This window comes from Chryseobacterium sp. JV558 (assembly GCF_033712365.1).
Lineage (GTDB): Bacteria > Bacteroidota > Bacteroidia > Flavobacteriales > Weeksellaceae > Chryseobacterium.
On record NZ_WJHU01000001.1, the window covers coordinates 115,344 to 346,029 of the forward strand.

The 230,686-nt window shown below is 35.3% G+C and carries 218 protein-coding genes and 5 tRNA genes (2 of these 223 only partly in view); 130 read left to right on the forward strand and 93 right to left on the reverse strand.

Features of this window, described 5'->3' with window-relative positions:
* On the reverse strand, positions 1 to 718 hold the 5' portion of the coding sequence (locus GFU89_RS00545; RefSeq protein WP_318845270.1) for a heme-binding domain-containing protein. Its footprint begins 263 nt before the window's first position; 718 of the gene's 981 nt are visible here — the first part of the coding sequence; it begins with the start codon at positions 716 to 718; its stop codon lies off the left edge, out of view.
* Between the two features lie 171 nt (positions 719 to 889).
* Positions 890 to 1,636, reverse strand: a complete 747-nt coding sequence (locus tag GFU89_RS00550; RefSeq protein ID WP_318845271.1) for an SDR family oxidoreductase — start codon at positions 1,634 to 1,636, stop codon at positions 890 to 892.
* A 100-nt stretch (positions 1,637 to 1,736) separates the two neighbouring features.
* Between GFU89_RS00550 and GFU89_RS00555 the strand changes: the two genes are divergently transcribed.
* Positions 1,737 to 2,072: a helix-turn-helix domain-containing protein gene (locus GFU89_RS00555; protein ID WP_318845272.1), complete on the forward strand. Its 336-nt coding sequence runs from the start codon at positions 1,737 to 1,739 to the stop codon at positions 2,070 to 2,072.
* Between the two features lie 205 nt (positions 2,073 to 2,277).
* Here the strand turns inward: GFU89_RS00555 and GFU89_RS00560 are convergent, their stop codons facing one another.
* Positions 2,278 to 4,497: an NADP-dependent isocitrate dehydrogenase gene (locus GFU89_RS00560; protein WP_318845273.1), complete on the reverse strand. Its 2,220-nt coding sequence runs from the start codon at positions 4,495 to 4,497 to the stop codon at positions 2,278 to 2,280.
* A 168-nt stretch (positions 4,498 to 4,665) separates the two neighbouring features.
* Here GFU89_RS00560 and tpx point away from each other — a divergent pair, with 168 nt between their 5' ends.
* The 26 genes from tpx to GFU89_RS00690 all read left to right on the forward strand — a co-directional run bounded on the left by tpx (position 4,666) and on the right by GFU89_RS00690 (position 23,368).
* Positions 4,666 to 5,166: a thiol peroxidase gene (gene tpx / locus GFU89_RS00565; RefSeq protein ID WP_318845274.1), complete on the forward strand. Its 501-nt coding sequence runs from the start codon at positions 4,666 to 4,668 to the stop codon at positions 5,164 to 5,166.
* Between the two features lie 82 nt (positions 5,167 to 5,248).
* Positions 5,249 to 5,824: a Crp/Fnr family transcriptional regulator gene (locus tag GFU89_RS00570; RefSeq protein ID WP_318845275.1), complete on the forward strand. Its 576-nt coding sequence runs from the start codon at positions 5,249 to 5,251 to the stop codon at positions 5,822 to 5,824.
* Between the two features lie 67 nt (positions 5,825 to 5,891).
* Entirely contained in the window at positions 5,892 to 6,581 is a 690-nt protein-coding gene (locus tag GFU89_RS00575; protein ID WP_318845276.1) for an alpha/beta hydrolase, read from the forward strand.
* An 85-nt stretch (positions 6,582 to 6,666) separates the two neighbouring features.
* Positions 6,667 to 7,014, forward strand: coding sequence for a VOC family protein (locus tag GFU89_RS00580; RefSeq protein WP_318845277.1), 348 nt, complete (start codon positions 6,667 to 6,669; stop codon positions 7,012 to 7,014).
* A gap of 11 nt (positions 7,015 to 7,025) precedes the next feature.
* On the forward strand, positions 7,026 to 7,430 hold the full coding sequence (locus GFU89_RS00585; RefSeq protein ID WP_318845278.1) for a glyoxalase superfamily protein: 405 nt from the start codon (positions 7,026 to 7,028) through the stop codon (positions 7,428 to 7,430).
* A gap of 35 nt (positions 7,431 to 7,465) precedes the next feature.
* A complete protein-coding gene (locus tag GFU89_RS00590; protein ID WP_318845279.1) occupies positions 7,466 to 8,299 on the forward strand; it encodes a helix-turn-helix domain-containing protein in 834 nt (277 codons plus the stop codon).
* Between the two features lie 49 nt (positions 8,300 to 8,348).
* Positions 8,349 to 9,479, forward strand: a complete 1,131-nt coding sequence (locus GFU89_RS00595) for an NAD(P)/FAD-dependent oxidoreductase (RefSeq protein WP_318845280.1) — start codon at positions 8,349 to 8,351, stop codon at positions 9,477 to 9,479.
* Positions 9,480 to 9,556: 77 nt separating this feature from the next.
* Positions 9,557 to 10,768 (forward strand): DUF763 domain-containing protein, encoded by a 1,212-nt coding sequence (locus tag GFU89_RS00600; protein ID WP_318845281.1) that lies wholly within the window; start codon positions 9,557 to 9,559, stop codon positions 10,766 to 10,768.
* Between the two features lie 254 nt (positions 10,769 to 11,022).
* Positions 11,023 to 11,613: a Crp/Fnr family transcriptional regulator gene (locus GFU89_RS00605; protein WP_318845282.1), complete on the forward strand. Its 591-nt coding sequence runs from the start codon at positions 11,023 to 11,025 to the stop codon at positions 11,611 to 11,613.
* A gap of 76 nt (positions 11,614 to 11,689) precedes the next feature.
* A complete protein-coding gene (locus GFU89_RS00610) occupies positions 11,690 to 12,097 on the forward strand; it encodes a VOC family protein (protein ID WP_318845283.1) in 408 nt (135 codons plus the stop codon).
* A 97-nt stretch (positions 12,098 to 12,194) separates the two neighbouring features.
* A complete protein-coding gene (locus tag GFU89_RS00615) occupies positions 12,195 to 12,605 on the forward strand; it encodes a VOC family protein (protein WP_318845284.1) in 411 nt (136 codons plus the stop codon).
* Between the two features lie 19 nt (positions 12,606 to 12,624).
* The gene (locus GFU89_RS00620; RefSeq protein ID WP_318845285.1) at positions 12,625 to 13,086 is read left to right on the forward strand and encodes a hypothetical protein; all 462 of its coding nucleotides are present in this window, start codon (positions 12,625 to 12,627) and stop codon (positions 13,084 to 13,086) included.
* 203 nt (positions 13,087 to 13,289) lie between these two features.
* The gene (locus tag GFU89_RS00625) at positions 13,290 to 13,790 is read left to right on the forward strand and encodes a DinB family protein (RefSeq protein ID WP_318845286.1); all 501 of its coding nucleotides are present in this window, start codon (positions 13,290 to 13,292) and stop codon (positions 13,788 to 13,790) included.
* 2 nt (positions 13,791 to 13,792) lie between these two features.
* On the forward strand, positions 13,793 to 14,569 hold the full coding sequence (locus tag GFU89_RS00630) for an alpha/beta hydrolase (RefSeq protein ID WP_318845287.1): 777 nt from the start codon (positions 13,793 to 13,795) through the stop codon (positions 14,567 to 14,569).
* A gap of 155 nt (positions 14,570 to 14,724) precedes the next feature.
* Positions 14,725 to 15,156 carry a VOC family protein gene (locus tag GFU89_RS00635; RefSeq protein WP_318845288.1) on the forward strand — a complete coding sequence of 144 codons (432 nt, stop codon included), beginning with the start codon at positions 14,725 to 14,727 and terminating at the stop codon, positions 15,154 to 15,156.
* An 80-nt stretch (positions 15,157 to 15,236) separates the two neighbouring features.
* Positions 15,237 to 15,650, forward strand: a complete 414-nt coding sequence (locus GFU89_RS00640) for an SRPBCC family protein (RefSeq protein WP_318845289.1) — start codon at positions 15,237 to 15,239, stop codon at positions 15,648 to 15,650.
* Positions 15,651 to 15,685: 35 nt separating this feature from the next.
* A complete protein-coding gene (locus tag GFU89_RS00645) occupies positions 15,686 to 15,925 on the forward strand; it encodes a hypothetical protein (RefSeq protein ID WP_318845290.1) in 240 nt (79 codons plus the stop codon).
* 166 nt (positions 15,926 to 16,091) lie between these two features.
* The gene (locus tag GFU89_RS00650; RefSeq protein ID WP_318845291.1) at positions 16,092 to 16,958 is read left to right on the forward strand and encodes a VOC family protein; all 867 of its coding nucleotides are present in this window, start codon (positions 16,092 to 16,094) and stop codon (positions 16,956 to 16,958) included.
* 47 nt (positions 16,959 to 17,005) lie between these two features.
* Positions 17,006 to 17,839, forward strand: coding sequence for an SDR family oxidoreductase (locus GFU89_RS00655; RefSeq protein WP_318845292.1), 834 nt, complete (start codon positions 17,006 to 17,008; stop codon positions 17,837 to 17,839).
* Between the two features lie 130 nt (positions 17,840 to 17,969).
* Entirely contained in the window at positions 17,970 to 18,398 is a 429-nt protein-coding gene (locus GFU89_RS00660) for an SRPBCC domain-containing protein (RefSeq protein ID WP_318845293.1), read from the forward strand.
* A 69-nt stretch (positions 18,399 to 18,467) separates the two neighbouring features.
* Positions 18,468 to 18,926, forward strand: a complete 459-nt coding sequence (locus GFU89_RS00665) for an SRPBCC domain-containing protein (RefSeq protein WP_318845294.1) — start codon at positions 18,468 to 18,470, stop codon at positions 18,924 to 18,926.
* Between the two features lie 90 nt (positions 18,927 to 19,016).
* Complete coding sequence (locus tag GFU89_RS00670) at positions 19,017 to 19,475, forward strand: hypothetical protein (RefSeq protein ID WP_318845295.1); 459 nt, start codon at positions 19,017 to 19,019, stop codon at positions 19,473 to 19,475.
* Positions 19,476 to 19,629: 154 nt separating this feature from the next.
* On the forward strand, positions 19,630 to 21,633 hold the full coding sequence (locus tag GFU89_RS00675; RefSeq protein ID WP_318845296.1) for a S9 family peptidase: 2,004 nt from the start codon (positions 19,630 to 19,632) through the stop codon (positions 21,631 to 21,633).
* A 487-nt stretch (positions 21,634 to 22,120) separates the two neighbouring features.
* Complete coding sequence (locus GFU89_RS00680; RefSeq protein WP_223601627.1) at positions 22,121 to 22,675, forward strand: RNA polymerase sigma factor; 555 nt, start codon at positions 22,121 to 22,123, stop codon at positions 22,673 to 22,675.
* A gap of 11 nt (positions 22,676 to 22,686) precedes the next feature.
* Positions 22,687 to 23,019, forward strand: coding sequence for a hypothetical protein (locus GFU89_RS00685; RefSeq protein ID WP_142718198.1), 333 nt, complete (start codon positions 22,687 to 22,689; stop codon positions 23,017 to 23,019).
* Positions 23,020 to 23,110: 91 nt separating this feature from the next.
* Positions 23,111 to 23,368, forward strand: a complete 258-nt coding sequence (locus GFU89_RS00690; RefSeq protein WP_047385468.1) for a hypothetical protein — start codon at positions 23,111 to 23,113, stop codon at positions 23,366 to 23,368.
* Between the two features lie 166 nt (positions 23,369 to 23,534).
* Here GFU89_RS00690 and GFU89_RS00695 read toward each other — a convergent pair whose 3' ends face one another.
* The 4 genes from GFU89_RS00695 to GFU89_RS00710 form a co-directional block, all read right to left on the reverse strand.
* A complete protein-coding gene (locus GFU89_RS00695; RefSeq protein ID WP_318845297.1) occupies positions 23,535 to 24,329 on the reverse strand; it encodes a hypothetical protein in 795 nt (264 codons plus the stop codon).
* Positions 24,330 to 24,500: 171 nt separating this feature from the next.
* The gene (locus tag GFU89_RS00700) at positions 24,501 to 25,388 is read right to left on the reverse strand and encodes a helix-turn-helix domain-containing protein (RefSeq protein ID WP_318845298.1); all 888 of its coding nucleotides are present in this window, start codon (positions 25,386 to 25,388) and stop codon (positions 24,501 to 24,503) included.
* Positions 25,389 to 25,418: 30 nt separating this feature from the next.
* The gene (locus GFU89_RS00705; RefSeq protein ID WP_318845299.1) at positions 25,419 to 26,498 is read right to left on the reverse strand and encodes an alpha/beta hydrolase; all 1,080 of its coding nucleotides are present in this window, start codon (positions 26,496 to 26,498) and stop codon (positions 25,419 to 25,421) included.
* A gap of 36 nt (positions 26,499 to 26,534) precedes the next feature.
* Positions 26,535 to 27,509: a D-2-hydroxyacid dehydrogenase family protein gene (locus GFU89_RS00710; RefSeq protein ID WP_318845300.1), complete on the reverse strand. Its 975-nt coding sequence runs from the start codon at positions 27,507 to 27,509 to the stop codon at positions 26,535 to 26,537.
* Between the two features lie 358 nt (positions 27,510 to 27,867).
* Between GFU89_RS00710 and GFU89_RS00715 the strand changes: the two genes are divergently transcribed.
* The gene (locus GFU89_RS00715; protein ID WP_318845301.1) at positions 27,868 to 28,515 is read left to right on the forward strand and encodes a J domain-containing protein; all 648 of its coding nucleotides are present in this window, start codon (positions 27,868 to 27,870) and stop codon (positions 28,513 to 28,515) included.
* A gap of 638 nt (positions 28,516 to 29,153) precedes the next feature.
* Positions 29,154 to 32,012, forward strand: coding sequence for an aminomethyl-transferring glycine dehydrogenase (gene gcvP, locus GFU89_RS00720; protein WP_318845302.1), 2,859 nt, complete (start codon positions 29,154 to 29,156; stop codon positions 32,010 to 32,012).
* Positions 32,013 to 32,159: 147 nt separating this feature from the next.
* Here the strand turns inward: gcvP and GFU89_RS00725 are convergent, their stop codons facing one another.
* From GFU89_RS00725 to GFU89_RS00745, 5 genes are all read right to left on the reverse strand, one after another.
* A complete protein-coding gene (locus GFU89_RS00725) occupies positions 32,160 to 32,672 on the reverse strand; it encodes a hypothetical protein (RefSeq protein WP_318845303.1) in 513 nt (170 codons plus the stop codon).
* A 160-nt stretch (positions 32,673 to 32,832) separates the two neighbouring features.
* A complete protein-coding gene (locus GFU89_RS00730; RefSeq protein ID WP_318845304.1) occupies positions 32,833 to 33,039 on the reverse strand; it encodes a hypothetical protein in 207 nt (68 codons plus the stop codon).
* Positions 33,032 to 33,643: an REP-associated tyrosine transposase gene (locus GFU89_RS00735; protein ID WP_318845305.1), complete on the reverse strand. Its 612-nt coding sequence runs from the start codon at positions 33,641 to 33,643 to the stop codon at positions 33,032 to 33,034. The genes GFU89_RS00730 and GFU89_RS00735 overlap by 8 nt, the downstream gene beginning before the upstream one ends.
* A gap of 870 nt (positions 33,644 to 34,513) precedes the next feature.
* Positions 34,514 to 35,263 (reverse strand): YggS family pyridoxal phosphate-dependent enzyme, encoded by a 750-nt coding sequence (locus GFU89_RS00740; protein ID WP_318845306.1) that lies wholly within the window; start codon positions 35,261 to 35,263, stop codon positions 34,514 to 34,516.
* Positions 35,260 to 35,979: an ATP-binding protein gene (locus GFU89_RS00745; protein WP_318845307.1), complete on the reverse strand. Its 720-nt coding sequence runs from the start codon at positions 35,977 to 35,979 to the stop codon at positions 35,260 to 35,262. The genes GFU89_RS00740 and GFU89_RS00745 overlap by 4 nt, the downstream gene beginning before the upstream one ends.
* Before the next feature lie 1,161 nt (positions 35,980 to 37,140).
* Between GFU89_RS00745 and GFU89_RS00750 the strand changes: the two genes are divergently transcribed.
* Positions 37,141 to 37,476: a DMT family transporter gene (locus tag GFU89_RS00750; protein WP_047385461.1), complete on the forward strand. Its 336-nt coding sequence runs from the start codon at positions 37,141 to 37,143 to the stop codon at positions 37,474 to 37,476.
* Here the strand turns inward: GFU89_RS00750 and GFU89_RS00755 are convergent.
* From GFU89_RS00755 to GFU89_RS00765, 3 genes are all read right to left on the reverse strand, one after another.
* The gene (locus tag GFU89_RS00755; RefSeq protein ID WP_318845308.1) at positions 37,473 to 38,129 is read right to left on the reverse strand and encodes a glycosyltransferase family 32 protein; all 657 of its coding nucleotides are present in this window, start codon (positions 38,127 to 38,129) and stop codon (positions 37,473 to 37,475) included. The genes GFU89_RS00750 and GFU89_RS00755 overlap by 4 nt on opposite strands.
* A gap of 274 nt (positions 38,130 to 38,403) precedes the next feature.
* Complete coding sequence (locus GFU89_RS00760) at positions 38,404 to 39,375, reverse strand: DUF6268 family outer membrane beta-barrel protein (RefSeq protein WP_318845309.1); 972 nt, start codon at positions 39,373 to 39,375, stop codon at positions 38,404 to 38,406.
* 5 nt (positions 39,376 to 39,380) lie between these two features.
* The gene (locus tag GFU89_RS00765) at positions 39,381 to 39,809 is read right to left on the reverse strand and encodes a hypothetical protein (RefSeq protein WP_318845310.1); all 429 of its coding nucleotides are present in this window, start codon (positions 39,807 to 39,809) and stop codon (positions 39,381 to 39,383) included.
* Between the two features lie 191 nt (positions 39,810 to 40,000).
* Between GFU89_RS00765 and GFU89_RS00770 the strand changes: the two genes are divergently transcribed.
* Positions 40,001 to 41,077 (forward strand): sensor histidine kinase, encoded by a 1,077-nt coding sequence (locus GFU89_RS00770; protein ID WP_318845311.1) that lies wholly within the window; start codon positions 40,001 to 40,003, stop codon positions 41,075 to 41,077.
* Positions 41,077 to 41,799, forward strand: a complete 723-nt coding sequence (locus GFU89_RS00775) for a LytTR family DNA-binding domain-containing protein (RefSeq protein ID WP_318845312.1) — start codon at positions 41,077 to 41,079, stop codon at positions 41,797 to 41,799. Before GFU89_RS00770 ends, GFU89_RS00775 begins: the two co-directional genes overlap by 1 nt.
* Positions 41,800 to 41,994: 195 nt before the next feature.
* Here the strand turns inward: GFU89_RS00775 and GFU89_RS00780 are convergent, their stop codons facing one another.
* Both GFU89_RS00780 and GFU89_RS00785 read right to left on the reverse strand, forming a co-directional pair.
* A complete protein-coding gene (locus GFU89_RS00780; RefSeq protein WP_318845313.1) occupies positions 41,995 to 42,729 on the reverse strand; it encodes a DNA-formamidopyrimidine glycosylase family protein in 735 nt (244 codons plus the stop codon).
* A gap of 89 nt (positions 42,730 to 42,818) precedes the next feature.
* On the reverse strand, positions 42,819 to 43,448 hold the full coding sequence (locus tag GFU89_RS00785) for a class I SAM-dependent methyltransferase (protein WP_318845314.1): 630 nt from the start codon (positions 43,446 to 43,448) through the stop codon (positions 42,819 to 42,821).
* 204 nt (positions 43,449 to 43,652) lie between these two features.
* Between GFU89_RS00785 and GFU89_RS00790 the strand changes: the two genes are divergently transcribed.
* Positions 43,653 to 45,008, forward strand: coding sequence for a deoxyguanosinetriphosphate triphosphohydrolase (locus tag GFU89_RS00790; RefSeq protein WP_318846245.1), 1,356 nt, complete (start codon positions 43,653 to 43,655; stop codon positions 45,006 to 45,008).
* A 3-nt stretch (positions 45,009 to 45,011) separates the two neighbouring features.
* Here GFU89_RS00790 and GFU89_RS00795 read toward each other — a convergent pair whose 3' ends face one another.
* From GFU89_RS00795 to GFU89_RS00820, 6 genes are all read right to left on the reverse strand, one after another.
* Entirely contained in the window at positions 45,012 to 46,088 is a 1,077-nt protein-coding gene (locus tag GFU89_RS00795; protein ID WP_318845315.1) for a nitronate monooxygenase, read from the reverse strand.
* 30 nt (positions 46,089 to 46,118) lie between these two features.
* Positions 46,119 to 46,571: a nuclear transport factor 2 family protein gene (locus GFU89_RS00800; protein WP_318845316.1), complete on the reverse strand. Its 453-nt coding sequence runs from the start codon at positions 46,569 to 46,571 to the stop codon at positions 46,119 to 46,121.
* Positions 46,568 to 47,302 carry an SDR family oxidoreductase gene (locus GFU89_RS00805; RefSeq protein WP_318845317.1) on the reverse strand — a complete coding sequence of 245 codons (735 nt, stop codon included), beginning with the start codon at positions 47,300 to 47,302 and terminating at the stop codon, positions 46,568 to 46,570. The genes GFU89_RS00800 and GFU89_RS00805 overlap by 4 nt, the downstream gene beginning before the upstream one ends.
* Before the next feature lie 7 nt (positions 47,303 to 47,309).
* On the reverse strand, positions 47,310 to 47,528 hold the full coding sequence (locus tag GFU89_RS00810; protein ID WP_318845318.1) for a 4-oxalocrotonate tautomerase family protein: 219 nt from the start codon (positions 47,526 to 47,528) through the stop codon (positions 47,310 to 47,312).
* A gap of 39 nt (positions 47,529 to 47,567) precedes the next feature.
* Positions 47,568 to 48,101 carry a YceI family protein gene (locus GFU89_RS00815; protein WP_318845319.1) on the reverse strand — a complete coding sequence of 178 codons (534 nt, stop codon included), beginning with the start codon at positions 48,099 to 48,101 and terminating at the stop codon, positions 47,568 to 47,570.
* 106 nt (positions 48,102 to 48,207) lie between these two features.
* Positions 48,208 to 48,780 (reverse strand): Crp/Fnr family transcriptional regulator, encoded by a 573-nt coding sequence (locus GFU89_RS00820; protein ID WP_318845320.1) that lies wholly within the window; start codon positions 48,778 to 48,780, stop codon positions 48,208 to 48,210.
* Positions 48,781 to 48,974: 194 nt separating this feature from the next.
* Here GFU89_RS00820 and GFU89_RS00825 point away from each other — a divergent pair, with 194 nt between their 5' ends.
* The gene (locus GFU89_RS00825; protein ID WP_318845321.1) at positions 48,975 to 49,913 is read left to right on the forward strand and encodes an SPFH domain-containing protein; all 939 of its coding nucleotides are present in this window, start codon (positions 48,975 to 48,977) and stop codon (positions 49,911 to 49,913) included.
* A 63-nt stretch (positions 49,914 to 49,976) separates the two neighbouring features.
* Here GFU89_RS00825 and GFU89_RS00830 read toward each other — a convergent pair whose 3' ends face one another.
* On the reverse strand, positions 49,977 to 50,591 hold the full coding sequence (locus tag GFU89_RS00830; protein WP_318845322.1) for a DUF4377 domain-containing protein: 615 nt from the start codon (positions 50,589 to 50,591) through the stop codon (positions 49,977 to 49,979).
* Positions 50,592 to 50,739: 148 nt separating this feature from the next.
* On the opposite strand from GFU89_RS00830, the gene GFU89_RS00835 reads away from it, so the two are divergent.
* From GFU89_RS00835 to GFU89_RS00845, 3 genes are all read left to right on the forward strand, one after another.
* Positions 50,740 to 52,761, forward strand: coding sequence for a hypothetical protein (locus GFU89_RS00835; RefSeq protein WP_318845323.1), 2,022 nt, complete (start codon positions 50,740 to 50,742; stop codon positions 52,759 to 52,761).
* 132 nt (positions 52,762 to 52,893) lie between these two features.
* Complete coding sequence (locus GFU89_RS00840; protein ID WP_318845324.1) at positions 52,894 to 53,349, forward strand: lipocalin family protein; 456 nt, start codon at positions 52,894 to 52,896, stop codon at positions 53,347 to 53,349.
* A gap of 24 nt (positions 53,350 to 53,373) precedes the next feature.
* Complete coding sequence (locus tag GFU89_RS00845; RefSeq protein WP_318845325.1) at positions 53,374 to 53,838, forward strand: hypothetical protein; 465 nt, start codon at positions 53,374 to 53,376, stop codon at positions 53,836 to 53,838.
* Between the two features lie 209 nt (positions 53,839 to 54,047).
* Here the strand turns inward: GFU89_RS00845 and GFU89_RS00850 are convergent, their stop codons facing one another.
* The 4 genes from GFU89_RS00850 to GFU89_RS00865 all read right to left on the reverse strand — a co-directional run bounded on the left by GFU89_RS00850 (position 54,048) and on the right by GFU89_RS00865 (position 61,006).
* A complete protein-coding gene (locus tag GFU89_RS00850; protein ID WP_318845326.1) occupies positions 54,048 to 54,386 on the reverse strand; it encodes a DUF962 domain-containing protein in 339 nt (112 codons plus the stop codon).
* A gap of 155 nt (positions 54,387 to 54,541) precedes the next feature.
* Positions 54,542 to 56,224, reverse strand: coding sequence for an APC family permease (locus tag GFU89_RS00855; protein ID WP_318845327.1), 1,683 nt, complete (start codon positions 56,222 to 56,224; stop codon positions 54,542 to 54,544).
* A gap of 105 nt (positions 56,225 to 56,329) precedes the next feature.
* On the reverse strand, positions 56,330 to 58,582 hold the full coding sequence (locus GFU89_RS00860) for a CocE/NonD family hydrolase (protein WP_318845328.1): 2,253 nt from the start codon (positions 58,580 to 58,582) through the stop codon (positions 56,330 to 56,332).
* 183 nt (positions 58,583 to 58,765) lie between these two features.
* Positions 58,766 to 61,006, reverse strand: coding sequence for a CocE/NonD family hydrolase (locus GFU89_RS00865; RefSeq protein WP_318845329.1), 2,241 nt, complete (start codon positions 61,004 to 61,006; stop codon positions 58,766 to 58,768).
* 257 nt (positions 61,007 to 61,263) lie between these two features.
* Here GFU89_RS00865 and GFU89_RS00870 point away from each other — a divergent pair, with 257 nt between their 5' ends.
* From GFU89_RS00870 to GFU89_RS00895, 6 genes are all read left to right on the forward strand, one after another.
* A complete protein-coding gene (locus GFU89_RS00870; RefSeq protein WP_318845330.1) occupies positions 61,264 to 64,227 on the forward strand; it encodes a tetratricopeptide repeat protein in 2,964 nt (987 codons plus the stop codon).
* A 3-nt stretch (positions 64,228 to 64,230) separates the two neighbouring features.
* The gene (locus GFU89_RS00875; RefSeq protein ID WP_318845331.1) at positions 64,231 to 64,722 is read left to right on the forward strand and encodes a hypothetical protein; all 492 of its coding nucleotides are present in this window, start codon (positions 64,231 to 64,233) and stop codon (positions 64,720 to 64,722) included.
* Between the two features lie 34 nt (positions 64,723 to 64,756).
* A complete protein-coding gene (locus GFU89_RS00880; RefSeq protein WP_318845332.1) occupies positions 64,757 to 66,520 on the forward strand; it encodes a TonB-dependent receptor in 1,764 nt (587 codons plus the stop codon).
* A 75-nt stretch (positions 66,521 to 66,595) separates the two neighbouring features.
* Positions 66,596 to 66,669 (forward strand) — tRNA-Arg (locus GFU89_RS00885).
* A gap of 362 nt (positions 66,670 to 67,031) precedes the next feature.
* Positions 67,032 to 67,229, forward strand: coding sequence for a hypothetical protein (locus GFU89_RS00890; RefSeq protein ID WP_318845333.1), 198 nt, complete (start codon positions 67,032 to 67,034; stop codon positions 67,227 to 67,229).
* Positions 67,230 to 67,269: 40 nt separating this feature from the next.
* On the forward strand, positions 67,270 to 68,016 hold the full coding sequence (locus GFU89_RS00895; RefSeq protein ID WP_318845334.1) for a hypothetical protein: 747 nt from the start codon (positions 67,270 to 67,272) through the stop codon (positions 68,014 to 68,016).
* Positions 68,017 to 68,029: 13 nt separating this feature from the next.
* Here GFU89_RS00895 and GFU89_RS23300 read toward each other — a convergent pair whose 3' ends face one another.
* Together GFU89_RS23300 and GFU89_RS23305 are read right to left on the reverse strand one after the other, a co-directional pair.
* A complete protein-coding gene (locus tag GFU89_RS23300) occupies positions 68,030 to 68,206 on the reverse strand; it encodes a YodC family protein (RefSeq protein ID WP_413228569.1) in 177 nt (58 codons plus the stop codon).
* A 229-nt stretch (positions 68,207 to 68,435) separates the two neighbouring features.
* Positions 68,436 to 68,687, reverse strand: a complete 252-nt coding sequence (locus GFU89_RS23305; RefSeq protein ID WP_413228576.1) for a hypothetical protein — start codon at positions 68,685 to 68,687, stop codon at positions 68,436 to 68,438.
* Between the two features lie 650 nt (positions 68,688 to 69,337).
* Here GFU89_RS23305 and GFU89_RS00900 point away from each other — a divergent pair.
* Positions 69,338 to 70,060, forward strand: coding sequence for a helix-turn-helix domain-containing protein (locus GFU89_RS00900; RefSeq protein WP_318845335.1), 723 nt, complete (start codon positions 69,338 to 69,340; stop codon positions 70,058 to 70,060).
* Between the two features lie 112 nt (positions 70,061 to 70,172).
* Positions 70,173 to 71,288 (forward strand): nuclear transport factor 2 family protein, encoded by a 1,116-nt coding sequence (locus tag GFU89_RS00905; RefSeq protein ID WP_318845336.1) that lies wholly within the window; start codon positions 70,173 to 70,175, stop codon positions 71,286 to 71,288.
* Between the two features lie 227 nt (positions 71,289 to 71,515).
* Here GFU89_RS00905 and GFU89_RS23310 read toward each other — a convergent pair whose 3' ends face one another.
* Positions 71,516 to 71,692 carry a bacteriocin-like protein gene (locus GFU89_RS23310; protein WP_413228570.1) on the reverse strand — a complete coding sequence of 59 codons (177 nt, stop codon included), beginning with the start codon at positions 71,690 to 71,692 and terminating at the stop codon, positions 71,516 to 71,518.
* A gap of 312 nt (positions 71,693 to 72,004) precedes the next feature.
* On the opposite strand from GFU89_RS23310, the gene GFU89_RS00910 reads away from it, so the two are divergent.
* The 3 genes from GFU89_RS00910 to GFU89_RS00920 all read left to right on the forward strand — a co-directional run bounded on the left by GFU89_RS00910 (position 72,005) and on the right by GFU89_RS00920 (position 76,046).
* Positions 72,005 to 72,481, forward strand: coding sequence for a DUF5675 family protein (locus tag GFU89_RS00910; protein ID WP_318845337.1), 477 nt, complete (start codon positions 72,005 to 72,007; stop codon positions 72,479 to 72,481).
* 7 nt (positions 72,482 to 72,488) lie between these two features.
* Entirely contained in the window at positions 72,489 to 74,198 is a 1,710-nt protein-coding gene (locus GFU89_RS00915) for a hypothetical protein (RefSeq protein WP_318845338.1), read from the forward strand.
* Positions 74,199 to 75,194: 996 nt separating this feature from the next.
* Positions 75,195 to 76,046, forward strand: coding sequence for a glycosyltransferase family 2 protein (locus GFU89_RS00920; protein ID WP_318845339.1), 852 nt, complete (start codon positions 75,195 to 75,197; stop codon positions 76,044 to 76,046).
* Between the two features lie 555 nt (positions 76,047 to 76,601).
* On the opposite strand, the gene GFU89_RS00925 is transcribed toward GFU89_RS00920, so the two are convergent.
* The gene (locus tag GFU89_RS00925) at positions 76,602 to 77,087 is read right to left on the reverse strand and encodes a hypothetical protein (RefSeq protein WP_318845340.1); all 486 of its coding nucleotides are present in this window, start codon (positions 77,085 to 77,087) and stop codon (positions 76,602 to 76,604) included.
* Between the two features lie 528 nt (positions 77,088 to 77,615).
* Here GFU89_RS00925 and GFU89_RS00930 point away from each other — a divergent pair.
* From GFU89_RS00930 to GFU89_RS00995, 14 genes are all read left to right on the forward strand, one after another.
* On the forward strand, positions 77,616 to 78,248 hold the full coding sequence (locus GFU89_RS00930; protein ID WP_318845341.1) for a hypothetical protein: 633 nt from the start codon (positions 77,616 to 77,618) through the stop codon (positions 78,246 to 78,248).
* A gap of 565 nt (positions 78,249 to 78,813) precedes the next feature.
* Positions 78,814 to 80,430, forward strand: coding sequence for a hypothetical protein (locus tag GFU89_RS00935; protein ID WP_318845342.1), 1,617 nt, complete (start codon positions 78,814 to 78,816; stop codon positions 80,428 to 80,430).
* Between the two features lie 692 nt (positions 80,431 to 81,122).
* A complete protein-coding gene (locus tag GFU89_RS00940) occupies positions 81,123 to 82,598 on the forward strand; it encodes a hypothetical protein (protein WP_318845343.1) in 1,476 nt (491 codons plus the stop codon).
* Positions 82,599 to 82,886: 288 nt separating this feature from the next.
* Positions 82,887 to 83,138 carry a hypothetical protein gene (locus GFU89_RS00945; protein WP_318845344.1) on the forward strand — a complete coding sequence of 84 codons (252 nt, stop codon included), beginning with the start codon at positions 82,887 to 82,889 and terminating at the stop codon, positions 83,136 to 83,138.
* Between the two features lie 132 nt (positions 83,139 to 83,270).
* Entirely contained in the window at positions 83,271 to 84,347 is a 1,077-nt protein-coding gene (locus GFU89_RS00950) for a hypothetical protein (protein ID WP_318845345.1), read from the forward strand.
* 1,833 nt (positions 84,348 to 86,180) lie between these two features.
* On the forward strand, positions 86,181 to 87,434 hold the full coding sequence (locus GFU89_RS00955; protein ID WP_318845346.1) for a hypothetical protein: 1,254 nt from the start codon (positions 86,181 to 86,183) through the stop codon (positions 87,432 to 87,434).
* 292 nt (positions 87,435 to 87,726) lie between these two features.
* Entirely contained in the window at positions 87,727 to 88,446 is a 720-nt protein-coding gene (locus GFU89_RS00960; protein ID WP_318845347.1) for a hypothetical protein, read from the forward strand.
* A gap of 17 nt (positions 88,447 to 88,463) precedes the next feature.
* On the forward strand, positions 88,464 to 89,204 hold the full coding sequence (locus GFU89_RS00965; RefSeq protein ID WP_318845348.1) for a hypothetical protein: 741 nt from the start codon (positions 88,464 to 88,466) through the stop codon (positions 89,202 to 89,204).
* A gap of 12 nt (positions 89,205 to 89,216) precedes the next feature.
* Positions 89,217 to 89,954, forward strand: a complete 738-nt coding sequence (locus GFU89_RS00970; protein ID WP_318845349.1) for a hypothetical protein — start codon at positions 89,217 to 89,219, stop codon at positions 89,952 to 89,954.
* A 316-nt stretch (positions 89,955 to 90,270) separates the two neighbouring features.
* Positions 90,271 to 90,702, forward strand: a complete 432-nt coding sequence (locus tag GFU89_RS00975; protein WP_318845350.1) for a transposase — start codon at positions 90,271 to 90,273, stop codon at positions 90,700 to 90,702.
* Positions 90,678 to 91,019, forward strand: a complete 342-nt coding sequence (locus tag GFU89_RS00980) for a helix-turn-helix domain-containing protein (protein ID WP_318845351.1) — start codon at positions 90,678 to 90,680, stop codon at positions 91,017 to 91,019. The genes GFU89_RS00975 and GFU89_RS00980 overlap by 25 nt, the downstream gene beginning before the upstream one ends.
* A gap of 601 nt (positions 91,020 to 91,620) precedes the next feature.
* Positions 91,621 to 92,859, forward strand: a complete 1,239-nt coding sequence (locus GFU89_RS00985) for a hypothetical protein (protein WP_318845352.1) — start codon at positions 91,621 to 91,623, stop codon at positions 92,857 to 92,859.
* Between the two features lie 127 nt (positions 92,860 to 92,986).
* Positions 92,987 to 94,225, forward strand: a complete 1,239-nt coding sequence (locus GFU89_RS00990) for a M12 family metallo-peptidase (protein ID WP_318845353.1) — start codon at positions 92,987 to 92,989, stop codon at positions 94,223 to 94,225.
* A gap of 738 nt (positions 94,226 to 94,963) precedes the next feature.
* Positions 94,964 to 96,763 carry a hypothetical protein gene (locus GFU89_RS00995; RefSeq protein ID WP_318845354.1) on the forward strand — a complete coding sequence of 600 codons (1,800 nt, stop codon included), beginning with the start codon at positions 94,964 to 94,966 and terminating at the stop codon, positions 96,761 to 96,763.
* Positions 96,764 to 96,776: 13 nt separating this feature from the next.
* Here GFU89_RS00995 and GFU89_RS01000 read toward each other — a convergent pair whose 3' ends face one another.
* Together GFU89_RS01000 and GFU89_RS01005 are read right to left on the reverse strand one after the other, a co-directional pair.
* Positions 96,777 to 97,595: an anti-sigma factor gene (locus tag GFU89_RS01000; RefSeq protein WP_318845355.1), complete on the reverse strand. Its 819-nt coding sequence runs from the start codon at positions 97,593 to 97,595 to the stop codon at positions 96,777 to 96,779.
* A gap of 1 nt (position 97,596) precedes the next feature.
* Positions 97,597 to 98,208 (reverse strand): RNA polymerase sigma factor, encoded by a 612-nt coding sequence (locus tag GFU89_RS01005; protein ID WP_318845356.1) that lies wholly within the window; start codon positions 98,206 to 98,208, stop codon positions 97,597 to 97,599.
* A 48-nt stretch (positions 98,209 to 98,256) separates the two neighbouring features.
* On the opposite strand from GFU89_RS01005, the gene msrB reads away from it, so the two are divergent.
* The 4 genes from msrB to GFU89_RS01025 all read left to right on the forward strand — a co-directional run bounded on the left by msrB (position 98,257) and on the right by GFU89_RS01025 (position 101,092).
* On the forward strand, positions 98,257 to 98,772 hold the full coding sequence (gene msrB / locus GFU89_RS01010; RefSeq protein WP_318845357.1) for a peptide-methionine (R)-S-oxide reductase MsrB: 516 nt from the start codon (positions 98,257 to 98,259) through the stop codon (positions 98,770 to 98,772).
* Between the two features lie 116 nt (positions 98,773 to 98,888).
* Positions 98,889 to 99,458 carry a fasciclin domain-containing protein gene (locus GFU89_RS01015; RefSeq protein ID WP_318845358.1) on the forward strand — a complete coding sequence of 190 codons (570 nt, stop codon included), beginning with the start codon at positions 98,889 to 98,891 and terminating at the stop codon, positions 99,456 to 99,458.
* Positions 99,459 to 99,541: 83 nt separating this feature from the next.
* The gene (locus GFU89_RS01020) at positions 99,542 to 100,252 is read left to right on the forward strand and encodes a ferritin-like domain-containing protein (RefSeq protein ID WP_318845359.1); all 711 of its coding nucleotides are present in this window, start codon (positions 99,542 to 99,544) and stop codon (positions 100,250 to 100,252) included.
* Positions 100,253 to 100,276: 24 nt separating this feature from the next.
* Entirely contained in the window at positions 100,277 to 101,092 is an 816-nt protein-coding gene (locus GFU89_RS01025; RefSeq protein ID WP_318845360.1) for a ferritin-like domain-containing protein, read from the forward strand.
* Positions 101,093 to 101,586: 494 nt separating this feature from the next.
* On the opposite strand, the gene GFU89_RS01030 is transcribed toward GFU89_RS01025, so the two are convergent.
* Complete coding sequence (locus tag GFU89_RS01030; protein WP_318845361.1) at positions 101,587 to 102,108, reverse strand: TlpA disulfide reductase family protein; 522 nt, start codon at positions 102,106 to 102,108, stop codon at positions 101,587 to 101,589.
* Positions 102,109 to 102,368: 260 nt separating this feature from the next.
* Here GFU89_RS01030 and GFU89_RS01035 point away from each other — a divergent pair, with 260 nt between their 5' ends.
* Together GFU89_RS01035 and GFU89_RS01040 are read left to right on the forward strand one after the other, a co-directional pair.
* Positions 102,369 to 103,892: a catalase gene (locus GFU89_RS01035; protein WP_413228571.1), complete on the forward strand. Its 1,524-nt coding sequence runs from the start codon at positions 102,369 to 102,371 to the stop codon at positions 103,890 to 103,892.
* A gap of 5 nt (positions 103,893 to 103,897) precedes the next feature.
* Positions 103,898 to 104,419: an ankyrin repeat domain-containing protein gene (locus GFU89_RS01040; protein WP_318845362.1), complete on the forward strand. Its 522-nt coding sequence runs from the start codon at positions 103,898 to 103,900 to the stop codon at positions 104,417 to 104,419.
* Between the two features lie 103 nt (positions 104,420 to 104,522).
* On the opposite strand, the gene GFU89_RS01045 is transcribed toward GFU89_RS01040, so the two are convergent.
* Positions 104,523 to 105,161 (reverse strand): response regulator transcription factor, encoded by a 639-nt coding sequence (locus tag GFU89_RS01045; protein ID WP_318845363.1) that lies wholly within the window; start codon positions 105,159 to 105,161, stop codon positions 104,523 to 104,525.
* Entirely contained in the window at positions 105,154 to 108,147 is a 2,994-nt protein-coding gene (locus GFU89_RS01050; RefSeq protein WP_318845364.1) for a two-component regulator propeller domain-containing protein, read from the reverse strand. Before GFU89_RS01050 ends, GFU89_RS01045 begins: the two co-directional genes overlap by 8 nt.
* 356 nt (positions 108,148 to 108,503) lie before the next feature.
* Between GFU89_RS01050 and GFU89_RS01055 the strand changes: the two genes are divergently transcribed.
* The 4 genes from GFU89_RS01055 to GFU89_RS01070 all read left to right on the forward strand — a co-directional run bounded on the left by GFU89_RS01055 (position 108,504) and on the right by GFU89_RS01070 (position 110,738).
* On the forward strand, positions 108,504 to 109,391 hold the full coding sequence (locus GFU89_RS01055; protein WP_318845365.1) for a hypothetical protein: 888 nt from the start codon (positions 108,504 to 108,506) through the stop codon (positions 109,389 to 109,391).
* Positions 109,392 to 109,506: 115 nt separating this feature from the next.
* A complete protein-coding gene (locus GFU89_RS01060; RefSeq protein WP_318845366.1) occupies positions 109,507 to 109,977 on the forward strand; it encodes a hypothetical protein in 471 nt (156 codons plus the stop codon).
* A 33-nt stretch (positions 109,978 to 110,010) separates the two neighbouring features.
* Complete coding sequence (locus GFU89_RS01065; protein WP_318845367.1) at positions 110,011 to 110,430, forward strand: transposase; 420 nt, start codon at positions 110,011 to 110,013, stop codon at positions 110,428 to 110,430.
* The gene (locus GFU89_RS01070; protein ID WP_318845368.1) at positions 110,406 to 110,738 is read left to right on the forward strand and encodes a helix-turn-helix domain-containing protein; all 333 of its coding nucleotides are present in this window, start codon (positions 110,406 to 110,408) and stop codon (positions 110,736 to 110,738) included. Before GFU89_RS01065 ends, GFU89_RS01070 begins: the two co-directional genes overlap by 25 nt.
* A gap of 433 nt (positions 110,739 to 111,171) precedes the next feature.
* On the opposite strand, the gene GFU89_RS01075 is transcribed toward GFU89_RS01070, so the two are convergent.
* Positions 111,172 to 111,630 (reverse strand): organic hydroperoxide resistance protein, encoded by a 459-nt coding sequence (locus GFU89_RS01075; RefSeq protein ID WP_318845369.1) that lies wholly within the window; start codon positions 111,628 to 111,630, stop codon positions 111,172 to 111,174.
* 45 nt (positions 111,631 to 111,675) lie between these two features.
* A complete protein-coding gene (locus GFU89_RS01080; RefSeq protein ID WP_318845370.1) occupies positions 111,676 to 112,974 on the reverse strand; it encodes an epoxide hydrolase in 1,299 nt (432 codons plus the stop codon).
* Positions 112,975 to 113,229: 255 nt separating this feature from the next.
* Here GFU89_RS01080 and GFU89_RS01085 point away from each other — a divergent pair, with 255 nt between their 5' ends.
* On the forward strand, positions 113,230 to 114,087 hold the full coding sequence (locus tag GFU89_RS01085) for a DUF4240 domain-containing protein (protein WP_318845371.1): 858 nt from the start codon (positions 113,230 to 113,232) through the stop codon (positions 114,085 to 114,087).
* Between the two features lie 77 nt (positions 114,088 to 114,164).
* Here GFU89_RS01085 and GFU89_RS01090 read toward each other — a convergent pair whose 3' ends face one another.
* The 3 genes from GFU89_RS01090 to GFU89_RS01100 all read right to left on the reverse strand — a co-directional run bounded on the left by GFU89_RS01090 (position 114,165) and on the right by GFU89_RS01100 (position 116,158).
* Positions 114,165 to 114,971 (reverse strand): SDR family NAD(P)-dependent oxidoreductase, encoded by an 807-nt coding sequence (locus GFU89_RS01090; protein WP_318845372.1) that lies wholly within the window; start codon positions 114,969 to 114,971, stop codon positions 114,165 to 114,167.
* Positions 114,972 to 115,066: 95 nt separating this feature from the next.
* On the reverse strand, positions 115,067 to 115,654 hold the full coding sequence (locus GFU89_RS01095) for a TetR/AcrR family transcriptional regulator (RefSeq protein WP_318845373.1): 588 nt from the start codon (positions 115,652 to 115,654) through the stop codon (positions 115,067 to 115,069).
* Between the two features lie 96 nt (positions 115,655 to 115,750).
* On the reverse strand, positions 115,751 to 116,158 hold the full coding sequence (locus GFU89_RS01100; RefSeq protein ID WP_318845374.1) for a helix-turn-helix domain-containing protein: 408 nt from the start codon (positions 116,156 to 116,158) through the stop codon (positions 115,751 to 115,753).
* 208 nt (positions 116,159 to 116,366) lie between these two features.
* Here GFU89_RS01100 and GFU89_RS01105 point away from each other — a divergent pair, with 208 nt between their 5' ends.
* From GFU89_RS01105 to GFU89_RS01140, 8 genes are all read left to right on the forward strand, one after another.
* Positions 116,367 to 117,218, forward strand: a complete 852-nt coding sequence (locus tag GFU89_RS01105; RefSeq protein WP_318845375.1) for an SDR family oxidoreductase — start codon at positions 116,367 to 116,369, stop codon at positions 117,216 to 117,218.
* A 164-nt stretch (positions 117,219 to 117,382) separates the two neighbouring features.
* Complete coding sequence (locus GFU89_RS01110; protein WP_318845376.1) at positions 117,383 to 118,315, forward strand: AraC family transcriptional regulator; 933 nt, start codon at positions 117,383 to 117,385, stop codon at positions 118,313 to 118,315.
* 96 nt (positions 118,316 to 118,411) lie between these two features.
* Positions 118,412 to 119,152 carry an SDR family oxidoreductase gene (locus GFU89_RS01115; protein WP_318845377.1) on the forward strand — a complete coding sequence of 247 codons (741 nt, stop codon included), beginning with the start codon at positions 118,412 to 118,414 and terminating at the stop codon, positions 119,150 to 119,152.
* Positions 119,153 to 119,173: 21 nt separating this feature from the next.
* Positions 119,174 to 119,659, forward strand: a complete 486-nt coding sequence (locus GFU89_RS01120) for a DUF1097 domain-containing protein (protein WP_318845378.1) — start codon at positions 119,174 to 119,176, stop codon at positions 119,657 to 119,659.
* Positions 119,660 to 119,707: 48 nt separating this feature from the next.
* Positions 119,708 to 120,460, forward strand: coding sequence for an SDR family oxidoreductase (locus GFU89_RS01125; protein WP_318845379.1), 753 nt, complete (start codon positions 119,708 to 119,710; stop codon positions 120,458 to 120,460).
* Between the two features lie 9 nt (positions 120,461 to 120,469).
* Positions 120,470 to 120,892 (forward strand): hypothetical protein, encoded by a 423-nt coding sequence (locus GFU89_RS01130; protein WP_318845380.1) that lies wholly within the window; start codon positions 120,470 to 120,472, stop codon positions 120,890 to 120,892.
* 74 nt (positions 120,893 to 120,966) lie between these two features.
* Positions 120,967 to 121,365 carry a DoxX family protein gene (locus tag GFU89_RS01135; RefSeq protein ID WP_318845381.1) on the forward strand — a complete coding sequence of 133 codons (399 nt, stop codon included), beginning with the start codon at positions 120,967 to 120,969 and terminating at the stop codon, positions 121,363 to 121,365.
* 129 nt (positions 121,366 to 121,494) lie between these two features.
* Complete coding sequence (locus GFU89_RS01140) at positions 121,495 to 122,034, forward strand: carboxymuconolactone decarboxylase family protein (protein WP_318845382.1); 540 nt, start codon at positions 121,495 to 121,497, stop codon at positions 122,032 to 122,034.
* 382 nt (positions 122,035 to 122,416) lie between these two features.
* Here the strand turns inward: GFU89_RS01140 and GFU89_RS01145 are convergent, their stop codons facing one another.
* A complete protein-coding gene (locus tag GFU89_RS01145; protein ID WP_318845383.1) occupies positions 122,417 to 122,839 on the reverse strand; it encodes a transposase in 423 nt (140 codons plus the stop codon).
* Positions 122,840 to 122,934: 95 nt separating this feature from the next.
* Positions 122,935 to 123,633 carry a hypothetical protein gene (locus GFU89_RS01150; RefSeq protein ID WP_318845384.1) on the reverse strand — a complete coding sequence of 233 codons (699 nt, stop codon included), beginning with the start codon at positions 123,631 to 123,633 and terminating at the stop codon, positions 122,935 to 122,937.
* Positions 123,634 to 124,329: 696 nt separating this feature from the next.
* Between GFU89_RS01150 and GFU89_RS01155 the strand changes: the two genes are divergently transcribed.
* From GFU89_RS01155 to GFU89_RS01170, 4 genes are all read left to right on the forward strand, one after another.
* Entirely contained in the window at positions 124,330 to 125,766 is a 1,437-nt protein-coding gene (locus tag GFU89_RS01155; RefSeq protein WP_318845385.1) for a hypothetical protein, read from the forward strand.
* Positions 125,767 to 126,008: 242 nt separating this feature from the next.
* Positions 126,009 to 126,338 (forward strand): helix-turn-helix domain-containing protein, encoded by a 330-nt coding sequence (locus GFU89_RS01160; RefSeq protein WP_318845386.1) that lies wholly within the window; start codon positions 126,009 to 126,011, stop codon positions 126,336 to 126,338.
* A 112-nt stretch (positions 126,339 to 126,450) separates the two neighbouring features.
* Entirely contained in the window at positions 126,451 to 127,326 is an 876-nt protein-coding gene (locus GFU89_RS01165) for a helix-turn-helix transcriptional regulator (protein ID WP_318845387.1), read from the forward strand.
* Between the two features lie 67 nt (positions 127,327 to 127,393).
* Complete coding sequence (locus GFU89_RS01170; protein WP_318845388.1) at positions 127,394 to 128,560, forward strand: iron-containing alcohol dehydrogenase; 1,167 nt, start codon at positions 127,394 to 127,396, stop codon at positions 128,558 to 128,560.
* Between the two features lie 122 nt (positions 128,561 to 128,682).
* Here GFU89_RS01170 and GFU89_RS01175 read toward each other — a convergent pair whose 3' ends face one another.
* From GFU89_RS01175 to GFU89_RS01185, 3 genes are all read right to left on the reverse strand, one after another.
* Positions 128,683 to 129,114 (reverse strand): lipocalin family protein, encoded by a 432-nt coding sequence (locus GFU89_RS01175; protein WP_318845389.1) that lies wholly within the window; start codon positions 129,112 to 129,114, stop codon positions 128,683 to 128,685.
* 159 nt (positions 129,115 to 129,273) lie between these two features.
* Positions 129,274 to 130,509 carry a PKD domain-containing protein gene (locus tag GFU89_RS01180; protein ID WP_318845390.1) on the reverse strand — a complete coding sequence of 412 codons (1,236 nt, stop codon included), beginning with the start codon at positions 130,507 to 130,509 and terminating at the stop codon, positions 129,274 to 129,276.
* A gap of 345 nt (positions 130,510 to 130,854) precedes the next feature.
* Positions 130,855 to 133,866, reverse strand: coding sequence for a reprolysin-like metallopeptidase (locus tag GFU89_RS01185; protein ID WP_318845391.1), 3,012 nt, complete (start codon positions 133,864 to 133,866; stop codon positions 130,855 to 130,857).
* A 197-nt stretch (positions 133,867 to 134,063) separates the two neighbouring features.
* Between GFU89_RS01185 and GFU89_RS01190 the strand changes: the two genes are divergently transcribed.
* A complete protein-coding gene (locus GFU89_RS01190) occupies positions 134,064 to 135,500 on the forward strand; it encodes a LuxR C-terminal-related transcriptional regulator (RefSeq protein WP_318845392.1) in 1,437 nt (478 codons plus the stop codon).
* 143 nt (positions 135,501 to 135,643) lie between these two features.
* Positions 135,644 to 137,002, forward strand: a complete 1,359-nt coding sequence (locus GFU89_RS01195; protein ID WP_318845393.1) for a helix-turn-helix transcriptional regulator — start codon at positions 135,644 to 135,646, stop codon at positions 137,000 to 137,002.
* A gap of 190 nt (positions 137,003 to 137,192) precedes the next feature.
* On the opposite strand, the gene GFU89_RS01200 is transcribed toward GFU89_RS01195, so the two are convergent.
* On the reverse strand, positions 137,193 to 137,915 hold the full coding sequence (locus GFU89_RS01200; RefSeq protein WP_318845394.1) for a T9SS type A sorting domain-containing protein: 723 nt from the start codon (positions 137,913 to 137,915) through the stop codon (positions 137,193 to 137,195).
* Positions 137,916 to 138,185: 270 nt separating this feature from the next.
* On the opposite strand from GFU89_RS01200, the gene GFU89_RS01205 reads away from it, so the two are divergent.
* Positions 138,186 to 139,604: a hypothetical protein gene (locus GFU89_RS01205; RefSeq protein WP_318845395.1), complete on the forward strand. Its 1,419-nt coding sequence runs from the start codon at positions 138,186 to 138,188 to the stop codon at positions 139,602 to 139,604.
* Positions 139,605 to 139,688: 84 nt separating this feature from the next.
* Here the strand turns inward: GFU89_RS01205 and GFU89_RS01210 are convergent, their stop codons facing one another.
* Both GFU89_RS01210 and GFU89_RS01215 read right to left on the reverse strand, forming a co-directional pair.
* Positions 139,689 to 140,132 (reverse strand): hypothetical protein, encoded by a 444-nt coding sequence (locus GFU89_RS01210; protein ID WP_318845396.1) that lies wholly within the window; start codon positions 140,130 to 140,132, stop codon positions 139,689 to 139,691.
* Between the two features lie 49 nt (positions 140,133 to 140,181).
* Positions 140,182 to 143,004 carry a T9SS type B sorting domain-containing protein gene (locus tag GFU89_RS01215; protein ID WP_318845397.1) on the reverse strand — a complete coding sequence of 941 codons (2,823 nt, stop codon included), beginning with the start codon at positions 143,002 to 143,004 and terminating at the stop codon, positions 140,182 to 140,184.
* Between the two features lie 684 nt (positions 143,005 to 143,688).
* On the opposite strand from GFU89_RS01215, the gene GFU89_RS01220 reads away from it, so the two are divergent.
* The gene (locus GFU89_RS01220; RefSeq protein WP_318845398.1) at positions 143,689 to 144,444 is read left to right on the forward strand and encodes a response regulator transcription factor; all 756 of its coding nucleotides are present in this window, start codon (positions 143,689 to 143,691) and stop codon (positions 144,442 to 144,444) included.
* A gap of 165 nt (positions 144,445 to 144,609) precedes the next feature.
* Here the strand turns inward: GFU89_RS01220 and GFU89_RS01225 are convergent, their stop codons facing one another.
* Positions 144,610 to 144,969: a prevent-host-death protein gene (locus GFU89_RS01225; protein ID WP_318845399.1), complete on the reverse strand. Its 360-nt coding sequence runs from the start codon at positions 144,967 to 144,969 to the stop codon at positions 144,610 to 144,612.
* 251 nt (positions 144,970 to 145,220) lie between these two features.
* On the opposite strand from GFU89_RS01225, the gene gndA reads away from it, so the two are divergent.
* The 5 genes from gndA to GFU89_RS01250 all read left to right on the forward strand — a co-directional run bounded on the left by gndA (position 145,221) and on the right by GFU89_RS01250 (position 151,554).
* Positions 145,221 to 146,639 carry an NADP-dependent phosphogluconate dehydrogenase gene (gene gndA / locus GFU89_RS01230; RefSeq protein ID WP_318845400.1) on the forward strand — a complete coding sequence of 473 codons (1,419 nt, stop codon included), beginning with the start codon at positions 145,221 to 145,223 and terminating at the stop codon, positions 146,637 to 146,639.
* 11 nt (positions 146,640 to 146,650) lie between these two features.
* On the forward strand, positions 146,651 to 148,132 hold the full coding sequence (zwf, locus tag GFU89_RS01235; protein ID WP_318845401.1) for a glucose-6-phosphate dehydrogenase: 1,482 nt from the start codon (positions 146,651 to 146,653) through the stop codon (positions 148,130 to 148,132).
* A gap of 25 nt (positions 148,133 to 148,157) precedes the next feature.
* Positions 148,158 to 148,868: a 6-phosphogluconolactonase gene (gene pgl, locus GFU89_RS01240; RefSeq protein ID WP_318845402.1), complete on the forward strand. Its 711-nt coding sequence runs from the start codon at positions 148,158 to 148,160 to the stop codon at positions 148,866 to 148,868.
* A 705-nt stretch (positions 148,869 to 149,573) separates the two neighbouring features.
* Positions 149,574 to 150,212, forward strand: a complete 639-nt coding sequence (locus tag GFU89_RS01245; RefSeq protein WP_318845403.1) for a TetR/AcrR family transcriptional regulator — start codon at positions 149,574 to 149,576, stop codon at positions 150,210 to 150,212.
* A 703-nt stretch (positions 150,213 to 150,915) separates the two neighbouring features.
* Entirely contained in the window at positions 150,916 to 151,554 is a 639-nt protein-coding gene (locus GFU89_RS01250; protein WP_318845404.1) for a TetR/AcrR family transcriptional regulator, read from the forward strand.
* A gap of 79 nt (positions 151,555 to 151,633) precedes the next feature.
* On the opposite strand, the gene GFU89_RS01255 is transcribed toward GFU89_RS01250, so the two are convergent.
* Genes GFU89_RS01255 through GFU89_RS01270 form a run of 4 tightly spaced genes read right to left on the reverse strand, consistent with a single transcriptional unit; the run spans position 151,634 to position 157,159 of the window.
* Positions 151,634 to 153,163 carry a peroxidase, FMP-type gene (locus GFU89_RS01255; RefSeq protein WP_318845405.1) on the reverse strand — a complete coding sequence of 510 codons (1,530 nt, stop codon included), beginning with the start codon at positions 153,161 to 153,163 and terminating at the stop codon, positions 151,634 to 151,636.
* Positions 153,164 to 153,181: 18 nt separating this feature from the next.
* Complete coding sequence (locus GFU89_RS01260) at positions 153,182 to 154,636, reverse strand: ferritin-like protein (protein WP_318845406.1); 1,455 nt, start codon at positions 154,634 to 154,636, stop codon at positions 153,182 to 153,184.
* Positions 154,637 to 154,640: 4 nt separating this feature from the next.
* Positions 154,641 to 156,719, reverse strand: coding sequence for a GMC family oxidoreductase (locus tag GFU89_RS01265; RefSeq protein WP_318845407.1), 2,079 nt, complete (start codon positions 156,717 to 156,719; stop codon positions 154,641 to 154,643).
* Positions 156,716 to 157,159: a sugar dehydrogenase complex small subunit gene (locus GFU89_RS01270; RefSeq protein WP_318845408.1), complete on the reverse strand. Its 444-nt coding sequence runs from the start codon at positions 157,157 to 157,159 to the stop codon at positions 156,716 to 156,718. Before GFU89_RS01270 ends, GFU89_RS01265 begins: the two co-directional genes overlap by 4 nt.
* A 544-nt stretch (positions 157,160 to 157,703) precedes the next feature.
* Between GFU89_RS01270 and GFU89_RS01275 the strand changes: the two genes are divergently transcribed.
* Both GFU89_RS01275 and GFU89_RS01280 read left to right on the forward strand, forming a co-directional pair.
* Positions 157,704 to 159,140: a toll/interleukin-1 receptor domain-containing protein gene (locus GFU89_RS01275; protein WP_318845409.1), complete on the forward strand. Its 1,437-nt coding sequence runs from the start codon at positions 157,704 to 157,706 to the stop codon at positions 159,138 to 159,140.
* A complete protein-coding gene (locus GFU89_RS01280) occupies positions 159,137 to 161,545 on the forward strand; it encodes a leucine-rich repeat domain-containing protein (RefSeq protein WP_318845410.1) in 2,409 nt (802 codons plus the stop codon). Before GFU89_RS01275 ends, GFU89_RS01280 begins: the two co-directional genes overlap by 4 nt.
* Here the strand turns inward: GFU89_RS01280 and GFU89_RS01285 are convergent, their stop codons facing one another.
* Complete coding sequence (locus GFU89_RS01285) at positions 161,546 to 163,825, reverse strand: patatin-like phospholipase family protein (protein WP_318845411.1); 2,280 nt, start codon at positions 163,823 to 163,825, stop codon at positions 161,546 to 161,548.
* 194 nt (positions 163,826 to 164,019) lie between these two features.
* Between GFU89_RS01285 and GFU89_RS01290 the strand changes: the two genes are divergently transcribed.
* Positions 164,020 to 165,330, forward strand: a complete 1,311-nt coding sequence (locus GFU89_RS01290; RefSeq protein WP_318845412.1) for a M20 metallopeptidase family protein — start codon at positions 164,020 to 164,022, stop codon at positions 165,328 to 165,330.
* A 93-nt stretch (positions 165,331 to 165,423) separates the two neighbouring features.
* Here GFU89_RS01290 and GFU89_RS01295 read toward each other — a convergent pair whose 3' ends face one another.
* The 3 genes from GFU89_RS01295 to GFU89_RS01305 all read right to left on the reverse strand — a co-directional run bounded on the left by GFU89_RS01295 (position 165,424) and on the right by GFU89_RS01305 (position 167,784).
* Positions 165,424 to 166,509, reverse strand: coding sequence for a Shedu anti-phage system protein SduA domain-containing protein (locus tag GFU89_RS01295; protein ID WP_318845413.1), 1,086 nt, complete (start codon positions 166,507 to 166,509; stop codon positions 165,424 to 165,426).
* Between the two features lie 88 nt (positions 166,510 to 166,597).
* Positions 166,598 to 167,023 (reverse strand): RidA family protein, encoded by a 426-nt coding sequence (locus GFU89_RS01300; protein ID WP_318845414.1) that lies wholly within the window; start codon positions 167,021 to 167,023, stop codon positions 166,598 to 166,600.
* A gap of 158 nt (positions 167,024 to 167,181) precedes the next feature.
* Positions 167,182 to 167,784, reverse strand: a complete 603-nt coding sequence (locus GFU89_RS01305) for an FMN-dependent NADH-azoreductase (protein ID WP_318845415.1) — start codon at positions 167,782 to 167,784, stop codon at positions 167,182 to 167,184.
* A 117-nt stretch (positions 167,785 to 167,901) separates the two neighbouring features.
* Here GFU89_RS01305 and GFU89_RS01310 point away from each other — a divergent pair, with 117 nt between their 5' ends.
* Both GFU89_RS01310 and GFU89_RS01315 read left to right on the forward strand, forming a co-directional pair.
* A complete protein-coding gene (locus GFU89_RS01310) occupies positions 167,902 to 168,258 on the forward strand; it encodes a helix-turn-helix domain-containing protein (RefSeq protein WP_318845416.1) in 357 nt (118 codons plus the stop codon).
* Between the two features lie 101 nt (positions 168,259 to 168,359).
* On the forward strand, positions 168,360 to 168,956 hold the full coding sequence (locus GFU89_RS01315; protein ID WP_318845417.1) for a Crp/Fnr family transcriptional regulator: 597 nt from the start codon (positions 168,360 to 168,362) through the stop codon (positions 168,954 to 168,956).
* 29 nt (positions 168,957 to 168,985) lie between these two features.
* On the opposite strand, the gene GFU89_RS01320 is transcribed toward GFU89_RS01315, so the two are convergent.
* The gene (locus GFU89_RS01320; RefSeq protein WP_318845418.1) at positions 168,986 to 169,828 is read right to left on the reverse strand and encodes a universal stress protein; all 843 of its coding nucleotides are present in this window, start codon (positions 169,826 to 169,828) and stop codon (positions 168,986 to 168,988) included.
* Positions 169,825 to 170,301, reverse strand: coding sequence for a MarR family transcriptional regulator (locus GFU89_RS01325; RefSeq protein WP_318845419.1), 477 nt, complete (start codon positions 170,299 to 170,301; stop codon positions 169,825 to 169,827). Before GFU89_RS01325 ends, GFU89_RS01320 begins: the two co-directional genes overlap by 4 nt.
* Before the next feature lie 262 nt (positions 170,302 to 170,563).
* Here GFU89_RS01325 and sph point away from each other — a divergent pair, with 262 nt between their 5' ends.
* On the forward strand, positions 170,564 to 172,129 hold the full coding sequence (sph, locus tag GFU89_RS01330; RefSeq protein ID WP_318845420.1) for a sphingomyelin phosphodiesterase: 1,566 nt from the start codon (positions 170,564 to 170,566) through the stop codon (positions 172,127 to 172,129).
* Positions 172,130 to 172,170: 41 nt separating this feature from the next.
* Here the strand turns inward: sph and GFU89_RS01335 are convergent, their stop codons facing one another.
* From GFU89_RS01335 to GFU89_RS01345, 3 genes are all read right to left on the reverse strand, one after another.
* Complete coding sequence (locus GFU89_RS01335) at positions 172,171 to 173,376, reverse strand: MFS transporter (protein WP_318845421.1); 1,206 nt, start codon at positions 173,374 to 173,376, stop codon at positions 172,171 to 172,173.
* An 88-nt stretch (positions 173,377 to 173,464) separates the two neighbouring features.
* Positions 173,465 to 174,379: a helix-turn-helix transcriptional regulator gene (locus GFU89_RS01340; protein ID WP_318845422.1), complete on the reverse strand. Its 915-nt coding sequence runs from the start codon at positions 174,377 to 174,379 to the stop codon at positions 173,465 to 173,467.
* Positions 174,380 to 174,515: 136 nt separating this feature from the next.
* Positions 174,516 to 175,031 (reverse strand): hypothetical protein, encoded by a 516-nt coding sequence (locus tag GFU89_RS01345; protein WP_318845423.1) that lies wholly within the window; start codon positions 175,029 to 175,031, stop codon positions 174,516 to 174,518.
* A gap of 117 nt (positions 175,032 to 175,148) precedes the next feature.
* Here GFU89_RS01345 and GFU89_RS01350 point away from each other — a divergent pair, with 117 nt between their 5' ends.
* Entirely contained in the window at positions 175,149 to 176,624 is a 1,476-nt protein-coding gene (locus GFU89_RS01350; RefSeq protein ID WP_318845424.1) for a PLP-dependent aminotransferase family protein, read from the forward strand.
* On the opposite strand, the gene GFU89_RS01355 is transcribed toward GFU89_RS01350, so the two are convergent.
* On the reverse strand, positions 176,621 to 178,105 hold the full coding sequence (locus GFU89_RS01355) for a M1 family aminopeptidase (protein WP_318845425.1): 1,485 nt from the start codon (positions 178,103 to 178,105) through the stop codon (positions 176,621 to 176,623). The two genes, GFU89_RS01350 and GFU89_RS01355, sit on opposite strands and share 4 nt — an antisense overlap.
* A gap of 310 nt (positions 178,106 to 178,415) precedes the next feature.
* Here GFU89_RS01355 and GFU89_RS01360 point away from each other — a divergent pair, with 310 nt between their 5' ends.
* From GFU89_RS01360 to GFU89_RS01370, 3 genes are all read left to right on the forward strand, one after another.
* A complete protein-coding gene (locus tag GFU89_RS01360; RefSeq protein WP_047377485.1) occupies positions 178,416 to 178,592 on the forward strand; it encodes a histone H1 in 177 nt (58 codons plus the stop codon).
* A 415-nt stretch (positions 178,593 to 179,007) separates the two neighbouring features.
* On the forward strand, positions 179,008 to 180,579 hold the full coding sequence (locus GFU89_RS01365; protein ID WP_318845426.1) for a M28 family peptidase: 1,572 nt from the start codon (positions 179,008 to 179,010) through the stop codon (positions 180,577 to 180,579).
* A 162-nt stretch (positions 180,580 to 180,741) separates the two neighbouring features.
* On the forward strand, positions 180,742 to 182,205 hold the full coding sequence (locus GFU89_RS01370) for a hypothetical protein (protein ID WP_318845427.1): 1,464 nt from the start codon (positions 180,742 to 180,744) through the stop codon (positions 182,203 to 182,205).
* A gap of 122 nt (positions 182,206 to 182,327) precedes the next feature.
* Here GFU89_RS01370 and GFU89_RS01375 read toward each other — a convergent pair whose 3' ends face one another.
* From GFU89_RS01375 to GFU89_RS01390, 4 genes are read right to left on the reverse strand one after another with little or no spacing between them, the layout of a single operon-like run.
* Positions 182,328 to 182,654 carry an RDD family protein gene (locus GFU89_RS01375; protein ID WP_318845428.1) on the reverse strand — a complete coding sequence of 109 codons (327 nt, stop codon included), beginning with the start codon at positions 182,652 to 182,654 and terminating at the stop codon, positions 182,328 to 182,330.
* Complete coding sequence (locus GFU89_RS01380; protein ID WP_318845429.1) at positions 182,651 to 182,893, reverse strand: hypothetical protein; 243 nt, start codon at positions 182,891 to 182,893, stop codon at positions 182,651 to 182,653. Before GFU89_RS01380 ends, GFU89_RS01375 begins: the two co-directional genes overlap by 4 nt.
* Positions 182,893 to 183,543 carry an HAD family hydrolase gene (locus GFU89_RS01385; protein WP_318845430.1) on the reverse strand — a complete coding sequence of 217 codons (651 nt, stop codon included), beginning with the start codon at positions 183,541 to 183,543 and terminating at the stop codon, positions 182,893 to 182,895. The genes GFU89_RS01380 and GFU89_RS01385 overlap by 1 nt, the downstream gene beginning before the upstream one ends.
* Positions 183,544 to 183,585: 42 nt before the next feature.
* The gene (locus tag GFU89_RS01390; protein WP_318845431.1) at positions 183,586 to 185,709 is read right to left on the reverse strand and encodes a Tex family protein; all 2,124 of its coding nucleotides are present in this window, start codon (positions 185,707 to 185,709) and stop codon (positions 183,586 to 183,588) included.
* 273 nt (positions 185,710 to 185,982) lie between these two features.
* On the opposite strand from GFU89_RS01390, the gene GFU89_RS01395 reads away from it, so the two are divergent.
* Positions 185,983 to 186,660 (forward strand): YceI family protein, encoded by a 678-nt coding sequence (locus GFU89_RS01395; RefSeq protein ID WP_318845432.1) that lies wholly within the window; start codon positions 185,983 to 185,985, stop codon positions 186,658 to 186,660.
* A gap of 95 nt (positions 186,661 to 186,755) precedes the next feature.
* Here GFU89_RS01395 and GFU89_RS01400 read toward each other — a convergent pair whose 3' ends face one another.
* The gene (locus GFU89_RS01400) at positions 186,756 to 187,100 is read right to left on the reverse strand and encodes a hypothetical protein (RefSeq protein WP_318845433.1); all 345 of its coding nucleotides are present in this window, start codon (positions 187,098 to 187,100) and stop codon (positions 186,756 to 186,758) included.
* A gap of 122 nt (positions 187,101 to 187,222) precedes the next feature.
* Here GFU89_RS01400 and GFU89_RS01405 point away from each other — a divergent pair, with 122 nt between their 5' ends.
* From GFU89_RS01405 to ychF, 6 genes are all read left to right on the forward strand, one after another.
* Complete coding sequence (locus tag GFU89_RS01405; RefSeq protein ID WP_318845434.1) at positions 187,223 to 187,474, forward strand: DUF1294 domain-containing protein; 252 nt, start codon at positions 187,223 to 187,225, stop codon at positions 187,472 to 187,474.
* A gap of 97 nt (positions 187,475 to 187,571) precedes the next feature.
* A complete protein-coding gene (locus GFU89_RS01410; protein WP_318845435.1) occupies positions 187,572 to 187,778 on the forward strand; it encodes a bacteriocin-like protein in 207 nt (68 codons plus the stop codon).
* A gap of 135 nt (positions 187,779 to 187,913) precedes the next feature.
* Entirely contained in the window at positions 187,914 to 189,719 is a 1,806-nt protein-coding gene (gene typA, locus GFU89_RS01415) for a translational GTPase TypA (RefSeq protein WP_318845436.1), read from the forward strand.
* A gap of 129 nt (positions 189,720 to 189,848) precedes the next feature.
* Positions 189,849 to 191,465 carry a glycoside hydrolase family 10 protein gene (locus tag GFU89_RS01420; RefSeq protein ID WP_318845437.1) on the forward strand — a complete coding sequence of 539 codons (1,617 nt, stop codon included), beginning with the start codon at positions 189,849 to 189,851 and terminating at the stop codon, positions 191,463 to 191,465.
* Between the two features lie 238 nt (positions 191,466 to 191,703).
* Positions 191,704 to 192,255 carry a ferritin gene (locus GFU89_RS01425; protein WP_318845438.1) on the forward strand — a complete coding sequence of 184 codons (552 nt, stop codon included), beginning with the start codon at positions 191,704 to 191,706 and terminating at the stop codon, positions 192,253 to 192,255.
* Between the two features lie 179 nt (positions 192,256 to 192,434).
* The gene (gene ychF, locus GFU89_RS01430; protein ID WP_318845439.1) at positions 192,435 to 193,526 is read left to right on the forward strand and encodes a redox-regulated ATPase YchF; all 1,092 of its coding nucleotides are present in this window, start codon (positions 192,435 to 192,437) and stop codon (positions 193,524 to 193,526) included.
* Positions 193,527 to 193,974: 448 nt separating this feature from the next.
* On the opposite strand, the gene GFU89_RS01435 is transcribed toward ychF, so the two are convergent.
* From GFU89_RS01435 to GFU89_RS01445, 3 genes are read right to left on the reverse strand one after another with little or no spacing between them, the layout of a single operon-like run.
* The gene (locus tag GFU89_RS01435) at positions 193,975 to 194,136 is read right to left on the reverse strand and encodes a hypothetical protein (protein WP_223600919.1); all 162 of its coding nucleotides are present in this window, start codon (positions 194,134 to 194,136) and stop codon (positions 193,975 to 193,977) included.
* A gap of 41 nt (positions 194,137 to 194,177) precedes the next feature.
* The gene (locus tag GFU89_RS01440) at positions 194,178 to 194,375 is read right to left on the reverse strand and encodes a bacteriocin (RefSeq protein ID WP_318845440.1); all 198 of its coding nucleotides are present in this window, start codon (positions 194,373 to 194,375) and stop codon (positions 194,178 to 194,180) included.
* Between the two features lie 30 nt (positions 194,376 to 194,405).
* Positions 194,406 to 194,597, reverse strand: coding sequence for a hypothetical protein (locus GFU89_RS01445; RefSeq protein ID WP_318845441.1), 192 nt, complete (start codon positions 194,595 to 194,597; stop codon positions 194,406 to 194,408).
* A 231-nt stretch (positions 194,598 to 194,828) separates the two neighbouring features.
* Here GFU89_RS01445 and GFU89_RS01450 point away from each other — a divergent pair, with 231 nt between their 5' ends.
* The 6 genes from GFU89_RS01450 (at position 194,829) to GFU89_RS01475 (ending at position 200,274) form a co-directional block, all read left to right on the forward strand.
* On the forward strand, positions 194,829 to 195,854 hold the full coding sequence (locus tag GFU89_RS01450) for an aldehyde reductase (protein ID WP_318845442.1): 1,026 nt from the start codon (positions 194,829 to 194,831) through the stop codon (positions 195,852 to 195,854).
* A gap of 1 nt (position 195,855) precedes the next feature.
* Positions 195,856 to 196,509: an NAD-dependent epimerase/dehydratase family protein gene (locus GFU89_RS01455; protein ID WP_318845443.1), complete on the forward strand. Its 654-nt coding sequence runs from the start codon at positions 195,856 to 195,858 to the stop codon at positions 196,507 to 196,509.
* Positions 196,506 to 197,636 (forward strand): MBL fold metallo-hydrolase, encoded by a 1,131-nt coding sequence (locus tag GFU89_RS01460; protein WP_318845444.1) that lies wholly within the window; start codon positions 196,506 to 196,508, stop codon positions 197,634 to 197,636. The genes GFU89_RS01455 and GFU89_RS01460 overlap by 4 nt, the downstream gene beginning before the upstream one ends.
* 6 nt (positions 197,637 to 197,642) lie before the next feature.
* Positions 197,643 to 198,422, forward strand: a complete 780-nt coding sequence (locus GFU89_RS01465; RefSeq protein ID WP_318845445.1) for an AraC family transcriptional regulator — start codon at positions 197,643 to 197,645, stop codon at positions 198,420 to 198,422.
* Positions 198,423 to 198,481: 59 nt separating this feature from the next.
* Positions 198,482 to 199,420, forward strand: coding sequence for a helix-turn-helix transcriptional regulator (locus GFU89_RS01470; RefSeq protein WP_318845446.1), 939 nt, complete (start codon positions 198,482 to 198,484; stop codon positions 199,418 to 199,420).
* 89 nt (positions 199,421 to 199,509) lie between these two features.
* Positions 199,510 to 200,274 (forward strand): SDR family NAD(P)-dependent oxidoreductase, encoded by a 765-nt coding sequence (locus GFU89_RS01475; protein WP_318845447.1) that lies wholly within the window; start codon positions 199,510 to 199,512, stop codon positions 200,272 to 200,274.
* An 84-nt stretch (positions 200,275 to 200,358) separates the two neighbouring features.
* On the opposite strand, the gene GFU89_RS01480 is transcribed toward GFU89_RS01475, so the two are convergent.
* On the reverse strand, positions 200,359 to 200,535 hold the full coding sequence (locus GFU89_RS01480) for a bacteriocin (protein ID WP_318845448.1): 177 nt from the start codon (positions 200,533 to 200,535) through the stop codon (positions 200,359 to 200,361).
* Positions 200,536 to 200,851: 316 nt separating this feature from the next.
* Positions 200,852 to 202,003 carry a methionine aminotransferase gene (locus tag GFU89_RS01485; protein WP_318845449.1) on the reverse strand — a complete coding sequence of 384 codons (1,152 nt, stop codon included), beginning with the start codon at positions 202,001 to 202,003 and terminating at the stop codon, positions 200,852 to 200,854.
* Between the two features lie 195 nt (positions 202,004 to 202,198).
* Between GFU89_RS01485 and GFU89_RS01490 the strand changes: the two genes are divergently transcribed.
* Positions 202,199 to 202,735, forward strand: a complete 537-nt coding sequence (locus GFU89_RS01490; RefSeq protein WP_318845450.1) for a DUF2867 domain-containing protein — start codon at positions 202,199 to 202,201, stop codon at positions 202,733 to 202,735.
* Positions 202,736 to 202,849: 114 nt separating this feature from the next.
* Here the strand turns inward: GFU89_RS01490 and GFU89_RS01495 are convergent, their stop codons facing one another.
* From GFU89_RS01495 to GFU89_RS01505, 3 genes are all read right to left on the reverse strand, one after another.
* Positions 202,850 to 204,073, reverse strand: a complete 1,224-nt coding sequence (locus GFU89_RS01495; protein WP_318845451.1) for a T9SS type A sorting domain-containing protein — start codon at positions 204,071 to 204,073, stop codon at positions 202,850 to 202,852.
* A 209-nt stretch (positions 204,074 to 204,282) separates the two neighbouring features.
* On the reverse strand, positions 204,283 to 205,008 hold the full coding sequence (locus GFU89_RS01500) for a LytTR family DNA-binding domain-containing protein (RefSeq protein WP_318845452.1): 726 nt from the start codon (positions 205,006 to 205,008) through the stop codon (positions 204,283 to 204,285).
* A complete protein-coding gene (locus GFU89_RS01505) occupies positions 204,977 to 207,835 on the reverse strand; it encodes a histidine kinase (protein WP_318845453.1) in 2,859 nt (952 codons plus the stop codon). Before GFU89_RS01505 ends, GFU89_RS01500 begins: the two co-directional genes overlap by 32 nt.
* 219 nt (positions 207,836 to 208,054) lie before the next feature.
* On the opposite strand from GFU89_RS01505, the gene GFU89_RS01510 reads away from it, so the two are divergent.
* From GFU89_RS01510 to GFU89_RS01540, 7 genes are all read left to right on the forward strand, one after another.
* The gene (locus tag GFU89_RS01510) at positions 208,055 to 209,941 is read left to right on the forward strand and encodes a DNA topoisomerase IV subunit B (RefSeq protein ID WP_318845454.1); all 1,887 of its coding nucleotides are present in this window, start codon (positions 208,055 to 208,057) and stop codon (positions 209,939 to 209,941) included.
* Between the two features lie 90 nt (positions 209,942 to 210,031).
* The gene (locus GFU89_RS01515) at positions 210,032 to 210,508 is read left to right on the forward strand and encodes a hypothetical protein (protein ID WP_318845455.1); all 477 of its coding nucleotides are present in this window, start codon (positions 210,032 to 210,034) and stop codon (positions 210,506 to 210,508) included.
* Positions 210,509 to 210,515: 7 nt separating this feature from the next.
* Positions 210,516 to 213,107 (forward strand): DNA gyrase/topoisomerase IV subunit A, encoded by a 2,592-nt coding sequence (locus GFU89_RS01520; RefSeq protein ID WP_318845456.1) that lies wholly within the window; start codon positions 210,516 to 210,518, stop codon positions 213,105 to 213,107.
* Between the two features lie 41 nt (positions 213,108 to 213,148).
* Positions 213,149 to 213,790, forward strand: a complete 642-nt coding sequence (locus GFU89_RS01525; protein ID WP_318845457.1) for a rhomboid family intramembrane serine protease — start codon at positions 213,149 to 213,151, stop codon at positions 213,788 to 213,790.
* Positions 213,791 to 213,821: 31 nt separating this feature from the next.
* Positions 213,822 to 214,910: a helix-turn-helix domain-containing protein gene (locus GFU89_RS01530; RefSeq protein WP_318845458.1), complete on the forward strand. Its 1,089-nt coding sequence runs from the start codon at positions 213,822 to 213,824 to the stop codon at positions 214,908 to 214,910.
* A gap of 160 nt (positions 214,911 to 215,070) precedes the next feature.
* Positions 215,071 to 215,856, forward strand: a complete 786-nt coding sequence (locus GFU89_RS01535) for an SDR family NAD(P)-dependent oxidoreductase (RefSeq protein ID WP_318845459.1) — start codon at positions 215,071 to 215,073, stop codon at positions 215,854 to 215,856.
* The gene (locus GFU89_RS01540) at positions 215,853 to 216,824 is read left to right on the forward strand and encodes an NAD-dependent epimerase/dehydratase family protein (RefSeq protein WP_318845460.1); all 972 of its coding nucleotides are present in this window, start codon (positions 215,853 to 215,855) and stop codon (positions 216,822 to 216,824) included. The genes GFU89_RS01535 and GFU89_RS01540 overlap by 4 nt, the downstream gene beginning before the upstream one ends.
* A 55-nt stretch (positions 216,825 to 216,879) precedes the next feature.
* Here GFU89_RS01540 and GFU89_RS01545 read toward each other — a convergent pair whose 3' ends face one another.
* The 8 genes from GFU89_RS01545 to GFU89_RS01580 all read right to left on the reverse strand — a co-directional run bounded on the left by GFU89_RS01545 (position 216,880) and on the right by GFU89_RS01580 (position 223,917).
* Positions 216,880 to 218,412 (reverse strand): lectin-like domain-containing protein, encoded by a 1,533-nt coding sequence (locus GFU89_RS01545; protein WP_318845461.1) that lies wholly within the window; start codon positions 218,410 to 218,412, stop codon positions 216,880 to 216,882.
* 6 nt (positions 218,413 to 218,418) lie between these two features.
* The gene (locus GFU89_RS01550; protein WP_318845462.1) at positions 218,419 to 218,991 is read right to left on the reverse strand and encodes a hypothetical protein; all 573 of its coding nucleotides are present in this window, start codon (positions 218,989 to 218,991) and stop codon (positions 218,419 to 218,421) included.
* Between the two features lie 546 nt (positions 218,992 to 219,537).
* Entirely contained in the window at positions 219,538 to 219,897 is a 360-nt protein-coding gene (locus tag GFU89_RS01555) for a DUF4180 domain-containing protein (RefSeq protein ID WP_318845463.1), read from the reverse strand.
* A gap of 5 nt (positions 219,898 to 219,902) precedes the next feature.
* Entirely contained in the window at positions 219,903 to 220,925 is a 1,023-nt protein-coding gene (locus GFU89_RS01560; RefSeq protein ID WP_318845464.1) for a serine hydrolase domain-containing protein, read from the reverse strand.
* A 27-nt stretch (positions 220,926 to 220,952) separates the two neighbouring features.
* Positions 220,953 to 221,801 (reverse strand): peptide chain release factor N(5)-glutamine methyltransferase, encoded by an 849-nt coding sequence (gene prmC, locus GFU89_RS01565; protein ID WP_318845465.1) that lies wholly within the window; start codon positions 221,799 to 221,801, stop codon positions 220,953 to 220,955.
* Complete coding sequence (gene yaaA, locus GFU89_RS01570) at positions 221,802 to 222,560, reverse strand: peroxide stress protein YaaA (protein WP_318845466.1); 759 nt, start codon at positions 222,558 to 222,560, stop codon at positions 221,802 to 221,804.
* Positions 222,561 to 222,564: 4 nt separating this feature from the next.
* A complete protein-coding gene (locus GFU89_RS01575) occupies positions 222,565 to 223,266 on the reverse strand; it encodes a type II CAAX endopeptidase family protein (protein WP_318845467.1) in 702 nt (233 codons plus the stop codon).
* 39 nt (positions 223,267 to 223,305) lie between these two features.
* Positions 223,306 to 223,917, reverse strand: a complete 612-nt coding sequence (locus tag GFU89_RS01580) for an L-threonylcarbamoyladenylate synthase (protein ID WP_223600895.1) — start codon at positions 223,915 to 223,917, stop codon at positions 223,306 to 223,308.
* Positions 223,918 to 224,018: 101 nt separating this feature from the next.
* Here GFU89_RS01580 and GFU89_RS01585 point away from each other — a divergent pair.
* The 3 genes from GFU89_RS01585 (at position 224,019) to GFU89_RS01595 (ending at position 224,313) form a co-directional block, all read left to right on the forward strand.
* Positions 224,019 to 224,091: transfer RNA gene (locus tag GFU89_RS01585), tRNA-Met, on the forward strand.
* A 39-nt stretch (positions 224,092 to 224,130) separates the two neighbouring features.
* Positions 224,131 to 224,203, forward strand: a tRNA-Met gene (locus GFU89_RS01590).
* A gap of 37 nt (positions 224,204 to 224,240) precedes the next feature.
* A tRNA-Met gene (locus tag GFU89_RS01595) sits at positions 224,241 to 224,313 on the forward strand.
* Between the two features lie 454 nt (positions 224,314 to 224,767).
* Here the strand turns inward: GFU89_RS01595 and GFU89_RS01600 are convergent.
* Together GFU89_RS01600 and GFU89_RS01605 are read right to left on the reverse strand one after the other, a co-directional pair.
* Positions 224,768 to 225,058 (reverse strand): hypothetical protein, encoded by a 291-nt coding sequence (locus tag GFU89_RS01600; RefSeq protein ID WP_318845468.1) that lies wholly within the window; start codon positions 225,056 to 225,058, stop codon positions 224,768 to 224,770.
* 46 nt (positions 225,059 to 225,104) lie between these two features.
* Positions 225,105 to 225,878 carry a GLPGLI family protein gene (locus GFU89_RS01605; RefSeq protein ID WP_318845469.1) on the reverse strand — a complete coding sequence of 258 codons (774 nt, stop codon included), beginning with the start codon at positions 225,876 to 225,878 and terminating at the stop codon, positions 225,105 to 225,107.
* Positions 225,879 to 226,156: 278 nt separating this feature from the next.
* Between GFU89_RS01605 and GFU89_RS01610 the strand changes: the two genes are divergently transcribed.
* Positions 226,157 to 226,229: transfer RNA gene (locus tag GFU89_RS01610), tRNA-Met, on the forward strand.
* Between the two features lie 53 nt (positions 226,230 to 226,282).
* Here the strand turns inward: GFU89_RS01610 and GFU89_RS01615 are convergent.
* Together GFU89_RS01615 and GFU89_RS01620 are read right to left on the reverse strand one after the other, a co-directional pair.
* Entirely contained in the window at positions 226,283 to 226,555 is a 273-nt protein-coding gene (locus GFU89_RS01615; RefSeq protein WP_318845470.1) for an Ada metal-binding domain-containing protein, read from the reverse strand.
* A gap of 63 nt (positions 226,556 to 226,618) precedes the next feature.
* Positions 226,619 to 227,332 (reverse strand): 2OG-Fe(II) oxygenase, encoded by a 714-nt coding sequence (locus GFU89_RS01620; RefSeq protein ID WP_318845471.1) that lies wholly within the window; start codon positions 227,330 to 227,332, stop codon positions 226,619 to 226,621.
* A 173-nt stretch (positions 227,333 to 227,505) separates the two neighbouring features.
* Here GFU89_RS01620 and GFU89_RS01625 point away from each other — a divergent pair, with 173 nt between their 5' ends.
* Complete coding sequence (locus GFU89_RS01625; protein ID WP_318845472.1) at positions 227,506 to 227,952, forward strand: GNAT family N-acetyltransferase; 447 nt, start codon at positions 227,506 to 227,508, stop codon at positions 227,950 to 227,952.
* Between the two features lie 431 nt (positions 227,953 to 228,383).
* On the opposite strand, the gene GFU89_RS01630 is transcribed toward GFU89_RS01625, so the two are convergent.
* The 3 genes from GFU89_RS01630 to GFU89_RS01640 all read right to left on the reverse strand — a co-directional run.
* Positions 228,384 to 229,538: a T9SS type A sorting domain-containing protein gene (locus GFU89_RS01630; RefSeq protein ID WP_318845473.1), complete on the reverse strand. Its 1,155-nt coding sequence runs from the start codon at positions 229,536 to 229,538 to the stop codon at positions 228,384 to 228,386.
* Positions 229,539 to 229,631: 93 nt separating this feature from the next.
* Positions 229,632 to 230,231, reverse strand: a complete 600-nt coding sequence (locus GFU89_RS01635) for a Crp/Fnr family transcriptional regulator (protein ID WP_318845474.1) — start codon at positions 230,229 to 230,231, stop codon at positions 229,632 to 229,634.
* Positions 230,232 to 230,313: 82 nt separating this feature from the next.
* On the reverse strand, positions 230,314 to 230,686 hold the 3' portion of the coding sequence (locus tag GFU89_RS01640) for a hypothetical protein (protein ID WP_318845475.1). The gene runs 209 nt beyond the window's last position; the window shows 373 of its 582 coding nt (coding positions 210–582); its start codon lies beyond the right edge, outside the window — the gene reads right to left on this strand; its stop codon occupies positions 230,314 to 230,316.

Sequence of the window (230,686 nt, forward strand, 5' to 3'; positions counted from 1 at the left end):
ATTCCTGTTGTTTCCATACAGATTTCACCACAATACTTCCGTCTGGCCATGGATGAAAGTTTTCTGTTTCCACCGCTTTTACCGCAATATCATTTCCATAAATAACACGGATGGAATTGTCAAAAAGAGTACTCATACTGATGACTTTCCAGTTTTTAAAATCTGGAGTATACTGAACTCCATTGGGCGAAACCGGAAAATTTGCTGGAGTTGGAACAGATGTACTGGAAGCCGGATGAGGTTCATTTTTATGTTGTGCTGCGGGATTTACTGAAGATAATGAAAGGGTATATTTTTTAATGGTTTCAATATCCTTTTCTGTAATCTTGGCAGAGGGATGAAGAAGCGTATATTCATGAAGAGGCATTTTCCCGCTCTGCATCATATTGAGAATAGCATACATTTTTCCCTGATGGTCAGCTGGAGAATATTTTTCCCACTCTGAGAAATTCAGGACTTCTCGGGCTCTCTTAATGTCTTTATTCACAGCCCAGGAAACAGGAGCAATTTTATCATACCAACTTAGGTTTTGCTGATTGGAATGACAGTTGAAACATGAGTTTTCAAGAATACTGATGACTTCCCTTGGTGCTTCAATCTTTCCTGTAACCGGTTTTCCTTCCAATGGTCTGCTGAATAGCTGCAATCCTCCGAAGATTCCTAATATAGCCAGAAATACTATAGCAATGGAGTTTCTTTTTTTCTTTACGGTATCCATAATGAGTATTGTTTTATTTTCTGGATCAAAAGTAGACGGATAGCCCGTGCTGTGAAACGGAAAACAGGCCGAGCCGGACAAATCAAAAGGTGAATCCGGAATTTTGAGCCCCGAAAATACACAAGAAAAATCCCGGTAATGATGTTACCGGGATCTGATTAAATCTAACGTTTATAGAGTAATACCACCGTCAATCACAATTTCGGTTCCGGTGACATAGCTTGAAATCTGATCATCTGATAAATAGCTAACCAGTTTAGCAACTTCTTTAGCTGTCCCCATTTTTTTCAATGGAATCTGATCTACGAGATGGTTTTGAATATTTTTCAATGTCTCTTCATCAAGTCCAGCCTTACTCATAATCTCAGTTTTTATAGGACCGGGACTGATCATATTCACTCTGATTTTTCTTGGAGCTAATTCTGCCGCTGCTGTTTTTGCAATTGAGTTCAACGCAGCTTTGCTTGCCTGATAAGCAGAACTGTTAGGCTTATAGGTAGAAGCCACAATGGATGATAAAAAGATGACAGACGCACCATCATTTAATAAGGGAATGAATTTGCTTAATGTAAAATATGCACCCCTGAAATTGATGTTCATCACCTGATCAAAATTTTCGAGATCCATATTCTCAATGGAGGTCAGGGTTCCTGTAATTCCTGCATTGATAAACAGGATATCTATTTTTCCGAACTGTTTTTCTACTTCTTCTTTTAAAAGATCAATATCACTAAGATTTGCCTGATCTGCGATGAATGGGATAGCACCAAGCTCCTGAGCCGCTTTTTCTACTGCTTCTTTTCGTCTTCCAGTGATAACGACTGTTGCACCTTCTGAAATAAGTTCTTTTGCTGCAGCGAATCCGATTCCGCTGTTTCCTCCTGTCACGATAGCCAGTTTGTTACTGAATTTTTTCATTGTAAAATTTTTGACAAAGTTATTTCAAAATGGTATACTTTTGTTATCAGTATCACAGAGTATACCAGTATCATTCATGATATCACTTAACTTTGCAATTATGGAAAGAGATCAAAACGAAGAACTTAGAGCCTTACAGGATACCCTTTATTTTATCGGAGGAAAATGGAGAATTCCTGTGATCAATTCGCTTTGTAATGGGAACAGACGCTTCAGGGAAATTGAACGGAGTATTCCCGGAATTACAACAAGAATGCTTTCAAAAGAACTGAAAGATATGGAACTGAATAAACTGTTAAAACGGAACGTTTATCCAGAAACTCCTGTTTTAATAGAATATGAACCCACAGAATACTGCCGGACTTTTGGAAACATCATTATGGAAATGATTAACTGGGGCAGGGAGCACAGAAGAGTGATTGTGGAGGATAGATAGGTGAGAGGTGATAGGTTGCAGGGATTAGGAATTAGATGCATTAACCTTGACTAATGAATATGTGCTCAATTCCCCTCCTCTGGAGGGATGTCAAAAATTCTTTGAATTTTTGACGGGGTGGTTTTAATACTACACTATTAAAACGATAATTGACTAAAAAAAGCCCCTTAAAAAGGAGCTTTTATTTTTATATCAAAACGAATAATTAAATTCCGTCAATGATTTCATTTAAAACAGTACTAGGTCTCATGGTTGCATACGTTTTATACGTATCAGCTTTGTAGTATCCTTCAATATTTTGAGGTCTACCCTGAGCACCAATTAATTCTGCATTGATTACTTCTTCATTTTCCTGCATTGCCTGTGCAACCGGAGCAAATTGTTTAGCCAACTCAGCATCAGCAGTTTGGTTAGCTAGTGCTTCAGCCCAGTACATTGCCAAATAGAAGTGAGAACCTCTGTTATCAATCTGACCTACTTTTCTTGCAGGAGATTTATCTGTAGCTAAGAATTTAGCATTAGCTTCATCCAATGCATCAGCTAACACCTGAGATTTTGTATTTCCCTGAGTCTGTGCCAAGTGCTCTAAAGACGCCTGAAGTGCTAAGAATTCACCTAGAGAATCCCACCTTAAGTATCCTTCTTCTAAGAACTGCTCAATATGTTTAGGAGCAGAGCCTCCAGCACCAGTTTCAAATAAACCGCCACCATTCATCAATGGAACAATAGAAAGCATTTTTGCAGAAGTTCCAAGTTCAAGAATTGGGAATAGATCCGTTAAGTAATCTCTCAATACGTTTCCTGAAACAGAGATCGTATCTTTACCTTCTCTTGCTCTCTTAAGCGTTTCAGTCATCGCATCTTTTACATCAAGAATTCTGATGTCAAGACCTGTTGTATCGTGGTCAGCAAGATATTTTTCTACTTTTTTGATGATTTCTCTGTCATGAGCTCTTCCTTTGTCTAGCCAGAAGATAGCCGGTGTATCAGATAATCTTGATCTGTTTACCGCTAATTTTACCCAGTCCTGGATAGGAGCATCTTTAGTCTGACACATTCTGAAGATATCATCTTTTTCTACTTTTTGAGAAAGAAGAACGTTTCCAGCTTCATCCTGAACTTCTACAGTTCCTTCAGCAGACAATTGGAACGTTTTATCATGAGAACCATATTCTTCAGCTTTCTGAGCCATTAAACCTACGTTTGGAACAGATCCCATTGTAGTAGGGTCTAATTTCCCGTTCGCTTTCATATCGTCAATTACAGACTGATAGAAACCTGCATAAGAACGGTCTGGAATGATACAAACTGTATCTTCTTCATTTCCTTCTTTGTTCCACATTTTACCTCCGCCTCTTACAAGAGCAGCCATAGATGCATCAACGATGATATCAGAAGGTACGTGGAAGTTAGTAATTCCTTTGTCAGAATTTACCATGGCCACTCTTGGTCCTTCAGCAAGAGCTTTTTCAATATCAGCTTTAATGTCAGCTTCCTGAGCATTTCCTTTGATTTTTTCGAAAAGATCAGCAAGACCGTTATTTGGATTGATGTCTAAAGACTTGAAAGTCTCAGCATATTTTGTAAATACTTCTTTGAAGAAAGTCTCAACGATAGCCCCGAAAATGATTGGATCAGAGATTTTCATCATGGTAGCTTTAAGGTGGGCAGAAAGAAGTATGTTTCTTTTCTTAGCCTCCTCAATTGCCTCCTGAACAAATACTTTTAATGCATTTAAATTCATTACAGAAGAATCAATAACTTCACCAGCCTGAAGACCTGCGAAATCTTTTAATACAGATTCAGAACCATCATTTCCTTTGAATACAATTCTGTATTTTGCAGCATTTTCTAGGGTAGTAGAATTTTCTGTACCGTAGAAATCACCATTATTCATATGAGCTACGTCAGTTTTGCTGTCAGATGCCCAGTTACCCATTCTGTGAGGGTTTGCTTTTGCATAGTTTTTAACGGCTTTTGGAGCACGTCTGTCAGAGTTTCCTTCTCTTAACACAGGGTTTACAGCGCTTCCTAATACTTTAGCATATTTAGCCTTGATTGCTTTTTCTTCGTCATTTTTAGGTTCTGCAGGATAGTTTGGAACAGCGAAACCTTTACCTTGTAGCTCTGCAATAGCTGCATCCAATTGCGGTACAGAAGCAGAAATATTAGGTAACTTAATGATATTAGCGTCAGGTTGAGTAGCCAATTGGCCTAGTTCTGATAAAGCATCACCAATTTTTTGGTCATCTTTTAAAAACTCAGGGAAGTTTGCTAAAATTCTTCCTGCCAAAGAAATATCCGGAACCGCAATTTCGATATTTGCTGATTTAGTAAATGCTTTTACAATAGGTAAAAACGAGTGAGTAGCCAGCATTGGAGCTTCATCAGTAAGAGTGTAATAGATTTTTGATTTTTCTGACATTATACTGTTATTTTTTATTTGAAATTTTAAGTCCCACAAATTTAGTTAAAATTTAAATTTTGGGATGAATCCTTTATCGAGTTTTTTTACTTTAAGATTAATTTAACCTTAATAAGACCGTGGAAATTTTCTTTTTTGATTAAATTTGAAAAACTAAAAAATAAAATTATGTCCACGACAATCACTTTAAAAGGAAACGAAGTACACACAATAGGAGCTTTACCATCTGTAGGAACCACTGTAAAAGATTTTGCATTGGTAGATTCAGGATTAAATGTGAAAACACTTGAAACTTTTGAAGGAAAGAGAAAAGTGTTCAATATTTTCCCAAGTATTGATACCCCTACTTGTGCCGCTTCTTCCAGAAAATTCAATGAAGAGGCTTCAAAACTTGACAATACAGTAATCATCAATGTTTCAAAAGACCTTCCGTTTGCTTTAGGAAGATTCTGTGCAGCTGAAGGATTGAACAATGTAGAAACACTTTCAGATTTCAGAAGCAGTTTTGGAGATGATTATGAAGTGACAATCGCAGATTCACCTTTGAAAGGACTATTGAGCCGTGCCGTGATCGTTACAGACGAAAATAATCAAGTAGTATATACTGAGCAGGTTTCAGAAATTGCTGACGAACCTAATTACAATGCGGCTCTTGCAGCATTGAAATAATAAAAATAATTTTTGTAGAAAAGCCTTGTGAATGTAATTTTTGCAAGGCTTTTTTTGAATGTAAAACCTAATCAAACACCAAATGATGTCAGACAATTACAAGAAATATGGAGAACTTTTTCAGGTAGACTCGGAACATTTTGAAGAATTTTATGCACTCCTTCATGATACAGTATTTTTAAAATCTGATTTTTTTCTAAAACAGGGAGACAAATGCAAATACCTTGGCTTTATTAAAAAAGGAACAATCAGATGTTTTTATATCAATGATCAGGGTCGTGAAATCAATTTTGGGTTCTATTTTGAAAATGAATTTTTTACCGATTACGAAAGCATACTTTGCGATACCGTGTCCAATATGAATATCCAGGCACTGGAAAACTGTGAGATTCTACTGCTGAGTAAGGATCATCTGCGGGCTTTATACAAAAAAGAAGCCTACTGGCAGCAATTCGGACGTGTGATGAGTGAAAAGATTTATCTGGATGCTAAAAAAAGAATTGATGACCTGTTGTGCTATTCTCCGGAAAACAGATACCTCAATCTTGTAAAAAAACAACCTGCACTTTTCCAGAAAGTAGCCCAGAAACACATTGCCAGTTACCTTGGTGTAACAGAGCAGTCACTCAGCCGGATAAGAAGCCGGATTGTTAATTAACTTAAGTTAACGTCCACTGATATTTTAAACTTTAGCTTTACCATCATCAAATTTTAACACAATCATTATGGAACAAAAAGAATTAACCATTATTTTGGTACACGGAGCATGGGGAGACGGATCGCACTGGCAATACGTTATTCCTTCACTTACAAAAGCAGGGTATAAAGTAAGAAGCGTTCAGAATCCACTTACTTCATTGCAAGACGATATTAATAAGACTAAAGATCTTATTGATGCCCAAGACGGGAAAGTGCTTTTAGTAGGGCATTCTTATGGAGGTGCCGTTATTTCAGGAGCGGGACACCATGATAAAGTAGCAGGATTGGTTTATATTGCTGCCTTTGCACCTGATGCAGGCGACAGTCTGGGCTCTCTGTTGGGAAGACGTGAGTCACCAGGTGGAGCTAGTATTTATCCGGATAATAAAGGTTTTTTATGGATCAAATACGATGAATTTAAATCTGCTTTCTGCCAGGATTTAGATGATGAAAAAGCATTGGTGATGTCGTTATCACAAAAACCTATTCATGGGCAATGTTTTGGAGATGTAGCGGGAGAACCTGCATGGAAAATTCGCCCAAGTTGGTATCAAATCTCGTTACAGGACCGTATGATCCCTGCAGAAACGGAAAAAGAAATGGCAGAGCGTCTTGAACCTAAAAAAATAATTTCTCTGGATGCAGGACACGCTTCATTGGCATCACATCCGGAAGAAGTTACTCAGTTGATCTTAGAAGCAGCAGCGGCTGTTTAAAAACAACATACAATACAATAATTGATTAGCCTTGTGAAATTTTATGTAATTTCACAAGGCTTTTTTAATGAAAAACTAGTACAAAATGGTAAAAAGAATCGTAGCCAATATTAAAACGGATGATCTTTCGCAGGCAGACCTTTTCTATCAGGAAATTCTGGAACTGAATGTTTTGATGGATCATGGCTGGATAAAGACTCTGGGAAATAATGAAGAGGCAAAAGTTCAGATCAGTTTTGCTGAACAGGGAGGAAATGATACTGAAGTTCCCGATCTTTCCATTGAAGTAGATAATGTAGATGAAATTTATGATAAAATGAAAAATGCAGGCTTTGAAATCACTTACGAGCTGACCAATGAAGAATGGGGAGTTCGCAGATTTTTTGTTAAAGATCCATTTCAAAAACTGATCAATATACTGTCTCACCAATAAACTATCTTATAATGAAAGCAGAACGGATAATTCCTATTTTAAGAATCTTCGATTATCAGAAAACAAAAGAATTCTATGTAGACTGGCTGGGGTTTGAGATCGTATGGGAACATTATTTTGATGAAAATACTCCCGTTTATATGGAAGTGAAAAGAGAAAATATTATTTTCCACTTAAGTGAACATCATGGTGACGGTACGCCCGGAACCAGAGTAGCTATCTGGGGGGAAGGTGTTCCTGAATATCATAAAGAACTGATTGGCAAAAAATACAAATACAACCGTCCGGGACTTGAAAAAACATTTTATGGCGCTGTATCTTTTACCGTAATTGATCCTTTCGGAAACAAAATTACATTCGAAGAAGAATTTGATGAAGAGAAACACAAAGACCTTGAATTTTATTCACAGGATTAATTCTTTTCAAGTACTTTAACTATTATTAATGGATCATGCTTTCAAATATACATCAGGAATTTGAACCCTCTGAAGAACTTCAGGATGCCATAAAATGTTTTTGGTATAACAGAAGAGATTATGGAGAAACACCGTCCGGATTTACTGTGCTTCCAGATGGATATGCTGAAATTATTTTTCATTTCGGCAGCGGATGCAGTATTACCCAGGATGGGAATGTACAGTCTTTACCCTCTCCATTTATCATGGGTCTGCTCAATCAACCCGCTCTTTTTTATGCTCAAAATCAATTGGAAATCATCAGTGTAAGATGTTTTCCATGGGCTGTTTTTGACTTACTGGGGCTTTCTTCAGAAAAAACTGAAAACGTAGCTCATACATTTGAACATCCGGTTGCCCAGCTTCAATCTGTATTAAATGATCTCGTTACTGCAGGTAAAATAGAAGAAGCCATATCTCAGGTAGAACAATACTTTCTGAAATTACGGTCACAGATTACGGTTGACAGTCTGCTCTTCAAAGCAGGAGCTGCTATGAGAAAAGCAAATGGGACTATTCCTGTCAATCAGGTGGCTGATGCTGCTCATATGACGGTTCGCACATTAGAAAGAAAATTTAAACAATATTCCGGTCATACCGTTAAAGATATATCTGGGGTGATGCGTTTTGAACAGATAAGAAACCGGTTATGGCTTTCTCCTGAAACTTCTCTTGCCGCTCTGGCTCAGGAGTTTTGCTATAGTGATCAGCCTCATTTAAGCAGAGACTTTAAAAAATATACTGGAATAACACCTGCCGCTTTTGCCCGCGAAATCAGAAAAAGAAAACAGATGGTAAACAATGATTTTGTCGCATTTGTACAAGCCTGATGCCATAACATTCCTGAATTTTGTGGTCTAATAAATACATCACAAAATTATGCTACTCAATCATAAAAAAATAGCCATTATTGGCGCAGGTCCGGTTGGTTTAACCATGGCAGTCTTATTACAGCAGAAAGGTATTGAAGTAAATGTTTATGAAAGAGATAAGAACGCACAGACAAGAGTTTGGGGCGGAACTTTAGATCTTCACCGGGAATCAGGACAGAAAGCAATGAAAAAGGCTGGATTGTTGGATAAATATTACGATATCGCCTTGCCTATGGGAATTAAAATCGCTGATGAACATGGCAGTATACTTTTCACAAAAGAAATCACACCTGAAAATCAATATGACAACCCGGAAATCAACAGAAACCATTTAAGAGAAATGTTGCTGAACAGCCTTTCAGATAATACGGTAATTTGGGATATGAACTTTACCGGAATGGAAGAAAATAACGGGAAATGGCAGCTTCATTTTAAGGATAAACCTGATGTTACTGCGGATTTGGTCATAGGCGCTAATGGCGGAATGTCTAAAGTAAGAAAATATGTAACAGACACAGAAGTAGAAGATACAGGAACTTTTATCATTCAGGGAGATATTCCTCAACCTGAGAAAGCATGTCCCGAATTCTTTGAATGGTGCGACGGGAAAAGACCAATGACCGCTTTTGAAGGCAATTTATTGGTAGCCAATCCTTATAATAACGGAGCAATGACGTATGGAGTTATATTCAAAAAGTCTGAAGAATGGAAAAATGGCTGTAACTTGGACTTTAAGGATACAGAACAGGTTCGTCGGTTTCTTTCTGAAAGATTCTCTGCATGGAATGAACTTTATCAACAGCTATTTAATTCAACTTCCTTTTTTGTAGGGCTGCCGACAAGAAAAATTCCATTAGACAAACCCTGGAAAAATAACCGCTCTTTGCCTGTAACACTTATTGGAGATGCTGCACATCTGATGCCGCCTTTTGCAGGGCAGGGAGTGAATAGCGGGCTGATGGATGCTTTAATCTTATCAGAAAACCTGACAGAAGGAAAATATCAAAGCATAAATGAAGCTATTGACGCTTACGAACAAAAAATGTTTGTCTATGCCAAAGAAGCACAGCAGGAATCCAGTAAAAATGAACTGGAAATGCGTGATCCCGGTTTCTCTTTTACAAGTCTTATCCAATAACTGTGATAATAGAATTAATGATTCTGGTCATTAAATAGTAATGGGAATAAAACTTACCTTTACATTTTAAAAATATAATGAAACGTTCAGGAACAGCAGATTTACCTCTTCACTATGGCAAAGTACCGCCATGGCTGTATGAGCGTATGTCTGTTCTGGGACTTTCTATTATCGAAGTCATTCTCATGGATTATGGGAAAGATGAGGTATTGCGCCGATTGGCAGATCCGTTCTGGTTTCAGAGTTTTGGAGCGGTGATGGGAATGGACTGGCATTCTTCAGGAATTACCACTTCTGTCATGGGAGCATTGAAACGTTCTATTAATCCCAATTCACAATCCCTGGGACTTTATATCTGCGGGGGAAAAGGGAAGTTTTCCCGGGAAACTCCGTCAGAGCTGATCAGAATTGCTGATAAAACGGGACTCAATGGAACAGACCTGGTAAGAGCCAGCAAGCTTTCTGCAAAAGTAGATAATACGGCAATTCAGGACGGCTATCAATTGTATCTGCACAATTTCATCCTTTCCGATACTGGAAACTGGAGCGTTATTCAGCAGGGAATGCATGAGTCGGACGGAACAGCAAGACGTTATCACTGGCATTCTGAAAACATTACATCATTTGTAGAACAGCCTCATACAGGGATCAACGGAATTTCAAGAGGAAAGATTCTTAACCTTACAGATACTGAAGCTTCTGAGAACAGAAAAGGAATTTTAGATATTTCCCATACCGATTCTGCGGAAGTGATGAAAGATTTCGCAAGATTGATTCTTCCTGCTCACCATGACGTTCAGGCTTCCGATGTAGATCTTAAGCGTCTGGGAGCACTTTTATATGTTACTCAGGAACAGCAGCCACAAAATTTTGAAGATTTACTGTTGCTGGAAGGAGTAGGGCCAAGAACCATGCAGTCATTGGCTTTGGTAAGTGAAGTCATTCACGGAGCTCCCTCAAGATTTGCCGATCCGGCAAGGTTTTCCTTCGCGCATGGAGGAAAAGACGGACATCCTTTTCCTGTTCCTGTCAATACCTATGATGAAAGTATCAGCATCCTGAAAAAAGGAATAGAAAAGTCCAAATTGGGAAATTCTGATAAATTAAATTCCCTGAATAAACTTCATCAGATTGTAATCAACGCCGAAAAAGATTTCACTCCGGATTTTGATATTCAGCAGGTGATTGAAGAAGAAAGACAAAACTCGTGGCGTTTTGGCGGAAAAACGGTATTTGGAGATGCCCAGAAACCCAACACTCCGAAATCGATACAGCTTTCCCTGTTTTAAAATATTTCTTTAAAAAACTTTACAATCACTATCATCGGCAAATACTCATTCCCATCCTCTGGAGGGGTAGCGAAAATTCAAAGATTTTTTTGACGGGTGGTTAAATGAGTGTTTAAAAGCTGTTAGTTTCAAAATACCTTTAATCTCAATGTGGTATATGCTTTTTTATAAAAGTATTATATTCTTTGTTTAATGTTTTTTGCTCTTAATTCAATTAAAAATTTTATTTTTAAAGTCTGAAAAAATAGACACCAATGACCAATAAAGCCTTAGAAATCTGCTACGACTTTCCCTTTTTTTTCCGTGAGGAACTGGATGAGATATTTCAGGCTCATGAGAAAACATCTTTCCAAAAAGGAGATTTCATTCTTGAGGAAGGAAAAACAGCCAATGAATATTATATTCTTGAAAGCGGATTGGCGCGTTCCTATGTTAATGATTTCAACGGAAATGAAGTAACCACTCACTTTTTCGTAGAAAATGAAGTCATTATTGAGGTTTTGTCAATGTTTCAGCGGGTTCCCTCTCAGGAAAATATCGTTTGTATTACAGATTGTGAATGCTTGAGGATGGATTATGATACCTTTCAGGAATTATTCCATAAAATTCCAAACCTTAGAGAATGGGGAAGATCATGGATGTCTCAGGAACTTTTTGCTTACAAACAGCGCTCCGTAGAAATGTTCACGCTTTCAGCAACCAAAAGATACCTTAATCTGCTGGAGCAGAAATCTAAAGTCATACAATTTGCACCATTGAAGCAGATAGCTTCCTATCTTGGAGTTACAGACACTTCTTTGAGCCGTATTCGCAAAGAAATAGTTTCCCATCCTAAGAAAAATTAAATCTTGCCCTATGACAAGTTGATTTTCATTGCACCTTGGTAATTTTGGATAACAGATTAACACTAAAATTACAAAAATGAAAGTCAATCAAATTTATGTGAACCTTCCGGTAAAAGATGTACAGAAAACAAAAGAATTCTGGACTAAGGTTGGTTTTTCGATTAATGAACAATTCTCTGATGATAAAGCAGCCTGTGTTGCTTTGAATGATACCATCTATGTTATGTTTCTGCAGGAAGATTATTTTATGACCTTCACCAATAAGCCTGTTGCCAAAGAAAATACCAGTCAGGTTCTTGTAGCCGTAGGTTTGGACAGCCGTGAAGATGTAGATAAAATAGTGAATACCGCTGTAGAAAACGGAGCATGGCAGCATGAAGAACCTCAGGATTACGGATGGATGTATCAGAACTCTTTCTGGGATCTGGACGGACATGGCTGGAACATGACGTTTGCTGATATGTCGCAAATGCCGGCAGAATAGCTTATATCCCGATAAAAATTAAATCTTGTCTTATGGCAAGCACATTCTTACCATACCTTGGTAACTTTGAATACAATACACCACTAAAAATTACAAAATGAACATTAACGATATATACGTCAATTTACCCGTAAAAGACGTACAAAAAACCAGAGAATTCTGGACAGATCTTGGCTTTTCTATCAATGAACAGTTTTCAAACGATAAGGCAATATGCGTGGTAATGAAAGAAAATCATATTTATACCATGTTTCTCAAAGAAGATTTCTTTCAGACCTTTACGAACAGACCTTTTGCGAAAGGAGATACTACACAGGTACTTCTTGCCATTGGGGTAAACAGCCGGGAAGAAGTAGACCAGATGGTAAAAACAGCCATCGGAAACGGAGGTTCAAAATATGGCGAGCCCGTAGATTACGGGTGGATGTATCAAAGCAGCTTTGCTGATATCAACGGCCATCAGTGGGAAGTGATGCATGGAGACGTATCTCAGATGCCTGCGGAATAACTTATTAAATACACACCCTATGGAAACACAATCAAACGATATAGAAATCATAAAAAATCAGGTAGCCAGTACTTATTATGTGATTACTTCAAATATCGATGGCATTTCCCATGAAGAATCTATGATTTTTCCCAATGGTGAAGCCAATTGTATGAACTGGATTCTTGGACATTTGATCTACATCAGAAATCCCTTACTGAATATTCTTGGAGAAGAATCCGTTTGGGACAGCGAAAAATTTTCATTTTATAACAGAGGTGAAATTGCTTTAGATCACAAAGATGAATTAATCAACTTCGAAGATTTAAAATCCTATTTGAAACAATCTCAGGACAGGCTGGAAGCAAAACTAGATACACTTGACAGCTTTAAACCGGAAATGGTTAAAGATATTTCAACCTTAAGCCTTCATGAAATTTACCACAGTGGGCAATTAGGATATCTCCGCAGAATCTTAGGAAAACCGGGCGCCATAAAATAGATTCCTTGCTTGCTCGGAATGACAAATGAACTGTCGCAGTTTTCCATACTATTTTTAGAAGAGTACAATTTTATCGAAGATAAATCCTTGCGCCTTAAAAATGCACAGTTTGTAAAATACTTTGCGCCTTTGCGTTTCTCTTAACTCTTAACTCTTCAACCTTCTAATATAAAATTAAAATGGACACACCAAAATCAAAAAAAATGGAAATCATTATTCCGGCTTACAGAATGCACTCCCAAAGCTTTATGAATGTTTTGGAAGGTATATCGGAAGAAGATGCATTGAAAAGAATTGAAAATAAAACCAACCATATCATATGGATGGCAGGGAATTTTGTCAACATGCGCTATGGCTTAGGCTGGGTGCTTGGAATACAGGAAGAAGACCCTTACAGTGACTTATTTTTCCAGGGAAAAGCACTGGATGAAAGCTTTAAATATCCCACTTTAACTGAACTGAAGGAAAACTTTCATAAAATTTCCGCTAAAGTATACCAAAGACTTCATGAAGTAACAGATGAAGAACTGGATGAGATATTTGAAATAGGAATGAATATTCCCTTTATTAAAGAAACAAAACTCAATTTTGTTGGAATGTGTATTGGCCGTGAAGACTATCTCTGCGGGCAGATAGGCTTGATGCGCAGAATTCTGAACTATCCCGGAATGAAGTATGATGTAGACGAAAATCTTAAATACTAACAATGAATCCGGTAGAAAAAGGCTATAAAAAAGTCAATGGCATTCAATTATATTACGAGATCTATGGATCCGGAAAATCACTCGTTCTGATTCATGGCGGAGGATCTTCCATCCTGTACGATTTTAAAGAAGTCATTGCCAGACTGGAGGACAAGTTCCAACTCATAGGAATCGATCTGCAAAATCACGGACGCAGTGAACACCGCGATATTCCTGAAACCTTTGAACAGGATGCCGATGATGTTGCCGGACTTTTAGCAGAATTAAACATCGGAAAAGCTTCCTTTTGGGGATTCAGTAATGGTGGCAGTACAGTGATACAAATTGCCCATCGACATCCAGGAATAGTAGAAAAACTGGTCGTTGCCTCTGCATTTTATAAAAGAAACGGAATGATAGACGGCTTTTTTGAAGGAATGCAGGAAGCCACTTTTGAATCAATGCCCGAACCTTTCAAAATTAATTTTTTAAATCTCAATCCGGATTTTTCAAAACTGGAAAACCTTTTCGAGAAAGACTGCAAGAGGATGCAGACATTTGAAGACTGGGATGACGAGGTGCTGACTTCCATACAATCACCCACATTATTCATCAGTGGTGATCAGGATGTCATGAAACCGGAACATGCAGCAGCAATGTGGCGCCTGGTGAAAGGCTCCCGGTTAATGATACTTCCCGCAACGCATGGTATTTATATGATGCCTGACTTTGACGGAAGTATTGACATCAACTTAATAGACTTTACCGTCAGAGAAGTAGAAAAATTTATAATCCATTAAGAACTTTGGAAATAATGAATAGTGCTAAGTAAATATTTCTGATTTACAATATGTTAAATGTAGTTGCACTTACTATTCATACTCAATTAATTAATCCTTAATGGAAGAACAATAGAACCTTATATTTTATAATAATAACTTTAAAATTAAAAATCATGGCTAAATTAAATCCGTATCTGAATTTTGATGGAACAGCTGAAGAAGCGTTCGGTTTCTACAAAACTGTTTTCGGTGGTGAATTCGTTGGAGGAATTCATAAAATGGGAAATGCTCCCGGTACAGAAAACCTTTCAGAAGAAGAAAAAAACAGGGTAATGCACATTGCACTGCCTATTGGAGGTGACCTTTTAATGGCATCAGACATTGTACCTGGGTTTGGGCAGACTCTTACCGTGGGAAACAATAATTACGTTTCTGTTTTCCCGGATTCCAGAAATGAGGCCGACAGAATCTTTAAAGAACTCTCTGACGGTGGAAATGTTGAAATGCCGATTGAAGATCAGTTTTGGGGAGACTATTTCGGATGCTTTCAGGATAAATATGGTGTTCATTGGATGGTGAACTATAATGATGAATACGCAAAATAATCCTATATTTAACTAATTATAAAAAGAGGTGCCCATTTTTTTGGGCAGCTCTTTATTCAAACTATAAAAAAATTAGAACTATGGATCCAATTAAAATAGACATTACAATTTTAGCACCCGTTGAAAAAGTTTGGAATTATTTCAATGAGCCAAAGCATATCACAAAATGGAATTTCGCCCACGAAAGCTGGCAGTGTCCTAGTTCTGAAAATGATCTGAAAGTAGGAGGCAAATTCAAAAACAGAATGGAAGCTAAAGACAAAAGTTTCGGATTCGATTTTGAAGGAGTTTATGATGAAATTATTCCTCATGAGGTTATCAAATATCATATGGAGGACGGACGGAAAGTGGAAATTGTTTTCGATAAAATAGATGAAAACACAACGAAAGTTATTGAAATTTTCGATCCGGAAAAACAAAATTCAGTGGAAATGCAGCGAGATGGCTGGTATGCTATTCTTAACAATTTCCACAAGTATGTTGAGAATCATTAACAATATTTTTTGTAGCCATGATCAATTTAGTTATCATGTCCAAGAGTTTAAATTCCATTTATGCTTTTAATTATGACTCTAAAGAAGAATTTCTTCATGGAGTTATTGCCATACCTGCAAGAAGAGCTTTAGAAAAAGAAAAAATAAATTCTTTGGAAATACTTTCAGATTATTCCGAGAAAGAAATTATGCAGCTGCATGGTTTCGGGAAAAATACGATGGTGAAACTGAAGAATTATATGAAAGAAAATCAGGTATGTTTTAAAGAAGCATAAAAAGTATAACTAAACCATTTTACGGTGTCATTGCACACGAAGTAGAGTAATCTCTTTAAAAGCAAAGACATAAGATTTCTTTTGCTGTAAAATTAATCAGCAGAAGATTACACATTCCTAAGAAAAAAGTAAAACATTATAAATCAATCCATTTAAATATAAAATTATGAACAACGATATTTTCCCATGTCTCTGGTATGACGGAGACGCCAAACAGTCTGCCGAATTTTATTGTAAAGTTTTTGGAGGTGAGATCACAGCAGATACGCCTGTGGTAATGAATATTGATTTGTTTGGACAAAGATTGATGCTTCTGAATGGCGGCCCTCAATTCAAAAAAAATGCTTCCATCTCTTTCATGGTGATCTGTGAAACGGAAGATGAGGTTCAAAAGTACTGGGATCAGTTACTTGTTGGTGGGATGGCTTTGATGGAACTGGGATCTTACTCATGGAGCAAAAAATATGGCTGGGTTCAGGATCAATATGGAGTGACATGGCAGTTGTTTTTAGGCGAAAAAGCTAGCGGTCAGAAAATAATTCCTACCTTGATGTTTATCCATGGAAACAATGGAAAAGCAAAAGAAGCAATGGAACTCTATACCAAAACGTTCCCCAACTCCAGCATTGGAAATATATTGACCTATGGGGCAGGAAGTGAAGGTCACGATGTCCCGGAACCGGCTGAAAATGTTCAGCATGCTCATTTTGTGATAGACAATTACAGCCTATTCTGCATGGATAATTCTTATGATCATCAGTTTGATTTCAATGAAGGAATTTCGCTGGTGGTAATGACGGACGATCAGCTGCAGACGGATAACTACTGGAACACGCTTACAGCAGACGGAGGCAGAGAAAGTATGTGCGGCTGGCTGAAAGATAAATATGGGCTGAGCTGGCAGATTGTGCCTAAAAAACTCATTCAGTTAATGAACGATTCCGATAGGGAAAAAGCCTATAAAGTAGTTCAGGCTATGATGAAAATGCAGAAAATAATTATCCAGGATTTGGAAGATGCTTATCATTCTTAAATATTTTCGGCGTATTGTTTGATGTAATTTAGAGAAAAGATTTGCTTATGAAGACACAGAACAAATCAAAATCTAAGTCAAAAGTCCCTAAAGAAGGACTGTTTCCGGAAATTATCCGCAACGATTATCAGGGAAGCCGGAAGCTGAAGGGTAAAAAAGCCGTTATTAGTGGAGGAGACAGCGGAATAGGGCAGGCTGTAGCCGTTCATTTTGCCAGAGAAGGAGCAGACGTCGCCGTTATCTACAAAGAAAGCGATGATGATGCCAAAGAGACTCAAAAACTGGTTGAGAAAGAAGGACAGAAATGCCTTCTGATAAAAGGCGATCTTACCCGGAAAACATTCAGAACCCAATGCGCAGACAAGATTAAAAAAGAGTGGAAAAAACTTGATATTCTTGTGAATAATGCAGGAATTCATACCTCCAAAAGCAGTCTGGAAAAAATCTCTGATGAGCAGATTCAGGAAACATTTGATACCAATATCATTTCCATGATTTCTTTCACCAGAAATTTTCTTCCGCTGATGGGAAAAGGAGGAAGAATCATCTGCACGACATCTGTCACAGCATACCGCGGAAGCGATCATTTAATTGATTATGCCGCTACAAAAGGAGCCGTGTTGTCTTTTATCCGTTCATTGGCAGATAACCTTGCCGGAAAAGAAATTCTGGTCAACGGAATTGCACCCGGACCTATATGGACTCCGCTTGTGAAAGAAGCTTTTGATGACCTTTCCAAATTTGGAAAAGACACTCCGCTGAAGCGTGCGGGACAGCCATCAGAAGTGGCTCCTGCCTATGTTTTTCTCGCGTCTAAAGATGCAAGCTATATCACGGGAGAAATCATTCACATCAATGGAGGTGATTTTGTCGGAGGATAGAATGAAATGCTGGATGCCAGAAGTTAGAAATTAGAAAATCACAGATCAATACACTCTTACTCTAAGACTCTCAAACCCTCAGACACAATCACCTGCAACCTATTAACCACCACCTAAAACCTTAAAATATATGGAACGATTATCATATGAAATAGAAATCAATGCCGAACCTGAAAAAGTATGGAGTGTCCTTTGGGGAGATATTACCTACAGACAATGGACAACGGCATTTACAGATGGTTCTTTCTATGAAGGAACGCTCGAAGAGAACAATATCATTAAATTTCTTGACCCCAAAAACAACGGAATGTACAGCAGGGTAGAAAAAGTGATTCCTAATGAAGAAATAAAATTTCTGCATCTGGGAGAAATTTATAATGGTATTGAAGTCCCTAAGGATTGGGGGGAAGCAACAGAAGCCTATTTTCTTGAAGAAAATGAAGAAGGAACGCTGCTGAAAACAGAAATTCAGACCCCTGCAGAATTTAAAGAATTTTTTGAAGAGAAATTTCCCAAAGCGATGAACATTGTTAAACATCTTTCAGAAAATCAGCTTTAAACATTTCTGGTTGAAATATACCGGATATTGAAAGTAATTCATAACCAAATCACCGTAAAAAATATAAAAATGGAAACCTTATCATACGAAACATTAATTGATGCTCCTCTACAGAAAGTATGGGACATTCTCTGGAATCCTGAAACATATAGTGAATGGACCCAATTTTTTGGTGCAGGATCTATCATGAAATCCGATTGGAAGGTAGGTGGGAAAACCTATTTTTTGAATGCTCAGGGAGAAGGAATGGTTTCAACCATAGACAGCCTGGAGGAGCCCAATCAGATTGTTTTTAAACATCTGGGAATGGTAGACAAAAATGGAGTAGAAGACACCCAAAGCAAAGAAGTTATGGAATGGAACGGAAGTTTTGAAAAATACTTTTTAATTGACTTTGGAGGAAAAACAAAACTTCATGCCGAAGTTCAGGTTGAAAAACAATGGGAAGATCACATGAATACAGGCTTTACAAAAGGTCTGATGGTCGTGAAAAGCCTTGCAGAAGGAGTAAGCCTTGATTCAGTGTGATGAAGTTTAAAATTAAAAATTTAGAGTTTATAATTTCTATCTTGATCCTAATCCCTGCTACCTGCAACCTAATATCTACCACCTAAAAAAATGAAACTACTCGTAATACTTTTCGCAACATTTATTCTGGCTTTGCTTGGAACTTTTTTGTTTCTGGGAAAGCCGGATTTTATATTTTCAGGAAACCTGGGAATGGCTGTATTTATTATATTTACAGGCTTTGCCCATTTTAAATTCCAAAAAGGGATGGCCATGATGATTCCGGAGTTTATCCCTGCCAGAATTTTTTGGGTATACCTTACAGGAGTCCTGGAAATTGCTGCGGGAGTTGGGCTTATGATTCCGGCTGTTCGTGAGACTACTGCGATGCTACTCATCATTTTTTATGTATTGGTTTTTATTGCCAATATTAACTCTTCCAGGAAAAGGATTAATATTTTTAAAGCAGATTACACCGGTCCGGGAATGAAATACCTTTACAGGCAAAGAATTCCCATGCAGATTATTTTAATAGTCTGGACCTGGTATTTCGGAATATACTTACACTAAATAAAAGAGACAGTCAGTGAGGCTGTCTTTTTCATATAATTGATAAAATAATGTAACATTTTAGGGGTGTAGTGTGTCCTATTGTATAAATGCATTTTTTTTATTGTTTTGAAAATAAGTGCTTTCTATAACTTTAACCTTAAAAACAGAAGTTATGAATCTAAATCACAAAATTTTAAGTACAGCCATTATTATACTATCTACTATGATGATCAAAGCACAAAGTTCTACGGCCAAACTGCCGGGAGATTCTACCTTGCCATCTTCCAAGGCTAATCTTGAGAAACTTATTTCTTATGATAAAGGAAGCTTTAAATACAAAGTTGAAGATTACTTTGCAAGACCAAAAGCTTCCGGATTTAAAATCTCTCCTGACGGGAAATATCTTTCCTATAAAGAAAAAGATCAGGATAAAAAAAATCATGTATACGTTAAAGACCTGAGTACAGGAAAGATCACTAAGGCCATCGTTGAAAAAGATGATCTGATCAAAGGCTATGGCTGGCTGAACAAAAAACGTCTTTTCTATACGCAGGATAGAGGAGGAAATGAAAATATTCACCTTTATGCTACCGATACAGATGGAAGCAATCAAAAGGATTTAACGCCATTTGACGGTGTAAAAGTGCAAGCTATTATTCCTGTAAAAGATACTGATTTCGTTGTGGTTACCATGAATAAAAACAACAAGCAGATCTTTGAACCTTTTAAAATCAATTTCGTTACAGGGGAAATGACTCAGCTGTACGAAAATAAAGATGTCAACAGCCCTATCGACGACTATCTTTTTGATAAAGATGGGAATCTGAGAGGGTATAGCGTTCTTGAAAACGGATTGACAACAAAAACCTATTATAAAGATCTGCAGACAGGAAAATTCAACCTGATCAAATCTGCAGACTGGTCTGATACCTTTAGTATTATAGAGTTTAATGAAAATTCTAAAAATAAAGACGAAGCGTACGTAGTAACGAATCTTGATAGTGATAAAGCGAGAATTGTACTCTACGATCTGAAAAAAAATGCTGTGATTAAAGAAATTTATTCCAATCCGGTATATGATGTAAGTTCAATAAGTACAGCAGGTAAAAATAGAAATTATGAGCTTGATTTTATTAGCTATGAAGGGACAAAAGGAGAAACAGTTCCGGTAAGTAAATTTTATAAAGAAATACATGATAAATTAAAATCTCAGTTTGGAGACAAGGAATTTGGAATTGCTTCTTCTGATGATAATAATGATAAACTTCTGGTGGTTGTAGGAAGTGATAAGCTCTACGGAACTTATTATGAATACGATACCAAAACCAAGCAGACCAAGCTACTCTACAACCTGATGCCTCAGCTGAAAGAAGAAGATATGGCTGAAATGAGACCTATCGAATTTAAAAGCAGAGATGGAATGACCATTTATGGATATATCACATTGCCTAAAGCAGCGATGGAAGGTAAAAAAGTTCCAATGATTGTGAATCCTCACGGTGGCCCGCAGAGAATCAGAGACAGCTGGGGATTCAATCCGGAAGCACAGTTGTTTGCAAGTAGAGGATATGCCACACTTCAAGTCAATTTTAGGATTTCTGGAGGTTATGGAAAATCATTCCAGAAAGCAGGTTACAAACAGATCGGAAGAAAAGCCATGGATGATGTGGAAGACGGTGTAAAATATGCCATCAGCCAGGGATGGGCAGATAAGGATAAAGTAGCCATTTATGGAGGAAGCCATGGTGGATATGCCACGCTGATGGGCTTGATTAAAACTCCTGATCTGTATACTTGCGGGGTAGATTATGTAGGAGTATCCAACATCTTTACTTTCTTTGATTCGTTCCCGGAATACTGGAAACCTTATAAAGAAATGGTAAAACAAATCTGGTATGACCTGGATAATCCTGAAGAAGCTAAAATTGCGAAGGAAGTTTCTCCAGTGTATCAGATTGATAAGATCAAAAAGCCATTGTTTGTGGTTCAGGGAGCTAATGACCCAAGGGTGAACCTCAATGAATCTGATCAGATCGTAAAAGCTATGCGTGCTAAAGGTTTTGAAGTGCCTTACCTTGTAAAATACGATGAAGGACATGGATTTGGAAAAGAACCGAACAGAATTGAGCTTTATAAATTAATGTTAGGATTCTTTGCAGAAAATTTTAATAAGTAACTAGTAATTTTATAATATGGAAACGGAAGGCTTATGTCTTCCGTTTCTTTTTTGTTATTATGCCTAGATGAATGTTTAGATTCCTACGGAATGACAAGCTGTATGGATAAACTATCATTACAATTGTGTCATTCCGTAGGAATCTCAAATGAAGTTAGAAATTGAGAATGGATAAAAAGGTCATTATCATTCTTCATTGATCCTCCTAGCCCCGATAGCAGCGGTTACCCCGGAGCATGAGTGGGAGAGTCGGAGGGTGAGGTTGTAGGGGAGTTTGGTGTGAGGAGTATGAGCGGATAGCGGGAATAAGCTCCTAAAGAAATGAATAATGAGTAATAAGCAATGAGTAATTTTGTAATAATTGAGAAGATAAAAATGTTGATGGATAAAAGAAAAATTGAATTGTAAGAAAAATATTTTAAATTTATTAAAGTAAAACCAAAAGGCTGGCCGTCATAGCAATATGGAGGTTGTCGAAAAAATAACAATGCCACAGAAGGAGAAAGAAAGCATCATCTCACAGACCGTTTCCAACTACGGAGGGAAGCTGATGTCCTATATTCGTCCGAAAGTGAAAAACACGGAGGATGCGGAAGATATTCTGCAGGAAGTGTGGTATCAGTTCAGTAGCCTTACGAATATTTCGGAGATCGTAAATGTTGGTGGGTGGCTGTATAGGGTAACGGCAAATAAAATTACAGACCGTTACCGCAAAAAGAAAACAGAAAATCTTGAAGATTTCGTATATGAGGATGAAGACGGCAGTTTTTCTATCAAGGATATCCTGTTGATGGATGACAGCGCCGGTCCTGAGGTGAAGATGTTTCAGGATGAGATCTGGAAAAAACTGTTTGAAGCCCTTGATGAACTTCCAGAAAAACAACGACTGGTCTACGTAGAAAACGAACTAAACGACAAAACACTCCAGGAGATTGCCGATGAACAGGGAGAAAACATCAAAACTATCATCAGTAGAAAAAACTATGCTGTGAAGCATTTGAGAAACAGATTGAGAAAATTGTACGAAGATTTAAAAAGTTAGAAAAAGAAATTATGAATTATAAACACAAAAAGGGTTGGATTTTTTTATTGTTATGCCCGCCATTAATTTTAGCTGCTGTTACATGGATTGTAATGCTGCTTTGGAATTGCCTTCTCCCGGAGATTTTAGGAGTAAAAGCCATTACATTCTGGCAGGCCATGGGAATCCTGATCCTAAGTAAAATTCTTTTCGGTGGTTTCCATTTCGGTAAAGGAATGAAAGACTTTAAGGAAAGAAAAATGAGAGAAAAAATGGAAGGCTGGTCTCCTGAAGAAAGAGAGAAATTCAAAGAAGTTTGGAGAAATAAATGTTCAGGCGGATTCTTCAACAGAAACAACGAATAATTTGAAAATTTTAAAGAAGTAGTAAAGTAAAATTAAAATTCATTCGTCTCTATAAAAAACAAGAAGTAGTAAAATTTAAAATTTTGAAAAAATGAAAAATTCAGCATTAAAAGGAGCTCTGGGAGCATTAGCTGTTGTAGGTGTAGCCTTAATCGCTAAAAAAGCAATACAAAGAAAAAGATTTATCAAAGGTATTTTTGATGAGTACGGAATCAAGGAAAAATCACCTTTCGGACTGGCAGATAAGATCAGAGAAATGAATGATGAAGACTATCAGGAACTGAAAGGGAAATTCAAAAAAGAATTCCATTCAAGATGCTGCAAAAAGGATAATACCTGCGAAGCATAATACGTAAGACTAAATTAAAATTGTTAAAATTCCGGCGCGGGAAGCAGAGCTTCCCGCGCCGGAATTTTAACAATAAGACTTATTGTCAGAAAGGAAATATAATAATTTTACCAGACAGCAGGAAAAAACTCACACTACTATTGTTTGAAAGGATTTTGGTCATTATTTATTGCAAATACCGCTCAAGGGAGTCCATCAAAATCTCTTTGGCATTATGGGGCAGATTCTGATAAGGATAAAATCCGTATACAGAATCAAAATTGATGTTTTTTACCTGTTCTTTAATTCTCTTTATCTCTTTCAAAGGTAAAGGAATTCTATTGGGATAGCTGTACATGACGGCAAAATGCTTCATGCTGGGGGAAAGATAAAAAGTGTCACCGCAAAGCACTGTTCCTTTTTCAGACATCGTGGTATGCAGCAGGATGGTGCTGCCTGCAAAATGACCGCCAATATTGATCAGGCACATCCCATCCCATAATGGTAATTCATTTTCTTCCCACAGCAAAATATTGTTTCCTTTTTCACTAATGTATGGCTCGTCATTTTTATGAATGTAAACAGGACATCGGAAAAGGTCTGCCCAATCGTTCATATTGCTGTAATAATGAGGATGCGAAAAAGCGATGGCCTTTAAGCCTCCTTTTGACCGGATAAAATCAATGACATTTTCGTCCAGCAGAGGAATACAGTCCCAAAGAATATTGCCGTGTTCCGAAATAAGCAGAAAAGCTCTTTGTCCGATTGCAAATTTTGGGGTAATGCAGATTTCATAAAGCTTGTCATTGAGTTGTTTAATCTCTGTGGCATGTGTTTTTAAGAGGATGTCGTGGGAAGTCCATTCCTGTCCGGCTGCCGGTACATACTGTCGTTCCTCCATGCATATGGCGCATAGATGATCTGTATAACTGATAGGGAATTGTGTGCCGCAGGCTGTGCATATTTTTTTTGTCTGTACCATATTATTACTTTTGAGATTAATGAGTGGAGACAGTATTGCTGTTGTTATCACTATGCTCGTGTTTTTTAGAAATAGTAATCTGTCCATTCCTTTTGTCTTTATTTTTACAAGGATAAAGTTGAACAGAAATGAAGAGATAAGAAATGGATAATCTGCTGTATTTATTGGACTTTAAAGAAACTCTGTTTTTGCTTTTTTAAAATCGGTAGGGGTAAGTGATACATTTACGGTGAAAAATCGGGTGAAATAGGCATAGTCGTTAAACCCCAGGTGGTAAGCGACTTCTTTAACGGAGAGTTCAGAATAGATCAGCATTCGTTTTGCCTCGAGGATAAGCCTTTCTTTAATCAGGTCCTGTGCTGTTTTACTGCTTATAAGCTTGCAGTAATTGGAGAGTGTTTTGGTACTGATTTGTAATTTTTCTGCGTAGAAACCTGCATTATGATGCTCTGTTAAATATGCTTCCAGTAATTCCTGAAACTGTCTGAATTTCACAAAACGATGGTCTGAAATATCGTTAATAGCACATTGGTTTTTCTTAATCTGATATACTTTCAGCAGAAACGACTTAAGTAAATTGAGCAGAATAGGAGGTGTAAAGGCATTGTGATGGAATGCTTCCTTACTCATTATCTCAAAAAAATCATTAATAGTCTGCTGTTCTTCGGTATTCAGATGAATCACAGGAAGAACATCTATATCATCAAAAACACCGTATTGCAATAAAAACTTGGAATGAACATTGTCGTTTACAAAAAAATGATCATTGAATTTTATCACACCACCGCTGGCTGGGGTTTCTTTATAAATTCTGTGAACGTTTTTCGGATGTAAAAGGAAGAGGCAGGAACCGCAAAACTGATAATCTTTAAAATCAATGGTATGCAGGCCTTTGCCATCCTTTACCCAAATAACCTCGTAATACGTATGGCGGTGATTGTCGATCCTATTGATCTGTCTGACTCTATCTTTATAATAGGATATATAAAAGTTGCTGATAGGAGTGTTCTTAAAGCTTTGCTTTTCGTTATATACCGTTATGCTTTTTTTTGCCTTCATTCACTGTGCTTTTAGGACCTTTTAAAGCATTTATTTTTTTAGATGCAGAGGTCTTATTTCGTTTACGAAAGTTAATAACATTTTTCCAGGTTCTTCTGCAGGAATAAGATGTGCTGAATGTTCAAACCAGATATTTTTTTTCATCGGGGCTTTCAGTTCTTTCATCCAATTGACTACAGGTAAAGTGGGGGTAGTATAATCATGCCTTCCCAAAAACATAAAGACAGGAATGGGAAAATTTTTAACCTTGGAAAAATCGAAATTCAAAAACTCATCCATTACCTTTTCAAGCGTAAATAAGCTGCCGGCCCCGACAGCTTCTGCATCATTCATTGTATATTCCGGATAAAGTAAAGGCGCATTAAAATAGTAGAAACTATTATTTCTATAAGCACTTAATCCACCGTAATATTGCGGCCATTTTCTTGCAATGATAATACGCGATCTTGTAACGGGCTGGTTCCCTGGATACGGATAGATAGACTGCAATTCTTTCAGAGCGACTGTGTTGTTGTTTTCGCGGGCCGTTTTCAATCCATATTCATAGCTGAGTTTTTCATTCTCCGGCATAGTAATAATCTGCCCGATACCAATATAGGCATGGTATAATTGTGGTGCTTTAACTGAGGCTTTTAAACCGATAATTGTTCCCCAGCTATGACCCGCCAGAAACACTTTTTGCTGTTTGTATTTTTTAGTGATCAATCGGGTAATTTCCAAGGCGTCATCAACAAATGTATCAATATGCATAGTTTTACCTAATGCTAAAGTATCATTGGCCAGATAGGTTTTTCCGGCTCCGCGCTGGTCATAGTTGACCACAGTGAAGTATTCTTCCAAAGCTCTTTGATACGTCCAGCTTACAGCACTGAGGGGAGATGCAGGACCGCCATGTATAAAAATAATGATGGGGTTGTTTTTGTCTTTTCCTCTTACATTAACCCATTGTTTTATACCTCCGATGTCTGCGAAAAAGCTTTCCTGAATACCGTTGGGTGTAACAATGCTATCCATATCAGCAATAATTCTTCTGGCTTCTTTGTAATCATCCTGACTTTGGGCTGAAGAATACATGCTGATGAACAAAAAAAGAAAAACAAATCTTATCATGACTATTAAGTTTTTAGCTGGTATTGTAGCGGAATGCTATCTGTTGTTATTCAAAACCTGTGGATTGGCAATATGACTGGGGGTTCCGTTGATATAATTAATCACATTTTCAAATGCTTTTGAGAAATAGAGTTCATACCCATTTTGTTCTACATATCCCAAATGGGGTGTACATATTACATTATTGTATTGTAGCAGTTTGAAATCTTTATCATAAATTGGCTCTTCTTCATACACATCTATGCCTGCCAGAATGTTTTGTCCTTGTGATAAAACATGCTCTAAAGCACCTTTTTCAATCAGTTCTGCACGGGCTGTATTGATCAGGACAGCATTATCTTTCATTAAGGACAGGTCGGTTTCTTTTACAATCTCCAAAGTATCTTTGGTGAGGCGAAGATGTAAAGTAATGATGTCTGCTGTTGTAAAGAAATCCTCTTTGGTGTCAGCTTTTTCAAATCCATCTGCCACTGCTTTTTGTCTGGAAGCCTCGCTTCCCCATACCAGAACGCTGGCTCCAAATGCCTTTGCGTATTGGGCGATCCGCTGGCCAATTTTTCCATAGCCCCAGATGCCTATGGTTTTACCATACACTGTGGAACCTATATTTGTTTGCCAGCTGCCGTTTTTCATCCCTTCAATAGCTTGTGGTATTTTACGTACGGTATTCATTAATAATGCCCAGGTAAGCTCTGCGGGGGCAATGGGAGAACCTATACCCTCGGCTACGGCAACATGATGTTCTGTGCATGCAGCCAAATCCAGATGGCTGGATATTTTACCTGTCTGACTAATGAGTCTGAGGTTGGGGAGTTGATTTAAAAGTCTGTCTGTAATAGCTGTACGCTCTCGGGTAAGTACAAGAATTTCAGCATCAGAAATGGACGCGGCCAGTTTTTCTGCATCTTTTTCTGTGTTGTGTACAATTTGAACATCTTGATCTTTTAAGATTTCAAAACATTTTAAGGATTCGATGACGTGCTGATAGTCGTCTAGAATGACAATTTTCATTACTTAAGATATTGTTGTTAAGATTCAAAAACTATTCCACAGTTTGTATTGTATAAAATAGCTGAAAGGTGAGGTCATTTTAAAAGGTTGAGTTGCCTTTTCGGCTTTTTATGCAAAGCTAAATGATAAAAACAAGCAAATAAATGGACACAATCTACCAATAATTGGATTTTACGGAAACTTAAATCTTGTTGCGAAGTGGGTGGGAAATCTATTGCTGGAGATCTGTAACTTTATCTGCTTTATCTGAAATTTCTAATACCAGCTTTTTGTCTTTCCTACCAGCTTTTTACCAGTTAAATTTTTGTAATAAATATCAGACACAAAGAAAAATAAATCCTTATTTTTGTATTTCTCAATGAAAGACTACTACTATTTTCTCGGTATATCACAGGATGCTTCGGAAGAAGACGTCAAAAAAGCCTATAGAAAACTGTCTTTAAAATATCATCCCGATAAAAATGACAATGACGATTTTTTTGCTGACCGTTTTCGCGAAATTCTGGAAGCTTATGAGACATTGAGTGATCCTGTCAGAAGACGTGCTTATGATCAGAATTTAGAAAATCATCAAAAAAGTTTCAGGTATAATATTCCACCTGCGATCAAAACTTTTACAGCGAATAAAATTCATGCAAAAAAAGGTGAGGAGATTATCATCAATTGGCAGACGAGTAATGCCGATGTGGTGAAAGTATTGCCTTTCGGGTTAGAAAAGCCGTATGGAGAGAGGATCTTTAAGATCACAGAATTTAAAGATGGAAAATTCCAGCTTCTGCTTCATGCAACGAATTCTCTTTTGCACAAAACCGTTGTTCAGGGAATTACCATTACGGAAGTTTTTGAAAATGATACTGAGAAATTCAAAAATTCAGTAGAAGAAATGTTTAAGCCACAACCCAGAACGGTGATGAACAGGTATGGACAGCCTAAAATTATAATGCTGTTTTGGGGAATTATAGTACTGGCAATTGCCCTATACTTTTTGATAAAAACGCTAGCCTAACCTAAGCCATTTTCTTTCTTCCCGGACATTTTTTGCATCTTTTTCCTTTCTTGAACTTTTTACAACACGATTTCTTTTCACAGAACATCTCTTCGTTATTTAATGAGTAAGGTGCCAAAGGCGGAACTTTAAATGGGACAATCATATTCATGTTGCAAATATATTAATTTAGAATAAATATAATTAATAAAATTTCATAAAATTCTTTAAACCTGATCTATAGCAGATATTGCCTGCTTTCTGATGGATTATCTGACGTAAAATTGATGTCCGGATCGTTCTTAATTTCTCCTTCAATTGGGTTTAAGTTTACATTTTGAATAAAACTAATGATAGTAGAATGTTTTAAAGATAAGTTTAACAGGTAAGACAGAAATTAGTGAATAATTCACATTGTTTTAAACAAGATGCCAGTATTTTATTGAATGTAAATTGATTGTTTTATTACATATTATGCATGGAATAAAGGTAGTGTTTGTTGGAACAAGTGTAAACCTTGTTAAAAGTTTATTAAAAACAAATTGTGATAAAAATCACAAATAATTTTGTGATTTATCACCTCCGATATGCTCTTGTACAATCATTCAAAAAATTGTAATTTTACACATCTTTTTACAAACAAAATCTAATAAATAAAAATGAATACAGAACAGTTTGTGAGCCGTCACATTTCCCTTAATGAAGCCGATAAACAGGCGATGTTGGAGAAACTTGGCGTTTCTAGTATTGAAGAGTTAATTTCTCAGACCATTCCATCTTCTATCCGTTTAGAGAAAGATCTTGAGATCTCGGAACCACTTTCTGAATACGAAATGTTGAACCACTCAAAAGAATTGGCATCTAAAAATACAGATTATACGAGTTATATCGGTTTTGGATACCATAACACTCTTTTGCCTTCAGCAATCCAGAGAAATATTTTTGAAAATCCTAGCTGGTATACAGCCTATACTCCGTATCAGGCAGAAATTGCACAGGGAAGGCTTGAAGCTCTTCTTAATTTCCAGACTGTAGTATGTGATCTTACAGGTTTTGCATTAGCTAATGCATCTTTGCTGGATGAATCTACTGCTGCTGCTGAAGCAATGCATATGTTCTTTAACAACAGAACGAAAGACCAGAAAAAAGCAGGAGCTAATAAATTCTTTATTTCTGACCTTGTACTTCCTCAAACAGTTTCTGTTCTAAAAACAAAAGCTGAAGGACTGGAAATAGAAGTTGTAGTAGGAGATCATAAAACGCACCAGTTTGATGGTTCTTATTATGGTGTTTTATTACAATATCCTGGTAAAAACGGAATCGTTCTTGATTACACAGAAGATATCGTAGAATACAAAAAGATTGATCTTCAGGTAGCTGTTGCTTGTGATCCGATGGCTTTGGTTAAACTAAAGTCTCCGGCAGAAATGGGAGCTGACTGTGCAGTAGGAACTACACAGAGATTTGGTATTCCATTAGGATACGGAGGTCCTCACGCAGCTTTCTTTGCTTGTAGAGAAGACTATAAAAGAGATATTCCGGGAAGAATCATCGGGGTTTCTCAGGATATGTACGGAAAACGTGCATTGAGAATGGCATTGCAGACAAGAGAGCAGCACATCAAAAGAGAAAAAGCTACTTCAAACATTTGTACAGCTCAGGTTCTTTTGGCAGTAATGGCGGGAATGTATGCTGTTTATCACGGTCCAAAAGGATTAAACTATATCGCAGATCAGATCCACTTTAAAGCAAATGCTTTGAAAAATGGTCTTAAAGCATTAGGATATCAGACTGTAGAAGAGCCTATCTTCGATACAGTGAAAATAACAATGTCTGAAGAAGAGAAAGCAAAACTGGTAAGACTGATGTTAGATCACAGACTTAACCTTAACTACTTCACAGAAGGTGTGGTAAGTGTTGCGATCAACGAAAGTACAACATTAGAGAAATTAAACGATTTGATGGCTTCTTTCGCTCAGTTTAAAGACAAGCAGACTTTCAAATTAGAAATAAAAGAAGGATACAGCATTCCTGACGAAAACTTAAGAAAAGACGAAATTCTTACGGAATCAGTATTCAACAAATACCATACGGAAACAGAATTGATGCGTTACATCAAGCGTCTTGAGAGAAAAGATTTATCATTGACTCATTCAATGATTTCTTTAGGATCTTGTACGATGAAACTGAATGCAGCAACTCAAATGTTACCGCTTTCTTGGGAAAACTGGGGTGCAGTTCACCCATTTGTACCTGTAAATCAGGCTGAAGGTTACCAGGAAATGATTCGTGAACTAGAGAAAGACTTAGCAGAAATTACAGGTTTTGCAGGAACTTCTCTTCAGCCGAATTCTGGAGCTCAGGGAGAATATGCAGGATTAATGGTAATCAGAGAGTACCATATCTCAAGAGGAGACCACCACAGAAATGTAGTATTGATCCCTCAGTCTGCACACGGAACCAACCCAGCTTCTGCTGCAATGGCAGGGATGAAAATCGTAGTAGTGAAAAACCTTGAAAACGGGGAAATCGACTTCGAAGATCTTAAAGCTAAAACAGAACTTCATTCAGCAAACTTATCTGCTGTAATGATCACTTATCCTTCAACTTACGGATTCTTTGATGCTAACATTAAAGAAATTACCAACCTTATCCACGAGCACGGAGGACAAGTATATATGGACGGTGCAAATATGAACGCTCAGGTAGGATTTACAAGTCCTGGAAATATCGGAGCTGACGTTTGCCACCTTAACCTTCACAAAACTTTTGCCATTCCTCACGGAGGTGGAGGTCCTGGAGTAGGTCCAATCTGTGTTGCTAAACACTTAGTACCTTTCCTTCCTTCTAACGCAAATATCAGAATCGGTTCTAAAGAAGCAATTGAAGGTATTTCTGCTGCACCTTATGGTTCAGGATTGATCCTTAATATTTCTTATTCTTACATCAAGATGCTGGGAACTGAAGGTCTTAAAAAGGCTACAGGTCACGCTATCATGAATGCTAATTACCTGAAAGAAATTTTAGCAGAACATTTCCCAATCTTATATTCTAACGAAAACGGAAGAGTAGCTCACGAATGTATCGTAGATTTCCGTCAGTTCAAATCTTTAGGAATTGAAGTGGCTGATGTGGCGAAGAGATTGATGGACTATGGTTTCCATGCTCCTACCGTTTCTTTCCCGGTTGCAGGTACTTTGATGATTGAGCCTACAGAATCTGAAAGCAAGTCTGAAATTGACCGTTTCGCTGAAGCATTGATCTCTATCAAAAAAGAAATCGATGAGATTGCTAACGGAGAAGCAGATGCTGCTAACAACGTATTGAAAAACGCTCCTCACACAGAACAATTGGTAATCTCTGATTCTTGGGATAAGCCATACAGCAGAGAAAAGGCAGCTTATCCATTAGAGTGGGTAAGAGACCACAAATTCTTCGCTACTGTAGCAAGAGTAGATGAAGCTTACGGAGACAGAAACTTGGTATGTACTTGTGAGCCGATTGAAGCTTATATGTAATCTCAGTTTTTTAACTATAAAAAATCCCTTTCAGTAATGAGAGGGATTTTTGTTTTTTGTCAGTCATTGCGAGCAAAGCGAAGCAATCTCACTGTTGTTTCTGTGAATTTTTTTGTTCAGAATTTATAATCGAAGTTCTTTTTACCATTAGCTCCATTTTGCTGTAAAAGCAACAATCGCAAAATAAATGGCAAGCATGATCACATTAGTAATGAGATTGACCAGAAAAAATGGTTTTATTAATTTCCAGCCACTCAGTTTCGTTTTCAGTGAAAGCCAGTAAAAAGGAAATTCAATAACCAGAGTAGCTCCAAAACTGTATAGAAACCCAATAAAAAAACCTCCCAGTTCATATTGTCCTACCCTTGATTTCATACCCCAGAAGTCTGGATATCCGTTGATGAAAGAGAAATGAGGCGCAATGAAGTAATATCCTGCAAACATAGAAATATAGTTGGCCGCAATAATGAGCCATTTTCTGTTCTGTAGATTGAATTTTTCTAAAAGAAGTTTACTTTCAAATGTTCCGATTATAAAATTGATCCAGATCAGATGTAAAAAGCTAAACCAAATCATTGGGGAACCTGCATTGGCTAAAAGAAAATTTGGAATCAGCAGGAGGGCTAGCAGAAGGTAGTTTTGGTTATTGGTTTTGATCATATATACAAATGGAAGAATTTTAAAATGTAAAACGTTTCATTTTTGAAATGTTTGACTTTATTACATTTTTGTAAAAGTAAGCAAATTCTATTGAAATATTTGGGAAACAGGCTGCATGGTTAGAACTGAGTACATATTATTACAAATGATAAAGGTCTTATTATTCTAGTAGTTTATATTTCTCCGCATAATCTTCTTTTGCCTTAAAGTGCCCAGTTTTTTGATCATAAAGAAAAATATATTCTACAGGAATTTTTTTGAAAGGATTATCAATAGAATAATTAATCTCCTTTCCATCTATTGTTGTGTTGTCATACCAGAATCCACAAGCTACGCAAAGTCTCCTGACTTTGAGTAAATTATTCATTATCATAATTGTTATATTTCGAAAATTCAGAACTTCTATTTGTGTTAATCACTAGGTTTTCTGCAATTTCAATTGAATCGATTATTCCTGCGCCATCAGAGTAATTAGTTGCTGAAGAATAAATGTAGTGATTTGCCTTTGAAACAATCCCGGCACGAACTGGGTTCAGGTGTATGTAGTTTAATTTATCCCATAGGAATTTTAAGCTGAAAATTTCCTCAGCATGATTTCCGTATTGCCAAACTTGAAAATTCTTATTTCTTGAATGAGTTTCAGTAGCTTTGGTCAATCGTTCTAAAATCCAATCTTTTCGGCTTTCCGGTTCTGTCTGTATTTTTTCTAATATTTGTTTCGCTGTAAATTTTTTAAAATCTCTGATTAGATCTGAAAGTTTCCCATCCTTTGCCTGTACAATAAAATGTAAATGGTTACTCATGATGACATAACCATACAGGGTCATTCCTTTGTTTTTAATGCAGAATTCTAAACATTCTATAATAGTATTTCGATATGTTTTTCTGGTAAAAATATCTATCCATTCAATAATGGTACAAGTTAAAAAGTGAGGTCTGTTCTGATCTCTTATGATATATCCTTCTTTCATATTTGGTTTTTATCAAAGATAATTAATAGAAGTATATATATTGTTTAGATTTTTATTTGCCTCAAAGTCAGGAGACTTTGCGGAGCTTAGTAAAAAAAATCTTGAAAAAAAAATCACCTCCCAAAACTGAGAGGTGTTCTATTGTTTTCTGTCATATTCCTTTACCTTCTTTTAAAGCTATAGGCAAGCAAAATAGCTACGCCCATAGTGACGCAGGTTATAATTGAAATAGTTTCAATGGAGATTCCACTTTTCATCTGTGTGTTTTCTTTTTCACATGAAAAAAAGAATAATACTGCTATAAATAGACAGCCCGAGAGTAATTTTTTTGTCATACAATGTATTTGTTTGGTTCTTAAAGTTTTATAGCAAAAAGTATACCGGATTTGTAGACTAAGACTAAGCTGTTTTTAAGGTCTTTTATTTAGATTTTTGGAAATCTTATCAATTGCCGATTGATATTGAAAATAGCTGACACAGGTGATAAGAATAAAAAATAGGGTTGGGATGAAAAGCTCTATAATCATATGACCCACCAGGAAGTGCAAAATTAAGAAAAGAATAACAGCGTATATCAAATTAAAAAAGACAGGATAAAAAGATTCTATCTTGTAAGTTAAAATCCTTGTATTTTCATTATAGATGAAGTATTCCTTGCCGGGAGATATCACAAGAGGAGATCGGTTGGAGAAATCTAGTTTTATCAGGCTGTTTTTTCCCGTTATGATATTGTTCTCAATATTGATATGATCTATTTCTCTTTCTATAAATGAGTTTTTTACAGCATCAATAACGTTTGCTAAGGATTTTCCGTTTTTTATTTCCCGTTCAAATGTATAGTGGAATGAAAACATAGTTGTTGTTCTGAATTTATTCTTCTTTATTTTTAACATCTCCCTCGTTCCAATAATAACTGTCCGGGTAGATTCTCTTTCCAAAAACAGCGGTTCCTACCCGTACAATAGTGGCTCCTTCTTCAATGGCCGTTTCTAAATCTCCGCTCATTCCCATGGAGAGTTCTTTCATTTCCACATTCGGGATATTTTCATGGATGATTTCCTTCTGAAGGTTTTTCAGAATTTTAAAACAAGCTCTTATTTTTTCTGTTTCGGCATTGAAAAGGCCAATAGTCATCAAGCCTTTTATTTTTAATGTAGAGAAGCCAGAAACCTTTTGGGTAAGTTCAATTGCCTTGTTGGGATCAACGCCGAATTTACTTTCTTCATTAGAGGTATTTACCTGAATTAAAACATCCATCGTTTTGTTTTCGTTCAAAAGCCTTAGGTGGAGTTTTTCGGCCAGTTCCAGACGATCCAGAGACTGAACGCAGGTAACGTCATATTTCAGAATATCTTTGATTTTATTGGTCTGAAGATGTCCTATAAAATGATTGTCATGAGGTATATTTTTTAAATCATCGTACTTCTCCTTCAATTCCTGTACCTTGTTTTCCGCAATTAAGGTTTGTCCATGTTCCAAAGCAGTTTTGATTCGATCTGCGGAAACTGTTTTGGTGGCCAGTAGTAATTTAACTTCATCAATATTTCTTCCGGATTGTTCACAGGCAGTTTTTATCCGGTTATTGATGATGGTGAGATTGTGGAAGATGTCTTCTTTCATGATGGGATGGTTTCTTTGGCTTCCAGTTTTTTTATTAACGCAGCTTTTACCGCAGTTAAAGCATAATCTTTAGCTTCAGCAAAAGAAACAGAGTACTTTCTTTCAACCGTTCTCATGTCTTCAGGGAATTGACCTAACAATTGGTCGTAGTAGATATTCAGGACTTCAGCGGAAGGCATTTTGTAATTGATCTTCAGCTGAAAACGTCTTAGCAGAGCCGTATCAATAATTTCAGGATGATTGGTCGCACAAAGTAAAAGTGAATGTTCAGGATAATAATCAATCAATTGAATCAGAGTATTCACAAGTCTTCTCATTTCTCCTACATCCTTATCATCGCTGCCTCTCGCTTTTCCAATTTGATCCAGCTCATCAAGAAAAAGTACAGATCTTTCCCTTGCAGCCTTATCAAAGATCATTTTAATATTCTGGGAAGTTTCGCCAATACGTGATGAAACAATGTTACTCAGATTAAGGATCATAATGTTTTTTCCTAAAGCATTCGCGACAGCCTTTGCAGTCATTGTTTTTCCACATCCGGAACTTCCCTGTAGTAAAATCTTATTATTAACCGGAAGACCGTATTCCTGCAGTTCTTTAATATAGTTGTGTTCCTTGATAAGCTGCACAAGATGATCCTTGTTGTGTTTATCGAGAAATACTTCATTAAGGTTTACTTGTTCTTTATCCTGGATAATAAGATTGTACAGACTCATGATGATAATAAAATGATTATTGAATAAACAAAGATAAAGCTTTATTAAATGCCGGAAGAAATCCTGAATAATAATAAGCAGCTAGGCCAGCATGGGGCGAAAAATGATTGGTTGTGAATGAAAAAAAATCTGAAAATAGCTTTGGAGTTTGCAGCATAAAATAATTTAATCTCTTAGTTAATAGGTATTTAAAACAAAAAGAAAAGCCGGACTTACGAACGGCTTTTTCATTTGGATATTAAAATTTGTTATGAAACTAAGATCTTGCTGTTTATGTTTTTGGGCCCTTTTACCCAATGAGTAAAAGAGCAATCCGATCTCTCAGACTAAAAACATAAAACAATATAATTAGTATAGATTTTCTATAGGCTTGCTTTATTTTAAATTAGTTTCTTTCTCTTCTTACTGTCATGAAATATGAAGTGATTACTACTAAACCTGTTACGATGCCGATATAAGTTACCATTTTGTATTATTTTTAATTATTTGACTTTTTTTTATCAATCTTTCAATTGCAATATTACTACTTTCAAATCATGTGCCAAAGTAAATACTTATGATGTATATCAGTGTATTACGTAGGTTTGTGTTCATTTATTGGTTAATTTTTGTTTACATTAAATTAATGCATTATTGAGAATTTATTAATACTTTTATTATTCTCTCTGTAAAATTATGTGAAAATGTTAACCGTTTATTGACTTCTATATTGGAGTTGATAAAACAAATAATAAATAATGCGCAGCATAATATTGTTTTAAACCACTTTTTTTGAATGTAAATTTTTCACGCGAAAAGGATTTTCATGTTAAGAAAATTTATTTTTAGCATCGTTTTTCATTCGGAATTTTTGTCATCTGTCACATTTCATGACATGGAGAAATATTGTTTTTGTGTCAGAACAGAAAAAAAAGATTGCATAGTGGCATACTTTTTCAAACCATTCAAATCTTGAATGCAATTAAATATAAGGCACTTAAGATGACTTAAGTGCCTGTGGAAAGTGTAATCAGATGATTAGTCGTTTAAAAACTGAGAGTTTTCACAGTGTAATAAACACGGAGAAATATTTGCTGTCTTTGGACAAACAGAGAATTCTATTGCTATTCCTTTTTGGAAGTACCGAAGTGCTTTTGTTACTTTTGTACAAAGAATAAATTTATGGGACGCAGTTATATTTTTCTTGCTTTAGCTATTGTATTTGAGATCATCGCTACGAGTTTTCTGAAAAAATCTGAGGAATTCTCCAAACTATGGCCATCCGTAGTGACCGTCATAGGATATGCCTGTGCTTTTTATTTTCTAAGTCTCACCCTTCGTCAGATTCCTGTAGGAATTACCTATGCAATCTGGTCCGGAGTGGGAATTGTCTTTATAACAATGATTGGGGTTATTGCTTTTAAGCAGATTCCGGACCTGCCAGCTATTATTGGTATTGCTCTGATCGTAATAGGAGTGATTATTATTAATGTATTTTCAAAAATGGGAACGCATTAAAAAATAATCTCCTGATGCTTTTGCATCTGTTTCCAATGTTGAGACCTTTTTTTGTATAAGAAAAACTTTCCCAGTTTATATTTGAATTTTAAATAGCCCCGGAATTCAATTCCCTCAAACAAAGTAAAAGGTATGGCGGGATTTTCTTTCAAAGATTCTCTGATCCCATTACTGAACACGGTAGGACCTGTTGTAGCATGTATATTATGTGGGTAGCGGTGATTGTTTATATTATCAATCATCAATTCTAATGTTTTCTTTAGAAAAGGATGATTTTTATTGAAAATAAGTGCCCATTGAACATACAGATTTTCGTGTCTTTCCACGCTGATCACAGCTTCATCATCTTCCTTGATAAGTTTTTCAAACGGTTTTATAATGCTGCTGTCGATATCCAGATATATTCCGCCTTTTTTATATAAAACAGCATATCTGAAGAAATCGGCTTTTGAAGCTCCTATAGTCAGTTTACGATAGCTTTCAATATATTCAGGAGGAAATTCTTCGGTGATAAATTTCTCTATATCCTGGTCATCATAGAAAAAATAGCGGTATCCCGGGTTTTTTCTTTTCATATTCCAGACATGATATCGTGTAATCAAAGGAAGTTTTTTGGTTATAAAAGTCTGAAATATTTGTTTAGGTACTGCCATTTTCTATTTTTAGTATGTTCTTATTAAAATCCTGAAATCATTTTTCATCAACTATGTTCGTACACTAATGAGATTTTTCATAAGAGAGATAATCTCTGAATGTGAAACAGCTTATGCTTAGCTGAAGTTTTGATTGTTTTTTGTGAAAATGGTTAAATGCCGGAGATAAGAAATTTTAATTTTCTTTTAATCTCCTGATCTGGGAATATTGAAAATAAGTTCAGATATTGTAAAAATCAAAATTAAGCACAGGCTGAGAAAAGCTTTGTTGATTTTATTTTGTTCTTTTTCTTTCAAAAGGATTATAAGAAATTCCGGCATTGAAATAGAGTGAAGGTTTATAAGTTCCTTTCCATAGATAATCATTGAAGGAATCCTGTTTATTAAAAGCCCTTGAGTTTATATTTGCTCTGAGCCCGGTTTTAAATGTTCCTATGAAGTTTCCACCCAGATTATGCTCATAGATCACACCGGAATTGATGGCAACCTGCCGGAATTCGTACGTATTATTATTGTGGTAAGTATAAAATGATGTATTATCCATTTCCGTTCCCAGAGACAGTCTTCCATTGGAAGAAATATCTTTTCGTATCAATACTTTTTTCGGAAGTAGAACATCCAATACCCATCCGTTATTGAATCTGTTTTCATAAGCAAAGATAGGCAGCACTGGAATCTGCGTACTGGGATCAATAATACCTGCCAACCCAATGGACATTTTTGTTTTCGGAGTGGCTTTTAAAACTAATGAAGCGGTTACCAAACCTCTGATACGTTCAAAATGCTGATCACTTCCATCTGCAGAAATGCTGGCGGAATAAATGGCTGTCTTTTTGAATAATCTCGAAAAATAACTCAGATTGACCGATTCTGAATGATAATGGAAATCTTTCTCGGTTTCAGTTCCGAGGATGACAGGATTCTCGTTTGTGATTGAAGTGTAGCGATAGTTCAGTGTAGTACTCAAAAGCCAGTTCCTCTTTTTGATAAAGTAAATATTGGCATCTGCTTTCATCTGCTGAAAACTTTTTACCTTGTTGTCCGGAAGATCCTGCCCCTGAAGCTGTGAAGAGAATGAGGAAGGAGTGACAAAGGTGTATTCAACATTAAAGTTACGTGCCTGCGGAATTTTATCAGCAAAAAAAGCACGTACTTTTAATGGAATACTGTCTTTTTTCTGGGCATAAGTAATGTTTTTTAAAGGGAGTATTGCCAGTGGGACAAGTACTCTTCTTAATGCTTTCATGGTGTTTATTTTAAGGTTTGAATTACAGATTGAAAAAAATTGAAGGTGAAAATTTTGTCATAGAAGATATCCAGACTGTTTTCAATGACTGCATCCGTATAGCTGCCTGTATCCGGAATATGGGTTTCCTCTACAAAAACAAACCAGAGTTCCGAGAGCCCATATCTTCTTCTAAACTCTTCAGAAGCATTACTGTCAGGCACAGGAGAGTGGTTCAGATCACAAAACAGAATTCCTTTTTTATCACCATGATCTTCTACAATATTAATAGGATGGTGGAGATAGCTGAGAATTTTCATTTTTGGTTCAAAACATTCTACAAAATGATGTAAATCTATGAGCTGTATTACTTTTTCTTCCTGTTGAGATTCTGTCATAAAGAAGCATTCTAATGATATTTCCTGAGTCAGTTCATGAAAAGCTGTTAATTCCATAAGTGTTATTTTACAGGACAAAGGAATAGAGAAAAGCAGAGCGTGAATTTGTTTTTATACAAAATGGCAGGTATTTTATACAAAATCCCGGAGTTCTATAATTGGTATAATAAAATGCAGGTTTTGTATAATAAAATAGTTGTAATTTCCGTTATTGTCTATTTTTGTTAATGATAAAATGAGCCTATCGTATGAAATACAGTCCGCAGAAATTTGAAGAAACCTTTGTAATGGATTTTTTGGTGGAAGCGAAGTACGGACTCCGAAGGCATCTGCTGTTTCTGATCTTCTTTTTCTTTATGCTGTATAGCGCGAGATTCTGGCACTGGTATTCCGGAATCTATCAATACTATGTTTTATTCTTTGTCTATACCGTTCTTATTGCAATGGTTTACATTAATATATATGTATTGGTCCCACGGTTTTTCTTTAAAACAAAATACCTTACTTATCTTGTATTGCTTGTTCTGATGGGAGTGATGGGACTCAATTTCATTGGGTATAGTTTCAAATATTTTTTTGGAGAATTCAGAACGCAATATATTCCGAAGGATAACGAAAAAGGAGGAATCTATGAAGGTGTTCTGATGTGTATCCCGATTATTCTCACAACCACAACCGTAAAACTTTTACAAAAATGGATCAGTGATAATAAAAGGATCAGCGAGCTGAGCAACCTTACCCTGAATATGGAGTTGAATGAACTGAGAAACCAGATCAATCCCCATTTTCTCTTTAATATGCTGAATAATGTAAAAGCACTCATCAGAACAGATCCTGCAAAAGCTTCTGTTGTTATTGTAAAGCTTTCTGAATTTCTCAGATACCAGCTGTATGAAAACAGTGAAGAAAAAACACTGTTGACTTCAGAAATTGATTTTCTGTCCAACTTTTTAAACCTCGAAAAGATAAGACGGGATAATTTCTCATTTGATATTCAGACCGATGTTGATAAAAGAATGCTCAACAGTACGTTTATCCCGCCAAACCTGTTTACCACTTTTGTTGAAAATGCCGTCAAACATAGCGTAGATATTAGTGGGGGAGAGTCATATGTGAAGATAAAAATCAGTATCGAGAATAAGCAGCTTCATTTTATGTGTGTCAACTCCAGAAATGCAGGTTATATTGTTTCGGACAAAAAAAGTAGCGGACTTGGACTGGCGAACATCACCAGAAGGCTTGAGCTTCTCTATAGTGATACCTTCAATCTGCAGATAGAATCAGGTGAAAAAGAATATAGTGTAAATTTAAAAATTCCCGTGTGATGAATTGTATTATCGTTGATGATGAACCCCTGGCAAGATCGGAAATGAGATCGCTGATCGCTGAAATTTCCAATATTGATATTCTTGGTGAATTTTCCAATGCACCGGCTGCACTTGATTTTGTTAAAGATAATGATGTAGACCTTATTTTCCTGGATATTGAAATGCCTATGGTGACTGGCCTTGAGTTTGCAGAAATGCTTCCCAAAAAATCACTGATTATCTTTACAACAGCCTATTCTCAATATGCACTAAAAAGTTACGAACTGGAAGCGGTAGATTACCTGCTGAAGCCTATTGATCCCCAGAGGCTGGAAAAGGCTATTGAGAAAGCCATACTTTATACCGAACTTTTGTCTAAAGACACCGTGAAAAACACAGTAGAATCTAATACTGCAGACTTTTTATTCATCAAAGCAGAGCGAAGATTCTATAAAATCAGTTTTTCAGATATTAAATTTATAGAAGGGCTTAAGGATTATGTGGTCATTCATACAAAGCAGCAAAAGCTTATTACGGCAATGAATTTAAAAACCATTCATCAGAAAATATCTGGGGAAACCTTCATCAGAGTAAGCAAATCATACGTTGTCAATATGAATTATATTGATTCATTTGATAATCATAATATCTACATCGAAGACTCCGAGATCCCTCTTGGAGAGGTCTACAGATCTGATTTTTTCACAAAATTTGCCGGAGGACTCCTGAACTCAGACTGATATAAAATGAGTGATGAATAATAAGTAATGAGTAATCGTACTTTGCAGGGCTTGCAATCCAAATTATAATTTACATCATTATCTGTGAAAATCTGTGTAATCTGTGGGAAAAATTATTCAATAGAAACGGGCTTTAGCCCATTCGGATAAATAAACCCTTCAACGGCTTTAGCCAAAACTTAAAATAGTATTGATCTAATAAAGCTTCTGATCTTTTTCACAATAGAAGCTCCTCCTTTTGCCAACACCTGTTTGTTTTTTAATTAATTTCTGTCCACAAACCGGACATAGAGATTTGGTATGAACAAGCCAGTGTTTTTTCAATACAAGTTCTCTTTTCCATTTCAGAAAATCAAAACTGTAATTCCTGGCTTCAGCAATAAGCTCTTTCCTTTTTTTGGCGGGAAGATTCCCCAGTAAACTTTCCGGCTGTACTCCAATTCTGAAAAGCACTTCATTTTTAATGATATTGCCGACCCCAGAGAAAATATCCTGATTCATCAATGCATCACACACCATCATTTTTGGATTTGATTTCAGTTTTTCCTCTGCTTTTTTAGGATTCCACTGATCGCTCATTATATCAGCTTCCCAATCAATTATGGAGAGAAATTCAAGGTCTACGGATTTTACAGAACAGGTGTAAAAATAGATGCTTCCGGTAGAGAAAAATAGCGCTAAACGTAAACTCTTATCCGGTTTGGTCTGTTCATCAATGCTGTAAGAACCAAACATTAATAAATGAATCCGGATCGCTGCTTTTTCAAAAACGAGATAAGTTTGTTTTCCAAAAGTTCGGATTTCCAGAAGGGATTGGCCAATAAAAATTTCTTTCTCGAATTTGGCATTTCCTGAAACTTCTGTCACTTGCTGACCTGCAAATGGCTGCAGGCTTTCTTTCATTAATAGGATGGATGGACCTTCAGGCATACGTTTGTTTTGAGATAAAGATTCAAATAATATTCCATAACCAAATAAAATCCTGCGTTTTACCCCAAAACAAACCTGTTTATATATCTTTAGACCAGCTTTTGTCCAACAAAACGGATCACAGAACCAGTTCCATTGTGAAACAATCCTTCTTTAAGTTCAATCTCTGTTTCTGTTAATTCTAAGATGTGATAATCCGGAAAGTCTGCCTTAATTTCTTCAATAGAGAATAAGGATTCAATATCTTTTGGACCGCCTACCTTTTCATTCTTTGCGATATATTCAAGATGATTTTTACTGAAAGCTTCGAAAATAATGAAACCGCCTTTACGCAGATATAGATTCAGCATTTGATGGATGGAAGATTTAATATCTCCCGGAAAATGGGCGTAGATAAGAGCAATGGCATCAAACTGTTGTTCCTGATAATTCAGCGTTGAAAGTTCTCCAACCTGATAATCAATCGTAGTTCTCAATTGTTCTGCAAGCTGTAACGCTTTATTTCTGCCATTGGCACTGATATCGAATGCTGAAACCTCCCATCCTTGAGTTGCCGCAAAAACAGCATTTCGGCCTTCACCTTCTGCAGGGAAAAGGATCTTGCCTGGTTTTATTTTACTAAGTTCTTCCCTCAGGTAGTTGTTGGGTTCTGTTCCATAAGCAAACTCTTCGCTGCTATACCTTTCGTCCCATCTGTTGAGCCATGTGTTGTCCGTCATTGTAAAAGAATTTTAAAATTTGGATAAAGAAGAATTATAAGTATTCTTCGGTTGTATTAGTCTCATCAAATGTAGAATATTTCTTCAAGCTTTACTATCCTTAAAAAACGTTTGCTATAATAGATTTTTTGAATGACAGATCTGTTTAATAAAAATCTAAATACTGTTCCGTACAATTAAAATTTGGAGTAATTTTGAAAAATGATGAATTTAAACCAGATTTTCACCAATCAACGTACAGGAAACAATCCACAGACCAAAGCTTCACGAACTGATTTTCAAAGGGATTTCGATAGAATTATCTTCTCTTCTGCTTTCAGAAGACTGCAGAATAAAACGCAGGTTTTTCCTCTTCCCGGAAGTGTTTTTGTACACAACAGGCTGACGCATTCTCTGGAAGTATCATCTGTAGGAAGAAGTTTAGGAAGTATCATTGGTGAATTCATTGCTGAAGATTTTAAAAGTGAACTTACTGAAGATTCAAAGAATTTTTATCTCTATAACTTAGGAAACGTAATTGCAGCTGCATGTTTGTGTCATGATGTAGGAAATCCTGCCTTTGGACATTCTGGGGAAGATGCCATTGCAAGCTATTTTGAAAGAAATGAAAAAGACCTGAAATCAAAATTCAATGAAAAGGAATGGGCAGATCTTGTCAACTTTGAAGGAAATGCCAATGCGATCAGAGTGCTGGCACAGCAGCAGCAGGGGAAAGATGCTGGAGGTATTCAGCTTACTTTTTCAACACTGGCAAGTATTGCCAAATATCCATGCGAGGCTGTAGCCAAGAAAAAAGGAATCATTCACAGGAAGAAATTCGGGTTTTTCCAGAATGAAAAAGATATATTTCTTGAAATTGCCAAAGGAACCCAGCTTATTTCTGAAAGTGAAGAGCCTCATATTTTTAAAAGACACCCTTTTGTATGGCTGGTAGAAGCGGCGGACGACATCTGCTACAACATCATCGATATGGAAGATGCCCACAGATTGGGAATTGTTTCAACCGCAGACTGCAAAAACTTATTTTTTGAACTGGTAAAATCTGAAACAGATGATGTTCAGAGAATTGAGAGAAAATTAAGTTCTATCTCCAATGAAAACGAACAGATTTCCTACTTAAGAGCAAAAGTAATTAATGCTTTAATCAACAAGTCCCTTGAGATGTATAAATACAACTTTGAAACGATTCTTGAAGGAAATTTAGGTAATGGCCTGCTTGATATGTATAAGGATGAAAACAAAGCTTTACAGGATATTGCAAGTTTCTCCGTGGAAAAAATCTACAACCATAAAGCTGTGGTAGAGATTGAAAATGCCGGATATAACGTAATGTATGAATTGCTGGATCATTTTATCCCTTCTATTCTGAAGCCTGAAGAAGAAAGAAAATCTTACGATAAAAAGGCGTTGAAATTACTCCCAAAACAATTCGTCTACGAAAACGGAACAGACTACCAGAAAGTCCTCGGAATCATAGACTTTGTTTCAGGAATGACCGATAATTATGCTACCGATTTATACAGAAAAATTAAAGGAATAGACATCGGAATGACGGTGTAAATTCTATTTATTCAATAATTCAGAAGCCTCTTCGATTAATGATTTCATTAAAGTGGAGGCTTTTTTATGCTTTAAAAGCGGAGCAATCTGACCTGCCCAGAAAAATACCAGATCATTCTTTTGCTGTTCCAGAGCTGCCTTTCTCAATGCACCCATAAAATGAGTCTGTAATGGAAATGGTAATGTTTTGTCTGTGGCTGCCAATACATCTCGTGATATTTTTGTGGTAATTCCGCGTCCTAGCCTTCCGGTATATGCTCTGGTGAGAGTGGTAGATCTTGCAGCATCGGAAAATAAAAACTCTTTATGGATCGGTAAAGCTCCGGATTCTTCAGTAGCCAGAAATGCTGTTCCAATCTGTACTGCTTCTGCGCCCAGTTGAAAAGCTCCGGCAATTCCACGGCCGTTGGCAATACCTCCCGCAGCAACTACAGGAATTTTTACACGATCCTTTACCAGTTGAATTAAAGCAAAAGTTCCCGTTGTAGAAAGTTCGGCCTGATCCAGAAACGAAGGTCTGTGGCCACCACTTTCAAAGCCGGAAGCCACAATGATATCTACTCCGATTTTTTCCAGTGCAATTGCTTCATTTAAGGTTGTTGCATTCCCCAAAACAATAGTTCCCTGCTGATGAAGATCTTCGATGATATTTTCGTCCATCAATCCAAACATAAAGCTGAAAACCTTAGGTTTAATATCAAAAATAACATTCAACTGATTTTGGAATCTCGATTCAAAAGAGGGTGGAAGGCCAGGAATATCTGTGTCTAAAAGATCGAAATAAGGCTTGAAAGTTTCAGTTGCTTTCTGATACTGTTTTTTTGTATGCTCTTCATCAATAATATCGTGATCGTTTACCCAGAGATTGAGATTGTAGGGTTTATCCGTTTTCGTTTGTATTTCTTTGTGAATGTCATAGATTTCCTGTGGTGACAAAGTATATGCTCCGAATCCGCCTAATCCGCCAAGGTTGCTCACCGTTGTTGTCAGTTCAACCGTAGAAAGACCTCCACCAAAAGGACCTTGCAGAATAGGATATTCAATACCCAGTAATTCTGTAATTCTATTTTTATTCCACATGATGTTGTTGATTTTCAATTAAAATTTGAATTAAAGATGTACGTTGGTCAGTGTCTTGTTAACGATAAGCCATTCTCCGTCTATGTTATTGAAAGTTATGAAATTATAATAATTAAAATCATACATTCTTACATTTAATTTCGCTGTAGCAATGGAATTAATGACGTCAATTGAAATAATAACGGCTTTAAAACCTTTTCCGGATTTTTCCGGACTGACACGGCTTCCAACTCCTTCAATATATTGATCTGCGGTTTTGAAATACGGAACACCATCTACGTCTCCAAAAAGCAGCGCGCCTTTATAGAACGCTTTCTTAAGAAGGTCTGTATTTCCTTCATAAATGCCTTTGAAATAATAATTTTCAATGACGTTTCTTATTTCAGTTTCTGATGTTGGGTTGGTTTTCATATCCTTTTTATTTTGTGCATGGCTGTTCAATGGAAAACTGAACAGCCATGCAAAGATTAATAATAGTTTCATGATAAAGAATGTCCGGCACCCATTCCCCCGTCAACATTGATGATGGCTCCGGAAATTAATTTATTTTTAGCAACAGCATGAATCATCTGAGCAACCTCTTCCGGCTCCCCGATACGGTTGATGAGGTGCATTGCGGCATTGTTATCAAGACCTGCACCATGCATCGGCGTTCTGATTAATCCCGGAGCAACGGTATTTACCCTGATATTCTCTTTTCCAAACTCTGCAGCCAGTTGCAACGTCAGAGCATGAATAGCTCCTTTGCTCGAAATAGGTGCTGTAGAAGGAGACTGTGCAATGGCATGATACACCAATGGTGTTCCTACATTGATCACCACACCGTCTTTCTGTTTGATCATTTGAGGGATCACAGCCTGTGTTGTAAAGAATGTTCCTTTTAAATTCGTTGTTAAAAAACGGTCAAGATAGTCTTCAGTAACTTCAAGGAAAGGTTTGTTCTCGTAAATTCCTGCATTATTGACAAGAACGTCTATTGATCCAAATCTTTCAAGTGCTGTTGTTACCAAAGCATCTCCCGTTGCTTTCTCTGCTATATTTCCGGCAACCATGGCTATATTTTCACCGGCTCCCAATTCATTGTAAACTTCCTCTAGTTTGGATGCAGTTTGTGAATTGATGATGACATTATCACCTCTATCTAAGAAATAACGGGCTGTTTCCAATCCTATTCCTGAAGAGGCTCCTGTTACGATTACGGTTTGCTTTTTCATTTCTGATTTATTTTTTTTGTGTTGAAAATCCCTGTTCTTTTAATACTGAAACCTGTTCTCCGGCATATCCCCAGTTATCATCTTCAATTTCATTGATGACAATATGAGTCAAATGAGGATCTTTATTCAAAACGGAAGTTACAGCTTCACTTATTTTTCTGATTAATTGTTGTTTCGTTTCGCGGGTAAGATCTTCGCGAAGCACATCTACTTTTATGAATGGCATGATGGTAAATTTTTAAGGTTAATTGATCTTTGAGTTCCGTTAGTTTACCTCTGCAACAAGATGAATATTTAAATCAAAATTGTTGTAGATCAGCGTGTCACCAAGATTGGTGAAGAAATTGGAGGATCTGAATTTGATATTGAATTTCGTTCTGTCAACTACAATTTTAGCATCTAAAACAGCTGTGTCGCCTGTTGTTACAATGTGCAGACTCGTGTTGATGGAATGGGTAATACCTTTTATGGTAAGATCTCCAGTTACGTAATACAGATTCTGATCGCCTGGTTCAGCATGAGTGATTTCGAAAGTAGCTTCAGGAAACTGATCAGAGTTGAAGAAGTCGTCCGAAGTCAGGTGGCCTGCAAACTGAGCATTGGTTTCAGCATCTTCAATATCAAGGATTTTGATAGCGCGGGTATCAATGATAAATTTTCCAGAGACAGATTTTCCGTCTTCAAATGTGAAGTTTCCTTCTTTTACACCGATTGTTCCGTTGTGAGCTCCGGTTACTTTTCTTCCGATCCAGTCGATCGTACTGTTTTCGCTATTGACTTTGAAATTTTTTGTGTCCATTTTTATTGGGTTTAATTAATGACACAAAGTTCAGCCGATTGGAAGAAAAAGTTACGTGATGTACCTCACAAAATAGAAGAGAGGGTAAACGGTTGTAAGATGTTGATTATTGATGAAGTCTGCTCAGGGTTTCTCTGGTGACTCCAAGGTAAGACGCAATCAGGTGTTTCGGAACCAGATTGTACAGTTGGGGATACATTGATAAAAGCTCCTCATACCGGAATTTAGCATCATTATTCATGAAAGAAAGCAGGCGTTTCTGTGCAGCTACATAGCCTTTGTTGGTTCTCCATCTGAAAAAATGTTCAACCTCATGAATTTCGTTGCAGATTTTTTCCCTGTCTTCATTAGAAATAGAAAGAATAGTAGCATTTGTAATGCAGTCTACATTAATGGTAGCTCTTGTTTTACTGTAAAGTGCATCAAAATCTGTGACCCACCAGGTAGGCATGGCAAACTGGAGAATAAACATTTTCATACTGTCATTCAGATAAAAGGCTTTCAGGCAGCCGTCCAGGACGAAATATTCATGATTTACAAAATCACCTTCCGAGATCAGACTTTGTCCTTTCTTTAAAGTAATGAGGTTAAAATGTCCAAAAACATAATCAAACTGCTCTTCTGTAAGAGTAGTAAATTTTGAGATATGATCCTTTAATATTTCTTTGGAATCAGCCATAATGTATAATGAATATTCAAAAGTAAGTCTTTTTCGGAATAATTTTAATTTAAAAATGATCAATCATTCGTAAGCTTCATTATTAGAAGATGATGTTTCAAATCTTACATTTATTTTTCATATATTTAAACAAATACCAATGAATATGTTTAACAAAACAGAATTTATTACGACCTATTAAAAAATTAAAAACTATGGGAATATATTTAGCGCCCGTTATTTTCTTCGGGCTAATCATTTTATTCGCTTCGTTCTTTGTGGTTAAGCAGGAAACTGCGGCGATTATTGAACGTTTTGGAAAATTCCGTGCTGTAAAACATTCCGGTCTTCATCTTAAGCTGCCTATTATAGATCAGATTGCTAAAAGGCTGAATCTGAGAATTCAGCAGCTGGATGTCATGATTGATACGAAAACATTAGATAATGTTTTCATCAAAATGAAAATTTCCGTTCAGTATCAGGTTATCAGAAATCAAGTGGGAGATGCGTTTTACCGTTTGGAAAATCCTGAAAATCAAATCACTTCATTTGTTTTTGATGTGGTGCGTGCTGAAGTTCCAAAGTTGAAGCTGGATGATGTTTTTGTAAGGAAAGATGATGTAGCGATTGCCGTGAAAAGTGAGCTTCAGGAAGCGATGAACAGCTACGGGTATGATATTATCAAAGCTTTGGTCACAGATATTGATCCGGATGAGCAGGTAAAACATGCGATGAACAGAATCAACGCGGCGGAAAGAGAAAAAACAGCTGCAGAATATGAATCTGAAGCACAGAGAATCAGAATTGTAGCGGTTGCCAAAGCTGAAGCAGAATCTAAAAAACTGCAGGGACAGGGGATTGCCGACCAGAGAAGAGAAATTGCAAAAGGACTTGAAGAGTCTGTAAGAATGCTGAATAATGTAGAAATCAATTCACACGAAGCATCAGCACTTATTGTTGTTACACAGCATTATGATACATTACATTCCATAGGAGCAAGTAACAGAAGTAATCTGGTTCTTCTTCCCAATTCACCTACGGCAGCCAGCAGCATGCTGAATGATCTTGTGGTGGCTATGACTACGGCAAATACGGTAGGAGAGGCCAGTAAAGGCAAATATCCGGATCCTCCTCAAAAAGAAGCAGGATTTTAAAAATTAAAGATTAGAACTCATTTCAAAATAAAAAGGCTCCCAAAATTTCGGGAGCCTTTTTTATTATTTCTTCGTTTTAGAAACCTGTTCTAGCAAGGTGTATTTGATGGAAGAAGCATCCGCCGGAGGATTCTCTATTTTTTCTGTTTTTACTTTTAAAACATATTCATATCCGGGTTCATAAGTAAATCCTTCAATATTGCTGTAGAAATTCGTCCAGTTTCTGGAAGCATTTTCTTTTACCTGCATACACTTCATACGTCCTGCTCCTGCAGAACAGTCTACGGTCTGCGCTCCTACAATAAGTGTTTTTTCATTGGCGGCCATTTCTTTCTTTTTCGTTTTAGAAACCTGCTTTACCAGGGTGTATTTTATGGATGATCCATCAGCTGGTGGATTAGCAATTTTTTCTGTTTTTACTTTTAAAACATATTCATATCCAGGTTCATAAGTAAATCCTTCAATATTGCTGTAGAAATTGGTCCAGTCTCCGGAAGCGTTTTCTTTTACCTGCAGACATTTCATAGGAGCTACGCCTGTACAGTCTGCGGTTTGTGGTCCTACGATGAAGGTTGTTTCATCTCCTGCCGATGCACTTGCTGCTGTTGTACACTGCGTCATTGCGAATAATGCTAATGCGGGTGCTGCCCCTTTTAGAATTGTTGCGATACTTTTCATAAACTTGATTTTTTCCCATACCTCGCAATTACCATGCCGAACTGGCTTTCCTGAATTTGTAGTACTTCTGCTATTGCTTTTTACTTTTTTAATCATTTAATTTGAAGTTCTTAAACACTAATCACAAAACATAATTCTTACAATACATATGGAAAATCAGATGCAAGTTGAAAATTACAGGATTCAAAAACCTGAAATGTGGGCAGGAAATATCGGGGATGAGGAAATAAAAAACAGAATCAAAGACTCCGAATTTGCCAAAAAACAAATTGATGAAGGCCGGGATTACTGCTACTTTTTAGACAAAAAATACTATACCAGCAATACGGAAAACAGTGAATATATCTGTATGGCTTATACCCTGAACGAGCCGGGAAATCTGGAGAGAGCTTCCGTATCTGATGTCATTGTGGAAGAAAATGAAGTCTATCAGATTCACAGAATCAGCGTTTTAAGAGACGGAGTACTGATAGATAAAATTCCGGATACGAAGATTAAAGTTCTTGATAGTGAAAACCAGAGCAGCGGAGGCGTTTTGAGCAGTAATAAAAAGATTAATATTACCATCAAAGATCTCAGGCTGTATGATGTACTGATTTTAGAAGATTCAAGGATTAAAGAATTTACCGACCGTGATTTCCTAAGAAAGGAATTCTCAAAATATGTATGGGTAAGTCCGGATAATTACTGGGCTTATGGCAATTTTAAATTCACTTTTATCAACGAACGTGAACAGACCATTGCCTATAAAAAGACATTTTTCAGAGATGAGCAGGGAAATGTTCTTGAACCGGAAACGAACCATTTGAAAAAAGGAGATCAGTTTGTGATTGAAGAACAGGATTATATCAACCCTGTAGATTCCGGACGGGAGATTTTTCCTTATGTAGATTTTGCTACAGAAAGCAGCTGGAAAGATCTTTCCAATTATATTGTCCCCCTTTATGAGGAGATTTTCAATGCCTCTTCCTTACAGGATTTTGCTCCGAACCTGATTGGAAAACTGGATGCTATTACCGATCAGGGTGACAAACTTCAGTTTGCGATAGAATATGTTCAGAACCACATCTATTATATCTTCAATGCGGATGAAATGAATGGACATAAACCACAGGCTCCGGCTGTAACCTATGAAAATAAGCAGGGAGATTGTAAAGCAAAATCAGTTTTATTAAAAGTGATCCTTGATTATATCGGTGTGGATGCTTCCGTTGTGTTGGTGAATTTCAATACAGATTATTATATCAAATATTATCTTCCGTCACTGCTAAGTTTCAATCATGTTGTCGTAAAAGTGAATTATAAAGGTCAGGAATACTTTATTGATGCTACAATCCGTGATGAATTTGGATTGATAGAAAACAGAGGATTCATGTATTTTATGCATTATCTGGAAGTGAAGAAAGATCAGGAGCTTCATGTAAGAAAGCCTTTTAAATTTCCTTATTTATGTATTGATGAAAAAGTAGATTTCAATGTGCAGGGAACTGTCGGAAAGTTTACTCTGTCAACTACCTATAAAGGAAGCAGGGCTAATGCGATGAGAAGATATTTCAAAAGTACCAACAAAAGAGAAATTATAGACAGCTGGAATGGTTTCCTTTTCTATGGCTTGAATTACTCGAGTGACAGGAATGGTACAGATGTCCGAAATGTATTCAAAGATGCAGCTATTGACGTGGTAAGCGATGATAAAAAGCTGAATGAAGTGAAAATTCAATATACTGCTGTTGTTGAAAATCCTTACTATGTAGATCCGCAGAACAACCGTTTCCTTATGTATTTTGACAGAAATGTTATCAAGGCGAGCGCAAGAGATTTTATGCATAAAGATTTATCGTTCTGGCATAATTTCGATACCGAGAAGTATGAAATCAACCTTTATACAGATCAGAAAATTGATACGGAAGAAAAATATACAGTTCAGGAATGCACCATTGCCAATCCGTATTTTGACTATAAAAGCCGTAAAAAAGTGAACAAAAACGGAGCAAGTGTATACATCGAATATAATCCTCTGATCAACCTTGAAATTCCTCAAAGTGAGTTTGAAAAGTTCAGAACAGACCATCATACCGTTGCAGACAGCAATTTCGGAATTGGAATTGACATCATAGAACCGGGGCTGATGAACAGACTTAAATTCAGTTTTAAGAAGAAATTTAAATAGTAGCTGAGTTCAAAATTCAAAGTTTAGAGTTTAGGGTTCATAGTTTCGGCGGGCGGCGAAGCCGCTCGCCGAAACTATTTATTCTAATTATTGTATATTCGTTTAAAATCATCTAAAAACACAGATTCATCTATGCAGAAGATATTTTCTCTTGCTTTTCTTATAGCAGTTTCTTGTATTAATGCCCAGAAATTAAAGAAAGAAGACGTTACGGGGTTTTGGAAACTGAAGGAAGCCGGGTTTTACGAAAATAAAAAGAAGGTGGTAAAAGAATTTGATAACTGCCGTCTGATGAGAAATTATGCAATCAGGGAAGACGGATATGCCATTTATAATTATGTAGAAGGGAAAACAGGGGACTGCAGTCCATCTGAACCAAGACTTTCTTTTTGGAGAATCGTGGAAAACAGAATTCAGTTTTATGTAGATGACCAGAATATTCTCGAAGAAGTGGAAGTAACCCTGAATAAAGATAACACCATGACTTTTTCAAGTTATATTTCCAATCCAATTAAAGTAAAAGGAGATGCTCTCGCAGAAAAAATAGTGAACACGATCCACTACGATATCCTTGAGAAAAAATACTAACGGCCAATAGTAAACTTTTGATGTATGAATTATGTAACGATAATCTATCTCCTTAATATTGTTCTCTATGCCATGTATTTCTTTGGAAGAACTGGCGGTGAGACAGATTTTTCCGGTATAGATTTTTTTGTTTCAGGAATTTTATCTCTGCTTCTGATCTTTGCCGGATATCTGAATGCAAAAAAGAGAATGATTTACAGAACGGTTCTGTGGGTGTTTTTTGTGAATGTCTTACTGTTCCTGATGTCAGGTTTGTTTAATCATTTTGGAAACGACTTCAATATTCTTTCCACTAACAACAGCGATAGTTTTCTTTTTACACTGGCACTCATTGTTTATAATGGATATCTTTTTCCTCTAACAATTATTCTTGAGGGTTCCGGGCTGTCATTAATATTCCCGGTGGTATTGTCTTTTATTCTGCCTTCACTGGGATATTGGATAGGGAAAAAGCTTCAGCCAAACAAACAAAATTCCACTGATGTATAGTCATTGCGAACCAAAGATGAAGCAATCTCATAGGGATTAGAATTTTTTTTTGGAAAACGCAAAGTCGCTAAGATTTTTACAACCATATGTATATAATACACAGGGATTTTATCTTCGATAAAATTTCAACGGTGCTTTTGTCATTCCGAGCAAAGCAAGGAATCTCAATTATTCAAATTAAGGGTTTTAAGTCAAAAATAAATTAATTCTTATTCCTGATTCTGAGGCTGATTATTCGATCTAAAGAATTTCTGTTTACCAATCAACAACTCAAAAAACAGTCTGAAATCTGAAATTAAAGACCATAACGGATACTTAAAAGTAGCTGGTTTATTTCTTTCAATCACAGCATGGCTGAACCACGCAAATCCATATCCGAAAATCGGAATATACCATAGGAACCTTTCCTTTCCGGAGCTTATGACATACCATATAACGAGAAAGACGAGCAGTGTTCCGATAAAATGAAAAATCCGGGTTCCTGTTTTACTGTGTTCGGTAAGGTAAAACTGATAAAATTCTCTGTAGGTTTTGATTCTTTCAGTCATGGCGGGTTAGTTTATTGATTCTATTGAAGTTAAAGCAATAATTCGGCCGATTTTTTTAGAGGGTAAAAAACAAAAAAGGCAAAATCGCAAATCAGTCTGTTCAATCGTTCGACTTTTTTGCCATTTTGCCTTTTCGCAGTTTTGCTAATTACTCTTTAGCTATTTCTTAATTCTTTTCCAAGTTTACTGTTTTTGTAACCGTAGCAGAAGTAGATAACCATACCAATCAGGAACCACATTCCGAACCAGAACCAGTTTTCATGGCTCATTCCTGTAAGAAGATACAGACATGAACTTAAACCAACCAGAGGAATTAATGATAAATTCTTGATAAAAGCTACTCCACATAAGATCAGATTGATGATGATAAAGAAGAAAATAGAAGCTCTGAATTCTCCTTCTTTAGGATCTGACCAGTTCATCAGATTGTCAAAAAACTCCGGCTGCCATTTGTAGAAAACTAATAAGCTGCCAATGAAAACAACAGGAAAAATGATTTTACCATTCACATAAGGAAGGTGAAATCTACCTTTAATCTTCTCTTTAGCCGGAAGCATAAGTACTCCTGCACATACCAATACAAACGCGAAAATAGTTCCGATACTCGTAAAATCAAGGATAAATGTTTTATCTGTGAATAGGATAGGAATCCCTACTACAATTCCGGTAACAATAGTTGCATAAGAAGGCGTTTTATATTTTGGATGCACCTTCTGGAATCTCTGAGGCATCAGTCCGTCACGGCTCATCGCGTACCAGATTCTCGGCTGTCCCATCTGGAAAACCAATAATACGGTGGTAATGGCAACAATAGCAACGAAGGAAACAACAAGTTCCATCCAGGCTACATTAGCATTTGTTTTTTCAAAGATGAATGAAAGCGGATCTCCTACGCCATCAAATTTTTTATAATCAACCATTCCTGTTAGTACAAGCGTTAATGCAATATAAATTATGGTACATAATACAAGAGAGATGATCATTCCTTTTGGTAAGGTTTTCTGTGGATCTTTAGTTTCTTCAGAAAGTACACTTAAAGCATCAAATCCAATATAGGCGAAGAATACTCCAGATACTGCACTCATTACTCCAGCAAAACCGTTTGGCATAAATGATGGTGTTCCAGTAGTTGGGCTTATTGGAGTCCAGTTTTCAGTGTTTACATAAGCGCAGCCTACAAGAATTACCAATATGATCACTGCCAGTTTTAAGATAACCAGAGAGTTGTTGAAGTTTTTACTTTCCTTTACTCCTACATAACAAAGCCATGTAATTAAACCGTTGATTACCAATGCCGGAACGTCTACAATGAATTTCAAGCTTCCAATTAATGGAGCTGTTTTCCAGGCGTTTAACAGTTCTTTGTTTTCTGAACCAGATTGAAACGCTTTTCTTGCTTCTGTATAGCTGCAGGTGAGATAATCAGGAATATGCATTCCGATACGTCCCAGAAAGCTTGTGAAGTAATCTGACCAGGAAAAGGCTACATAAATATTTCCGAAAGAATATTCCATGATCAGGGCCCAGCCGATTATCCAGGCAATCAGCTCACCAAAACTGGCGTAGGCATAGGTGTAGGCAGAACCTGCAGTAGGTATTCTGCTGGCAAATTCAGCATAGCATAAAGCGGTAAACCCACAGGCAAACCCACAAATCAAATATAAAAGAATAACACCGGGACCACCTCTGAAAACGGCTTCTCCCAAACTGCTGAAACTTCCAGCTCCGATAATGGCCGCAATACCAAAAAATACAATGTCCCATACACCTAAGACTCTTAAAAGTCCCGTTGAAGTATCTGTATCTGAATAGATTTTTCTTCTAAAAAGTTGACTCATTCAATAACTTATATTTGATTTGAAAAAAAGCAAATGTAATGATTTTTTATTTTGATGTTAATAGTTGTTAAGAACATTTAGGTAAAAATGCTCAAACAAAAGGCTTTAGTCTTTATAAACAGGTATTTCCACATAGCTGTCGTTATACCATTTTACTTCCAGAGGTTCATTAGCATCCTTTATCGTTTCATCACTTACATCCTTCCCAGAACCATAGTTGACCTGCCAGCTTTTATTTTTATTAACTCCAACCAATAATACCAGTTTGCTTCCCTTTTCTATTTTTTTGCTCATAAACAATGAGTTTTTGATCGGGATCTGCTCCTTTTTGCCGGGCTTAAGAAGCTGACGTTTGGAATTATCTTTTGAATAGCTAGCCCTTGTAAGGTGTGTAGATAATAAAAATGTCTTACCATCCGGTGTCACCTGATATAATAAGGTATTGGGATCAAAATCTTTCTTATTAATGGAAACGTTGAATACTCCGGATAAATTTCCGCTTAGTATGATATCTCTGTCCAGAGTTTCACTTTCAAAATAAACGGAATTCGTTACATAGACACTGTCCTGCTTACTTACTTTATGGTAAAGATATTTCGGATTTCTGTCTTTAAAGTCAATGGTCTGTTTGGTAAATTGCTCACTTGTGGGTTTCTCAAAAACTGAAGAACCGTTTTTACGATCCTGAAGATAAAATTTAAGAGTAGAAGAGTGCATTTTATCAAGAGTAGGAACATGTTTCCATGTATTACTGTTCATAATCTGGAAATTGACCTTATCCTTTAGAAGTTCCGGTTTTTTTCCATCTTTCAGAATATAATCGAACCATGAAAAAGCAAGTTCATCAATACTTATTCTGGCTATAGGATCTATGAGGGTGCTCCCGGTACCATAAACATAATTGTATCCATAGCTTTGAGCTCCTGCATGATCATAAGGTCCTATCACTAAATAATGGTTAGGGTTTTTATTGTATATGTGGTGCTGTTTATAATAATATAAAGCTCCGATCTGATCAGCATCATAATAGCCAGTGGTTGTCAAAACAGGAATATTTATTTTAGCAAAATCCTTTTTATAAGGAATCATTTTTTGCCAGTATTTATCATAACCGGGATGATCCAGCCATCTCTGGAAAATTTTATTGGGCTTCCCGCTGATGGAATCCAGAGCTCTGAATGACCTGCCACTTTTATACCATGCTGTATTGATGGAATCCCATTTTGGATAATTGGTGAAGGTTGCTTCATCGGTCAGCTTATTATTAGTGACATAGCGGATCCATTGCATCATATAGCTCATGAATACATTGTTTTGAGCAGGATAATCGATCCCGATTCCTACCGCAACCTGAGGTACAATTGTTTTCAAAGCCGGATGCAGTTTTTTGGCAGCTGCCCATTGGCTGAATCCTAAATAGCTTCCGCCTATCATTCCTACTTTACCATTGCTCCATGGCTGTTTACTTACCCAGTCTATGACTTCATAAAGATCCTGTGCTTCATCTTCAAATGGATTATTGGGGTCATTACTGTCTCTTTTTCCACGTGTATTAACTACAGCTCCTACATAATTGTAAGCCGCTGCCCTTTTTCCCATCCCTGCATCTACAAGTTCTCCGGCATAAATATTATTGGTAAGAATAACGGGAAGGGGAGATGTATTTTCTTTTTTTCGTACAACAGTAATCGTAAGTGTTGTTCCGTTTTTTAAGGTCAGGTTCTTGCTTTCGATGATGAATTTTTCCTGCTCCTTTACTTTCAGCAGCTGCATTATCTGAGGCTTGATGCTGGAATAGGTCTTATAATTGACATAATTTTTACATAAAGCCAGAGCGGAAGCATAATCTATACTATCCTTATCTTTTTGCTTGTCAAGTGCTGCTTTCAGAGATTTTTTATATTCCTTTACATCACCATCCAGAATGGTCCCGATCTTGGCAATCAGTGGATCAGGGAAACTTTCATATTTTGTTGCAAAGGATGTTTGAAGGGCATTGGAAAAAGAAGTTTTTTTATCCTTTTCCATCAGTTTGGCCATGCTGTAGATTTCATAAGCAAGAGATTTGTTTCCTGCCATATTATGATCTGCGTATTCTTTACGGTAATCAGTTAAGCTTGCAATAGAATTTTTGTAATCTTTTGCAGCGAGTTGTAAACGAAATAGGTTGTCTAAAAATGTGACGGTAGATTTCGGTTTATTTTTAGGAGACTGATGTTCAGTCATCACTTTTAGAGCGAGTTCTGGTATTTGTTTTTCCAAAATTACAGAATCTGTTGTGGCTGTTTTTGGAAAGTAAAATTTCTGGGCCTGCATTAGGTTGACCAAAACTAATGCTACGAGTATTTTAAATTTCATTAATGATGTGTTTTTGAGCTGCTGATGAAAAAGTACCACATCAAAGTATGATCCTGATCATTGAGTACTCATTGGTTATTTTTTAGCCGACTAAATTAAGAATTTTTATCATTAAAGAATGAAATAATCTCATTGCTTTTTTTACCGTATAAAGTCTTCCATAACTCGTTTAAATAAAAAGTTTTAATCCTTATAAACAGGTATTTCCACGTAGCTGTCGTTGTACCATTTTATCTCCAGAGGTTCCCCGGAATCCTTTATCGTTTCATCACTTACATCCTTACCTGTCCCATAATTGATCTGCCAGTTAGGGTTTTTATTAACGCCTACCAGCAGCAGGAGCTTGCTTCCTTTCTCTATCTTTCTACTCATGACATAAGAATTGTTAATCGGGATTTGTTCCATTTTATTGGGCTCAAGAAGCTGTCTTACTTCATTGTTTTTTGCATAGCTGGCTCTTACAATATGGGTTGATAATAAAGAAGATTTTCCGTCCGGCTGAATCTGGTACAGATAAGTATCTGTATCAAAATCTTTTTTGTTGATGGAGACATTGAAGAATCCTGAAAGATTTCCGCTGATGATCATATCCTTATCCAGTACTTCACTTTCAAAAGCAATTGAATTGGTCATTTTTATACTGTCTTTTTTGCTGACTTTGTAGTAAGTGTCCTTTTGGTCTCGGTTTTTAAAATCAACCGTTTGCTTCGTGAAACTTTGAATTTCAGGCTTATTGAACACTGAAGAGATATTTTTCTTGTCCTGAAGATAGAATTTAACGGTGGAAGTATGCATTTTATCAAGATCAGGAAAATGTTTCCACGTATTGGTATTCATCACCTGAAAATTAATTTTGTTTTTTAAAATTTCCGGTTTTTTGCCCCCTTTAAGAATATAATCAAACCATGAAAAAGCAAGGTCGTCAATGCTTATTCTCGCCACCGGATCAATAGGATTACCGTTCACATAAGTAAAACCGAAACTTTGTGCCCCTCCATGATTATAAGGACCTATTACCAGATAATGATCTGCATTTTTATTGTATTGATGATGTTGCTTAAAATAATACAGTGCACCTATCTGATCATCATCATAATATCCGGTTGTCGTCAAAATAGGAATATTGATTTTAGAGAAATCCTCTTTGTAAGGAACCATTTTCTGCCAGTACTCATCATATCCCGGATGATCCAGCCATCGTTGGAAGATTTTGCTGGTTTTCCCACTTATTGTGTCCAAAGCCCTGAATGATTTTCCGCTTTTATACCATTCTGTATTGATTAAATTCCATTTTGCAAAATTGCCAAAGTCTACTTCATCCGTAAGTTTGTTGTTGGTGACATACTGTATCCATTGCAGCATATAGCTCATAAATATATTATTCTGAGCAGGATAATCTATGCCTATTCCTACAGCAACCTGCGGTACAATTGTCTTTAATGCTGGATGTAGTTTTTTTACTGCTGCCCATTGGCTGAAACCTAAATAACTTCCGCCAATCATTCCTACTTTTCCGTTGCACCATGGCTGTTTGCTTATCCAGTCTATCACTTCATAGATGTCTTCTGATTCATGCTCAAAAGGATCATTTACATTATTACTGTTTCTCTTGCCGCGGGTATTGACTACAACTCCTACATAATTATAAGTAGCAGCTCTTTTTCCAAAGAATTGATCAAATGGACCTGCATAAATATTATTGGTAAGAATAACAGGAAGTGGGGAAGTGTCTCCTTTTTTTCTGACAATAGTAATCGTTAAGGTATTCCCGTTTTTTATCTTGAGATCTTTGGTTTCAATAATGAATTTTTCTTTGTCTTTTGAGGCCAGCAGCTGCATCACCTGAGGTTTGATGCTTGAATACGTTTTATAGTTGAGATAACTTTTACATAGGGAGAGAGCGGTTTTGTAGTCTATACTGTCTTTGTTCTTTTGCGCGTCCAGTATTGCCTTCATTTGTTTTCTGGATTCTCTTACATTGCCATCCACCGCAAGAGGCAGTCTGGGAATCAGTTTTTCTGGAAGACTTTCATATTTTTGGTTAAAAGCTTTCTGAAGTGCATCAGAAAAAGTGATATTACTTTCCTTTTGCGCCATTTTAGCCATGCTGTACAATTCAAACCCTATGTATCTATAGTCTCCCATATGATGATCGGCAAAGAGATTGCGGTTTTCTGACAGAGAAGCCAACGAATTTTTATAATCCTGGGCTATCATTTGTAAACGGAAAAGATTGTCCAGAAGGTCGACCTTGTTTTCTGGTTTATTTTTTGCGGACTGAAGTTGGGGGATCACTTGCAGAGCAAGTCCCGGCATCTGTTTTTCCAGTATAAGAGAGTCAGTTACAGCTGTCTTTGGAAACTGAAATTTTTGTGCCTGCATCAGGTTTACAAAAATTAATGCTAAAAGTATCTTAAATTTCATGTGATGGTATGTTTATGGTATGTTTTTAGCTGCTGTTGAAAAAGTATCAACTTAAAATATGTTTTTGATAACTTATTATTAAAATTGTTTACATTTTATCAGACGAAAGTAGTAAATTTTATCATTGAATGGTGAGAAAATTTTCATCGTTGTTAATTTGCTATTTAAGCCTAATAAATCAGTTAAAACTTGCTTAAACAATAAGTTTTTAATATTTTCGTTAACTTATTTAGACTAATTTTCTTATATCAAGAAGAATGAAATCAAAAAAAATACTTTTAGCGGCTGCAGTAATTTATTTCGGAATCTCCGATGCTCAACAGTCCCAATATTTTACCCAGAAAGAAAATTACAGATTCAATCTAGCTGAAAATCTTTATCAGACCAAAATATACAACGCTTCTCAATACGAATATGCAAGACAATATTTCTACAACCAGAATTTGTCACGTTCGAAAAAGGAAGCTGCGCAGTTTTTTGATAATGTAATTGGTGTGATTCTTCAGAAAAATCATGCTGAAGAAGGATTGACAGCTTTCATGAAAGAATATCCGAATTCGGCTTATTTTGCTCAGGCTAATCTTCCATTGGCAGATTACTACTTGGCAAAGAAAGATTTTGATAAAGCTTTGGAGACTTTGAAAAAAGTAAACCAGTATCAGCTTTCAAAAGAAGAGAATACGCAGTATATTCTGAAGCTTGGATATGCAAAATTCATGACGGGTGATTCTAAAGGAGCTACCGATGCCCTGGAAGAAGCCTATAAAACTGCGGACGAGTCTCAAAAAGGAGATATCGCTTATATGCTTGGGCATTTATATTACAGCAACAGACGAAATGATAAAGCTTTCCAGTATTTTGATTCTATAAAGGATCAGGGGAAATTCTCAAAGCTGGTACGTCCTTATTATGTACAGATGTATTATAACGATAAGAACTACGACCAGGCCATTACAGAGGGAACAGCTCTATTGAACGAAAATATTTCAGATTCTTATAAAGCGGAAGTTCATAAGATCATCGGAGAGAGTTACTTCATGAAGAATGATTATACTTCTGCCTATCCGCATTTGAAAGATTATCTGAGTGTACAGCAAAATCCATCCGAAAACGATTTGTATGAGATGGGATTTGTGGCTGCACAGCTGAAAAAATATGATGAAGCAGTTTCTTATTACAACCAGCTTCTTAACAGCAATTCTGCTTTAGCACAAAATGCTTACTACCAGCTGGGAAATGCTTATCTGGCGGTAGACAAAAAACAGGAGGCTCTTTCTGCATTCCGTTCTTCTTATCAGATGGATTATGATGCGAAAGTAAAAAAACTGGCTCATGAGCAGTATGCTAAATTAAGTTACGACATCGGAAACCCGTTTGAAAGTCCTTCTGCGGTAATCCAAAGTTATATCAACGACAATCAGAATGGTGCCAATGCCACAGAAATGAGGTCATTATTGGTAAAATCATACCTATATTCCGGAAACTATAAAGAAACCCTTAACGCTATTGACAGATTGCAGAGTTCTACTCCTGATATCAACAAGGTAGATCAGGAAGTTTCTTATTTATTAGGAACGGAAGAGTTCAACAAAGGAAATTATGACGAGGCTGAAAAGTATTTCTTAAGAAGTCTTGGTTTTAATCTTAATAAAGAATTCAACAGCAGGGCTTTATACTGGCTGGCACAGGTGTATTACCAGAAAGGAAACTATCCATCTGCCATCGCCCGTTATGAAAAGCTTCTTACCGAAAGCTTCCCTGAAAAGCAGCAGCTGCCTTACGATTTAGGATACGCTTATTTTAAATCTAAGAAATTTGACCAGGCGGCAACTTATTTCAAACAATATCTTACCAATCCGAAGCCGGAATTTAAAAATGATGCAGAACTTCGTCTTGCAGATATTCATTATGCCAATAATGACCTGAACGAAGCAATTGCCATCTATGATAAAAATGAAGATGCAACGGATTATACTTTGTACCAGAAAGCAATGGCTTTAGGATTCAAAGGAGATACTCAGGCGAAGATTACCAACCTTAAAAATCTTTTATCAAAATATCCGGATTCTGAATATTATGATGATGCTCAATACGAAATAGGAACAGCTTATGCTGCTCAGGATGATTTTGTCAATTCCAATGATTATTTCGGGAAACTGATTAAAACATCATCAGACAAAGACCTTATTGCGAATGCTTCTATTTACAGAGCACAGAATTATATAGACCAGAACCAGAATGATAAAGCAATTTCTGAACTGAAATCTCTGGGTGAGCAGTATAAAAATACCGCTTATGCTCAGAAGATCGTTCAGGCAGCAAAACCTATCTTCACGAAAAACGGAGACGTTTCAGGCTATGAAAGTTTTGCAAGAAATATCGGCGTAAATGTAGATGCTTCTGAAATTGATGAGATCAACTTATCTACCGGAAAACAATACTTCTCTAAGAAAGATTATAAGAACGCAATTTCTTACTACGAAAAGTATCTGACACAGAATCCGACAGGGGAAGGATTGTACCAGGCGAAGTATGAATTGGGAGAGAGTTATTACCAAACCAATAATTCAACTAAAGCTTTACTTGTTCTTCAGGAAGTGGCTGGAATTCAGAATGATTACCAGGATGATGCACAAACTCGTTTAGCTCAAATATTTATTGCACAAGGGAATACTGCGGAAGCGAAAAAGTACCTTGAAGGCATTAAAAATTCTTCAGATATCAACATTAAAAATTATGCAAATGTGGAATTGATGAAGCTGTATGCGGAAGAAAATAACTTCTCTGAAGCTGAAAAATTAGCCAATGCAGTAATTGGAAATTCTAAAAATTCAGCAGCCGTTATTGAAACTGCGAAAGTGATCAAAGCAAGAAGTCTTATGAACTCAGGAAAAGATAAAGATGCACAGTCTGCATATGTTTCTCTTGAAAAGTCATCCAACACTTCTGTAGCAGCGGAAGCTTTATACGCAAAAGCATACTATCAGAACAAAGGGAAAGCGTTCAAGTCTTCTAATGAGACGATCTTTAAGCTTGCCAATAACTATGCATCAGAAGAATTCTGGGGAGCAAAAGCCTTGGTGTTGATGGCGAAAAACTATATCGGCCTGAAGGACAACTACCAGGCAAGTTATACCTGTGATCAGATCATTGCGAACTATAAGGATTTCCCTGAAATTGTTGCAGAAGCAAAAGAAGTTAAAAAACAGATTAAGAAATAGTACATGAAGGTTTTTAAAATTGCTGTTTATTCTTTCTTAGTTTCGGTTTCACTCTGGAGCTGCATTCCATCGTACAGTGCATATCCTAAAGAGTACAACCGCACAAAAGCTGACTTTCCAAAGCAAAAGGCTTTTGTAGTGAATAAAGAACTTAAGAAGGAATTCGAGATTTTAAAACATTCTGATATTTATGAAATCGTGGAAGACAGTACCCAAGCAGCTAAAATCACACTGCATCCAATGCTGACCCGTACTCCTCCTTGTGGAAACCCAATGATAGGAAGTATGCTTACAGTGGGGTTATTGCCTTCAGGATTTCCTTATGATATTTCTTACAGTTATGATGTAGCAGAGAACAGTACAACGAAAAATTATCAATACAAATTACAAGTTTATCAAAGCCTTTGGCTGTTTAATATATTCAGACTAGGGAGAACTTTTTCAAAACAGTCAGGGAAAGCTTTATTAGGCAGTTATATTGCTTCCAATAAATAAAACCCGTTATATATTTTTTTCAAATAAAGAAAATATGAACAAGAAGATTCAAATATTATCCATATTATTTTTAGGAATTTCGTCAGTGGCGTTTTCCCAGATCAAGGAGGAAAAACTGGTTCTTAACAAAAAGAGAGAGCCGGAAGTGAAGAAGATCGAGAAGAAGAAAACTTCTGTGGAAACCATTAAAAACTATCCGCCGGAAGAGAAATCGCAGACACCTGTGAAATATACCATCACGGATGTTCCTGCTGTTTCAGACTTTAAAACTTCAACAATTCAGGGGGAGGACGTAGCTCCAAAATTTGATGGGACCGCTCAAAATAACTATTTCCAGATCGGAATGGGGAATTACGGGAAAGTCTTAGTAGATGGAAACATATCCAAAACCCTTGAAAATAAGTTTGAAGTAGGAGCGGATGTTCATGTACTTTCTACGAATGGTCTTAAAAAAGAGTATGACTGGAAATCCGGGCAGACTTCGGCTAATATTGGTGCTTTCCTGAACTCTTACGGAGAAAAAGGAAAATTCAATATCAACGCTGAATATGGCTTAGACAACTATAATTATTATGGAATCTATGCGATGCAGCCAACCGGAGATCTTGATCTGAAGCAAAAAGTAAATCAGTTTAAAGTAAATGGATACTATGATTTTTATTCTAACGAAATCTTAAATGATGTAAGGGTAAAATCATCATTCCTGAAAGATCATTTCGATGCTTCGGAAAACCAGGTTTCGATTTTAGCTAACTTCTCCAAACATGCTGTTGAACTAGGGAAATCAGGAATTAATCTGAATGCTGACTTAGGTGTAGGATTGGATGCTGTGAAGACCGATTTTGCGATCAGAGATAAAAACTCTTCCAATTTCTTCAACACCAGCCTGACTCCGAAAGTGACGTTCAGAAAAGGAGAATCTTATTTGACGTTAGGATCTTCATTCTCTTTCCTGAATGCTAAGAATTCCAATGACCAGCTGGAGCAGCAAAAAAATAATAAAACCTATTGGTTCCCGCAGGCAGAATTTCAGTTTGCAGCAGCCAAAGAATTCAAATTCTATGGTGGAGTAGACGGAGGCCTGAAATTGAATACGTACGGAGATATGTTGCAGACGAATCCATTCATCCTTTCTGACCAGTTTTTAAAGCCTACAGAGACGAAATATCATTTTTATGTAGGATTGAGAGGAGATATCGATGAAACGCTGAAATATGACTTCTCTGCAGGTTATGGGAAGATGAGAGATATTATGTTCTTTAAGGCTAATGGTCTTTTTGATAATACTTCTGTTAACCGTTCTGCCTACAATTTTGCCAATACATTCTCAGCAGTATACGATGATGGAAATGTAAGTGATATCAAAGGTAGCGTACAGTATTTCCCGTTAGCGAACCTGATTTTAGACGGAGAAATAAGGTTCACCAAGTACGATCTTAAGACTTATGACAATATTTATAACATTCCTTTGTTCAATGCGAGTATCGGGGCAAAATATACAATGCTTGACAAAAAGCTATTGTTAGGGTTTAAAGGAATCTTTGCAAGTGACAGAACTACAAACTCTTATGCAATCGAAGGGATGGGAGCACCGAATGTGATCTTCCAGTCTACGGAGAATACAAATGATAAAGTTGGTGGTTATGCTGATTTAAATCTTTCTGCAGAGTATAAAATTCACAAAAATTTCAGTATTTTCGCACTCGGAAATAATCTTCTGAGCTCAAAGTATCAGACGTACAAAGGATATAAAGTCCTGGGTGCTCAGATTCTGGGAGGAGTGAAGATCACTTTCTAGAGTGTAAGTAATGGGTAATTAATAATAAACTATATTTGTATACTTGTTATTAATTACTTTATTACTCACCAAAATGGCTTCGTAGTTCAACTGGATAGAATATCGGATTTCGGCTCCGAGGGTTGGGGGTTCGAACCCCTCCGAAGTCACAAGGCTTAAACCAATCTTATAGAGGGTTTAAGCCTTTTTTATTTGTTAATCATTAACAAAAAGAATTCTCTTGCGAAATCATTCTTTCTGTTAATGAATACTTCTTTCCGCAATAAACATTTGATATATAATCAACAACGAAGGGAGGTGCTGTAAAATGCTAATGTCAGTAAACGGGAGTCAATCATTATAGCAACTATGGAGAAAGCCGGAATCAAGGATGTGGATAAGATGCAAGATGAGATTGGGAAAGAAATTCCAGTTCCAGCAAAAGAGGTTGAAAAAATCCGATATAATTATTTCGTATTTAATTTCATTTCATTATATTAGAGATATTGAGCTCTGGTGCTCTAGGAATAAAATGAAGCAGATAGTTTTCGATTACATTTTAGAAGTAATCCACAAAAATGAGTGTATGGGAATTTCTTTTGAAGAAATTAATGAAAAATTTGCAATTAATAGCGAAGATTTCATTGAGATGGCAAAAGGTGAATCTGGGCGTTATAAATTAAGGCACAAAATTACTAAGGATTGCATATTTTTTACTAAAATTAACTAGTATAAGCCTTCTCTTGGGGAGGGCTTTTTTTGTTATATTTATGGAAACTAATGATATGAGCTATAAACAAAAATTAAATAACTTGGATTTAAAGAAAGCTGTGTCTTTCTTAAGTGAACAATCAATAAGTTTCGGTAATAAAACAGTTGTTTCATCGAGTTTGATAATTTTATTATCTCTCAATTTTATAGTTATTTCAGGAATTGAGATTGAAGGTGTGTCACTGTCGGTTAATGTTGTAATAATAACACTTGTTTTATTACTTGTTAATATTTACTATTATCAACAATTCCTACTTCATTCCACCTTAGATCAACATGAAGGTTACTCAACTGAACTAATAACATTACTGAATGACTCAGATTTACTTGCTAAATCAGTTAATGAAAAATTTAAATCGCAAGCTTCACGAAAAGAAGAAATCAATAAAAAGATCAATGATGGGCCAATTGCTGATGGAGAATTTGAAAGACTACTCAATGAAAAGAACGAACTAGATTTAGAATTTGCCAAATTTAGCAATGACTTCAAGGAATCAATTAGGGAGCACCGTAAAGATATGAACAGATACAATACTTATGAATCAATTAAGAAAAAGACTATTCTGTTGAATGTAAGTATCCCTAAATTAATGTTTTATCTAGGGAATATTGCAATAATATTTAGGTTTGTGATATATACATGTCAAATATTTTGTAATCAAGAGGAACCCTGGAAATACATGATAGAAGATAATCTTAAGTACTATAAAGTAATTTTTGAAAATAAAAACAACAAAGCCCCTTAATGGGGGCTTTGTTTTAATTAAGTTTCCTTAAAGCCTCTTTATGAAAACTAGCTTGACGGAGTTCATATTTATCAAACCAAGCACATGTCCAGTAATCATTACCATCAATGCTATAACCGTTAATAGTCATACGTATGTAAACACTCGAATCAGATTTCAAACATACTACGTCTCCAATTTTTAATTCCATATTTAATTTATTTTAATAAATATAAAGTTAAATAAAATATTTACAGATGATTATGGGAACCCGTAAATGCTAATTAGTTAGTTGTAACTCTTTTATTTAAATGCCTATAAAAGTTTTTGGGACTAATGAATATATTTTATAATAACGTCTAAATATTGAAACCAGAAGATTTAAACATTAACGTTAATGAAAAATCTAAACTTCATATATACTCAAGAACTTTCCTCATCTAATTTCCAAACTTCTTAATATGCACCCTTTTCTCTGAAACCTTGATGACAAATGGTTCAAGATGTATTATTTTTCCTGCCTGAACGGTAAATTCCTGGTTTGTTTTCTCAGAATAGGTGTTGGCAGGTAATGAGCTTTCTACAAGCTCAATTCTGTAATTTCCAGATCCAAGGAAAGACCCGATTTCGCCATTATCATCAGTAACTACATGCTGTAAAAACTTATCTTTATCATAGATGTTGAAGATAATTCCTGCTGTTTTAGGATCAAATTAGGACATTTAGATACTTATTTTGAAGCTTAATTTGACTAATATAAATGTATATAAAAATAACTGTGTTTTTATCATTAATATTGCGTTATTATCTTGATTTCCTCTGCTGAAAAAAGTCTCCAGACTTTGAGCCTATAGAAAATATTTTGTTGTAAGAACAAAGGTTTTATATCAAGAGTTGTAAAGAGCTTTATAAAAAGTTTTCGCAAAATTTGGTATATTGGCTTTCGCAAAGAAATCTTGTGGTAAAAGTCAAATTACATCCAAAAGCTTGAAACGATAACTGTAAACAACTCGAAAAAGAAACATATTTTAAATAATGAATATTGACAATCAGATATTATTTTTCTTAAGTGCTTTAGGTGTTTTTAATAGTGTTGTATTGGGGGTTTAATTTCTTGTTCTTCAAGAGAAACAAAGCGGTATCCGATTTATTTTTAGGACTTCTATTATTATCTTTAAGTACAAGAATCGGAAAATCGGTATTTTATAATTTCAATCCGCAGTTGTCAAAAACGTATTTACAAATAGGATTGTCGGCTTGTTTTTTTATTGGTCCTTTATTGTATTTTTTTGTTAAATCATTGCTGCAAAAGCTTAATTATTCTTTTGCAAAATACAGTCTCATGGTTATCATGACGGCGATAAGTATTTTTGGTTTTCTTTTTCCATACAAGGAAAATCCTGTGCTATGGAGGGGAATCATTTATTATTCGATCAATATTCAGTGGTTTATTTTTATTGTACTATCTATTTATGAGGCTAGAGAAATTTTCAGGAAATTAGTAACCAACCGCAACCAGATTAGCTATCAGGAAACCTGGATATTGTCAGTTATCTGTGGTGTTTTTGCTATTTGGCTTTCTTATTCTTTAGCCAGATATACTTCATATATTTCCGGGGCTTTGGCTTTTTCCTTCAGCTTTTACATTTCTTTTCTTCTCATTTATTATGCAAAAAACAAAACATCGATTTCTGTTATTAGTAAGGAAAAATACATCAACAAAATAGATGGAAAGCTGGTAAAGGAAATTCAGGAAAAAATTAATATACTTTTTGAGACAAGGAAAATCTATACGAATCCTGATCTCACTTTATCTATTTTAGCAAAGGAATTAAATATTCGCCCTCAATTATTATCCCAATTTATTAATGATAATCTGAATAAGAGTTTTACTCAATTCATCAATGAATACCGGATTGATGAAGCAAAGCGACTATTAAAAGAAAGTACTCAGTTGAAAATAGATGCGGTGGGTTTTGAATCAGGATTTAATTCGAGCAGTACATTTTATAGTTCATTTAAAAAAATCACAGGAACTACGCCTTCAAATTACCAAAAAACATAATTTTTACTCCTAAAATATACATCCGTACTTCATGATGATAAACCTGGAATGATTTTAAACGTAAGCAATATATTTTTGTGAAACATTTTTAAATAATTGAAATCCAACGTTTATGAGAAAAATCTTTTTTACAATTTTATTGATACTCCTGTCAAATGGGAGTTTTGCACAATCGGAACAATCTCTCATTGAGAATTGTATTCAAAACTATATTAATGGTACCTCTTATAACAAGCCCGAAAGCATTAGTAAGGCTTTTTATACTGAAGCCAATCTTTTTCTAAGCCACAAAGAAAAGCCTTTATGGATTGTTCCTATTTCAGAATATGTCACCTGGTTTCAAAAAGGAAATAAAGGAGAATTTAATGGTCGTATAGGGAAAATCATCTCTATAGAATATTTTAATGACATAGCTGTTGCAAAAGCTGAAATTCTTATTCCTGAAAAAAAACAAGAATTTATGGATATGTTCTTGCTCAAAAAGTTGGAAGGCGAATGGAAAATAATCAGCAAATCTGCAAGCAGTAAAGCCAGTAATAAATCCGGAAAAAAAATATTATTCATTGTTTCCAATTCGCATTATTACGGAAATTCTACCATTTCAACGGGAAATAGCTTTGTCGAAATTGTAAACGCTTATGATACTTTTGTCAATTCTGGTTATACCGTTGATTTTGTAAGTCCAAAAGGCGGTAGTATCCCTTTAGCCTACATTGATACCTCGGATAGTTTGCAAAAACAATATGTATATAATCAAAACTTCATGTATGCTATAGGACATACTTTGAATCCTAAAGAAATTGATTATAAAGCGTATAAAGCAGTTCATTATATTGGTGGGGGAAGTGCGATGTATGGTGTTCCTGAAGATTCAGACATTCAACGCATTGCGATGCAGGTCTATGAAGATAATCACGGTGTTATCTCTTCGGTGTGTCACGGGACAGCAGGTATTGTCAACTTGAAAACTAAAAATGGTAAATTCTTAGTTCAGGGAAAGACAATAAGCGGCTATCCTGATTCTTTTGAAAAACAGGATGGTGAATATTTTAAACAGTTTCCATTCTTAATTCAGAAGACCATAGAAGAAAGAGGAGGAACTTTTAAATTTTCAAAGGGAAATGTATCCCACGTTGAACAAGACGGTCGAATTATTACCGGACAAAATTTTCAATCATCAAATGGTGTTGCTCTGAAAATTATTGAATGGATTGAGAAAAATAATTAGAATAAAACTTCAGTTAACGGAGGTTTAGTTTATTGTATTTTTTTGTGAAATTTAAAGTTTAGTATTCAGGAACTTTGCGTTTGCAGTTACAACTTGCGAAAATGAAAACTTCTAAAAAAACAGATAAATCCTGCAAAATCATTGATTTGCAGGATTGTTTGTTTAGATCTGTTATCATAATTTTTAAAAACACTCCAAAAGTATTCGGTAAATTGGTTTGCTTTTTTTTAAATGGGATCGGGTATCACTAGTTGACTACAGTCTATTGTTTTTGGGATGCATTTCTTTACTTTTTCACACCATTGATGAGTGTATATGCATACTGACGGAAATGGGCCGCCAATTGGTCCTGCTCCGCTTACTGTTTTCAATTCATTTCTTGAAAGTTTTTTTAGATTTTTCATATTGCAAAATGTTTTTATTTTCCTACTCTTTTAGGTAAAGCTTTTCGGATACCGCTTATTTTATAGTTCAAAAATGGGATATCAGGTATTCAAAACAAAGCAGGATTTAATAAGTGACAGTACTTTTTATATAAGTGAAGCAATTTAAAAGCTTACTGTATAGATGGCCATAGAAAATCTGATACTCTGGCAGCTGAAATATTACACAAAAGTGCCATAGACAAGGATCTGATTTACATGTAATTTTACCATAAAATCAATCAATATCTCTGTAACCGTAGGTTTACCCCTCAACCCTTAAAATATAAAATCATGAAAACAACTTTACTCGTAATTGTATTGACCGCTATTTTTTCAGGCAGTCTTTTTGGGCAAAGAAATTTTGAAATAGTTATTGAAAGAAAACTGTCATCAGCGACCTGTACCTTAGGATATCTCATTGCAGATAAAAAAGTCATCTGCCATACATTGGAACTGCCATGGGAAAATAATACAAAAAATATCAGTTGTATTCCTCCCGGATCCTATAACGGTATTTTGAGATACGATAAAAATGACGGATGGAGAATCCAGCTTGAAAACGTTCCGGACAGAGATGGAGTGCAAATTCATATGGGAAACTATACAAAACAGATCAAAGGATGTGTTTTGGTGGGGATGGAAACCGATATTAAAAACTGTACTGTGGCAAATAGTAAACTGGCATACAGTAAATTGAAAGATGCATTTTACGGGACCTCAAATCCTAACAGTACTCCTGATAAAAACATTATAGTAACCTTTAAATAAACTAATCATGAAAAATCTTTATGTAACCATTGTATTGCTGCTTGCCAATACCGGAATTATCTGGTCGCAAGTGACGCCGAATTCGAACAAATTTTCAGTTGAGAATTATGTAGCCATTGATAGTAAAGGAAAATATGCGCTTTATAACACCCACGGCTTTTATGAAAATGTTGCTAAGGGTACTGTTGCTAAGGTGTTTATTTTACCTATTCTTAAGTTTGATATCAATAATATTAAATATATAGACAGTAAAGGAAATGAAACGTATAAGAGTTCAGATCAGATCCGGACCTTAATTATTCCGGTAACACAGGAGCTGGCATTACCCAATGAAAGCCAGAAAGCATCGATTTGTGCCGCAATAAAAAGCACAACCATAGCAGCTTTTTATCCTCCGATTCTAAAAAACACAAACGGTCAGCCCGTTTTAACGCCTTACCTGGTGACCAATCCTGTATTAACCAACCATTTCTTTTCCCTGGCCCAACAGTATGAAACTACGATGCTGGCTCCGCAGGAACAGTTGATTAAAAATTATAATACAGATTTTCAAAGTCAGATCATCTCACCTACCGAGGTAGAATTCATTGTAGAAGCAGGAGGGGAGACCGTTTACAGCAAACGTATCCCAGGAACTTTGGTTGGAAATAAAAGTTTTAAAAATATAAGTATTGAAAATCCTACAGAATATGTTAAAAATCTTCTGGCCAACGGAAATGGTGAGATATCGGTCAGCTATAAATTTAAGAATTCTAAAGGCAGTTATATTAATGCACATTTAGACGGAAGTACGATTGTTAACCAATTTTTAAGTGATGCTCAACAGAGCAGTGTCAGCCAGAAATCAAGCGGTTGGGCATTTCTTGGTTTAGGAAGCAGCCGGAAATCCATGAAGTCCTCATTCAATCAGCAGGTTGAAAATCAGTATACTGCTGAAAAAATTAATACTACGAGAATCGAAATGTATGATGCTGATGACGAAATGATCCATCAGTTTGAAGAGAAATTCTTTCCTGACATCTCTCAGGAGGAAGCCCTTAAAAATCACCTGCAGGCAGCCGAAAAAGCAAAAGCGGAAGGAAACGATAAATTGCAGAATTTACATTTGCAGTTTGCAGAATCATTACAAAAAAATGATCCTAACCTAACTCCTAATATTGAGGCTGCTGTAGCGGCTCTTGGTAAAAAAGATTATATCGGATTTATAGCCAATGGAGTAAGATGGGGAAATAATGGAGCGAAGGGTAATACTTCCTTTAAAAAGGTGCTGAACAGTACTGAAATGACGAAGATGGTGGAAGATTACAGCCATACGAAAACAATATCGGTGCAGCATGCGGTTACTCAACCTGTCATTGCCAAAGAAGATGTGAAGTTTAGAGCTTCTGTAGGCGTTATCGATGTTATTCCATGGGATGTACAGTTGAATATTTTTAATGGATATAATACCGTTTTTCAGAATGTAAAAGGAGTATTAATAGGCCCAACAACTGTAGGCGGAGCTTTACATCTCAATAATATCCTGGCTGGTACTTTGGTTAAAAAAGTGGGTGCTTATTCTGTATATGATGCTCAAACTTTTACAGATGCATTAAAAAACTATGAGCCTGGAGAAAGAACCAATTTGACTTTAGTTGTGCCTAATGCAATGAATCCCAATATTTATCAGGAAAAAACCGTACAATTTACTTTGGGGTCTTTTCCGGTTATGGATTAAAATTCAATAATTTTAAAGAAAAAGGAACTTGAAGAGATTGCAGTATTGACTAATTTAAAATAATTATTTATTTATATTTTTAAACGTTTTAACAATCTTAGTCATGATAACAACGGTGTCCAAAAAATAAATAATTAGAATGGTTTTTTTTCCTATCCAGTTTCTATGGAGCAAATATAACCATGTAGAGGATGCATAAATATTTTGCTTTAATCCAAATTCTTTTATAATCTCTTCTTTTGATTTTCCTTCAAGGTATAAGTAATTGTTCATCATTATTTGTGTTTATTTAATTTATAAGCTGATTGTAGGCTGTAATACTATTCGAATATCTTATCCAATTTTTTAGTCAAATATTTTCTTGCAATACCAATATTGACATTACACTCTGTAGATCCAGATTTATTACTCTGTTATGAATATTAGGAGTGTTTGTATTCTGGCTTTACGGTATTTCTAGAAATAATATTAGATTAAAAAACGTCTGAAATATTTTACATATCATTACAGTTTATTCATTATATAGTATCGAAACGATTATAATAGATCTGGGAATTATTGTATAGAGATAGATTGTATTATCAGAACGCTGAAAAAATCAGACATTAATGAAAACAGAAAATTATTATCTTCCGGTTACCCCGCAAATTAGATAAAAATTCATTTCTCAAAGAAATGCAGACATACGTAAAATGTATTAAATTATAACTGTCAATAAATAAGATGTTTATCAATGATATGCTGTATGAAACGAGCATAGTGTTTTCTTGATTTATGTGTATTTATTTTTCTAGAAAAACTTTCTATTTAACTCATTTTTTAAATTACAATACATAATAACTATTGGGATAGGCTTTTAATTATTTTTGAGTACCCTTATGCTGGACTTGTAAGATAAAACTTTATTTATTTGTAATAAGCAGCTAGCTTAAGGATATAAAGAATTTATATAGACTATTGGTGCTAAAAAATACCCATTTAATCCGTAGTAATATTATGGCCAAAATATCAATTTTAATTACCAACTATAACAGCGGCAAATATTTTAACGATTGTCATAATTCGCTTATTAATCAGAGCTATAAAGATTGGGAAGCTATTATTGTTGATGATGGTTCTACCGATAATTCTGTTGAAGTAATAAAACAATTAATTAAGGATGATAACCGATTCTTATTTTATCAGAATCTAAGTAAAATTGGCTGCAGTTCTGCAAAAAAGAAGTGTATCGTTCTTGCAACTGGAGATATTTGTGCTTACTTAGACCCTAGTGATGTTCTTTTTACAAATGCGATACAGAAATCTATGGAACAGTATACAACAAATTATTCTATAGTTGCCACCTATTCTAAATTGATGCTATGTGATAAAAAAATGGTTCCTCAGAAAATAATTAAAGGGACTGGAAAAATATATAATAATAATTTTTTTTTCAATTGGCCAACTCAAATTTCACATTTTTTTACATTTAAAAGAAGTGCATATTTGAAAACTGTTGGAATTAATACAGACTTAGAAACTTCTGTTGAACAGGATTTATTCTTAAAAATTGTAGAGATGGGAAATATTAAATTCGTTGATGAAATTTTATATAAAAGCAGGTTTTCTTACGATGGAATTTTGCAGGAAGATGAAAAATATAAAAGATATTATTCATCTATGTTTATAATATATGATGCAATGAAAAGGAGGGGTATTACGGAAATAAATAATGTAAAAATTCCTGATTTTTATGAAGGTCCTGATCAGATACATCATCTTATTAGATATCAGGATACTTATCTGTATAAACTAAAAGTTAGGATAAAATTGTTGCTAAAAAATAATCTATTTGTAAATACAATATAAGTGGAGACTTTTTTTTAACCGTTATTTCTGCAAATGTTTTCGTCCATCATTGTATGTATTTTCTGTTCGCAAATGGCACTTCATTTAGCAATGATAGCAGAGGCCTTCGCTGAATAGAATGCCTTTACGATCAAAAAACAAGAAGTAAATAATGATATCACTTTGCGAGCGTAGCTTAGTAAATTGCTCTGAGAAAATTAAAATTCTTATCCTGAATTCAGGTTGTTTTAGTTTTTTGCATTAATCGTTATTTGATCCTCATGTTTTGTTTTTAATAATGTAGGTTGGACACAGTTAAGTGGCAATGTTCCTAATATTCTACAATCTTAAAAAATCCTTGTCTGATTAAAGAGAAAACCCTTTTTATTGCCATAAATAATTTTGTAGACAATTTATAGATATACAATAAGAGTAATGGGTTATAGAAATTATTAAACCTTATTGGTTAATTTATCACGTTAAAGAGCAAATACTTATCAAGTAAAACGGTCTCCTCTGTTTGACGATACAAACCTAGGAGACAGCTTTGCTTTGTTTGTTACTGATTTTAAAGATCTATTTCTTTAAAGTCAAAGAAAGATTATCCATATAAACAGCTTGGTGTACACCATTCAACAGAACTTTAAGTCCCAGATGTGCATCTTTTTTCAAAGAAATAGTAAATGTTTTTTTCTCTCCTGTAATCTTTGACGGTTTAGTGATTGAAACATAAGATTTTGCATCAGAAGGGTTGTTTACTGACAAAAGCTCTAATGTTGTTTCGCCTCCGTTATCCGAAAGATCAAGAGAAAGGCTATAGGTTCCCGCTTTGATTTCAGGAGTTACCAGATACATATTTTCTCCTGGGTTGCTCATTGAATAAAAAACAATTCTTTTATCACTTGCATACAGCATCGCTTTCCCCGGCTGAGCTGTCCAGCATTTATTGATGTCTTTCCAGGTGTCAAAATTTTCTGCAAGGATAGATACCGGTTTACACTGTGCATTTGCTGTTAGTAATCCTCCTATAACAGCTATTCCCGAGAATACAATTTTCCTCATGTCTTATTTTTATTTATAATTAGTAAAAATAATAAAAAAAATGGTATTGAGATCGTCATGCTATATGATTTATTTTAGTTCAGTTCTTCTTGTAGAATTATAACCTAAAGGATTTGATTAACGGGTAAAAGAGAATCTGCTTTACAAAATACAGGAGCTCTTGATCAGTGAACTTATGGAAATATATACGTATAGGGTACTTTTTTGTTTATTTTTTATAGCAGATAATATTGTAAATGCCTGAATACTAGTGTTTTATTTGAATCATCCTTTTTGGTGTTTATTTTTTGTGAACAATTTTAGAATAGTTCATTTCTTTCCAACATGAATTTTCATCCTCAGTAGAGATGCTGGGTTAAAAAAAAATCATTGAGTGAGGCAGTTCGTAATTGAGATGAAATAAGCATGGAAGTTGATAAAATAGCCTCTGACGGCTGAAAAAGAATTAAAAATGTTCTATAATCAATGTAGAAAGACTGTCTGAAATTAAAACTATTCTCCATTCACAAGAAAAAACACAACCAATAGATGAAAGATAAACTACTTATTTGTCTACTAATAATATTTTCAAAAATTCTTTATGCCCAGCATTATGATGACTGGCGGTCACAGTTTGTAAAATGGAATGTAGGAGCAAGCTATGCAGGGGGAAATTTATCAGATAAAAAAGAAGGAAAAAGCAGGTGGATTAATAAATATACAGCCCATGTGTCAGTGGATGTAGCGCTTTCGAAAATATTATATTTCGATTCTGGAGAATTGTACTTGCAGCCTTTTTTCGAACTATCCTTGCCTGTTAGGAGCCCTTATACCGGAGATCTGGAATTTGCCACATATGCTGGAGGAGTACATCTGAAAAAATATTTAAATCAAAATTTCGAAAAAAGCAGATTGTACTTGTTTGTTGGAGGAAAGCTAGAATATATAGTATGGAGATTAGATTACAACAACGGAACTCAATATCATTCTACAAAACTAGATTATGTTTTGAATGGGGGAAGTGGGTTTGCTATTTCAGACCGTACTGAGGTTTTTGCGGCATATTCCAGAGGGTTGGGAAAAGTGTATGCCATTACAGATCTTGAGAATATGAATAGCCTGGGATCTTTTTCCGTGGGCGTACGTATTACACTTGTAAAAAACTGGTGGTTCAGTGAGTAATTTTTTATCTCAAGATTTTCTGAAAATAGGCTTAAAACCGATATAAAAATGTAATGAATGCTTTAGTTCAATATTATTAAAACATTACAATGATATATTTAATTGTAGTGATGAGCATAATAGTTGTTTTCATGTAAAGAAAGTTGCTAGATTATATTGGTAGAAAGATTGCTCATCATTCTACGTGTTATTTGTGTTTTGACAGGCTGCCTTAGAAATAAGGCAGTTTTTTTTATTTATATAAACTAAATCATCATATTTTTTATAAATATTTAAATGATTTAAAATGGAAGTATTGGTAAAATGTTAAAGTTCTTCTTTTACTTTTAAAAGATTAAATCAAAAGAAAGAATACTTAAAGTTATAAATTACCTAAAAAATGTATTTTCTTTGTTAATTGTCTCATTTTTAGATATTTGATGTATTGTTTTTTTTACGTATGTCTTTTTTTTCTTTTTCTTTTTTAAACCTATTTCTTTGCACTAAACATAAAATTTTTTAAGCAATGAAAAAGACATTATTACCTATGACTGTTCTATTTTGTAGTACAATCATATATGGACAGGTGGGTGTGAATACTGCTTCCCCCAAAAGTACATTGGATATTACAGCCAAAAATGCGACGGGAACATCAACAAATGCTGATGGAATTCTGATCCCTCGTGTAGATAGGCAAAGGGCACTGAGCATGACATCTGTAGAGCCTTCCACTTTAATTTATATCAATAATATTTCTACAGGAACTGCTACAGGACAGGCATCCAATATTGATGCGGTGGGATTCTATCATTTTGATGTTTCTACAAGCAAATGGACAAAGCTTAATACAGATACGAATATCTACAATGCTAATGGCACTTTAACGGGCAATAGGGTCATGAGTATGGCAAATAACTCTTTGATATTAAGAAATGGCAATGAAGCTAATCTTTATATTGAAAGGTCTGGTACGGGTAATCTACAAAGTAGTCAGAATGTAGCAAATCTTTATGCAAGTGGTTATGTTGGGGATACGAATACAATTTTGTCAGGAATAAGAACCTATTATCGAGGAAATGGAAGCAATAACAACAGTTCAATGACTTTTTCAGTTAATGGAGCAAGTAACAACAACTTGGTGCTAGCTAATAATAATAATGTTGGGATAGGAACAGATTCACCTACACAAAAACTGCATGTAAACGGGAGTATAAGAATAGTAGATGGTTCACAGGGAGCAAGCAAGGTTTTAACCAGTGATGCCAATGGTGTTTCAACCTGGGCAGACCTTCCTGATACAACAGCAAATAACGGTCTTACCAAAACTGGAAGTAACCTTCAACTGGGAGGGACCTTAGTTAAAAATACTAATATAGCAATGGCAGGATTTAATGCGACCTTTAGTGGGACTGGAAACGTAGGTATTGGAACAAGTACTCCTGTGCCGGGCTCCAAAGTAAATATTCAAGGAGGGCCTTTGAATATTGGAAATACGGTACAATACGCAGGAGGTTTGCAGGTGAGGAATCTGGATTCTACCAAACCCATACTTCTTGCTTTTAATACTGTTAGCAATGAAAGATTTAGAATTGAAGAAAGTGGTAATGTGGGAGTTGGTACGAATGCGCCTACACAAAAACTGGATGTTGATGGTAATGTGAGACTAAGAAATGTTCCTCTTTCTACTACTATGAGTACCTCTGATAATTTATTGGCTATAGGGACTGATGGCGTTGTGAAAAAAACAAAGGTTTCCGATAACTATCCTCCCGCTGTTTTTGGAACTTTAACTAGCAGTGATATTACGATTGAGCCAAACAAATATATGGGAGCTTGGATTGGATTAACCAAAGGGAAATGGATTGTTTATATTGGTCAACTGGTAGATACTGTTAATTCGGAATCAGTTATCAATCTAAATAATAATAGATGGGTAAGGTTTACCTTAAGTAGCAGCAATACGAGCTTACAAACAACTGGTTTTTCTTTTTTAGGTACTAATCTTATATCTGGTTGGTTAACACCTGTAGTAGGACAGTTTCAATATACATATTTTACCGGCAGCATCCCTGTAAATGTTACGAGTGACTCAATTTATTTACACGTATTTACAAGAAATTTAAATTCAGTAGGAAATCCACCTGCTGTGAAAACAGGTAGCTATGGTGAGAATTTCTTATATGCCATACCAGTAGCTAACTAATTTGAGAATGTTTTTTAGGATGTATTCATTAGTTTAGGTCAAATTAATATACATTAAAATGCAGAATTTGCTAAATCGAGATACTTGATTAAAATTTCTATAAAATCTTTGGGTAGAATATCAGTAATTTAGAGCTTCAAAAAAACAAATAATTATTGATTTTAGGGATCTAATATGTATAGGCATAAAATTTATAAATTTAAAATTACTACTAAGTAATGAATCGGTTATCATAAAATGCTTTGTAATTATGCTTCCTATCAGTTCTAAATACTTGTACTTTAAAGAGATTGTCTTATATGAAGGCAGTCTCTTTTTATACCTTGTATTTCGTGTATATCAAGCTGGGGATTTGGATGTTTCCTTTCCTTCCAATACATGAGAAGTACGTATTTTCTATGTGAAATCTAAATAAATTGAATTTAATATGTTTGTTCTCAGTATTTTTTTTAATGTTTTTTTTACGTATGTCTTTTTTTTACTTTTTCTTTTTTCTCTTATTTCTTTGTAAGACATATAAAATACTTTAAAGAATGAAAAAATCACTATTACCTTTTGCTGCTATACTGTTAGGTAGCATTATGTTTGGGCAGGTGGGAGTTAATACAACCACTCCAAAGAGTAGCTTAGATATCACTGCAAAAAATGCAACAGGGATTTCAACAAATGTGGATGGAATTTTGATCCCTCGTGTGGATAGGCAGAGGGCACTGAGCATGACATCTGTAGAGCCTTCCACTTTAATTTATATCAATAATATTTCTACAGGAACTGCTACAGGACAGGCATCCAATATTGATGCGGTGGGATTCTATCATTTTGATGTTTCTACAAGCAAATGGACAAAGCTTAATACAGATACGAATATCTACAATGCTAATGGTACTTTAACGGGCAATAGGGTCATGAGTATGGCAAATAACTCTTTGATATTAAGAAATGGCAATGAAGCTAATCTTTATGTTGAAAGGTCTGGTACCGGTAATCTGCAAAGTGGTCAGAATGTAGCAAATTTTTATACAAGTGGTTATGTTGGGGATACGAATAAAATTTTGTCAGGAATAAGAACGTATTATCAGGGAGATGGAACCAATACCAACAGTTCTATGACTTTTTCAGTTAATGCGAATAACAACAATAATTTGGTACTAGCTACCAACAATAACGTAGGTATAGGTACGGCAACTCCTTCCAAAAAGCTTGACGTAAAAGGTGATGGTATATTTTCTGGAGCAGGGGCAGATGTGAAAATAGAATCATTGGATAATGTAAACCCAAGCCTTTCCTTATATCATCATCATAGTGGAACGAATTTATCAACAAATAGTAATGTTGGGAGAGTAAGTTTTAAAGGAAGAGTAAATGGGGCAGAACAATATTTGGCTTCAATTAAATCTACTTATTTGGGGAGTGGAACAGATGCAAAGTCTGACTTAAATTTTTCTGTGAACGGAATAGGAACTACGTCAATGACATTGAGCTCTGATGGTTATTTAGGTATAGGTATAGCTTCGCCTAAAGCTAAACTAGATATTTCAGGAACAGATTCCGGGGTACGCATGCCGCAGCTGACCACAGCACAAAGAGATGCAATTGCATCTGATAGAGCACATACTGCCACTTTACTTTATAATAAGGATATTAATAAATTACAGGTAAATGTTGGTACGGATACTAATAGGATATGGGCAACTCTCGGTTCAATGAGTGAAACGTTAAATACATCAGCTACTTTTACCTCTAATGCCTCACAGACTATCTCATATTCAAGCAGTAATAATGGATCTAAAGTGCTGTTTCAACAACAGTTGTATAATTCCACTCCACAAGGCTATATTTCTAAAAGTAATAATAATACTGATTTCGTTTTAAAGGGAGGAAGAACTTATAAGGTGGATGTCAATATGGGAAGACTAAAAACCAGTGATGCTAAGCATACGTGGTGCCATGTATTTGATACAGCAGGGAGTGAGTATGCTTCTGTATCTATTATACCTCAGAGTTATACAGCAGTACATTGGAATAGCGCTAACACGATGAGTACATATATAACGATTCCTGTGGGTAGTACTAAAACTATATATGTTAAATGTGCTAAACAAGACTCAGGTAATGTAATAATTAATGATGCTATTGCACCACAGATTTCCCTTACAATTATGGACTAGGTGATGAAAGTTCTTTTTTATTAAAAACATTTCAATTAACTTTTAAAAACCTTGTATTTCCGAAATGCTGTCTCATATTGAGGCAGCATTTTATTTAAATAAAGAGTTTACTGTTAATTTATAGAAATAAAAGATATTTAGGTACGTAGTTTATACAATATTTTTCTCATAAAGGAATTTAATTATTTGATTTATAGTATTTTAATTATGTTGTTTATTGAGTATGTCTTTTTTTTAATGTGGTTCCATTTTTTGTTTTTTTTGTTTTTAACAAATAAAATCTCTACAATGGAAAAAAAACTATTACCTCTGGCTGCCATCTTGTTAGGCAGTATCATGTTTGGACAAGTAGGTATTAATACTGCTACTCCTAAAAGTACACTAGATATTACAGCTAAAACCCCAACAGGTTCTACAACAAATGCAGATGGAGTTCTTATTCCCCGTGTAGACAGGCAGAGGGCACTGAGTATGATATCTGTAGAACCTTCTACTTTAATTTATGTAAATGATGTCTCTACAGGCACAGCTACAGGATAGGCATCCAATATTGATGTTGTAGGATTCTATCATTTTGATGGTTCCAAAAGCAAGTGGATAAAGCTGAATACTGATACCAATACTAATATTTATAATGCCAATGGGACTTTAACAGGCAATAGAGTTATGAGTATGGCAGATAATTCTTTAATATTCAGAAATGGTAACGAAGCTAGTCTGTATGTTGAAAGGTCTGGTATCGGTAATCTGCAAAGTGGTCAGAATGTAGCGAACCTTTATACAAGTGGTTATGTTGGGGATACCAATAAAATTTTGTCAGGGATAAGAACGTATTATCAGGGAGATGGAACTAATAGTAGCAGTTCCATGAAATTAACTGTTAACGGAAATAGTAACAATAATGTGGTATTAGCTGCTGATAACAATGTTGGGATAGGAACGGATAGCCCTGCGCAGAAGCTTGATGTAGATGGGGTTGCTAAATCCAGAAAAGTAATAGTGGGGCCAAGTGGTTTTAATTACGCAGGTAGTGCTTTGAACGTCCGGAATAACACTGCTTCAGAATATATCATGGGTCTTGTAAGTTCAGACAATATATTTAGAGTAAATGTACTTGACAATGGTAATATGGGAATAGCTACCACTGATCCTACCCAAAAGCTTGATGTAAATGGAAACCTAAGGCTAAGAACTATTGTACCCAGTACAAATATTCAGGATATAACTTTGGTAGCGGATGCTAATGGGGTTATTAAAAAGAAGAAAAATGAAATAAAGGGAATTGCCAGAGCATATTTATATAATGATCGTACAACTGGAAATACAACTGGGATGATTTACAGATTAAATAATTTCACCCAGGTTGATGATCCCGGTGATGATTTCGACCATGTAGAAGGTAATTTTGTAGCTCCGGAAACAGGTTTGTACAAAATAACGATGACAACTTCAATCAAGTTCACCGATCCTGATAACTATAATGTACCAAATGCTGTTGTTGGGTTTGCTGATTCTACTACTAGTAATTGGGTATTAAGGTTTTCAATACCATCTGCTTACATCAAAGGGACCTATTCCTCTACTAATACTGTCGGGAGTGCAACTACATTTATAGGAGTTGCTGAATTACAAGCAGGCAGAACTTATTTTTTCGGGGCAAATCATGGCCTTACTTTTATTGCTAATCCAAGTGGCGGAACAGGAAATGGTATTGGAAGCTTCTTCGAAATACAATTGATAAAGAACTGATAGAATATTTACCTGATGTATTATCATGTAGATTTGATCAAATAATAGAAATTATATTTAACAGCAGAATTCTATAGTAATTTCTGCTGTTTTTTAGCTGCGATGTCATATTCTGAAGATCAAATGGCAGAGAGTCCATTTAATTTACCAAAAAAAGAACTGACAGGTGTTGATTTTTTGCAATGGTGTATTGAGCATTAAATTGACATAGTCCTTGATTATAAAATGCTCATTTAAACAAATTGTCAATAATAAGAAGGTAAGTTTATTTGTGATAATAGTATTTTTATATCACTTGTTTTGGATAAAAAAATATTGAGTACAATATAGAAACTGATGTCAGATAAATTTTCTTTTTAATAAATAATAAATTTATCATTATTATTATTATTTGGTTGTATGTATGTACGCAATCTTTACAGTATCTTCTTGAAAATAAATTTTTAATTATTGATTACTAGTTTGTTGCGCGTTTGGGTTGTTTTTACGTATGGCTATTTTTTTAAATAGGGTTGGTATTCCTTTCTTTTGTAAAAACAGCAAAGCCCTTACAATGAGAAGAAATAAATTCCCCAAGATTACAGTATTAATCAGTATGTCTGATCAAATAGGAATTGAGACCATTATATATACTTTTGATTCAATGATAAATTATATTGTTGGTTTTTCTAGAGGCAGTTATAATTTTTATAAAACCTTTATAGACGGTCACAAGGTAAATTACAATAAGATTTTTTTCAGTAATATTTCCCAATTCAGTCTTTTCAAACAAAATTGTCAACAGGTATTAATTCTATAAAATTTATTAATTAAGAAGCACTGCAGCATTATTGAAATAAGACAAATATAAAATATGGAGATTATTTCAAAAGTCAAATCATTCGACTTTTGTCATTCTGATAAAGCAAGAAGTCTAATTAATAATCAAACTAATGAGATTACTCACTACATTGCTTTTCATTCAGAATAGCACTTTTGAGACAGCCTCATTAGATTTTAAAATATAGATATCCATTTCATCTTATCTTCAATAATTTATATCGCTTATGAAAACAATATTATCTTATATAAATAGCTGTCTTTTATGATCTAAACCGGGCAAGGAATAAGGACCTGAAAATTATTGATAATGAATGTTTTATAATTCAATTGTTATTTTTTAGTATTTTATTTCATGAGAACCTGTAAAAATAGAGCCTAATATTTCTATTCATCTTCATTTTCTGTCATGGAAACGATGTAACTAAAATAAAATAGTACAACTTGATGTGAATCTCTGATTTATTAATTTTTGCTTAACATTTTTAACCTCTAGCTCAGTATAAAATTTTGTAACAGATGGCAAATCTCATGTCTAAAATAGCAGAAATTAATATTGGTATTTCTCTTTTGGACGCTTTATCCATTTTTAATATTATTCAAATTATCGTAAGCAAATGATTTTAGATCTAAGCCTTTAAATTAAATAAGCTGATGATAGGGTAATGCATTAAAATGAAAGAGGTAGCTAAAGTTAAGATATTGAAGTATATGTTGTTTTTTTTTGTAAATTGTTAATTATTTTCTTTTATATTAATTAAAAATAGAAAATTTTATATGTTATTTAAATTTATACGTATTTTTTTATTGTTTATGTTCGGGTTTTTATACAGTCAACGAATTGAGATTAAAAGAGTTGATGGTTTGCTGGAAAAATCGAAAGAAACTTTGTATACGAATACTATACAATCTCTTACATATGCAAAGGATGCGGCTATGATTGCTGAAAATGAGAAAAATTCATTGAAATTAGCCGAATCTTACTTGAATATAGCTCGTTGTACAAATCTATTAATGGACTATAAAGATAGTTTTTTATATATTGAAAAAGGATTAAATGGAAGTGAAACGAAGAAAGATGCTGTATTAGAATGCCAATTCAGAGAAATAAAAGCGATTAATTATAATAAATTAAAACTCACTGATAGTGAACTTAAAGAATATCATAGGATTATAGAACTTCTATCAGGAAAGAATGATATTGAAGCAAAAAAATTATTATCCAGAACTAATGCAAGAATGGCTTCGTATTACCTTAATAAACAGGAGTCTCTGTATTCAGAAAAGTTTATTAACAAAGCTATTACGATTCATCATGAAATATCCAAGAATCTGGATGATGATTTCTCTGATAATTTAAATTTATACACTATAAAAGGATATGTGTGTTTATACAACCTTAAGTATGACTCAGCTTATTATTATTTTAATAAAAGTTATACCCACTTAAACAGGATAAAAAGAAAATACATCCAGCTCATTTCTCTTGGGGATTACTATTTTGAGCTGAAAAATTATGTAAAAGCAGTTGATTTTTATTTTGAATCTTTACAGGATCTTGATCAGAATAGAATCAAAGACCTTGAATATTCTACTTACACTAATAAAAAGATCTCAATGTCTTATGGATTTCTTAATGATAAAGCAAAAGAGAAAATTTATTTGGAAAAATATTATATCGAGTCTGATGAATTGGCCGGTTTAAAGATAACAAACCTTCAGTCTGCAGTAAATACAGTAGAAAACGAATACCAGAATAGAAGTGAAAAATTCAGGAAACTCAATTGGATTATTTTTTTATCTGCTATTATACCATTTATGTCTCTAAATATTATAATAGGTTATAGATATTTAAAGTTAAAACGAAGAAAGAGAGCCGTCATTTCTGAGAAGAATTTGCTGTTGCAGGAAAAAGATCATTTGCTGGAGGAAAAAAATATGTATTATGTAAAATTACAACAAAAACTAGATGTAACGCTGGAGGAAGTTATCTATGAAGCTAAAAAAAATACAACATCTTTCTTTGAAAAGTTTCAGACATTCTATCCTGAGTTTAGCCCAAGACTTTTAGAATGTAATCCTAGTTTTAATTTGGGTGAATTAACACTTCTTGCCTATGTTTATCTAAATTTTTCTTCTAAAGAGATTGCTGAATATACATTCAGATCCTATAGAACCATTCAGACCAGAAAATATACATTAAGAAAAAAAATAGGACTGGAAAAAGGAGAGGATTTGTATGTTTGGCTAAAGAAAATAAATCCTTAATCTTTAAAAAACTTATAGGATTTTACTTCTTTTAAAATAAATTTGTTTAAACTTTAGAAAACAACCAAAGCTTTCATTTTAAACTTATTTAAGAAGATTCATATATTTTAACCTTTCCATTATAAGATTTTTAGAATGTCTTAAATACTTAAATTTCACTTATTTGTTGTCTTAAGTGATTGTAACCCATCGTAACGACCAGATTTTTGCTTTTTGTTTTTTTTACGTATGTTCATTTTTTTAGATGAGAATGTAATCTCTTTTCTTTGCAGCTCTCTAAAAAAACACATGGATGAAAAAAAAAAATTTTGTAATTATTGCAATTACTTTTTACACTGGATTTTACGGTCAAGTAGGAATAAATGTAGCACAACCAACAGCAACTTTAGATGTAAATGGAGATGTTAAAGTTCGGAATTTACCTGTTGCCGCGTCAAATGCTGAAATATTAGTTTCTGACGAAAACGGGTATATTTCAAAACAGGACTATACTCAATTCCGAAAGGAAATAGTTGGTGATATCAAAGATGCTATTCAGAATCAGGATCACAATGGTTGGTTTCTTTTAAATGGAAGAAGTATTTCTACTTTACCCTCGGTAGCAAGGCAAAATGCGGTCTCGCTGGGGTTTAACTCCGTTCTTCCAGATTTTAGGAATAAATTATCTAGAAGTAAAAGCACAGCAGGAATCTTAGGTGCAACAGGTGGAAATTCTACTAATATACTCTCACGAAACAATTTGCCTCAGTTTGAGCTGAGTGGAACTACAGATTCAGCTGGTAAACATGATCATATTTTTGTCAATATGATTAATCATGGTAACGGAGGTGGAATGACTTTGAATGCTCAGAATACAGGAGCAACATGGGGCTCAGACAATACAATACGAACTACAAGTGTATCAGGGGCTCATTCCCATAATATAACATTAAAAGGTAATGGTAATGGAACTGCTTTTAATTTGACCCCCGGCTATATTAGTCTAAAACAATTTGTGTATCTAGGAAAATAATTGTTAAATCAAAAAATATGAAATTTAAAATCTTACTATTAGTAATGTTTTCCATTCAATGGGTTCATTCACAGGTAGGTATAAATATAAAACAACCTACTAAAACTCTTGATGTCAACGGAGAATTGAGGGTTAGAAATATTAAAACGGAAAAAGATCCAGAATATATAATAGCCACTGATGTGGATGGTGTAGTGGGGAAAAAGAAATACGAGGAAATTAAGCCGCAAAAAGGAGATGTAAAGAGAGGATTTCAGAGGACGGATCATCATGGGTGGTATCTTCTGGACGGTCGGCAAATATTTTCTTTACCGACAAATGCGAGTTTATCGGCAAAAAATATAGGGTATGCAGCAGCTTTGCCGAATGCAACAGGTAAATTCCTTAAAATATCTGGGAATACTCAACATACGGCTAGTACAGGAGGTAAGAACACTGTAATTCTTGGTAAAAATAATCTGCCAAAGTTAAGCTTTAGTGGTGAAACCTCTTCATCTTCTAATGCTTCTCACAATCATTCTTTTATTGATAAGCGTTCTGATATATTTGGTTCTAATTTTAATGGTACTTTGGCGAATGTTGGTAATACAAATGGTGCTAATAAACGGAATCCACACCTTAGTCCTCAGGCACAAACTACAAACTCTGGAAATCATAATCATTCTTTTAAAATTTCTAATGCTGGAGGTAATAGTCAGTCATTTAGTATTGTTCCTAAATATATAGAGGTCAATACGTTTATTTATCTTGGAAACTAACAAAATATAGAGATGAAAAAAATAGTAGTATTTAGTTTATTTATAAGTACGTATTCTTGTATTTATGCTCAAATAGGAGTAAATACTCCCAAACCGACAAAAACCCTTGATGTAAATGGGAATATGAGGATCAGGAAGCTTGATATTATTAACTCACCTGTAAATGTTCTTGCTGTAGATCATGAAGGGAGTGTTAAAAAGCGAGAAGATATACAACTATCTCCGTCATTAGGTGATATTAAATATGGGATGCAAAAAAATGATCATTCAGGATGGTTTCTCATCAATGGACGAAATATAAATACATTACCTTTTGAGAAAATCAAAAAAAATGCATATACTCTAGGTTTTTCAGATTATTTATGGGATGCGAGAGATAGGTACATAAAATATACTAGTGGATCTAATGGTAGCCTTGGAGGTAGCCATACTGTAAAATTGACAACTCAAAATCTACCAAGCTATAATGTTTCTACAGCTAGTGCTACCAGTGGAGGACATTCACATAACCTTCTTGATCATCATATGGGATCTGCTGGTTTATATGCTGTCAATGACAGAAGAGGTAAACCTAATAATAAAACCGGTGTTGATAAACGTTTTCAAGATAGAACCCAAACTAGAAATACAAATGCAAACTCCTGGAGCCATACCCATACGGCTACTGCTTCAATAGAAGGTCAGGGACAGACATTTTCTATAGAACCGGAATACCTTACGATGAACTTGTTTATTTATTTAGGCGAGTAATACAACATTTGTTTTATAAAATGGTCGATAGTAACTATTGTATTATTTGAGTAGTAATGATAGTTATAAACATAGGGTCAACTATATTTATCGTGAAGTATTATGAAATTTTCATTAATAATTTATTTTTACTAAGTATAAATGATTATTGAGTGCTTGAATTTTGTAGTTTCTGATATGAATTCCCTTTTTTAGCTGTAAATATCTAAGGATTTGTGTTTAGTCATTTTTACGTATTACAATTTTTCTTTGTAAATGATCTCGTCTTTATCTTCGTAAATGTAAACTGAATGAAAAATCGACAAATTATTTCTAAATGGATTTTAAGAATATAGGTATTGGTGAGCTAATCAGTAAGAGAGTAAATGAACTTGAGGTAGATATACCCCGTATTATAAATTTTTTAAAGTGCTCTGAGGAAGAGGTACAAGAGATGTATAATGCTGAAAGTCTTGACACCAATTTACTATTGAGATGGAGTAAGCTTTTGGAATATGACTTCTTCAGAATTTATACACAACATTTAATACTGTTTTCACCGCCAGCCTCTCTAAGCATGAAACAAAATCAGCCTGTTAAGAAATCAGAGGTCTTACCAGGATTCAGAAAAAAAATTTATACTCAGGAAATCATAGATTTTATTCTTGAATTGATAGAAACAAAGGCAAAAACCAAATTACAGATAATAAATGAATATAACATTCCTAAAACAACCTTATATAAATGGATAGAAAAGTACAAAAAATAACGTCAATGCCTAACTATAAGAGTATTTATAAAGATATGATAGAACAAAAGTTTCCTGATAAAGTGAATGATTGTAAAAATATTATGGAAAAGGAATCACTTTGTGCTCTTGATATCATCCTTTTGAATAAAATCATTTTTGGGGAAAAAGCACGCGACACTGAGCTCTTTAATCAAAGGCATCGTTCTTATGATGAAAAAAGCATTATAAAAATTTTAGACTATCAAAAAAAACACGAACTCAATAATACACAAGTTGCAAGTGCCTACAAGTTAAGCCGAAATACAATTGCAAAATGGAAAAAGCAATATGAGTAAATTATAGATAATGTGTAAAACTGATTCTGAATATACAAATGATAGTGATAATGCATCCAGAATTATCATCTTATTTCCCTCATTTTTTTAATACCAGTTGCTTTAATCTCTCTTTCATAAGAGAGATTTTTTTGTAACCATGAAGATTCGTTTTTCAAAAAGAATCCCGGATTTGATGTTAAAATGGTAATATTTGGAATATAAGTATGTGAAAAATTTAAACAATTATTTATTAATCAATTAGCCAATTAGTACTTAAAGAAAAACCTGCTGAACACCAATAAAAGCTCTAAATAATATAGATTCAACCTAAGGATAGAGCCAAAAATCAGAATAATTGATTAAATCATACGTATTAGGTACATTAAGTATTAAATAATTCGTCATATGCGATTTTAATTGCGAAATTATTATTTAGTTTTGTCTCAGATAAAAGGTATATCATTACTTACGATACAGTAAAAAGTCTGTATCTCAACTCTCTGCTCATGGAATGAAATCTCATTCAATTTTCATTTAAATCAAAAATCTAGATCAAAATTAAATAAATCATGTAATTAAAAACGTCTAAACAATTTATCACATATTAAAGAATTAAAATATGAAAAAACAACTCTTTTTATCTGCTATTTTATGCAGCCTGTTCTTTGTTTCCTGTAATTCTGAAAATCAGGAAAATGATTTGCCGGAAAATACTGTTAATGCGACAGTTAATGGCAGTGCTTATAAAATTTCAGAACTTCCTGTTATTCCTGATTTTGCAAAGCCTATTGAAACAGCTGGAGAACTCAGAAAGTTCACGCTCATCAAGAATGATGGCACAACATTAAATTTTGAAATGACGAGTGCCAAAGCCACTCTGTTTGGGAAAATGAGAACCCTGGCAGGAACTGTCAGTACTGATCAGAAAAGGGATGAAAAGGCTGTTATGTTAGTGAGTGAGAATGGATTTGAGCTCCTCTACACAGATGGTGACCAGAATTTCTTGCTTAAAGGAAATCAGGAACTGAATATAGGCTATAAAAAGCATGATTTTGCGATGAGCCCTTCTCAAAGACAGTCATTTTTAGACTTTTCACAAAAAAAAGGAATTGATGGGAATCAGATTTTAAATAATCTGAACAGAAAAAGTATAGATAATGATTCGCGTTACGAAGTGGCTGTTGAAAAATCCGGTCATTATACACTACTTAATCAAACCGCCTCTACGAGAAAAAGAGAAAGTTTTGAAGGAAAAAAAGAATGTCCTACACTTCAGCATCCGTTTACTATGCATAACCAGGCATCTGATAAAGTGGTAGAGGCAGATCCCAGCAATTATAATATGGAAATCATGTATATGGATAATACTTATGATTTTTATCAAGCCTACATTAATCTTGCTCTTTCTCTGTATAATATAGATAATGATCAGGCAAACCTTGCCCATATGCCTGTTATTTATCAGTATCAGGTACCCGACCAGCAGACCCAGCCCGATAAGTATGCAGAATATGTTCTTGCTGTGGCAAAACAAACAAATTCTCTGACTCAATTGAATAACCTGAGAAATTACTGCGCTAATAATCCAACCCAGAAAAGTGTAGCCAGATGTGCATTGTACGAAGATGAATGGGAGAGCAACACTTTAGTATTAGCATGGGTAGGCTATTATTCAAGCAGTCCTTATTCTACATTAATCGCTTGTGATAATGGGGCGAATGTGCTGGCTCATGGATGTGGGCACAATCTGGGGGCTAGCCATGTGAACAATTCTAATGATATTATGTTCAAGTCTACATCCTCAAACCTGAAACATTATGATGCTGCCAATATTGTTAAAATTAAAGCAAAATTATAATGTTATGAAAAGTATTGCAGATAATCATTTAACCTAATTAATATCTACATAAATAAGTATAAAATTATCAAAAAAATATGTAATTAAACACGTTCAAACAATTTATCACACTTTAAAGAATTAAAATATGAAAAAACAACTCATCTTATCGGCTATTTTAGGCAGTCTGCTTTTTGTTTCCTGTAATTCTGAAAATCAGGAAAATGATTTGCCGGAAAATACTGTTAATGCGACAGTTAATGGCAGTGCTTATAAAATTTCAGAACTTCCTGTTCTTCCGGATTTTGCAAAACCTATTGAAAAAGCCGGAGAGCTCAGAAAGTTCACACTCATCAAGAATGATGGCACAACATTAAATTTTGAAATGACAAGTGCCAAAGCTACTCTGTTTGGTAAAATGAGAACCCTGGCTGGGACTGTCAGTACGGATCAGAAAAAGGTTGAAAAGGCGGTAATGTTAGTTAGTGAGAATGGATTTGAACTGCTCTACACAGATCAGGGCCAGAATTTCTTACTTAAAGGTAATGAGGAGTTGAATATAGGCTATAAAAAACATGATTTTGAAATGAGCCCTTCTGTAAGACAAACATTTTTAGCCATTTCACAAAAAAATGGGGTTGATGGGGATCAGATTTTAAATAATCTGAACAGAAAAAGTACAGATAATGACTCGCGTTACGAGGTGGCTGTTGAAAAATCAAGTCATTATACGCTCATTAATCAAACGATTTCAATGAGAAAAAGAGAAAGTATTGAAGGAAAAAGCGAATGTCCTACAGCTCATCTTCCGTTTAATGAATCTAACCCATCTTTTAATAAAACGGTTGAGGCAGATCCTGGTAAGTATAATATGGAAATCATGTATATGGATGGGACTTATGATTTTTACCAGGCCTACCTTAATCTTTGTATTTCTTTATATAATATAGACAATGATCCGGCAAACCTTGCACATATGCCTTCTATTAGTCAGTATCAGGTGCCAGATCAGCAGACCCAGCCAGTTAAGTATTCTGAATATGTACTTGCTATGGCTAAACAATCCAATTCTCTGACTCAACTGAATAATCTGAGAAATTACTGCGATAAAAATCCGGCCCAGAAAAATGTTGCCAGATGTGCATTCTATGAAGATAAATGGGATAGTGGTGTTTTAGGATCTGCATGGGTAGGAACGTATTCATCAGGCTCCTATTCTACCTTGATTGCTTGTGACAATGGCTTCAATGTATTGGCTCATGAATGTGGACATAACCTCGGTGCTGTTCATGTGACTGATTACAATGATCTGATGTACAAATCTACATCCTCAAACATAACACATTATGACGCAACTAATATTGCTAACATTAAAGCCAAATTATAATCATCAAATAGTCTTAGTGCTTTAAAATAATATATGAGGTAAGTTTAAAAATTTACTCCAAAGACATTAAATGATCTAGATTTTTAGCCTTCTCTTTGAGAGGGCTTTTGTTTATATTTATATTCTGGAGCTCATTAGTAATTATGTTATTTCAAACTTAATTTTTTTCTTTTAAAAGAGATTTTTAACTTAGATTTAAAAAGAATGAGCTACTGTGGTTTATTTCTCTTTAAGCTATAGAAGAAAATTTTTTATAATTTTGGCTTCTTATTTTATAATCTGAATGGAGTACACCAATAAAACAAATACTTTTTTTCTTTTAAAAACTGTAATTTATACAATTGGATTTCTATGCTTAGCAGGGATTTCAAGAGTTTGGATAGGATCAAATGAAAATTGGAATCAGATGATAGAAAATAATTTTATTCCGGCATTAATATTCAGAAGTGTTTTTTTGACGTTGGTGGGATTAATCTTTTTAGGATTATCATCAATAGTAAGCAGGATCTACAAGAAAGAGAGTTGTTTTTCGAAAGAATTGGTTGTTTTACTATTGCTTTCTTTTATACTGAATGTAATAACGATGCTAGGCCTCATCTGAGATGAAAATGATAATAAAAAATAAGACTATTAAATACAAGTTAGTTGTACATAGAAAAATTTCCTAAATGTGGTAGGTATTTAGCCTTTGTTGGCGTATAAATTGATACAACAAACTGAACTGAATTTTGATGACTAATGACTAGACTCGCTGTAACTCTGATTTTCTTCTTAACTGGTTTTTTCTTTTTACATGCACAGGAGAAGAAAGACTCGTTGTATTACAAAATAGAGGAATTTTCGGATAAGAGAAAGGTTACCAAATTCATTCACCGCTTTATATTTCGTAGAGAACCGGATTCTACTTCCGTGAAGTCCAGGACAGAAAAGCTGTCGCAGGAGGCTTATAACAAAAAGTACATCAGAAAAATCAGGATCGAAACCATTGACCCCTTTGGATATGGCTCTAACGATACTAAAGAAAAAGCCAGATGGTATGATTGGGTGGCAGATCATCTTCATGCCAATACAAGAAACTCTACGGTTAATAATTATTTACTTTTTGAAGAAGGTGAAGAATATAACGCCCAGAAACTTTATGAATCCGAACGTTTGCTTAGAGCAATGCCTTTTATCAACAGAGTGAATATCAGTGTTTCCGACAGTACTTCCAGTAAAGATTCTATTGATGTTGTGGTAAAAGTTCTGGATTCCTGGAGTCTGAAACCTAGAATCAGTTATTCCGGGAGTAAAATTGGTCTCGGAGCTACTGAAGAAAATGTATTGGGATTAGGTCACACCCTTGATTTCCTTTACAGAAACGATTCTAAAGAAAAGCAGGATTATCTTTTGGGGAGCTATACAACCTACAACCTTTTAGGGACTTATATCAATGCCCAGCTTCTTGGGGAAAGAGATTTTTCAAAAAATGAAAGAATTAATTTCAGCTTAAGAAGAGACTTTTTCTCACCTTTGACGAAATGGGCGGGTGGTTTTACATTTGAATATTTTAAACGGAAAGTTTTACTTCCTACAGAAACCGATACTGCTTTTCCGGAAGTTCAGATCAAAGTGTACAGTCAGGATTTATGGGGTGGTTATCAGATTCCGGTTTCATCAGATCCCAACGAAAAAGTATCCAGCAATATTGCGATAATAGGAAGATTTCAGAATTATCAGTATAAAGACAGTCCGGGAATAGACCAGTATAAATATTTTAGCTCATACAACAGTTTTCTGATGTCTGTTGGGTTTATCCATAGAAACTTTTCGGTTCAGAGAAATATTTTTCAATATGATTTACCGGAAGATGTTGCATACGGTAATTCGGTGAACATTATTGCAGGAGGCTTATCAAGAAACAAAGAAGTGAATCCTTATGTGGGAATTTCCGCTTCTTACGGTAGTTTTATAAAACTGGGATATTTCACTGTGAAAGCTCAGTTTGGACGTTTTTTTAATGAAGACAGCCAGAATCGCGAGTCTTTCCGTGTAGACGGAACGTATTTTACAAATCTTATGGATTGGAAATTTGCCAAAGCAAGACATTTCTTTTCTCCTACGATAGCCTTAGGAAATCCACAGCATAACTATTCTTATAAAGACAGAATCAATCTTTCTTCCACAGATGAGTTTCCTGTTTACAATTCCGACTATATTGGGACTAAAAAACTGGTTTTAAGATATCAGCTTCAACTGTTCATTAATAAAACGTGGAAGAATTTCCACTTCAGTCCTTATCTAACTACAGCAGTTGGATGGCTGGGAATGCCTGATGATAAACTATTAAAAACAAAGGCAAATACAAAAATTGGTATTGGGGTATTAATCAATAATCCATATCTGGTTTTCAACAGAATTCAGATTTCTTTCATGTACTATCCACGGGTTCCGTTTGATAATAACTCGGTTTTTGATTTTAACAGCAATAGGAATAATCTGTTACCAATGAATAATTTTGCAACGGATGTTCCTCATTTTGTGAACTTTGGAAATTGATAAAATACGTGTTTTAAATTTCACCCATTACAAACATATTCTCCATGGTAGGTACTTTGCTTCCGCCTTCTTTTTCAAGAGTAATGGCAAAAGCCTGAGCATTGGAAATATTGGCCAGCGCAGTGTTGCTGTCTTTATCTTCAGTGTACATTCCTGCACTTACAGGTTTCCCGTCTTCGATAGCCCAAAGCTGGTATTGCATTCCTGTAGGAGCTTTAGGAAGTTTTTCCGCGTTCAGATAGACTTCTTTTGTTTTTTTATCCCAGAAAACCATTGCTTTGGAATCCGTATGCTTTTCCACACCCTTCAGCATTACCATCTGCATATCAGGATTGGAGAACATATCAATCTTGCGGTTCATTTTTTTCATTGCCTGAACCTGAGCTTGTTTTTCTGCAGACAATAAAGCCATTTCCTTTTCATTGGACGATTGGCTGTTCATCCAGAATAAATTGCCCGCAACACTGATCAGGAATAGTGCAGAAGCTGCTATTGCATAGGTTTTCCAGTGGGTATTTCTCTGAATGCTTACTCTTTCTGGAGTTTCTTTATTGTCTTTTATTGCTGGAATGTCTGTTAAAACAGCAGGTGTTATTTCTTCAGTCTGTTCCTGCTGAATTTTATTCCAGATCTTAGATTTCAAATCACTTGGAGGAGTTACAGCCTGAGCGGTAGCAAGATGTTCCAAAGTTTTTTGTGCTTCTTCAAAAGCTGCTTTTACTTCAGCATTATTTTTCATCACACACTCCAAAATCCCTGCTTCCTCAGGAGAAGCATGGCCAAGAATATAAGATTCTATAATTCCGGATGATATGTATTCTTTAGTGTTCAATTTATTGATAATCTTTTAGCAAATCTTTTAATTTCATCAGTGCATTACGCATTTTCGTTTTCACCGTTCCCAGCGGTATCTTCAGTTTTTCGGATATTTCATGTTGGGTATATCCCTGATAATAAGCAAGATTTATAAGTTCCTGCTTGTCTGTTTCCAGTCCTTCAAGCACATTGTTGAATCCAATATAGTCGGATGAATTATTGACCGTTGAAAGTTCTGCAGTATTATATACGAAATCCGGAAGTGATTGGTTTTTAAGCTCATTCTGGAATCCTTTAGACTTTAAATAATCAATAGCCGTATTTCTTGCGATATTGATCATCCAGGTGTAAAACCTCCCTTTGGAAGCGTCGTACTGATGGATAGAGTTCCATATTTTAACAAAAACATCCTGAATCACTTCTTCAGTGTATTCTTTAGACTGAACGATTCGGAGAATGATTCCGTACAGCGCACCGGAATAGTGGTCATACAGATAATGAAAACCGGCTTCGTTTTTTTCTTTTAATAAAACGATAAGTTCCTCTTCCGAATAGGTTGTTTTAATAGCTTTTGTTTTTCTGTCCAAATGTAACAAAATAAAACAAATAGTCAATAAAATCCAATCCATCTTTTATTTCGTACATGATTTTAAAGAAGTTATTAAAATATATTCAATATGAAAAATCATACTTCAAGAGCTGTACTTGTTTTTTGTATCGCTCTGTCTGCACACTTCTATAAAGCCCAGAGTCAGCTTTTTAAAATTAAAAATCCTTATTACTCCCATACAGCTGAAAATCTACTGAAAGTAAGTAATGCTGAATGGAAAAAGATTTTAAAACCCGAACTCTATCAGGTGGCCAGAGAAGGAGCTACAGAAACTGCTTTTACCGGAAAGTATTATGAATTTGATGAAAAAGGAACTTATTATTGTGCGGTATGTGGGAATCCTCTTTTTATTTCAACTTCAAAATTTGCTACCACCTGTGGATGGCCGTCTTTTTATCAGCCTATCCGTAAAAACAGGGTTAAATACAGAAAAGATACCTCTTATCACATGGAACGTACAGAAGTACTGTGCGGAAGATGTGATTCTCATCTGGGACACGTCTTTGATGATGGCCCGAAACCTACAGGAAAACGTTTCTGTATGAATTCTGTTTGCCTTGAATTTGTTCCAAATAAAAAATAACAAGCTATAAATCAATTTGTTGAAAAATAATTTCGTTTTTTTCAATCTAAAATAAAACCAACCTCGTAAATGACATTAAACACACAATTAACTATAATTAATTAAAAAATAACGCAATGAACACACAATCGAAAATCACAGTTTTAGCAATGGTCGCTTTATCATTTGCTTTTAGCGGGAAGGTAACGGCACAAACGATGAAAGAAAAAACAGTAATGGTAGGAGGAGCTCCTATGTATCCATCCAAAAATATTATTGAAAACGCGGTCAATTCCAAAGATCACAAAACCCTCGTAGCAGCAGTAAAAGCTGCCGGTTTGGTAGAAACATTACAGGGAGCAGGACCTTTTACCGTACTGGCTCCCACAGATGCTGCCTTTGCAAAACTTCCGAAAGGAACCGTAGAAAGCCTTGTAAAGCCTGAAAATAAAGCAATGCTTACAAGCATATTGACATATCATGTTCTTGCTGGAAAATACAGCGCAAAAGAAATCTGGGCTGCTGTAAAAGCAGGAAACGGTAAAAGCATGATGAAAACAGTACAGGGAGAGGAAATTACTTTCTGGACTAAAGGCAAAGACCTTTATATCAAAGATGCTAAAGGAAACAGTGCCAGAGTAACTATTGCAGATGTGAACCAATCTAATGGAGTGATTCATGTAATAGACACGGTTTTAATGCCATAACAATTTGTAAGATTTCAAACAGCATATGTTAGTATGCTGTTTTTCTTTCTATTATTTATCCTAACACTAAAAAAATTAATATTATGAAAAAACCAATTCAGGTTTCTAATCAGGGAGTAACCCTTGATACAAGCAGAAGAAACTTTTTAAAATTAAGTGGAGTAGGATTAGCCATCGCAGGCCTTACTTTCATAGGCTGTGATGACAATGATGATTTTCAGATCATAGATGAGCCCAAGTATGATCTGGGGACAGGAGATGTAGGGATATTAAACTATGCCTATGCACTCGAACAGCTGGAAGCTGATTTTTATACAAAAGTGGTGAATAATTTTTATACGGGAATTTCCAGTATTGAAAAAGAAGTTTTTACAGACCTCTATCATCATGAAGTGATTCACCGGGATTTCTTTAAAGTAGCTATTAGTGGTGCTACAGACCATGTACTTCCCAAACTGGAATTCCAGTATCCTAATGTGAATTTTAATGATCGTAATTCAGTATTGGCCACAGCAAAAGCTTTGGAAGATACTGGAGTGGCAGCATACAATGGAGCAGGAAAATATATTTCCAATCCTGCTTATCTGGTGATTGCCGGTAAAATAGTTTCGGTGGAGGCCAGACACGCTTCTGCCATCAGAAATTTGATCAATCCAGGATCTGCTGATTTTTCGGGAGATGATGTGATAGATGCGAACGGACTTGATCTTGCAAAAGAGCCTAAAGATATTGTGATGGCTGCAGGAGCATTTATCAAAACGCCTTTTACCTGGAAAGAAAGAGGCATTAACTAATCATTCACCTTTAAAAATTACATTATGAATATTCTTAGATTACTGGATAAGCTTTCTTATGATAAATTTTTCACAACGGAAGCTTCAAGACTGGAAACCATTACGAATATGTCATTATTCGGAAAAAAAGCAGCTACAGCAGCGGTCCCCCTTGGATTGGGAACGTTGATGGCAACCTCTGCCAAAGCAGAAACTACAACAACGAATTTAACAGGTACTGCTTTAAAAAGCACCCTGACGGATGCCTTACAACTGGCATTGGTCCTGGAATATCTGGAAAATGAATATTACAGTATAGGACTATCCACACCAGGATTGATCCCTACTGGAGACAGAACTGTTTTTATGCAGATTTCAAAACATGAATCAGCGCATGTGAGTTTTCTGAAAAGTACATTGACTTCTCTTGGAACAACACCGGGAAGTAAACCGACTTTTGATTTTACAGCCAGTGGAAATTTTACGCCTTTTACAGATTATAACCAGTTTCTTATTCTTGCACAGGCTTTTGAAGACACTGGAGTAAGAGCTTATAAAGGACAGGCCGGAAATGTAATGTCTAACAAGGTTGTACTTCAGGCCGCATTACAGATTCACTCTGTAGAAGCACGACATGCTTCTCAGGTAAGGAGGATGAGAGCCAATAAAGGATGGATTGAGCTTGCTGACGGAGGAAGTATGCCCTCTGCAACCAATCCCGTGTATGCCGGAGAAGACAATGTAAATCAGGCAGGTTATAATACAGGAACTTTATTTGGAGCTGCGGCTGGTTCTGCGGCCTATGATGAAATATTAAGTGGCAGCGATGCACAGACTATTGCTTCCCTGTTCATAGTTTAGTTGTGATTTGGATGATGATAAAGTGGTATCCATTTCCGGAATTTTCCGGAAATGGACTTTTTTATGTTATATAGATTTGTAAATGAGTGCTATAGTGTAGGGGATTGGTTTTCCTTAATAATACCTTTGAAGTGACGATGGGGCAGGTATTGGTTTAAATAAAAAATCCCCAGTAATTCCTGGGGATAAAAACTAATAACCATGAAACTCAAATTAATGAGATAATCAAGCCGCAAATGTATTGAAAAAAGTTTCAAAGTCTCATTATTTTGAATTATTTTTTCTGTTTTTTTTTAAAAATGTACAGAAAGCTTCAATGTTTGCTGCCCGAAAGCATCTCAAAAAAATAAGATATTTTTTAATTGTAGATGGATCTTAAAAAAAGATAAGCTTGGCGCCTATCTTATATAACCGCTGTTCAACATCTGTAACCTTCAGTTTTCCAGCGGTTCAGTTAATATGAATGTTGTGTTTTTAAAATGATATGATGAATTCTATTGGAGAGTTTTTAATCGAGTGGTAAACTCATTATAATCTATACTCCCTACATTTTTATCAATTACTTTTCCATCTTTTATGATAAAAGTTAATGGGATGGCACTATATCCCAACAGACCATTTCCTCCTAAAAAGGTTTTGATGGCATCAATGTATTCTATATTCTGAAGTGTAATATCGTTTATCGTATTTTTAGTGAGAAAAGTTTTTAATTTTTCAGGATCTTCATCAATAGATAAAAAAACAAACTTTATGTTTGGGTTCTCTTCCATTATTTTTTTGAAAGTTGGAATTTCCTGAAGGCAGGGTTTACACCACGTGGCCCAAACATTGATCACGATGATTCCGTCCTTATTCAGATATTCTTTTTGGAAGGGGCTGTCTTCAATATTTCCGGAGAATTTTGTTTTAAGGTGATTGATTATAGGAGGATCAACAGTACTTATTTTGATGAATTTTAATCCAAGGAAAATAGCTGCTGCTGGAATAATTATAATTAATATTATTTTTTTTATCATTTGTTTTTTTGCAAAACTATGTAATTCTTCAATCTAATAAATGATCGAGACTGTAGATATTAAACTACAGGAATAGCAAATTAAATTGTCACAGAGCAGAGAAGTTTATCATTCTATAAATCTTATTTTTTAAAATATAGTAGACTTTATCTATTGATTTATTTAATATTGATAGATTGTATAGATTTTCGGAATCGAATTTATTGAGAGGGATTCAGGAGATCAACGGTCTATATTTGCCCCACAATAAATAAGAAATTATGAAAAAAAATGTGTTTTTAGCGGGGATTCTTATCACGTCTAGACTGTATTCTCAACAACTGACAACTAATACGGGAAGCCCTGTAGGAGATAATCAAAATTCTAAAACGGTAGGGAATAATGGACCGGTTTTACTGGAAGATATTCATTTGATTGAGAAGTTAGCTGCTTTTGACAGAGAAAGGATTCCCGAAAGAGTAGTGCATGCGAGAGGAGCCGGAGCTATTGGAGAATTTGTTGCAGATGCAGATTTTTCAGAGGTTACTATGGCAGATTTTTTATCAAAGGCTGGAAAGAAAACACCTGTATTGGTAAGGTTTTCTACTGTAGTACATCAGCAGGGGTCTCCGGAAACCTTCAGAGATCCAAGAGGATTTGCAGTTAAATTTTATACTGATCAGGGAAATTACGACTTAGTGGGTAACAATTTACCGGTATTTTTCATCAGGGATGCCATGAAATTTCCTGATATGGTTCACGCTTTTAAACCATCTCCGGTTACCAATAACGCTTCTGACAATAACAGGGTCTTTGATTTTATGGCTAATATTCCGGAAGCTACGCATACGCTAACCTGGTTGTTTTCAGATTACGGAATTCCTGCCAGCTACAGGGAAATGCAGGGGAATGGTGTACATGCCTTCAAATGGGTCAATGCAAAAGGAGAAGTAACATATGTAAAGTATAAATGGGTTCCTCAACAAGGTGAAAAGAATCTTACCCAGGAAGAAGCTGATAAAATTCAGTCTACACAAATAGAACATGCTACAAGAGATTTGTACAATGCTATTCAGAACAAAAACTTTCCGAAGTGGGATTTGTATGTACAGATGTTGAAGAAAGAGGACTTTGAAAAGCTTGATTTTAACCCGGTAGATGTGACCAAAATATGGCCGGAAGCTATTGCAAAATCGGTTAAAGCAGGAACAATGACTCTTAATCAGAATCCAGAAAACTATTTTCAGCAGGTAGAGCAGGCCGCTTTTTCTCCAGGAACTCTTGTGCCAGGAATTGAGCCGTCAGAAGATAAACTGTTACAGGGTAGACTGTTCTCTTATTTTGATACTCAGAGACACAGGATTGGAGGAAATTTCCAACAGCTGCCAGTGAATGCATCGAAGAATGAAGTGATGACCTATAATCAAAACGGATATATGTCTATGAGACCTCAAAGCGGAGAGGTAAACTACCAGCCTTCAGCGGGTAAACCGGAAGTGACCGATAACAAAAAATTCAAATACTCTCAGAATGTTTTTCCAGCAGGTACTTCATCGGTACAGGCGAAAATAGATAAGGAAAACAACTTTAAACAAGCCGGAGATCTGTACAGGTCTTTCTCTAAAAAAGACCAGGATAATCTGATTAAAAACCTTGGTAATGCTTTGAACAGCGTTACCAATAAAAAAGTAGTAGCTAAAATGATCTCTTACTTCTACCAGGCAGACACTGAATATGGAAAACGTCTGGCGCAATATGTTAAAATGGACCGTCAGCAGCTGGAATCTTTATTATCTTCAAAATAAGGATAATGAAATATTTTGTTTCCGTTGTCATGCTTTTTTTTGCGATTGACAGAATGAGCGCGCAAGACATTTTTTCGTATGCAAAGACAGGCAATGTAGAAGCCATGTCTAAATTTAAAAAAGATATTGATTCTAAAAACACAGAAGGCTATACTCCCTTAATTTTAGCCGTATATCATAATCATTACAAAACTGCCCAATGGCTGCTTGAAAACGGAGCTAAGCCTGATCTGCAGGATCAAAGCGGTAATACAGCATTAATGGGTGCTGCATTTAAAGGATATACAGAAATGGTTTCATTACTTATTTCCTTTAAAGTTGATATGAATGCCAGAAATTATAATGATGCAACGGCTCTTATCTATGCAACCGTTTTTGGCAGAACAGAAATCCTGAAATTACTTTTAGAAAAAGGAGCGGATAAAAGTATAAAGGATAACAGAGGAAACACTGCTCTGCAGCATGCTTTGATGCAGAATAATGAAGAAGCTGTGAAATTGCTTCAAGGAGAATCAGTGATGAAATAATACAGTTATTATTGGCTGATTAAAAAAAGAATGCCCAATATCAATCTGATATTGGGCATTTTGTTTGGTATTACATTCTTAGTGTTTTATTAAATGCTTGTGATTATTTGTATTTGTGTGCCTGGTTTTTATCTCCTAAGCGTACAAGATCTACTGTGTTTTTGATGTTTAGTTTTTTGTAAACTCTTGCTTTGTAGGTGCTTACTGTGGATAGGTGCAGGTTCAGCTCATTCGAGATCTCAATATTACCATATCCTTTTATCAATAAATCAAATATTTCCTTTTCTCTTTCGGATAGAGCTTCTATCGGATTGACAGGAGTATCTTTTTTAGCAGAAGAAACCAGTTTTTTTACAATATCCGGAGAATAATAGGTTCCTGTTTCAAAGATGTTTTCTACGGCTTCCAGGATATTATTTTCATCACATAATTTATTAATGTATCCGTCAGCTCCTTCAATGATATATTGTACTGCAATATCATTGTCATACACTGAAAACACTAAAATCTTCAGGTCAGGCTGTATTTTTTTTACTTCACCTATCATGCTCAGATACTTACTCTCCGGCATATTGATATCCAGGATCAATAAGTCGAATTTCTCAACGAGTAGTTTATCCGTCAGATCAGTATAAGATTCCGCGTAGGAAATCTGCACATCTTTGTAGTGGGATTCCAAAATAAGGGTGGTTCCCAATCTCACTACAAAATGATCATCAGCAATAATAATTTTTCTATCCATATTTTTGTTTTTTTATTTTAATCGATACTATTGTTCCATATGGGTTATTGTTTTTAAAGTCTATTTTACCGTTGATCATCATGAGTAATTGAAGAATAAGATGCAGCCCCAGACTGTACTTTTGTAAAATGAGTTTTTCATTTTCAATATTATTCTGAAGCTTTTCATAATACTTCATCTGTTCCTGGCTCATTCCTTTTCCTGTATCTCTTACTTCCAGAAAAAAGATGCTGTCATCTTCAATTGTAGTCAGCTCTATGATTCCATTTGTGGTGTTTTTTATGGCATTGTCTATTAAATTATGAATAATAACCGCTACTACATTCTGATTGATTTTGGAGTAGGTAGGGTTTTTAACATTGTTAATAATCTGCGTATTTTGTTCTCTGGCAGCCCCCTCAAAAAGTGTCTTTTTGGTTTCAATAACTTCGTAAATATTATAAGTTTCCTTTTTCTCGGAGATATTGTAAATCTCAGCGTATTCCTTCAGGGTTTTTACAAAGTTGTAGAACTCTATTGAAGATTTATAAAAGCTTTCAAAATGCTTTTTTTGTATATAATGATCGTGTTCATCTGTTTCATACAATTTCTTTGCCGCAATAGAAAGATATTTGATAGGAGTGATAATATCATGGCTTATCGTCTCCAGCAATTTTTTTTGCTGAACACTTTCTTTTCGGAGCTGTTCCTTTGTATATTCCAGTTTTGAAACTGCTTTTAATAATTTCTGAGTTCTTATCTCAATGATTTTTTCCAGTTCTCTTTTTTTCAGTTCCTGTCTTCTTATTCTTAGTTTTATTAGTTTTAATAAGATGAGTGATAGAATTAAGATGGTGAAAAACTTAAAAAGCAATGTTTGATAGAATAGATATTTGACATCAATATTCAATGTTTTGTAAATGTATTTTCCTTTTGGAGAGGCTAATACTCTTACGATAAGCTGATATTTTCCGGGATCCAGATTGGTGATATAGTATTTTCCGTCACTGCTTACTTTCTCCCATTTCTCATTATTAGAACCTTTCAGTTTGGCTTCAATCACAAGGTTTACCCGGTTGGCATAATAGGGTACATCTACCAATATCAAAGCTTTATAAAAATTGTTCTCCAGATTGATGGTATTTTCTTTTTTGCTGCTTTTTGAATCATAAAATATGACACGTTCCATAAAGAAATTCTTCGGATAATAGCTTCTTATTTTTTTAGGATCAAAAAATATCAATCCTTTTATTGAGGGCAGCACAAAGCTTCCATTCTGCAGTACTGCAGCACTGGGAGAACACCCACCGTTGAATTCATTTGTGCTGAATCCGTCTTCCTTGCTGTATCTGTAATAATACACTGAGGATTTTCTATCTCTGGAATAGTTCAGAAGATTACTTTTCAGCACCTGAAATAGCCCGTTATTGGTACTGATCCAGAAAAATCCTTTTTTATCTTCCAGAATCGTATGCGAAAATAGAAGGTAGCCGTCCTTATCGTCAGGCATTTTTATTAATTCTTTGTTTCTGTAAAGAAAAAAGCCGTTTCCCTGAGTCATGATCCAAAAATTACCATCTTCAGTTTTTACAATTTCTCTTACATTCAAAGGTTTTGAAGATATTTTTTTAGGCGTAAAAGAAGGTGCTTCTATGGAGTATAAGGCATCTCTGGTTCCTACCAGCCACTTATTTCGGCCATATTCCTGCACAGAGGTCACAATATTAGAGATTGAGAATTGCAGAAAGGACTTTTTGAAGCTGGCATCCTTATAAAAAACAAGTTGAGATCTTAGCGAGGGCTGATGAAATACCACCACGTAATAATCTTTTACATTCCATGCATAAGATACTGTTTTCCCGAAATCCTGCTCTTCTTTTGTAGAATAGTCGGTGTTACTGAAATAACGCAGCAGAGATTTGTCCTTTTGTACAATGATGTTTTTTTTGTTATCATATAATAAAAAATACCTGCTGGTGGTATTGAAATGATATTGCTTTACCAATCCGTTTTCGTTATAAACATCTCCTGATGAGGTGATTACTTTATCCGTTCCGAACAGCAGCGGAGAATAAAAAATATTATCATAAGACTTGTCTGATTTGTTGACTACATGAAAATTATTGAATTTAATGACATTCAGGCCGTCAGACAAGGTTCCCAGATAGAGCTTATTATTGATTTCATCATGGTAAATGGAAGATAATGAGTTTTTATTCAGATCATAAGTTGCCATTTTTTTTACGCTGATGGCATTGTTATCATAAAGAACTTTATACAATATATGATCATGAATGATGAAAGATTGATTGTTGATCTGACTCCAGTATATTTTGGCATCCTTTTGAAAAAATACATCTGGAGCATCCAGATAAGTTACTTTCCCGGAGGATATTTTAATGATTTTTTTTAAGGTCTTGGAAGTGATGAAAATGTTTTGTCCAAAACAGAAAGTATCCAATATATAGTTCTCATCCAAGCCTTTGATGGGAGCCATATTTTGGTGTTTATACTGAATCGTACCATCATTAGCAAGGTGATAGTAGCTGTTTTTATCAAAATAAATGAAATATTTTCTATTTTCAACTTCTTCCAACACTCTGTTTTTTACAAAGATGGAATGTGCTCTGCTTTCAGTCAATACTTTTCGGATACAGCTGGTCTGTTTTTGTAAAACACTTATATTTCTTTTGGAGAGTAAAATAGTGTTTTCACTGTAAGCCGTTAAATTATATATAGAGTCTTTTTCAGCATTTCCGAAAAAGAAGGTGAACCTGTTATTTTTAAGATTAAGATGAGTAAAGGTTACAAAATTATACCCGTCATACCGCACTAGTCCGTTCTCTGTACTCAACCAGATAAATCCATATTTATCTTTGGTAATATCCTTTACACTATTCTGCGGAAGCCCATTGTCTGTATCATACCATACAGAGGCTGTCTGTTGGCTATAACAGAGTTGTATACAGAATAGCAGAATAATAAAATGGATTTTATAAGACATCATTGTGGATTGGGAATTATGTGTGTTTTTTTAATAGATATAGTGAATTATTATTATAAAGTTAGGAAAAATTAACGGCCAGCAAAAGTATACAATGTCATTTTTAAACTACACACTATTAAATTTATAATTACAATCATGGCCATCTATTTTTACAATAATTATTTTACCATCCGTATGGGTTATCTGATCTTTGTCCCAACAATTTATTACCTGATTTAACAATGAATGTTAAATATGTTCCCACGTATTTTAAGTAGAGTTTCAGGGTAGTTTATACAGGGGAGATTCAGATCTCCTCTGTTAAAATTCAGGTGGTCAATAAGCAAATGAATGTCAAAAAAAATAAACCAAAGGTTATGAAAAATAGAAAAATTACATCCTTAGCAGCGGTAATGCTTGGACTATCTATTACCGTGTCCGGACAAACCGGAAATGTAGGAATCAATACGACTTCTCCTACAAAAACATTAGATATCAATGGAGAGTTGCGTACCCGTACATTACCTATCATTCCTGGAGGAACTCCTGTGGTAGCTGATGCAGACGGAAATATAGGAATATTCAAGCCAGTAAATCCCAATGATTTTATTGTATATAACTTAGATAGTAATATCAGACAAAATGATTCCAGGAATGTAGCTTTGACTTCGATAAGAAATAATGCGCAAAATGGAGGTTCTCCTCAGATTGATGCCAGTAATTGCTGGGTAGTTCCCAATTCTACAATTGGGTTGAAATTTCCGGTAAGTTCTGTACGAAGAGGTACGGTATCCTGGGGATTATGGTTTGAGATGAATTACGCTGATTTAGGTGCGTTTTCCCAAACTTCCATTGAAGGTGGCACAGGAAAGATTAAAGTTCCTGTATTGTTCAATAGCAGAGCATACGCAAGACTATATAAAAAAACAGGGCCTGGGGTGAATGATTGGACGGAACAGAATACCGTAACCGTAGTGATGCAGACATCGCAGATCTCACCATATTTCTTTGATGCTGCCAATTTGGACAGCTCAGGTAATCCATATGCTACAGGAGGTGCTACCAATGCCAATTTCAGATATTTTCTATATGCCAATTACAGTGTAGGTGACGGAACAGGGATTAGTATTGATCCGGATTCTGAGTATAAAGTAGAATTGTTATACGGAATTGAAAACCTGTCTTCCCGTGCTAATATTACAGATACTTCTTTCTTACTGAACTGGGGAGTACAGTCTACAGGATATAGTTTTTACAAGAATTAGATTTTTAATTACATTTTAAAATGAGCGGAGTAGAAATATTCCGCCATTTGAATTCAGATTACTTTTTATAAAAAGCAATATATTAACATAACAATCTTCACAATTTGAGAGTTCAATGAAAATAAACAATAAGAAAAAAGTAATTAATCATATGATTTTTCAGCTGGTAGTAATTGTGTTACTTGTAGTAACCATTATTACGCTTAGATATCTTCATTATTATTTACTTTCCATGTTGTTTGTTTTTATTACTCTTTTGGTATTGCTATACGGGAAACTAAAAAACAGATTTATCTTCGAATATGAAAACTCCGGAGAAATCCTTTCCATAAAAAGTTATCAATGGCTTTCAGGATGTAAAAAACCCCGTTTTGAAATGCCGCACAGGAAAATCTTAAATATTGAAATCAAGGAAGGTATTTTAAAAAAATACCTGGTTATTCTGTTCTCAGGTTCTTCGGAAAAAGTATTGAGAATGGATATTGATATTACCTTTTGCAATGAAAATCAGGTGAGTTTACTTTTCAGGGATATCACAAAAAATTTGACCATGAAAGACCATGAGCTTATTTCCGGAAGGAGATAACGGTGTGTTAAACAGTAAATAAATTAATATAGGATGGAAAACTTAAAAGATATTCATATCGGAGGCCTGCTGTATAAAAGAGTAAAGGAAGAAGAGGTAGAGATAAGCCGAATCTGTAAGTTTCTGCAGAAAACAGAAATGGAAATTACAGAAATGTATTCTCAGAAGTCTGTAGGTGCAGACGTCCTTTTAAAATGGTGTAAGCTGCTGGAATATGACTTTTTCCGGCTGTATTCCAATCATTTGATTTTATATGCTCCGGCTTCCGGTCCCAATAAAAAAGAGAAACGTTCTCAAATGCCGCAGTTCAGGAAAAGTTTATACACCAAAGAGATTATAGATTTTATGCTCGAACTCCTGGAGAATAAACAGATGACCCCTTTAGAGATTATGAATCAATATAGAATTCCAAAATCAACCCTCAATAAATGGATAAGCAAATACAGAGCATAAATATTGGCCCGAATTATAAACAGATTTATCATGATTTTATCACAGCCAAATGCCCTGATAAAAAAGAATTTGTCCAAGGGTTTCTATCCAAAGACAGTCTGTCTGTATCCGATGTATTGAAAATTAATAATATCATTTTTTTTGATGGATTATCCGAAAGCCAGAAATTCAAATCCTATGATAAACAGGCTATTTTCGAAATCCTCGACTATCAAAAAGCACACAGATTAAATAATACCCAATTGGCCAGTCATTTTAAGCTGAGCAGAAATACGGTGACCAAATGGAAACGTACATTTTTAATATAAAGAGAAGAACACATTTTCCACTAAAGCAATGTTGTTTATAATTTTGTTTTTTTTCTAAGTTTTTAGAGTATATCTGATTGTGGATATGCTCTTTTTTATGGTTATCATCATAGCGTTGGGTAGTATTTTATCTACAATATCTGAGATTTCTTTTTACAGAATAAGCTTAGAATGTTTACAAGATCTATTTTGTCTTTTTTCTTAATTATCAGACCTTTGGAGATACACTAATGATTATAAAATTAAATTCCTAATCGCATTTAATTACTATTGATTCTAAAGACTAAGGATGAAATATCTAGAGAGATCATTTTCTTTCTAGGTATTTCATTTGTGTTTTGACTATGATCCTTTTCATTTAAAAAAATAAAACCTTCCTTACCAAAAGGCAAGGAAGATTTTCAATCAGAATGGTATAATAATATTCTGATAACTACACCACTACATCTATCTTCACATTGATATTTCCACGGGTTGCTTTTGAATAAGGACATGTAGCATGTGCCGTTTCCACAACTTTTCTGGCTTCATCTACGGGAAGACCCGGTAAAATGATCTGTAAATGAGCCTGCAGAAAAAATCCGTCATCATTAGCCGCCAGATCTATGGAGGTATTGACAGACAGGTCTGAAGGAAGAGTAACTCCCATTTTAACAGCACCCAAATGCATCGCTCCGATAAAACATGCCGACCATCCTGCCGCTAATAACTGTTCTGGATTCGTTCCGTTTCCTTTGGCACCGGGAGACGTCAGCTCAATGTCCAGTTTTCCGTCACTGCTTTTAGCTTCTCCGTTACGTCCTCCGGTTACTACAACGTTACCGGAATACAACACTTTACTGATGTTGACTACTGTTGTATTTTCTACTTCCTGAATGGTATTTAATTCCATGTTTTTATTATTTAGATTGAACAATATTGTTGATTTGATCTGTTATTAAAGTTTTTTTCTTAAATCTTTGAAAGCTGCTCTAAGTTCTTCCGTAAAGACCTGTGGCTGCTCCCAAGCTGCAAAATGTCCTCCTTTCGGAGCTTTGTGATAATAGTATAATGTAGGATAGGCACGTTTTGACCAGCTTTCCGGGGCCTGATAAATCTCGTGAGGAAATACTGATATGGCTACAGGAACTTTAATATCTTTTGTTTTCTGTGCATCAGCGCTGAAGTTATTTTTATTATTTTCCCAATAGAAACGCGAAGAAGATGCCCCTGTATTGGTAAGCCAGTAAAGCGTAATGTCATCCAGAATCGCATCACGGCCGATTACATTTTCCGGATGAAGGTCACTTTCACTCCATTCAGCGATCTTCTCGTAAAGGAATGCGGCTAAAGCACCTGGAGAATCGGAAAGTAAATACCCTGTCGTTTGTGGACGTGTTACCATCATTCCTCCATACGCTGCATTCCTCCCAAAGAAAGTACTCATTGCATTATACGCTTGTGCCTCAGAAGCAGAAAGCCCGGCAGGAGTAGGATCACCTGCATTGATAGGTTTTACAAGTTCAGCAGGAATGGTTGCCGGCATGGTCAAGTGAATACCCAAAAGACCGGAAGGAGCTTGTTTTGCCAAAGCATCAGAAACTACAGAGCCATGGTCACCACCTTCAGAAACATATTTTTTGTAACCAAGTCTCTTCATCAGTACATCCCATGCGCGGGCAACACGGTCTGGATTCCAGCCTAATTCAGTAGGGATTTCTGAAAAACCATATCCAGGAATCGCTGGAATAATCACATCAAAAGCATCACTTGCTTTTCCACCATATTTTACCGGATCAGTCAGAGGACCTATGGCATCAATAAATTCTAATGGAGAACCCGGCCAGCCATGAGTAAGAATTACAGGCATTGCATTAGATTCTTTTGAACGTACATGAATAAACTGAATATCAAGCCCGTCAATCTTTGTTACAAATTGCGGAAGGGCATTCAGCTTATTTTCCACTTTTCGCCAGTCATAACCATTCCCCCAATAAGTGATCAGTTCTTGTAACTGAGCAAGCTGAATTCCCTGAGAAGCATCATTTACTGTTTCTTTATCAGGAAAACGGGTTTCTGAAATTCTTCTTTTGAGTTCATCCAGTTGAGACTGTGGGATATTAATGTGAAAAGGACGGATACTTGTATCAGATTTTGACGAAGCCGTAGGGGTGTTATTAGCTTGCGCTTTAAAGATTGCAGGAGTACTTAGCATAAAAGTTGCTGCTAACAGGATGGTTGAAATTGTTGTTTTCATTGCTTTATTGTTTTAGATTTTAAATCTGTTTTTCTTTTTTGATGAGACAAAATTATGCTCTGAGAAGTGCCTGGGAAACCAGTAATTTGTTCAAATAGTCATATTTCGTATCGAAATAGACATTCAAGAGGATGAACAGGAAAGTGGGAGAGTATATAAGGACAAATCTGTGAAAAAGAAATACTCAGAAAAGCTGTTCATTTCTCATTTTTTTTGTAGTTTCGTTGTTCTGCCAGTCACATTATAAAAGCTTTTATGAAACGAAATTTCATCAATCAGGAAGAACTTTCTGATAAATTCTGGAATATTGAATATTCAGGAACTACACAAAAAATAGCATTCGGGAAAACCGGAACCAAAGGACGTGAAACTGTTAAAGAATTTGCCGACGAAAAAGAATGCATTCGCGAATCTGAAAAACTCATCAGCCAAAAGATGAAAAAAGGATACACCGAGATTCAGGAGAACGAAGAAGTCCCTCAGAAAAAAGAAATTTCAGAAAATGAAAAAGCAGATATTTATTTCTGGGAAGCGATTGAAAAATCCAATAAATATAAAAAAGCCCATTGGAGTGAGTATGATATTGATGAACACCTGGAAAATCTAACAGCTTATCTTGCTAAATTTGGAAAAGAAAGACTTATTCTTTTTGAAAAGACGCTTCAGGAAAAATTGAGTGAACTGTATACCGCTGAAATTGCTGAGCTTTCCTTTATCCTTGAAGGTGATTTCAGGGCAGAAAACGGAACATATGTCTTTGATGGTTCCCTTTCTGATGATGGGTTTATTTATTTCCGCTGCTGGCTGCTCCTGAAAGGGAAGGAATTTTTTGAAGATATTACAAAAGATATCCAGGCATTTGTAAGTGGAAAATACAGCTTTAATATTGGTGATTGCTGGGGGGAGGGACTTTTATATGTCTCAGATGAAGCTTATTCCGAAAATCATGACAACGATGATGAGTCAGAAATAAGAGATGCGGTGTATGAGCTTTATCCAGATAATCATTATGATAGTATGGACCGCCAGATGAGCAGGGAGCCCAAAGAGGGGACCGATCTCCAGAAGATGTATCCGAAATTGGTAAAAGAGATCTGTGAATTGAGAAAATAAAAATTTCTTAAAAAAGATAAAAATAAGCTCCGTTCTATAAAGACGGAGCTTATTTTATGATAGTATTGTTGTGAAAATTACCCGTGAGCTTCTACGGATACCTCATTCCATTCTTCCCAAACTTTTAGTCGCTGTTCATAATTCTGCTTTACAAAAGGAAGAGCTACTTTCCCAAGCAATAATCGCAACGGAGGATTTTCAGTTTCTGCTAGTTTGATAAGTGCTGGTGCCGTAGCTTCTACACTTCCGAAAGAGGTCTCAGCTTCCGAAAAGGCTTTTTTAAGTCCATCATAAACAGGATTGCTTTGAGTATTAATCCCTGTATGCCATATATTTGAAGCATAGCCGTTAGGTTCTACCAAAGTAACATGAATTCCAAATTCTTTCACTTCCGTTGCTAACGTTTCACTTAACCCTTCCAATGCAAATTTAGAAGCATTGTAAAGTCCCATCGTTGGTAACGTTGCTAATCCCAGAATAGAAGAAACCTGAATGATATGGCCGCTTTTCTGATCTCTCATAATAGGAAGTACTGCCTGTGTAAGCCATAAAGTTCCAAAGAAATTCGTTTCAAACTGTGCTCTTGCTTCCTGCTCATTTGTTTCTTCAATAGCACCCGTTAATGCATATCCCGCATTGTTGATCAGGATATCAATGCTGCCAAAGTGCTGATGTACTTTCTGAGCTACAGCCAAAGATTCTTCGCGCTTGTCTACATCTAAGGTTAAAGGCAATACAGAATCCCCATATTTTTCTTTTAAATCAGTAAGGGTTTCAATGTTTCTGGCTGTTGCAGCCACATTGTATCCTTTTGCTAAAAATGCTTCTGCCCATGCTTTTCCGAAACCTTTTGATGCACCTGTAATTAAAACTGTTTTTGACATTGTTTTGTTTTTTAATTAATTGTTGTGATTATACTTTTTATAAAGTTTTTATATTTATTTTAATGACCGATTGGTCACTTTTTTGACAAAAAAAATTACACTCTGTTTTCCTCTATCATTTTTTTCAGGCTGTTCCCAATAACCTCCATTCTGTCATTGTTTCCAGACATTCTGGACATCAAATGACCTCCTTCAAGCATGGCAAACAAAACCGTTGCAAAATCTGCCGGATTCCAGTCTGCTCTGAATTCTTTATTGGCAATTCCTCTTTCTATAATACCGGAAAGCAATTCCTGCCCTTGTTTAATCGCACGGTTTACTTTTTCTTTGACTATAGGATTGGTGTCATCTGCTTCCATTCCAAAATTTAATAGAGGACAGCCTCCAACAACCGGGGGATGATTGGGATCACTGAAAAAATCAATATAAGCTAATAGTTGCTCTTCGGCAGTTTTACGGCCACTCAAAACTCTTTGAAGTCCGTCACTTAATAGCTTCATATTATGCTCAACGGCAGCACAGGCAAGAACGTCCTTATTTTCAAAATGAACATACATGCTGCCTTTAGACAACTTGGTCGCCTCCATAATATCACTCATAGAAGTAGCTACAATCCCTTTTGTATTAAAAATAGGTGCTGCTTTTTCTATAATGAACTGTCTGGTTTCTTCCCCTTTTGCCATGATATGATTAAATAACGATGCAAATATATGACCGATTGGTCATAAAAACAAAAATTTTCTTGTTTTTTTTAATAGTTTCTTGTAAAGTATTGTAAATCATTGTGTTTGTTCGTCAGGAAGGCATTGAGGGATTTCTCCCACATCATCCATTGTGAATCCTTCTTCGAAAAGCTTTCTTTTATGATTCGTTCCCCAGTCCTTAAGAGCAAAAATGATAGGATTTAATGTAGCAGAATAGGGTTGAGGTTGATAAATAATTTTAACAGGATAGTCATCAATAATAGTTCTTTTGATTAATTGATGCTGTTCCAGTTCCTTTAATTCTTTAGCCAGAACTTTCGGAGTGATTCCCGGTATACTATCCTGAATATCCGTGAAACGGTCATTTCCTACAGATACAGAAACAATGATAGCCAGTTTCCATTTGCCACTCAGAACGTCTAAAGCATCCCGTACAGGCTTTATTGTTTCCAGACAGCTCGACTTTATTTTTTTTACAGACATATTTTTTAAAATTATTTCGCTTTCCTTTGGGAAAGCACTATACAAAGGAAAGCAAATCTGTGCTAAATTGCAACATCATTTTTCAGGTATTTCCTCATAAAGCAGAATAAGCTTTCCGGTTGAAATAAGATGATGATAAAAGGAATTCCGGCCGGTATTCTTTTGAGTTAAAAAAGAGTCAATAATTAAAAGAGACGAACAAAAAAGAATGAAAAAAGTAATCTTAATTACAGGTTCAAGTACCGGTTTCGGTGCATTAATGGTAAAAACATTTAATAAAGAAGGGCATCATGTAATTGCTGCGATGCGAAATACAGAAGGAAGTAATGCCGTACATGCAAAATCTTTGAATGCATTAGAAAATACAGAGGTTGTAGATATGGATATCACAGATGAAAACTCTGTAAAAGTCGCAGTTGCTTGGGTATATGCCAAATATGGAAAGATTGATGTTCTGATTAATAACGCCGGAATATATGGAGCAGGTGTTCTTGAGTCCTATTCGATAGCACAGATCAAGAAACTATTTGATGTAAATGTTTGGGGAACATTAAGAGTGAATAACGAAGTACTTCCGATCATGAGAGCTGCAAAAGGTGGACTCATTATCACGATATCAAGCCAGGTAGGAAGAATATCACTGCCTTTACAATCTGCATATAATGCTACTAAATTTGCATTGGAAGGCCTGGTAGAAGGTTCTTATGAAGAGCTTGCAGGACAGGGAATAGAATCTGTATTGCTGGAGCCCGGCGGATTCATGACGGAAATTATACACAAGGCACATGTGAATGGAGATCGTGAAGGTATTCAGGAATCCTATGGTTCTGCTGTTGCAGAGATAAGTCAGAAAATTCAGGGAATATTTGGAAAACTCTTTACAGAATCAGCTCCTGATCCACAGGTTATTGCAGATGGAGCTCTTTTGCTGGTGAATACAGAAAAAGGGAAAAGACCACTTCGTACCCCGTTGGATCCTCTTTCAAAAGGGGTTGACAATGAATATAATCAAGCCACTGTAGAGATTAAACAAAAATGGATGAAAGCGTATGGATTTTAATTAATCCTTAAAACAGCTTAAAAGCTTACAATCATTAGTAAAGGAGAAATACAGTTGAAATAAGATTGTATTTCTCCTTTTTATTTTAAGACATTTTTTACAACAAAGGATATTTCATGTAGAAGGCATCCATTAAATTTTTAAATTTACCTAAAATTAATGTAATGGCCAACGATAAACTGAATGTCCGGACACTCCGTGAGCTCTATCAGCAGCTGGATCTTCCGGTTGATTATCTGGAAGAGGAGTCGGGCTTTACCATTCATTATTTAGAAGAGACATTCAAAGATTTACCCTTTCGATCAGAACCTTTCCGCCCGAATTATTTCAGTTTTTTGTTTATAAAAAGTGCATTCGGACACTATACAATAGATGATCAGCGGTTTGAAGTAACCTCAGATACCGTATACTTTACCAACCCCGGAAATTACAGGATTTTTGAATGGGAAAAGCTGAAACATACCTGCCTTATCACTTTTGGAGAAGGATTTTTGAAAGAATATGTACATGAGGATGTCTATCGGGATTTCTCTTTTCTTTTGTCAGAAGTTATTGCTCCGCGTGTTTTGACACAAGAGCAATTCGGCCAGATAGAAGAGTTATTTACATTGATACACAAAGAATATAAAGGGCATTCTTTATATAAAAATAAGATTATCGGAGCTCTTGTGATTGCATTGCTGTTAAAGATCAAAGAATACTTTTTTCAGGATTATGACCCTATTTATGAAGGGAATCGCAGTTCACAGATCGTTAAAACTTTCAAACTGAATGTAGAACGGCATTTCAGAGATCTGATCAACGGAAAGACAAATTCTCAGTTAAGAGTTCAGGATTATGCTGATCTGCAGGCTCTGCATGTCAATTACCTGTCAAGTGTTGTCAGCAGCAAAACAGGGAAAACTATCAGTTCATGGATTGCTGATAAAACGACAACTGAAGCTAAAGTAATGCTGCAGAATGAAAAACTCACGGTTAAAGAGATTGCCGCCCGTTTAGGCTTTCTTGAAACCCCTCATTTCAGCAATTATTTCAAAAAACATACATCAATAAGCCCTGCAGAATACCGAAAACAGTATTTTGGAAACCGATCTTAGATATTTGCAACATCTGCTATAATTCTTGTACGCTCTTTGGAGGTGTAATGTACCAACTTTGTCCTATCAAATTAACATTGATAAAAACAAAGTAATATGAGTACATTAAACAACAAAGTGATCCTGGTGACCGGAGCGTCAAGAGGAATCGGAGCTGAAATCGCTCAACAGCTTGCTTCAGCGGGAGCAAAAATTATCGTCAACTATGCAGGCGGAAAAGAGGCTGCAGAACATGTCGTAACTTTAATACAAGCGAATGGAGGTGAAGCTATTGCCATACAGGCAGATGTAAGCAGTCCTGAAGCTGTAAAACAAATGTTTGATCAGGCTGTCAGTCATTATGGGAAAATTGATGTTCTTGTCAACAATGCCGGTATCATGATTACCAAACTGATCAAAGACACGACTGATGAGGACTTTGCACGCCAGTTCGACATTAATGTAAAAGGGACATTCAACACCTTAAGAGAAGCCGCTACCAGGCTGGCTGACAATGGAAGTATCATTAATTTTTCTTCTACCACTACAAGACTGATGATGCCTTCTTATGGTACTTATGTCGCAACCAAAGCGGCTGTAGAACAATTGACCCGTGTATTTGCAAAAGAAGTTGGCAGCAGAGGAATCAATGTAAATGCAATTCTTCCGGGACCTACCAATACAGAACTTTTTACGACGGGTAAATCACAGGAAGTGATAGACAGGCTGGCTTCTTTAAATGCGTTTAACCGCTTGGGAGAACCTTCTGATATTGCTAAAATCGTGGTTTTCCTTGCAGGAGATGACGCGAAATGGATCAGTGGACAAACTATTGGGGTAAATGGTGCTATGGCATAATAATCATTTATATCATATATTATGAAAACCTTACCAATTGCAGCAGCATTCGGCCTTTTTGGGGCCATTGCAGTTACCGTTTCTTTTTCACAGCAGTGGCCAACGTGGGTGATGTTCATAGCCTGGGTGAGTTTCTACATTTTCGGTAAAAAGTGGCAAAGCTCTCTTTGGGCCTTCCTACAGATTATTCTGGGAATGGGAATGGCGGTATTGATCCAGTTGACAGCCGGATTTTTAGAACAATTTATCGGGGGATTTGGATTTCCGGTGTCTGTATTCTTTTACATAGGATCATTAGCGTATTTCGCAGGAACTCAAAAGCTGAATAATATACCTGCATGGTTTTTAGGATTAATTATTTTGTTCGGAGTTCACCCACCGTTGGAACCGCTCCCGATATTAAAATTACTGATACCCATCACAGCAGGATTTTTCTTTGCCTGGCTGAATAACAAGGTTATCGAAATAATCCATGAAAAACAGGTGACGGGATCATCCGCTCAATAAAATTTATTTTAAACACAATCATTATTCAAATTAAAAAAATCAAAAACAATGAATTCACTACAAAATAAAGTAGCCATTATTACTGGCTCAGGAAGAGGTTTAGGAAAAGCTATTGCCGAACGTTATGCTGCTTTGGGCGCTGATATCGTATTAAACTATTCACGGGATAAAGCTTCTGCTGATGAGGTGGAAAGCACGATCAAAGCAATGGGAAGCAATGTGATTTCTGTAAAGGCAGATGTAAGCAAAGTGGCTGAGATTAAATATCTTTTTGATGAAGCCAGAAAAGCGTTCGGGAAAATAGACATCGTGGTTGCCAATGCAGGTATTGAAATGGTGGAAACTCCCGTAACGGCATTTACGGAAGAACAGTTTGACAGATTGTTTTCAATCAACACAAAAGGCGCTTATTTCACCATGCAGCAAGCCGCACTGAATATAGAGGACAACGGGAGGATTATTTACGTGGCATCATCCACTACAGCTTTTCCTGTTCAGGGAATGGCAGTATATGGTGGAAGTAAAACAACACCCAGATATCTTGTGGATGTACTTTCAAAAGAGATAGGACACCGTGGAGTAACAGTGAATACCATTATTCCTTTTGCTGTAGACCATTCAGGAATTTTTGCAGAAGAAGGAAGTTATCCTGAGTTGAGAAAATCATTGATTGAAAGCTGTCCGATGGGAAGGCTGGCAGAAGTGGAAGATGTCGCCAATATTGCAGAATTTTTTGCAAGTGATCTTTCTTCATTTGTGAATGGACAGCATTTACTGGTGAACGGGGGAGCTAATCAATAAAACAGAAGAATGAAAACTATAAAATTATTCAGTATTGTACTGGTGATGATCTGCAGTCTGAATGCATGTGGACAGCAAAGCGGGCATCAACATAAAAAAATAAAGAATATGGATACTTCAAAAATAAAGAATACTACAGTAAAACAGGCTGTTGAAGCCTTTCAGGCGAGTGATATAGAAAAATGGATTTCTCTTTTTGCCAAAGATGCTATCCTTTTGGATGACAGCAATCCCCGAAATTTTAAAGAATTTTCTACCCATGCTATTACTATTGAGAATTTTGTGAGTATAGATAAAGTAGAGGATAATGGGAATTCCGTTTATGGAGCTTTTCATAGTGATGAGTATGGTGATTTTAAAGCGTATTTTAAATTTCATTTTAACAAAGAAGGAAAAATAAATAAGCTTGAAATCGGGCAGGCAGAGTATTAAAACTTAATGATAAACAGAAACTTTCAATAACCGTAGGGGAAGTTTCTGTTTTTACTGAATGAATTATGGGAAAAATGATGAATTTTTTTAACAGAGACCGAGGTTTATTATTCTTCAGGGTTATGATCAGCCTCATTCTTTATAGTAATCACGGACACGAAAAACTGTTTCACTTTTCTGAAATGCTTACGAAAATTGCTGACCCTCTGCACATCGGAAAACTGCCGGGACTTCTGTTTGCAACCTTTTCTGATGTTTTTTGTGCAGTATTGCTGTTGTTTGGTTTCAAAACCAAAATAGCTTCTTCTGTCATAGCATTAAACACTTTCGCTGCTTTTATATTAGTTCAGCATTGTGATGTAACGACTTACAGAGGTGAAATAGCACTTTTATTTTTCAGCAGTTCTATGCTCTTGTTTTTTACCGGTCCGGGATCGTACAGTGTGGATCTATCCGGAAAGAATGCACAATGATCAATTTGTCCATGTAATATCCCTTTCTGTGCATGTTTTGACGGTCTCTCACAGAATAACTTTGCAGTAGTAAAATAATTAAAAGGAGGGTATATAACAACCTATCCATTAACATTAAATCATCATACTATGAACATTATTAACGTTCCATCGAGAGAAGAAGTAGGTCAGGATTCACAGGTAATTTTTGATCAGATAAAAAAAACAATGGGTAAAGTCCCTAATCTTTATGCAACCATCGGCTATTCATCACATGCATTGAAAGGATTGTTAGGACTGGAAGAAGAACTGAACAAAGGAATATTTACAGCAAAAGAGAAAGAGGCTATCAATCTGGTGGTGTCTGAAGCCAACCATTGTGATTACTGTCTGGCTGCCCATACCATGATTGCAGGAATGAAAGGAATTTCAAAAGAAGATATTCTGAGCTTCAGAAAAGGGTCTGTTGATGATCCGAGATTAAATGCGATTCTTGAACTGGCAAAATCAGTTTCAGAACAAAAAGGAGAAGCAGCTCAGGATAAGATAGAGAATTTTTTAGCCGCAGGATTTGACAATTCGGCGGTGATGGAATTGATAGGTTTGGTCATTCTAAGAACATTTACAAACTATGCATTTGCCGTAACGAAAATACCTGTAGATTTCCCATTGGCTGATCAACTGGATTAATAATAAAAAGTAGATAAACCATAAGTTTATCATCATAAAAAGCCTCTGTTTAGAGGCTTTTTATTTTTAAAGAAATTCCCCAACCAAAAATAAATTTCACTTGAGAATTTAAATGAGTAAATTCTTAAAAAAAGGTTGGGGATAAAATAGAAATGTAATACTAAACTATATCCATAAAACTTAATCACTATTCTTTATTATATACACGGGAAATCCTTATTTCTTTTTTTGATCAATTTGACAACCTTTGTACCAGTACAGATACATTTTCCATTTGTGTTATAGAATCGTACGTTTATAAAAAAGTAAAAAGGATAACACACATTCAATAGAGGGATATTATAATGTATGCAGCAACTTAAAATTTTGATTTATGAAAGTTCTAGTATTTTTTGATCCATTTGTATAAAGTGGTTTTTGGGATTCTGTAATCTTCTATTATCTGTTGTTTTGTTTTTTCATTCGTTTTTAAAAGATTTAAGATAAAATCAATCATTTCAACGGTATAAATATTTTTCCTGAACTCCGGAAGCTTTGTTTTTTCCCGTTTTACTTTTTGATAATAATCAGTAGATAAAGGAGGTGCATAGAGTAAAAGATGCTGAGAATAGATCCTGAAAAAATCATACGTTAAAAGTTTGCTCCACTTAAGAAGAACCTCTGTATCCAGAGATTTGCTTTTGTACATTTCTGCAAGTTCCTTATGACTGCATTGCATAAAGTTCAGGAGCCTGTCTGTAGAGAAACCCGTTTCCTCCACCCGTTTTTGTATCAATTCACCAATATGAATGTCTTTAAAAAGCATAGTAAACGGATTTGTATAAAAACCACTTTTGTGATGGCGTAAAAGTGGTTTTTATAGTTTGAAAATCAATATTTTATAAGCCGGAAGGGAATTCATCAGGTACCATAATATACAATACTTAATGAGGCTGTAGTTAACCTATGAGGTCTTGTGTAGTTACCTCTGCAACTTATTATTTCACCAACATTAAAATAGGCAGTTACTCCTATTGTATTTGCTTCAATAGAAACATTATCAGTTAAGCCATTTTGATTGACTGAGAGTTCAGTTGTAGTACCTGAAACCGTTTTTTTTATGAAGGTCTGCACTGTTCCTCCAGTTGTAGGAGAATTCATACTGACATCTTTTTTTGTGTAAAGTGAAATACCATAATATCCAGCTTTCAGTACTGTAAAGTTCCCTGCGCTGTATGATAAGTTTGCAGAATTGATCTTGTTAGTAGTAAAAGTGTACTTAGCTTCTGTATTGGCAGAAAGATCAGCGGTTGAAGCAATTCCTGTGGCAATTCCTACGATAGAAGGTATACTTATTGTTGTGCCATCTTTGAGGTTGCCGTTAGCATCAGTTCCCAATAAGCTGAAGTTTTTATAGTTTTCCAGACGTACAGATCCATCATCAGATACACTAAGCAGCTCTTTGTTCGTACTGTCATTAATCTCCAGGGCTTTTGTAGCACTAGTGGTTCCTTTGCTAACTATATCAAGTGTAGCACTAGGGGTTGAAGTATTCATCCCAACCTGTGAATATACGTTCAATGAGGCTAGTAGAACAGTGGGTAATAATAATTTTTTCATAGATGTAAAGATTTTTTATTTTTTTACCTGAGATTTACAGATATGTAGTTGTATGTGCTGTAAATCAATTGGATACATTTTGTTTCTGCAATATTACTTTCTGAACTTTATACTATGCAAAATTTCACCTATGACATAGCTATGACATGGATTTAACTTGTTGATAATCATTGTTTTGTTTTTATTAACTAAAAAGTGTATTATTTTAAAATATTCTCACTTTTGTGATATTTATTTCGTATGATTAATTGTTATTTCTTGAATAGGAATGATAGAGTCAATCTTAGAGTAATACCTGTATTTTATAATGTATGCTGAGTTTGATCGATACAGTTGAAACTTACTTTTGTTGTTATTAAATAGCCGTTTGTGGAAGTTGATTTCTGTAATAAACAAAAAAAATATTCTGGATAATAATGAGATTCTATTTTTGGATAGCAATTGCAATATGTCAATAATTCTTCATGTCATATCTGTGTCATACCTATGTCATGCCCATATCGGTTTCTTTTTTCTTTAAATATTTTATCATTGTTCTTAAAATAGGCAGTAATCTCTCTTGAAATTATTGATTGGATATTGAATTTTTTATTATTGATGGTTTTTTAATACTCAAATCATTTATTTATTTTCAATTTGGTTTTTTTTTACTGTTATATTTGTTTTATGTATAAATTATTTACACATACTTACTACATGATGAAATTTATCTTTTTGTTTTTCCCATTAGTACTGTTTGCACAGTCTAAAATTACCACAACAACTATTGATAAAAGGCTGGAGAAATCTAATGCTCTTCTTATTGATGGGCAGACTGATGAAATGGTCACCTTGAATCTTTCGATACTGGATGATGCTAAGCATATTAATTATGCAGAAGGTAAATTGTCTGCATATTATAATTTAGCTCTTGCTTTTTCTATGCAATACAAGTATAATAAGAGCAATTACTTCTTAAAGATGATGGAACCCGAATTTAAAAATTCGGATGCTGAAGATCAGGAAATTTCCATGAATATATTATACAGTATTAATTACAGAGGCATTAAAATGTATGACGAAGCCCTGAAAAAATTAAAGAAAAACCTGGTGATGGCAAATGGTTTAAAAAATGATTCTACCAGATGTGCCATAAAAGGAATGATCCTTGTCCAGATAGGCAAGAATTATTTTGAGAAAAAGCAATATGACTCTGCTGCTTATTATGGAAAAGAAATTATTGATGAATTGAAAAAACCAAAAAAAATAGATGCTGGTATGAATACAAGTTTAAAAGCAGCAATGTTACTTTTAGCTGAAGTAAAGCTCAATGAAAACAAAATTGATTCTGCAGAGATTTATATTAGATCAGCTCAATCTGTACCTATAAAGTGGGGGAATAATGATTTTGCAACATTTAAGCTTTGGGGACAGATTCATGATGTGAGAAAGCAATATGATTCAGCAATTGTAAATTATGAGAAAGCCATAAAGCTCGCTGCAAAGGCAAAGAATTTTAAAAAATTATCAGAATTATACCGTTTAATAGCCATATCATACGAAAAAACCGGTGAGATTGATAAAGGAAATAGGTATGAACTTAAATATAATAGTCTTAGTGATAGTTTAAAAAAGATAGATGAGGAGAATCTGGAAGATACTGTAGGTCTTCTTGTAGAAGAAAAGCAGAAACCTTTGGAAGATAAAACCCATCTTTTATTATACATTATGCTTATAGGAGTTGTAAGTGCTGTTATTATCATCTTTTTTGTGCATATCAGAATAAAAAATAAAGATAGAGTCTTAAATATAAAAGAAAAGGAAACTCAGGAATTGAATCAAAAATTGAATTTTGCCTTTGAAGAAGTCATTCTGTTGGCTAAAAATAATGATCCGGAATTTCTTACCCGGTTTCAGGAAGTATATCCTGATTTCTTTCCAAGCTTAATGAAAATAGAACCTCAGCTGCAGAGTACAGAATTGAAATTTTGCGCTCTGTTATTTCTTAATTTCTCTACCAAAGACATTGCAGCATATACATTTGTTCAGCCTCAATCTGTACAGACCAGAAAAAACCGCTTGCGTAAGAGATTGGGGATTCCATCGGATGAAGATATTTATCTGTGGATGAAAAATATTAATAATAAAATCTGATAACGCCGGAGCTGTATTGCAGATTGCCTTGTAATACCTATGTGATAGGTGTTTTTTTTGAAAAATAATGAGGATTAATCAAATTTGTATTCAAAGAAAAATAGGATAATTGAAAAATTGCCGTAATGGTATTTTTAAAAGATAAACTTATTCTTTGTGGCTGAGAGTTTAGTTATTATTGGCCGGAGATCAGTCACACTCCGGCCCCCTTTTCGGGGATATGTGATTAAAATAAAGAATCTATGCAAAAAACAGAATCCCCGGATTATAAAAGAATCTACGAAGATATCTTAAGACTGAAGCATCCCACAAAAAAAGCACAATGTACATCCATATTGTCTAAAGCAACATTTTCAGTGAAAGATGTTATTGCTATCAATGATATTATTTTTCCTAAAGCTGATAAAAAGACCGAATTTGCCAATCAAAGACATCGTTCTTATGACAAATCGGCGATTCTTGAAATTCTGGAATATCAGAAAAATAACAGCTTAAATAACTCTGAATTAGCAAGATATTTTAAATTGAGCCGGAATACAATTTCAAAATGGAAAAAACTGTTTTTGGTTTAATACGCAATTAGTCTGCCTCGGTTTTAAGAAACCCTTTATTCAGAAAGATATCATTGCAGATAATGGTTTATATCCCTTTTTTAATCTTAAATTTGCCTTGGTAAAAGGAATTATGAAGAAACTGGAGATCAAAAAAAATATTCAGAAACAGGAAGATAAAAATCTGTCTTTCCGGGTTTTTGATTTGAATAAAGATCATTTGGATCACTATGCAAAACCGCACAAAAAAGACCACTTTTGCATTTTCATTGTAGAACAGGGAAAACTTCAGGTTTATATTGAAGATAAAGTTCATTGGATAAAAGCAGGAAAAATCTCTGTGATATTTCCGGAGCAGGTACATTGTGTTGCAGAGTCAAGTGAAGATCTGATCGGGAATATTATTCTGTTTGAGGAAATACTGTTTTGTTCCGATATTCTGAAGAATGAACTGAGTACCTATAATGTCAATCTTTCTAAACAGCTCAACTGCACAATACTTTCCCGTGAGGATTTTGAACAAAGCTTACGCAACATTTCAATCATTAAAGAAATTTATGAACATCCAACCCTTATAAAGAAAGAACAGGCCAGATTTTACATCAAAATTATTCTTCTTGGGCTTATCGAGTCCATTCACGGCTTACATCCGGTTTTGCATGAAAAAACGGCGGATCAACCTATCTATGTAAGATTTAAAAAACTGTTGAATGAACATTACAAACAATACAGAACCGTTCAGTACTATGCAGAAGAAATGGCCATTACAACCAAAAAATTAAACTCCATTACGAAGAAACATTGCGGAGAGACTGCCATCCAGGCAATACACAACCGTATTTTAACGGAAATTAAACGACAGTTGATGTTTTCCGATCTTTCTCATAAAGAAATTGCTTTCGATCTTGGTTTTAATTCTCCTTCTGCCCTCAATAAATTTGTAAAAGCAAAACTCAAAGAAACTCCCACCGAACTTCAGCAGGAATTGGCGCAAATGTATAACGCATAGTCCCGTTTGTATAACAGGGCTTGTGAAGGCTTGTCTAATTTTGTCTTATTAAAATCAGATAAGAAAAATGAGCAAATTATTTATTGCAGGCGAAGTCTTCCATGGTGCAGGAAGTCTTGACGAATTAAAAAATATTCAGGGTAAAAAAGCCGTTATTGTAACAGGTGGAAGTTCCATGAGAAAAAGTGGAACTCTTGACAAAGCGGTAGCGTATCTTAATGAAGCAGGAATCGAAACACAGATTTTTGAAGGAGTAGAAGAAGATCCTTCATCAGCTACCTGTCTGAAAGGTGCAGAGGTAATGAATACATTTCAGCCTGACTGGATTATCGGTTTAGGAGGATGTTCGGCAATTGATGCTGCAAAAATCATGTGGGTATTTTACGAATATCCTGAGGTTGAATTTGATGCTTTGATTAAACCTTTCACAGTTCCGGTTCTGAGAAATAAAGCTAAGTTTATCGCTATTCCTTCTACAAGCGGAACTGGAACTGAAACTACGGGTCTTGCGGTAATTACCGACAGAGAAAAAGGAGTGAAATACCCTGTTGTTTCTTACGAATTGACACCGGATATCGCGATTATTGATGGAGAAATCTGCGCTTCAATGCCAGCTCATGTGACGTCCAATACAGGACTTGATGCTTTAACACACTGTGTGGAAGCTTATGTTTCAAATATTGACAATAACATTGCAGATGCTTTGTCTAAAGGTGGTTTGGAGATTGTTTTTGATAACCTTAAAGAGGCAGTAGAAAATCCGGGGAATATTCAGGCCCGTCAGAATATGCATGATGCATCGTTTATGGCTGGTTTAGCTTTCAACAATGCATGGCTGGGAATTGTACACTCTCTGTCTCACCAGGTAGGAGCCTTGTATGGAATTCCTCATGGAGCTTCAAACGCTATTTTTCTTCCGAATGTGATCCGTTATAATGCGCTGGCTACAGAACGTTATCCTGATCTTGCAAGAGTAATTGGGAAAGAAACTACTGAAGAACTGGCTCAGGCTATTGAGACATTACGTTCCGAAGTCAACAATCAGTCAGCGATCAAAGATTTCGGAATTTCAAGAGAAGATTGGGATAAAAACCTTGACTATATTACAGCCAATGCTCTGGCAGACCCTTGTACAGGTTTTAACCCGAGAGTTCCTGTTTTAGAAGAATTGAAAGCTATTTACAACGCTTGTTATGAAGGTGTTGTGTATGCAGAAGAAGTTGTTGCAGGTTAATCTTTTGTCATCATCAATGCAATGATGTTCAATGAACTGTTGCTTATATAGAAAAAGAGAACTCATTTGAGTTCTCTTTTTTTTAGTTATTCAATTATTTAACCATCATCTTAATGGAATATTTATTTTCCTTTATTGTAAATGAGTTCAAAGCTGGGGTTTCTTGCATAAGATACGGTGAGCTGATCATCGGTAAGCTTTTTAATCAGTAATGTATCAATGTCGTTCGAAACCTGGCGTATACCTTCAGTATGATACCATACAAAAAGTGTATCATGAGAAACCTTCCATTGATCATATAATAAAGTATGGATATTTAATGAAGATGCAACACCATTCTCTTTAAGTTCAAAACCTTGTTTCTCATTTTCCTGGCCTGGAATAGGCTGTAACCATTTTCCTGCAAGTTTAGTTTTCAAAGAATTTTGGTCTTCAGAGGTATCTGTGTGTACTTTTGAATTTTTATTCTGAGTTGAAGGATTACATGATACTAAAATTCCGAGGATAATTACTGAAATAGTTTTTTTCATGATGTCAAAAAATATTAAGTTCATTTATTTTGTAAATATTAATTTATCTTGAAGTGCATTGCAAACTTAAGTCATCTATTTTCTTATAAACCCCGATAAGTGTAGTTTTATATCGCTGATTTTGTAGATTAATGATTGCAGTTTTTTTGAATTTAGCTATAACCGAATTTTTTGGCAGCCTGATTATTTAACTATAATCTTAAGGGTTTCCCTATGGTCATTTTCATAAAGAATACTCATGATGTAAGTTCCTTTGCTATACGCTGAAAAATCTATTTTTGTATCATTCACATGAAGATTCTTCCAATCGGCAATTTTTCTTTGTGCCATATCATAAATAATGATGTCTTTCATTTTTTCTTTACTGCTGATATAACAAAAATCTGTAACAGGATTCGGATAAAACGTAAGTTCAGGCTTTACGTTAGGATTCATTGCTCCGAGTGAACCAATAGTAATTATTTTAGTAAAGGTTTCTGAACAGGAGTTTTTGTTGGCCGTAAGTGTAACCGTATAATTTCCCGGGGAAGTATATTGGTGAGCCGGATTCAAAGATGAATCAGTAGTGCCGTCTCCAAAATTCCACAATACTGAGGTCTGATTGGTAGAATGATTGGTGAAATTCACCGTTGTTCCATTAATTCCTGCTGTAAAATCTGCATGAAGGTGGAACGCATTACTGTTCCATTGTGCAGGATTATTGAAAAAAACCTGATCTGCAATATTCTGAAAACTTTCGGCAGTGTTCTGTGGTAATCCGTTATAAAAAGTAGATGGAAAGACATGATCCTGGAAAATTGCTGAATACATGGAAGCTGCCACAAGATAACTTCCTTTCGGTCCCGGATGAATATCATTGTATGATCCGTGAAGAGCAAGATCCTGAGTAGTATTGTAATAATTCCTTGCAGATTCACCGGCAGGAACCATTTCCACCTGCATTAGATTAGACATCTTAGTAATGGAATCCTTTATTTTTTGCTGAATGGTAAAATAGGTGTTGTATTCATTGGCAGAAGGGACTCCATAGGGAATTTCATAGAGAAATATTTTAGAACACGGGCTGTACTTTCGGATAGAATCCCTGATCTTGCGGCCACGTTCAGCGGTAACGGCTACAGGAAAAGAATAACCTGGGGATTCAGCACTTCCAGGCTGTAGGATAACATACTTATAATTCTTAGATCTTATTTTCTGATACAGTGACGCATCATCTACGTGATTTACAAAACCGGTTCCCCCCGGAGTATGCGTTGTTATAGAAACATTTTTTCCTTTTGAAGCTGCTATATTTTTAAATATTTCAGGCATGTCATTAAAGTACGTGATACTGTTTCCTATAAACAGAACCTCATCGGATTGGGAGTATGATAAGACTGAAAATCCGATACATAGTAAAAAGAGTAGTTTTTTTATCATATATTATTTTTTTTGGATTGAAATTAAAAAAAAGGTACCTGCAGAAAACCACTTATCTTGCAGGTACGCAATACAAACGACGATTAAAAAATGTTTTTTTTAAAATATAGATTGATATACATTTTATCTTTTTTGAACGGTAATTCTTGTAAAAGGTACCTGCAGTAAATCACTTATACTGCAGATACACTACTAAAAATGATTAAAAATTGTGTTTTATGATATTGTTCTTATCTTTTTTATATAATATGAATTACTTGTTGATTGTATTTTAATAATCGATTAAAAAAGTACCTGCAGGCAGTAATAATCTTCCGCAGGTACACGGTACACTAATTATTACAACTATTTCTTGATTAGTTTTGTATTATAAGTCGTCTTATCATCCGTTATGGTGATGACATACATTCCTTTGATCAGTGAAGCAACGTTGATTCTCTGCCCGTCCAGTTTTCCTCCCTGAACAAGTCTTCCGTCTGCACTGTAGATTTTGTAATCCGCTTTGCCTTTCAGGTTTTTCACTTCTACAAATGTATCTGCAGGATTAGGATAAATTTCAATATCAGATGATGATTGAGTTGATTCTTTTACCCCAAGAGCAGCGCTGATCTTTACAGAAAAATCCCATACTGAACCACGAGACAAAACACCGCCTCCGTTTACATTTACAGATGGGCTTGTACATGAATCATCTGAAGCATTGAAAAATCCGCTGGCGACTCTCATTCTTAATGTTTTGTCACCATTATAAGCATCAGCCGGAACAGCAAATGCAAAGCTGCCCTGATGTCTTGCATTGGCATTAGGAATAGCTCCATCAATACCTATTCTTTCTGAATCTTCAAATACTCCGTTTCTGTTGTAATCAATCCACACCTGTACCCAATCCATCCAATCCGGATAATCGGCACCATCACGGTTAGCGTATACGATATAATTCAGATTATACTGAGCGCCCTGGGTAAGCTGGATCAGTTTTGCAGGATCTTCAGAATAATCTTTATAAGCATGCTGAACGGTAGTTCCGTTGCCCGCTAAATCCACATTGGCCAGAGTTACCCTTAATATACCACTGAAAAGGTCCATATTTGTTGTGTTTCCTCCTGTAGTCATCAGGCAGTAATCATACCCGGTGCGTAATCCTTTTGTTTTAAAATTATAAACTGGTGAAAACCCTCCGGGAACATTATTGATCACAGATGCAACACGAACTTCATAAGAGGTTTCATCTTCAAGATTATTTAATAGTACAGAACTAACCTGACTGGCAGCATTAGACCAGTTTGCGGTTCCCACTTTTCTGTAGTTCACAGAATAGGTCGCTCCCGGTACATGGTTCCATGAAACGGTTGCTGAGGTTTTTAATATATCATTCTCAAAGGCAGCAAGACCTGTTGGAGGATTGTTTAAAGAAGCGGGAGCATTTCCTACACTCACTGTAGGGGAAACAGCATAAAATATATTTCCTACCGCTGAAATTCTCAGCTTAATATTTCCCTGCAGCACCGCGGGCATCTGTATTTCAAAACTACCGTCATTAGGAGTTGAAGCTACCAGTTCTGTCCATGCTGATCCATTATTTAAATCAGTTGTATATTCAATTTTTACATTGGCTGTGTTGTATGGAGCGAGGTTTGTGTTGGCAACATCCCAGGAAATAGTATTGGTTGCATTGTTATACAGAGTAGAAGAAGCGGTTAATCCTTTAAATTTGAAAGGCCCGTCATTTCCAACAGTTACTGTATTTTCAGCAGAAATAGTCAGCGGTCTGTTCGGGTTGTTATCACGTACAGATACAGCATAATGTAAAACTCTCGGAATATAGGAAACCGTTTCCCACGTGTCTTTATTAGTCAGTTTCCCACTCATCACAATAGGGAGACTTGGGAAATATCTTCTTCCGGAAGCAACAGCAGGATAAGAACGGGTGAGAGATCCTTCAGGATTAAAGCCCCAGCCGCTGTCTCCTGATATTGAGCTTGTAGACCCTACGCTGTCATACTGTTCCCAGTTATAGGTAAACTGATCTCCATTGGCATCTACAGCGTTAGCATCCAGATAATACGCTGTCCCTTTAGGAATATTATAAGAAATAAGTGGTGTAATGGCAGGTGCATTATTGTTGGCGATGTTTTGAGCCACTCCGCACCCAACTTTACCTTCAAGGTTGGTAAGAATCTGGTTGATGGATGAATAATGAAAATAAGCATCACTGTTCATCTGAACATTATTGGCTGTAATCCCGGCATATGCCATAATAGTTGTTCCTCCTCCTGGCTCCACATTAACACCTGAACTCTCAGTAACCGTAGAATAGGTATGGTTTCCTCCAAGCTGGTGCCCCATTTCATGAGCTACATAATCAATATCAAATGTGTCTCCCATCGGATTCTGGTTTTGAGTAAAGGCTGAACCTTTACCTAGTGGCTTTGCAACTGTTGGATCAGTACATATACAGCCAATACATCCAGCATTTCCGTTTCCTCCAGCTGCATTAAATACATGCCCGATATCATAATTGGCATTGCCTACCTGAGCAGTTAAGGTCTGTTGCAGTTGACCATTTAAGTCATTCGTATAAGGATCATTAGCGGGATTGGCATAGATAATATTGGGAAGATTCTGTATATTCAGGTGAATGGCAAATTCTTTCTCAAAAACACCGTTTACACGAGTCATGGTATTATTCATCTGGGCAAGAGCTCCTGCAACGCCTCCAAAAAGGGCTGTATATTCACCTGTCACAGATAAAGCCAGTCTGTAAGTCCTGTACATGGATGCAGCAGGTCTTCCTGTAATATTGATTCCTGCAAGTTTGTTTTTTCCTGCTTCTCTTAGAGAGTGAAAGTCCTGTTCTTTTTTACCTTCCATGCAGGTAAACCCTTGTTCAGAATCTGTTCTCTGCGTTTTATAAAACACGCCATAGGTCTTTTTATCTGCGGTAACAGGTTCTATAAATTGGAATTTACCGTCCTTGATAACCATAGACTGTATTTCTGTAGGAGATGTGCTGAATCTTACATATTTGGCAGGATCATCAATCCCAACGCCTACATAAGATCCTAATCCGTATTTTTCAGCCAATGATTTTTCCATTACCGGATTGCTGTATACCGCAAACTTTTCTACGGTTCCTTCTGCTGTAGGTAATTGAATCGTTACTGCTTTTGCATTAGCGCCTGTTTCCTCTGCGTTTTTTAATAACTGAATTAAAGTAGTAATATCAGTTTTGTAAGCATATTGAATTTTTACCTCTCTTCGGATTTCAGATACTTTCTGTGAAGCAGGTTCCCACTTTTGGGCATTGGAAAGACAGAAGCCTGATATCAAAAATAATGATAATAGAGTTTTTCTCATTTTAAAAAATTAGGTATTTAACAAGAGTATTTTGATGAATGAAATATAATATTCCGGTTTTCAAAAGTAATTGCTAATTTTGTATTACAAACAATGTTGTTTTGCGATTTTCCTATATTGTGTATGTAATACGTATGTATTTTAGATCATGTGGTAATAGTGTAGTGTTAATATTGCATTTTTATTTTGAAAATATTATGATGAAAAAACTAACTATTTTATTCCTTTTAATTTCTTCCTTTTTCTATTCACAGCATACAGAAGAAGAGCTAAAGAATGTATTGTTTGATATAGACTATTCTACTGCCGGCCCCAAAGAAATAGAAAAGATTGACAGTCTTATTAAGGTTTGCAATAAAGACTCGTACAATGATTGTGTCGCCTTAGGATATCTTAAGATTGCGAATATCTATGATAAAATGAATGATACAAAGAAATCTTTTCATTATATCAATAAAGTAGAAAAAGACAATCTCATCAATTCAGATACCGACTTTGAAGTCATTTTTTATCTCCATATGCAAAAATCTTTTTTGTACCAGAAATTAGGTGAAAGAGTTACTGCTTATAAGCAATTGGATGAAATCTATGATGAAGCAATGAAAACAGGTAACGCTTATTTTATTTATCTGGTCAACAGGCAATATGCTGATAAATTTGTTGAAACTAATAAAGAGCTCTCATTAAAGTATAGTAAAATTGCCTATAAATTTTCAAAAATCTACAGAGACAATAAAGGTAACCACTACCGGATAGATAAAAACAGATTGTGCAACAGTTATAAAACCTCTGCTTATCTTGCAGGTGCATATATTGACCTTGATAAATTGGATTCTGCCAAGATTTATATTGAAGAAGCCATTCAGAACGAAAAAAAGGTGGATGATATTGGTTTGAAGTATGTTACTTCTCTGTTTGCGGGAAGATACTTCAGAATAGTTAAAAATGTTGAACAAGCCCAACACTATTTGTGGATCTCCAAAAATATTGCGAAAAATTACTATAAAAGCGAGAACTATCAAATTGCGGTGGGAGATGAGCTTAATGCTTTATATGAGAGTATTGGCCAAAAAGATAGTATTGGTTACTATTCTAACTGGCTGGTGGAAATAGAGGCTGTAAACCGTGAACAAAATCAAACGCTGAATGATAATGTAGATAAACAGGATGAATTAGAAAATATCAACAGAAAAAAGGAAACAAATGGGCTTTTTTTCATTTTATCAGTAAGCATTGCGGCATGTATTCTCTTTATCTTCCTTTTCCTGTATTATTATAGAAAGCACAAAAGTAAAAACCTGGACAAAATTGATATACCTCATCAATTACCGGTACAGGAGAGTATTTTTAAGGAAGTGATACAGCTTGCCAAAGAAAACAATCCTGAGTTTATGACCCGTTTCCTTGAATACAGTCCGCGTTTTTCAGAAGAGCTGTTAAAAGTTTCTCTTTTAAAAATATCGGAAATAAGGTTCTGTGCTTATATCTATCTGAATTTTTCTACCAAAGAGATTGCAGATTATACATTTACCTCAGTGAGAACAGTGCAGACGAAAAAGTATAATCTAAGAAAAAAGCTGAATATTCCCGGTGATATGGACATCTACGTTTGGTTCTCCAAATTATTGAAATAAAGCCCATTTGCTTTTGATATTATGAGTTGTGATATGTGTATATTTTTAATTATGATGTAGTTATGATAAAAAAATTATCTTTTTTGTTTTTCCTGATTTCTTCTTTGTTTTATGCACAGCAGACTGAAAGAGAACTAAAAAATATGATATTTGATATAGAGTTTTCTACTGCAGGGCAAAAAGAGATGCAGAAAATTGACAGTCTTATTAAGGTCTGTCAAAAAAAACATTATAATGACTGTGTTGCGTTAGGATATCTTAAAATTGCAAATATCTACAACCGGAACAGTGATATGAAGAAGTCTTTTTATTACACTGATAAAGTGGAAAAGGAGGGTCTCATCAATTCAGATACTGATTTTGAAGTTATATTTTATCTCCATCTTCAAAGATCCTTATTGTATCAGAAATTAGGAGAAAGAGTCACCTCTCTGAAACAATTGGACGAAATGTATGATGACGTGATGGAAACCAATAATGCTTATTTTATTTATCTGATCAATTGGCAGTATGCCGGAATTTATAATGAAACTAATAAAAAAGAACTGGCATTAAAACATTACAAAACAGCCTACAAATATTCTAAAATTTACAGAGAAAACAAAGATAACCGCTATCGGATAGACAAGAACAGGTTAAGCAACAGTTATAAAACCTCACCTTATCTGGGGGGAATGTATCTTGAACTCAATAAGCCTGATTCTGCAAAAATCTATATTGAGGAAGCTATTCAGAATGAAAAAAAGATAGATGAAATAGGAATACGGTATATTACCTCTTATTTTGCTGCCAGGTATTTTAAATCCATCAAGAAAATTCCGGAAGCTCAGCATTATTTATGGATCTGTAAAAATATCGCGAATAACTATTATAAAAGCGAAAACTATCAAAAGTCGGCAGCAACAGAGCTTAAGAATCTGTATGAAAGCACGGGGCAGAAAGACAGTATTGCCTATTATTCCAATTGGCTGTTGGATATAGAGTCTTCCAATAGCAGGCAAAATCAAACATTGAATGATCATGTGGACAAACAGAATGAATTAGAAAATACCAACAGAAAGAAGGAAACAAAGGGGCTTTTTTTTATTCTGTCATTGAGTATTGTTGTGTGCCTTCTCTTTATCTTCCTTTTCCTGTACTACTATAGAAAGCATAAAAGTAAAAACCTGGACAAAATTGATGTACCTCATCAATTACCGGTACAGGAGAGTATTTTTAAGGAAGTGATAGAGCTTGCCAAAGAAAACAATCCTGAGTTTTTGACCCGTTTCAATGAATATTATCCCCGTTTTTCAGAAGAGCTATTGAAAGTTTTTCCTTTAAAAATATCGGAAATAAGATTCTGCGCTTACATCTATTTGAATTTTTCTACCAAAGAGATTGCAGATTACACGTTTACTTCCGTGAGAACGGTGCAGACCAAAAAGTATAATCTAAGGAAAAAGCTGAATATTCCCAGTGATATGGACATCTATATATGGTTTTCTAAATTATTGAAATAGAGACTGAAGATATCTGTAAAAAAACAAAGGCTATTCCATCAATGAAATAACCTTTGTGGTCAATGTGAAAAAGTATAAATTGTTTTGAATTTAAAATTTTAAAAAGTACCTGCAGGGAAATAACACGCAACCTGCAGGTACACGATTTCCTAATTATTAAAAACTATTTTTGATTCTGAATAAATAGGTGTTATTTTTTGATCGCTTTTATTGTTTTTACAGTTCCGTCCGTCATTTTTAAAGTAATGAAATACAGTCCTGATTTTAAATCATTCAAATACATCTGAGATGTGGGTTTTTCAATGGTTTTAACAGATTTTCCTGAAGCATCCAGAACCGAAACCGACTTCACTTTTGAAATGTCAGAAATGGTAATGGTATCATTGAATGGATTAGGAAATACTGTAATATTGTTTTTGCTGTTCACAACTTCATGAGTTGATAATAGGCTGTCGTCATATGCTGAAATCTGAAATTCTCCGTTATCTGTGTTGGAGTCATACTTCCATACACTTACATACAGTGTGTTTCCTGGAGTCTGGCCTGTTAATGAAATCATAGAAAAAAAATCCTCGCCACTGTCATCATCACAGTCAATTTCTGTTAAAGAACCGCAAGAACCGCTATAAACCGTAAGTACAGAATCATCAAATGAAGATCCTGCAGTTTCCCTTATTTCCAGCGTTAAGTTTCCGCTTGCAGGAACGACTACCTTGAACCAGACATTTTCAACAGCATCAGGATTGCAAGAAGGAAGATTGCCATCTGTTGTAGCACTTGTATTGTTGGTTGTAATAGCTGCTGAAGCAAAGTTTGTTCCTACAGTCAGGGATGTTGCTCCTGAGCAGTTGTCATTTTGTGCCCTTACCAATATGGCGGCAAATAAAAATACATAGGGTAATAAATTTTTCATAATAATTAATAGAGTTTTAAGTGGTTATCTGATTAGATTTTATAATGAGTTATTGTTTTAAATTTTGATCAATTTTCTGTCTTATAGCAAAAGCATAGAATAATTTTCGGGGCAAAAGTAATTGCTAAATCTGTAATTTAAATGGTGTTTAATTGTATTTTTGTAATATTGTGTATGTGATACGTAGGTGGTTTGAGTGGTATGGTAGAAGGATAGTATTAATATTGTATTTCAGATTACGAATAAGCCATGACACAAAAGCTGACCTTCTTGTTTTTTTTAATTTCCTCATTTTTTTATTCGCAGCAAACGAAAGAAGAACTAAAAAGTATCCTGTTTGATATTGAGTTTTGTACTGCAGGATCAAAAGAGATACATGAAATTGACAGTATTGTTACCATTTGCAGAAAGTATTCTTATTATGATGGTGTAGCATTGGGCTACCTTAAAATAGCCAACATATACAATAAAAATAATGAGGTGAAAAAAGCATTTCATTATATTGATAAAGTGGATAAAGAAGGCCTGATTAATGAAGAATCAGACTTTGAAATCGTTTTATATCAGCATATGATTAAATCTATGCTTTATTATAACCTGGGAGAAAGGGTTACGGCCTTTGGCCTTCTGGATGAAATCTATGAAGAGACAATAAAGCAAAAAAATGCGTATTACACTTATCTGATCAATTGGCAGTACGCGGGGTTTTATAATGAAATGAATCTAAGGGAAAAAGCACTGGAAAAAATAAAAATCGCTTATAAATATTCAAAAATATACAGAGAAAATAAAAATCACAGATATAAAATTCACAAAGCACAGCTGAGCTGGAGCTTGATGACCACCTCTTACCTGGCTGCAATATATATTGATATGGGCAGGCTTGATCTGGCAAAAGGTTATATTCAAGAATCCCTTAACGATCTTAAAAAAAATGATAATAAAAGTTTAATATATTTTAATCTGTTCAATGCAGCAAAATATTATAGAGCTGTTAAAGATTTCAAAAGTGCCCGGCATTATCTGTGGATCTGTAAAAAAATTGCGGGACATCATTTTAAAGATGAATTTCATCAAAAGTCTGTAGCCAAAGAATTGAAGAGTTTGTATGAAGAAATGAAGGAAAAAGACAGTACAGCGTACTATGTAAATCAGTTATTGGACATTCAAACGGCAAAAGAAAAACAAAATCAGGTCCTAAAAGATATCATTGATAAAAAAGATGAGGCAGAGGAAAAAAATGGAAAAAAACTAACACACGGCCTTATGTTTATTTTATTTGTCAGCGGAGTAATAGGTGTTCTTTTTATATTCCTGTTCTTGCACTATTACAAAAAATATAAAAGTAAAAACCTGGATAAAATAGATATACCACACAAATTACCGGTACAGGAGTGTATTTTTAAAGAAGTAATACAGCTTGCTAAAGAAAATAACCCTGAGTTCCTGATCCGTTTCAATGAATACTGCCCCCATTTTTCGGATAAGCTCCTTACAATTTCAGATTTAAAAATTACGGAAATACGATTTTGCGCCTACATATACCTGAATTTTTCTACAAAAGAAATTGCAGAATACACATTTACCTCAGTAAGGACCGTACAAACCAAAAAATATTATATCAGGAAAAAATTGAATATTTCCGGTGATATAGATATTTATGTGTGGTTTTCCAGATTGTTGAAATAAAGAATAATAGATATCAAAATAAAAGAGACTATTTCACTTAGGAAATAGTCTCTTTTATTTAAATTAACATCCTGTCAATACTACTCATTTATTTTTTATGGTGGAAATATGAATACATTTTTGTCCATTAAAATCTGCAAGTTCAATGTTGCTGATCATTTCAACATAGACCCTGGTGGTGGTATCATTAAACTGGTATCCTTCAATAAATACAGGTCTGTCATTAGGAAGATTGCTCTGCTCATTAAGCATTTCCAATGATAAACTATCAGGATATCCTGCATTTTTTTTAAACTTGATCTCTATTAAACCTTTATCAGCCAGATAATCGAACTTTTTTAAGTGGGCAGGAAGGCTTGCCTTGGTTTTAAAAACATTTACTTTTTCAATACTGCTTTTGTAAAGATCAAACATGCTGGCAGTTCCCACAGCGTCATTATAAACAGCAAATTGTACACTGCTGTTTTTCTGACCCCAAAGTATGGCTGAAGTAGTAATAAAGAAGAATATATATAATAATTTTTTCATAATAAAAATAGAGGTTTAAATGTCTAATGATTGATTGTGGAAGATGGGGTTAATTTCTGTTTTTTACTACAATCCATCCCGTATATTTTATCGGAGTTTGTTTTGTGTTGTTTTCATTCCAGCCCATATCAAACCAGTAAGTTCCGGTAGGTACTTTTTTACCATCCATGGCTCCATCCCATTTGTATCCGTTTAACTTACTTCCTACATGAAGCTTACTTCCATATCTGTCATAAATACTAAATGTGAAATTGTTTTTATTTGCCAAAGCAGAATAATCAAGGACATCATTGATCCCATCACCATTCGGTGTGATGATGTTGATCAGATTAGGAACAGTAATTTCTACCTGTATAGGAACGCAGTTGTATGAATCCTTTACATAGAAAGTATGGCTTCCACGGGATATATTGGTAAATACATTTTCATTCTGCCAGTTGATATTATCCATGGAATATTGATAAGGTGCTGTTCCTGCAATTACGTCTAAAGTAACCGTATTATTGTTAATGTTAACATTCAAAATGACAGGGTTTTCAGAAGCATATACCTTCACTGTTTGTCTGGTGGTGCATTCTCTGGTTTTCAGATCTACCCAATACGTTCCAACCCCTACATTCTTGATGGACTGTGTTGTCGCTCCTGTACTCCATTCATAAGAGGTATAGCCTGATCCTGCATCCAACGTGGTCGTATTTTCCATACAGATAATTTTATCTTTTAATACTTCTGAGTACATAGGAGCAATAACGGTAAGAGTCACTTCTGCAATTCTGTAGCATCCGTTGGTATTGCTTACTTTAATGTAAACCACTCCGTTAGGAGCAATGTAATTGGCTGGAGTAAGAATTTCGTTTGTCCCGTTCTGTGCATCGGTAGGAGAGGGGTAATATTGCTTAATAGTTCCTGGTTGCACATTAACTCCTGCTGTTGTTAAATTAAATGCGCCAAGCATTGGATTAGAGGGCTGGAAACAGGATCTCAGGGCTGCATCTTTGACGATTGGGCTTTCAGAAACGGTTAATGTTAAAGTTACCTGCTCACAATCTGTAAAATCCGGATTGTTTCCACAAAACTTATAAACAATAGTATCAGTACCCAGATAACCGAAGTTTGGGATATAATTAATCACTCCTGCTGCATCAATGGTAGCTGTCCCGTTTGTGGGAGGAGTATTAATAGTTACCGTACTCGGAACATAAGTTTGGGTAGAATTGGTAAATTCTGGTACGATAGTCTGGTGTCCTTCACAAACAGTAACTGTCTTTGTAGACTCCTGAAGACATGTATATACTTTATAAACCGGGGTAGTTGCGGGTGGGCAAGTACTTACTGCAATTTTTACTGTATAATTCCCTGAAACCAATGGAGTATGAGTATTGGTATTAGCTCCAGTAATAGGGTTTCCGTTCAGGAACCATTGGTAGGTGTCGTAGCTGTCATTTACCTCCAGTACAATACCCGGAATACAATCTCCTGTTTTTTTTGAAATCAGTGGGATAGAAGAGAAACCAGCAAAATAACCTCCGTATCCGGATGTGCTGTAACCACCGTTAATACCTGCTGTTACAGCTTTATCAGAAACCACTGTTATATTTCCGGTAATAGATGGGATAGCATACGTCACCCAGCTGCTATTTCCTGTCAATGCGAAAGGCCCTTCTGTAGCGGTGGGGGAATTTCCGTTTATCGTTACATTAGCTCCTGTTTCCGTTAAAATATTCAGTTTTACAACAGCTCCTGTTGGGACGGTACTTGTTACTCCTGGCCCCGTTGGCATTTCGTTGATTTTTCCAATTTCTTCAATTTTTCGGGGTAAAAAACAGTTCAATGGTGGGATGTAGTTGAAACCACAGGTTGCACTGCTATTATTCACGGAAACCAACTGATATAAATAGACATTTTTTGAAGTCGTAATGAACATATTAAAGTGTCCGGAATTTCCCTGCTGAACATAGTTGCTTCCTAAAATTCTATAAAATTCCCCACTGTTGATGGTTGCAATAGGAGTGTTAGAGCCATTAACGAATATTTGGGTATTGTTTTCAGTTCCTACGATGATACCACCTTCAAGATCTGGATTGGTAGATCTTGTTCTTACCATAGCAAAAGTACTTCCAAGTCTTTCTGTAGGTACCGATTGATCAAGAATCGCATCTGATCCCATACTGGTATTGCTTCCAAAATTTCCATTGACATTTCCGTTGGTAAGTGTAATTGGTTTATCTGAAACAATTTTAGCTCCAATAAAAGTCGATAGGTTTTGACCTCCCACTCCCGGACCTCCTGCAAAAATAAAAGATTGTCCTTTGTTAAGAGTAATTGTTTGTGAGTGGGCTGCTGGTATTCCTCCAAAAAAAGTTACATTTCCGTTCCATGTAGTAGTGATAACTGTATTATTTTCTGTTGCCAATATACCTGCAGTGAAGTTATATAAAGTTGATGATGCGGTAGTAGGAGTTCCGGCTACATAAAATTCTTTGCCGATCCCAGCTTTTCCTTTACTTGTTATAATTTCAGCGTGTGTAGTATTGCTTACCATTCTTAATGAACAGTAGAATGGTTTGGTTCCTTGTACATATAAACCTTTGTTGATAGTAGTAAAGGCATCTGATTTAACATTAGCGGCTATAATTCCAGCCGGTATTACAAAAGTCTGAGGAGCCCCTTTACTGATGGTTACATTACCAATAGGAACGTTATTGCTGTTAATGGTAACAACAAAAGGAGTTGTAGAGTCGGTAGAAAGATATAATGCCTGCGTATAATTTACAGAGGCGTAATAAGGGGCAAACCAATGGTCTGTGTCTCTTTGAGCCAAAATGGGGATGCCCAATACTAGGAACAATAAACTAAATAAAATGTTCTTCATGCATTGTTGAATTTTGATTCTAAAAATTACGAATTCTTTTTTAAAAAATGATTATGATTCATTTATTAATTTTTTATGAATTGTTGTGTTACCATTTATTATTTCTATTAAAAAAGTGATCAATGGATAATAAAATCAGTACGGTATCTAAGTAGGAGGAAATAGCTTCAGAGGCAAATCAATATCAGTTTGATGGTTTCATATACAAACTTGTTCACTTGAGCGCCTATTATTTGAGTAGGTTTTGATCTTTATCATTTCTATAGGTTAATTTTTATTTTATAGTTAGTGTAAAAATAATTTAATAAAAAGAAAAAATGACTATACTTTTGTATAGTTTTAAATCAAAGTTTGATGAATTAATTTGGGGTAAACTTATGTTGAAGTGCTTACAGTAAGGAGAATGCATAAGTATTATTTTAAGAATAAATATTTTTTTTGATTTTTCAGCTTAATTCCATTTCTATGTGTATATAATGCAGTAGAGTTTGTTTTTGTATGTAAAAAATTCAATAAAAAAAATATTTTTATGTGTTTTTTTTATTATTTAAATAAATGTTTTATGGAATTAGATTCAATTATAATTAAGTTTTAATGAATTTTTTATTTAACTTAATTATGAATATGTTTGCAAAAAGTAATCAATAAAAAAAAGTTTTTCACCCCTATTATTATGTTAAAAATATGAGTGATAAAATAAATTCATTGTATCCCAGGAAGGCGTCTGATGTATCAACTTTTGAAGAAAAAAGTACAAACAAATATTTTAATGTGCTCAAAGCGGTATTGGGAAACAGTTTGGGGACTGTTTTTATTACAGATCTTAAAACCGAAAAATTAGAATTTATTTCAGAAAATCCCCTTCTTTTTTCGGGTTTTCGGGCTGCTGAGGTTAAAAAAATGGGATATAATTTTTTTCGGAAATACACCAAGAAGGAGGATTTTGAAATATTAAGAAAAGTGAGTATTTATGGCCTTAAATTCTTTGAATGTCTTTCACTGGAAGAGAAAAAAGCACACACCATTACTTATGATTTCCATCTTAAATATGCCAATAGTGCAGATGTACTTGTCAATCATAGAATTACACCCATAGAACTTGATGATGACGGAGAAATTTCTAAAATAGCCTGCGTAGTATCCTATTCCCTTAATCGGACTGCAGGAAATATCCGGATCATATCCAATACCTCAGACACGTATTGGAAGTATAATCTCTTTACGGGAAAATGGACTGAAGAATGTAAAATTACTTTAAAAATAAGGGAAATAGAAATTATAAGACTTTATCTTCAGGGATTGAAAATAGAAGAAATTGCGGAACAATTGTGCGTTTCACCCAGCACCATAAAGTTTCACAGGAGTAAATTGTTTGAAAGAATTGGCGTGAAAAATATTATCGAAGCAATATCCTACGTAATAACGAATAAATTAATTTAAACTTTGTTTTTAAATGTCTTCAAACCGAAAGTACTGAAAAATAAAATATTCTTTTCCGGGTAATTTCCAGGTTTTAAATAATAAGAACTGCCTGGTTCTTATTGCAGTATGTTTTTTGAAAATTGTCCCACTACAGAATTATAGAAGGACAATCCCCAGAGCAGCTTAATTAAGCTGATAATTTGTGATCACTAAACTCAGGATGAAATGAACATAATTCTCTTCCACCTCTTTTCTGTTGATCAATTTGTTTTTGTACTCGTAAGAATTCAGGTCCCTGGATAATTTCTGATACGTTTCGAAATCATCACCTTTTATCTTTACTCTTATATTACCATCTCTTCTGTTGATAATTACATCATCTATAGTTCTTACTTTAAATAAAACTTCACATAATGTAGGACGAGCCTTCATTGACCCGATATATCTTTCAACTATATTAATCTTGAACGAATCAAATTTGATGGTATTAAAAACGATTTTAGAATTAGGTTCCTGAGTGTTGAGTTCAAGTTTATAGTTCATTACTTTATAAATTTTGGCAAATATAAGTTTAATTATGCCAAAAAACAGACTGTTTTAATAGATCATTCCCATAATAATGATTGAATTTTATTCTGTAAAAAGAAAATCGTGTGAAAATGTGAATATTAGTAGCTTATAAATGAGGGGAAAACGGAAGTCTGACGAATTTTTTTCTTTCTTTATTTTTTTCCTTATAGCCATTTACGTAATTTTATTCTCTGTAATTAAAAATTCATATTAATACCAATATAATGGAAAGATATAGTTATGGAATAGTTGGCCTTGGAGTAATGGGGCGGAATCTTCTTTATAATATCGCTGATAACGGGTTTTCAATCGCAGGATTTGACCTTGATCAGGAGAAAGTAAAAGAATTGGAGAATGGTGCTGCTTCAGAAATGAAAGTTAAAGGTACAGGCTCTTTAGAAGATTTTGTATCTGCATTAGAAGTCCCAAGGAAAATTATTCTTATGGTTCCTGCAGGAAAACCTGTAGATGCAGTGCTGGAAAGCATTACCCCGCTTTTGAATGAAGGTGATATCGTAATTGATGCCGGGAATTCTTACTTTGAAGATACCAATAGACGTGTTGCTGATCTGGCATCAAAAAAACTGCATTTTATGGGAATGGGAGTGTCAGGTGGAGAAAAAGGAGCCAGAAGAGGACCGAGTATAATGCCTGGAGGTGATCTGGAAGCTTTCAAACTTCTTAGGCCAATGCTTGAAGCCATTGCAGCAAAAGTAGATAACGAAGCATGTACAGCATATATGGGGAAAGGATCTGCAGGAAACTACGTGAAAATGGTACACAACGGTATAGAATATGCCATTATGCAGCTTATCAGTGAGGCTTATGACCTGCTTAAAAGAGGAGCGGGTTTGAATAACGAACAGCTGTATGAAGTTTTCAGAGACTGGAATAATGGAGAAATGAATTCCTTTCTTATTGAAATTACCAGAGATATTTTTACTCAGAAAGATTCATTCACAGAAAACTATCTTGTTGATCAGATTTTAGATAAAGCAGGAGCAAAAGGAACGGGAAAATGGACTTCTGAACAGGCCATGGAAATTGGAGTTTCTATCCCTACTATTGATATTGCGGTAACTTCAAGAATTTTATCAGCGTATAAAGAAGAAAGAGTTCAGGCTTCTCAACTCTATGGTGAAAAGGAAATCACAAAGCCGGAAAATACAGAATTGTTTATCAAGGAAGTGGGTGATGCTCTTTTTCTTTCAACATTAATCAGCTATGCACAAGGATTGTCTTTGCTGGTAAAAGCCTCTGCAGAATACGGTTTTGAAATTCCCCTGAAAGATGTTGTGAAAATCTGGAGAGGAGGATGTATCATTCGCTCCGTATTGCTGGAAAAATTCTATTCAGCATATACTCAAAACCCTAACCTTTCTAATATTCTTCTTGATCACGATATTGCCGAATTGGTAAAATCAAAAATCAAAGCCCTGAGAAAAACCGCAGGATATGCCTCAGCAAATGGTATTTCCAGTTTGGGAATTCAGACTGCTTTGGGATATTTTGATGCTTACACAACAGACTCTCTTCCTGTGAATCTGATTCAGGCTCAGCGTGATTATTTTGGAGCTCATACCTATCAGCGTACTGACAGAGAAGGAGTATTCCATACCTCTTGGCAAACTGCAAACAATTAAAAATCGGAAAAATGAATCAAAATAGAATCTTGCAGCCAACAACTATCGTTATTTTTGGTGCTACAGGAGATCTGGCAAAAAGAAAACTTTTTCCGGCATTTTATAACTTATACATCGACGGCAGAATGCCCAAAGGCTTCAATATTGTTGCCTTGGGAAGAGCCGAAAATACCGATGAACTTTTTAGAAATTATATCAAAGAAAACCTTGAGAGTTTCTCCAGAAAAAAAGTGACTTCTGAAGACTGGGCTGGTTTTCAGGCTCATATTACTTACTTTCAGCATCAATTGGATGAAGAAAGTTCTTATCAGAATCTGCAGCAGAAATTGCTGGATTTTGATTCTGTTTACGGAATGAGAGCCAACAGGTTGTTTTACCTGTCAATTGGACCCAATTTCATTTCTACCATTTCCAACCATATCAAAACAACAGCATTAGCTTCAGATCCGAAAAAAGACCGTATTATTATTGAAAAACCATTTGGTCACAATAAACAGTCGGCGATTGAGCTGAATACTCTTCTGGCAAAAACATTTGAAGAAGAACAGATTTATCGTATTGATCATTATTTGGGAAAGGAAACCGTACAGAATATATTGGCATTCAGATTTGGAAATTCAATTTTTGAACCTTTATGGGAGCATAAATATATAGAATCAGTACAGATTACCGTAGCAGAAGAAGTAGGTGTTGAGACAAGAGGAGCTTTTTATGAGCAGACAGGAGCATTGAGAGATATGATTCAGAACCACCTGTTGCAGATCCTGTGTATGGTGGCTATGGAACCACCAGCTTCATTGCAATCAGGGGAAATAAGAGACCGTAAAGTAGATGTTTTGAAATCAATTCGCAGAATTTCTTCAGATCAGGTTGAGCACTATGCAGTAAGAGGTCAATACGGGAAAAGTACAATCAACGGAGTAGATGTGAAAGGCTACCGTCAGGAGAGCGGTATTGCTGAAGATTCCAACACCGAAACGTTTGCTGCAATAAAATTTTATCTGGATAACGAAAGATGGCAGGACGTTCCTTTCTATGTTCGTACCGGAAAGAAAATGAAAGAAAAGCATTCTTATATTACCATCCAGTTTAAGCCGCTTCCTCATTCTACATTCTCAGACAGTCCACATCTTTTATCTGCTAACAGGTTGATTATTAATATTCAGCCGATGATGGATATCAGATTGCAGTTTATGACAAAAAAACCGGGATTGACCTTGGATTTAAAACCTGCAGAAATGATTTTTGATAATTTTGCCTGTCAGGATGATACTCCGGAAGCTTATGAAACGTTGTTGCAGGATGCTCTTTTAGGAGATCTTACATTATTTATGCGTTCCGATCAGGTGGAAGAAGCATGGGATGTTGTTACAACAATACAGGAAGCCTGGGAAAATAACAAAGATTTATCCTTCCCGAATTATAAAGCAGGAAGCTGGGGACCGGAAGACTGTAATGCTTTAGTAGAAAGACAAGGGCACAGCTGGGTATAAAACAATATAAAAATTAAACAAAAAAATGAATATTACAGTATTTGACGACTTGGAAAAACTGTACACAAAGGCAGCGGATGCATTTGTTGATCTTTCAAAAAAATCTATTCAGAAAAATGGCCGTTTTGTGGTTGCATTGAGTGGAGGATCTTCTCCTAAAGCTATTTTCAAACTATTAGCAACCCCGAAATATGCAGAACAGATAGAATGGAATAATGTCTACTTTTTTTGGGTGGACGAACGATGGGTTCCTTTGCATGATGATAAAAGTAACTTCAGAATGACGGATGAGGCCCTTCTCAGTCAGGTTCCAGTAGATAACAACCATATTTTTCCTATGTATGGTGAAGGAATAACTCCGGAAGATTATGCAATGACATATGAAGAGCAGATCAGGGGAATTCTTGGTAATGAGGGTGTTTTTGATTTTATTCTTTTAGGAATGGGAGATGACGGTCATACTGCTTCTCTATTTCCGGGTGAAGAGGTTTTAAATGAAAAAGAAAAGTGGGTTTCTGCCTATTATCTCAAGCCTCAGGAAATGTTCAGGATCACATTGACTGCACCGTTGATCAATAAAGCTGAAAATATTCTGGTAATAGCATTTGGTGAATCCAAAAAACATGCATTGAATGAAGTATTGAACGGCGAATATAATCCATCATTATATCCATTACAACTTATTGAGAGAAAGGATGGATATCATTTTTTTACAGACGAAAAAGCAAAAGGTTAATATAAACTTTGACTTTTAAAATAAGAGACTGTCCAAGGACAGTCTCTCTTCATATCAACTATTCTATACCGAAGCCGGTATATATAATTTTCTGTACTTCAAAATCAAAAATCTGTACTTCAAATTTAAAAACAGCATCATTAAAGAGCTAATGATACTGTTGCATTTAGTGTTTTTACCTTAGTTGCTTGTGTCCGAAACTTTTTATTTTTTCTCAACTCAAATAGTGCTTCTATGTAAAATGGTTATTAGTTTGAAGCAAATATACAAAAATAAGACACTTCATAGTGTCTAAAATGAAAAAAAATAAAATTATTTTCATTTAAACCTTAAGCAACTCATGAAAAACCTTTTATATAAGGCATTTGAAGCAAGAAATAAAATCAACAAAAAATAAATTTAAATCAGAAAATTGAAGCAGAAGAGGTATTTATGACCACTAAATGAGAAAGAAATACTTCTTTTAAATAAAAACAGCACCATAAAGAATGGTGCTGCGAGTAATGTTTTACCTCAGCAGCTGAATGTTCAAAAACATTTAAACTGAGGGAACTAACGGTACAATCTGATCTCTCACAATCTCACAACTTTGATCGTTCGTTTTATATAAAATGGTTATTAGTTTCTGCAAATATAAACATTTAGACACTAAAAAGTGTCTAAAATGAAAAAAAATTCATAAACTTGTAGAATTGAAAGTTTACCATGGAAAGAAAGTCAGCAGCAGGAAATATCCGGAATAAGGAGCGCAGTAAAAAAAAATTTTTGGACGCAGTGGGAAAAATACTGAGAATAAAAGGGCATACTGCATTGAAAGTAAATGATATTGCTGCTACTGCCGGGGTAGATAAAAAGATGATCTATACTTATTTTGGCGGGATAGACGGGTTGATAGACGAATATATACGGTCTCAGGATTACTGGAGTAAAGTGACCATTGATGAGGTAGAAAAAATAAAACCGAAATTGGATGATGGAGGACAATCTTTTATGGAAGATATGCTGCTGTCACAATTTGACTATGTTTACAAAAGCAAAGAAGCGCAAAAGTTACTGCTATGGCGCATTTCTGAACCCAGAAAATCATTAAGGAAGCTTACCGATATTCAGGAAGAAAACGGAGAATATATTTTTAAACTGCTGATGGATCCTCATTTCAAAGAACATGCTGAAGATGTACGTTCAGTAATGGCAATCCTGGTTTCCGGACTTTATTATCTGAATATGTATGCTGCTATGAATGGAAGTATTTTCTGTGGAATAGACGTTGACACTACTAAAGGACGGGAAAAAATAAAAAAAGCAGTTTCTTTTTTATTAAACCAAACCTACGGGAATCTTTAATATTCAGTTTGTTCTGATCTCAATAATTTCGAAAAAAAACAAAACCATTAGAAATTTCTAATGGTCCATTGTGTTGTTGTGTTTCTACCTTAGTTGTTTCGTGTTCGAAATTGTCTTAAAGTAAGGGAACAAAAATAAAAACAGTCTGAATTGTTTTATTTTTTCAACCTAAAAGTGTTTTAAAATATATAGATGGTTTTAGTTTGTACAAATATATGAAATAAGACACCATGAAGTGTGTAAAATAGTATGTATTTTTTAAATTTTATTTTAAAATTTTGATTTTCAGATTATTAATTTTTGGTATACAAAGAAATTACTATCTGAATGAAGCTGATATTCCAGTTTAATCACCAAACAAGACAAAAAAAAGATCCTTCTCAAGCTAAAGACATACATTTCAACACTTGAAAAGTGTTTTATTTAATATCATAGCGGCATTTTGCTAATAAAAAACAGCATCATTATAGAAAATGATGCTGTTTGGTTGTGTTTTTACCTCAGTCGTTTATTTTCGAAATATTTTAAACTGAGGGAACTAACGATACAATCTGAATAGTTTTTAATTTTTCAACCTCGATAGTGTTTTTATATAGTGAATGGTTTTAGTTTGTACAAATGTATACAAATAGTTGACATTAGACACTGGTTAGTGTCTAAAATAAAAAAAAATTGCTTAAACTTGTATATTGAATGTTTAGTCATGGAAAGAAAGTCAGCATCAGGGAGTATTAGAAATAAGGAACGCAGTAAGAAAAAGTTTTTAGATGCAGTTGGTAAAATTCTGAAAACGAAAGGATATGCAGGATTGAAGATCAATGATATCGCTGCAACTGCCGGGGTAGATAAGAAAATGATCTACACCTATTTTGGCGGTATGGATGGTCTGATGGACGAATATGTTCGTACACAGGATTTTTGGGTGAAGGTAACCAGTGAAGAAGTTGAAAAAATAAAACCGAATCTGGAAGATGGCGGAAGAGAATTTATCGAGCAGATGCTTCTGTCACAATTTGATCATGTATACACCAACAAAGAAGCACAGAAACTATTGTTGTGGACCATATCTGAACCCCGAAAATCATTAAAAAAACTGATAGATACTCAGGAAGAAAACGGAGAATATATCTTTAAATTATTGATGGAGGACCATTTCAAAGAAAAAATGGACACTTATCGTTCTATCATGGCCATTATGGTTTCAGGACTTTATTACCTGAATATGTTTTCTTCTCTGAATGGCAGTCTTTTCTGTGGGATAGATACCAATACACCTGAAGGCCGCGAAAAAATCAAAAAAGCTGTATCCTTTATGGTAGATCAGACCTATGAAAATCTTTAATGTTCAAGGAGAATAAACCTTAAATAACATAAAAAAGAGGCAGTAATCTGCCCCTTGGTTGTATGTTGTGATGAATATCTTATCCTTTATGATAAGGACATCCTGAAGCAGCATCAGTACTTCCGGTAGTGTTGAAGAACTGCTCTTCAATCACTTTTCTCTGATCCTCAGGAATATCTGCTAACTTACGAAGCGTATTGACCTGGATATGAGGCCAGCTTGTGGTGCCGCCATCATTCCCGAAATCAAATTCGAAGAATACAATTTGCTCATATTGAAGCTGAAGAATCTCTTTTCCGTCTTCAATAATGGTTTCAATCCACATATCCATATCCACCTCAACAGTTGGAACAAAACGGTTGACAAAAGGAACATTCAAAACACCTCCCTGCGCTCCGGTTTTCATTTTGGAAGACATTCTTACATGAACATAATTGCTTACTTCCTGGCCTCTTAATGTGTCTCTAAGTCTTAAATCTGGTCTTACAGAATAAGGATATAAATCATTTGCCAGTATTCTCTGGGTATAAATCTTGTTTGAACCCGGATCATTATCATCATCTAACGTTTCATGTACCCAATCCGGTGCAGGCTGGTCCAGATCAATGATATTGTCAGGGGTTACTCCTGCGTTCCCCATCGTACGTGAAATCGAAAGATGATTGGTATCCCATGCTGCTTTACCATAAGGGAATTGCGGGGAACCATTAATTAAATAATAGGTTTTATCATCAATATTCTGAGAAATAATATCTCCAAGTAAAGTAATGGTACTCCCATGAGGAATAACGCCGCTTCGGGAAATAGAGTAGTCCGGAATAAAATAAGGACCGTCAACTCCTGCTCCGGGCTTCAGTTCCTGTGCTGGAATAATCTCGTAATAAGGCTGTCCCGGCTCTAGCTGGCTTAGAAGAATATATTTAGGATTCGGTTCTCCGTCTGGTGTTATCCTTACCAAAGGCTCATCTCTATATTTTCCTGTATATCCATATTTTTTAGCATCTTCTGTTGAAAAGGCATGAATACCACGGTCCCTTTCGATAGATTCTTTAGTTGCTGCATGGTTGTAGACGTCACTCAGCCAGAGAAACATACCATTTTCTTCATGGATAGGGGTGTATTGTAAGGCATTCTGTCCCTGTACGGTATTAACGCTCTTGATGCTCTGTTCATATTTAACAGCCCCACAGAAAAGTTCACTGGCACCACCACGGTTACGAACACCACCGGGAACGATTGCAAATGTCAGTTTCTCAATATATTCTTCACTATCAAAAGCAAATTTTCCGGGAATTGTTCCTGAATTGGTTCCTGGAGAAGGCATAATGGTAGTATGCACTCCGCTTGCTAATGATGGTTTGGCAACACCTTGATTGTAGTTGGCATTATAACTTACCCATGTTCCATTCAAGGCGGCAAGGACTCCATAATCTACATTTTTCTCAATAGCCTGCAGATTGTCTTCTCTGAATGGTCTTACCGGATCATCAATAAGAAGTTTTGAGTATCCATCCATTATCTCGGCCAGATTAACTTCATTTTGGCCGGGCATTTTGCGGAACAATTGTTCTCCTCCCGCTTCGGGACTTTCTTTTTTTCTTTTAAGCATGATATATCGTTTTTATGGTTATAATTCAGTGTATTCGAATGTTGGGCCCGCATTAGTGTGAGCATCCAATGGTTGTTTCATCAGGTTGACAGCCTGTTCTTTCAACGCATACATGTACATAATGGATTTTTCCAACTCTCTTTGGTTTCCTTCCACAGCACTTTGTATAGCGTCTAATAAACGTCTGTAGGTTTTATTAAACTCAACTCCCTGTGCGTGCAGTTCTTTGTTTTTAATATAATCTTCCACCTTAGGATTAGGCTTCATGGGATAGGCCGCATCCCATTCTACTGGTAGATTTTTTCCGTTGGGTGGAGTCGTGACAGGCATCATTCCGTTTTCATCCATAAAAGGTTCATAATTTCCTCCCAGATAGAAATGCTCATGGAAAACTTCTTTAAATCTGAAATAATGAGCCAGTTCCACCCCTTCTTCAAACTGGGAAGAATCCACATCAAAAATAGAATCATCAGCTCCTTCACCCTGTCCTTTAATCTCCTGGAAAACAGCAATGACTCCAGCTAGAGCTTCTACAAAATGTAATTTTCCACCACTTCCATAATATTGCTCAGGACGGATCTGTTTTTCCGGCTTTCCTGTGAAAATTCCACCCTTATTTAATTCTTCAAAATTCTTAGGAAGACTTCCGTGATTTTTGTAATAAGCTGTGATTTGGAAAACAACGATATAGAAGAATAAAACATCATAATATTCACCAATAGTATATACATTTTCCATGATGAAACCTTTCATGTTTTCAAGAGTCCAGAAGTTGTTTTCCTGTACAGCGACTCTTTGAGAATATGATTCGAAGGTGTCGGTTTCATGATCATATTTCGGTGCCTTTACCAGAGGCTTGCTTGGACTTTCAATCGCAATAAATGTTGCAATACTGTTGCTTGAGAATGTTTCCAAACCTATATAGAAATCAACATTCATTGGTAATTTCATAGGATAAGTAGGGTAGTTCTCCTGTTTGTTTACAGAGGGCTGAATATCAATTGCATTCAGAACATTACAAACCATGATCAGGTGAAGCATTTCTTCTACAGCAACACTTCTGATAATTTGTGAAGCTAAAGCATTAGTTCCATCCTTGATAGAGTACAAAGCAGTCAAATAAGGCGGAATGGTAGAGTGCTCAATAAGAATCGCCGTCTGTAAAAGATCCTGTAAAACAGGTTTATAATCAATTTCGGTTAATCCATTTTTTGATTCCGGGACTCCGAAACCAGATTGAGATTCCAAATACGTATTAAAATCATCAATCTGATCATTCAGTAAAAGGTGGGTCACTGCTTTGCTGTGATGTTTTACGCCTTCAACCCAGTCTTCTTTGCTGAGTGTGGAATCAAATAATAAAGAGGGTAATGAAACGGCTTCTGCAACAACGGCGCTTCTGCCTGCCATTCCTGCTCCTTTTAATAACGTTTCCTGTGGTTGTGCTGTTTTATTGATAAGTCTTTGTCTCATGTTGTTATTTTTTAAGTTGAATTTCAAGATCAGCAAGGATAGATTCTACCGAACGGATCGTGAATGCTGATAATGTTAAAGTAGGATTTGAAGTTCCCAGAGTGGTCATATTTCCTGCCCCTACGACGTATAAATTCGGGTGATCCCAGGTTTTACAATAGCTGTTGGTAACAGAATCTTCAGCCGTAGAACCCATTCTGTGAGTTCCCACAATATGACCTGCTCCGTTGTAAGAATATCTCACTTTGTTATAGATCACAGAATTTTTATCCTCGTCAGTATATTTTGTGTAATCTTTAATCTTTAATTTTTTGAACATCTGATCAGAAGCATGTTTTGCCTCTTCCATCGCTTTCATCTCGTACTCTGTCAGTTCATAATGAATGACAGGTCTCGGAATGCCAAGAACATCCAGATACTGATCATTAATGGTTACTCTGTTATTTGGATTCGGCAGTTGTTCAATTTCAAAATGAAATAATACCTGTTTTGAAAGTCTGTCGGTGAGTTCTTTTCTTAATTTTGCTCCAAAAAGCTTCTCCTCTGTGATAAAATAGGTAACATCTGATCCCGGAGAAAATGCCGGCCATCCCCATCCCCAATTGTCAAGCGGAGAGATCCATGCAGAAAATTTACTTCTGAAATCTCCATCACGGAAAGACGAAATGTTTGTAGTAGAACCAGGACCTCTGTATGGGTATACCGGTTCAGGGAAAAGTCCCCAGGTAAGCATTACCATATGATCCATCAGGTTTCTTCCCACCTGATCACTGCTGTTGGCAGCAGTTTTTACACCCTCTTTGGTTGTATATTTGGAATTCAATAGAATTTTTGGGTTTTCAAAAGCATTGGCCGCCAGAATTACGATGGCATCTGAGGTGTCAATAAATTCTTCAACGAAATCTGTTTTCTCTTTTGAAGTATATCTTCTCAGGTGAACTTTGGAAATTTTATCCTTATCATTATGGTCAACACTTAATCTGTACACCACACTCTGAGCCTGAATCTGCATGTACGGATTGCGTTTAAGATTTTCATTGTCATTGATCTTATATAAAGCTTTTTTCAATGTTTTTAAAGCATTGTACTTCGCCTGAACAGGACAGATCGGAACACATGAAGCGTTTCCTTCACAGCGTTCTCCCATGTAAGGATTCCACACAGAACCAAGAGCTTTGTATTCTTCTTTTTCAGAACTGTCTAAAACCAGTTTGTATCCCGATTCTTTTGATTCGGCTTTAATGATTTTCGTTTTTCCGTATTTTGGATTCGGAATAGAGTTTCTTCCCTGTGGAGAAGGCACCATCGTTAAGGAAATCTCTCCTGAGCTTAGCTTTACGCTTGTCCCCTTAAGTCCATCAATAATCTTATGATCCATATAACTCTGAGGAATTTCTTCCATCGGGAATACATAATCACCATAATATTTTTCCATTTTTTCGTCAATAGGATATTCCTGTTTTGAAACATCCCCGGAAACCCCGATTTCAAATTCTGCCATTTCATAATAAGGCCTTAATTCTTCATAGCTTATTGGCCAGTCGATAGAAGTTTTCTCAGTAGAATCGGGTTTTGGAATGGTAATGCCATACTTTTCAGTAAGTTTGAAATCATTAGGAAGCATTCTTGGAGTCGTTCCCAGCCAGTGAAGGGTCGTTCCGCCTCCCACGCGGATAGCATCACTCGCAAACGGCATTGGCCCAAACTGAACCAGATATCCTTTTTTGCCCGGATTGGGCTGAACAATTTTCTCCATGTCAAGAACGTTCGGAGAAGGAGCCTGTTTTAAGTTGGGATAAGGTGAATTGGGAACTTTGGCTATCTCTTTATAAAAAGTACGGATATAATCATTGTAAGTGGTCATTGAAGATACAGAATCCAGTTCAATGCCGGCTTCAAGACCCGCTTCATACATGAGTACAGATATTTCACGGATATTATCCGATTTTCCGGTATCTGCACGGTGGATCATTTTTCCTTTTGTGACGTCAAATACGTGATCGGTCAGGAGTTTTGCAATTAATGATCCTGCAATCCCCGTTCCTACGATGATCACATCTTTTTTGTTATTGATCTGGTTCATGAGTTGTTGTTTACAGGTTTAATATTCCATGATTTGTAGCCAGGTTGTTTTGCTCCGGGCGGATGAGAATGCATCAGATTCCAGACAAGACCTTCTTTGTAAGAAAGATCATCGATATAAGTACCTTCCCAGGTTCCTAAATACCACATTGTGATCACTTTTCCGGAAATATCATTCTTTTTGGGATTTCCAATAATTTCAGATTGAATGGCTTTTTTTAATTCATCACCGGAATATTTTTCGAGAATATTTTTCGAAACAGTAAGGAATTCTTCGAAAGTAACTGAATCTAAATTTTTTAAAACATAAGTGTAATAGGTTTCTGCCAGACCTGTAGACTGCAATTCGTTGACCGTAAATCCGGTAAGTGCTTCCGAGATAGACATAAACACGTCGAAATAATAATCGTCGACGTTGAGAATTTTGTTAATAATATTCATTTCGTTAAAAATTTGGGTTAGATATCTTCAACTCCTTTCAACAGGAAGTGATCATACCGATTGATCTATAGCTGCTGGATTTCAGATACCATTCCTTTTTCAGAAATGCGTGCATGTTTGTCAAGCTATCCATAGTTGTGGTCAGTTTTTGTTTATCCGAAATTAATCAGATCCTGTCAGATAAGATTCAGTATTTCTACGTAATTTATATTAATGATTATTTAAATTTTTGTAACAAACCCTTTGTGTTAGGGGTTTGTAGAGGGTTATGTTTTCACCTAGTTTAGAATTATTTTAAATAATGTGGTAGATTGTTTTCAGTAGTGTGTTCAGAATAAAGAATTAATAATAAGTAGAGTTTGAAAATAGCTTATTCGTATATATAATTGTATTATGTTTATTTTTTTTTGTGTTTTGTTAGATCAGTTTTATTATTTGATCGGGTTTTTGAGTGGATGTTGTTTTGTTAATATTTTTGTTTGTTTCTGTATTAAAAAATATTAACTTTATAGTGATAGTTATATCATAAAAAACTAAAACCAATATGTATGAAAATGATAATTTACAAGATCTTTTATCCATTACTATAGCCAGTTTATCACAGCAAAGATGTGTTTTGGTTTTAGGACCAGATATTTATATGAGTGACGAGATTGAAAATAAAGTAATAGATAGAACAGAGTTTTTTCTTAAGCTTCAGAAAGAAAACGCCGGCATAACTTTTTTTCCAACTGATGGTGTAATGATATTTCAGGATGAGGATAGGTTTAAAATACAGCAAAATGTCAGAAAGTTTTATTCCGGAGACGGAGATGTTCAATTATTGGAAACAATTTCCAAGATAAAATTCCCTTTAATTATAAATGCTTCTCCAGATGAATCATTGTTTCACTATTTACATAAGCTGGATACCAATGTTCAGGAAGATTATTTTGAAGGAGATCAGGATGAGAATAAGAATATTACATTTAATAAAGATCAGCCTTTAATTTATAATGTTTTTGGCAAATCTTCAGATCCTCAGAGTTTGATTATTTCTCATGGTCTTTTATATAGAAGGATGCAGGAGATTCTTCCTCCAAACTCTTTTCCCAATACAATCCGGACATATTTACAGAAAGCAAATAGTTTTCTTTTTCTGGGCTTTAGGTTTGATTCCTGGGCTTATCAATTGCTTACTTATAAAATATTTAATGAAAAAATCATTGATCCTAATAAAATCAGGCTAAGCAGCAGTCCACAATATGTAAAGGATAAAATGATCAATTCTATAATGACAAAACCTTTAGGTATAAATATTACGGATAGTCCACCTCTTCAGATATTAAACAGACTTATTCAGATCATTAACAATACATCAGCAACTGATCTGTTAAGAGATACAGGAATGCAGGATAAATTCAGTTCCTTTATTTCATATAACAGAAGAAATAAACTGTTTCTGGAAACTCTTGTGGAACGATTTAAAAATAAGGTGGCGGAAATGAATATTAATGAAAACGCCCAGACTGAATTGCAGCTACTGTATGATACTCAGGATTTGGGATATGGTCAAAGTATTGATTCTTTTATGACCCGAATAGGAAAAGGAAAGATTGTGATAATGATGATCAGTGAAGACTATTTGAAATCATATTATTGTATGACTGAGGCATTGAGGGTAAATGAACATCATAAATTCGATGAAAGAGTATTTTATATTTTAATTACAAATGATCTTATCCTTGATTTTAAAAATATTGATGAAGGGATGCAGTACTACTATGATTATTGGCAGAGTAAACTTACTGAAACAGCATCCAGAGAAGGAGCAGATCAGGAAAGAATTATAGGATATGTACTTATCAGGGATTTTATTAAAAAATTTATTAAAAATATTTCTGATCTGAATAATTATGTAGTGGATGTGAACAATGTTGCAGAGGAGATGCTTGATAATTTTATCTTACAGTTAATCAGTAAAATGAAAGAAGAGCTATGAGTGCCAATTATAGATTCCCAGGATTGAATGCTTATTCAAAAAAAGATGCTTCCTTATTTAAAGGAAGAGATGAGGATTCTCAGAACCTTTTTAACAGATTGCTTCTGAATAAAACTACTGTCTTTCATGCTGACTCAGGAATTGGAAAGAGTTCATTAATCCAGGCGGGATTGCTGCCAATTATAGATAAGTATAATGATGAGGTTTCGTGTGAAATTATTCCCATTGAAATAAAGCTTACAGAAATTATTACTGACCAGAGTAATAACTTGCTGACTGATTTTGTATTTAATAAGGTTTATGAAGAAGTTCTTTCATTAAAAAAGAATCTTTTTACTCTTATTCCGGATGATATAACATCATTATGGGTTTTGAATAAACGATGTGAAAAGCAGAATAAGTATTTGGTGCTGATTTTTGACCAATTTGAAAACATACAGATTTTTACTAAAAAACAGATTGAAGCTTTAAAAAAAGAACTGTTTTATCTTTTGGGTTCAAAAATTCCGGCAGAAATTTATCTAATGGTTGAAGATAATCTTAATGTAAAAATTAATTCTGACATTCCTGTTCAGGAAGAATATAATTTTTTAAGTGTTCCTAACAGAGCAAAATGTCTATTTGTGGTAAGAGAAGATAAGTTGGGTGTAATGACACAGTTTAGTGATCTCTTTCCGGATATTTTAAAAAATGATTTTGCAATAGAACCACTTTCTTTAGAAGATGCTTTCAATGCAATTTATGAACCTGCAACTATTGAAGGAAATTATTATTCCAAACCATTCCATTTTAAAAATGACAGTATTCTAAAAGGTTTGATTGAAAAAATTGCTGATTATGATACCCATTTGGTAGATCCAATCCAGCTCCAGATCATTGCTCGTGATATTGAAAGAAATATTGTAATAGGAAAAGGAAAAACTGTCATTGAGGAAAATGATATTCCGGAGGTTTCAGATATCATTTGGAAATTTTATAATGACTGCTGGGATATTGTTTCTTATAATATTGGGCTAAAAGATAGCGAAGTCTTTGATGTAAAGCAGACTATTGTTCCTCAATTAATTTCCACTGGCAGAAGAGATCTTGTTATCACAACAAAAATTCCTGAAGGAAATCCTTCAAAAGCAATATTTATTCTCAAAAAAGAAGGATTGATAAGAGAAGTGATTTCTGAAGGAAATGCATTTTACCAACTTACCCATGATAGATTGGTTGATCCTGTAAAGAATGATATACTAAGGATTGAAGAAAGGGCCCGAGTTGCTGACGAAGTGAGAAAAGTAAATGAAAAAGCTGAGAGAATGAATAATAGGCTGGACCGAACTTTAAAAAAGCTGATGAGATTCCGTGTCGCTTTTGCAATATTGATTTTGATGATTATAGTAGGCTGTTTTTATATTCCTCATTATTTTAGTAAACCTAAAGATTCTGCAATTGTTTCAATAATCAATTCATTATCATCCGTTGATGATAAGACAGCTTATTATTTAAGATTTCTCGAAAACAAAGATTTTAAGAATGCAATCATTTTTTATTGTTTGTCTTCAGGAAGTTATAATGATAAAGAAGTAAGAAAAAGATATAATAGTAAGGTTGTTCAGGATACTTTGAAAGCTGGTTTAAGAGCAGATTCTCTTTTTGAAATAGGGCAATACAAAAAAGCAGTACATAATTATACTTTGGTTAAACGTTTTATGGAACGTCGCAAAGGAAACACCTCCAGAATAAACGGTATCCTCAATAATTATTATGCTTCACTAATTGCTTTTTATGCCTGGGAAAAAGCAAGACAAGGCTTTGGAAATATTGAAACCACGGAAAAAATTGGTTTGGAAGGTAAAGGGATAAGTATACTTCCTGATGAAGTTAAGAGTCTTAAATATTTGCAGAATGTGCAACTGAAAGATAATAATTTTGAAACGATTCCTCCTAATATTTTAAATATTAAAACGATTAATATGATTAATCTTCAGAATAATAAAATATCAAAAATCCCAAAAGATATATCAAAACTAACTAATTTGGAAGCACTGTACCTGAATCAGAACTCTATTTCTTCAATTCCTATTGAGCTTTGTAATGTAAAATCATTAAAATATTTGACACTGAATAATAATCAGATATTAAATATTCCAGATGAAATTAAAAAATTAAAAAATTTGGAGATATTGTCTTTGTCAGGGAATCATTTATATGATTTTCCTATAATTACTTTAGAGTTGGAATCTTTAACTAAGCTTTATCTTAATAACTGCACTATAACAATGCTTCCTGATATAGGTGTATTAAAAGAAAAATTCTCCAAATCAATTTTGGAAAGAATAGATTTTACAAATAACTCTCAAAAACTTGAAGGAGAATTTTATAACAAAAATGGACAGAGAATTATTATCAACCAATAATTAAATCGGTTGATAAGTTTCTTTAAATACTTCTTTTTCTATTCGGTATATCCCGGATTCGTCAAAAGCAAGAACTAAATAGTCATCCTGAGTGACCAACATGCTCTGGTTCCACTGGGCTTCTATGTGTGATTCTTTTTCAGGATCTAAAACATTGTGGAATTCTGTAAGATTATATTTTTCTATATTATCTGCCGTTAACTGAATGGCATGTACAGGTATGGTAACCGGGCGGTAAAATAAATAACCTTCATGGTCAGTTTCATTTCCATAGGGAATATATCTTTGATCAAACTGATCTTTCAGTAGGATATATTTTTCTTTATGATCAGTATCGTTTTTAATGATATAGTCTCCTTTTCCTGCATAATTAATTGTTTCTGTTTTTCCTCCTATCACAGATTTTATTTCCTGACTGGATTCTGCAATTTTTGCATATACACCTTTTATTTTATAATAAGGTTTTCCATGTTTTAATATAAACTCTGAATATTTGACCATGAGTTCCTCCTGTTTTATACATTGAGGCTTAAAAGTATTATTGAGAAACTCTTTAATAGGTGCATTGATTCTTTTATAGATATTTCTTTTTATGTACGAAGAAAACAATGAACTTGCAAATCCTGCAATCTTACTTTGTTTCTTTATCTGTGTTATAATTGAAGGGTAGGTATTATCAACAATCATTTTTAATCTTTCTTCTATTTTACTGTTGATTTTTTTGAATTCTTCTATACTTAATCCCTTGTAAATGGGAATCGGAATTTCCTCTTGACGCGTATGTTCAAGCAATAATAAATCAGGAATATATGGAAACCTGAAATTTTTATTTTTTTCAGGTATTTTATAATTGGAATCGTAGGCGAAGATTCTTTTTTGTTCAACATTGAGAAGAATACCCGTTTCAGATTCAAAGTCTGAAAATTCATTACCGAAATAATATCTTAAAAAAGTCTGACAGTTCTTTCTGCCCAATTGATAGTCATGCTCTCTGAAAGATTTCTTGAAAAAACCGGAAAACCCACTTATTAAGCCACTTGCCAAAAAATAAAATCCTCTTTTGGAGGGATAAATTAAAAATCTGGAGCGATCCATATCTAACGCGCTCAGAATATCTTCCTGTTTAAACATAGACTGATTTCTAAAAGTTCCTATAAGTTTAAAAATTAGATCTTTTAAATTATTTTGTGTCACTTCTTCCTGAGAACGAATTGAGGTAGCATTTGTAATATTAGGAAAAGGATCTACTAAAATATAATATGCTTTATCATTTTGATGATAGTTTTTTATTTTGGACTGCATTAGTTTTACCACGGTTCCCAATGGTTCATTATTTATTGCTCCCCCATCTACAGCAGTGAAGGAATAAGGCTTTCCTTGAGGATCTACTGCAACATCCATTTTGTATTTGTCGAGTAAGTTTTGTTTAAATTTTAAAAAATAGTCATGGGAAACATGGATGACTCTGTTTTTTAGACCAAATGGAAAAGCACCAGTTGCCATGGCTGCATGAGAAAGATATTCTTTATTATCGTCACATAAAGTATCTGATGGAAAATCACAATTTATATTGATGTGGGAGTTTGTGGAAAATGTATAATGTAAAAAACCACTGTGCATCCTTAAAACATTTCTGGTGGGGTTATCCTGGCTGATGTTTGCAAATTTGATATCAATAGGAACTCCTTGTACATTTGTTACAGATAAAAGCAGATTAAGATTTTTACTGATAAAGTTAGGAGGATTGTAATTGATGCTGCCTTTCGGAACAGCAGCTTTGGCAATATCATCAATTACCTGTGAATTTAAAAATGATTTCATATCCCACAATGAAAACTTCTCTTTTTTAAGATCACTAGTATCTAATAATTTTTCAAGAGTACTAATTCCTTTTTTATCATCATCCATCATTTCAATCCAGGATTGGTATAATTTCGATTTTTGAAATGTTTGATCAGGAATAGTATAATTAAAATGCGCAACCCCGTCATTAATTTTATTATAGTAAGTGTTGTCACAAAAAGAGTAGCCAAGTATTGCACCTGTCATTCCGCCTGCAGATGCACCTGAAATAATTTCGATAACAACATCATGAAGGGGAACTTTTATTTCAGCTTCTGTGAGCTCTTCATTCCGTTTTAATTTGGTTCTGATTTTTTCTTTTTCCCTTTCCCATCTTTCCAATGTTTCAATAAAATAATCCATCACACCTGCTGTATAAGCACCTGCAGATACAGCACCAGCCAGGCATAATCCTAATCTGATCGTTTTTGTTTCCATTGTAGTTAGTTTTTTATAAATTTAGTGTTTTATTGTAATATTTATAGCTGTCATGAGAGTTTATTTTTTTAAATAAAATACTCTTATCTACTTTGAAAATCTACCTTATATTTATATAATAAATTAATATATAACAAAAAATAGCCTATTGTTTTTTATTGAATAGAGCTCCGATAAACCAATTACTTCAGACCATGAAAAAACTTACTTTTACTATACTATGCCTGATCTCTTCCGTTTTGCCTGCGCAAGAATTGAGCACTAAAGATGTGGCGGTTTCCCATTCTTTCCTAAAACAGTCGGTGCATCAGTCTATTCAGCTTGAAACAGACCGGATATTTGATAAACTGGTTAATATCAGGAGAAGCTTTCATGAAAATCCGGAATTGGCAGGTAAAGAAATGCATACACAAGAGGTCATCACACGATATCTGCTTGATTTGGGATTGGAAGTAAAAACCGATATATACGGTTACAGTGTAGTAGGGATTCTGAAAGGAGCTCAAAAAGGCAAAAAAATAGCCTGGAGATCAGATATGGATGCATTACCCAATGATTATCCTGATCCTGAAGCATTCAAATCAAAAGTAAAAGGAGTTCAGCATGGTTGTGGTCACGATGTCCATATGGCAATTGGATTAGGAATTGCAGAGGTTCTTTCAAAAAATAAAAAGTCATTAAAAGGAACAGTCTATTTCATATTTCAGCCTGAAGAAGAAACATTCAAAGGTGCAAAGGAAATGTTGGATAAGGGGTTGCTTTCCAAAATAAATCCTGACGAAATATATGGACTGCATGTGACAGCAATACCTGTAGGGCAGATCATGGTAAAACCCAATGAAATGTTTGCCTATCAGAAGAAAATAAGAGTTCAGTTAAATAATGGATTATCTGAAGAAGAGACAGAAGGGTTAACCCAAAAGATCAGTAATTTCCTGACCCGTATTCAATCCGGAACTAAGCCTTGGGAAATACAGTCTATTGTTGATCCTAAAATAGGGTTGACCAATCCTGATACAATTTTCAAAGATTATCTTTTCGCAGATGGAAAATTTAATATTTATTCTAAAAATAATGTGTCCTTTCTTGAAACCTATCTGTATGAGACCAATTCTTCTAATGTAGATAAAATAATTCCGGGAGTTCAGAAAATTATAGAGGATAGCGGGTACAAAGACAAACTTCTTTCCGTTTCGTTTGTTCAGGGAAATCCAACGGTTATCAATGATGAAAAGCTTACAACATCGGCCACGGAAATCCTTCAGAATCTGTATGGTAAAAATGCAGTTGCTCCGGATTATGGGCAGGTTCCGTTTTTTAATGATGATTTCTCCTATTTTCAACAGAAAATCCCGGGTGTTTACTTTTTCCTGGGTGGTTCTAATTTTAAAAAAGGAGTGATTGCTATGAATCATTCTCCTAATTTTCAAGTGGATGAAGAAAGCATCAGAACCGGAGTTAGAAGCTTTTCATCATTACTTATTGAACGCCTCAACAGAAACTAATTTTTCACCGCAATGACATCTATCTCGAATAACATTCCAGATAGAGGTGTGGAGATTAATATTTAATTGGATAAAAGATATTTTTTATTTTCATTAGTTTCGTCTCAATTTCCTAAGAAAACTATCCCAAGATTCTAGTTTAATTGGAAGAACGAAGTTAGTTTCAAATTCATGTCTTTTATTGCTTTCCTCTAAATCATTTGTTGTTCTCCCTCCAATAATAATATTATGAATATTTATACCTTTATTTTTATCAACTAAAATTGTATCATCAGCACTGCGAAAAGAATTATATAGTTTTTCTCCATTCATAACACGTTCTCTTATTTCATGTAAGTTTTTTCTCACCTCTAAGATATTATTACTAATATAACCTAACCTTTGTCTAATTTGATGCATTGCTATTTCAATTTTCGAGTTGAATTTTTTATAACTTCCTTTATTCATAAGATTGAAACTTGCTCCTTTTACTTCGATAAGAATAACGTCCATCCTAGAATATCCTGTAAATATGACAAAATCAACAAATCCATTGTCTAAAGGAAATTCTGAAAAACAAATGTAGTTATCAAAAGGATGGGCATAGAGCTCTGCAATGATGGATAAGTCTTTTTGCAATAATTTTAAAATTTCATTTTCGTTTGCTCCTTTTTTTATTAAATCTTCTAATGATGATTTATTAATTTGATTATTTTGGATTTCAAGATGCCTAATAATATAATTAGACTCCAGCGGTAAAGGGAAATCAATATGAGGATCTATTTGAGTTCTAACTTTTTCTATTTCAGTTAGTAAAATTTCATTTTGTAATGATGATGTTTTAAATTCAAATTCATCACACTCTATTGTTTTTTTTAATTCATCAAAATCTATTCTTTGCCATGTCGTTTGTTGGTTTTCATCTAGTCCTATAATATCAAAACTATATCCATAAAGACTATTTTCATAATGCTCAATAAAAATAGTGTTTTTAGGAACAAATAATTTTGAAGTTAATGAATTACAAATGATTTCAATTGAATTCGTCACAGATGCTGACGTATTTTTTTCACCCAAATCTGTTAAAATTGCTATGATATCAAAATTAGAATTTACGAAAGTTCTAACTCTACATATTCCATCTTTACGACGATAATTTGTAGGATAAGGATAACGAAAAATAAAATCATTAATTTTCATTTCTAATATTTAAAGATTTGAAACTTTTGTTTTTATTAAAGATAAATAAAAATGTAGGTTCAATGAAAATCAGTTTTTTGATAAACTCTTATATGTTATTTATTTTCACCGCAATGGCATCTATCTCGAATAACATTCCAGGTAAAGCCAGCTGGCTCAAAGGAATTAAGGTACTCGTAGGTAAGAATGACGGATTCCATACTTTTTGAGCTTCTTCTGCCCAGATTTCAAGCTTTTCCTGGTTGTGATCAACGATAAGAAGAGTGATTTTGACAATGTTTTCAAATGTCATTGAGTGGCTCTGCAAAACGATTTTTAAATTTTTCAAAGCATCCTGAACCTGGGTTTTAAAATCATCAGCCAGTACATGATTTTCTCCTATGCCGCCGCTCTGCCCGGATATAAAACACATCTGGAAAGGAGATTTCACAGAAATGCTGTGTGAAAAACCATAAGGCTCCGGATTGAATAGTTCAGCAGGATTGATCAGTTGGTATTGTTTATTATCTTCCATAATCTTTCTTTTTTAACGATGTAAAAATGAGTGATAAAAACAAGAAAAGTCTTTACATATGTTGAGAGAAATATTCTTTTAATACGGTAAACATTTCTTTAAGCAAATGAAAGACTGATATAAAAAATGCTGCTCCTGAGGAACAGCATCTTTATTTTTTACTCTACAGTAATACTCTCAATCCCTTTCTGCAGGGCTGTTTCCTGAATTACTGGAACAGAAAGACCTTCTGCACGAACCACAGAAATATCTGTCATTCCCATAAATCCAAGCGTCTGTTTCAAGTAAGGAACCACAAAATCATAAGACTGTCTTTCCCCTTCAGAATATACTCCGCCACTTGAAAAAGCAAGATATACTTTTTTGTTTTTTACCAGACCTTCAGGACCGTTTTCGCTGTAACTGAATGTTTTTCCAACTCTCGCAATATGATCAAGCCATGATTTCAGAGTAGAAGTGATACTGAAATTATACAATGGGGCTTCAATAATGATAATATCAGCTTCATGCAGTTCATCAATTACAGTATCTGAAAGTTTTACAGTTTCCAGCTGCTCAGCAGTACGGTGTTCGGCCGGAGTGAAAAAGGCATTGATATGAGCTTCTTCTAAATGAGGAAAAAGCGGATTGGCCAGATCTCGTTTTTTAAAAACGCTGTCAGGATATTTTGCTGTGATTTTTTCTACAACAGCGTTTCCCAGTTTTTTACTGATTGATGATTCGCTTCTTGGGCTTGAGATAATATGAAGTACTTGTTTCATTTTTATTTTTTTTAAAAATTGATGTTTCAAAATTATCTATATTTACTAATAAAAATATAGTAGTTACCAAAAGGTTAGTAATAACATTTAGGTTAGTAACCAGATAAAACAGAGACAATGGAAGAAGAAAAAATAGTGTATTCAAGACCACAATGCAGCACGCATCTGGCTGCTACTGAAGATGCTTTGTATGTTTTGGGAGGCAGGTGGACCATCCGGGTAATGATCGCTATTTTGGGCGGGCATACACGCTTCAACGAGTTACAGCGAACGATCAATGGAATTTCAGCAAGGGTATTATCTAGTGAATTGAAAAAACTGGAGGTCAATCATTTAGTTGAAAGAACTGTTCTTACTGATCACAAGCCAGTGTTGGTAGAATATGTTCCTACAGAATATAGTGAATCACTGAAAGATGTTATTACAGCCCTTGCTGATTGGGGAGCAAAACATAAAAAGAAAATTACAGCTTAATAAAAAGAGTGTTGATATCAACAAATACCATGTTTTTGTGGTATTTGATAAGTTGCAATATAGCTTACACTTTAAGTATTTTTACTCAAAAATAATGCAAGATGATTATATGTGAAGACTTATTATTTTCCCACGGAGCCATTCTGGAAGAATATGATGCGGCAGATTCTATTTTTAAGGAAGGAACTGCAGCTAAATATTATTTCCAGATCAGGCACGGTACTGTGAAACTGAATACTTTTTTAGAAGATGGAAAAGAATTTGTTCACGGACTCCCTTTTGATGGTCACTGCATTGGTGAAAGCTATTTATTTACCAGCCATCATTACGCGATCAATGCCATTGCGGTCACCAACTGTGAGATTATTAAGATTCCCAAGATTAAGTTTTTACAATTACTATTGGAAAAACCTGAATTAATGCTAGAGATTAGTAAATATACTGCTGACAGACTGCATTTCAGGTATATGATTTCCAGCTTTCTTGCTATTTCAGATCCTATAGTAAAACTCCTGAAGCTTTTTGATCATCTTAAAAAGTATTTTGGATTTGAAGAAGCCTATTCATTTCTGATTCCCTATACCAGACAACAGATAGCCACTCTTACCGGGCTTCGGGTAGAGACTGTAATCAGATATGTAAAAAAAATGCAGGAACTGAAACTTGTCAAAATTGAAAGCAGTAAAATTTACTATTAGCTTTCGATTATTCACATTACAATTTCTTATTATTTTAAAATTAACACCGGTTGATGGGTGTTCTGGTAAATTCCCTCAGAAATACTTCTGCTTGCCAGATAATACAGGAAACTATGCTGACCTGGTAAGGCAATAATAAGATCTGCATCATTAGTGGCTGCAAAGCTGAGAATACCCTTAATAACATTTTCATCATGAGAATAATGAATACTGCTTGGAATTTCCGTTAAATGCTCACGAATATACTCTTCCAGCTCTCTTTTTTTATCCTCATCCTCTTTTTCATGGGTGTTGATATTCAAAAACATCAGACGCACATCCTGTTTATGAATAACAGATTTATGATGAAACAATCTTTCCAATCTTTTGATTCCCTTTATATCACAAGGAATAAATATATTTTTGATAGGAGAGTAGTGATAGCTGTTGGGTACAATTAAAGTCTTCACAGGACTCGTCCTTGCAATGCTAATGATATTGTCGGAAACAAAGCTCTCAGTGGTGGAGCTTTGGTCGTCACTTCCCAAAATAATCAGTTCTACAGAAGGCTGATTTTTTAAAAGCTCATTGATGCTTCTGGTAAGAGCCCAATCACTTAATATCCTGGAAACTTTTATTTCAGGTGATTTTTCTGTTATGATTTCTGTTAACTGATCGAATAATAATTCCGTTCTCTGCAACAGATTGTTGACACTTTCTTCGTTGACAAATGAATGCCCTTCTGCAATATGCAGATAATCAAATTCAGATTCGCCTGCGGTTTTTAGTAAGATAATATTCTGATATTCGTAGATTTTTGCCCAGTCTGCGGCTATTCTTACTGCATTTTCCGTAGTTGATGTAAAATCAACGGGTACAAGGATTGTTCTCATAATGTATCATATTTTGATCCTGTTTTTTCCAGGTTTGCTGTCATTTTTTTTACTAAGAGCAAAGCTTTGCTGATCTCCTCTATATCAATATTGCCAACCGCTTTTTTGTAAAGATCCAATGCCCATGGATAAACGGTTTCTACAATCTGTTTACCCTTCGGAGTCAGAAAGATCTGCTTGTTTCTCCGGTCGTTTTTATCAGCTATCCGCTCCACAAGATCCCGTTTTACGAGATTGTTGATGAGGTAAGTGATGCTTGATTTGTCTTTGCTTACTTTATTTCCTATTTCCTGCTGGTTGATACCATCATTGCGTGAAAGCAGTCCCAGAATTTCAATCAGTTCAAAAGAAAGATCCGGATCGTACTCATTAATCCTAGTCTGAATTTTCTGTCGAAGCCGGCTTTTCATTTCACTCATCGCCAGGCCAAGTTCCAGAGCTAGTTCTGATATATCGTTCTGTTTTTCAGGCATATTGTGTAATAATAGTATTGCATGGTAAGAGGTGCTTTGAAAAAAATAAGCATTGTTACCTTAACAAATATACGTAAAATTAGTTTTAATTGAAACTAATTGAGCCGTTAGATTATGTCTTTTTTTAATAGTTAAATCGCGTATCAGAAAATTATCATTTAGATAATATTGAGTTCATTTTTATCAATGTGGATAATTATACTTTGGCCGTCACAAAACAAAACAAAACAAAACAATTTTAACTTAAAAAATTATGAATCACATGCGAATTTCGTTATTCCGGTTTTTGCCGGTACTTTGTCTTCTAACCCTTTTATCTTGTAGATCAGATCAGTTTCAGCCTGATGAAACACTTCCTGTTGCAAATGAAAAAGCAATGAGGAGTGCTTTTCCGAATATTAAAGTATTGTCTTACAATACATTCTTGTTGAAAGAACTCGTAGTATCTGGTATGACGCAATGGTCTCAGCAAAATAGAGCAGAGAGACTGGGGTCAGAGTCCTTTTTGAGGAACTATGATGTACTTATGCTTCAGGAATGCTTTGATAATTCTGCGGCTGCTAAGCTACGCAATAAACTTCTTCCCAATTTTCCTCATCAGACTCCTGTATTAGGACAGACAAAAAGTGGCTGGGATAAGACTTCTGGTTACTGGCGTGAGTTTATCTCCGGAGGATTTGAAGACGGAGGAGTAATGATTGCCAGTAAATATCCAATAGAGAGAAAAGAGCAATATATTTTTCCGGCCGGATGTTCTTATGACGGAAACTGTCTGAAGGGCTTTGTTTATGTAAGAATTTTAAAAGATGGTAAACGTGTCCATTTTGTAGCAACTCATGCGCAATCAACACAACCGTCTTGTAATGGTAATGAAGTTGGAATCCGTAAACAGCAGTTGGGAATGATGAAATCATTTGTAGATGGGTTGAAAATTCCTAAGGATGAAATGGTGATCTATGGCGGAGATTTCAATATTATAAAAGATACTCCCGAATATAACAGCATGCTGCAAACTCTTAATGTGAGTGCTCCTATATACAAAGGTTTACCTTATTCATGGGATCCGAAGACCAATATAATGGCTTCCTATCATTACCCTTATCCGGAAAATAAGCGTGAATATCTTGATTATATCCTGGTTTCCAATGATCATCTTGTACCACCAACGTGGCAGAATATCGTTTTTGACCCTGTATCTTCAAATCTTATGACGTATACGAATATAGCAGGAATTAAATATCATTGGGCAGAGTATTCAGATCATTATCCTGTAGAAGCAAATGTCTATTCAGATGAGAAAACGCCTACGAAAAGTTTAAAATTCAGAAAACATGACCATATTTCACTGAAATCTGTATCTACCGGAAAATATATCACTAGCAATCTTTCAACTCCTAATGATTGGTTGACGGTTTCTTCTGCTCAGCCGGATGAAAAAACCTGGTTCAATATTGTAAATATTGGAGATTCTGATAATTATTTTGACTTGAAAGAAGGATATGTAAGAGTAGAAACCAGTGAAAGGCTTAATCATTTCTGGTACTGGTATTCTTCAGGCAGTGGAAGTTACTATTTTTATCCAAAGCATGGCAAGACAACTTACAACATGAGAATTCAGATTGTCAAGAAAAAGACAGGGAATGTTTCAAAAAGTATTGAAGATGGAGATGTTGTAGCTTTCAAGGATACAACAGGGTATGGGAATACTTACTATCTTCAGGTATATAAAGAGTCAGGAAAAGATTGGATCTATCTGAATGGGACAAGTTTAACTCCTGATGTGCAGTTTGAAGTAAAAATGAATAATACAGTTGCTGATCCTTTTTAGAATTAATTGCTAAACCCTAATAATTAAAAAAAAGCAGAGAATTAATTCTCTGCTTTTTCTTTTTTTACGGCCTGATGCATAATAAGGATAATTCCTAAAAGTAAAAAGGCAATGATCAGGTAACGCCAGGAAAGATCTTTTTGTGCATTTACATTCCCGCTTACCGAAATGATAAAGCTTGTCACAGAAGTGATCACATACACCAGTCCACCCATTAGCCCGCCGGCAGTCCCTGCATTTTTAGGAAAGTAAAGCATACTTGTCGTAAAGAATGAGGTAAATAAAATTCCGGAACAGATATGAATGAAAAAGGCAAAAGGAATCATAATGAAAAGACTTTCTGCGAAATAGCTGGTAATAATCAATCCTGCGATCAGTATCAGCTGTAAAAGGATAGGCTGTAGAATTCTTGGTTTAAAATCAAGAGTCAATCTGCGTTTCCCGATAAAACCTCCTATCATCCAGGAAAAACCAAGGATCAATGTACAGTATCCAATGACTACCGGTGTGAAATGGAAAGTGTTTTCTATAATAAAAGGTCCTGTAATATTAAATAACATAACGATAGAGTAGCTGAGTCCTAAAATGAAGATCCCCAGCATGAAAATCCTGTTCTTAAGCATCATTTTGTAAAGGCTGATATTTTCTGACAGATCCAGTTTCTTTTTTTGAGGAAGGCTCTCACCACTGAAGAACCATTCAAACAGGAAAAGGAATCCGGCATATATAGCTAAGAAATAAAAATTAGCATGCCAGTTAAATATTTTCTCAAGATAGCCGCCCAGAAAAGGAGCAAGAATAGGCCCGCAAGACCATACAATGGTAAAATAACTCAAATAATGCTTCACTTTCTCGGAATCATAAATATCCACAAAAATAGCCCGCGTAGCCACTACCAGTACTGAAACAGCGGCTCCCTGAAGAATACGAAGCAGACAGATCAGCAAAATGCTGTTGGTCATCGTAATTAAAATACTGGTGAGGATCAACATAAACAATGCGATCAATTTGGGGCGGTATCGGCCGATACTGTCCAGAATTCCTCCCACAAATAACTGGGAAATTCCGTAGCTCAGAAGATATGAGGTCAGAGTAATCTGGATATCTTTTTCTGAAACCATCATTTCTTTGGCCATAGAAGGGAACGATGGTAAATATATATCCGTGACAAACCCGGAAAGCGGGATAGACACGAAAGCCATAATGGTAATTAATCTGATTCGTTTTTCAGATGCTTCTCTCAACATATTCATTCATTTTTTACAATGCAAAAATAAGCCAAGAAATAGAAATGTGAATTTTAAAAGACAAAGTAAAAATTACAAAAATCAAATATTAAGCTAAATTCTTAAATTTTAATGGTGAAGTTTGGGCATGCTTTTTAAAGAAGTTATTAAAATGAGCAGGTTGGTCAAAACCTAAAGTATAACCTATCTGGGCGATATCCCAATTGGTATACTTCAGTAGATTTTTAGACTCTTCAAACATTTTTTCTTTAATGATCTGTGTTGTAGTAAGATGGGTTACAGATTTCACTGAAGAATTCAAATGATTCACATGCACATTAAGATGATCGGCAAAATCCGAAGGAGTTTTCAACGCAAGCGGATAAGCAGGGGAGTCTAAAGGAAACTGTTTGTTGAGCAGTTCATCAAACAATCTGTATAGACGCACGTTTGCTGGAAGTTCATTGGGATTGATATCTTCCATGCGGTTTTCCAGTGCCAGATGCATAACAGATGCCAGATTGCTTTTGATACTGCTGCAACGGAAAGGGTAGGCAGAATTATTCATTCTGTAAATCTGATCAAAATAAAGAGTGGCCAGCTGAGTCTGCTCTTCCGTCAGAAAAACGACTGGCTTGCTCCATTCTTTGAACATGGAAGTCTTTTTAAACAAGTTAAACTCTGAATTTCCATTAAAAAACTCCTGATTGAACAGACAGAAATATCCTTCCTGCAAATCACTGTCACATTCCCAGGAATAAGGAATACTTGGAGAAGGGAAAAATAAAGCCGGACGATCAATATACAGCTGATGTGTACCATAATGAATGGTTCCTTTTCCAATGATAAAGCTTATTTTATAATAATCACGGCGGTTGTAAGGACTCTTAAAACTGCAGTATTTCCGCATCGAAATATTGAAATGAGATTTACCCATTTCAAAATCCTCAGAATCAAACATTTTGATCTGGTTCTTACGGATACGTTTGTAATAATCTTCTATGGTTTCCAGCTGATCGCTCATAAGTAAAAATTATAAAAATCAAAGATAATAAAACCATTGCTCACTTAAAATTATTTTAAGTGAAATAAAAAAATCAGAATGATAGCTCCTCTCAATAATTTTATGCTAATAGTATTGAGAGGAGATCTGTGGATCACTAACTTTTATTAATCTCCAATTCTAAAATATGCGACGGAAGCAGAAAAGGACCAGCCTTTGAGTCTACGGCAGATATAAAACCATTCTCTTGTAAAAACTCCGAAAGCGGATCATGATCAAGCATATTAGTCCATACAATATCTGTGAAACTTACTGCTGATCTGCATTTTTTCCAAAGCGACTGTCTTGTTTCAGGAGAATCAAACTCTGATAGTATTACAAAACTGATTTCTGTTGCTCTTTTTCCTTCCGGTATGCCAGGATGCAGAGAACCGCTTTTGATAATACTGTATCCGACAGGTTTCTGATCTGCATACGTCATGATCAGCTGGTTAGAGAGATCATTCAGATCGTTGATCATCTTTCTCGGATCTATTTCATTGTGAATATATTTTTTAATATCTTCTTCAGTAACAAAGTCCTTGTGTAAGGCATAAATAGAAGAATCAATAATGGTTATAAGATCAGAAATTCCCTCTTCAGAACCTACTGTAAATTTTGAAATGATATCCATGGGATCTTTTTTATTCAAAATTATAAGATTACTCCATTCAAAAAGGATACAGTTTGCTAAAATATAATCGGTACAGGAAGATAATTTTATAAATTTGTTCGGTACAGTTGATGTGTTATGGCAAAATCTTATAAATACGAAATTTTTACAGCAGTAATAGAAAAACAGATCCACAGCGGGGTTTTGCAGGAAAAAGACAGGCTTCCGTCCGTCCGGGAGATAAAAGAAAAATACAAGCTCAGTACGAGTTCTGTGCAAAGTGGTTTTGAATATCTTATGATTAAAGGGCTGATCAGAAGCCAGCCGAGATCAGGATATTTTGTTGCCGAAAATCAGGAAGAGAATATTCCGGAAGTCAGAACAAAACTGCCTTTTGTAGTAAGAGATGCAGAATTTATGAAAAATATGATGCTGACTTCCAAAAGGACTTCAGAATCCAGTTCTTTCAATACAGCTGTGCCCGGAGATCTGCTGATTCCGCAGAAGCTCATCCTCAGAACGATGCAGGAAGTGATTCGTGAAAAAGGAGCGTCCTTGCTTAGATATTACCCATCAAACGGTCTGGAGACATTACGGCAACAGATTGCAAAACAAATGGGAACTTATGGCTGTATCTTAAATCCTGATGAAATAATCATCACTGACGGTGCTTTACAGGCACTCACTATCGCTTTGAAATCGGTTGCCAAAGCCGGTGATGTGGTGGCTGTAGACAGTCCTTGCGTATTTTCGGTATTGGAAGTTATCGCTAATCTGGATCTTAAAGTGATCGAAATTCCTGTCCATTACAAAAGTGGTTTTGATACAGAATATTTCCAAACGGTCTGCGCTGAAAATGATATCCGTGCTTTGGTTATAACTCCGAATTTTCATAATCCTACAGGTGTACTAATGACTGATGAGGTTAAAAAAGAATTGCTGAGTATTGCAGAAGAACATGAGGTATGCATTATAGAAAATGATATGTATTCCGATCTTTATTTTGGTGAACAAAGGCCGCGCTGTATAAAAAGTTTTGATAAAAATGGATGGGTGATGACTTATTCATCATTTTCAAAAACATTAGCACCGGGAATTCGTTTAGGCTGGCTTTATGCTGGCAGTTTTTACGCAAAATCAGAAAGAGCGAGGTTTTCTTTGGGACGGTCGGTTTCTCCTGTTTATCAGGAGTTGATTGTAAAACTGTTGAAGGGAAGCAGCTATGAAAGACATTTGCGCTCGTTCCGGAAAAAGCTTAACCAGCAGGCTATTCAGGTATTGGACGTTTTAAGAAATTCCTTTCCCGAAGGTTCTTATTTCCACAGACCTCAGGGTGGCTACAGTATTTGGGGGCAGCTTCCGGAGAATACGGATATGCAGAAGTTCTATCAATATTGCGAGAAACATACTATTCTCTTTACGCCAGGACATACTTTCTCATTCACTAATAAATATGATAGCCATTTCCGGGTGGTCTTTGCGGAAAGAATTACTCCAGAAAGCTTAATTTTATTGGGAAATGCAGGGGAAAAGGCTAAGAAATTGGTAGGTATAAATTCGAGGGTTTGTGGAATGCCAGAGATAAGAGATTGCCCGTTTTTGAATGACGTTTAATTGATACCATATTGTACCTTCTTGCCTTTGTCAATTTCCAATTGTGGGATATTGTCAATCATTTTAAAATCCAAACCGTCAATCCATTTTTCTTTGGTAAGGTCAATATCTTCCCCTGAAATGATATGTTTCTGAAAGAAATAAGTAATATCTTTATCCAGATATTGCTGAGCTATATCAAGAAAAAGTTCATCTGTAAACTTGAGCTTTTTTTCCGTACAAGTCTTCAATAATTCACGCATCAGAACATCCAGAGATTTTTTGTAATGGGTTTTCAATAAAATCTGATTGTCCAGCCAGAAAGCAAAAATTGCCCCTCGTCTGTACGGTACCTTTTCTACATCACGGCTTTTCCAGAAATCGTCTTTTATTTTATAATTCGGAATATTTCGCTGTGGATTCTTCCAATGATTTTGAATGACTTCAGTATTGAATAATGTCAGCCATTCATCTATAGAAATATCTTTGATCCGAAGTCTGTTTTTATAAGTATAATAATCGGTAAAGCCTTCGCTAAACCAATAATTAAGCTCTTCGTTTTTATTTTGGATTTTATTTCCAATCCATTCGTGCATCAATTCATGATGAAGAAGATAAAGATAGGCGCTTTTGTTGTTAAAAGGATTATTAGTTCCCTGAATCATAAATGCATTTTTGATAGCGGATCCTGTTGAGCTGTATCCTTTGAAAAGACTGTCCTTTTGTGAAACGGTAGGGGTTAAGGTAACAGTATAATAATCCTGTTCATAATCTTTCCAGAAATCTCTTTGTGACTGTATCGCTTTTTTGAGGTTTGAAAATAGAAACTCATCCGTAAATCCGTTTTGCCACTGATCTCTTAATGCAAGATAAACAGGTTTGTTTTGTATTTTAAAAGAATAAAATCTGTAGTCACCTCCTATAAATAATGAGTTGTAAAATCCTTCCCAAAGTGTTGTTTTGATGTTCTGGGCCCTGGCTTGCGTAGCAAAATTATTGTGGAGTCTGAATTTCATAGGGAAGTTTATCCATTCAAGGGAAAACTCAAACTCCCTGTCTTCTGGAATCTTTGTAAATGATATGGGTACGATGAATAGGTTTTTACCCAAGACGTGGAAGAATGTATTGTTAATCCTGGGACGGTTGAATATTTTATAATCAGGATCTTTAAAATCCTGTTTAATGTGATAAATAAGGGAAACTTTGTCTCCTGTTTTCATCTTGACCTTTATTTTACTCTTTTCCGGGAGGGTTTCAAAAGTAATATCCGGATTTTCGTCTTTTGATATTGTAAGATTGTTGAAGAGATTATTTTCACCCCAGTTTTCATTGGCAAAATAAAAGGAGATGGTATCTGATGGTTTTTTAAGAATGTAATCAACCTGAACTTTTAACCCGTTTTGCTCAAGATCTGCATCATAATAGATTTTATAATTTATTTTGTTCTGAGAATAGGTGAGCAGGGGTAATAATAAAGCCAGGATGAATAATTTTTTTAACATGGATAAGTCGTTTTTTTCAAATTTATAATAAAATTCGAGAACTTCAGTATTGCTGGTATTTTTCGATACATTATTTCAAGATTTATAAACCAAAATAATGAGAAACCAACCGAAAGGAAACTCCTTTCAGAAGACCTCAGATAAGGCTCAGAGTGGTGTTCTATGATTGTTTTCGGGGGATAAATCATTCAAAAATATACTTTTATGGCGGTGGAAGTGAATATTTTAGCCATTTATCTTAAACTTTTTTCGCTCCAGCTAGGCTGGAATCACCATAAAACCTATATTTGCAGCCTAAATTTTTAAATAAATGAAAGAACTAATTGAAAAAATCAACGCAGAATTTGAGGCGTTCACAACTGAGGCAAACCAACAAGCAGAAAAAGGAAACAAGGCAGCTGGTACAAGAGCTCGTAAAGCAGCTCTAGAACTAAGCAAATTGTTCAAAGACTTCAGAAAAGTTTCTGTAGAAGAAGCTAAAAAATAATTCACTTTTAGCCGGCTTTTGAAGCCGGCTTTTTTTATCCCCCATTACAATACGCTTCTGGATACATTCTACACTCTACTCATAGTAATCAAGAAGTAGTTTTTTTAGCCTTTACAAACCACAAAAGTTTTCATTTTAAACGCTTAAGTAAGTTTAAAATGATGCATTAGAAAAGCTCACATAAGATAAAAATCAAAGATTGTCACAAAACTTAAGTGTGCTTATTAAAAGTTTACAGAGTTTTCATTATTAAAACTGTCTGTTGATAATTTTTTTATCAATTGTGTTTGTTATTGGATTGGGTTCTTACCTGTGTGCAGTGATGTTAGTGATATCATTGGAAAACCTCTTTTTTAGGCTTAATCCTTCATCATCTCCCCAATTTCCTTTATCTTTAAACCAATCAATATATATTATGAGGATAAATAGATTTTTTGCAGTGCCTGCAGTAGTGCTGGCTGCTCAGTTTTCCTGGGCTCAGGTAAAGGTTGACCCAAAAGAAAAGCTCAACCCTATCGTAAAAAGTTTTGTAGATGAAGTGAATAATAATTCCCAGCTGGAAAACCTGGCGTATGAGCTATTGGACGGCATTGGGCCGCGTCTTGTAGGAACTCCGGAAATGCTTGCAGCTAATGAATGGAGTGCAGGTAAGCTTCGTTCATGGGGAGTAGATGCCAATCTTCAGCAGTTTGGAACATGGAAAGGATGGCAGAGAGGGACTACTCATGTGGATATGACGTATCCTCGTGTAAAATCTCTGGCTGCTACACAATTAGCGTGGAGTCCTTCAACTAAAAAAGCGATTGAAGCAGAAGTCATTATTCTTCCGAAAGTATCTTCCAAAGCTGAGTTTGATCAATGGCTTCCTTCTGCGAAAGGTAAAATAGTGCTGATGGCACAATACCAGAAAATTGGGCGTTCTGATGAGCAGATCAAAGAATTTGCTACTCCTGAACTGTATGAAAAGCTTAAAGCAGAAAAAGAACAGGCTGCCAAAGATTTCACTGCTTATGTGAAGAATATCGGATATGACAACAACAGTCTTCCAGAGGCTTTGGAAAAAGCGGGAGCGGCAGGAATTGCCATTTCAAACTGGACCGGAATTATGGGAGCTAACAGGATATTCGGAGCAAAAACAGCCAAAATTCCCATGATTGATATTGATGTGGAAGATTACGGAATGCTTTACAGAATGGCAGAAAAAGGAACGCTTCCTAAAATAAAAATTGATGCTCAGTCTAAAATACTGCCTGAAGCCAAAAGTTTCAATACTATTGGGATGATCAAAGGAAAGGAAAAACCGGATGAATATGTAATTCTTTCGGCTCACCTTGATTCATGGGACGGAGCTCAGGGAGCTACAGATAACGGAACGGGAACGATTACGATGCTGGAAACTATGCGAATCCTGAAGAAATATTATCCTAATAACAAAAGAACTATTGTGATAGGACTTTGGGGAAGTGAAGAGCAGGGATTAAACGGTTCCAGAGGTTTTGTGGTGGATAATCCTCAGATTATAAAAGGAGTTCAGGCTGCTTTTAACCAGGACAACGGAACAGGGCGTGTTGTGAACATCAGCGGCCAGGGATTTGTAAAAGCTTATGATTATATCGGAAAATGGCTTGACGGAGTTCCAAAGGCTGTAAAAAGTCACATTAAAACTGATTTCCCTGGAATGCCGGGCGGTGGTGGTTCTGACCATGCTTCGTTTGTGGCAGCCGGAGTACCAGGATTTTCATTAGGTTCTCTGAACTGGGGCTATTTCGGCTATACATGGCATACCACAAAAGATACCTATGATAAAATTGTATTTGAGGAGGTGAAAAACAACGTGATTTTAACCGCTGCATTAGCTTATATGGCTTCTGAAGACCCGGAATTCACCAACAGAGAGAAGAGAGCAATGCCTCAGGATGATAAAGGAGAAACGGTAAAATGGCCGGAAGTAAAAGAACCTAGAAGAAGTTCTAAGGATTATAAATAAATACTCAGTAATAAGAGTACATTCTTTATTAAAAGGTTGCCAGATATGGCGACCTTTTTATATGTTGATAAAAAATACGTCAAGTTTTGACGTTATCTGCTATTACATTTGTTTTAAGAAGTTCTTGCAAGAATAAATTTTATAACTCTTAATTCAAAAATCATGAGCAATACCCTTAATTTGTTGGAAACAAGTGAGTTTTCAGCCTCTAATATTAATGTTAATCAAGTTCAACTTGTAACTTTAGTAGACCAATATACCAAAGAAATAGTCAATTTTGTAAAAATAGGTCCATCTTCTTCGACAATAGATGGAATTATGAAGTTGAAAAAAGATGGTGTATTATTCGAAAGAGTATATAACGGAGTAATTAACCCTGAGTGGTTTGGCCCAGGAAAAACACATATTGAGCTTCAGGCTGCTATTGATGCTGCCATAAAAAGTGATACTATTCTTATAAAAGGAAAATACAGATGTTCTGATCAAATTACAATTAATAAAGATTTAACATTGTTAGGACAGAATTATATTAATGGTAATGATACCGGACATAATGAAGGCTCTCGCATTATTTTTAATGATTTTACCAATCAAATTGCCAACTCCTGTATTGAAGCTGTAGCAAGTTTATGCATCAAGAACCTTGTTATTGTAGGAAGTGAGATTTCTGGAAAAATTGGGGTAAATTTGATTGGATTTCCTAATGGTGCTGCATCTCCTGTTGGAAGCTTAACGTTGGATTCCTCTGTAGTACAAAGCTTTGAGATTGGAGTAAAAGTTACGGAAGGTTATTACAATAGATTTGTTAATTCTTATATTGGATATTGTACTACATGTCTTGTGTTGGATAAATGTTATAATGCTTTTGCAAGTTCATTATCAATAAGAGCAGGATATTTTAGTAAGAAGGATATAGATAATGGCGACCTGAATGATGGGATTGTACTTTTTAATAATACTAACTTGACAATGTTTGGAGGAAGTGTGGAAAGTTTTTCTAATGCTGGTATTACTTTGCACTCATCCAAAGTCTCTTGCTTTGGTGTTTATTTTGAAGGAGAAAAGGCAACTGATAAAACTTCATGTGTCAGGCTAATGGATAATAATTGTAGGTCGACTACAATAAGCTGCCATGCTTATTTGATTCTCAAAGGCACAAGCTCATTTATACATGCTTTACCTGCTGTGGCTTCTGCGCATGTCTATTCTAAGAATAATCATTTTAATTATTCAAATGATTGGTATGTTTCGGTATATAAATTTGAAGCAACTGATTTTACAGGTTATTATGTTGATATTTCAGGGGATAACTATCAGGGTAATCTTATAACGGGATCTTCATACACTTCAATTACTTCTTCCTTACTTAAAAAAGGAAAAGGAATGGTTAAGATTGTATATCCTTCAGGTCATGAGCTGGAAGGAGTTCAGTTGACTAATTTGAATACGGTTTCTCCATATCAATACAATGCCGTTACGGGAACCCAAGACGGTATGATAACTACATTTTCCAATTCAGGATATCCTGGTGATGACCCGGCTGGACTTTCGGCTACGATAGGCTATGTGCCTTATACTGCTATTTATGAAAATGGAACATGGAAAAAAATTCCTAAATTGAATTAATAGCGAACAAAAGAATGTGGTTTTGGAACACAATTCAAATTGTTTGTTGATATGTATGAAAAAGAAAAAATGATTTTTTGTATCTATTAATTAGAATTCTTATAAAGAATAATAAGGCTGCCTCAATGGGCAGCCTTTTTGTTTTCCTGTGCTAATAGTTCTCTGATCTCTATTAATTTATTTTCTTTTACAATATGAGTTTTGCAGATCTTGTTATTCAAATGCATCCTGAAATTCACTTGAGTACCTCCAGTATTCCCGGTTTGTGCGGGTGAAGGATTAATATCTGTAAAAACTACCCATAAGTTGGCCAGAACTAAAATGTTTCTTTGCAGTGACTTGATAAAACCCGGTTGATTTCCATTGTCGTCGAGAATTTTAAGCTTAAAAATTTTCTTACCTAAGGTAGTTCCGAAATACCATTCACAAAAGGTTCCGGAAATAATCACACACGGAATAGAAATATAATACCAAGAATAGCAGGTAAATGGAATATCAAGATGAATACCATGAAAAACGGAATCATATCAATCACCTTGGCAAATAGACGTTCTGTTTCATTTCCTTTATGAGTAGGATTATAAGGAAAATCATATTCAAATTCGTTATAGATCCTGTTTCCCCATTCATCAAAGGATCGGGTAGCCCTGCGAATAATTCTCTTCTCTTTAAGCTCAGAAATCTTCATTATTTTGTACTATCGTAAATAAGGTTTGTTAAGCCCGAAAACGTAAAGATTGATGGTTCATAAAGTGGATCAGTGAGTTTTCCAAATCCGTATTTGCAGAAAATAAACGGCAGTCCATTAGAGCCTGCTGAATCATAATCAGTTTGAGTGTCACCAATATAAACAGAATCTTCGATGGATAAATGATTTCTTTCCATAAGAAGCTGTATGTTTTCAGATTTTGGTTTTTGAGTCCTTCCATGAGATTCAAAATCAACAAACAGATCATTGAACTGATAATATTCTAAAAATGACTCTATATAACCATTCTGACAGTTGCTTACGATAAAAAGAGAGTGGTTGATAGCCAGGCTTCTCAAAGTATCTTCTACGCCCTCATATAATATTCCTCCTTGTATGCGCAGTACCTTATTTTCTTCGGCTACAATCTCTGAAAGAAGTTCCTGTGTCTGCAGATCTGAAATGCCAGGAATAATGTCTTTCACGATATCATGAGCTAATAATCCCATGTATTGATCCATGTCTTCAGGCTTCAGTTCTCTTTTGAGCAGCTGATGTCTGCCCAGCACTTTATTCCATATTTTGATGATTGTCGCTCTGGGATCCCATAATGTACCGTCCAGATCGAAAATTAAGTTTTTTGTGTTCAAAACAAATATTTTGTGGTTGATATTTAATCTGCAATTAAAAAATTACAAAATCATACTCAGTTGTACTCTTTTTCTGGCTTCATCTACTTCTGTTACCTTTACACGGACATGCTGGTGAAGTTTTACTACTTCGTTTACATCAGATACAAACCCTTCTTTCAACTGGGAGATATGAACCAGTCCGCTTTCTTTGATACCAAGATCTACAAAACATCCAAAAGCTGTAATATTATTGACAATTCCTGGAAGAATCATTCCTGCTTTTAAGTCTTTAATGCTTTTGACAGTAGGATCAAATTCAAATACTTTGGCAGCCTTTCTCGGATCCAGACCCGGTTTTTCAAGCTCTTTTAAAATATCTTTGATTCCTAAGATCCCGATTTCACCTGTGATATAACTTTCCGGTTTTACCAGAGCTATTTTTTCTTTATTGGCAATCAGTTCATCGGTTTTGATCCCTAAATCTTTGGCTATTTTTTCTACAATTCCATAAGCTTCCGGATGTACAGCGGAATTATCCAATGGATTTTTAGCATTCGCAATTCTTACAAACGCGGCTGCCTGCTGGAAGGCTTTTTCTCCAAGCCTCGGAACTTTTTTAAGCTGTTTCCTGTCTTCAAATGCTCCGTTTTCAGCGCGGTAATTGACAATGTTTTCAGCCATTTTCTCTCCGATTCCTGAAACATAGCTTAAAAGTGATTTACTTGCTGTATTTAAATTAATTCCCACAGAATTTACACATTTCATCACCGTAGAATCCAGCTCATTTTTCAGTTGGGTCTGGTCTACATCATGTTGGTATTGGCCAACCCCAATAGATTTGGCATCAATTTTTACCAATTCTGCTAACGGATCAGAAAGCCTTCTTCCGATGGAAACAGCTCCACGAACCGTTACATCATATGTCGGGAATTCTTCTCTTGCAATTTTACTGGCAGAATAAACAGATGCTCCGGCTTCCGAAACGACAAAAACCTGCAGCGGCTTATCGAAAGCAATCTTTTTGATAAAAAATTCTGTTTCACGGCTTGCTGTTCCGTTACCGATGGAGATGGCTTCAATATTATAAGCATTCACCATAGAACGGATCTTTTTCATAGCCATTCCACTTTCGTTTTGCGGAGCATGAGGGTAGAGGGTTTCATTGTGTAATAAGTCCCCTTTTTCATCCAGACACACCACTTTGCATCCGCTTCTGTATCCCGGGTCTATCGCCAGAATTCTTTTTTCTCCCAAAGGAGGCGCAAGCAGAAGCTGGCTTAAATTCTCAGAGAATATTTCAATCGCTTTTTTATCCGCTTTTTCTTTGGCTTCCTGTAATGCTTCATTGGAGATAGCGGGTTCCAGAAGTCTCTTATAACTGTCTTTTATAGCCAGTGCAATCTGGTCTGAGCTTTCATTGTTAGATTTGATAATGGCCTTTTCAATAAAATCAATGGCTTCTTCCTTATCTATTCCTACATTCGTTTTTACAAAGCCTTCCGCTTCCGCTCGTAGCATGGCTAAAAGTCGGTGAGAGGGAGTTCTGCTAAGGCTTTCTTCCCATTCAAAATATTGGGAGAATTTTTGGGCATCTTCCTCCTCTTTTTTAGCTTTTACAACTTTAGAGGTAACAACTGCTTTCCGCTGAAAGAGTCTGCGGAGATTCTTACGGACATACATATTTTCGTTGATCCATTCTGCCATGATGTCTCTCGCTCCCTGAAGAGCTTCTTCTTCGGAGGCAACATCATTGTTCAGATATTTTGAAGCCAGAAACTGAATGTCATTATTTTTCTGACTCATAATAATTCTGGCTAAAGGTTCCAATCCTTTTTCCTTGGCAGTATCAGCTTTTGTTTTTTTACGCTTTTTGAAAGGCAGATATAAATCTTCCAGCTCCTGAATATCAAAGCTGTCTTCAATTCTCTGTTGAAGTTCAGGGCTTAGAGCATTTTGTTCTTCTATTGATTTTAAGATTGATTCTTTTCTCTTGACAATGTCTTCAAACTGCTTGCTGATCTTTGAGATCTGTTCGATCTGTACTTCATCGAGATTTCCGGTTTTATCTTTTCTATAACGGGAAATAAAAGGGATGGTACAGTCTTCTGCTAATAATTGTAAAGTATTGTTGATGCTCTTTTCAGAAATATTGAGCTGCTTCTGTATAAATTCTACGGTCGTCATTGTTCTGTTTTCGGATAGCTAAAATAGTATTTTGGAATGAGAAAAAATTGGAATTTGGTTATAAAATTGGGTTTCTACGAAATGTAATGAAACAGTAAAGGATCAGGATTTCTCAAGCAGTTATGAGAACAGCGGTGTTTCGTAAGAGGATTTACAACTGCAAATAATATAAATATTGTATTTCTTGATGTATGATAAGGTACCTCCCAATAGGTTTTTCTATTTTTGTACCCGAAAACAACAAAATTCAACAAACTTTTTAAACAGTTCAATATGAAAAAAATTAGCGTAATTGCATTAGTAGGAGTAGGATTGCTTTTAGCATCATGTGATAAAGGAAAAACGGCAGATACTGCAGCTACCACTCAGGAACAAACCGTAGCAGAGAGCAAAGGTGAAACACTGGCAGTAGATACAGTAGGTTCAGTAGTAAACTGGAAGGCTACCCACAAAGGAGGTATGGCACCTCGTTGGGGAACACTTACTGTAAAATCAGGAGATATTAGTGTTGACGGAGGTCAGGTTTCCGCAGGAAACTTCGTGATTGATATGAACTCTATCAAAGTAGATCCAGCTTCAGTAACAGAAAAAGATAAAAAACCTGCAGATCTTGAAGCTCACCTGAAAAATCCTGATTTCTTTGATGCAGCAAAAAACCCTACTTCAGATTTCAAAATTACAAGTGTTACAGATTTGAAAGAAGCACCAAAAGATGCTGTAGCAGGAGCTAATAAAACAGTAAGCGGAAACCTTACATTATCAGGAAAAACGATGAATGTTACGTTCCCTGCTAAAGTAGATGTAGCAGATAATTCAGCTGCTATTCAGGCTAAATTTACAGTAAACAGAGCAGATTGGGGGCTTAAATTCGGTACTTCAGAGGCAGATCCTGCAGAATGGATGATCAGCAAAGATATCGAGATTGCTATCGATGTAAAAGCTAAAAAATAAGTTATTGGAACTCTAATAATTACCGGGCTGTCTTGATAAAGGCAGCTCTTTTTATTTTAGAAACGGAGGTTTACTTATTTATGGCGAAAATCAATTTAAAATTCTTGAATTCTAACACAATATTCACTTCCGAGATACAAAGGATCACCGTGCTTTTCAGACCAGAAACCATCCAGTATATCCTTATTTAAACAACGGTATACAGCAACTCCTTTATAGATCTTGTGGTCTTCACCTTCGTAGTTGAAATTGATCACTAAAATATGGTCTTTATAAAATCCTGTACCATGTTGCAGATGATCACCAATGACCCATTGGGCAATAATACGGTTGTTTTCATCAATAGATAAGGTTAATATACCATGATAAGAAGCCTGGGAAGAATCTTCCTGGTTACTTCCTTCAATAGAATAACTTCCTGCCAGATCCTGTATTGTCATTGATTCTTTTTTTTCGGAAGGTAAATTTAGAAAAAAAACTGGTTCTCTGCCTTTAATTTAAATTTCGAAGATTTTCTTATATTTAAATTAAACTTTATTTTTGTTTTAAATTAATTTTAAAAATGTTTCCTTTTCTATTGATCGCTAATCTGATTACATTTGGTGTCTTTGGTTTTGATAAATGGCAAGCCAAAAAACAGCAATGGCGAATTTCAGAAAATACTCTCTTAGGAATTTCTCTTATAGGTCTTGTAGGAGCAGCCTCTGGAATGATTATTTTCAATCATAAAGTTTCAAAAAAATCATTTCTTGTAAAATTTTTCATTGTGGTTTTAATTGATCTGGTACTTTTCTACCGATTGATAAGGCATTGATATAAAGAAATATATAAACGTTAAATATTGTAATAAATAATTGTTGTTTCGTTTTTTTTTATACTTTTATAAGGCTAATAACAAATAAACAAACAACATGAAAAATCTCAAAAAAGTTTCCAGAACTGAAATGAAGTCGGTTCAGGGAGGTATCATTAAAGGAATGGTAAGATGTAAAGATGCCGATACATGTGCCGTAAGATGGGGCTGGGGGACAGGATTCTCCAATAATTGTGGCGATTTTGACATTATATGTGGAGAACCGCCAGCAGTAGATCCATGTGACGTACAGATCTGTATATAGATAGATTGGGAGTGTTTTTTAACACTCTTTTTTTATGAGCTTGTAAATAAGTATTTTAAACAAATTATTAAATATTTGTATAAGTAAATATTTTTTCATTAAAATTCACTACTTTTGCACCCGTAAAAATCTTTTATGCAAAACATTAGAAATATTGCGATTATCGCACACGTTGACCACGGAAAGACGACTTTGGTTGACAAGATCATTCACGCTACCAACATTTTCAGAGAAAATCAGGAGAGTGGGGAGTTAATTATGGATAACAACGATCTTGAAAGAGAAAGAGGGATCACAATCTTATCCAAGAATATTTCTGTTACTTATAAAGACACAAAAATTAACGTAATTGATACTCCTGGTCACGCCGATTTTGGTGGTGAAGTAGAAAGAGTATTGAAAATGGCTGATGGGGTTATTTTGTTGGTAGATGCGTTCGAAGGACCAATGCCACAAACAAGATTTGTACTACAGAAAGCATTAGAGTTAGGATTGAGACCATTAGTGGTGATCAATAAAGTAGATAAACCAAACTGTCGTCCTGACGAAGTTCATGATAAGGTATTTGATTTATTCTTCAATCTTGAGGCTACAGAAGAGCAATTGGATTTCCCTACATTCTATGGATCTTCAAAACAAGGTTGGTTCAACACTTCATTAGAACAAACTGAAGATATTATGCCATTATTGGATGGTATTTTACAGTATGTTCCTGAACCTAAAATAACGGAAGGAAATCTTCAGATGCAGGTTACTTCATTAGATTTTTCTTCTTTCTTAGGAAGAATTGCGATCGGAAAAGTAACAAGAGGAGAGCTTAGAGAATCTCAATGGATCGGTCTTGCTCAGGCAGACGGAAAAGTTGTAAAAGGAAAAGTAAAAGAATTATACGTTTTCGAAGGTTTAGGAAAGAAAAAAGTAACTGAAGTACAGGCAGGAGATATCTGTGCGGTAGTAGGTTTCGATGCTTTCCAGATTGGAGATTCTTTCGTAGATCTTGAAAACCCTGAACCATTGGAAAGAACTGCTATTGATGAGCCGACTTTGAACATGACGTTCTCAATTAACAATTCACCTTTCTTTGGTAAAGACGGTAAATATGTTACTTCAAACCACCTGAAAGAAAGACTATATAAAGAATTAGAGAAAAACTTAGCATTGAGAGTTCAACAGACTGATGATGCAAACACTTTCCTTGTTTTTGGTAGAGGTATTCTTCACTTGTCAGTTTTAATTGAAACAATGAGAAGAGAAGGTTACGAAATGACAATTGGTCAGCCACAGGTTATCTTGAGAGAAATTGATGGAGAAAAATGTGAGCCTTATGAATCTTTAGTTGTTGATGTTCCTGAAGAATTTGCTTCAAGAGTTATCGACTTAGCAACTCAGAGAAAAGGTGACCTTCACATTATGGAAACTAAAGGTGAAATGCAGCACATGGAATTCGAAATTCCTTCAAGAGGTTTGATCGGACTACGTTCTCAGATGTTGACAGCTACTGCAGGGGAAGCTATTATGGCACACCGTTTCACAGAATATAAGCCTTTCAAAGGAGCTATTCCTGGAAGAAGTAATGGTGTTTTAATCAGCAAAACTCAAGGTCCTGCTACAGAATATTCAATTGCTAAACTACAGGATAGAGGTAAGTTCTATGTTGATCCGGGTGAGGAGATCTATGCTGGTATGGTTATCGGTGAGCAAAATAAGCCAGGTGACTTAGTAGTAAACATCGTTGAAGCAAAACAGTTGAATAACATGAGAGCTTCAGGAAAAGATAAAGATACAGGTGTTGCGCCAAAAATCTTATTCTCTCTTGAAGAATGTATGGAATATATCCAGGCTGATGAAGCAATTGAGGTTACTCCAAACTTTATCAGAATGAGAAAGAAATTACTTTCTGAAGAAGAAAGAAAAAGAGTAGAAAGAGGAGCAAAAGCATAATCTGAAATTCTTAAAATATAATAAAGCCTCGATTTTCGGGGCTTTTTTTCTGTGTCAATTCATTAAAATGCTTATTTTGGCATAATAATCTCTGAAAATAAAAATAAATTTTAAAGTAGTTTTGTGACTATGAGAATGAATAAATTGAAACTTATCGTTTTATTGGGCGTTTTTGCATCTTACACTACCTCATGTTCCGTTCAGAACAATGTTGTAAAAACACCTTCCACGAAGAATCCGACAAAACCCACCAACAATACAACTCCACCCAAAGTACCTTTTGTAACAACAAAACCTACTACAGGAACTACAGCTTCAAATGAAGATAATTTCAGAACCAATCTTCCGGAAATCAAAAGAGAATTCCGTGGAGCCTGGATCGCGAGTGTAGCCAATATCAACTGGCCTTCAAGAAATGACCTTACCGTAGAACAGCAGAAAGCAGAAGCAATCAGCATGCTTGATATGTTGAAAGATAACAATTTCAATGCAGCTATTTTTCAGATCAGACCTTCTGCAGATGCCCTTTATACAAGTAGTATTGAACCATGGTCTTACTTTCTGACGGGTCAGACAGGAACAGCTCCTTCTCCGAACTATGATCCACTTCAGTTTTGGATAGAAGAAGCTCACAAAAGAGGCTTGGAACTGCATGTCTGGTTAAACCCTTACCGTGCACACCATACCAACGGTGGTGCCGTAAATAATCTTTCAATGGCCAATAAACTGTCCGATATTGTTTTAAGATTAAAAAATGGAATGTATTGGTTTGATCCGGCCAATCCGAAAACACAAGGTCACGTATCCAATGTGGTGAGAGATATTGTAAAAAGATATGATATAGATGCCATACATTTTGATGATTATTTCTACCCTTATGCAACCTATAACAAAGGAGCTGATTTTCCCGATAACGCAAGCTGGAATGCTTATGTAAGCAGTGGAGGTACCTTATCCAGAGCAGATTGGAGAAGAGATAACGTTAATAAATTTGTAGAACGGATCTATAAAGAAATCCACGCAGAAAAAAATAATGTAAGATTCGGAATCAGCCCGTTCGGAATATGGAAACCTGGATATCCTGCGGGAGTTGTAGGCTCTTCACAATATGACGAGTTATATGCAGATGCTAAATTATGGTTAAATAAAGGCTGGGTAGATTACTTTTCACCACAGCTTTACTGGCCTATAGACTCCAAAGGACAAAGCTTTGAAGCGCTGTTAAGCTGGTGGCAGTCTGAAAATACAATGAACCGCCACTTATGGCCGGGATTGAATACCGTTGAGATCAGAGTGTCAGATCGTCCGACAGAGATCAAAAATCAGATTACAATCTCCAGAAATATCCTGAAAAATGATGCCGGAGAAATTCACTGGAGCATTGCTGGACTTACCAAAAATCCTAATATGCTTCCTGCTTTGAAAAATGGACCGTACAGTGAAAAAGCATTAGTCCCAAAATCCCCATGGATAAAAGCTGTTCCATTGCAGACTCCTACATTGTTTATTGCAGATAACGGAAGTTTTGCACAGACAAGCTGGAGCACAAAAAATGCTGCTGATGTTTTCCAGTGGGTTCTTTTTACTCAATACAATGGAGTATGGCAAACCGAAATTTTAACGCTGGATACGCTTTCAAAAGACATTCCTAAATTTAAAGACGGTAAAAAACTAAGTGCAGTTGCTATAAAATCGATCGACAGATTAGGAAATGAAAGTGATTATATTGCCAGAAAGATTAAATAGCTTTTGAAACAAAAAGTTTGTCATTGCGAACTGGTAATGTGAAGCAATCTCAATCATAACGATAAAACCCAATTCTGAAAAGAATTGGGTTTTTATTTTAGAATAACTATAAATTATTAACTTAAAACAATGATTTTCAATTAAATAATAAATGTAAATAAATAATGATGTTGACAATATAAATTGCATCGGAATCATTTTTGCATGATTCACCCAATAATCACCAAAATATAACATTATGAATACTAACAGACTTTCCACCAACATGGAAAAAGCACTTAGTGACCAGATGAATAAGGAGATTCATGCATCACACATTTTTTTATCTTACGGAATTTGGGCCGATGACAAAGGCTATCAGGGAATTGCTAACTTTCTTTACCGCCACGCCCAGGAAGAAAGAAATCACTCAATCAAATTCATGGAATACATTTTAAACAGAGGCGGGAAACCAAAAGTAGACGCTATCCCGGCTCCTCCGGCAGATCCGGAAAATCTTACAGCCTGTTTTGATGGCGTTTTTAAGCATGAAGTTGACAATACAACTGCTATTTATAGAATTGTAGATCTTTCCATGGAAGAAAAAGACTGGGCCACATGGAATTTCATACAGTGGTTTGTACAGGAACAGATTGAAGAAGAAACATTAGCTCAAAACTTAATTGATAAATTGAAAATTGCAGGCGGCGACAGAGCTACTGACGAATCTTTATTTACTTTAGATAAAACTTTACAGGAAGCACCGAATGATGTACCACTGGCTCAGAATGCCACAGGAGACAATCCATAGAACAACCGGTGAATATGAACCTTTTTAAAATCTGTCAGAATATTGGCAGATTTTTTTATTATGAAACTCTCTCAAAAATCACTATCTTTGCACACTCGTAATTCAAGGTTCAGCGTTCAATATTTAAAGTTGGAGAAACCTTGGGTTGCCCCTAAACCTTAAACTTTGAATTTTACAATATGAAATGTGGAATCGTAGGCCTGCCGAATGTAGGTAAATCAACTCTTTTTAACTGTTTGAGTAATGCAAAAGCTCAATCAGCAAACTATCCTTTCTGTACTATTGAACCGAACTTAGGAACGGTTTCTGTACCAGATCAGAGATTGTTTGAACTGGAGAAAATCGTAAATCCCGAGAGAGTTTTACCCGCTGTAGTTGAAATTGTTGATATTGCAGGTCTTGTAAAAGGAGCCAGCAAAGGAGAAGGATTGGGGAACCAGTTCTTGGCTAATATTCGTGAGTGTGAAGCAATTATTCACGTTTTAAGATGTTTTGATAATGGAAATATCATCCACGTTGAAGGTTCTGTAGATCCTTTAAGAGATAAAGAAATTATTGATATCGAGCTACAGCTGAAAGACCTTGAAACAGTAGGGAAAGCAGTTGAAAAAGCTAAGAAATTCATCAAATCAGGAAAAAAAGAAGATATCCTTACTTTTGAAACACTTCAGAATTTACAAAAATTCCTTGAAGATGGTAAAAATGCAAGAGAATTTGCTGCTGATGATTTTGCAAAGTCAATTATCGGAGAAGTTCAGCTGCTAACCAATAAGCCTGTACTTTACGTTTGTAATGTAGATGAAAATTCTATCAAAAACGGAAATGACTGGATTGGTAAGATTGAAGAAATGGCTAAGAATGAAGGTGCAGAAGTAGTTGTATTAGCAGCACAGATAGAAGCTGATATCAATGAGCTTGAAACTTTCGAGGAAAGAGAAATTTTCCTTGAAGAACTAGGTCTTACTGAGCCGGGAGTTAACCGTTTGATCAGAAAAGCTTACGATCTTTTGAAACTTCAGACTTATTTTACTGCTGGAGTGAAAGAAGTAAGAGCATGGACTATCGGACAGGGATGGACAGCTCCACAGGCTGCTGGAGTAATCCACACAGATTTCGAAAAAGGATTTATCCGTGCAGAAGTAATCAAGTATAACGATTATATCCACTACGGATCTGAAGTAAAAATCAAAGAAGCCGGAAAACTTTCTGTAGAAGGTAAAGAATATGTAGTACAGGATGGAGACATCATGCACTTCAGATTCAATGTATAAGAAAATATTAAAGTTCGTTTATAATAAAAAACGTTTCCATGTATTTGGGAGCGTTTTTTGCATTCATATACAGTTCAATAAAAAACTGCTCACTAAAGCAGAGAGCAGTTCTGTTATTTTATCCTTAAAGCGGAATACCTATTTCAAATCGACATTTTGGCTCTATACAATACAAAGAGATACTAATACAGTTGCCAACCATATCTGTACATTTTAGCTCTGCACTCTGACACTGGAGCTCCATGCACGTAAGGCCGACCTGAGTGCATATACCATTGTACATACATATTTTTTTTCCTCCAGCTACTGTTTTCAATTCTTTCTTACTTAGTTTTTTTCCGTTCTCTAACGTTTGTTTTTTCATGGTCATTAATTAAATCAGGTATTAGTCTCTTTTTTGTAGTTTAAAAAAGCCCTTCTTCATATGAAGAAAGGCATTGTATTGATATTATTCAATCTCAATGATTGGCTGACATTGTAATTCTGCGCAGGCAAGTGAATACTTCTTACAAGTAAGATCCGGTAGAAGACACATTTCTTTTCCGCCGGTAATGACTCTTAATTGCTTTTTATTCAATTTTTTTCCGTTGGTTAAATTTTGATTTTTCATAATGCTTAATTTTGGGTTTAGTGAAGTATTTTATAAAAATCTTAAGGTTGTGGTCGGCAGATTTTTTGTGCACAACCTACAGAAATGGTAGTACAGTTTCTGATGTCTCCGGGTGGGTAGGTTTCACAAGGAAATTCAGTACATAGAATAGGTTCCATACAGTTTAGCATTCCCCCTTGAATAGACTTTAGTTCTTTTTTGTTAAGCCTTTTGCCTTTGTTTAGATCTAGTTTTTTCATAGTATTTTATTTATGATATAATTTTAAATACTATAGCTGTGGTCTGCATTCTTTTTGCGCACATTTTGGAGAAATAATAGTACAACCGTATGGATCTGAAGAAGGCTCACAAGGAGGGTTAGGACATAAAACTGGTTCGATACAGTTGATAAGACCTCCTTTAATTGTAATTAATTCTTTTCTGTTTAATTTTTTTCCGCTTTGATTGATTTGACTTTTCATTGATTTGATTTTTAATGGGTTAGTTTTGACGAATGTAAGAAAAATAAATGAAGTATATCACTGTGTTTAGAAAAAAATAAAGAATTATTTGAATAATGTGTAATAATATTGATTATTAGATTTAAATTGAATTAATAAATATGTGAACTTTTCAACACAATAAGAATGGACTTTTCAACACATTAATATGGTTTTATATTTTGGAAATTTGCCCTATTAATACTTCAGAAAATGGAAAATAAAGAAACTGTTTTAGTTACCGGAGGATCAGGTTTCATAGCCTGTTATTGTATGATTGCCCTTCTTAATAACGGGTATAAAGTAAGAGCTACACTTCGCTCACTTACCAAGTCAGGATTGGTAAAAAAAATGCTGCAGGAAGGAGGAATCAACTCCTTTGAAGATGTATCTTTTGCCGAAGCAGATTTAGAAAATGAAAAAAGTTGGGAAAAGGCAGTTGAAGGCTGTCAATATGTTATTCACACCGCTTCTCCAACCCCCCATACCAATGCAAAGACAGAAGACGATTTTGTGATTCCTGCTAAAAACGGAGTACTGTTTGTACTGAGAGCAGCCAAAAAAGCAGGAGTAAAAAGAGTTGTTCTCACTTCAGCTTTCGGTGCTATAAGCTATGGTACATCGAAGAAAACGGCATATACCGAAGAAGACTGGACGGTAATAAATGATACTGTAGCACCTTATCAGCGTTCTAAAACCATTTCAGAAAGAGCAGCATGGGATTTTATTCAAAGTGAAGGCAATGGTATGGAACTTTCTGTAGTGAATCCAACAACTGTGATGGGACCTGTTTTATCAAGTGATTACGCCCATTCTATTCAGATAATAAAGCAAATGCTCAATGGAGAAATGAAGGGATGCCCAAAACTCATTACCGGTTTTGTAGACGTTAGAGACGTTGCTGACCTTCATCTAAAAGCATTAAGTATGCCTGAAGCCAATGGCCAGCGTTTTATTGCCGTAGCAGGAGAAGCTCTTTCTATGTTGGAGGTAGCTGCTGTTCTTAGAAGGAATTTAGGGAAAGCGGCAGACAAAGCTCCTACCAAAGAATTACCTAGTTGGATGATCAGAGTATTGGCTGTTTTTAATCCGAAATTAAAAATGATTGTTCCTCACTTAGGACTGGTAAAAAGAGCAAGCAATGAAAAGGCAAAACGTTTATTAGGATGGAAGCCAAGAAATGCTGAAGAAGCAATATTAGCAGCAGCGGAAAGTTTAATCAAATTCAATCAGATTTAAAATGAAAGTTATTATTACAGGAGCAACAGGATTAGTAGGTGAAGGTGTTTTGCTGGTTTGTTTGCAAAATCCGGAAGTTACAGAAGTTTTAAGCATCAGCAGAAAACCGGTCACTCATAAGCATAATAAGTTGAAAGAATTGATTGTAAAAGACTTTTCAGAGATAAAAAGTCATGCTGCTGAAATTAAAGGATTTGATGCATGTTTTTTTTGTGCAGGGTCAAGTTCTGTTGGCGAAACAGAAGAAACATTTACCAAAAAGACCTATGATTTTGTAGTTCCGTTTGCAGAAGCTTTGTCTCAAATTACTTCCGGGATGACATTTATCTATGTCTCCGGAAACCGAACCGACAGTACAGAGCAGGGCAAAGTAATGTGGGCAAGAGTAAAAGGGAGAACAGAAAATGCTTTGCTTAAACTTCCTTTTAAAGCTGTATATAACTTCCGACCAGGATTCATGAGCCCTGTAAAAGGACAGAAAAATGTCCGTTTTATTTACCGTATTTTTGATGTACTTTCACCATTATGGTACTTGGCGGTTCCCAACTGGATCTGTAAAATGGAAGAAGTGGGGTTAGCTATGATTCACTGTGTTTCCAAAGGATATCCTCAATCTGTTCTGGAAGTAAAAGATATTAAAATATCAGCACGATGAAAACATTTTTAAAACTGTTGAAAAGAATATTAATTGCCTTACTATGTCTCATACTGATGACGGTTTTTATAATCTGGTTTTATATGGGCAAGCCACAATTTGGGGCATTACCCGAAGGAAAAAGATTAGAACAGGTCAAAAAATCAATCCATTATAAAAATGGAAGATTCAGAAATCTGGAAGAAAAGCCGACGATTACTGAAGGATACAGCATGTTAGGCGAAATATGGAGATCTTTGACCAAAGAATATCCTCATACAGAACCCACTGATGTTTTACCTTCCATAAAAACAGACCTGAAATCAATCCCTATAGACGAAAATGTAATCGTATGGTTTGGGCATTCCTCTTTCTTTTTGCAGCTGGATGGAGTTAAAATTTTAGTAGACCCTATTTTCAGCGGCAAAGCATCACCATTGTCCTGGGGAGTAAAAGCGTACAAAGGAAGCGATATTTATACGGCAGATGATATACCAGAGATTGATTATATGCTGCTTTCCCATGATCATTACGATCATTTGGATTATGAAACGGTAAAAGCACTTCAATTCAGAGTAAAACATGTTGTTTGCGGTCTGGGAGCAGGAGCCCATTATGAAAGATGGGGCTATACAAAACAGCAGATTATCGAAAAAGACTGGGGCGAAAAAGTACAGGTAAAGCCCGGTTTTACCATCTTTGCTGAAAGTACGCATCATGATGGAGGAAGAGGTTTTAAAAGTTCACAATCCCTATGGTTGTCATTTTTCATTCAGTCATCTGCAATGAATGTTTACTATAGCGGAGATGGTGGTTACAGTGGCCGTTTTAAAAAAATAGCTGAAAAATATCCTGCTATCGACTGGGCGATCATGGAATGCGGACAATACAATAAAGCCTGGCAGTCTGTGCATGAATTACCTGAAGAAGTGGCGTTGGCTGCGGCAGAATTAAAAGCCAAAAATATGCTTCCTGTTCACCATTCCAAATTTACCTTAGCAAGGCATCCGTGGAATGAACCCTTAGAACGTATTTCAAAACTGTCACAAACAAAATCTTATCGTCTTGCCACTCCCATGATTGGCGAGAAAGTAAAATTAAATGACGGTACACAGCAATTTAAAGAATGGTGGAAAAATATAAAATAATGTACAATGAAAATAACTGAGATAAAATCCTGTTTTGTGGGGCCTGCAGTTTCACCGGAACAATTTATAGCTGAACATTTCTTTTTATTTTTGGTGAAAGGAACCATGAACGGCTATGATGGTAACAGACATTACGTTCTTAAACCTGGTGACAGCTGTATTGTACGTAAAAACCGCCTGGCCCGCTATAACAAGCAGAAAGACAATAATGAATTTGAAAAAGTAATTTTTATTTTTGATGAAAAGTTTTTAATAGATTTCCATAAAAAGCACAGCGTTTCCTTTCAGAATCATCAGTCAAAAGAAGCTTTTATTTCGATAAAAAAAGATCCGTTGATCAATAGTTTTTTGCTTTCATTAGAGCCTTATTATACAGAATCCGGACAGATAAACAATGCATTTTCAGACTTAAAAAGAGAAGAGTTGTTACTTATTCTCCTACAGCTGCATCCTGAATTATCAGATACGCTTTTTGATTTCGGTGTTCCGGGACGATTAGATCTTGAAGAATTTATGCAGAAAAATTATAAGTTTAATGTCAATCTGGAGCGTTTTGCATTCCTTACAGGACGGAGCTTATCTGCTTTTAAAAGAGATTTTAAAAACATATTTAATGAAACACCCAACCGTTGGTTAATCAAAAGGCGGTTGCAGGAAGCGAGATTTCTTATTGAAGAAAAAAAACAGAGACCATCTGATATTTATATTGATCTCGGATTTGAGGATCTGTCGCACTTTTCATTTGCTTTTAAAAAAGAGTTCGGAATTCTGGCGAGCAATTTGTAATATATTCAAACCAGACTATTTGATAAGTTTGTATATTTGAATTTTACAAATCATCTGTCATGGAAAAAGTAGCACACACTTCACTGGAAGATTTTTACAGAGAGATGGCCGCCAAATTAGGTAAAGATCTCGAAAGTATTTTTCCCAAAGGACTGCATAAAGATATTGGACACTTTAATGTTTTCGATATTGCCCAAACGCTTGAAAGAGCAAAGGCTACTTCCGAAATGCCTTATAACAGAAGAAAATACTATAAGATAAGTTTTATAAGAGGAAAAAACAGGGCAGAATACGCGGATAAAGTAATCTCAATAAAACAGAACGCCTTATTATTTGCTACTCCAAAAGTTCCTTATCATTGGGTGCCTGAAGATCCTGACCAGTCGGGGAGTTTCTGTGTATTTACAGAAGACTTTTTTATTAAAGATAAATCTTATTACAATCTTGAAGATCTTCCTATTTTTAAGCCCGGAGGAGTGCCTGTCTTTGAGATTGATGACGATCTTGCGGAAGAGATTGAAAGCCTTTTTAAAAAAATAAAAAAAGAGATAGATTCGGATTATGTTTTTAAATATGATCTGATCAGAAATTATGTTCTTGAACTCATTCATTATGGGCAGAAATTACAGCCAGCCACCAAAATATCCGCATCAAATGATGCTTCTATGAGAGTGGTTTCTCTATTTATAGAGCTGTTGGAAAGACAATTTCCTATAGAGTCCTGGGATCAGAGACTACAGCTGAAAACCGCGAAAGATTATGCAGAGAGATTGGCAGTTCATGTCAATTATTTAAATAAAAGATTAAAAGAAAGCACCGGAAAAACGACTACGGAATTTATTGCTGACCGTATCATTCAGGAGGCGAAAATACTCTTAAAGCAGACCAGATGGAATATTTCAGAGATATCCTATGCCCTGGGTTTCGAAGAAATAGCCCATTTTTCTAATTTCTTTAAAAGGAAAACTTCCTTTACCCCGTTAGAATTTCGTTCCTGATTTGAATTTTGCAAATTTCAGATTGATTCAAGCAAACACTTAAGTCTGAAAATATCCCAACTTTGTACCATCAAAATAATCAAAATAAAATGAACACAAAAACAAGTATCGCACTGGTAACCGGAGGAAGCCGTGGATTGGGAAAGAACTCAGCATTGAAAATTGCTCAAAAAGGATTAGACGTTATTATTACTTACAGAAGCAATAAAGAAGAAGCTGAAGCTGTTGTGGACGAAATAAAAGCAATGGGAAGGAATGCCGCTGCTTTTCAACTGGATACAAAAGACATTAAAAGCTTTGATGCCTTTATAAAAGACGTTACGGATCACTTACAGGAAAATACAGGAAATACTCATATTGATTATCTGATCAATAATGCAGGAACAGCTTTATACTCACCCATTACAGAAGTGACGGAAGAACAGCTGGATGATGTAGTAGACATCCATTTCAAAGGAGTGTTTTTCCTGACTCAAAAGTTTTTGCCATTCATCAATGATGGAGGAGGTATTATCAACGTATCTTCAGGACTGGCAAGATTTGCAACACCAGGATCTTCTGTTTATGGATCCATAAAGGCTGGAGTTGAAATGCTCACAAAATATATGGCCAAAGAATTAGGATCAAAAAAAATTAAAGCCAATGTTGTGGCTCCGGGAGCTATTGAAACAGACTTTGGAGGAGGAAGAGTGAGAGATAATGAAGAGATCAACGCTGCAGTAGCGGGTGCTACAGCCTTGGGAAGAGTAGGACTTCCTGATGATATCGGTGGTGTGGTAGCATTCCTTTGTACAGAAGATGCACGATGGATTAATGGACAAAGAATTGAAGTTTCAGGAGGAATGTTTTTATAACATTTTGACGAATCATCATTAAAATAACTGGGCCGGCTCAAAATGAGCCGGCCCAGTTATTTTTTGCTGTTTCCTTAAGGCTTATTATTCAACGGCTTCAAGAGGTTCTGGCAGCTGGCATTTAAGCTCTTTGCATCCAGGACCTGTGTATATGCAATATCCTGAAGAATTGGTACATCTTACATTGCCCAAACCTCCATTGATTGTACTTAATTCTTTTTTGTTTAATTTTTTTCCTTGTGAGAAGATTCTCTTTTTCATGATTTTGATATTTAATGGATTAGTTATTCTATAAATGTATGAAAATCAATGATAATAAGTTGCTTATTAAAGAAAAATATAAACTCATCGTCCGAAATGACCATTAAAATTGCTGCACCATTGTTAGAGTAATACAATTTTATCGGAGATAAAATCTTTGCGCCTTAAAGCGTTTGCTTATAAAGTTCCTTTGCGTCTTCGCGTTTTCCAATATTAAATTCACAACTTCTGATGAGATTGCTTCGCTTTGCTCGCAATGACAATGGAGAAAAAATCTTCGTGCCTTAGCCTTTCCTACAAAATCACAAAAAAATTATTACGATATCCTTGATAAATTTTCAAGAGCTCTCTCCAATGTTTCTTGTTTTTTTGCAAAACACAGTCTGATCACATTTTCATTCAGCTTATTTTTATAAAACGAAGAAAAAGGAACACTTGCTACCTTATGATTGATTGTAAGTTCAGAGGCAAAATCAAAATCGCTTTTATCCGAAATCTTATCATACTTTACCGCCTGAAAATAAGTTCCCTCACAATCCAGCAGTTCAAAAGACGTTTCTGCAAGACCCTTTCTCAGAAAATCTCTTTTTTCCTGGAAAAACTGATTCAAATGAGTATAATGTTCATCATTTTTCATGTATTCTGCCAACGCAAGCTGAATAGGAGTATTTACACAGAAAACGTTGAATTGATGTACTTTTCTGAATTCATCCGTTAAGATTTTTGGAGCAGCGCAATAGCCTACTTTCCAGCCGGTAACGTGAAAAAGTTTTCCGAAAGAAGCAACAAGAAGACTTCTTTCTTTCAATTCCGGATATTTACAGATGCTTAAATGCTGCTTTCCGTCAAAAACAATATTTTCATACACTTCATCACTTAAAATAAGAATGGAAGTTCCTTTTACCAGCTGAATAAGCTCTTGTATATCATTTTCTGTCAGGATTTTTCCGGACGGGTTGTTGGGATTATTCAGAATAATCATTCTGGTTTTGTCGCTGACAAGATTTTTTACAGCTGTCCAGTCGATTTCATAATCCGGAGCTTTCATTTCAAAACGTTTTACAATACCTCCGAAAAGCTCTACAGTAGGTTCATAACAATCATAAGCCGGTTCAAAAATAATCACTTCATCCTCTTTTTTGATAAAAGAAGCAATAGCTGTGAATATAGCCTGAGTTCCGCCTGCTGTAACTGTTATTTCAGAGTCGGGATGATAGATTGCGTGATGACTGTTCTCAATTTTTCGGGCAATTTCTTCCTTCAGACCAATCATTCCTCCCAGTGGGGCATATTGGTTAAAGCCTTTTTTAATAAAGTGATCCACATGATTCAATAATTCAGGATCAGGCATAAAATCCGGAAATCCCTGAGAAAGATTGATCGCCTCATTTTCGTTGGCAAGTTGAGTCATTTGGCTGAAAATAGTAGTTCCTACATTGGAAAGTTTTGATAAAGGAAGTTGTATCATAAAAACAGTTTTGTTGATCGAATTTAATGAAATATTTAAAACAGATTAAACTTATAGAATAAAAATTAGGCTGAGATAGGATTAAAGATGAATTTATGGATAAAAATGATTTTAAACATGTGTTTGGCTTTTCTTTTTTAATGTACAGAAAGATACCTACATTTGTGAGACACAGAACCATTAAAAACAATGAAAATGAAGATTAAGAAGAAGGAGTTTCCTGAAAAATCAATTTTATCCCAAGGGAAAAAAGATTTTGATTATATCGATAGTTTTGAAGGGGAATTGACGGCCAGCAGCCAGAATATTGATATTTCAGAAATTGGAAAAGTATTCTTTACAAGCGGGCCGAAATGGGGGAAGAAAATGTTTGCTTTCAGAAATAAAGTGGTAGGTTTATTTGGGCTGAAAACGGGATCTGAAACAGAAAATCAACAGATGGGAAAGGATTTTGAATGTGAAGTAGGAGAACGTATAGGTATTTTTAAGGTTTTTGATAAAACGAACAATGAAATTGTTATTGGGGAAGATGATCAACATCTGGATTTCAGAGTTTCGCTTTTATTTGATAAAAATAAAGAGCATCTTGATAAAAAATCAATTACCATATCCACTACGGTAAAGTTTCATAACTGGCTGGGAGTATTGTATTTTCTTCCGGTTCGTCCTTTTCATAAATTGATTGTGCCTGCTATGCTGAAAAATATGATTGGGAAATTAGAAAAAAGATAACTATTTATCTTTCACAGATATTGATGTTAGTGATTGGAAGGTTAAAGAAGCCGCCTCAAAAGTTAAATGACTTGACTTTTGAGACGGCTTTTTGATTATTGCTTGCTATACTGTTTATTTGGAAATCAGTAGTTTTTGGGAACCGGTTTTTCCTTCAGATATAAGTTCCACAATATAAGTTCCCTGGATCAGATTCTCAGTATTTAATCTGATACTCTGGCGTCCAGCACCAAGATTCTCAGATTTTTCGAATACCGTTTTTCCTGAACTGTCAATAATTCGTGCAGCTGCCGTTTCCTTTTTTAAAAGAAATGTTTGTACGTCCACATAGTTTTTGGCAGGATTCGGAACCAACGAAATATCTCTTTTTCTGTTCGTCTGAAGCTCCTCTTTCGAAATAGCATCCAGGTCCGGAAGTTTACTGCGAAGACCTGTATTATCAGTCTCTTTTAAAATAACTTTTCTTGAATAACAAAATGTAATGCAGGTACTGCATTTTTTTAAACCTTTGCTGTCGGATTGAATAACACATACCGTGTAGGAACCGGGAGTATTATAGGTGTGTGAAGTCATGTGATCAGTAAGCGGTGTGCCGTCACCCCAGTTTACAGAATAATTATTGGGAGGATTATAGCTGTTTAAAAATACTTTCGCTGTTGCTGTATTACTTGTAGAGCTGAAGGAGGTTTCAAGTTTGAAATTAGGGTCACAATCAGCACATGGTTTTACACAGATGTTGTCATACCACACTATTTCAGAAGGGTTTGATGTATAATCAGGAGTAACCATTACCGCAGTTGAATTATTGATGATATTGTTGAAGTCTGTACAGGTTGTACCACTGCTGGGATCCATAGTCCAGGTTCCCTCAGAATTGGATGGGAGAACAGAGCCGCTACAGTTGGTAATAGGAGCACGTACGCGTACCCATCCGCTTCCTTCTGTTACGGTGATATTGGCAACAAAAGTAATTATTTTGCTGCCTGACATGATATGAATGGCTGGGTGTATGGGCGGAGATCCGTTAAAAGTTCCATCATTTTCAAGATAGAAATCAAAAAATAAGCATTGTCCGGGAAACCGCTGACCCAGATTTTTAAAATCTATTGTATTAATGAGCCTTGAACCTCCGGAATCATCAATTAGTTTAAGAAACTGAGAACCGTCTAAAGTATTGGGTGTGCCACTTGAAATGGTTACATTGCCATTAGGATAAGGAGCAGGAACCCAGTTTCCAGCCGGAATGGTAGGAGAATCAAAGTCTGAGCAGGGTGCTTGTGCTTTGAAAAGCAGACCACCCAGGAAAATGCAGATGGTAAAAATGTATGCTTTTATCATAATACAGTATTGATTTTATAAATCAAAAATCAACAAAAACTTTAGAATTAAATTTTGTGATTGACTTCTGGTAAAGATATTATGATAGTAAAACATTCGGTAATACCGGTTGATAAGTGTATTTGTTATCCTAATAAGTGTTGGTGAGTTGCTTTTAATTGTAGTTAGATAATAATAGTGGGTTCTCGATCTGGTGGTAGTGATTTTTTTTAATCAAGATATCCTATCCTGTGAAGGAAATCATTTTTTTTGCGGACAGAAACATCCAGTACAGAATGATCAGCCATTACTACCTGGCCGCCTTTCCCTTTGATGTATTCTTTAAGATGAGACAGGTTGATAAGATGCTTATGATGGATTCTGAAAAAACTGTATTTTGAAAGCTGTTCCTCAAACTCGTGGAGCGTTTTGGAAACAATGATCTTGGTTTTGTCTGTGAAATAAAATGTGGTATAGCTGGAATCTGCTTCACAGCGAATGATTTCGTTGATGTCTGTGAGTTTAAAACCCTGCAGTGTCGGAAGGCTTATCTTATTGTTCTGAAGACTTGTCGTATTTTTACTTTTCCTGATGCTTTCCAGAACTTTATTCACCGCAATAATGAATTCCATTTTTTTGATTGGCTTCAAAAGATAATCGGCAGCTCCGTTTTTAATGGCCTGAATTGCAAAATTTTCAAAAGCGGTAATAAAAATAATCTTTGAATCAACTTCTCTGAATTTTGACAGAAGATCAAATGCAGTTCCATCTTTCAGCTGAACGTCCAGAAAAAGAATGTCGGGTGAGTTTTTGGAAAGGTAAATATAGGCTTCCTCAACGCTGGCTGCCTGGTGGGTGTTCTCTATTTCTGGAAATTCATTCTCCAGCAGCAGGGAAATATAATCTCTTCCATCCTGTTCGTCATCAATGATGCATGCCTGTATTTTGGTTTTCATAAGGTGTAATATAAAGTGTGATTTGGGTTCCCGGTCTTTTTTCTTTCTCCTGAAGATCGGTTATTTCTAATAGGATATTAGTCTCAAAAAGCTGTCTGAATGTTTCAATTCTCTTTTCAGATAATTTTACGCCAAAAGAATCTGCTTTGGAATGGCTCTTCTTTCCAATGCCTGTACCGTTGTCTTCAATAGTTACACAGAGAGCGGTTCCGGTATGTTGAAACAACACTTCTATATTTCCTTTTCTATCCTGAAGATTTGCTATACCGTGTTTTATGGCATTCTCTACAAAAGGCTGAATGAGAAGAGAAGGAACGGTCCAGCTGTCATTTACATTTTCAGTAATGGTGATTTTATAATCAAAAAGATCTTTCAGACGCAGTTTTTCCATATTCAGGTATAAGGATAAATATTCTGCTTCTTCTTTGATGGGCATAAAAGTTTTTTCTGAGTAATGAAGGGTTTTCCGGATCATTACAGAAAAGGTATCAAGATAGTTCTCCGCTTCATTATAATCTTTTTTATACAGTAAAAAATGAATAGAATTGAGACAGTTATAAATAAAATGAGGGTTGATTTGTGCTTTAATGGCCTGAAGTTCCAGCTCTGCAATTTTCTTTTCATAATATAAAGTCTCCAGCTTTTTGTTTCTCTTTTTCTGAAAATAAAATGTGATGAGTATAGATAATGCAGCTGCTCCAATGAAGATAAGAAGCAGTTTAAACCACCATGTTTGCCAGAATGCAGGTTTTATCTCAAAATGCAGATCGGTAGAAGCATCCGACTTTCTTCCATTGTATCCTAACCCAAAAATTTTAAAAGTATAATCTCCGGGTGGAATCGAATTGAAAGTAATATTCGGGGAACTACCGGTTTGCCAGTCTTCACTTAGTCCCTCAACTTTATATTGATAGTTTATCTTTCCCTGTGAAGCAAAATCCGGAAAACTTACATTGAAGGTTAAACTGTTGTCCGGAGTCTTACCGGTTAATGGTATGTCAAGATCAAAAAAATGTTTATTCCCGATCTTTACAGAATTAATGATTACTTTTTTATGAATAGATTCCTGCTGGCTCAGGAGGTTTTTAACAGAAAGAATACCCAGTCCTTTCGATGTGGCTGCATAGACGGTATCTCCGGAAATAATACATCCGGCGACAACATTTGAGGGAAGACCATCTATATGGGTGAAATTATTGATTTTTAATTTTTTATCTTTAAATTCAATTCTGCTAAGACCATAATTGGTACTCACCCAGAACACTTTTTCATTCTCTGTCTCTATTTTTTTGATCTGTCTTGTTGGGAGACCATCGCTTTCCGTAATTTTTTTGATTACTCTGGAATTCTTAAACAAGATGATTCCATTAAGATTGGTTGCACCTGCATAAAGATTATCACTAAGTTTTTTAATATCTGTAAAATAATACCCTTCCAGGAACGGCTTTTTCTTTTGTGTAGCAGTATTCAGCTTATAAAGGTCTTTAAATGTTCCGGCAAAGATGCTGTCTTTGGTATAGGGTAATGCTGTATAAATCCGGTCACCCATCATCAGCTGTTTGTAGGATTTTGTATGATAATTATAGGCAAAAAGACCTTCTAAAGTACAGAAAAGTACAGATCCTGAGGTATAAGGTACCATATTTTTAATAACCTTTCCTTGTAGAATTTGCTTTTCTCCCGTTATGGTATTATACAGGAGAGGATTTCTGGAAAGCCCGAAAATAATAGTATTTCCATCAGAAAAAACGGCTTTGTTTTCCATTTGTGAATTTCCTCCCAAATGAATATCAGTGATGACTCCGTTATGATAGATGCCGCCTTTTCCTTTATTATAGCCGAGATAGATTCGGTTTCCGTTTTTAGTAATAGCAGTAATATGGGATGAATTGTTCTTAACAGGAAAATGAATGTAATTTCTGAAAAACAGGTCCGAAATAAAAAAAAGACCGTTGTTCCTGGTAGAAAACCAAAGATTGTTGTCCATATCAGCGAATACATCATGGATAATGTAGCCGTCCATCAATCTAACATGGTCTGATAGGCCTTTTTCTTCCGTGAAAGAATTCTTGAAATAAAGAACGCCCCCATTTTCAAGACAGGCCCAGATCCGGGAGTTTTTATCAAAGGCCAGACGGTGTATGTTTTCGGAAGCTGTATAGGACGCAATTTTTTTAAAATGGAACTGATGATTGACTTTGTATACATCAATTGTTCTCCCGTTTTTTACAATAAAAAAATCACCTTTCCTTGTTACCATCGCATTTTTTTCGATCGAAATATTGCAGACTGTTTTTTTTCGGGTGAAAATATTGTAGACTTCTATATTCTTCTTTTTATCTTTATCAGAAATGTAAAGAAGTCCGTTGGCCATATTCAAGTCGAAAGCAAAATAAGAATCCGAAGTATTCTGATTGAGAAAAAGAGGTATTGTCGTGATTTTTTCGTTTTTGTAAACCAATATATTTTTGGGATTGTCACCCTCATACAGATAGAGTGTGTTTCCGTTGATGTGACTGAGTGTAGTATAATTAAATTTTATTTTTTTTAATTCCGGATTGCGGTCTGAATTAATGATTTTACCTTTCTTCAGATAGGCGAAATCATTAAGGAAAGAAATAATAAACATTCCATTGCCAGGAATTGAGAAGCTATTCAGAATCTCAATGTTTTTTAATCCGTTTTTACTTCCGAATTGTTTGAATTCTGTTCCGTCAAACCTGAAAAAACCATTGTCACTTCCTACATAAATAAATCCGTCTTCATCCTGGCTGAGTCCATAGGTATATGAGCTGTTGAGACCGTCTGCTTCACTATAATGTACCATTCCCGGAATTTGAGCATTACATAATGAAACAGCAAGTATAATGAATGAAAATATGCAAGAGGTTATTACTTTTTTCACATTTAGTAGAATAATTGTGAAAATTATATAATTTGATTGATAATATAGCAATGTTTTTAGGGAAATATTAAAAAAAACAAACTAAAAAATTCGGATAATTTTATACAATTTTGTACTTTTGTATGTTTGCTGAAATCATATATGTCACAAGAAATAAATCCAACCTATTCAGAAGATAATATCAGAACCCTCGATTGGCAGGAACATATCCGTCTGCGTCCCGGCATGTACATCGGGAAGCTTGGTGACGGGTCTTCCGCTGATGACGGTATTTATATTCTGCTTAAAGAAATCCTGGATAACTCCATTGATGAGTTCAGGATGAGATCAGGTAAAAGAATCGAAATAAAAGTGGATGACGGAAAAGTTACAGTTCGTGACTTTGGACGTGGAATCCCGTTGGGAAAAGTAGTAGACGCTGTTTCCAAAATGAATACCGGAGGTAAGTACGACAGTAAGGCGTTCAAAAAATCTGTAGGATTGAATGGGGTAGGTACCAAAGCGGTAAATGCACTCTCTGAGTATTTCAGAGTACGTTCTTTCCGTGACGGGAAAATGAAAGCAGCAGAATTCTCCCAAGGGCTTATTAAAGAAAACTTTGAAGAAAAGGAGACTTCTGATAGAAACGGTACTGAAATTTCCTTCGTTCCGGATAGCGATATTTTCCTTCATTTCAAATACAGAAAAGAGTATATCGAAAGAATGCTCCGGAATTATGCATACCTGAATCCGGGACTGAAAATTCTTTTCAACGGAGAAACCTATTTCTCTGAAAATGGTCTTAAAGATCTCCTTGAAGAAGAACTGGAAAGTGAGACTCTTTATCCTATTGTTCATTTGAAAGATGAAGATATTGAGGTGGCCATCACCCATACCGACAAATCTCAGATGGAAACCTACTTCTCATTCGTAAACGGACAGAATACCACACAAGGAGGAACCCACCTTAATGCATTTCGTGAAGCTTATGTAAAGACGATTCGTGAGTTTTTTAATAAAAGTTTTGAGGCTTCTGATATCAGAAAGTCTATCATTGCTGCTATCTCAATCAATGTAGAAGAACCTGTTTTCGAATCCCAGACCAAAACAAAGTTAGGGTCTAATGATATGGGACCAAACGGACCTACGGTAAGAACATTCATCATTGATTTTCTAAAAAGCAAACTGGATAACTTCTTACACAAGAATCCGGAAATTGCGGAAGCCATTCAAAGAAAAATTTTGATTTCCGAGAGAGAAAGAAAAGAACTTTCCGGAATCCAGAAACTGGCTAGAGAAAGAGCTAAAAAAGTGTCTCTTCACAACAAAAAACTTCGTGACTGCAGACAGCATTATAACGATCAGAAGGCCGAGAGAAAAGGAGATACCCAAATCTTCATTACCGAGGGAGATTCTGCATCAGGGTCTATCACAAAATCCAGAGATGTAGAAACACAAGCCGTATTCTCACTGAAAGGTAAACCATTGAACTGCTATGGTCTTACCAAGAAAGTAGTGTACGAAAATGAAGAATTTAACCTTCTTCAGGCCGCTTTAAATATTGAAGAAAGTTTGGAAGACCTGAGATACAACCAGGTGATTATTGCTACCGATGCCGATGTTGATGGAATGCACATCCGTTTATTGATGATTACTTTCTTCCTGCAATTCTTCCCGGATCTGATTAAAAACGGACACCTTTATATTCTTCAGACCCCTTTGTTCAGGGTGAGAAACAAGAAAGAAACTAGATATTGTTATTCAGAAGCCGAAAGAGTAAAAGCATTAAATGATCTGGGGAAAAATCCTGAAATCACACGATTCAAAGGATTAGGAGAAATTTCGCCGGATGAATTCAAGCATTTTATCGGTAAAGATATCAGATTGGAACCTGTAGTGTTAGGGAAAGATCAGACTATTGAACAGCTTCTGGAGTTTTACATGGGAAAAAATACTCCGGACAGACAAACTTTCATCCTTGAAAACCTTGTTGTGGAAGATGATACTGATATTGCTAAAAAAGAAATCCTGGATGAAGTAGAAAATTAGCCCTTATACCCGTTTGCGGGACCAACACAGATATTGATAAAAAAACACATTTTGAGGTAAGAAATTAGGAAACTTACAACAAAAAAAGAAATGAGACTAAGTAACCGTAATAAAGCATCAGTTTATAACTCTTTAAGCACCCTCCTTCTTATGATAATGGTACTTGGAGTCATTGTATTTATGGCTAATAAATATAGATTTAATGCGCTGGAAGATGAAAGTTATTTACTGATTATTGTTCCCATTGTAATGCTGATTATCTTTTATATTTGCGGAAGGCAGATTTTTGAATATGACAGCGATGGAGAAGCCCTGAACTTTAAAAACAGGAATATTATTCCTTTTTTAGACAAGCCTCTTCACGATGAATTTCCAAAATATAAGCTGGTAAAATATGATGTAGTCAGGATTTTATTTATCAAAAGATTATACATCACTGTTTCAAGTAAGAATAACGGATCTACCATACTGAAGTATCAGATCTCTTATTTGAACAGAAGAGAAGTAAATGATTTAAAACTCTCTCTGAACAAAGTAGTGAAAGCTAATAAAGAGAAAAAAGATTAAAAAACAAATGACGACAGAAGAATATTCGCATGAGGGTGAAAGTTTAAAGAAGGTTTCCGGTCTGTACAAAGATTGGTTTCTGGATTATGCTTCCTATGTAATTTTGGACAGAGCTATTCCTTCGGTGTATGACGGTTTAAAACCCGTTCAGCGAAGAATCATGCACTCTATGCGGGAACTGGAAGACGGGCGTTACAATAAAGTAGCGAACGTTGTGGGAAATACCATGAAATATCACCCGCACGGAGATGCTTCCATTACAGATGCTATGGTGCAGATAGGGCAGAAAGAACTGCTGATAGATACTCAGGGAAACTGGGGTAATATTTATACAGGAGACTCCGCAGCTGCAGCAAGGTATATTGAAGCAAGGCTGACACCCTTTGCCCTGGAAGTAGTCTTTAATCCTAAAACTACAGAATGGACCAAATCTTACGACGGAAGAAATAATGAGCCTGTTGACCTGCCGGTAAAATTCCCTTTGCTTCTTGCTCAGGGAGTAGAAGGTATTGGGGTAGGGCTTTCTACAAAAATACTTCCACATAACTTCAATGAGCTTATCAACGCATCGGTAGCTTATTTGAAAGGGAAGAGATTTGAACTGTATCCGGACTTTTTAACAGCCGGTTATCTGGATGTTTCCGAGTATAATGACGGCCACAGAGGAGGAAAAGTAAGGGCTAGGGCAAAAATTACCCAGACGGATAAACACACATTGGTGATTTCCGAACTTCCTTACTCAAAAACAACTACTGACCTTATTGACTCTATCTTAAAAGCCAATGAGAAAGGGAAAATCAAAATTAAAAAGATTGAGGATAATACTTCAGATAAAGTAGAAATCCTGATCCATATTCATAACGATGTCTCTCCGGATAAGACAATTGATGCCCTGTATGCATTCACAGACTGTCAGGTGACCATCTCACCGAATGCCTGTGTGATCGTAGGAGATAAACCTATGTTCATGAATGTTTCCGATATTCTGAAAATGAATACGGACCATACCGTGTCATTATTGAAGAAGGAACTAGAGATTGAACTTCACGAACTTCAGGAAAGCTGGCATTTCTCTTCACTGGAAAGAATTTTTATTGAAAATAGAATCTATCACGATATTGAAGAGGTGAAAACCTGGGAAGATGTGCTAAAAACCATTGATGCAGGATTGAAACCGCATACCAAACATCTTTTAAGAGCCGTAACTGAAGAAGATATCTTAAAGCTGACCGAGATCAGAATCAAGAGAATTTCAAGATTTGATTTAGATAAATTTAAAGAAAATATTGCAGCGCTGGAAGGTAAAATAGAGCAGGTGAAATTTCACTTAGCCAACCTTATTGCTTATGCTATTGATTATTATTTAAATATTCAGAAAAAGTACGGGAAAGACAAACAGAGAAAGACAGAACTTAGAATCTTTGATACCATTGATGCTACAAAAGTAGCGGTAGCTAATGAAAAGTTCTATGCCAATTTTGAAGAAGGCTTTATTGGAACATCTCTGAAGAAAGACCAATATCTTTTCGACTGTTCTGACATTGATGATATCATCATTTTCAGAAAAGACGGAAGCATGAAAGTGGTAAAAGTAGAGGCTAAAACATTTGTTGGAAAAGACATTCTGCATGTTGCCATATGGAAGAAAAATGATAAAAGAACGGTGTATAATATGATCTACCGCGAGGGAAGAGAAGGGCCATATTATATGAAACGTTTCTCTGTAACCGGAGTGACAAGAAATACAGATTATCCGTTAGCTTCAGATAAAAAAGGCTCAGAAACGTTGTATTTTTCAGCTAACCCAAATGGTGAAGCAGAAACAGTAACAGTCCTTTTAAAACCAAATCCCAGGATCAGAAAGAATAAAATGGAGATCAATTTCTCCGAACTTGCCATCAAAGGGCGTGATTCCAAAGGAAATCTGGTGACAAAATATGCCGTAAAGAAAGTGGATATGAAGGAAGAAGGAGTTTCCACTCTGGCGCCTAGAAAAATCTGGTTTGATGATACGGTAAGAAGACTGAATGCAGATGTAAGAGGAACTTTACTGGGAAGCTTCAAAGGAGATGATAAGATTCTTACAATTAATACCAACGGTGAAGTAAAGCTGGTGTCTTTTGATCTGGGTAACCGTTTTGACGATGAATATCTGGTGCTGGAAAAATGGAGGCCTGCACAGCCTATTACCTGCATTTATTATGATGGTGAAAAAGATATTTACTTCATCAAGAGATTCTTATTGGAAAATACGGTCAATGTACAGACTTTCATGCCGTCTGAACACCCGAAATCATTCATTGAAAATGTAATTGTTGCCAATGACGTGACTGCAGAAATAGTTTTCGCGAAAGATAAAGGGAAAGAACGTGATGCCGAAACAATAAATATTGATGAATTTATTGCTATAAAAGGAATAAAGGCAATCGGAAACCAGTTTACCAAGTTTAAAGTAAAAGCAATCAATATTAACATTCCTGAGCCTGTAGAAGAAGAACCGGAAGTCTATGAAGAACCGGAACCCACAGGAGATACAGATGAAGACGGAGGAATTATAGGAGATCTCTTTCAAGAGGATGGGAATAACGAAAATGAATAGACTGTAAAATGTCTGTTTAAGTATAACATAAGAAACATACGATGAATATAGTTGTTTTAATTATCATGGCGGTTACATGTATTTTTAGTTACATGGGATTCAATAATACAGCATTATTTGAAAAATACAAATTCAATGTTGGAGCCATTAAGAACCGTAAAGAATATGTAAGGCTTATCAGTTCTGCGTTTTTACATGCAGACTTTATGCACTTATTTTTCAATATGCTTTCCCTGTATTTTTTCCAGGGAGTCGTTATTAGCTTTTTTGGTGAAATAGGATTTTTGATTCTTTATTTTGGATCAATGATTTTAGGGAATTTATTCAGTTTACAGATTTATAAAAATCAACCCTGGTATTCTGCTATCGGAGCATCAGGAGCGGTTTCGGGAATCATTTTTGCTTCCATAGCCATGGCACCGAATGAGATCAGTGTCAACTTCCTGCCAGGATGGCTATTTGGAACATTGTATTTCGGATACTCTGTATATATGATGCTGAATCCTAAGCAATGGGATAATCTGGGACATGCAGCCCACCTTGGAGGCGCCTTTTTCGGACTCGTTTACTCTATTGTTATGCATCCGCAGCTGGCTATGAGTAATATCCTTTTCTTAGGAATCATGTCGCTTCCGTTAATTTATCTCGGATATGAAATTTTTGTAAGGAAACGAATAGGATAAAAGACTATTTTTAATTAAAATATCAAGACCAATGAACACATCAGAGTTAAACAGTTTCATCGTGATACTTATCTATGGTTCATTGGTTTTGCTTTCTCTGCTGAAGCTAGCCAACCCTTTACAGGTAAATCATAAAGCCAATTTCTGGTTTGGAGTATTTCTGTTTCTGTGGTCTACCTTCTGGCTGGATGAGGTTTTGTTTCTCATCACAGACTCGACGGTTGAGGTTCATTCTCTGTTTTTTGTCAGATGTATTCAGTTTTTCACGCCTATTGTTTTTTACTTTAGTGTGCTGTTTTATACCAACCCTTCTTTTACCTTTAGAATCAGGGATCTTAAATTCCTGTTACTTCCCGTAGCCTTTCTACTGTGTCTTGTCTTGGTAAAACTAGGATATGAGAAACCGTTTGAATATCTGAGTGTCATTTTGATCCTGATTCAGGCGCTGTTCTATACCGGACTATCTTATATTACCATCAGAAAACACCAAAGAAAAATACAGCAGTTTTCTTCCAATACTGAAGGGATTAATCTCAATTGGCTGGAATATATCATTCTGGTACTTCTTATTGTGAATATCATCTATGTGATTTACAATCTGTTTTACGATCCCAAATCACTGAATTTCTTTATCAATACGGTTTTTTTACTTGTCATCTACTGGGTGGGATATTATTCTCTGAAACAGAGGGAAATTTATCCTTTAGAAGAAAAACAGAGAGAAGAACTGATTTCCATCAATGAAGATTCTGATTCGGAAGAAATAAAGAGAAAACTGATCTCTGATGAAGAACTGGTAAAGATTAAAACTTCACTTGAAAGACTTATGGAAATGCAGAAACCTTATCTTGACAGTGAACTTAACCTGATCAGGCTGGCTGAAATGCTGTCTGTTTCTACCCATCATCTGTCTTATGTCATCAACACAGGCTTTGGAAAGAATTTCTTCCAATATGTAAACGAATTCCGGGTAGAATATGCCCAAAAACTCTTGAAGGAATCAGACAGTAAATTATCAATTCTGGGGATTGCCTACGAATCAGGATTCAATTCCAAGACGTCTTTTAATACTACCTTTAAAAAAGTGACAGGACAAACTCCTTCTGAGTTCAAAAAATAAGTTCCGGTTTATAAAGTTTTACTTTTTTATTGAGTTAAGGTGTTGATTTTTAATTATTTAATTTTTTAATCTTTCTTGATTGAAAATCAGTTCGTTCAGATAATCCGGAACATTCAAGCCCTCTTTTCACAATAGCTTTGTACCATAAAATTTAAACGTTATGGATACCAAAGAGTCATACGCTGTCGTCACAGGAGCAAGCCAGGGACTTGGCAAATCATTCGCTGAAAATCTGGCAAAGAAAAAGATCAATCTCGTGCTTGTAAGTCTTCCGGATCAGAATCTCAAAGAGTTTTCTGAGGAACTTCAGGAGTTGTATGATGTAAAAGTTAATTACTATGAAACAGATCTTTCCATCAATGACAATGTTATGAAGCTTACAGAATGGCTTAACCGTTCTTTTGATATTCATATCCTGATCAACAATGCAGGATTGGGAGGAACCAAAAAATTCACAGAAGCCTCTCCGGATTATATCAATACCATTTTGCAGGTGAATGTAACGGCCACTTCATTGATTACCCATCAGTTGCTTCCCAACCTTTTAAAACAGCCCAAAGCCTATATTTTGAATGTCTCCAGTATGGCCGCCTTTTCTCCCATAGGTTTTAAAACCGTATATCCTGCGTCCAAAAGCTTTATCCATTCATTTTCAAGAGGCCTGCATGAAGAACTGAAAGATACTAATGTCTTTGTAAGTGTGGTGAATCCAGGAGCTATGAAAACCAATACGGATGTCTGTAAAAGGATAGAAAAGCAAGGTCTCATAGGTAGATTGACCCTTTTAAATCCTGATAAAGTAGCATCATACTGCATTCGTCAATTGTTTAAAAAAGATTCCGTAATTATGGTGAACCCAATCAGCTGGCTGATGATGAAAATTTTACCCATATGGATCAAACTTCCTTTAATGACTCAGGCTATAAAAAGAGAGATCGAAGCATGAAAAAAGTATGTGTAACCGGAGCGACAGGGCTTCTGGGAACTAATGTTATTATTAAATTATTACAAAATGGTTATTCTGTTATTGCTCTGGTGCGCAAGAAAAGCAGCTGGCTGGGTGAAGAGAACGAAAATCTGAAACTTGTGGAAGCAGATCTTTCCTCCGATCTTTCGTTATTGCTTAAAGAAATAGACTGCATCATTCATATTGCCGCGGAAACACGGCAGAATCTCATAAATTATGATGAATATCGAAAAGTGAATTATCAAACAACCGTAAATCTGTTTACCCATGCAGAATTAATGAATGTAAAAAAGTTTTTGTTTGTAAGCACAGCAAATACCTTAGGGTATGGAAATACAGCGTTCCGGGGAAATGAAAAATCGCCGCAGCTTTATCCTTTTACCCATTCAATGTATGCTCAAAGTAAGCTGGAAGCTGAAGACTACCTTTTAAAGAATCGTAAAAATACAGAAGTGGTTATTGTAAATCCTACTTTTATGATTGGAGCCTATGACAGCAAACCGAGTTCCGGGAAAATCATCTTCTGGGTCTGGAAAAAGAAACTGGTTTTCTACCCGAAAGGAGGGAAGAACTTCATACACGCAGAAGACGCAGCCAACGGAGTATTACATGCAATTGAAAAGGGTAGGAATGGTGAAAAATACCTTTTAGCCAACGAAAATCTGAGCTACAAGGAATTTTTCAAGAAAATAAACCGGATTACCCATCAAAATCCAGCTATGATAGCTATTCCAAATAAGGTTTTGAGCTTCCTGGGATTGATAGGAGAGGGATTAAGAAAATTAAAGATAAAAACAAACCTCAGTATTTCCAATATGAAAGCACTGCAGATCTGTAATTATTATTCTAATCAGAAATCAGTAAATGAATTGGGACTTCATTACCAATCTGTGGATAAAGCGATAGAAGATGCAGTTCAGTATTTTGATCAAAATGATAAATATTGATTCTCATTACTGTAAATAATAAAAAAAACCAGCTTTTTAGGAGCTGGTTTTCAAATTATCTTGTTATTTTCTGAGTGACATTTTTATTAGAAATCACACAGGCTTTACTGCAGTTGTTTGAACTTGAAACATTAACCTGTATCAACGCGGGCATTGATCTGTATTCTTCAAGATTGTAAGGGGCTTCAGTACCATTGCTTCCTCCACCTTTAATATCATATTTGATTTGCGCGATTCCGGTAAATCCGGTTGCGGGCTTGAAAGAAAGTCTTCCTGTAGAATAAGAATATACCCATGTACCCTCATTGCTTGTATAGGTGCCATTTACAATATTCGGGATTACACTACCGTTGATATCTAAAAAACGGAATGAATTAAAATCCAGATTATTATAAGAAAGCGTTCTCGGATTCTGACCGCTATAGGCCGCATCATTAAGTAATGGAGAATATGTCGATTTTATACCTGGACATCCTGCAAACAGATCATCCGTTACTTCCGCAGCATAAGGTCTGGTTACTCCTAGATTTTTTAATAAATGTATATTTTTAGCAGCTCCGGTAGAAGCCGCAAAACCAATTCTGAAAGTAGCAGGAGGTGAAGTGTCCAGGTTTCTTACTGTACTGTTGGATATTGTAGTCTCTGTATATTTCAGGGATGTTGGATAATAATAATTATCAATCACTGTTTCTTTCACATTCCCGTGTTGTATTTCCAGTGTTATATTGTAACCCCCGGAAGGATTGGGAATCAATGTAACATAGGCTTTACGGAATCTGATGTCATTTTCATTCTGAGGAATAGTGGTTCCACCGCTTTCAATACTAAACTGTTGAAGATTCGTATTTTTTATGCCAATGAATTTTCCTGTCTGGGTGTCCAGATAAGCAGATCGGTTGTTGCTGGAAGGGGATGCATTGGTAGCTGTGCTGTAAAGTAATGGGTAGCCATTGTATCCCGCAGGTTCAGATGACGACAGATATTGATTTCCACGTTTACCTCTTAAAGAAACATTGCTTCGTCCATCAGCTAAGGTTACGCCAAAAATTCCGTTTCTGACTCTCTCACCTTGGTTAAAGCTTGTTTTAAAATTTCCAAATTCATCCAGCCCTATTCCAAGATAGGCACCTCTCAGTCCTTCCGTAGACTCTCCTCCACGTACAAAACTATATCCTAATCCACCCCCAAAGTATCCAAGATTAAGCTGACTTTTAGGAATAGATCCATCTACTAAGAATATGGAAATACCATCTCCTCCGTTAGCATTTCCTCCATAAATGGCAAATTCAAATTCAAACTTAATTCCCTGGTCACTGTTGAATATTTTATCAGCAAGTATTATACCTCCGGAAATATTATTCACACTTCGGGTAAGACGCAATCCGTCTGTGGTAAAGGTGGCATCATTCTGAACTCCGCTGGTTGCTACTTTATAAGCTTCCTGAGGCTGTAAACCCTGTGTAAAGTTGACAAAATACGGATATCCCGTTCCCTGCTGATTCTGTGCCTGAATACCTTGGGAGAAAATAAACGATGAAAAAATAAACAAAAGCCTTTTGTTTCTGCTAATTCGAGTACTTTTTATCATAACTCATTATTTAACAACAAAAACAATATTAATAAAAGAACAGTCTGTTGCAGCTGCTTTTACGTCATAGGTCATTACCCCGTCATCAGAAATAGAAATATTACTGAATACATTAGGATCAGCATCTGTTACATAATAATAAAGGTCTTTGCTTGACGGGAAAAAAGGAATAGAGGCAGGAGCACTGGTACTTTTCGCCTTTGGAGACCCGAACTGTGTTTTATACAACGTATATAAATCTTTAGTTCTGCCGGTTGCGTTGGTGGAAGTATCAAAAGAAACACTAGGCATGTAAAACATTTTTACAGCGTTATTACTGATACATAACCAATCTGGTTTGGTAGGTATTCCAATGTTCTGGCTTAAACATTTTTTATCTGTATCATAAATAAGAAGTGAGGTAGCCGGATTGACAATGGCATCTCTTTTTGCAGTAGTAAGCCTTGGGATCAGCATCCCTTTATTAGGGCTGTAAACATCCAGAATTGCACTTTGATCAGGTTGGGGTGTGTTAATCCCTATCTGGGCAAATGTAAACGAACTTACTAAAACGATTGGTAGAAATAATTTTTTAATCATGATGTCTTTAATAATTTTTTATCTGTGTATTATATGTTTTTTTGTGTTGTGTTTTTTTATGAAAAATACTTTCCTGCCAGCTTAATTCATATTGGAATCAATACGTCTTTAATTCATTCAAACCATGAATTATACCAATACAATAGTATAAGGAGACTTTAGGTTCCAACGTAACAGATACAACAAGAATGCGTCATAGAAACATCTATGTCTTATCTGAAAGAGTCAAAAAGAGAATTGAGTTAAGTGGCCCTATTATATAAAATATAAGCCTTTAGAATAGTAAAATTCATAATCCTTTGTGTTTTTGCAAACATACGAATAATCTACTTAATATTTGGTTTTCAGTAGATTAAATTTAATTTAACTTTATTTGTTAGTTAAATTATCGATTATTGATTTAAATTTTCACTAACATAGCAAAATAAATAGATTATTTTTAATATTCAAATCATTGTATTTTTTGAAATACGCGGTATTATAAAAAAAATTGATCCTTAAAAATCTGATAAGTTGTATGTTTTGAGCGAATTGTCTCAAAAGAATCTATTTTGATAAATTATCCAACGCATCTTCCAGGGATTTGAGAAAATTCACGTGTTTTGTTTTGTTGCTTTCGAAAATAAAGTCTTTCAGGCTCTTACTGTCATATTGGTCAAAATTACCTACAATAGCCAGTCCTATACGATAATTTGAGAATTTCTGAAGAATTTCACCTGCAATTTTTGTTTTTAAATCGAAGAATTCAGGAGTGATGTTTTTTTCATAAAGAATGACTTTGTCAAAACCCTGATAATAGATATTTCCCATGAGATCCAGCCCATCCTGTGCAGATTGGATGATCATGTGATCAGAGATAACTTCTGCAATTTTTATCGTATTAATTTCGTGAGATTGAATAGTCATCTTCTTTATTGAATTGTTTTTTTGATGTCATTTAAAAAGTTACCTAAAGGGAATGCATCTCCCTGATTAGTAAGTGCTATAATACAGCTGTTATGCTCCAGATCTCTCCAGAATAAAGCTTTGAAACCATTCAAACCCCCTGTATGCATTGCAGTTTTTTCACCCTTTTCATTTTCTATAAACCAGGCAAATCCATAGTTTGAAATCTGACCGCCGGAGAGTTTTGCAGGAGTATACATAAGCGCTGTATTTTCTTTACTGATCAAAGTATAATTCCGCAAAGCCTGATCAAATTTATACAGATCTCCGGGAGTAGAGTAGATTCCACCATCACCAGTTGTTAAGATGGAATAATCATCAGGTTTCTTCTGCTGATTATAACCCAATGCTTTATTTTGAATAATTGTAGAACGCTCATACACATAGGTATTTTTCATCTTCAAAGGCGTGATGATCTGCTCATTGATTATGGTTCGATAAGATTTCCCGGAAACTTTTTCAATAATCTGAGAAAGAATAATATATCCGCTGTTGCTGTATCTAAACTTACTGTCAGGAACAAAATCAAGATTTTTAAGGCTAAACAGCCAGTCAATCACTTCCTTATTGGTCAATCCTTTTTTCGAAAATAAATTCTCATAATCCCTGATTCCTGATGTATGGTGCAAAAGCTGCCTGATTGTGATACTGTTAGCATATTCAGGAAGCTTAATGAATTGAGATGCCTTATCATCCAGTTTCAACAACCCTTTTTGTTCTAAAATCATAATTGCAGCAGCCGTAAAAGGTTTGCTGAGAGAGGCAATATAAAAAGAGGTGTTTTTATTTGATCGGAGTCCTTTTTCAATAGTACGGAAGCCCAAAGCTGTATCACATACAATGCGGCCGTTTTTTACGATCAGAACAGAGCCGTTGAATTCTCCTTTCTTATAGTACGCATTCACAACATCCTCAGGATGCTGTTTACAAGATATTAGTTGTAAAATCAGAGAAATACCAATGAAGGTGTTCCATGTTAAAGTTTTCATAGGTTAGACGTCTGGAAGCAAAATTAATTATTTTCTTCCATAAATAAACCTGTCATTTTCAGATAAATCCTTCAATAATTGAGCGTTAGAGAAATATTGATACAGTTCCAGGGTTTCAGGACCTAATTTCTGATTGATTTCTAAGAACAAAAGTCCGGCTTCATTTAGGTACTTTTTAGCATCTTCTGCTATTTTTTTGTAAAAGATCAAAGCATCATTAGTGGGAGAGAAAAGGGCCATTTTAGGTTCAAATTCTTTTACGGAGTCTGCAATTTCAATCTCTTCCTCAACACCTATATACGGAGGATTGGAAATAATGATATCATAGCTTTCAACCGGCTCAAAATTCAGATAGTCAGCATGGATAAACTGAATTTCCAGTTGATGATAATCTGCATTTCTTTGGGCCGTTTTCAGTGCTTTTTCAGAAAAGTCTATTGATGAAACTACAGCTTTAGGAAAATGCGTCTTTAAAACCAAAGGAATCACTCCACTTCCAGTTCCTATATCCAAAATCTTTAACCCTTGAACGTTAAGCTTTAGACGTTGAACTTCTCTGATAGCAATCTCCAGCAGCTCTTCCGTTTCAGGGCGGGGAATCAGTACATTTTCATCCACAAAGAATTTCATTCCATAAAACTCAGTTTCCCCAAGAATCTGCTGATAAGGCCTTCCTGTTTTGAGTTCTGAAACCAAATGAGAAAGCTTTTCTTCATCATCTATCAGAAGCTCCTGCTCAGAAAATCTTCTTTGCTGAAAATGATCAAAACCTACTGTTTGATGAATAAACAACGAGGATAAAAACGCACTTTCCGACTCTGTATAAAGATCGGAAAGTTCTGTTTTGAAATATTTTTTAAATGCTGAAATTGTCATTTATCTTGTAAAAACCAGTTTAGTATCTGTAGACTTCTCTTCATCAATTCTGTAACCGTCATAATTGAACGCTTTTACATCTTCCAGTGTTTTGGCATTCGTTTCAGCACAAAATCTTACCACAAGGCCTCTTGCATGCTTAGTGTATACAACAATGGTTTTCAGTTTTCCGTCTTTTAACTCATAAAAATCAAAATCGATCACTGTATGATTCAGTTTTTTTCTGTCGATTACTTTCCCATATTCATTGCTGGCAAGGTGAAGAAGTACTTCCCCTTTTTTCATTTCAGAATTCAATTGTTCTGTGATCTTTTCTCTCCAGAACCCATACAGATTTTTGTATTGTTCAAACTCAAAAGGACGTCCCATTTCCAGTCTGTAAAGCATTACTTTATCAGATGGTTTCAGAAGACCGTAAAGCCCGGAAAGCATTCTGTAGTTTTTCTGCAGATAGTCTACTGCACTTTTATCCAGAGTCTTGGCGTCCAATCCTCTGTAGACTTCCCCTGTAAAAGCAAACATTGCCGGAGCAGATTCTTTTGAGGTAGGTTTGGATTTCCATTTTTGATTTCTTTCCCAGTTTTCATCAGCCAGTTTAGGTGATATTTCCATGAGCTCGGAAAGGTATTTTGGAGATTTTTCTTTTAAATAAGATTGTATAAATGCTGCGTCTTCAATGAATCTTGGAGTAGAAGATTTCAACAGATCTGTTGAGTTTTCTACGTTCATTAATTTTGCAGGAGATGTTATAATTTTCATAATGTTAAAATACAGATAAATGTTTAATATTAATAAAATTCAGGGTCATCAGAGAGATAAAGTCAATCATAAAATGACAGATAATCAGAATTTTAATATTCGAATAGCGTTTATAAAACAGGGCAAAAACAATTCCAATAAAGAAAGGTCCGAGAACCTGACCTACGGTACCATAGGTGCTGTGCAGAATTCCAAATAAAATGGATGAAACAATCACTCCGGCATTTGGATTATTATAGATTTTTTCAATCCTGGGCTGTATATAACCCCGCATCAGGAATTCTTCTACAATAGCAGCGGTAAGGCACAAGAAAATAATTAGAAAATAATTGTTTTTAAAAATGGGTACAAGGTTAAGAAGCTTATCACTTATTTTTTCAGGGATAAAAAAAAGGATTATGGCATTCAGAACTGCTCCGCCAATCATGCAGATAAAATATAAACTCAGAACAGCCTTTATATAAAATAAGAGAGAATATCGATTTTCTTTTTTTAATAAAAATGAACCTTTCTCGATAAATGTATTGTATAGAAATACAATGATCAAAACAATCCAGATCATAATTCTACTGAGAAAAAAGCTGTCTGCCGTAATTCCTCTTATTCCTGTAATCAGAGTGATAACCGGGAAAGTATAAAGCATTGCTGCAACCAAAAGCACAAAAGTGAGTAAAATTCCTATAGAATATTTCCCATTAAACCCCATAATTCAATAACCCTAAACCTTGAATTCTACATTTTTGAATTAAATAATTCCTTTTCCCTGACGGATAATTTCCGGTTCTCCGGAAGTGAGGTCTACAATAGTAGAAGCCACATTATCTCCATATCCTGAGTCAATAACGATATCTACCAAATGGTCATATTTCTCAGCAATCAGCTCTGGATCGGTAGAATATTCAAGGATTTCATCATCATCTTTAATGGAAGTGGAAGCAATAGGGTGTCCTAGTTTTTCAACGATAAGCTGCGGAATCGGGTGATCAGGAACACGGATACCTATTGTTTTATGACCTTTATATGCTAAAGGTAAACTTTTGTTAGCTTCAAGGATAAAAGTAAACGGTCCGGGAAGATGACTTTTCAAAAATCTGAAAACCGAGGTGTCAATAGGTCTTGTAAAGTCCGAAAGATGGCTGAGATCATTACAGATAATCGAGAATTTTGACTTCTCAAGCTTCATTTTTTTGAGCTGAGCCAGTTTTTCCATGGCTTTTATATCAAAAATATTACAGCCTAAAGCATATATCGTATCAGAAGGATAGATAATCAGCCCGCCATTATTTAAAGTTTTAATAACCTCATTCACAAGATTTTCCTGTGGGTTGTCTGGGTAAATTTTTAATATTTTTGCCATAAAACAAAGATACAAATAATAAAATAGTTTTCATAAAAGTCCTTTATTTAAAAGAAAAATTAGGATTTGTGAAAAATATTCGTACCTTTGCAATCCAATATCGCGGGATGGAGCAGTAGGTAGCTCGTCGGGCTCATAACCCGAAGGTCATCGGTTCGAGTCCGGTTCCCGCTACTAAGTTAAGTGCTTTCGGTAAGCACTCTAAAAATACACCGCGGGATGGAGCAGTAGGTAGCTCGTCGGGCTCATAACCCGAAGGTCATCGGTTCGAGTCCGGTTCCCGCTACTAATTAGTGTTTTCGGTAAACACTCTAAAAATACACCGCGGGATGGAGCAGTAGGTAGCTCGTCGGGCTCATAACCCGAAGGTCATCGGTTCGAGTCCGGTTCCCGCTACTAAACCAAAATCGGTATAACGACAGTTATACCGATTTTTTTATGTTAATTTTACTTGAAATTTTGAAGATTGAATACAGTGCCAAAATATCAGCATTGCCTTACAGGTTGCTGATTTTATTTTTACGGATATTTCTAATTATAGATGTGAAGAAGGTGGGGATGTTAAATCTTTCCTGAAGAATACTCCAATAAATCACCAGTAAAAAATAGAATCTGCAGATTCAGATCAAGAGGCATTTTCATGTCAGCAATTAGTAATCTACAAGGTTGCATTATACTTTTGAGGAATGAGTTTGAAGATCTAATAAATAATTCTGGAACTAGTTCAGATAAATAAAAACATAGAAATTAAAAAACTGTTGAGGATTGAAAAAAATAATTCACAAAGTTTGATAATGGGTATAAAAAAAGTACCTTTAATAAGGTACTTCTTACATTGATATGGTTTTAATTAACAAATATCATAAGTTGAATTTACAGCATATGCTAGTTCTCTGATAAAGGCAGGGCTTCCATCTGCATTATCTGATTGGAAGAAAACTGTATTAGTTGTTCCACAAGAATTAGTGTAAGCAACAGACCATGTTTGAAACATTACAGCTAATGCCTGTTTTTGTTCAATAGTTAATTCCTTAACTTCAATTACTTTTTCATGTTTAATTTCTTGCTTTACTTCTTCTTTAGTATTTGCAAATGTAAATGTTGATAGAGCTAATAAGCCCACGAAAATTAATTTTTTCATAGTAGAAATTTTTAAATTTAATGTTTTTTTATTGTCAAAAAAATTGTTAATCAAGAAAAGTATTCATCTTTTTAAGACGATCAGACATTGTTTTAGTTTTATCATTACCATTGGCATCTACAACCCTTAAATTTCCATTGTACATAGACGGATTTTCTGTATAATTCTTTCTTGCTTCTAAAAACTGATCCTTAGATTTTGTTTTTACATCATTTCCGTAATTCAAAGGCTCAATTATTTCATCAGATTTTTTTATATCTGTTGCGTAGATTTCAATAGTTTTATTTTTGTTGTAAACTTCCAAAATCAAACCGGATAATCCTTTAAATCTGAATGGTCCGTCTTGAATTGTCACGTCATTAGTAAACCAAGCAAAAAACGTATCCCCTGTATCTGTTGTAGTTTTAGCAAGTCTTGATTTAAAGCCTTTAATATCCTTGGTATCGTTTAAGATTTCCCATTTTAACTTTGGTTCTTCATAGGTGAAAATATATTTTCCAACAGGAAGTGATACAAGAAGATTTTCTTTAGATTTATAAACACTTCCAACAGATTTGGGATATTTTGGAATGGCACCTGCGGTTGTACTGATTGTTTCTTTAGAAGTACCATTATAAAATGCCTTTGCTTCTCTACTAAAGTAAATTGATTCTACATTATTACATAATAATGTTGATGCAAAAATCGTCATTTTGTCTTTATTTAAACTATCCGAAACTAATTTAGTTTCATAGTTTATTTCCATTATTGCTTTATTATTTTGAGCAGATAAAAAAGCAAAACTAACAATAAATAATGATGCTAATAATTTATTTTTCATAGATTTCAAGTGTATTACAATGATACTGAATTATATTAATCCATCAGTATGGGAATCCGTAATTTTTAAATATTTTTTATTATGTTAAAAACGCTATCATATAAAAATAAATATGTAGCTGGATATGATTTCACATTTGTCCACTCTTATAAACTTTACTATTTAAATGGAAGAGAAATTTTTCTTACTGATTATCCGAACACTATGTTGAATACAGCATGAATATGGAACAAATGTTTTTAATTTATAGAAAAAGCTCTATCTTTGCACTACAATATCGCGGGATGGAGCAGTAGGTAGCTCGTCGGGCTCATAACCCGAAGGTCATCGGTTCGAGTCCGGTTCCCGCTACTAAACTAAAATCGGTATAACGACAGTTATACCGATTTTTTTATGCTATCCTGTCATTGCGAACAACGTGAAGCAATCTGGCTGGACATTTTTTGTTTCCATTGCTTGTATGCCTCTTTCATGCAGTGTCCACAAGGACGATAGTTGTTTTGTAACGCCTCTTCTTCATCTTTAAAGAAAATTCTGTTTTCTATTTTCATCCTTTTTCCTGAACCACAACTAAGCAATCCGTAAATCTTCAGTTTTTTATTTCCTCCAAAACGAATATCCTGACTGTGGATTTTACTTCTTAAGCTTTTGGGTGATAGTTGAGAATGCTGGATCATATTTATGATTGAAGGGGGATAGTTTAGGTTAAAATTGGGTTGGAAGTAATTAAGTTCGTTTTACTAGCTAATTGCATCATGGAAAATAATTCCCAGCGCATATCGGCTGCCTTCCTGAACTTCACTTATTCCATGTTTCATATTGACTCTGTAATAGCCTTTGGTTCCCTTTTCAGGCTTAAATTGAGTGGTGAAAATGAGGGCATCTCCTTTTTTAGGTTTTAAAACAATTGCTTTTGATTGTGCCCTCGGGATCTGCTGGGTAAGTACAAATTCTCCACCTGTAAAATCTTTGTCAGGTTCGCTGAGCATTAACACAATTTGAATAGGAAAGTATACATCACCATATAAATCCTGATGCAAAGTATTAAAACCCCCTGCTTTATATTTCAAAATTAAAACAGTTGCTTTCTGTTGGCCATTAGTATGACATTGTTGTAAAAATTCCTGATGATCTAAAGGGAATTGAGTGTCAATATGTAAGGCTTTAAACCATGAGTTGGCAATAGGAGCCAGATACGGATAGATATTCGTTCGTATGGTCTGAATGATTTCGGGAAGCGGATAATCAAAGTATTTATATTCACCAAGACCGAAACGATGTCTGGCCATAACCACTGTTTTTCGGTAAGAATCGGGTTTGTCATAATTCGTCTTCAATGTTTCACATTCCTGATCAGATAACAGATTGGAAATTACTGCATATCCATTTTCGTGCATTGTTTCCGTAAGATGCTGCCAATCTGTATTTTTGAGTTTATGAATAATATCTTTCATTGGTTTGATTTTATACTGCAAAAATCCGAAGTTATCCAGAATAAGAAAATCCGAAACATGCGGTATTATCTTTATTTTGACCTTTCTGGACCATCATTATAATGTCAATCTGGATGATAAGTCTGGTCCTGTTTAAGGCTACTTTTGTTCTGTTAATAAAAATAAATATAACGATGAATTACAGTATTAAAAAGGGCAGCCTTGAGGATCTTGATGAAACAGCAGAATTATTCAATCTTTACCGTGTTTTTTACAGACAGGAATCAGATATAGAAAAAGGAAAAGCTTTTCTCAAAGAACGGTTTTTAAACAGTGAATCAGATATCTTTCTTGTGATGGCTGAAGAAAGGGCAGTGGGATTTGTACAGCTTTACAAACTGTTTCATTATACCAAACTACAGAAACAATGGCTGCTAAGCGATTTGTTCGTTCATCCGGATTACAGAGGAAAAGGACTTTCTGTAGCATTAATTGACCGTAGTAAGCAATGGTGTGAAGAAACGGGAGCATGCGGATTGATGCTTGAAACCGAAAAAACAAATGATATCGGAAATACTTTATATCCCCGTTGTGGATTTGAATATGATGGTCTGCACAATTATTACCATTGGTGGAAATAGAGATTAAAGCGGCAGATAATTTTTAGGTGGAGAACCGGAAGTGGGAAGTAAGAATCTGCCGCAGGGTAATAAAACTTTAGATGATATATTAAAATTATGTTATTTTCGAGCGTAAATTTTTTCCCACTTCCATTTTTCCTTTAGTAGTATTAGTTCTACAATTTTGAACATTTAATTCTACAAGGCATCCTGTCAATGGTAGAGGGCATAGTCCTATTTTTGTAAAGCTTTTACAGATCATGGGTAGGACAGTTGATCTGTAGAGTGTATGCAAAAAAATCTCTGCCTAATTTTCTACTTTTTCCCCAAGAGTTTTATGATTAGTACCACAAAACTGCTTTTTCCGGCAGAGATTTTTTGCTTTACCCTTGCTTTCTAAAATGATTAATCGATCTTAAATGTAAACGAGGATGCTTTTAAAGAGTCATGAACTAGTTTATGATTATTTTTTTGGTAACAGGGTTAGGATTGTGATCATTTTTAACCGTTAATAGATAGTTTCCCTTGATCAGTTTCCCAGCTTTTAAATCTAAAGTATATTCAGTATTGTTTTTTAATTTGATTTTTTCAGATAGCATGAGTTTTCCGGTAAGATCATAGATTGCCAGCTCAATATCAGAATAGTTTTTAGGAAAGCGTAAGTGGATAAAATCTTTTGCAGGAAGAGGATATACTGAGAACTCTCTATCGTTGGCCAATACCTCCGAAACGGATAGATTACTGCTGTTCTGGGTAAAGAATTCCCATATCTTCTGAGTGTAGGAAATATCATTTTGTGGAGTAAGCCACACATGGTCTGCATTGTTCACCTTATAAAGTTCAATAACAGAATTGTTGCTTGGACTGGTGTATTTGTAGTGATCTACAGTAAGTCCGTCATTGGCGGTATTAGGAAGAAGGGTATGTACTGGGGTACTGTTTGATAAGTTGTTGTTTTTCCAGTAATTGATCATTTGATCTACAGAATTTCCGAAATTATTGTTGCTGTAGCCAATCGTAGCATCAGAGGTGCCATGAAAATGAGCGATAGATACAGGACGTCCCGGAGTTCCCGCGGCTACAGGTAGAATTCCGTTTCCGAAAGTTCCTGCTACTGAAGCAAAAACCTTTATTTTATCATTTAAAAACAAGGCAAGTCTTTCTGTCATAAATCCTCCCATAGAAAAACCACAGGCGAAAACTTTATTAGGATTAATACTGTAGGTTTGCTTTACTGAATCAATCAGGCTGCTGATAAATCCAACATCATCTACATTGGCATTAGGAGTATAAAAAGGATATCCCGCTCCTGAGTTCCAGGCTGTTCCGGATAAAGGATCACTTAATGCCTGTGGGCAGATCACAATGATGTTATTCGTTTCAGCGAGAGCTGCAAAGCCAATATTCCTAAAGTTATTCATGGTATCTCCCAACCCATGTAATGTGATAACGAGCGAAGCCGGATTTTGAGAATTGTAATTAGAAGGTACATAAATGGAATATTCCCTGAGCCCGGAACTGTGCTGAATTGTTGCAGTCTGCCATTGTTGGCCGTAAAAAATACCGGTGATCAGCAGGAATAAAAATAGAATTGATTTCTTTGTCATATCTTTTTTTTCAAAGATATTGAGGTAGTCTTGATAGTCAATTTGACAAAAATCAAATAAAAAAAGAAATGTTTTGACAAATATCAAAACACTTTATTTTTTAGATCTGATTCTGCTTAGCGTCTCCTGAGTAATTCCCAAAAATGAGGCGATCATGCCTAGTGTAAGAAGCTCCGCCGCTCTGGGATGCGATTTTATAAAGTCGTCATACCGTTCTTCCGCAGTTTGAAACAGCATTCTGTCAATTCTGTTTTGGGTCATAATCAATACACTGCTCATGATCATTCTGTACAGATACTGAATATCCGGGAATTTTTCGGAAAGTTCTTCAAGGTCATCATAGCTTAGTTTCCATAGGACGCAATCATCCAGAAGCTCTATTCCTCGTTTATCAGGCTTTTGACGGATAAAGCTGATAATGGATAACAGCAGAGTTTCTTCTCCTCTGAAACCGTCTGTGACATCTTTTTCATCTTTATAGTAAAAAATACGGGCTGCTCCTTTCTCTATAAAATAGATGTGCCGGCAGATATGGCCGGGCTTTACCAAAATACTATTTTTGGGAAGTTCTTCCTTTTGCAGTTTTGTGAAAATGGCCATCATCCCTTCGAGTGATAAAGAAACAGGTGGAGTATCTTTATTATCAAGCATTGAACTGATATAGGAGTTGATCGCAGTAAAGATATGAAGCATGGGTGACAGAATATAAAATGAAAAAAGTAGTAAAAAAAATCCCACTCTGAAAAAGTGGGACTTATTATTTTAAAATTAAATATTATTGAGGCAATTGAGCGTAAGGAGTAAGCTTGTTGTCATCAGACATGGTCTGTCCCAAAAAGTCTCTTTTCTGATCCGCTTTCATTCTTCCGGCAGCATCGTTGGCATTGAAGTAAGCTTCACTCAATTTTGTAGCGATATCAGCAGGTTTGAAATCAAATTTTGTATCACCCTCCACTCCAAGATATCCGTTCTTTCTTGTAAGGTTGGTAATATAATTGTTATAATTAATCATTGTACCTCTCATCATATTGTTATGATATTCCATACATTTCTTTGCTTTTTTGGATGAATTGTTCAGAATACAGTTTTTCATATTGTTTCTGTATAAAAACCATTCAGATTCTAAAATACCATATTCTTTACCTACA

Coding starts and splice junctions, on each gene's coding strand:
- GFU89_RS00625 (WP_318845286.1), top strand. CDS start 13,290: ATGGAAATCATTATTCCGGCTTACAGAATGCACTCCCAAAGCTTTATG.
- GFU89_RS01335 (WP_318845421.1), bottom strand. CDS start 173,376: ATGTTGAGAGAAGCATCTGAAAAACGAATCAGATTAATTACCATTATG.
- GFU89_RS00680 (WP_223601627.1), top strand. CDS start 22,121: ATGCCACAGAAGGAGAAAGAAAGCATCATCTCACAGACCGTTTCCAAC.
- GFU89_RS01475 (WP_318845447.1), top strand. CDS start 199,510: ATGAACACAAAAACAAGTATCGCACTGGTAACCGGAGGAAGCCGTGGA.
- GFU89_RS00755 (WP_318845308.1), bottom strand. CDS start 38,129: ATGGCAGTACCTAAACAAATATTTCAGACTTTTATAACCAAAAAACTT.
- GFU89_RS01135 (WP_318845381.1), top strand. CDS start 120,967: ATGATGAATTTTTTTAACAGAGACCGAGGTTTATTATTCTTCAGGGTT.
- GFU89_RS01215 (WP_318845397.1), bottom strand. CDS start 143,004: ATGAAGAACATTTTATTTAGTTTATTGTTCCTAGTATTGGGCATCCCC.
- GFU89_RS01250 (WP_318845404.1), top strand. CDS start 150,916: ATGGAAAGAAAGTCAGCATCAGGGAGTATTAGAAATAAGGAACGCAGT.
- GFU89_RS01450 (WP_318845442.1), top strand. CDS start 194,829: ATGGAAAATAAAGAAACTGTTTTAGTTACCGGAGGATCAGGTTTCATA.
- GFU89_RS01395 (WP_318845432.1), top strand. CDS start 185,983: ATGAAAAAAATTAGCGTAATTGCATTAGTAGGAGTAGGATTGCTTTTA.
- GFU89_RS00675 (WP_318845296.1), top strand. CDS start 19,630: ATGAATCTAAATCACAAAATTTTAAGTACAGCCATTATTATACTATCT.
- GFU89_RS01545 (WP_318845461.1), bottom strand. CDS start 218,412: ATGATAAAAAGTACTCGAATTAGCAGAAACAAAAGGCTTTTGTTTATT.
- GFU89_RS01530 (WP_318845458.1), top strand. CDS start 213,822: ATGAACACATCAGAGTTAAACAGTTTCATCGTGATACTTATCTATGGT.
- GFU89_RS01350 (WP_318845424.1), top strand. CDS start 175,149: ATGGCAAAATCTTATAAATACGAAATTTTTACAGCAGTAATAGAAAAA.
- GFU89_RS01050 (WP_318845364.1), bottom strand. CDS start 108,147: ATGATGTCTTATAAAATCCATTTTATTATTCTGCTATTCTGTATACAA.
- GFU89_RS01560 (WP_318845464.1), bottom strand. CDS start 220,925: ATGAAAACTTTAACATGGAACACCTTCATTGGTATTTCTCTGATTTTA.
- GFU89_RS01160 (WP_318845386.1), top strand. CDS start 126,009: ATGCAAAAAACAGAATCCCCGGATTATAAAAGAATCTACGAAGATATC.
- GFU89_RS00900 (WP_318845335.1), top strand. CDS start 69,338: ATGGTTATCATGACGGCGATAAGTATTTTTGGTTTTCTTTTTCCATAC.
- GFU89_RS00730 (WP_318845304.1), bottom strand. CDS start 33,039: ATGAATAATTTACTCAAAGTCAGGAGACTTTGCGTAGCTTGTGGATTC.
- GFU89_RS01155 (WP_318845385.1), top strand. CDS start 124,330: ATGATGAAATTTATCTTTTTGTTTTTCCCATTAGTACTGTTTGCACAG.
- GFU89_RS00580 (WP_318845277.1), top strand. CDS start 6,667: ATGGTAAAAAGAATCGTAGCCAATATTAAAACGGATGATCTTTCGCAG.
- GFU89_RS01200 (WP_318845394.1), bottom strand. CDS start 137,915: ATGAAAAATTTATTACCCTATGTATTTTTATTTGCCGCCATATTGGTA.
- GFU89_RS01365 (WP_318845426.1), top strand. CDS start 179,008: ATGAGGATAAATAGATTTTTTGCAGTGCCTGCAGTAGTGCTGGCTGCT.
- GFU89_RS23300 (WP_413228569.1), bottom strand. CDS start 68,206: ATGGAATTAAAAATTGGAGACGTAGTATGTTTGAAATCTGATTCGAGT.
- GFU89_RS01380 (WP_318845429.1), bottom strand. CDS start 182,893: ATGAAGATTTCTGAGCTTAAAGAGAAGAGAATTATTCGCAGGGCTACC.
- GFU89_RS01195 (WP_318845393.1), top strand. CDS start 135,644: ATGATATTTGATATAGAGTTTTCTACTGCAGGGCAAAAAGAGATGCAG.
- GFU89_RS00800 (WP_318845316.1), bottom strand. CDS start 46,571: ATGAAACTATTATTAATCTTTGCATGGCTGTTCAGTTTTCCATTGAAC.
- GFU89_RS01255 (WP_318845405.1), bottom strand. CDS start 153,163: ATGCTTAAAAGAAAAAAAGAAAGTCCCGAAGCGGGAGGAGAACAATTG.
- GFU89_RS00805 (WP_318845317.1), bottom strand. CDS start 47,302: ATGAAAAAGCAAACCGTAATCGTAACAGGAGCCTCTTCAGGAATAGGA.
- GFU89_RS00870 (WP_318845330.1), top strand. CDS start 61,264: ATGAAATCAAAAAAAATACTTTTAGCGGCTGCAGTAATTTATTTCGGA.
- GFU89_RS01325 (WP_318845419.1), bottom strand. CDS start 170,301: ATGCCTGAAAAACAGAACGATATATCAGAACTAGCTCTGGAACTTGGC.
- GFU89_RS01185 (WP_318845391.1), bottom strand. CDS start 133,866: ATGAGAAAAACTCTATTATCATTATTTTTGATATCAGGCTTCTGTCTT.
- GFU89_RS01345 (WP_318845423.1), bottom strand. CDS start 175,031: ATGGATATCATTTCAAAATTTACAGTAGGTTCTGAAGAGGGAATTTCT.
- GFU89_RS01615 (WP_318845470.1), bottom strand. CDS start 226,555: ATGATCCAGCATTCTCAACTATCACCCAAAAGCTTAAGAAGTAAAATC.
- GFU89_RS01315 (WP_318845417.1), top strand. CDS start 168,360: ATGATTATATGTGAAGACTTATTATTTTCCCACGGAGCCATTCTGGAA.
- GFU89_RS00705 (WP_318845299.1), bottom strand. CDS start 26,498: ATGATAAGATTTGTTTTTCTTTTTTTGTTCATCAGCATGTATTCTTCA.
- GFU89_RS01180 (WP_318845390.1), bottom strand. CDS start 130,509: ATGATAAAAAAACTACTCTTTTTACTATGTATCGGATTTTCAGTCTTA.
- GFU89_RS01440 (WP_318845440.1), bottom strand. CDS start 194,375: ATGAAAAAACTAGATCTAAACAAAGGCAAAAGGCTTAACAAAAAAGAA.
- GFU89_RS01410 (WP_318845435.1), top strand. CDS start 187,572: ATGAAAAATCTCAAAAAAGTTTCCAGAACTGAAATGAAGTCGGTTCAG.
- GFU89_RS01080 (WP_318845370.1), bottom strand. CDS start 112,974: ATGAAAACAACAATTTCAACCATCCTGTTAGCAGCAACTTTTATGCTA.
- GFU89_RS00865 (WP_318845329.1), bottom strand. CDS start 61,006: ATGAAATTTAAGATACTTTTAGCATTAATTTTTGTAAACCTGATGCAG.
- GFU89_RS01340 (WP_318845422.1), bottom strand. CDS start 174,379: ATGAGCGATCAGCTGGAAACCATAGAAGATTATTACAAACGTATCCGT.
- GFU89_RS01630 (WP_318845473.1), bottom strand. CDS start 229,538: ATGACAAAGAAATCAATTCTATTTTTATTCCTGCTGATCACCGGTATT.
- GFU89_RS00995 (WP_318845354.1), top strand. CDS start 94,964: ATGACTAGACTCGCTGTAACTCTGATTTTCTTCTTAACTGGTTTTTTC.
- GFU89_RS00950 (WP_318845345.1), top strand. CDS start 83,271: ATGGCAGATAATTCTTTAATATTCAGAAATGGTAACGAAGCTAGTCTG.
- GFU89_RS00790 (WP_318846245.1), top strand. CDS start 43,653: ATGAATTTAAACCAGATTTTCACCAATCAACGTACAGGAAACAATCCA.
- GFU89_RS00725 (WP_318845303.1), bottom strand. CDS start 32,672: ATGATCAAAACCAATAACCAAAACTACCTTCTGCTAGCCCTCCTGCTG.
- GFU89_RS00560 (WP_318845273.1), bottom strand. CDS start 4,497: ATGTCAGAAAAATCAAAAATCTATTACACTCTTACTGATGAAGCTCCA.
- GFU89_RS01035 (WP_413228571.1), top strand. CDS start 102,369: ATGAAAAAAAATGTGTTTTTAGCGGGGATTCTTATCACGTCTAGACTG.
- GFU89_RS00585 (WP_318845278.1), top strand. CDS start 7,026: ATGAAAGCAGAACGGATAATTCCTATTTTAAGAATCTTCGATTATCAG.
- GFU89_RS00795 (WP_318845315.1), bottom strand. CDS start 46,088: ATGTGGAATAAAAATAGAATTACAGAATTACTGGGTATTGAATATCCT.
- msrB (WP_318845357.1), top strand. CDS start 98,257: ATGAAAAATCATACTTCAAGAGCTGTACTTGTTTTTTGTATCGCTCTG.
- GFU89_RS01275 (WP_318845409.1), top strand. CDS start 157,704: ATGTATGAAAATGATAATTTACAAGATCTTTTATCCATTACTATAGCC.
- GFU89_RS00735 (WP_318845305.1), bottom strand. CDS start 33,643: ATGAAAGAAGGATATATCATAAGAGATCAGAACAGACCTCACTTTTTA.
- GFU89_RS01170 (WP_318845388.1), top strand. CDS start 127,394: ATGAGCAAATTATTTATTGCAGGCGAAGTCTTCCATGGTGCAGGAAGT.
- GFU89_RS00965 (WP_318845348.1), top strand. CDS start 88,464: ATGAAATTTAAAATCTTACTATTAGTAATGTTTTCCATTCAATGGGTT.
- GFU89_RS01270 (WP_318845408.1), bottom strand. CDS start 157,159: ATGAATATTATTAACAAAATTCTCAACGTCGACGATTATTATTTCGAC.
- ychF (WP_318845439.1), top strand. CDS start 192,435: ATGAAATGTGGAATCGTAGGCCTGCCGAATGTAGGTAAATCAACTCTT.
- GFU89_RS00975 (WP_318845350.1), top strand. CDS start 90,271: ATGGATTTTAAGAATATAGGTATTGGTGAGCTAATCAGTAAGAGAGTA.
- GFU89_RS01600 (WP_318845468.1), bottom strand. CDS start 225,058: ATGAAAAAATTAATTTTCGTGGGCTTATTAGCTCTATCAACATTTACA.
- GFU89_RS01225 (WP_318845399.1), bottom strand. CDS start 144,969: ATGAACTATAAACTTGAACTCAACACTCAGGAACCTAATTCTAAAATC.
- GFU89_RS00630 (WP_318845287.1), top strand. CDS start 13,793: ATGAATCCGGTAGAAAAAGGCTATAAAAAAGTCAATGGCATTCAATTA.
- GFU89_RS00600 (WP_318845281.1), top strand. CDS start 9,557: ATGAAACGTTCAGGAACAGCAGATTTACCTCTTCACTATGGCAAAGTA.
- GFU89_RS00945 (WP_318845344.1), top strand. CDS start 82,887: ATGGAAAAAAAACTATTACCTCTGGCTGCCATCTTGTTAGGCAGTATC.
- GFU89_RS00880 (WP_318845332.1), top strand. CDS start 64,757: ATGAACAAGAAGATTCAAATATTATCCATATTATTTTTAGGAATTTCG.
- GFU89_RS00575 (WP_318845276.1), top strand. CDS start 5,892: ATGGAACAAAAAGAATTAACCATTATTTTGGTACACGGAGCATGGGGA.
- GFU89_RS01290 (WP_318845412.1), top strand. CDS start 164,020: ATGAAAAAACTTACTTTTACTATACTATGCCTGATCTCTTCCGTTTTG.
- GFU89_RS00700 (WP_318845298.1), bottom strand. CDS start 25,388: ATGAAGGCAAAAAAAAGCATAACGGTATATAACGAAAAGCAAAGCTTT.
- GFU89_RS01460 (WP_318845444.1), top strand. CDS start 196,506: ATGAAAACATTTTTAAAACTGTTGAAAAGAATATTAATTGCCTTACTA.
- GFU89_RS01490 (WP_318845450.1), top strand. CDS start 202,199: ATGAAGATTAAGAAGAAGGAGTTTCCTGAAAAATCAATTTTATCCCAA.
- GFU89_RS01605 (WP_318845469.1), bottom strand. CDS start 225,878: ATGAAAAATAAATTATTAGCATCATTATTTATTGTTAGTTTTGCTTTT.
- GFU89_RS00785 (WP_318845314.1), bottom strand. CDS start 43,448: ATGACGGACAACACATGGCTCAACAGATGGGACGAAAGGTATAGCAGC.
- GFU89_RS00635 (WP_318845288.1), top strand. CDS start 14,725: ATGGCTAAATTAAATCCGTATCTGAATTTTGATGGAACAGCTGAAGAA.
- GFU89_RS01390 (WP_318845431.1), bottom strand. CDS start 185,709: ATGACGACCGTAGAATTTATACAGAAGCAGCTCAATATTTCTGAAAAG.
- GFU89_RS01280 (WP_318845410.1), top strand. CDS start 159,137: ATGAGTGCCAATTATAGATTCCCAGGATTGAATGCTTATTCAAAAAAA.
- GFU89_RS00835 (WP_318845323.1), top strand. CDS start 50,740: ATGGAAAATCAGATGCAAGTTGAAAATTACAGGATTCAAAAACCTGAA.
- tpx (WP_318845274.1), top strand. CDS start 4,666: ATGTCCACGACAATCACTTTAAAAGGAAACGAAGTACACACAATAGGA.
- GFU89_RS00775 (WP_318845312.1), top strand. CDS start 41,077: ATGAATTGTATTATCGTTGATGATGAACCCCTGGCAAGATCGGAAATG.
- GFU89_RS00985 (WP_318845352.1), top strand. CDS start 91,621: ATGAAAAAACAACTCTTTTTATCTGCTATTTTATGCAGCCTGTTCTTT.
- GFU89_RS01130 (WP_318845380.1), top strand. CDS start 120,470: ATGAAAACTATAAAATTATTCAGTATTGTACTGGTGATGATCTGCAGT.
- GFU89_RS00620 (WP_318845285.1), top strand. CDS start 12,625: ATGGAAACACAATCAAACGATATAGAAATCATAAAAAATCAGGTAGCC.
- GFU89_RS01030 (WP_318845361.1), bottom strand. CDS start 102,108: ATGATAAAAAAAATAATATTAATTATAATTATTCCAGCAGCAGCTATT.
- GFU89_RS00855 (WP_318845327.1), bottom strand. CDS start 56,224: ATGAGTCAACTTTTTAGAAGAAAAATCTATTCAGATACAGATACTTCA.
- GFU89_RS00610 (WP_318845283.1), top strand. CDS start 11,690: ATGAAAGTCAATCAAATTTATGTGAACCTTCCGGTAAAAGATGTACAG.
- GFU89_RS01190 (WP_318845392.1), top strand. CDS start 134,064: ATGATGAAAAAACTAACTATTTTATTCCTTTTAATTTCTTCCTTTTTC.
- GFU89_RS00970 (WP_318845349.1), top strand. CDS start 89,217: ATGAAAAAAATAGTAGTATTTAGTTTATTTATAAGTACGTATTCTTGT.
- GFU89_RS01070 (WP_318845368.1), top strand. CDS start 110,406: ATGGATAAGCAAATACAGAGCATAAATATTGGCCCGAATTATAAACAG.
- GFU89_RS01360 (WP_047377485.1), top strand. CDS start 178,416: ATGAAAGAACTAATTGAAAAAATCAACGCAGAATTTGAGGCGTTCACA.
- GFU89_RS01510 (WP_318845454.1), top strand. CDS start 208,055: ATGTCACAAGAAATAAATCCAACCTATTCAGAAGATAATATCAGAACC.
- GFU89_RS00825 (WP_318845321.1), top strand. CDS start 48,975: ATGGGAATATATTTAGCGCCCGTTATTTTCTTCGGGCTAATCATTTTA.
- GFU89_RS01300 (WP_318845414.1), bottom strand. CDS start 167,023: ATGGAAGATAATAAACAATACCAACTGATCAATCCTGCTGAACTATTC.
- GFU89_RS01405 (WP_318845434.1), top strand. CDS start 187,223: ATGTTTCCTTTTCTATTGATCGCTAATCTGATTACATTTGGTGTCTTT.
- GFU89_RS00650 (WP_318845291.1), top strand. CDS start 16,092: ATGAACAACGATATTTTCCCATGTCTCTGGTATGACGGAGACGCCAAA.
- GFU89_RS00640 (WP_318845289.1), top strand. CDS start 15,237: ATGGATCCAATTAAAATAGACATTACAATTTTAGCACCCGTTGAAAAA.
- GFU89_RS01620 (WP_318845471.1), bottom strand. CDS start 227,332: ATGAAAGATATTATTCATAAACTCAAAAATACAGATTGGCAGCATCTT.
- GFU89_RS01125 (WP_318845379.1), top strand. CDS start 119,708: ATGAATTCACTACAAAATAAAGTAGCCATTATTACTGGCTCAGGAAGA.
- GFU89_RS01075 (WP_318845369.1), bottom strand. CDS start 111,630: ATGGAATTAAATACCATTCAGGAAGTAGAAAATACAACAGTAGTCAAC.
- GFU89_RS01100 (WP_318845374.1), bottom strand. CDS start 116,158: ATGTCTGTAAAAAAAATAAAGTCGAGCTGTCTGGAAACAATAAAGCCT.
- GFU89_RS01120 (WP_318845378.1), top strand. CDS start 119,174: ATGAAAACCTTACCAATTGCAGCAGCATTCGGCCTTTTTGGGGCCATT.
- GFU89_RS01485 (WP_318845449.1), bottom strand. CDS start 202,003: ATGATACAACTTCCTTTATCAAAACTTTCCAATGTAGGAACTACTATT.
- GFU89_RS00830 (WP_318845322.1), bottom strand. CDS start 50,591: ATGAAAAGTATCGCAACAATTCTAAAAGGGGCAGCACCCGCATTAGCA.
- GFU89_RS01015 (WP_318845358.1), top strand. CDS start 98,889: ATGAACACACAATCGAAAATCACAGTTTTAGCAATGGTCGCTTTATCA.
- GFU89_RS01145 (WP_318845383.1), bottom strand. CDS start 122,839: ATGCTTTTTAAAGACATTCATATTGGTGAATTGATACAAAAACGGGTG.
- prmC (WP_318845465.1), bottom strand. CDS start 221,801: ATGACAATTTCAGCATTTAAAAAATATTTCAAAACAGAACTTTCCGAT.
- GFU89_RS00645 (WP_318845290.1), top strand. CDS start 15,686: ATGTCCAAGAGTTTAAATTCCATTTATGCTTTTAATTATGACTCTAAA.
- GFU89_RS23310 (WP_413228570.1), bottom strand. CDS start 71,692: ATGAAAAATCTAAAAAAACTTTCAAGAAATGAATTGAAAACAGTAAGC.
- GFU89_RS01095 (WP_318845373.1), bottom strand. CDS start 115,654: ATGGCAAAAGGGGAAGAAACCAGACAGTTCATTATAGAAAAAGCAGCA.
- GFU89_RS00780 (WP_318845313.1), bottom strand. CDS start 42,729: ATGCCTGAAGGTCCATCCATCCTATTAATGAAAGAAAGCCTGCAGCCA.
- GFU89_RS00915 (WP_318845338.1), top strand. CDS start 72,489: ATGAAAAATCTTTATGTAACCATTGTATTGCTGCTTGCCAATACCGGA.
- GFU89_RS00550 (WP_318845271.1), bottom strand. CDS start 1,636: ATGAAAAAATTCAGTAACAAACTGGCTATCGTGACAGGAGGAAACAGC.
- GFU89_RS01540 (WP_318845460.1), top strand. CDS start 215,853: ATGAAAAAAGTATGTGTAACCGGAGCGACAGGGCTTCTGGGAACTAAT.
- GFU89_RS00715 (WP_318845301.1), top strand. CDS start 27,868: ATGAAAGACTACTACTATTTTCTCGGTATATCACAGGATGCTTCGGAA.
- gcvP (WP_318845302.1), top strand. CDS start 29,154: ATGAATACAGAACAGTTTGTGAGCCGTCACATTTCCCTTAATGAAGCC.
- GFU89_RS00740 (WP_318845306.1), bottom strand. CDS start 35,263: ATGAAAGAAGACATCTTCCACAATCTCACCATCATCAATAACCGGATA.
- GFU89_RS00815 (WP_318845319.1), bottom strand. CDS start 48,101: ATGGACACAAAAAATTTCAAAGTCAATAGCGAAAACAGTACGATCGAC.
- GFU89_RS00890 (WP_318845333.1), top strand. CDS start 67,032: ATGAAGCAGATAGTTTTCGATTACATTTTAGAAGTAATCCACAAAAAT.
- GFU89_RS01500 (WP_318845452.1), bottom strand. CDS start 205,008: ATGAAAACCAAAATACAGGCATGCATCATTGATGACGAACAGGATGGA.
- GFU89_RS01320 (WP_318845418.1), bottom strand. CDS start 169,828: ATGAGAACAATCCTTGTACCCGTTGATTTTACATCAACTACGGAAAAT.
- GFU89_RS00695 (WP_318845297.1), bottom strand. CDS start 24,329: ATGGTACAGACAAAAAAAATATGCACAGCCTGCGGCACACAATTCCCT.
- zwf (WP_318845401.1), top strand. CDS start 146,651: ATGAATCAAAATAGAATCTTGCAGCCAACAACTATCGTTATTTTTGGT.
- GFU89_RS00960 (WP_318845347.1), top strand. CDS start 87,727: ATGAAAAAAAAAAATTTTGTAATTATTGCAATTACTTTTTACACTGGA.
- GFU89_RS01555 (WP_318845463.1), bottom strand. CDS start 219,897: ATGACTATTCAATCTCACGAAATTAATACGATAAAAATTGCAGAAGTT.
- GFU89_RS01090 (WP_318845372.1), bottom strand. CDS start 114,971: ATGTCAAAAACAGTTTTAATTACAGGTGCATCAAAAGGTTTCGGAAAA.
- GFU89_RS00590 (WP_318845279.1), top strand. CDS start 7,466: ATGCTTTCAAATATACATCAGGAATTTGAACCCTCTGAAGAACTTCAG.
- GFU89_RS00660 (WP_318845293.1), top strand. CDS start 17,970: ATGGAACGATTATCATATGAAATAGAAATCAATGCCGAACCTGAAAAA.
- GFU89_RS01210 (WP_318845396.1), bottom strand. CDS start 140,132: ATGAAAAAATTATTATATATATTCTTCTTTATTACTACTTCAGCCATA.
- GFU89_RS01435 (WP_223600919.1), bottom strand. CDS start 194,136: ATGAAAAATCAAAATTTAACCAACGGAAAAAAATTGAATAAAAAGCAA.
- GFU89_RS01635 (WP_318845474.1), bottom strand. CDS start 230,231: ATGCTTCATATCTTTACTGCGATCAACTCCTATATCAGTTCAATGCTT.
- GFU89_RS00690 (WP_047385468.1), top strand. CDS start 23,111: ATGAAAAATTCAGCATTAAAAGGAGCTCTGGGAGCATTAGCTGTTGTA.
- GFU89_RS01105 (WP_318845375.1), top strand. CDS start 116,367: ATGAAAAAAGTAATCTTAATTACAGGTTCAAGTACCGGTTTCGGTGCA.
- GFU89_RS01455 (WP_318845443.1), top strand. CDS start 195,856: ATGAAAGTTATTATTACAGGAGCAACAGGATTAGTAGGTGAAGGTGTT.
- GFU89_RS01040 (WP_318845362.1), top strand. CDS start 103,898: ATGAAATATTTTGTTTCCGTTGTCATGCTTTTTTTTGCGATTGACAGA.
- GFU89_RS01575 (WP_318845467.1), bottom strand. CDS start 223,266: ATGGGGTTTAATGGGAAATATTCTATAGGAATTTTACTCACTTTTGTG.
- GFU89_RS01370 (WP_318845427.1), top strand. CDS start 180,742: ATGAGCAATACCCTTAATTTGTTGGAAACAAGTGAGTTTTCAGCCTCT.
- GFU89_RS01045 (WP_318845363.1), bottom strand. CDS start 105,161: ATGGATAGAAAAATTATTATTGCTGATGATCATTTTGTAGTGAGATTG.
- pgl (WP_318845402.1), top strand. CDS start 148,158: ATGAATATTACAGTATTTGACGACTTGGAAAAACTGTACACAAAGGCA.
- GFU89_RS00670 (WP_318845295.1), top strand. CDS start 19,017: ATGAAACTACTCGTAATACTTTTCGCAACATTTATTCTGGCTTTGCTT.
- GFU89_RS01420 (WP_318845437.1), top strand. CDS start 189,849: ATGAGAATGAATAAATTGAAACTTATCGTTTTATTGGGCGTTTTTGCA.
- GFU89_RS01445 (WP_318845441.1), bottom strand. CDS start 194,597: ATGAAAAGTCAAATCAATCAAAGCGGAAAAAAATTAAACAGAAAAGAA.
- GFU89_RS00760 (WP_318845309.1), bottom strand. CDS start 39,375: ATGAAAGCATTAAGAAGAGTACTTGTCCCACTGGCAATACTCCCTTTA.
- GFU89_RS01260 (WP_318845406.1), bottom strand. CDS start 154,636: ATGAGACAAAGACTTATCAATAAAACAGCACAACCACAGGAAACGTTA.
- GFU89_RS01495 (WP_318845451.1), bottom strand. CDS start 204,073: ATGATAAAAGCATACATTTTTACCATCTGCATTTTCCTGGGTGGTCTG.
- GFU89_RS00905 (WP_318845336.1), top strand. CDS start 70,173: ATGAGAAAAATCTTTTTTACAATTTTATTGATACTCCTGTCAAATGGG.
- GFU89_RS01355 (WP_318845425.1), bottom strand. CDS start 178,105: ATGTTAAAAAAATTATTCATCCTGGCTTTATTATTACCCCTGCTCACC.
- GFU89_RS01305 (WP_318845415.1), bottom strand. CDS start 167,784: ATGAAACAAGTACTTCATATTATCTCAAGCCCAAGAAGCGAATCATCA.
- GFU89_RS00840 (WP_318845324.1), top strand. CDS start 52,894: ATGCAGAAGATATTTTCTCTTGCTTTTCTTATAGCAGTTTCTTGTATT.
- GFU89_RS00655 (WP_318845292.1), top strand. CDS start 17,006: ATGAAGACACAGAACAAATCAAAATCTAAGTCAAAAGTCCCTAAAGAA.
- GFU89_RS01020 (WP_318845359.1), top strand. CDS start 99,542: ATGAAAAAACCAATTCAGGTTTCTAATCAGGGAGTAACCCTTGATACA.
- GFU89_RS00845 (WP_318845325.1), top strand. CDS start 53,374: ATGAATTATGTAACGATAATCTATCTCCTTAATATTGTTCTCTATGCC.
- GFU89_RS00665 (WP_318845294.1), top strand. CDS start 18,468: ATGGAAACCTTATCATACGAAACATTAATTGATGCTCCTCTACAGAAA.
- GFU89_RS01175 (WP_318845389.1), bottom strand. CDS start 129,114: ATGAACTTAATATTTTTTGACATCATGAAAAAAACTATTTCAGTAATT.
- GFU89_RS01085 (WP_318845371.1), top strand. CDS start 113,230: ATGAAACGAAATTTCATCAATCAGGAAGAACTTTCTGATAAATTCTGG.
- GFU89_RS01505 (WP_318845453.1), bottom strand. CDS start 207,835: ATGGTACATTATAGTGAAGCAGACGGTCTCAACAGCTCATATACCTAT.
- GFU89_RS00615 (WP_318845284.1), top strand. CDS start 12,195: ATGAACATTAACGATATATACGTCAATTTACCCGTAAAAGACGTACAA.
- GFU89_RS00570 (WP_318845275.1), top strand. CDS start 5,249: ATGATGTCAGACAATTACAAGAAATATGGAGAACTTTTTCAGGTAGAC.
- GFU89_RS00820 (WP_318845320.1), bottom strand. CDS start 48,780: ATGGCTGATTCCAAAGAAATATTAAAGGATCATATCTCAAAATTTACT.
- GFU89_RS01165 (WP_318845387.1), top strand. CDS start 126,451: ATGAAGAAACTGGAGATCAAAAAAAATATTCAGAAACAGGAAGATAAA.
- GFU89_RS00770 (WP_318845311.1), top strand. CDS start 40,001: ATGAAATACAGTCCGCAGAAATTTGAAGAAACCTTTGTAATGGATTTT.
- GFU89_RS01065 (WP_318845367.1), top strand. CDS start 110,011: ATGGAAAACTTAAAAGATATTCATATCGGAGGCCTGCTGTATAAAAGA.
- GFU89_RS01220 (WP_318845398.1), top strand. CDS start 143,689: ATGAGTGATAAAATAAATTCATTGTATCCCAGGAAGGCGTCTGATGTA.
- GFU89_RS00990 (WP_318845353.1), top strand. CDS start 92,987: ATGAAAAAACAACTCATCTTATCGGCTATTTTAGGCAGTCTGCTTTTT.
- GFU89_RS01115 (WP_318845377.1), top strand. CDS start 118,412: ATGAGTACATTAAACAACAAAGTGATCCTGGTGACCGGAGCGTCAAGA.
- GFU89_RS00850 (WP_318845326.1), bottom strand. CDS start 54,386: ATGACTGAAAGAATCAAAACCTACAGAGAATTTTATCAGTTTTACCTT.
- GFU89_RS00710 (WP_318845300.1), bottom strand. CDS start 27,509: ATGAAAATTGTCATTCTAGACGACTATCAGCACGTCATCGAATCCTTA.
- GFU89_RS00860 (WP_318845328.1), bottom strand. CDS start 58,582: ATGAAATTTAAAATACTCGTAGCATTAGTTTTGGTCAACCTAATGCAG.
- GFU89_RS00595 (WP_318845280.1), top strand. CDS start 8,349: ATGCTACTCAATCATAAAAAAATAGCCATTATTGGCGCAGGTCCGGTT.
- GFU89_RS01515 (WP_318845455.1), top strand. CDS start 210,032: ATGAGACTAAGTAACCGTAATAAAGCATCAGTTTATAACTCTTTAAGC.
- GFU89_RS01525 (WP_318845457.1), top strand. CDS start 213,149: ATGAATATAGTTGTTTTAATTATCATGGCGGTTACATGTATTTTTAGT.
- GFU89_RS01535 (WP_318845459.1), top strand. CDS start 215,071: ATGGATACCAAAGAGTCATACGCTGTCGTCACAGGAGCAAGCCAGGGA.
- GFU89_RS00685 (WP_142718198.1), top strand. CDS start 22,687: ATGAATTATAAACACAAAAAGGGTTGGATTTTTTTATTGTTATGCCCG.
- GFU89_RS01245 (WP_318845403.1), top strand. CDS start 149,574: ATGGAAAGAAAGTCAGCAGCAGGAAATATCCGGAATAAGGAGCGCAGT.
- GFU89_RS01055 (WP_318845365.1), top strand. CDS start 108,504: ATGAAAAATAGAAAAATTACATCCTTAGCAGCGGTAATGCTTGGACTA.
- GFU89_RS00955 (WP_318845346.1), top strand. CDS start 86,181: ATGGACTATAAAGATAGTTTTTTATATATTGAAAAAGGATTAAATGGA.
- sph (WP_318845420.1), top strand. CDS start 170,564: ATGCGAATTTCGTTATTCCGGTTTTTGCCGGTACTTTGTCTTCTAACC.
- GFU89_RS00920 (WP_318845339.1), top strand. CDS start 75,195: ATGGCCAAAATATCAATTTTAATTACCAACTATAACAGCGGCAAATAT.
- GFU89_RS01580 (WP_223600895.1), bottom strand. CDS start 223,917: ATGGCAAAAATATTAAAAATTTACCCAGACAACCCACAGGAAAATCTT.
- yaaA (WP_318845466.1), bottom strand. CDS start 222,560: ATGAAAATTATAACATCTCCTGCAAAATTAATGAACGTAGAAAACTCA.
- GFU89_RS00555 (WP_318845272.1), top strand. CDS start 1,737: ATGGAAAGAGATCAAAACGAAGAACTTAGAGCCTTACAGGATACCCTT.
- GFU89_RS01060 (WP_318845366.1), top strand. CDS start 109,507: ATGAAAATAAACAATAAGAAAAAAGTAATTAATCATATGATTTTTCAG.
- GFU89_RS01470 (WP_318845446.1), top strand. CDS start 198,482: ATGGAAAAAGTAGCACACACTTCACTGGAAGATTTTTACAGAGAGATG.
- typA (WP_318845436.1), top strand. CDS start 187,914: ATGCAAAACATTAGAAATATTGCGATTATCGCACACGTTGACCACGGA.
- GFU89_RS00810 (WP_318845318.1), bottom strand. CDS start 47,528: ATGCCATTCATAAAAGTAGATGTGCTTCGCGAAGATCTTACCCGCGAA.
- GFU89_RS01005 (WP_318845356.1), bottom strand. CDS start 98,208: ATGGATTGGATTTTATTGACTATTTGTTTTATTTTGTTACATTTGGAC.
- GFU89_RS00765 (WP_318845310.1), bottom strand. CDS start 39,809: ATGGAATTAACAGCTTTTCATGAACTGACTCAGGAAATATCATTAGAA.
- GFU89_RS01150 (WP_318845384.1), bottom strand. CDS start 123,633: ATGAAAAAATTATTATTACCCACTGTTCTACTAGCCTCATTGAACGTA.
- GFU89_RS00930 (WP_318845341.1), top strand. CDS start 77,616: ATGAAAGATAAACTACTTATTTGTCTACTAATAATATTTTCAAAAATT.
- gndA (WP_318845400.1), top strand. CDS start 145,221: ATGGAAAGATATAGTTATGGAATAGTTGGCCTTGGAGTAATGGGGCGG.
- GFU89_RS00605 (WP_318845282.1), top strand. CDS start 11,023: ATGACCAATAAAGCCTTAGAAATCTGCTACGACTTTCCCTTTTTTTTC.
- GFU89_RS01295 (WP_318845413.1), bottom strand. CDS start 166,509: ATGAAAATTAATGATTTTATTTTTCGTTATCCTTATCCTACAAATTAT.
- GFU89_RS01265 (WP_318845407.1), bottom strand. CDS start 156,719: ATGAACCAGATCAATAACAAAAAAGATGTGATCATCGTAGGAACGGGG.
- GFU89_RS01310 (WP_318845416.1), top strand. CDS start 167,902: ATGGAAGAAGAAAAAATAGTGTATTCAAGACCACAATGCAGCACGCAT.
- GFU89_RS01465 (WP_318845445.1), top strand. CDS start 197,643: ATGAAAATAACTGAGATAAAATCCTGTTTTGTGGGGCCTGCAGTTTCA.
- GFU89_RS01520 (WP_318845456.1), top strand. CDS start 210,516: ATGACGACAGAAGAATATTCGCATGAGGGTGAAAGTTTAAAGAAGGTT.
- GFU89_RS01140 (WP_318845382.1), top strand. CDS start 121,495: ATGAACATTATTAACGTTCCATCGAGAGAAGAAGTAGGTCAGGATTCA.
- GFU89_RS01425 (WP_318845438.1), top strand. CDS start 191,704: ATGAATACTAACAGACTTTCCACCAACATGGAAAAAGCACTTAGTGAC.
- GFU89_RS01110 (WP_318845376.1), top strand. CDS start 117,383: ATGGCCAACGATAAACTGAATGTCCGGACACTCCGTGAGCTCTATCAG.
- GFU89_RS01025 (WP_318845360.1), top strand. CDS start 100,277: ATGAATATTCTTAGATTACTGGATAAGCTTTCTTATGATAAATTTTTC.
- GFU89_RS01285 (WP_318845411.1), bottom strand. CDS start 163,825: ATGGAAACAAAAACGATCAGATTAGGATTATGCCTGGCTGGTGCTGTA.
- GFU89_RS00910 (WP_318845337.1), top strand. CDS start 72,005: ATGAAAACAACTTTACTCGTAATTGTATTGACCGCTATTTTTTCAGGC.
- GFU89_RS00745 (WP_318845307.1), bottom strand. CDS start 35,979: ATGAGTCTGTACAATCTTATTATCCAGGATAAAGAACAAGTAAACCTT.
- GFU89_RS00980 (WP_318845351.1), top strand. CDS start 90,678: ATGGATAGAAAAGTACAAAAAATAACGTCAATGCCTAACTATAAGAGT.
- GFU89_RS01400 (WP_318845433.1), bottom strand. CDS start 187,100: ATGACAATACAGGATCTGGCAGGAAGTTATTCTATTGAAGGAAGTAAC.
- GFU89_RS00750 (WP_047385461.1), top strand. CDS start 37,141: ATGGGACGCAGTTATATTTTTCTTGCTTTAGCTATTGTATTTGAGATC.
- GFU89_RS01480 (WP_318845448.1), bottom strand. CDS start 200,535: ATGAAAAAGAGAATCTTCTCACAAGGAAAAAAATTAAACAAAAAAGAA.
- GFU89_RS00925 (WP_318845340.1), bottom strand. CDS start 77,087: ATGAGGAAAATTGTATTCTCGGGAATAGCTGTTATAGGAGGATTACTA.
- GFU89_RS01625 (WP_318845472.1), top strand. CDS start 227,506: ATGAATTACAGTATTAAAAAGGGCAGCCTTGAGGATCTTGATGAAACA.
- GFU89_RS00875 (WP_318845331.1), top strand. CDS start 64,231: ATGAAGGTTTTTAAAATTGCTGTTTATTCTTTCTTAGTTTCGGTTTCA.
- GFU89_RS01550 (WP_318845462.1), bottom strand. CDS start 218,991: ATGATTAAAAAATTATTTCTACCAATCGTTTTAGTAAGTTCGTTTACA.
- GFU89_RS00895 (WP_318845334.1), top strand. CDS start 67,270: ATGGAAACTAATGATATGAGCTATAAACAAAAATTAAATAACTTGGAT.